Source organism: Parvibaculum sp. (assembly GCF_030651915.1).
Taxonomy (GTDB): Bacteria; Pseudomonadota; Alphaproteobacteria; order Parvibaculales; family Parvibaculaceae; genus Parvibaculum.
On sequence record NZ_JAUSBV010000005.1, the window covers coordinates 1,018,119 to 1,189,882 of the forward strand.

160 protein-coding genes, 3 tRNA genes, 1 other RNA gene and 1 pseudogene (1 of these 165 only partly in view) are annotated in these 171,764 nt (G+C 63.6%); 73 read left to right on the forward strand and 92 right to left on the reverse strand.

Annotation, left to right across the window (positions count from 1 at the left end):
* From Q7V31_RS09250 to ileS, 5 genes are all read right to left on the reverse strand, one after another.
* Window positions 1-359, reverse strand: partial view of a pitrilysin family protein gene (locus tag Q7V31_RS09250; RefSeq protein ID WP_304733780.1) — the start only. The gene continues 1,018 nt to the left of window position 1, outside the view; the window shows 359 of its 1,377 coding nt (coding positions 1-359); its start codon is at window positions 357-359; the stop codon falls past the left edge of the window.
* Complete coding sequence (locus Q7V31_RS09255) at window positions 356-1,738, reverse strand: pitrilysin family protein (protein WP_304733781.1); 1,383 nt, start codon at window positions 1,736-1,738, stop codon at window positions 356-358. The genes Q7V31_RS09250 and Q7V31_RS09255 overlap by 4 nt, the downstream gene beginning before the upstream one ends.
* A 65-nt stretch (window positions 1,739-1,803) precedes the next feature.
* A complete protein-coding gene (locus Q7V31_RS09260) occupies window positions 1,804-2,382 on the reverse strand; it encodes a DUF3035 domain-containing protein (RefSeq protein WP_304733782.1) in 579 nt (192 codons plus the stop codon).
* Between the two features lie 31 nt (window positions 2,383-2,413).
* Window positions 2,414-2,956 carry a signal peptidase II gene (lspA, locus tag Q7V31_RS09265; protein WP_304733783.1) on the reverse strand — a complete coding sequence of 181 codons (543 nt, stop codon included), beginning with the start codon at window positions 2,954-2,956 and terminating at the stop codon, window positions 2,414-2,416.
* Between the two features lie 4 nt (window positions 2,957-2,960).
* Window positions 2,961-5,831, reverse strand: a complete 2,871-nt coding sequence (ileS, locus tag Q7V31_RS09270) for an isoleucine--tRNA ligase (protein WP_304733784.1) — start codon at window positions 5,829-5,831, stop codon at window positions 2,961-2,963.
* 238 nt (window positions 5,832-6,069) lie between these two features.
* Between ileS and Q7V31_RS09275 the strand changes: the two genes are divergently transcribed.
* Window positions 6,070-6,864, forward strand: coding sequence for a transporter substrate-binding domain-containing protein (locus Q7V31_RS09275; protein ID WP_304733785.1), 795 nt, complete (start codon window positions 6,070-6,072; stop codon window positions 6,862-6,864).
* On the opposite strand, the gene Q7V31_RS09280 is transcribed toward Q7V31_RS09275, so the two are convergent.
* From Q7V31_RS09280 to Q7V31_RS09290, 3 genes are read right to left on the reverse strand one after another with little or no spacing between them, the layout of a single operon-like run.
* On the reverse strand, window positions 6,851-7,279 hold the full coding sequence (locus Q7V31_RS09280; RefSeq protein WP_304733786.1) for a PaaI family thioesterase: 429 nt from the start codon (window positions 7,277-7,279) through the stop codon (window positions 6,851-6,853). The genes Q7V31_RS09275 and Q7V31_RS09280 overlap by 14 nt on opposite strands.
* A complete protein-coding gene (locus Q7V31_RS09285; RefSeq protein WP_304733787.1) occupies window positions 7,279-8,157 on the reverse strand; it encodes an oxaloacetate decarboxylase in 879 nt (292 codons plus the stop codon). Before Q7V31_RS09285 ends, Q7V31_RS09280 begins: the two co-directional genes overlap by 1 nt.
* 7 nt (window positions 8,158-8,164) lie before the next feature.
* Entirely contained in the window at window positions 8,165-8,779 is a 615-nt protein-coding gene (locus tag Q7V31_RS09290) for a cupin domain-containing protein (protein WP_304733788.1), read from the reverse strand.
* A 130-nt stretch (window positions 8,780-8,909) separates the two neighbouring features.
* On the opposite strand from Q7V31_RS09290, the gene Q7V31_RS09295 reads away from it, so the two are divergent.
* Window positions 8,910-10,232, forward strand: a complete 1,323-nt coding sequence (locus Q7V31_RS09295) for an aspartate aminotransferase family protein (RefSeq protein WP_304733789.1) — start codon at window positions 8,910-8,912, stop codon at window positions 10,230-10,232.
* Between the two features lie 262 nt (window positions 10,233-10,494).
* Here Q7V31_RS09295 and Q7V31_RS09300 read toward each other — a convergent pair whose 3' ends face one another.
* From Q7V31_RS09300 to Q7V31_RS09315, 4 genes are all read right to left on the reverse strand, one after another.
* Entirely contained in the window at window positions 10,495-11,811 is a 1,317-nt protein-coding gene (locus Q7V31_RS09300) for an alkyl sulfatase dimerization domain-containing protein (RefSeq protein WP_304733790.1), read from the reverse strand.
* A gap of 245 nt (window positions 11,812-12,056) precedes the next feature.
* The gene (locus Q7V31_RS09305; protein ID WP_304733791.1) at window positions 12,057-12,908 is read right to left on the reverse strand and encodes an SDR family oxidoreductase; all 852 of its coding nucleotides are present in this window, start codon (window positions 12,906-12,908) and stop codon (window positions 12,057-12,059) included.
* A 262-nt stretch (window positions 12,909-13,170) separates the two neighbouring features.
* Window positions 13,171-13,629, reverse strand: a complete 459-nt coding sequence (locus Q7V31_RS09310) for a GNAT family N-acetyltransferase (RefSeq protein ID WP_304733792.1) — start codon at window positions 13,627-13,629, stop codon at window positions 13,171-13,173.
* On the reverse strand, window positions 13,626-14,390 hold the full coding sequence (locus Q7V31_RS09315; protein WP_304733793.1) for an SDR family oxidoreductase: 765 nt from the start codon (window positions 14,388-14,390) through the stop codon (window positions 13,626-13,628). The genes Q7V31_RS09310 and Q7V31_RS09315 overlap by 4 nt, the downstream gene beginning before the upstream one ends.
* Window positions 14,391-14,664: 274 nt before the next feature.
* Here Q7V31_RS09315 and Q7V31_RS09320 point away from each other — a divergent pair, with 274 nt between their 5' ends.
* Window positions 14,665-15,336, forward strand: coding sequence for an OmpA family protein (locus Q7V31_RS09320; RefSeq protein ID WP_304733973.1), 672 nt, complete (start codon window positions 14,665-14,667; stop codon window positions 15,334-15,336).
* Between the two features lie 254 nt (window positions 15,337-15,590).
* Here Q7V31_RS09320 and Q7V31_RS09325 read toward each other — a convergent pair whose 3' ends face one another.
* Both Q7V31_RS09325 and Q7V31_RS09330 read right to left on the reverse strand, forming a co-directional pair.
* Complete coding sequence (locus Q7V31_RS09325) at window positions 15,591-16,094, reverse strand: DinB family protein (RefSeq protein ID WP_304733794.1); 504 nt, start codon at window positions 16,092-16,094, stop codon at window positions 15,591-15,593.
* A complete protein-coding gene (locus Q7V31_RS09330) occupies window positions 16,091-16,567 on the reverse strand; it encodes a glutathione peroxidase (protein WP_304733795.1) in 477 nt (158 codons plus the stop codon). The genes Q7V31_RS09325 and Q7V31_RS09330 overlap by 4 nt, the downstream gene beginning before the upstream one ends.
* Before the next feature lie 82 nt (window positions 16,568-16,649).
* Here Q7V31_RS09330 and Q7V31_RS09335 point away from each other — a divergent pair, with 82 nt between their 5' ends.
* The 6 genes from Q7V31_RS09335 to murI all read left to right on the forward strand — a co-directional run bounded on the left by Q7V31_RS09335 (window position 16,650) and on the right by murI (window position 23,289).
* A complete protein-coding gene (locus Q7V31_RS09335; RefSeq protein ID WP_304733796.1) occupies window positions 16,650-18,014 on the forward strand; it encodes a hypothetical protein in 1,365 nt (454 codons plus the stop codon).
* A 352-nt stretch (window positions 18,015-18,366) separates the two neighbouring features.
* Window positions 18,367-19,653 (forward strand): EAL domain-containing protein, encoded by a 1,287-nt coding sequence (locus Q7V31_RS09340; protein ID WP_304733797.1) that lies wholly within the window; start codon window positions 18,367-18,369, stop codon window positions 19,651-19,653.
* Window positions 19,654-19,737: 84 nt separating this feature from the next.
* Window positions 19,738-20,583: a 2,3,4,5-tetrahydropyridine-2,6-dicarboxylate N-succinyltransferase gene (gene dapD, locus Q7V31_RS09345; RefSeq protein WP_304733798.1), complete on the forward strand. Its 846-nt coding sequence runs from the start codon at window positions 19,738-19,740 to the stop codon at window positions 20,581-20,583.
* A 104-nt stretch (window positions 20,584-20,687) separates the two neighbouring features.
* Window positions 20,688-21,866 (forward strand): succinyl-diaminopimelate desuccinylase, encoded by a 1,179-nt coding sequence (gene dapE / locus Q7V31_RS09350; RefSeq protein WP_304733799.1) that lies wholly within the window; start codon window positions 20,688-20,690, stop codon window positions 21,864-21,866.
* Window positions 21,863-22,468, forward strand: coding sequence for a hypothetical protein (locus tag Q7V31_RS09355; RefSeq protein WP_304733800.1), 606 nt, complete (start codon window positions 21,863-21,865; stop codon window positions 22,466-22,468). Before dapE ends, Q7V31_RS09355 begins: the two co-directional genes overlap by 4 nt.
* Before the next feature lie 14 nt (window positions 22,469-22,482).
* Complete coding sequence (gene murI, locus Q7V31_RS09360) at window positions 22,483-23,289, forward strand: glutamate racemase (RefSeq protein WP_304733974.1); 807 nt, start codon at window positions 22,483-22,485, stop codon at window positions 23,287-23,289.
* 40 nt (window positions 23,290-23,329) lie between these two features.
* Here murI and truA read toward each other — a convergent pair whose 3' ends face one another.
* From truA to def, 3 genes are read right to left on the reverse strand one after another with little or no spacing between them, the layout of a single operon-like run.
* Window positions 23,330-24,070 carry a tRNA pseudouridine(38-40) synthase TruA gene (gene truA, locus Q7V31_RS09365; RefSeq protein ID WP_304733801.1) on the reverse strand — a complete coding sequence of 247 codons (741 nt, stop codon included), beginning with the start codon at window positions 24,068-24,070 and terminating at the stop codon, window positions 23,330-23,332.
* The gene (gene fmt, locus Q7V31_RS09370) at window positions 24,070-25,002 is read right to left on the reverse strand and encodes a methionyl-tRNA formyltransferase (RefSeq protein WP_304733975.1); all 933 of its coding nucleotides are present in this window, start codon (window positions 25,000-25,002) and stop codon (window positions 24,070-24,072) included. Before fmt ends, truA begins: the two co-directional genes overlap by 1 nt.
* Window positions 25,003-25,059: 57 nt before the next feature.
* Entirely contained in the window at window positions 25,060-25,584 is a 525-nt protein-coding gene (gene def / locus Q7V31_RS09375) for a peptide deformylase (protein WP_304733802.1), read from the reverse strand.
* A 149-nt stretch (window positions 25,585-25,733) separates the two neighbouring features.
* Between def and Q7V31_RS09380 the strand changes: the two genes are divergently transcribed.
* Together Q7V31_RS09380 and Q7V31_RS09385 are read left to right on the forward strand one after the other, a co-directional pair.
* Window positions 25,734-26,828 carry a DNA recombination protein RmuC gene (locus Q7V31_RS09380; RefSeq protein ID WP_304733803.1) on the forward strand — a complete coding sequence of 365 codons (1,095 nt, stop codon included), beginning with the start codon at window positions 25,734-25,736 and terminating at the stop codon, window positions 26,826-26,828.
* A gap of 126 nt (window positions 26,829-26,954) precedes the next feature.
* Window positions 26,955-28,301 carry a sodium:alanine symporter family protein gene (locus tag Q7V31_RS09385; protein ID WP_304733804.1) on the forward strand — a complete coding sequence of 449 codons (1,347 nt, stop codon included), beginning with the start codon at window positions 26,955-26,957 and terminating at the stop codon, window positions 28,299-28,301.
* Between the two features lie 9 nt (window positions 28,302-28,310).
* Here Q7V31_RS09385 and recR read toward each other — a convergent pair whose 3' ends face one another.
* From recR to ffs, 4 genes are all read right to left on the reverse strand, one after another.
* Entirely contained in the window at window positions 28,311-28,910 is a 600-nt protein-coding gene (gene recR, locus Q7V31_RS09390) for a recombination mediator RecR (protein WP_304733805.1), read from the reverse strand.
* 5 nt (window positions 28,911-28,915) lie between these two features.
* Window positions 28,916-29,212, reverse strand: coding sequence for a YbaB/EbfC family nucleoid-associated protein (locus tag Q7V31_RS09395; RefSeq protein WP_370690648.1), 297 nt, complete (start codon window positions 29,210-29,212; stop codon window positions 28,916-28,918).
* A gap of 17 nt (window positions 29,213-29,229) precedes the next feature.
* Window positions 29,230-31,086 (reverse strand): DNA polymerase III subunit gamma/tau, encoded by a 1,857-nt coding sequence (locus Q7V31_RS09400; RefSeq protein ID WP_304733807.1) that lies wholly within the window; start codon window positions 31,084-31,086, stop codon window positions 29,230-29,232.
* A 43-nt stretch (window positions 31,087-31,129) separates the two neighbouring features.
* An RNA gene (ffs, locus tag Q7V31_RS09405) (signal recognition particle sRNA small type) lies at window positions 31,130-31,226 on the reverse strand.
* A gap of 130 nt (window positions 31,227-31,356) precedes the next feature.
* On the opposite strand from ffs, the gene nudC reads away from it, so the two are divergent.
* Complete coding sequence (gene nudC, locus Q7V31_RS09410) at window positions 31,357-32,304, forward strand: NAD(+) diphosphatase (RefSeq protein ID WP_304733808.1); 948 nt, start codon at window positions 31,357-31,359, stop codon at window positions 32,302-32,304.
* Here nudC and Q7V31_RS09415 read toward each other — a convergent pair.
* Both Q7V31_RS09415 and Q7V31_RS09420 read right to left on the reverse strand, forming a co-directional pair.
* Window positions 32,301-33,170 carry a prephenate dehydratase gene (locus tag Q7V31_RS09415; protein WP_304733809.1) on the reverse strand — a complete coding sequence of 290 codons (870 nt, stop codon included), beginning with the start codon at window positions 33,168-33,170 and terminating at the stop codon, window positions 32,301-32,303. The genes nudC and Q7V31_RS09415 overlap by 4 nt on opposite strands.
* On the reverse strand, window positions 33,167-33,937 hold the full coding sequence (locus Q7V31_RS09420; protein WP_304733810.1) for a 3-deoxy-manno-octulosonate cytidylyltransferase: 771 nt from the start codon (window positions 33,935-33,937) through the stop codon (window positions 33,167-33,169). Before Q7V31_RS09420 ends, Q7V31_RS09415 begins: the two co-directional genes overlap by 4 nt.
* Window positions 33,938-34,250: 313 nt before the next feature.
* On the opposite strand from Q7V31_RS09420, the gene Q7V31_RS09425 reads away from it, so the two are divergent.
* The 6 genes from Q7V31_RS09425 to Q7V31_RS09450 all read left to right on the forward strand — a co-directional run bounded on the left by Q7V31_RS09425 (window position 34,251) and on the right by Q7V31_RS09450 (window position 42,601).
* Complete coding sequence (locus tag Q7V31_RS09425) at window positions 34,251-34,838, forward strand: cytochrome c family protein (RefSeq protein ID WP_304733811.1); 588 nt, start codon at window positions 34,251-34,253, stop codon at window positions 34,836-34,838.
* Window positions 34,839-35,015: 177 nt separating this feature from the next.
* Window positions 35,016-36,956 (forward strand): extracellular solute-binding protein, encoded by a 1,941-nt coding sequence (locus Q7V31_RS09430; RefSeq protein WP_304733812.1) that lies wholly within the window; start codon window positions 35,016-35,018, stop codon window positions 36,954-36,956.
* Window positions 36,953-38,800 carry an extracellular solute-binding protein gene (locus Q7V31_RS09435; protein ID WP_304733813.1) on the forward strand — a complete coding sequence of 616 codons (1,848 nt, stop codon included), beginning with the start codon at window positions 36,953-36,955 and terminating at the stop codon, window positions 38,798-38,800. The genes Q7V31_RS09430 and Q7V31_RS09435 overlap by 4 nt, the downstream gene beginning before the upstream one ends.
* A gap of 10 nt (window positions 38,801-38,810) precedes the next feature.
* Window positions 38,811-39,920 carry a microcin C ABC transporter permease YejB gene (locus Q7V31_RS09440; protein WP_304733814.1) on the forward strand — a complete coding sequence of 370 codons (1,110 nt, stop codon included), beginning with the start codon at window positions 38,811-38,813 and terminating at the stop codon, window positions 39,918-39,920.
* 3 nt (window positions 39,921-39,923) lie between these two features.
* Window positions 39,924-40,976 carry an ABC transporter permease gene (locus tag Q7V31_RS09445; protein WP_304733815.1) on the forward strand — a complete coding sequence of 351 codons (1,053 nt, stop codon included), beginning with the start codon at window positions 39,924-39,926 and terminating at the stop codon, window positions 40,974-40,976.
* Complete coding sequence (locus Q7V31_RS09450; RefSeq protein WP_304733816.1) at window positions 40,973-42,601, forward strand: ABC transporter ATP-binding protein; 1,629 nt, start codon at window positions 40,973-40,975, stop codon at window positions 42,599-42,601. Before Q7V31_RS09445 ends, Q7V31_RS09450 begins: the two co-directional genes overlap by 4 nt.
* A 4-nt stretch (window positions 42,602-42,605) precedes the next feature.
* Here the strand turns inward: Q7V31_RS09450 and Q7V31_RS09455 are convergent, their stop codons facing one another.
* The 3 genes from Q7V31_RS09455 to Q7V31_RS09465 all read right to left on the reverse strand — a co-directional run bounded on the left by Q7V31_RS09455 (window position 42,606) and on the right by Q7V31_RS09465 (window position 45,324).
* Entirely contained in the window at window positions 42,606-43,475 is an 870-nt protein-coding gene (locus Q7V31_RS09455) for a C40 family peptidase (RefSeq protein ID WP_304733817.1), read from the reverse strand.
* Entirely contained in the window at window positions 43,472-43,843 is a 372-nt protein-coding gene (locus Q7V31_RS09460; protein ID WP_304733818.1) for a MarR family winged helix-turn-helix transcriptional regulator, read from the reverse strand. The genes Q7V31_RS09455 and Q7V31_RS09460 overlap by 4 nt, the downstream gene beginning before the upstream one ends.
* A gap of 104 nt (window positions 43,844-43,947) precedes the next feature.
* The gene (locus tag Q7V31_RS09465; RefSeq protein WP_304733819.1) at window positions 43,948-45,324 is read right to left on the reverse strand and encodes a M17 family metallopeptidase; all 1,377 of its coding nucleotides are present in this window, start codon (window positions 45,322-45,324) and stop codon (window positions 43,948-43,950) included.
* A 121-nt stretch (window positions 45,325-45,445) separates the two neighbouring features.
* Between Q7V31_RS09465 and Q7V31_RS09470 the strand changes: the two genes are divergently transcribed.
* Window positions 45,446-46,120 (forward strand): glutathione S-transferase family protein, encoded by a 675-nt coding sequence (locus tag Q7V31_RS09470; protein ID WP_304733820.1) that lies wholly within the window; start codon window positions 45,446-45,448, stop codon window positions 46,118-46,120.
* Here the strand turns inward: Q7V31_RS09470 and Q7V31_RS09475 are convergent.
* Window positions 46,117-47,262: a TAXI family TRAP transporter solute-binding subunit gene (locus Q7V31_RS09475; RefSeq protein ID WP_304733821.1), complete on the reverse strand. Its 1,146-nt coding sequence runs from the start codon at window positions 47,260-47,262 to the stop codon at window positions 46,117-46,119. The two genes, Q7V31_RS09470 and Q7V31_RS09475, sit on opposite strands and share 4 nt — an antisense overlap.
* A 160-nt stretch (window positions 47,263-47,422) precedes the next feature.
* Here Q7V31_RS09475 and Q7V31_RS09480 point away from each other — a divergent pair, with 160 nt between their 5' ends.
* Window positions 47,423-48,367, forward strand: coding sequence for a tetratricopeptide repeat protein (locus Q7V31_RS09480; protein WP_304733822.1), 945 nt, complete (start codon window positions 47,423-47,425; stop codon window positions 48,365-48,367).
* Window positions 48,368-48,460: 93 nt separating this feature from the next.
* Here Q7V31_RS09480 and Q7V31_RS09485 read toward each other — a convergent pair whose 3' ends face one another.
* The 10 genes from Q7V31_RS09485 to Q7V31_RS09530 all read right to left on the reverse strand — a co-directional run bounded on the left by Q7V31_RS09485 (window position 48,461) and on the right by Q7V31_RS09530 (window position 58,489).
* Window positions 48,461-49,435: a type II secretion system F family protein gene (locus Q7V31_RS09485; protein ID WP_304733823.1), complete on the reverse strand. Its 975-nt coding sequence runs from the start codon at window positions 49,433-49,435 to the stop codon at window positions 48,461-48,463.
* 8 nt (window positions 49,436-49,443) lie between these two features.
* Complete coding sequence (locus Q7V31_RS09490) at window positions 49,444-50,430, reverse strand: type II secretion system F family protein (RefSeq protein ID WP_304733824.1); 987 nt, start codon at window positions 50,428-50,430, stop codon at window positions 49,444-49,446.
* A 16-nt stretch (window positions 50,431-50,446) separates the two neighbouring features.
* Entirely contained in the window at window positions 50,447-51,892 is a 1,446-nt protein-coding gene (locus Q7V31_RS09495) for a CpaF family protein (protein ID WP_304733825.1), read from the reverse strand.
* 17 nt (window positions 51,893-51,909) lie between these two features.
* Complete coding sequence (locus Q7V31_RS09500; protein ID WP_304733826.1) at window positions 51,910-53,235, reverse strand: CtpF protein; 1,326 nt, start codon at window positions 53,233-53,235, stop codon at window positions 51,910-51,912.
* Window positions 53,232-53,918 (reverse strand): CpaD family pilus assembly protein, encoded by a 687-nt coding sequence (locus tag Q7V31_RS09505; protein ID WP_304733827.1) that lies wholly within the window; start codon window positions 53,916-53,918, stop codon window positions 53,232-53,234. The genes Q7V31_RS09500 and Q7V31_RS09505 overlap by 4 nt, the downstream gene beginning before the upstream one ends.
* Window positions 53,919-53,950: 32 nt before the next feature.
* Window positions 53,951-55,393, reverse strand: coding sequence for a type II and III secretion system protein family protein (locus Q7V31_RS09510; RefSeq protein WP_304733828.1), 1,443 nt, complete (start codon window positions 55,391-55,393; stop codon window positions 53,951-53,953).
* Between the two features lie 16 nt (window positions 55,394-55,409).
* Window positions 55,410-56,165 (reverse strand): Flp pilus assembly protein CpaB, encoded by a 756-nt coding sequence (gene cpaB, locus Q7V31_RS09515; RefSeq protein WP_304733829.1) that lies wholly within the window; start codon window positions 56,163-56,165, stop codon window positions 55,410-55,412.
* Between the two features lie 45 nt (window positions 56,166-56,210).
* A complete protein-coding gene (locus Q7V31_RS09520) occupies window positions 56,211-56,720 on the reverse strand; it encodes a prepilin peptidase (RefSeq protein WP_304733830.1) in 510 nt (169 codons plus the stop codon).
* Between the two features lie 281 nt (window positions 56,721-57,001).
* Window positions 57,002-57,172 (reverse strand): Flp family type IVb pilin, encoded by a 171-nt coding sequence (locus Q7V31_RS09525; RefSeq protein ID WP_304733831.1) that lies wholly within the window; start codon window positions 57,170-57,172, stop codon window positions 57,002-57,004.
* Between the two features lie 531 nt (window positions 57,173-57,703).
* Window positions 57,704-58,489: a Crp/Fnr family transcriptional regulator gene (locus tag Q7V31_RS09530; protein WP_304733832.1), complete on the reverse strand. Its 786-nt coding sequence runs from the start codon at window positions 58,487-58,489 to the stop codon at window positions 57,704-57,706.
* A gap of 183 nt (window positions 58,490-58,672) precedes the next feature.
* Here Q7V31_RS09530 and Q7V31_RS09535 point away from each other — a divergent pair, with 183 nt between their 5' ends.
* On the forward strand, window positions 58,673-59,185 hold the full coding sequence (locus tag Q7V31_RS09535; protein ID WP_304733833.1) for a pilus assembly protein N-terminal domain-containing protein: 513 nt from the start codon (window positions 58,673-58,675) through the stop codon (window positions 59,183-59,185).
* Window positions 59,186-59,291: 106 nt separating this feature from the next.
* Here Q7V31_RS09535 and Q7V31_RS09540 read toward each other — a convergent pair whose 3' ends face one another.
* Window positions 59,292-60,536 (reverse strand): VWA domain-containing protein, encoded by a 1,245-nt coding sequence (locus tag Q7V31_RS09540; protein WP_304733834.1) that lies wholly within the window; start codon window positions 60,534-60,536, stop codon window positions 59,292-59,294.
* 293 nt (window positions 60,537-60,829) lie between these two features.
* Between Q7V31_RS09540 and Q7V31_RS09545 the strand changes: the two genes are divergently transcribed.
* Together Q7V31_RS09545 and Q7V31_RS09550 are read left to right on the forward strand one after the other, a co-directional pair.
* Window positions 60,830-61,387, forward strand: a complete 558-nt coding sequence (locus tag Q7V31_RS09545) for a TadE/TadG family type IV pilus assembly protein (RefSeq protein WP_304733835.1) — start codon at window positions 60,830-60,832, stop codon at window positions 61,385-61,387.
* Between the two features lie 32 nt (window positions 61,388-61,419).
* Window positions 61,420-61,980, forward strand: a complete 561-nt coding sequence (locus Q7V31_RS09550) for a TadE/TadG family type IV pilus assembly protein (protein WP_304733836.1) — start codon at window positions 61,420-61,422, stop codon at window positions 61,978-61,980.
* 200 nt (window positions 61,981-62,180) lie between these two features.
* Here Q7V31_RS09550 and Q7V31_RS09555 read toward each other — a convergent pair.
* Window positions 62,181-62,270: transfer RNA gene (locus tag Q7V31_RS09555), tRNA-Ser, on the reverse strand.
* 193 nt (window positions 62,271-62,463) lie between these two features.
* Here Q7V31_RS09555 and Q7V31_RS09560 point away from each other — a divergent pair.
* On the forward strand, window positions 62,464-62,760 hold the full coding sequence (locus Q7V31_RS09560; RefSeq protein WP_304733837.1) for a hypothetical protein: 297 nt from the start codon (window positions 62,464-62,466) through the stop codon (window positions 62,758-62,760).
* 103 nt (window positions 62,761-62,863) lie between these two features.
* Here Q7V31_RS09560 and lepA read toward each other — a convergent pair whose 3' ends face one another.
* The 7 genes from lepA to rpmI form a co-directional block, all read right to left on the reverse strand.
* A complete protein-coding gene (gene lepA / locus Q7V31_RS09565; RefSeq protein WP_304733838.1) occupies window positions 62,864-64,666 on the reverse strand; it encodes a translation elongation factor 4 in 1,803 nt (600 codons plus the stop codon).
* A gap of 75 nt (window positions 64,667-64,741) precedes the next feature.
* Window positions 64,742-65,569 (reverse strand): FkbM family methyltransferase, encoded by an 828-nt coding sequence (locus Q7V31_RS09570; protein ID WP_304733839.1) that lies wholly within the window; start codon window positions 65,567-65,569, stop codon window positions 64,742-64,744.
* A 65-nt stretch (window positions 65,570-65,634) separates the two neighbouring features.
* A complete protein-coding gene (locus Q7V31_RS09575) occupies window positions 65,635-66,459 on the reverse strand; it encodes an enoyl-CoA hydratase-related protein (protein WP_304733840.1) in 825 nt (274 codons plus the stop codon).
* Between the two features lie 29 nt (window positions 66,460-66,488).
* Window positions 66,489-68,924, reverse strand: a complete 2,436-nt coding sequence (gene pheT, locus Q7V31_RS09580) for a phenylalanine--tRNA ligase subunit beta (RefSeq protein WP_304733841.1) — start codon at window positions 68,922-68,924, stop codon at window positions 66,489-66,491.
* The gene (pheS, locus tag Q7V31_RS09585; protein WP_304733842.1) at window positions 68,921-70,012 is read right to left on the reverse strand and encodes a phenylalanine--tRNA ligase subunit alpha; all 1,092 of its coding nucleotides are present in this window, start codon (window positions 70,010-70,012) and stop codon (window positions 68,921-68,923) included. Before pheS ends, pheT begins: the two co-directional genes overlap by 4 nt.
* 198 nt (window positions 70,013-70,210) lie before the next feature.
* Window positions 70,211-70,567 carry a 50S ribosomal protein L20 gene (gene rplT / locus Q7V31_RS09590; RefSeq protein ID WP_304733843.1) on the reverse strand — a complete coding sequence of 119 codons (357 nt, stop codon included), beginning with the start codon at window positions 70,565-70,567 and terminating at the stop codon, window positions 70,211-70,213.
* Window positions 70,568-70,600: 33 nt separating this feature from the next.
* Entirely contained in the window at window positions 70,601-70,801 is a 201-nt protein-coding gene (gene rpmI / locus Q7V31_RS09595; RefSeq protein ID WP_011995132.1) for a 50S ribosomal protein L35, read from the reverse strand.
* Window positions 70,802-71,019: 218 nt separating this feature from the next.
* Between rpmI and Q7V31_RS09600 the strand changes: the two genes are divergently transcribed.
* Window positions 71,020-71,547, forward strand: coding sequence for a VOC family protein (locus tag Q7V31_RS09600; RefSeq protein WP_304733844.1), 528 nt, complete (start codon window positions 71,020-71,022; stop codon window positions 71,545-71,547).
* 4 nt (window positions 71,548-71,551) lie between these two features.
* Here the strand turns inward: Q7V31_RS09600 and Q7V31_RS09605 are convergent, their stop codons facing one another.
* The 3 genes from Q7V31_RS09605 to Q7V31_RS09615 all read right to left on the reverse strand — a co-directional run bounded on the left by Q7V31_RS09605 (window position 71,552) and on the right by Q7V31_RS09615 (window position 73,551).
* The gene (locus tag Q7V31_RS09605; protein ID WP_304733845.1) at window positions 71,552-71,935 is read right to left on the reverse strand and encodes an I78 family peptidase inhibitor; all 384 of its coding nucleotides are present in this window, start codon (window positions 71,933-71,935) and stop codon (window positions 71,552-71,554) included.
* A gap of 24 nt (window positions 71,936-71,959) precedes the next feature.
* Complete coding sequence (locus tag Q7V31_RS09610) at window positions 71,960-73,207, reverse strand: LLM class flavin-dependent oxidoreductase (protein ID WP_304733846.1); 1,248 nt, start codon at window positions 73,205-73,207, stop codon at window positions 71,960-71,962.
* A 95-nt stretch (window positions 73,208-73,302) separates the two neighbouring features.
* Window positions 73,303-73,551, reverse strand: coding sequence for a hypothetical protein (locus tag Q7V31_RS09615; protein ID WP_304733847.1), 249 nt, complete (start codon window positions 73,549-73,551; stop codon window positions 73,303-73,305).
* Between the two features lie 303 nt (window positions 73,552-73,854).
* On the opposite strand from Q7V31_RS09615, the gene Q7V31_RS09620 reads away from it, so the two are divergent.
* Window positions 73,855-74,811, forward strand: a complete 957-nt coding sequence (locus Q7V31_RS09620) for a glycerophosphodiester phosphodiesterase family protein (protein ID WP_304733848.1) — start codon at window positions 73,855-73,857, stop codon at window positions 74,809-74,811.
* Window positions 74,812-74,866: 55 nt separating this feature from the next.
* On the opposite strand, the gene infC is transcribed toward Q7V31_RS09620, so the two are convergent.
* From infC to Q7V31_RS09635, 3 genes are all read right to left on the reverse strand, one after another.
* Window positions 74,867-75,388, reverse strand: a complete 522-nt coding sequence (gene infC, locus Q7V31_RS09625; protein WP_304733849.1) for a translation initiation factor IF-3 — start codon at window positions 75,386-75,388, stop codon at window positions 74,867-74,869.
* 185 nt (window positions 75,389-75,573) lie between these two features.
* Window positions 75,574-75,936 carry a hypothetical protein gene (locus Q7V31_RS09630; RefSeq protein ID WP_304733850.1) on the reverse strand — a complete coding sequence of 121 codons (363 nt, stop codon included), beginning with the start codon at window positions 75,934-75,936 and terminating at the stop codon, window positions 75,574-75,576.
* Window positions 75,914-77,089 (reverse strand): glycosyltransferase family 4 protein, encoded by a 1,176-nt coding sequence (locus Q7V31_RS09635; RefSeq protein ID WP_304733851.1) that lies wholly within the window; start codon window positions 77,087-77,089, stop codon window positions 75,914-75,916. Before Q7V31_RS09635 ends, Q7V31_RS09630 begins: the two co-directional genes overlap by 23 nt.
* 59 nt (window positions 77,090-77,148) lie before the next feature.
* Here Q7V31_RS09635 and Q7V31_RS09640 point away from each other — a divergent pair, with 59 nt between their 5' ends.
* Window positions 77,149-77,943 (forward strand): carboxylesterase, encoded by a 795-nt coding sequence (locus tag Q7V31_RS09640; protein WP_304733852.1) that lies wholly within the window; start codon window positions 77,149-77,151, stop codon window positions 77,941-77,943.
* Here Q7V31_RS09640 and Q7V31_RS09645 read toward each other — a convergent pair.
* Complete coding sequence (locus Q7V31_RS09645; RefSeq protein WP_304733853.1) at window positions 77,940-78,338, reverse strand: translational machinery protein; 399 nt, start codon at window positions 78,336-78,338, stop codon at window positions 77,940-77,942. The two genes, Q7V31_RS09640 and Q7V31_RS09645, sit on opposite strands and share 4 nt — an antisense overlap.
* A gap of 69 nt (window positions 78,339-78,407) precedes the next feature.
* On the reverse strand, window positions 78,408-79,283 hold the full coding sequence (locus tag Q7V31_RS09650) for an SDR family oxidoreductase (RefSeq protein ID WP_304733854.1): 876 nt from the start codon (window positions 79,281-79,283) through the stop codon (window positions 78,408-78,410).
* Window positions 79,284-79,342: 59 nt separating this feature from the next.
* Here Q7V31_RS09650 and Q7V31_RS09655 point away from each other — a divergent pair, with 59 nt between their 5' ends.
* Window positions 79,343-80,086: a hypothetical protein gene (locus Q7V31_RS09655; RefSeq protein WP_304733855.1), complete on the forward strand. Its 744-nt coding sequence runs from the start codon at window positions 79,343-79,345 to the stop codon at window positions 80,084-80,086.
* Here the strand turns inward: Q7V31_RS09655 and queG are convergent.
* Genes queG through Q7V31_RS09670 form a run of 3 tightly spaced genes read right to left on the reverse strand, consistent with a single transcriptional unit; the run spans window position 80,076 to window position 82,910 of the window.
* Window positions 80,076-81,227 carry a tRNA epoxyqueuosine(34) reductase QueG gene (queG, locus tag Q7V31_RS09660; RefSeq protein WP_304733856.1) on the reverse strand — a complete coding sequence of 384 codons (1,152 nt, stop codon included), beginning with the start codon at window positions 81,225-81,227 and terminating at the stop codon, window positions 80,076-80,078. The genes Q7V31_RS09655 and queG overlap by 11 nt on opposite strands.
* Complete coding sequence (locus Q7V31_RS09665) at window positions 81,208-81,888, reverse strand: glutathione S-transferase family protein (RefSeq protein ID WP_304733857.1); 681 nt, start codon at window positions 81,886-81,888, stop codon at window positions 81,208-81,210. The genes queG and Q7V31_RS09665 overlap by 20 nt, the downstream gene beginning before the upstream one ends.
* A 17-nt stretch (window positions 81,889-81,905) precedes the next feature.
* Window positions 81,906-82,910: a complex I NDUFA9 subunit family protein gene (locus Q7V31_RS09670; RefSeq protein ID WP_304733858.1), complete on the reverse strand. Its 1,005-nt coding sequence runs from the start codon at window positions 82,908-82,910 to the stop codon at window positions 81,906-81,908.
* Window positions 82,911-83,115: 205 nt separating this feature from the next.
* On the opposite strand from Q7V31_RS09670, the gene Q7V31_RS09675 reads away from it, so the two are divergent.
* The 8 genes from Q7V31_RS09675 (at window position 83,116) to ptsN (ending at window position 89,163) form a co-directional block, all read left to right on the forward strand.
* A tRNA-Leu gene (locus Q7V31_RS09675) sits at window positions 83,116-83,202 on the forward strand.
* 79 nt (window positions 83,203-83,281) lie between these two features.
* Window positions 83,282-83,893 (forward strand): ribonuclease D, encoded by a 612-nt coding sequence (locus Q7V31_RS09680; protein ID WP_304733859.1) that lies wholly within the window; start codon window positions 83,282-83,284, stop codon window positions 83,891-83,893.
* 112 nt (window positions 83,894-84,005) lie between these two features.
* Window positions 84,006-84,716, forward strand: a complete 711-nt coding sequence (lptC, locus tag Q7V31_RS09685; RefSeq protein WP_304733860.1) for an LPS export ABC transporter periplasmic protein LptC — start codon at window positions 84,006-84,008, stop codon at window positions 84,714-84,716.
* A gap of 22 nt (window positions 84,717-84,738) precedes the next feature.
* Window positions 84,739-85,293 carry a lipopolysaccharide transport periplasmic protein LptA gene (lptA, locus tag Q7V31_RS09690; protein WP_304733861.1) on the forward strand — a complete coding sequence of 185 codons (555 nt, stop codon included), beginning with the start codon at window positions 84,739-84,741 and terminating at the stop codon, window positions 85,291-85,293.
* A 94-nt stretch (window positions 85,294-85,387) separates the two neighbouring features.
* The gene (gene lptB / locus Q7V31_RS09695; protein WP_304733862.1) at window positions 85,388-86,179 is read left to right on the forward strand and encodes an LPS export ABC transporter ATP-binding protein; all 792 of its coding nucleotides are present in this window, start codon (window positions 85,388-85,390) and stop codon (window positions 86,177-86,179) included.
* A gap of 23 nt (window positions 86,180-86,202) precedes the next feature.
* Complete coding sequence (rpoN, locus tag Q7V31_RS09700; protein ID WP_304733863.1) at window positions 86,203-87,744, forward strand: RNA polymerase factor sigma-54; 1,542 nt, start codon at window positions 86,203-86,205, stop codon at window positions 87,742-87,744.
* A 254-nt stretch (window positions 87,745-87,998) separates the two neighbouring features.
* On the forward strand, window positions 87,999-88,580 hold the full coding sequence (gene hpf / locus Q7V31_RS09705; protein WP_304733864.1) for a ribosome hibernation-promoting factor, HPF/YfiA family: 582 nt from the start codon (window positions 87,999-88,001) through the stop codon (window positions 88,578-88,580).
* Between the two features lie 118 nt (window positions 88,581-88,698).
* Window positions 88,699-89,163 carry a PTS IIA-like nitrogen regulatory protein PtsN gene (gene ptsN / locus Q7V31_RS09710; RefSeq protein WP_304733865.1) on the forward strand — a complete coding sequence of 155 codons (465 nt, stop codon included), beginning with the start codon at window positions 88,699-88,701 and terminating at the stop codon, window positions 89,161-89,163.
* Between the two features lie 76 nt (window positions 89,164-89,239).
* Here ptsN and Q7V31_RS09715 read toward each other — a convergent pair whose 3' ends face one another.
* Both Q7V31_RS09715 and Q7V31_RS09720 read right to left on the reverse strand, forming a co-directional pair.
* Window positions 89,240-89,548, reverse strand: coding sequence for a DUF1150 domain-containing protein (locus Q7V31_RS09715; RefSeq protein WP_304733866.1), 309 nt, complete (start codon window positions 89,546-89,548; stop codon window positions 89,240-89,242).
* Window positions 89,549-89,595: 47 nt separating this feature from the next.
* Entirely contained in the window at window positions 89,596-90,066 is a 471-nt protein-coding gene (locus Q7V31_RS09720) for an Hsp20 family protein (RefSeq protein ID WP_304733976.1), read from the reverse strand.
* Window positions 90,067-90,284: 218 nt separating this feature from the next.
* Between Q7V31_RS09720 and Q7V31_RS09725 the strand changes: the two genes are divergently transcribed.
* Together Q7V31_RS09725 and Q7V31_RS09730 are read left to right on the forward strand one after the other, a co-directional pair.
* Complete coding sequence (locus Q7V31_RS09725) at window positions 90,285-90,908, forward strand: superoxide dismutase (protein ID WP_304733867.1); 624 nt, start codon at window positions 90,285-90,287, stop codon at window positions 90,906-90,908.
* An 85-nt stretch (window positions 90,909-90,993) separates the two neighbouring features.
* Window positions 90,994-92,454, forward strand: a complete 1,461-nt coding sequence (locus tag Q7V31_RS09730) for a DASS family sodium-coupled anion symporter (protein WP_304733868.1) — start codon at window positions 90,994-90,996, stop codon at window positions 92,452-92,454.
* A 3-nt stretch (window positions 92,455-92,457) separates the two neighbouring features.
* Here Q7V31_RS09730 and Q7V31_RS09735 read toward each other — a convergent pair whose 3' ends face one another.
* Both Q7V31_RS09735 and Q7V31_RS09740 read right to left on the reverse strand, forming a co-directional pair.
* Window positions 92,458-93,507 (reverse strand): Fe(3+) ABC transporter substrate-binding protein, encoded by a 1,050-nt coding sequence (locus Q7V31_RS09735; RefSeq protein WP_304733869.1) that lies wholly within the window; start codon window positions 93,505-93,507, stop codon window positions 92,458-92,460.
* 122 nt (window positions 93,508-93,629) lie between these two features.
* Window positions 93,630-94,676 carry an ABC transporter ATP-binding protein gene (locus tag Q7V31_RS09740; RefSeq protein WP_304733870.1) on the reverse strand — a complete coding sequence of 349 codons (1,047 nt, stop codon included), beginning with the start codon at window positions 94,674-94,676 and terminating at the stop codon, window positions 93,630-93,632.
* Window positions 94,677-94,769: 93 nt separating this feature from the next.
* Between Q7V31_RS09740 and Q7V31_RS09745 the strand changes: the two genes are divergently transcribed.
* From Q7V31_RS09745 to Q7V31_RS09780, 8 genes are all read left to right on the forward strand, one after another.
* The gene (locus Q7V31_RS09745; RefSeq protein ID WP_304733871.1) at window positions 94,770-96,488 is read left to right on the forward strand and encodes an iron ABC transporter permease; all 1,719 of its coding nucleotides are present in this window, start codon (window positions 94,770-94,772) and stop codon (window positions 96,486-96,488) included.
* Between the two features lie 137 nt (window positions 96,489-96,625).
* Window positions 96,626-97,699 (forward strand): efflux RND transporter periplasmic adaptor subunit, encoded by a 1,074-nt coding sequence (locus Q7V31_RS09750; RefSeq protein ID WP_304733872.1) that lies wholly within the window; start codon window positions 96,626-96,628, stop codon window positions 97,697-97,699.
* Between the two features lie 16 nt (window positions 97,700-97,715).
* The gene (locus tag Q7V31_RS09755; RefSeq protein WP_304733873.1) at window positions 97,716-100,856 is read left to right on the forward strand and encodes an efflux RND transporter permease subunit; all 3,141 of its coding nucleotides are present in this window, start codon (window positions 97,716-97,718) and stop codon (window positions 100,854-100,856) included.
* 6 nt (window positions 100,857-100,862) lie between these two features.
* On the forward strand, window positions 100,863-102,698 hold the full coding sequence (locus Q7V31_RS09760; protein ID WP_304733874.1) for an acetyl-CoA hydrolase/transferase C-terminal domain-containing protein: 1,836 nt from the start codon (window positions 100,863-100,865) through the stop codon (window positions 102,696-102,698).
* A 33-nt stretch (window positions 102,699-102,731) separates the two neighbouring features.
* Complete coding sequence (locus Q7V31_RS09765) at window positions 102,732-103,457, forward strand: glutathione S-transferase N-terminal domain-containing protein (protein WP_304733875.1); 726 nt, start codon at window positions 102,732-102,734, stop codon at window positions 103,455-103,457.
* 175 nt (window positions 103,458-103,632) lie between these two features.
* The gene (locus Q7V31_RS09770; RefSeq protein WP_304733876.1) at window positions 103,633-104,193 is read left to right on the forward strand and encodes a PadR family transcriptional regulator; all 561 of its coding nucleotides are present in this window, start codon (window positions 103,633-103,635) and stop codon (window positions 104,191-104,193) included.
* Window positions 104,186-105,319, forward strand: a complete 1,134-nt coding sequence (locus Q7V31_RS09775; RefSeq protein ID WP_304733877.1) for an efflux RND transporter periplasmic adaptor subunit — start codon at window positions 104,186-104,188, stop codon at window positions 105,317-105,319. Before Q7V31_RS09770 ends, Q7V31_RS09775 begins: the two co-directional genes overlap by 8 nt.
* A complete protein-coding gene (locus tag Q7V31_RS09780) occupies window positions 105,316-108,498 on the forward strand; it encodes an efflux RND transporter permease subunit (RefSeq protein ID WP_304733878.1) in 3,183 nt (1,060 codons plus the stop codon). The genes Q7V31_RS09775 and Q7V31_RS09780 overlap by 4 nt, the downstream gene beginning before the upstream one ends.
* A 6-nt stretch (window positions 108,499-108,504) precedes the next feature.
* Here the strand turns inward: Q7V31_RS09780 and Q7V31_RS09785 are convergent, their stop codons facing one another.
* The gene (locus Q7V31_RS09785) at window positions 108,505-109,341 is read right to left on the reverse strand and encodes a fumarylacetoacetate hydrolase family protein (RefSeq protein ID WP_304733879.1); all 837 of its coding nucleotides are present in this window, start codon (window positions 109,339-109,341) and stop codon (window positions 108,505-108,507) included.
* Window positions 109,342-109,476: 135 nt separating this feature from the next.
* Between Q7V31_RS09785 and recQ the strand changes: the two genes are divergently transcribed.
* Together recQ and Q7V31_RS09795 are read left to right on the forward strand one after the other, a co-directional pair.
* The gene (recQ, locus tag Q7V31_RS09790; protein ID WP_304733880.1) at window positions 109,477-111,306 is read left to right on the forward strand and encodes a DNA helicase RecQ; all 1,830 of its coding nucleotides are present in this window, start codon (window positions 109,477-109,479) and stop codon (window positions 111,304-111,306) included.
* Window positions 111,307-111,363: 57 nt separating this feature from the next.
* Window positions 111,364-112,266 (forward strand): DUF3108 domain-containing protein, encoded by a 903-nt coding sequence (locus Q7V31_RS09795; protein ID WP_304733881.1) that lies wholly within the window; start codon window positions 111,364-111,366, stop codon window positions 112,264-112,266.
* 14 nt (window positions 112,267-112,280) lie between these two features.
* Here Q7V31_RS09795 and Q7V31_RS09800 read toward each other — a convergent pair whose 3' ends face one another.
* The 6 genes from Q7V31_RS09800 to Q7V31_RS09825 are packed head-to-tail and all read right to left on the reverse strand — an operon-like array spanning window position 112,281 to window position 119,135.
* Complete coding sequence (locus Q7V31_RS09800; protein WP_304733882.1) at window positions 112,281-113,477, reverse strand: ABC transporter substrate-binding protein; 1,197 nt, start codon at window positions 113,475-113,477, stop codon at window positions 112,281-112,283.
* Window positions 113,474-115,315 (reverse strand): long-chain fatty acid--CoA ligase, encoded by a 1,842-nt coding sequence (locus tag Q7V31_RS09805; protein WP_304733883.1) that lies wholly within the window; start codon window positions 115,313-115,315, stop codon window positions 113,474-113,476. The genes Q7V31_RS09800 and Q7V31_RS09805 overlap by 4 nt, the downstream gene beginning before the upstream one ends.
* Window positions 115,316-115,329: 14 nt before the next feature.
* Complete coding sequence (locus Q7V31_RS09810; RefSeq protein ID WP_304733884.1) at window positions 115,330-116,115, reverse strand: ABC transporter ATP-binding protein; 786 nt, start codon at window positions 116,113-116,115, stop codon at window positions 115,330-115,332.
* Window positions 116,112-116,894, reverse strand: coding sequence for an ABC transporter ATP-binding protein (locus tag Q7V31_RS09815; RefSeq protein WP_304733885.1), 783 nt, complete (start codon window positions 116,892-116,894; stop codon window positions 116,112-116,114). Before Q7V31_RS09815 ends, Q7V31_RS09810 begins: the two co-directional genes overlap by 4 nt.
* Window positions 116,891-118,138, reverse strand: a complete 1,248-nt coding sequence (locus Q7V31_RS09820; protein WP_304733886.1) for a branched-chain amino acid ABC transporter permease — start codon at window positions 118,136-118,138, stop codon at window positions 116,891-116,893. Before Q7V31_RS09820 ends, Q7V31_RS09815 begins: the two co-directional genes overlap by 4 nt.
* Before the next feature lie 7 nt (window positions 118,139-118,145).
* Window positions 118,146-119,135 (reverse strand): branched-chain amino acid ABC transporter permease, encoded by a 990-nt coding sequence (locus Q7V31_RS09825; RefSeq protein ID WP_304733887.1) that lies wholly within the window; start codon window positions 119,133-119,135, stop codon window positions 118,146-118,148.
* Between the two features lie 311 nt (window positions 119,136-119,446).
* On the opposite strand from Q7V31_RS09825, the gene Q7V31_RS09830 reads away from it, so the two are divergent.
* The 3 genes from Q7V31_RS09830 to Q7V31_RS09840 are packed head-to-tail and all read left to right on the forward strand — an operon-like array spanning window position 119,447 to window position 121,507.
* A complete protein-coding gene (locus Q7V31_RS09830; protein WP_304733888.1) occupies window positions 119,447-120,259 on the forward strand; it encodes a crotonase/enoyl-CoA hydratase family protein in 813 nt (270 codons plus the stop codon).
* A gap of 14 nt (window positions 120,260-120,273) precedes the next feature.
* On the forward strand, window positions 120,274-121,284 hold the full coding sequence (locus Q7V31_RS09835; protein WP_304733977.1) for a nitronate monooxygenase family protein: 1,011 nt from the start codon (window positions 120,274-120,276) through the stop codon (window positions 121,282-121,284).
* 10 nt (window positions 121,285-121,294) lie between these two features.
* Entirely contained in the window at window positions 121,295-121,507 is a 213-nt protein-coding gene (locus Q7V31_RS09840; protein ID WP_304733889.1) for a hypothetical protein, read from the forward strand.
* Window positions 121,508-121,511: 4 nt separating this feature from the next.
* On the opposite strand, the gene Q7V31_RS09845 is transcribed toward Q7V31_RS09840, so the two are convergent.
* The 10 genes from Q7V31_RS09845 to Q7V31_RS09890 all read right to left on the reverse strand — a co-directional run bounded on the left by Q7V31_RS09845 (window position 121,512) and on the right by Q7V31_RS09890 (window position 135,479).
* On the reverse strand, window positions 121,512-122,966 hold the full coding sequence (locus Q7V31_RS09845) for an NAD(P)/FAD-dependent oxidoreductase (RefSeq protein ID WP_304733890.1): 1,455 nt from the start codon (window positions 122,964-122,966) through the stop codon (window positions 121,512-121,514).
* Window positions 122,967-123,167: 201 nt separating this feature from the next.
* A complete protein-coding gene (locus Q7V31_RS09850) occupies window positions 123,168-124,802 on the reverse strand; it encodes an NAD(P)/FAD-dependent oxidoreductase (RefSeq protein WP_304733891.1) in 1,635 nt (544 codons plus the stop codon).
* 99 nt (window positions 124,803-124,901) lie between these two features.
* Window positions 124,902-125,720: a protein-glutamate O-methyltransferase CheR gene (locus tag Q7V31_RS09855; protein WP_304733892.1), complete on the reverse strand. Its 819-nt coding sequence runs from the start codon at window positions 125,718-125,720 to the stop codon at window positions 124,902-124,904.
* Entirely contained in the window at window positions 125,717-126,844 is a 1,128-nt protein-coding gene (locus tag Q7V31_RS09860; RefSeq protein WP_304733893.1) for a chemotaxis response regulator protein-glutamate methylesterase, read from the reverse strand. The genes Q7V31_RS09855 and Q7V31_RS09860 overlap by 4 nt, the downstream gene beginning before the upstream one ends.
* A 33-nt stretch (window positions 126,845-126,877) precedes the next feature.
* Entirely contained in the window at window positions 126,878-127,390 is a 513-nt protein-coding gene (locus Q7V31_RS09865) for a protein phosphatase CheZ (RefSeq protein ID WP_304733894.1), read from the reverse strand.
* Window positions 127,390-127,776: a response regulator gene (locus Q7V31_RS09870; RefSeq protein ID WP_304733895.1), complete on the reverse strand. Its 387-nt coding sequence runs from the start codon at window positions 127,774-127,776 to the stop codon at window positions 127,390-127,392. The genes Q7V31_RS09865 and Q7V31_RS09870 overlap by 1 nt, the downstream gene beginning before the upstream one ends.
* A gap of 37 nt (window positions 127,777-127,813) precedes the next feature.
* Window positions 127,814-128,308 carry a chemotaxis protein CheW gene (locus Q7V31_RS09875; RefSeq protein WP_304733896.1) on the reverse strand — a complete coding sequence of 165 codons (495 nt, stop codon included), beginning with the start codon at window positions 128,306-128,308 and terminating at the stop codon, window positions 127,814-127,816.
* Window positions 128,305-131,232: a chemotaxis protein CheW gene (locus tag Q7V31_RS09880; protein WP_304733897.1), complete on the reverse strand. Its 2,928-nt coding sequence runs from the start codon at window positions 131,230-131,232 to the stop codon at window positions 128,305-128,307. Before Q7V31_RS09880 ends, Q7V31_RS09875 begins: the two co-directional genes overlap by 4 nt.
* A 164-nt stretch (window positions 131,233-131,396) precedes the next feature.
* Window positions 131,397-134,120: a PAS domain S-box protein gene (locus Q7V31_RS09885; RefSeq protein WP_304733898.1), complete on the reverse strand. Its 2,724-nt coding sequence runs from the start codon at window positions 134,118-134,120 to the stop codon at window positions 131,397-131,399.
* A 27-nt stretch (window positions 134,121-134,147) separates the two neighbouring features.
* The gene (locus Q7V31_RS09890; protein ID WP_304733899.1) at window positions 134,148-135,479 is read right to left on the reverse strand and encodes a globin-coupled sensor protein; all 1,332 of its coding nucleotides are present in this window, start codon (window positions 135,477-135,479) and stop codon (window positions 134,148-134,150) included.
* Between the two features lie 434 nt (window positions 135,480-135,913).
* Between Q7V31_RS09890 and Q7V31_RS09895 the strand changes: the two genes are divergently transcribed.
* Entirely contained in the window at window positions 135,914-136,546 is a 633-nt protein-coding gene (locus Q7V31_RS09895) for a Crp/Fnr family transcriptional regulator (RefSeq protein WP_304733900.1), read from the forward strand.
* A 61-nt stretch (window positions 136,547-136,607) separates the two neighbouring features.
* Here the strand turns inward: Q7V31_RS09895 and Q7V31_RS09900 are convergent.
* Both Q7V31_RS09900 and Q7V31_RS09905 read right to left on the reverse strand, forming a co-directional pair.
* Window positions 136,608-136,683 (reverse strand) — tRNA-Ala (locus tag Q7V31_RS09900).
* Between the two features lie 129 nt (window positions 136,684-136,812).
* Window positions 136,813-137,193, reverse strand: a complete 381-nt coding sequence (locus Q7V31_RS09905) for a TIGR02300 family protein (protein ID WP_304733901.1) — start codon at window positions 137,191-137,193, stop codon at window positions 136,813-136,815.
* Between the two features lie 206 nt (window positions 137,194-137,399).
* Here Q7V31_RS09905 and aroA point away from each other — a divergent pair, with 206 nt between their 5' ends.
* From aroA to Q7V31_RS09965, 12 genes are all read left to right on the forward strand, one after another.
* Window positions 137,400-138,746 carry a 3-phosphoshikimate 1-carboxyvinyltransferase gene (gene aroA, locus Q7V31_RS09910; RefSeq protein WP_304733902.1) on the forward strand — a complete coding sequence of 449 codons (1,347 nt, stop codon included), beginning with the start codon at window positions 137,400-137,402 and terminating at the stop codon, window positions 138,744-138,746.
* Window positions 138,743-139,366 carry a (d)CMP kinase gene (gene cmk, locus Q7V31_RS09915; RefSeq protein WP_304733903.1) on the forward strand — a complete coding sequence of 208 codons (624 nt, stop codon included), beginning with the start codon at window positions 138,743-138,745 and terminating at the stop codon, window positions 139,364-139,366. The genes aroA and cmk overlap by 4 nt, the downstream gene beginning before the upstream one ends.
* A gap of 195 nt (window positions 139,367-139,561) precedes the next feature.
* Window positions 139,562-141,271: a 30S ribosomal protein S1 gene (rpsA, locus tag Q7V31_RS09920; protein WP_304733904.1), complete on the forward strand. Its 1,710-nt coding sequence runs from the start codon at window positions 139,562-139,564 to the stop codon at window positions 141,269-141,271.
* 82 nt (window positions 141,272-141,353) lie between these two features.
* Window positions 141,354-142,298, forward strand: a complete 945-nt coding sequence (gene sppA / locus Q7V31_RS09925; protein WP_304733905.1) for a signal peptide peptidase SppA — start codon at window positions 141,354-141,356, stop codon at window positions 142,296-142,298.
* Window positions 142,299-142,367: 69 nt separating this feature from the next.
* Window positions 142,368-142,697 carry an integration host factor subunit beta gene (locus tag Q7V31_RS09930; RefSeq protein WP_304733906.1) on the forward strand — a complete coding sequence of 110 codons (330 nt, stop codon included), beginning with the start codon at window positions 142,368-142,370 and terminating at the stop codon, window positions 142,695-142,697.
* Between the two features lie 49 nt (window positions 142,698-142,746).
* Window positions 142,747-143,034 carry a DUF1049 domain-containing protein gene (locus Q7V31_RS09935; protein ID WP_304733907.1) on the forward strand — a complete coding sequence of 96 codons (288 nt, stop codon included), beginning with the start codon at window positions 142,747-142,749 and terminating at the stop codon, window positions 143,032-143,034.
* Window positions 143,035-143,096: 62 nt separating this feature from the next.
* A complete protein-coding gene (pyrF, locus tag Q7V31_RS09940; RefSeq protein ID WP_304733908.1) occupies window positions 143,097-143,798 on the forward strand; it encodes an orotidine-5'-phosphate decarboxylase in 702 nt (233 codons plus the stop codon).
* Between the two features lie 7 nt (window positions 143,799-143,805).
* Window positions 143,806-144,453: a phosphoribosylanthranilate isomerase gene (locus tag Q7V31_RS09945; RefSeq protein ID WP_304733909.1), complete on the forward strand. Its 648-nt coding sequence runs from the start codon at window positions 143,806-143,808 to the stop codon at window positions 144,451-144,453.
* Window positions 144,454-144,489: 36 nt separating this feature from the next.
* Window positions 144,490-145,707 (forward strand): tryptophan synthase subunit beta, encoded by a 1,218-nt coding sequence (trpB, locus tag Q7V31_RS09950; RefSeq protein ID WP_304733910.1) that lies wholly within the window; start codon window positions 144,490-144,492, stop codon window positions 145,705-145,707.
* Complete coding sequence (gene trpA, locus Q7V31_RS09955) at window positions 145,704-146,543, forward strand: tryptophan synthase subunit alpha (RefSeq protein ID WP_304733911.1); 840 nt, start codon at window positions 145,704-145,706, stop codon at window positions 146,541-146,543. Before trpB ends, trpA begins: the two co-directional genes overlap by 4 nt.
* 13 nt (window positions 146,544-146,556) lie before the next feature.
* A complete protein-coding gene (accD, locus tag Q7V31_RS09960; protein ID WP_304733912.1) occupies window positions 146,557-147,468 on the forward strand; it encodes an acetyl-CoA carboxylase, carboxyltransferase subunit beta in 912 nt (303 codons plus the stop codon).
* Window positions 147,465-148,787 (forward strand): folylpolyglutamate synthase/dihydrofolate synthase family protein, encoded by a 1,323-nt coding sequence (locus tag Q7V31_RS09965; protein WP_304733913.1) that lies wholly within the window; start codon window positions 147,465-147,467, stop codon window positions 148,785-148,787. The genes accD and Q7V31_RS09965 overlap by 4 nt, the downstream gene beginning before the upstream one ends.
* 51 nt (window positions 148,788-148,838) lie before the next feature.
* On the opposite strand, the gene trxA is transcribed toward Q7V31_RS09965, so the two are convergent.
* The 6 genes from trxA to tsaE all read right to left on the reverse strand — a co-directional run bounded on the left by trxA (window position 148,839) and on the right by tsaE (window position 158,078).
* On the reverse strand, window positions 148,839-149,159 hold the full coding sequence (trxA, locus tag Q7V31_RS09970; protein WP_304733914.1) for a thioredoxin TrxA: 321 nt from the start codon (window positions 149,157-149,159) through the stop codon (window positions 148,839-148,841).
* 119 nt (window positions 149,160-149,278) lie between these two features.
* A complete protein-coding gene (addA, locus tag Q7V31_RS09975) occupies window positions 149,279-152,743 on the reverse strand; it encodes a double-strand break repair helicase AddA (RefSeq protein ID WP_304733915.1) in 3,465 nt (1,154 codons plus the stop codon).
* The gene (addB, locus tag Q7V31_RS09980; RefSeq protein WP_304733916.1) at window positions 152,740-155,772 is read right to left on the reverse strand and encodes a double-strand break repair protein AddB; all 3,033 of its coding nucleotides are present in this window, start codon (window positions 155,770-155,772) and stop codon (window positions 152,740-152,742) included. The genes addA and addB overlap by 4 nt, the downstream gene beginning before the upstream one ends.
* Window positions 155,773-155,797: 25 nt before the next feature.
* Entirely contained in the window at window positions 155,798-156,508 is a 711-nt protein-coding gene (locus tag Q7V31_RS09985) for a nucleotidyltransferase family protein (protein WP_304733917.1), read from the reverse strand.
* A complete protein-coding gene (locus Q7V31_RS09990; RefSeq protein WP_304733918.1) occupies window positions 156,505-157,593 on the reverse strand; it encodes an aminoglycoside phosphotransferase family protein in 1,089 nt (362 codons plus the stop codon). Before Q7V31_RS09990 ends, Q7V31_RS09985 begins: the two co-directional genes overlap by 4 nt.
* The gene (gene tsaE / locus Q7V31_RS09995; RefSeq protein WP_304733919.1) at window positions 157,590-158,078 is read right to left on the reverse strand and encodes a tRNA (adenosine(37)-N6)-threonylcarbamoyltransferase complex ATPase subunit type 1 TsaE; all 489 of its coding nucleotides are present in this window, start codon (window positions 158,076-158,078) and stop codon (window positions 157,590-157,592) included. Before tsaE ends, Q7V31_RS09990 begins: the two co-directional genes overlap by 4 nt.
* A gap of 111 nt (window positions 158,079-158,189) precedes the next feature.
* On the opposite strand from tsaE, the gene Q7V31_RS10000 reads away from it, so the two are divergent.
* Window positions 158,190-158,708, forward strand: a complete 519-nt coding sequence (locus Q7V31_RS10000) for a PAS domain-containing protein (RefSeq protein WP_304733920.1) — start codon at window positions 158,190-158,192, stop codon at window positions 158,706-158,708.
* A gap of 190 nt (window positions 158,709-158,898) precedes the next feature.
* On the opposite strand, the gene Q7V31_RS10005 is transcribed toward Q7V31_RS10000, so the two are convergent.
* Window positions 158,899-159,531, reverse strand: a complete 633-nt coding sequence (locus tag Q7V31_RS10005; RefSeq protein ID WP_304733921.1) for a TetR/AcrR family transcriptional regulator — start codon at window positions 159,529-159,531, stop codon at window positions 158,899-158,901.
* 91 nt (window positions 159,532-159,622) lie between these two features.
* On the opposite strand from Q7V31_RS10005, the gene Q7V31_RS10010 reads away from it, so the two are divergent.
* From Q7V31_RS10010 to Q7V31_RS10025, 4 genes are read left to right on the forward strand one after another with little or no spacing between them, the layout of a single operon-like run.
* Window positions 159,623-161,287, forward strand: a complete 1,665-nt coding sequence (locus Q7V31_RS10010) for an FAD-dependent monooxygenase (protein WP_304733923.1) — start codon at window positions 159,623-159,625, stop codon at window positions 161,285-161,287.
* A gap of 12 nt (window positions 161,288-161,299) precedes the next feature.
* On the forward strand, window positions 161,300-162,079 hold the full coding sequence (locus tag Q7V31_RS10015; protein ID WP_304733924.1) for an SDR family oxidoreductase: 780 nt from the start codon (window positions 161,300-161,302) through the stop codon (window positions 162,077-162,079).
* An 11-nt stretch (window positions 162,080-162,090) separates the two neighbouring features.
* Complete coding sequence (locus Q7V31_RS10020; protein ID WP_304733925.1) at window positions 162,091-162,540, forward strand: DUF6640 family protein; 450 nt, start codon at window positions 162,091-162,093, stop codon at window positions 162,538-162,540.
* 10 nt (window positions 162,541-162,550) lie between these two features.
* Window positions 162,551-163,663, forward strand: a complete 1,113-nt coding sequence (locus tag Q7V31_RS10025) for a fumarylacetoacetate hydrolase family protein (protein ID WP_304733926.1) — start codon at window positions 162,551-162,553, stop codon at window positions 163,661-163,663.
* Between the two features lie 165 nt (window positions 163,664-163,828).
* Here the strand turns inward: Q7V31_RS10025 and Q7V31_RS10030 are convergent, their stop codons facing one another.
* Window positions 163,829-164,623 carry a DUF3800 domain-containing protein gene (locus Q7V31_RS10030; protein ID WP_304733927.1) on the reverse strand — a complete coding sequence of 265 codons (795 nt, stop codon included), beginning with the start codon at window positions 164,621-164,623 and terminating at the stop codon, window positions 163,829-163,831.
* Window positions 164,624-165,061: 438 nt separating this feature from the next.
* Here Q7V31_RS10030 and Q7V31_RS10035 point away from each other — a divergent pair, with 438 nt between their 5' ends.
* Together Q7V31_RS10035 and Q7V31_RS10040 are read left to right on the forward strand one after the other, a co-directional pair.
* Window positions 165,062-166,282 carry an NAD(P)/FAD-dependent oxidoreductase gene (locus Q7V31_RS10035; RefSeq protein WP_304733928.1) on the forward strand — a complete coding sequence of 407 codons (1,221 nt, stop codon included), beginning with the start codon at window positions 165,062-165,064 and terminating at the stop codon, window positions 166,280-166,282.
* 43 nt (window positions 166,283-166,325) lie between these two features.
* The gene (locus tag Q7V31_RS10040) at window positions 166,326-166,646 is read left to right on the forward strand and encodes a 2Fe-2S iron-sulfur cluster-binding protein (protein WP_304733929.1); all 321 of its coding nucleotides are present in this window, start codon (window positions 166,326-166,328) and stop codon (window positions 166,644-166,646) included.
* 215 nt (window positions 166,647-166,861) lie between these two features.
* Here the strand turns inward: Q7V31_RS10040 and Q7V31_RS10045 are convergent, their stop codons facing one another.
* Together Q7V31_RS10045 and Q7V31_RS10050 are read right to left on the reverse strand one after the other, a co-directional pair.
* Window positions 166,862-167,299 (reverse strand): YqaA family protein, encoded by a 438-nt coding sequence (locus tag Q7V31_RS10045; RefSeq protein ID WP_304733931.1) that lies wholly within the window; start codon window positions 167,297-167,299, stop codon window positions 166,862-166,864.
* On the reverse strand, window positions 167,300-167,953 hold the full coding sequence (locus Q7V31_RS10050) for an NADPH-dependent FMN reductase (RefSeq protein WP_304733933.1): 654 nt from the start codon (window positions 167,951-167,953) through the stop codon (window positions 167,300-167,302).
* Between the two features lie 218 nt (window positions 167,954-168,171).
* Here Q7V31_RS10050 and Q7V31_RS10055 point away from each other — a divergent pair, with 218 nt between their 5' ends.
* The gene (locus tag Q7V31_RS10055; protein ID WP_304733934.1) at window positions 168,172-169,716 is read left to right on the forward strand and encodes an FAD-dependent oxidoreductase; all 1,545 of its coding nucleotides are present in this window, start codon (window positions 168,172-168,174) and stop codon (window positions 169,714-169,716) included.
* The gene (locus tag Q7V31_RS10060) at window positions 169,713-170,429 is read left to right on the forward strand and encodes a hypothetical protein (RefSeq protein WP_304733935.1); all 717 of its coding nucleotides are present in this window, start codon (window positions 169,713-169,715) and stop codon (window positions 170,427-170,429) included. The genes Q7V31_RS10055 and Q7V31_RS10060 overlap by 4 nt, the downstream gene beginning before the upstream one ends.
* Before the next feature lie 13 nt (window positions 170,430-170,442).
* Here the strand turns inward: Q7V31_RS10060 and Q7V31_RS10065 are convergent, their stop codons facing one another.
* Both Q7V31_RS10065 and Q7V31_RS10070 read right to left on the reverse strand, forming a co-directional pair.
* Window positions 170,443-171,462 carry an aldehyde reductase gene (locus Q7V31_RS10065; protein WP_304733936.1) on the reverse strand — a complete coding sequence of 340 codons (1,020 nt, stop codon included), beginning with the start codon at window positions 171,460-171,462 and terminating at the stop codon, window positions 170,443-170,445.
* A gap of 164 nt (window positions 171,463-171,626) precedes the next feature.
* Window positions 171,627-171,764 (reverse strand): annotated as a pseudogene (locus Q7V31_RS10070) (IS5/IS1182 family transposase); the annotation flags it as partial.

A 171,764-nucleotide genomic window follows, 5' to 3' on the forward strand; every position in this document is an offset into this window, starting at 1 on the left:
TCGCGCGCTTCGACCAGCGTTTTCAGCGAAGCGTTGAAATAGTCATTGTCGACCGAGAATGACATCTGTGCCGCGATATCGTCGAGACGCGCCTGGAAAGCTTGCGACGGCAGGTCGCCCGCACCTTCGCCCAGAAGCGAAGCCGCCATATTGGCCGTACCGGCCTTTTCGGCGGTGTCGGTCACGGTGCCGCCTTCCCACGCCGCCTCCATCACGATGACGGGAACTGTGCGTTCCTCGACAAGCCAGGCTTCGATACCGCCGGGGCTGACCACACGTTCGATTTCAAACGCAGAGAGCGGTGTCGCCAGAAAGAGAATTGCAGCCAGAAGAATGCCGAATAAAGCGCGGGCGGTCATGCGCCACCTCCCGGCAACAATTCTCCGGTCACGGCGGCGCGACCGGTGAGCACACTGCGTGCCGCGCCGAGCACATCACTGGCCGTGACGGCACGAATGCGGTCCGGCCACTCGTGAATGTCGGTCACCGACATGCCCGTCATCAGACCCTCGCCATAGGCATAGGCCATGGCGCGCTGGCTATCGCGTGCGTAGACGGCACCTGCGGCGATGACCGTTTTCGCGCGATCCAACTCTTCGGCAGTCACGCCTTCCGCAAGCAGTAGCGCGATCTCGGCGTCAATCGCCTTTTCGAGATCTTCAAGTGCGCCACCAACGCGCGGCAGCGCATAAAGGCCAAACTTGCCGGCGTCGAGCCGACTGCCTTCGTACCAGGACCCGATGCTGGCGGCGATGCCTTGCGTAATCACCAGATTGCGATAGAGGCGGCTTGTCTGACCGCCACCCAAAATTTCCGCCAGCACATCGAAGGCAGCGCCTTCGCGTGCGCCGGCATTGCTGTAGTCCGGCGCCGGATAGAACCGCAGCCATGTCGGTTCATGCACGCGCTCATCGCGGCGAACGACGCGACGGTCTTCTTCCGGCCATGCGATCTGCGCGCGTTCTCGCTCGAATGTCGGTGCGCGTTGCGCGATGGACCCGTAATATTTTTCTGCCAGCGGCCTCAACTCGTCGAGCGAAATGTCGCCGGCGACGACCAGCGTCGCATTGTTGGGCGTATAAAAACGGTTGTAGAAATCGAGCGCGTCCTCGGTCGTGAGCGTTTCAATCTCTTCCTTGTGACCGATAATGTCCCGGCCGTAGGGATGATCGCCATAAAGCGCCGCGTTCATTTCAGCCTGCAGCAGCGACATCGGATTGTTCTCGACCCGAGTGCGCTGTTCCTCCATCACGACATCGCGCTCCGGCAGCACCTCGGCATCCGTGAGTTCAAGACCGGTCATTCGGTCCGCCTCCATCTCCATGACGAGCGGCAGGCGGTCCTTGGCAATGACCTGGAAATAGGCGGTAAAATCATAATGCGTGAAGGCGTTGTCCTGACCGCCATTGCGCGCGACGATGCGCGAGAACTGGCCCGGCGCGATGTCTGCTGTGCCCTTGAACATCAAGTGTTCGAGGAAATGGGCAAGGCCGGTTTTGCCGGGCGTTTCGTCGGCCGCGCCGACACGATACCAGACCATATGGGTAACGACCGGCGCGCGGCGGTCGGGGATTGCCAGCACTTCCATGCCGTTGGCAAGTCGGAAACTCAGAGGTGCGCCTGAAGCGGTTTCGTCGCCGCCGCGCCAGAGCAAGATCGTCGCGCCGAGTACCGCAATCAGAATGACGGCGACAGCGGGACCAAGAACACGCGGCGCGAGAAATCGGAAACGGGGCAATACTTCACTCCAAAAGGCCGGGCGTCAGGGCACCGGCCCCCAAAGCGGCGCGGACCGCCACTCGCTCAGAAAATGCCGGAGAACCAGCCTTTTTTCTTGGGCTTCACGGTCGGCGTTTCGCCTTCCGTCACATTCTTGCCCTCGGCTTCGTTCTGCTGGATGCGCTGGGCCTCCGCGCGGGGATCGACCAGGCGCTCATCCGGCGACGTGCCCGGCTTGCGCCAGAAGATCACGTCGTCGACGAATGTCTTGTCCTGCTCGATCAGCGAGCGCGTTTCGGTGTTGACGACCTGACGAATGCGCGGATCGGCGGCGTCTGCGCCTGTGCTTGCCAAAAGCCCCCGCTCACCCGCGGTGACATCCTGAGCCGCGGGATCGCCCACTTCGGCGTTGCCAATCAAAGCGCGCTGCGCGCCGGCGGAGGGCAGCACCTCCTGCGGGCGGGGCGCACCGGGCTGCGGCGGACGCAGTGAAAAATCCGGTGGCATGACCAGCGGCGCCTTGGTGACGATCGTGAACTCGTCCGGCGCGGATTTGCCATAACCCAGCGTGTCGCTGAGGCTGCCGCCCCCGCAAGCCGTCAGCGAGAGGGCGATCGCGGCCACAAGGCCGGCGTGGCGAAGGTTCTTCGGTTCGGTGATCACGTCGCTTAACTCCCTCGCGATGGCGCGCCGCTCAGGCGGGTTTGCCGTCCGCTTTTCCGTCATTTTTGCCCGGACCAAAGGCCCCCGGCCAGACCGAATCCAGAAGGATCAGCATCACGCCCAGAACGATCCAGATGTCGGCAACATTGAAGATATACCAGTAAAATCCGAAGGCGTGAAAACTAAAAAAGTCCGCCACGGCGCCATAGACAAGACGGTCGACGACATTGCCGACCGCGCCGCCGATAATCAGACCAATGGCCAGCGCGATCGCCCGGTGCTCGGCCCGCGCCAGCCACAGGCCGAGGCCAAAAGTCACCGCCAATGCGAAGGAAACGAGGATCAGAACGCCGAGCGTGGTTTCGGCCTGAAAGAGGCCGTAACTGACGCCCTTGTTCCAGGCCATGACCAGATCGAAAAACGGCGTCACCTCGACGCGGCCACGCAGGCCGATCTCGTAGATGTCGAGCATCCACCATTTGTGCAGACGGTCGATCGCGAAGCCGGCGATGGCAACCGCGAAGCCGAGCAGCGACAAGGGGCCCCAGAACGTTTTTCGCGAGAGATCCTTCATGGCATCAAGCCTCCCGACGTAGCGATTGCGCGTCATATTCCCGGACCGCCGCTGCATCGCGCAAGCTGAGATCCGGGAATTCGGGATCGCCGCCAACCTCGGGCAGGATGCGCCATGAGCGCGCGCATTTGCGGCCTTCGGCGCGCTTCGGCACCACAGCGACACCGTGCACATCGTCGATTCTGAATGCATCGGCGGGGCCCTCGCCCTCGATCAGCGTCGCCTGGCTGACGATCGTCAGCTCGGCGAGATCGACACCTTTCATCGCCGCCAGCAGATCGGCGTCCGAGACATAGACTTCGGGCGCGGCCTCGAGGCTTGCCCCGATGCGCTTTTCGCGGCGCTCGACTTCCAGCGCGCCGGTGACGACGCGGCGCAGCTCGCGGACCTCGCGCCATTTCTCGGCCAGCGCTTCATTGCGCCAGTCGGCCGGGACGGTCGGGAAGATGCGCAGATGCACGGAAGCGTCATCGGCCGGAAACCGCGACAGCCAGACTTCCTCGGCCGTGAAGCAGAGGACCGGGGCCAGCCAGGCGGTGAGGCAGGAGAAAAGTTCGTCCAGCACCGTGCGGCAGGCGCGGCGGCGAAGGCTCGACGGCGCATCGCAATAGAGCGCGTCCTTGCGGATGTCGAAATAGAAGGCCGAGAGATCGACATTCATGAAGTTCGACAAAGTGTGCGTCACGCGCTTGAAGTCGTAATCGAGATAGGACCGGCGCACGATCTCGTCGAGTTCGCTCAGGCGATGCAGGATCGACCGTTCGAGCTCCGGCATGTCGGCCACCGCGACACGCTCATCATCCGAAAAGCCGTCGAGGTTGCCGAGTAGATAGCGGAAGGTGTTGCGCAGCTTGCGATAGGCCTCGACATTCGACTTGACGATTTCGTTGCCGATGCTGTGGTCTTCCCAGTAATCGGTCGAGGCGACCCAGAGGCGCAGAATGTCGGCACCGTTCTGCTTGACGATGGCCTCGGGCTCGATCGCATTGCCGAGCGATTTCGACATCTTGAGGCCCTTGTCGGTCAGCGTCATGCCATGCGTCAGGACCTGCTTGTAGGGCGCGCGACCGCGCGTGGCGCAGCTTTCGAGCAGCGACGACTGGAACCAACCGCGATGCTGGTCGGAGCCTTCGAGATAAAGATCGGCCGGCGACGGCATGCCGCGCGCTTCGAGCACGAAGGCGTGGGTCGAGCCTGAATCGAACCAGACGTCGAGAATGTCGGTGACGCGCTCGTAGTCGTCGGCGCTGTATTCGCCACCGAGAAAGTCACTAGCCGGATGCTCGAACCACGCATCGGCGCCCTCTTTTGCCACCGCCTCAACGATGCGCGCATTGACCTTTTCGTCGCGCAACAGAGAACCGTCGGACTTCTTGACGAAGAGCGTCAGCGGCACGCCCCAGGCGCGCTGGCGCGACAGCACCCAGTCGGGCCGCCCTTCCACCATCGCGTAAATCCGGTTGCGGTTGCGCGCGGGCACCCAGCGTACCTTCTCGATTTCCTCCAGCGCCACCTGGCGGAAGGGCTTGCCGCCCGCCGCCTCGATCGGCGCATCCATCGCCACGAACCATTGCGGCGTGTTGCGGAAGATCAGCGGTGCCTTGGAGCGCCATGAATGCGGATAGGAATGCGTGACCTTGCCCTTCGCGAGCAGCGCGCCGGCCTTTTCGAGTTCCTCGATCACGGCGGCATTGGCGTTGCCTTCCTTGCCCTGCCGCGTCAGGACGAACTTGCCGGCGAAAAGCGGGACATGATCGTAATAAGCGCCCTCTTCGTTGACCGTTTCGGGAATGTCTTTCGAGCCAAAATTCTCGACCCAGATCATGTAGTCATCCTGACCATGACCGGGCGCGGTGTGTACGAAGCCGGTGCCGGCTTCTTCCGTGACGTGATCGCCGGCGAGCAGCGGCACGTCGAAGTCGTAGCCTTGTCCGTTGAACGGATGTGCGCAGACGATGCCCTGAAGGTCGTTCGCCGTCACGTCACGCAGACGCGTCCATTCCTCAATCTTCGCATCTTTCTTCACCTGTTCGGCCAGCGCATCGGCAAGCACCAGCCTTTCGCCGGTCGCCTTCACTTCATAAAGGCCGTAGGCGATCTTCGGCGACCAGGAGATTGCGCGGTTGGCGGGGATCGTCCAGGGCGTCGTCGTCCAGATGACGATCGACGCGCCGGCAAGTGCGCTACCCTTTACCACCGGAAACTTCACCCAGATCGTGTGGCTGGTGTGGTCGTGATATTCGACTTCGGCTTCGGCGAGCGCGGTTTTTTCGACCACCGACCACATGACGGGTTTCGAACCGCGATAGAGCGAGCCGTTCATCAGGAATTTCTGGAACTCCTCGACGATCCTGGCTTCCGCGTCGAAGGACATGGTGAGGTAGGGATTGTCCCACTCGCCGGAAACGCCGAGGCGCTTGAATTCTTCACGCTGCACATCGACCCAGTGTTGCGCGAATTCGCGGCATTCGCGGCGGAACTCGAGCGGCGGCACCTCGTCCTTGTTCTTGCCTTGCTTGCGATATTTCTCCTCGATCTTCCATTCGATCGGCAGGCCGTGGCAATCCCAGCCCGGAACGTAAGCCGCGTCCTTGCCCATCATCTGCTGCGAGCGTACGACGACGTCCTTCAGGATCTTGTTCAGCGCATGGCCGATATGAATGTTGCCGTTTGCATAGGGCGGGCCGTCGTGAAGCACGAAGGTTTCGCGGCCCTTCGCTTCTTCGCGCAGACGCTTGTAAAGGCCGAGCTTCTCCCAGCGCGCCAGCCATTCGGGCTCGCGGACGGGAAGGCCCGCCTTCATCGGAAAATCGGTCGTGGGCAGAAACAATGTGTCGCGGTAGTCGCGGCCGGTCGGGTTTTCGTCGGTGGACATGGAAGGTCCCAGCTATTCGGGGTTGCGCGATTGGAGAACAAGTTCACCCGGCTCGTGCCGCGCGGGACCGGGCGGTCCCTCAGCGGCAGGCCGGGCCTGTAATTCGCGCGCATATGGCGGGACGGGTCCCGTGAAGGCCGATGATTTTCATGGCCCGAGTTTCTAGCAGCCGATCCGTTAACAGTCCAGCAAAGGCAGGGGCTTTCCGGCCCGGGCGCCGCGCGCCTATAGTTCAGCCATGCGTTATTTCCGCCACCTCCCCATCCTGCTTCTCCTGCTGCTTCTGCTGCCCGGCTCCGCGGCGGCGCGCTGGGAGGGAAGCCCGACCCTCGCGCGCATCGCCGAAGCGGGCGAGCTTCGCGTCGGCCTCAGCGGCGACTACAAGCCTTTTTCCTGGGAAGAACCGGAAGGCCATTTCGAAGGGCTCGATGTCGACCTGGCCGAGGCGCTGGCGGCCGATCTCGACGCACGGCTCGTCATCGTCCGGACGAGCTGGCCGACGCTGATGGACGACCTCGCGAGCGGCAAGTTCGACATTGCGATGGGCGGCATTTCGATCACCGAGGCGCGGGCGGCGACGGCGTTCTTCACCGATCCGCTGCTGAGCGACGGCAAGGCGCCGATTGCCCGCTGCGAAGATGCAAAGCGTTTCCAGACGCTGGACGAGATCGACCGCGAAGGCGTGACCGTGATCGTCAATCCGGGCGGGACCAATGAACAATTCGCCCGCGCCAGTATTTCCCGCGCGACGCTGATCCTGCACACCGACAATGCAACGATCTTCGAGGAAATTGTCGAGGGCCGCGCCGATGTGATGATCACCGATGCCATCGAAACGCGGATCATGGCGCGCGAGCATCCCGAACTCTGCGCGGTCAATCCCGACAAGCCCTTCACGCGGGCCGAGAAAGCCTATCTGCTGCCGCAAGACGAAGTGTTCAAGATGCGGGTCGACGACTGGCTCGGCCGCCTCGAAGCCATCGGCGCGTTGCAGCAGATCATCCGGAAGTGGACCGGTATCAAGCCGGAATGATCCGTTCCACCGCCCGCGCCTTCAGCGCCAGCTTGCCATCGCCATTCGTGAACGTCGCTTCGACATAGGCTTGCGTCTTCGAGACATTCAGCACATGCCCCTCGCATGACAGAATACCTTCCGTCACCGGACGGAAGAAATGCATCTGCAGATCGGATGTGGTGAAATTCTGGTCGTCCTTCAGCAGGGTCATCAGCGCGAAGGAGCAGGTCTGATCGGCCAGCGTCGCCAGATAGCCGCCGAAGACGGCGACGGGATTGAGAAAGGACGGATCGACCGGCCAGTCGTAGCGGATGCGGCCCGGCTCGATGATTGTCAGCTTCCCCGCATAGAGCTTCAGCGCCGCGACATGCGGCGGCGCCTTCTCCATCTCGCCCGCCGCGATGCGTTTCAGAATGTTCGACCAGCTCGGCATCAGGTCTCCGTCTTCTTCGTTATGGCCGCTGCATCCGCCAGCATCTCGGGCAGTCCGATCAGTTCATTGTAGCGCTGGAAGGTGACGCGCGCCTCGCCGGCGGGCAAGCCCTCGCCTTTCAGCAGAACCTCATAGACAGCCTGCAACCGCGCTGTCACAGCGAGCAGGGCCGACACCGGAAAGAGCGCGATCTTGAAGCCGAGAGCTTCCAGCGCCTTCGCGCCGAGATAAGGTGTCTTGCCGTCCTCGACCATGTTGGCGACCAGGGCCGTACCCTTGAATGTCTCGGCGACTTTTCGCAATTCCTTTTCGTCGCGCGGCGCCTCGATGAAGAGAATGTCGGCGCCGGCTTTCAGAAAAGCCTCGCCGCGCCGCAGCGCCTCGTCGAGGTCATGCGTCGCGCGCGCATCGGTCCGCGCCATGATCTTGAATGCCTTGCTCGCGCGTGCTTCTGCCGCCGCGCGGATTTTCGCCGCTGCCTCTGCGACTGGCACGACTTCCTTGCCTTCCATATGGCCGCAGCGTTTCGGGAAGACCTGATCCTCGATCTGGATGCATTGCGCGCCCGCCGCTTCATAGGCGCGCGCCAGACGCGCCGCGTTCAAAGGCCCGCCATGCCCATTGTCGCCATCGGCGATCAGCGGCACCGGCGCTGCGGCGGCTGCGATCGCGCGCACGCGCTCGCTCATTTCGGCGGCGCTGACAAGGCCGATGTCGGGCACGCCAAAACTCGCGCCGGCGACGCCGAAGCCGGTCATGTAAACAACTTGCGCGCCGGCCTTCGCCGCCAGTTTCGCCGACAGCGCGTCATAGGCGCCGGGCGCGACGATGATGCCGGGGCGGGCGAGAAGCGTTTCGAGACTGGCGGTTGCGGACATGGGAAACTCAGAAACTCGGCGGCGTGCAGGCCGAGACGACCACGCAGTCGACGGTGCCGGGATTGCGGAAACGATGCGGCAGGCGCGAGTCGAAATAATAGGCATCGCCCGTCACCATGCGCCGGACCTCGCCGCCCACCGTCAGCTCCAGCACGCCGGCCACAACGATGCCGCATTCCTCGCCGGTGTGCGAGAGCATCTCGTCGCCGGTATCGGCGCCCGGCGCGTAGCGCTCATGCATCATCTGGATGGCGCGGCCGCGCGTGTCGCGGCCGACCAGACGGAAACTGACGGCGCCGCTGGCGATCTCGCGCAGCTCCTTGGCCTGATAGAAGACTTTCTTGCGCGGCTTCAGTTCCAGCGTCAGGAAATCGGCGATCGAGATCGGGAAACCGTCCAGCACCTTTTTCAGCGAGCCGACCGAGGGGCTGATGCTGTTCTTCTCGATCAGCGAGATGGTGCCGTTGGTGACGCCGGCGCGCTTGGCCAGTTCGCGCTGCGACAGCCCGTGCATCTTGCGCAGCTCGCGCAGGCGCGTGCCGACATCCGGCCCTTTCTGTTCCCCTTCAATCGGCTCCGCGGGCGGGGCGGAGCTGTGGGCGCGTCGGAAGTCCCCCGTCATTTGTTTAGGATACTCAACAGCTTTAAAAGAGTCACGCAAAGCCCGCTTGCTTTCGAGAAGCCGTGGACTTTCAATTGTCGATTATCGCAATCGCGCCGGCGATGATGCCGCGCGCCCGGAGTGCCTACGCATGACCACGCTGACGCCGAACGATCTCGAAGCCTTCTGGCTGCCGTTTACGCCGAACCGGCAGTTCAAAAAAGAGCCGCGGCTGATCGCGCGGGCCAAGGACATGCATTATTACAAGCCGGACGGGACGGCGGTGCTGGACGCGACGGCGGGGCTGTGGTGTTCCAATGCCGGGCATTGCCGGGCGCCGATCGTCAAGGCGATCCAGGAGCAGGCCGGCGAGCTCGACTTCGCGCCGTCGTTCCAGTTTGCGCATCCCAAGGTCTTCGAACTGGCGAGCCGGATCGCGGCGCTGACGCCCAAGGATCTCGATCATGTGTTCTTCTGCAATTCGGGATCGGAAGCGGCCGACACGGCGCTGAAAATCGCCATCGCCTATCACCGCGCCAATGGCGAGGGCACGCGCACGCGCCTAATCGGCCGCGAGCGCGGCTATCACGGCGTCGGCTTCGGCGGCATATCGGTCGGTGGCATGGTCGCCAACCGCAAGTTCTACGGACCGCTGCTGGCCGGCGTCGATCATCTTCCGCATACCTATAATCGCGCCGAGCAGGCCTTCACCATCGGCGAACCCGAATGGGGCGCGCATCTCGCCGACGAGTTGCAGCGGCTGGTCGAGCTGCATGACGCCTCGACCATCGCGGCGGTCATCGTCGAGCCGATGGCGGGCTCGACCGGCGTGCTGCCGCCGCCGAAGGGCTATCTGAAGCGGCTGCGCGAAATATGCGATAAACACGGCATTCTTTTGATTTTCGACGAGGTGATCACCGGCTTCGGACGGCTCGGCCATGCGACGGCGGCGGAGCGTTTCGGCGTCGCGCCCGACATCATGACGTTTGCCAAAGGCATCACTTCGGGCACGGTGCCGATGGGCGGCGCGGTGGTGCACAACCGCATCTATGAAGCGTTCCAGACCGGACCCGACCACGCGATCGATCTCTTTCACGGCTATACTTACTCAGGTCACCCACTCGCCGCCGCCGCGGCGCTGGCGACGCTCGATCTCTATCGCGACGAAGGATTGTTCGAGCGGGCGAAGAAACTCGAACCGCATATCGCTGAAGCGTCGATGACGTTGAAGGGCCATCCGCTGGTGCTCGATGTGCGCACGATCGGACTTGTCGCTGCCGTCGATCTCGCGCCCGTCGACGGACTGCCGGGCAAGCGCGGCTTCGATGCGATGCGCGCGGCCTTCCACGAGGAGAACATGATGGTGCGGGTGTCGGGCGACTCGATTGCCTTCTCGCCGCCGCTGATCGTTTCGGCGGACGAGATCGACGATATTTTCGCGCGCTTCAAGCGGGTGCTCGACAAGGTCGGTTGAGGGTCTGAACGGGCATTTGTGACAGCGATTTTGACAGCGAAAAGGACAGCGGACCCCCCCTCTGTCACAAAACTGTCATAAAACTGTCACAAACGCACTTATCCCCGTGGGGATAACTGCCCTTATCCCCGGCGGACAGGTTTTTTCAGAAAACTTATCCCCGGGGTTGGCGTGAATCGGGCAGTGACCGCGAGGCAGCACCCCCTCACCCTTCCGCGGCCTGACGGCCGCTCCCTCCCTCTCCCCGATGGGGAGAGGGAAATCAGGCGTCGTTCTTCCCCGCCTTCTTTGCCGACTCGCGCTCGGCCCAGCCGAAGATGCCTTTCGACATCAGCGAGAGTTCGGCCTTGCGGCGGGCGCCATAGACGGCGGCGCGGGCCATGTGGGCGTCGCGGTTTTCGGGTTCGGCCAGCGTGGCGGCCTCGACCAGGTGACAGGCGAGGCGCATCTCGGCTTCGGTGCCGGCGGCGGCCAGTTCCTCCGCCCGCTGAACAAGTCTGCCGACGCCGCCGGCGAGTGCCGCCAGTTCGCGCGCCAGCGCCGCGTCGGGCGCGGGCTTGAGGTTTGCCGGGTTGCCGTCATACCAGCCGCCATAGAGGCGCCAGATATTGTGCAGGATGAATTCCGGCTCGTCATAGACCGGTTTCAGGTAGGGCTTGTCCATGTAATGCGCCGGCAGCTTGACGCCATGGACGATGTCGTCGAGGCGGGCGCCTTCATTCATCATGTCGAGGGCACGAGCGACCAGAAATTCGAGCGCCGAGGCAATCGTGTCGAGGACGCCGGCGATGCGGGCGCGGCCGGCGATGGGGAGGCCATGGGCGGGCAGCAGCAGCTCCGGCTCGCGGGCGGCCATTTCGCGCAAGGCCTTTGCCCATTCGAGCGGATAGCGCTGCACTTTCTGGGGGTTGCCGGCATTGGGAAAAACCCAGGTGACGAAATCGCCCGAGCAGATCGCCTTGTGCTCCGGTATCCAGGCCCAGAGATGATCGTCGGTCTCGCCGATCGCATGATAAAGCTCGAAGCGGGTGTCGCCCGAGCGGAATTCCATCCGTTCACGGAAGGTGGTGTCGGGCTCGACCCAGGGATCGGGGCCGAAGCGACGCGGGCCGGGCGTCCCCTGCCCGCCCATGCGCAGCTCGGTCGCTGGCGCGAATTGGCGCGCGTTGATGGTGAAGTTGTAGCCATTGGTCATTTCGTAGCGGCGGAAGCGCGGGCTGACATTTTCATGCGCCAGGATTTGCGGGCGGCGCGCGCCCGCCTCGCAGGCCTCGCAGAGAAAAGCGCCGGTGCCGCCGACATGATCGGCATGGCCATGGGTGTAGCAGATGTGGGAGACGGGCTCCTTCGTCCAGCCGCGCAGCGATTTCAGCACGCCCTGCCCGAAGGCTTCGAGGCTGGTGTCGAAGAGCACCAGCCCGTCGCCGGTGCGGAAGGCGACGACATGGGAGAAGGCCTCGATCAGCGCGATGCCCGGCGCGATTTCCGAAAGCTCGGTGGTCGGCCGGTTGACGAGGCCGGCGCCTTCGTAAATGTCGTTGTCGATGTAGCGCGCGGATGTCGCCAGAAGATCGGCCATGGGGTGCTCCCTCGGGTTTTGCGGCAGCGTCGGACAGGATGGCCGGTTTGTCGACAGGTTTGAGGGCGGATTCCGTGTGGCGGAAAGGAAGGAAGAAGGAAGGGACTCACGCGGAGGCGCGGAGCCGCGGAGGGGGGAGGAAAAGGAACTGCTCGCGAAGACGCGAAGGCGCGAAGAAGGAAGGAACTGGCGCTTCCGCCTTCGCTCGCAAAGATGAAGATAGAAAGGGCGGTGTGCGCCCTGCCCTATTTCGGCTTCAGGCCCAGCATCTTGCCGATGACCTTGTCGAGGGTGCGTTTGGAGGCGACGGCCATCAGGATTTTTTCGGCGAGGCGGCCCTTGACGGCGGAATAGCGGACGCGCGGCTTCGGTGTCGTCAGGGCCTTGTGGATCAGCTGGCCGAGTTTTTCGGCCGGCAGGCCGTTGCGGCCCTGGTCGATGAAGACCTTCTGGAATTTCTCGAGGATCGGCAGGTAGGGCGAGTTGCCGTAGCGGGCGATGTCGATCTCCTCGGCCTTGTCCCAGATCGCGGTCTTGACCGGGCCGGGGCCGATGACGATGACGTCGATGCCGAACAGCATCAGCTCGCGGCGCAGGGCTTCCGAAAAACCTTCGAGCGCGAATTTCGAGGCCGCATAGGGGCCGATGAAGGGCATGGCGCGGATGCCGCCGACCGAGGAGATGTTGACGATGCGGCCGGGCGCGCCCTTCAGCGATTTGTCGGCGCCCAAGAGCGGCGCGAAAGCCTGGGTCACCAGAAAGGGGCCGGTGAGGTTGACTTCCATCTGTGTACGGAAGTCGGCCGGGTCGACCTCGAGCAGCGGGCCCGAAACGGCGATGCCGGCATTGTTGACAAGGCCGGCCAGCGTCTCGCCTTTCAGCGCGGTGCGGACTTGCGCGGCGGCGGCGCGGATCGCCGCTTCATCGGTGACGTCGAAAACGAGGGGCGTGAAGTTCGCGCCAAATTCCTTTTTCAGCCTGTCGGCGTCGGCCTGTTTGCGGACCGAGCCGAAGACATGGAAGCCCTTCTGTAGAAGGGTTTGCGTGGCGGCGTGGCCGATGCCGGTCGAGACGCCCGTGACGACGATGGATTTCATTCCGTTCCAGCCCTTCAGTTTGTCCCACCCTCCCCTTGGGGAGGGTCGAAATTTGCGGCGCGTCAGCGGAGCAAATTTCGGGGCGGGGGTAAAGCGGCAAGGTGTAGCCCTTCGCTTCGCTCCGGGCGTTCGGTGTTCAAAAAGGTCCACTGGACCTTTTTTGTTTGCGTTCCGCAAACCACCCCTCACCCCCCGCCCCGAAAAATTCTTCGAATTTTTCGACCCGCCCCCCAGGGGCGGGTGGAAGGAAGGAGCCTGCACCTCACAGGTCCAGATCGTATCTGACCCAGTTCTTCGCCTCGCCGAGCTTGTCGTAGAGGGCGCGGGCGGTTGTGTTGGCGGCATCCGTCTGCCAGTAGAGGCGCAGCCAGCCTTCGGCGCGGCCGCGATCGGCGAGCGCCTCGATCAAAGCGCGGCCGGCGCCGCGGCCCCTTGCGGCCTCGTTCACATAAAGGTCTTCGAGATAGCAGACGGGCTTCGGGTTCCAGGTGCCGGCGTGAAGCAGCGCATGGGCAAAGCCGAGGACCTCGCCCGCACTTTCGGCGATCAGGCCGATATGGTTCGGTGCGGGGCCGAGAAAGCGCGCCCAGGTGTCTTCGCTCGTTTCGGGCGGCAGCGATGTTTCGTAGAAAGCGAGATAGGCCACCCACATGACGTCCCATGCCGCGCGGTCGGCGGCGACGAAAGGACGTGTACGGATCGATGCCGCGGTCGCGCTCACGACGCGGTGGCGCCGCCGTCGATGACCATGGTCTGGCCGGTCATGAAGGCGCCGGCGGGGCTGGCGAGAAAGACCGCGGCGCCGGCGATTTCGTCGGGCATGCCGATGCGCTTCAGCGGCGCGCCGGCCGTCGAGCGTTCGAGGATTTCGGGATTGTCCCAAAGGGCTTTCGCGAAATAGGTCTTGATCAGGCCGGGCGCGATGCAGTTGACGCGAATATTCTGCGGCCCGTATTCGACCGCGAGGTTGCGCGCGAGCTGCATGTCGGCGGCCTTCGAAACGCAATAGGCGCCGAGGATCGGCGAGCCGCGCAAGCCGCCGATCGAGGAGATGATGGTGATCGAGCCCTCTTTCCGCTCGACCATTTGCGGCAGCACCATGTGGGCCAGCCAGTGGTTCGACTTGATGTTGGCGCCCATGATCTTGTCGAAGGCGTCGTCGGGCAGGTCCCTGGAGGGGCCGAAATAGGGATTGACCGCCGCGTTGCAGACCAGGCTGTCGACGCGGCCCCATTTTTTCATGGTGGTGTCGACCAGGCGCTGCAGGTCCGATTTTTCGGAAATGTTGCAGGGGACGGCGATGGCGCGGTCCGCATATTTCGCGTTGATCTCGCCGGCGACCTTGTCGCAGGCATCGCCCTTGCGGCTGGAAACGACGACTTTCGCGCCATGCTCGGCCATGCGGTGGACGATGGCCTCGCCGATGCCCTTGGTGGAGCCGGTGACGATGGCGACCTTGCCGGTGAGATCGAAGAGCGACATGGATGTTTCCTTTCCGGTCCGAAGCCGCGGCCGTTTGGGGCGCGGATTCGCGGTTTTTCCGTGTTTATACCTAGTCGAAGGCCGTTCCCGCCGGACGCGCGATTTGCTAGGATTACGGCGACCAACGGGGTACGGGGTCGTTTTACACCATCGCCCCCGAAATCCATATGGCCGCGCTCTCGACGCCGGCCGCAGGGACCAGGGGCCGCCTTCAACCGGACCGGGCCGCCGCCTCGCGGTAAATGCCTCATCCTCAGATCGGAGTTCCACCATGCTGCTCAAGAAGTTTGCCATTGTCGCCGTCATCGCGACATTCGGCCTTGCCGCCTGCACGACGCAGGACCCCTATACCGGCGAACAGAAAACCAGCAAGACGACCTATGGCGCGCTGGGCGGCGCCGTTGTCGGCGCGCTGGCCGGCGGATTGATCGGCGGCGGCGATTCCACCGACCGGCGGCAGCGGGCCATGATCGGCGCCGGCATCGGCGCGCTCGCCGGCGGCGGCATCGGCTATTACATGGACCAGCAGGAAAAGGAGCTGACGCAGCGCTTGCGTGCCTCCGGCGTCAGCGTGACGCGCGTCGGCAACGACATCATCCTCAACATGCCGGGCAATGTCACCTTCGCCACCAATTCGTCGGACATCAATGCGCGCTTCTTCGAAGTGCTCAATTCGGTCGCGGTGGTGCTGAAGGAATATGAGAAGACGCTGGTCGACGTGACCGGCCATACCGACTCGACCGGTTCGGACCAGTACAATCTCGAACTGTCGCAGCGCCGGGCGCAGAGCGTCGGCAGCTATCTGATCGGCCAGGGCGTCGACTCGCGGCGCTTCTACATTGTCGGCGCCGGCGAGAGCCAGCCGATTGCCGACAACAACACGGCGGCCGGACGCGAGCAGAACCGCCGCGTCGAAATCCGCCTGTCGCCGCTGACGACCAGCTGATTTCGTTTTCGTCCGTACAAGGAAGGCCCGGCGGAGACGCCGGGCCTTTTTTGTTTTGCCGGCCCTTCGCTTGCGCTTCGGGCGTTCGAGGCTCGAAAAGGTCCACAGGACCTTTTCGTTCGCTGACGCGAACCGCCTCTCACCCCCCTCACCCTTCCGCGGGCTGACGCCCGCTCCCTCCCTCTCCCCGCTGGGGAGAGGGAAGGGGCCCGCCGGCGCGGCGCAAGCCGCGTCGGTGGGAAGGGTGAGGGGCCTTACGGTGCCGGGAACTGGGTCAGGGGGTTGTAGGGCATGTCGGTGCTGCCATAGTCGAGGCCCATATGGGTCAGCTCCGACGTCACCTGGGAGCGGTGATGGGTGGCGTGGTTGAAGAGCTGCGCCCACCAGAAACTGCGCGGCAGCGCGCGGCCGGACGGCATGACGATGACCTCGTCGAACCATTGCGGTTCGGCCTCCTCGCATTTCATGCGCAGGCGGGCATCCATGCCGATGCGGGCGGCGCGGAGATTTTCGAATTCGGTTTCGATGCGGCGGTCGGGATCGAAGGATGCCGGCAGCGTGCCGGCGTCGATATAGGCCAGGAGATGCGTTTCGACCATCAGCATGTGATCGAGGGTGGCCAGAATGTCGCCGAAGAACATGCCGCGATTACGCGCGATCTCATCCGGCGCGAGGCCGGCCACCAGCGCGTAAAGCTTTTCGTTCTGCCATTGATTGTAGCGCGCCAGCTCGACGGCGATGGGGCCGTAGCCGCTCACGGCAAGAGCTTTTCGATTTCGGCGACGAGGCCGGCGTCGAGCGGACCGACCTTGCTCGGATAGATCTCGACCAGCTCGCCCGAAGGCCCGAGCAGATATTTGTGGAAGTTCCAGCGCGGGCGCGCATCCTCGCCGGCGGTCTCGGCGATCCAGAGATAGAAGGGATGGGCTTGCGTGCCGACGACCTGCTGCTTGGCGGTCAGCGGGAAGGTGACCGCATAATTGACCTCGCAAAATTCGACGATCTCTTCCTCGGTGCCGGGCTCCTGGGCGCCGAAATCGTTGGACGGTACGCCGATGACGGTGAGGCCGCGGGCGCGGTAGCGCTCCCACAGGCCCTGAAGATCGCGATATTGCGGGGTGAAGCCGCAGCGGCTCGCCGTGTTGACGATCAGGACGGGCTTGCCGGCGAAACGCGACAAAGGCAGCGCCTCGCCGGTGACGGTCAGGAATTCGAAATCATGAGCGGACATGGCTGCTCTCCTCGCCTTTTCACCGGCGGACATTATAGCATGGGCGCGCTTTATGTCGTCGGGGCCGAGGGAGACGGAATTCATGTGCGATACGCTGGTGGCGCGACCGGGGGCGACGGCGACGGGCGCGCTCTTGTTTGCCAAGAATTCCGACCGCGAGGCCAATGAGGCGCAATATCCGCTGCTGGTGCCGGCGGCAACGCATCAGCCGGGGGCGATGCTCGCCTGCACTTACATTTCGATCCCGCAGGTGCGCCGCACGCATGGCGTGTTGCTGTCGCGGCCGTTCTGGATGTGGGGCGCGGAAATGGGCGCCAACGAGCATGGCGTCGTGATCGGCAATGAGGCGGTGCATGCCAAGATCGCGCCGGGCTCGACGCCGGCGCTGATCGGCATGGATTTGTTGCGGCTCGGGCTTGAGCGCGGTGCGAGCGCGGAAGAAGCGGTCGATGTCATCACGCGGCTGCTTGGCGAATTCGGCCAGGGCGGCAATTGCGCCCATAAGGGCCGCTTCGAATATCACAACTCGTTCATCATCGCCGATGCGGGCGGCGAGGCCTTCGTGCTCGAAACGGTGGGGCGCGACTGGGCGGTGGAGCGGGTTGCGGCCAAACGCAGCATTTCCAACAGCTACACGATCGGGAGCGATTTCGAACGGTTGAGCGACGGCGCGGAACGGCTGGCGCAGGCGCATGGGCTTTCGCCCGAAGGTCAGGTGTTCGACTTCGCCGAGGTCTTCGCCAATCGCAAGCGCTCGGCACTGGCCAGCGGGCATCAGCGCTGGTGCCGGACCAGCGCGTTGCTGGGCGCGAAGACGGGCGGCATCCAGGCCACCGAGATGATGGGCTTTCTGCGCGATCACGGGGCGCAGGCGGCGCGGCGGTCCGACTGGCGGCCGGACGGGATTCTCGGCGGCGCGGTGTCGGCGCATGCGACTTACGGGCCGGTCCGGCGTTTCGGGCAGACGACGGCGTCATGGGTGGCCGAACTCGGGAATGGAAGATCCGTTCACTGGCTGACGGCGACCGCGGCGCCCGATACCGGGATTTTCAAGCCGGTGTTTTTCGGCCCCGGTTTCGAGGGCGCGGGGCTGCCCGATTTCGGCCCGGCGCCGGGCGATGTGTTCGATGCGCGGACGCGCTGGTGGCGCCACGAGCGCCTGCACCGGGCGGTGCTCAGGAATTATCCCGAAAGGCTGGCGGCTTTCGCGGGCGAGCGCGACCGGCTGGAGGCCTCGTTCGTGGCGCGGGTCGAGGCGCTGCTCGAGCGGGGCGGCAGCGCGGCGGAGGCCGGGGCGCTTTCAGCGGCGATCTGGCGCGAGGCCGACGCCGCCGAGGCGCGCTGGCTCGAAAAAGTGCTGCGCGTGCCCGAAAACCCGGCCTTCCGGCCCTCGGCGCCGATGGCGGCGCATTGGGGGAGTTTGGCAAGGCAGGCAAGGATGCGGTGAGGGCGATTGGCGGCGCCGAGTGCGCCGCAAGACCCCCTCACCCTTCCGCGGGCTTGCGCCCGCGTTCGAGGACGAAAAGGTCCACTGGACCTTTTCTTGTGTCCTCTCACCCCTCTCCCCGCTGGGGAGAGGGAGGGGGCCCGCCGATGCGGCGAAGCCGTGTCGGTGGGAAGGGTGAGGGGCCTTGGCCCTCCGCTTGCGCTCCGGGCGTTCGGGCCTCGAAAAGGTCCACCTGACCTTTTCGTTTGCTGACGCAAAACGACCCGAACTAGTTAACCGTTTCTCAAGGGCTCGGGCATAGGGTGAAGATCGAGTGAATCTTCGGGTTTTCCGGGGGAACGGGGGACTTCCCATGCCGCTGTCGATCAAACATTCCGCCGCCACGCTGCTTTATGTGCTGCCGTCGATCGGGCTTGCTTTCGCGGCGATCGAGATTTTCGGTTTCGATCCGAAGCTGGCCGCCCTTGGCGGGCTCATCGCCTGCCTGCTGGGCGCCGAAGCGCATGCCGCAATCTCGCGTTCGATCGAGCGCAAGCAGGTGCGGCGCGAATTGCAGGAACTGACCAGCCTTGCCGCCGGATTGTCGCGCGATCTCGACGATGCGGCCGACAAGATCGTCGAAATGGAAGAACGCTTCGAGCGCGAGACGGCCGAGCGGATGGAACGCATCTTCTCGGAAATCCGCGTCATCGAAAGCCTGGTCAAGCGGCTGGCCGAAACGCGCGCCGCCAGCGCCGTTGCCGCCGCCACAGAAGCACCCGCCATCGAAGCATCGGCGCCCGCCGAAGCCGCGTATGCGACACCCGAAAGCGACGTGCCGCCGCCGGCACCGGTGCGCGGCGTCGAGCAGATGGACGATGCCGAACTTCTGGACGCGATCCGCCGCTCGCTCGAAACCAACCGCGTCGATCTCTACCTGCAGCCGGTGGTCAGCCTGCCGCAGCGCAAGGTGCTTTATTACGAAGGTCTGTCGCGGCTCAGGACCGATCGCGGCGAACTGATCATGCCGCGCGACTATATGCGCGTCGCCGAGCCTGCCGGCATGATGCCGGCGGTCGACAATATTCTGCTCTTCCGCTGCATCCAGGTGGTGCGCAAGCTGGCGCAACGCAACAGCAAGACCGGCGTCTTCTGCAACATCTCGGCCTTCTCGCTGCTCGATTCGGATTTCTTTCCGCAGTTCATCGAATATATGCAGCACAACAAGGATCTGGCGCAGCAGCTGATTTTCGAATTCAGCCAGATGACGGTCAACGGCGCGGGGCCGGTGGAACAGGCGAGCTTCGAGGCGCTGGCCGCGCTCGGCTTCCGCTTCTCGATGGACCAGGTGACCAGCCTCAAGCTCAACCCGAAGATGCTGCATGACCGCAATTTCCGCTTCATCAAGGTGTCGGCCGAGACGCTGCTCGACGGGCGCCAGATGGCGTCCGGCGATATCGATGCCGGCGATTTGAAGGAACTGCTGCGCCGCAACGGCATTCAGCTGATCGTCGACAAGGTGGAGGCGGAGCGCGAGGTCGTCGACATTCTCGATCTCAATGTCGAACTCGGCCAGGGCTATCTCTTTGGCGAACCCCGGCCGGTGCGCGAAAGCGCGCTGCGCGAGGACGCACCGGCGCTGCCGATCGCGGCGGATTGAGACCCATTTTCCCATCCCGGTTGACAGGGTGAGGGCCGGGGCTATCTTGCCCCGGCCCTGCCTTGCCATGCCGAGAGGAACCCCATGAGCCTTGCCGATCTGAAGCCCGTCATCGAGGCCGCTTTCGACAATCGCGACGCCGTCAATTTCCAGACCAAGGGCGAGGTGCGCGAGGCCGTGGAGGAAGCGCTCAACGCGCTGGACAGCGGCAAGGCGCGGGTGGCCGAGAAGTTCAAGGATGAGTGGGTGGTGCATCAATGGCTCAAGAAAGCCGTGCTGCTCTCCTTCCGCCTCAACGACATGGCGCTGATTGCCGGCGGACCGGGCGACAACACCAGCTGGTGGGACAAGGTGCCGTCGAAATTCGCCGGCTGGGGCGAGGCCGAATTCCGCAAGGCGGGGTTCCGCGCCGTGCCCGGCGCCGTGGTGCGCCGTTCGGCCTATATCGCGCCCGGCGTGGTGGTGATGCCGTCCTTCGTCAATCTCGGGGCCTATGTCGACGAGGGGACGATGGTCGATACCTGGGTGACCGTCGGTTCCTGCGCGCAGATCGGCAAGAATTGTCACCTGTCGGGCGGTGTCGGCATTGGCGGCGTGCTGGAGCCGTTGCAGGCCAACCCGGTCATCATCGAGGATAATTGCTTCATCGGCGCGCGCTCGGAAGTGGTCGAAGGCGTGATTGTCGGCGAGGGGGCGGTGCTCTCGATGGGCGTCTTTATTTCGGCCTCGACCAAGATCATCGACCGGGCGACCGGCGAGGTGCATATCGGCAAGGTGCCACCCTATTCGGTGGTGGTGCCGGGTTCGCTGCCGGGCAAGGCCAATCCCGACGGGTCGCCGGCGCCGTCGCTTTATTGCTGCGTCATCGTCAAGACGGTGGATGCGCAGACGCGGGCCAAGACCGCCATCAACGAGCTGTTGAGGGATTAGATTTTCGTTCGGTCGCATTTTCGACGGCGAACCGGCGTCCACTTCGCCGGAAAATGCTCCGGGTCCATTTGACGGCGCGGCGGGCGGCGGGCTACCAAAGGGGCATGACCGCACCCGCCACACCCTACAAGCCGCTCGACATTGCGATCGAGCTGATCCGCTGCCCGAGCGTGACGCCGGAAGATGCCGGCGCGCTCGCCGTGCTGGAGCGCTATCTGGCGCCTCTGGGCTTTGCTTGCGAGCGGATGCGGTTTTCGGCCGAGGGCACGCCCGATATCGACAATCTCTATGCGCGGATCGGCAGCGGGCATCCCCATTTCTGCTTTGCCGGTCATACGGATGTCGTGCCGGTGGGCGAGGCTTCGGCGTGGAGCGCCGATCCGTTCGCGGCGGCGACCAGGGACGGGCGGCTTTACGGGCGCGGCGCGGTGGACATGAAGGGCTCGATCGCCAGTTTCGTCGCGGCAGCGCAGCGGGTCGTGGCCGAGGGCTTTCAGGGCTCGATCAGCCTGCTGATTACCGGCGACGAGGAAGGCCCGAGCATCAACGGCACGAAAAAGATGCTGGAGCGGCTGGCCGCGCGGGGCGAGACGATCGATCATTGCATCGTCGGCGAACCGAGCTGCGCCGAGCGGCTCGGCGACACGATCAAGGTCGGGCGGCGCGGCAGCATCAATGGCTGGCTGACGGTGGAAGGCACACAAGGCCATGTCGCCTATCCGCAGCTGGCCGACAATCCGGTGCCGAAGCTGCTTGAAATGCTGAGACGGCTCGACGCTCATGTGCTGGACGAGGGGACGGACCATTTCCAGCCGTCCAATCTCGAAATCACCTCGGTCGATGTCGGCAATCCGACGACCAATCTCATTCCCGGAAGCGCGCGGGCGATGCTCAATATCCGCTTCAACGACCGGCATACCGGCGCTTCGCTGGAAGCCTGGATGCGCAGCGTCTTCGACGCGGTCGCCGCCGAGACCGGCGCGCGCTACCGTTTCAAGGCGGTGACCTCGGGCGAGGCGTTCGTCACCGCGCCCGGACCTTTTTCGGCACTGGTCGCCGAGGCCGCCCGGAAAGTGACCGGGGTGACGCCAGAACTTTCGACCACTGGCGGCACGTCCGATGCGCGCTTCATCCGCGCCTATGCGCCGGTCGTCGAGTTCGGGCTGCTCAACCAGACCATGCACAAGGCCGACGAAAATGCCGGCATCGACGATATTGCGCGGCTTGCCGATATTTACGAAACGGTGCTGCGCGGCTATTTCGCCGGGCGGGCGGGCGCATGACCAGCGTCAATGAAGTCACCAGCGGATTGACCGGCGCCTGGCGGATCGTCAAGCGCGAGGAGAGCGCGCGCGAATGTTTCGACCTGTCGGCCGACGGCGCGTTGCGTTCGTTTACGGGCCTGGTGCTTTCGGTTCCGATCCTCTTCCTCACCGCCGCCGCCTTGTGGCAGATCGCGCAGGAAGAACTCGACATCACCTTCGAGATTTCCTTCGGTGCCTTCCTTGCCGTCGAAGTCGCGAGCACGCTGATCTACTGGGCGTTGTTTCTGCTTGCGATGCTGCGGATTGCGCGGGTGCTCGGCCTCGGCGCCAACTACACCGCCTATCTGATCACCTATAACTGGGGCATGCTGCTGACCTCGGCCGCTTTCGCGCTGCCGCTGATCCCCTATTCGCTGGGCCTGTTGCCGGCCGGCGGGGCGATGCTGCTGTCGCTGCCGGCGCTGGGGCTGCTTGGCTGGTATCGCTGGCAGATCGCGCGCACCGTGCTTGGCGTCGAAGCGGGGCCGGCGGCGGCGATCCTGATTTTCGATCTCCTGCTGAGCTTCAGCATCGACCAGTTGCTGGCAACGCTGTTTCTGACCGGCGGAGGCCTATCCTGAGCGACAATCGTCCGATCGGGGTTTTCGACAGCGGCATTGGCGGCATCACGGTGCTGAAGGCGCTGCGGGCGCGGCTGCCGCATGAAGACCTCGTCTATCTCGGCGATACGGCGCGGCTGCCCTATGGCACCAAGAGCGCCGAGACGGTGACGGCTTATGCGACGCAGGCGACGCGCTATCTGATGCGGCACGATATCAAGATGGCCGTGATCGCCTGCAACACGGCGGCGTCGGTTGCGCTCGAACCGCTGGCCGCGGCGCTGGCGCCGCTGCCGGTCGTGGGCGTGGTGGGACCGGGCGCGGAGGCCGGCGTCAAGGCGTCGAAAAGCGGCCGCATCGGCGTGCTGGCGACCGAAGCAACGGTGCGCGGCGGCGCCTATGTGCGCGCCATTCATGCGCTCGACCCGGCGGCGGTGGTGACGCAAGCCCCGTGCGGACTGTTCGTGACGCTGGCCGAAGAAGGCTGGGTAAAGGGCGATGTCGCCGAAGCGGCGGCGCGGCGCTATCTGGCGCCGCTGTTCAAGGGACGCAACGCGCCCGACACGCTGGTGCTGGGCTGCACGCATTTTCCGGTGCTGGCGCGCGTCATCGGCAAGGTGGCGGGAAAGAACGTCAAACTGGTCGACAGCGCCGCGACGACGGCCCGCTTCGTCGAGCGGGAACTTGCCGCGAAGGGCATGGCCGCCAAACGGCGCGGCAAGGGCAAGACGCGCTTCATGGCAACCGACAGCCCGGAACGCTTTGCGCGGGTCGGCGGGATTTTCTTCGGCGAGGAAATTCGCGCGAAAGATGTCGAGCTGGTGGATATAAGGCCGGACTGAGAAGACCCCTCACCCAACCCTCTCCCCGGAGGGGAGAGGGCTAGTTGTAATCGACCTGCAGCAGATAGAGCCCGTCGGGCGGGGCGACCGGCCCGCAGGCGGCGCGGTCCTTCGCGGCCAGCGCCCTGGCGACGTCGCGCGCTGTCCATTTTCCCTCGCCGACCATTTTCAGCGTGCCGACAAAGGAGCGCACCTGATTGTGCAGGAAGGAACGGGCGCGGCAGACAATCTCGATTTCCTCGGCGTAGCGCGACACCGAAATCTCGTCGACGGTTTTCACCGGCGACTTCGCCTGGCATTGCACCGAACGGAAGGTGGTGAAGTCGTGATGGCCGACCAGGGCTTGCGCCGCTGCATGCATCGCTTCGGCGTCGAGCGGCTTGTGCACCAGCCAGGCCTGACCGCGATCGAGCGTCAAGGGCGCGCGGCGATTGACGATGCGGTACATGTAATGGCGCTTCACGGCCGAGAACCGCGCCTCGAAACTATCCGGCACCGGCACGGCTTCGACGATCGCCACCGGATGCGGGCGCATATGGGCGTTGACGGCGTCGCGCAGCGTGTCGGGCGCGACGGGCGTTTCAAGATCGACATGCGCGACCTGACCCAGCGCATGGACGCCGGCATCGGTGCGGCCGGCGCCATGGACCTTCACATCGGCGCCGCAAAAACCCTTGATGCCCGCTTCCAGCACATGCTGGACCGACAGACCGTTGGTCTGCGCCTGCCAGCCGACGAAGGGCGAACCGTCATATTCGATGGTGAGTTTGTAGCGGGGCATCAGGCGAGGCTCTCGCCGGCGCTCAGTGGAAAGCCGCGCAGGAATTCGCGGGCGCCGACAGGCGACTTGCCGGCGCGCTGCAGTTCCGAGATTTCGAGCGCCCCTTCCCCGCAAGCCACGACGATCGTGTCGGCGGCGGCGAGAACCTCGCCGGGTTTGCCCGAATTGTCGAGCGGACGGGCGCGGCGAATTTTCACACGAACGGTCTCATTGCCGCGGGCGATTTCGAAGAATGCGCCGGGTGCCGGCGTCAATCCGCGGATATGGGCGTCGAGGTCGCCCGCGGGACGCGACCAGTCGATGCGGGCTTCGGCCTTGCCGATCTTCGCCGCATAGGTGACTCCGGTTTCGGGCTGCGGCGCCGCTTCGAGCGCGCCGCGCGACAGCGCCGCCAGCGCCCGCAGCATCAGCGATGCGCCGATATGGGAGAGCCTGTCATGCAGGCTGCCCGAGGTGTCGTCGGCGGCGATCGCCACGCGTTCGGCCAGCAGCACGGGGCCGGTGTCGAGACCCTGTTCCATCTGCATGATCATGACGCCGGTTTCGGTATCGCCGGCCATGATGGCGCGCTGAATGGGTGCGGCGCCGCGCCAGCGCGGCAAGAGCGAGGCATGGAGATTGAGACAGCCCATGCGCGGTGCATCGAGCACCGGTTTGGGCAGGATCAGGCCATAGGCGACGACCACCGCGACGTCGAGATCGAGCGCGGCAAAGGCCTGTTGCTCGGCTTCGCCTTTCAGCGAGGCAGGGGTGAAAACGGGAAGGCTGTGTTCTGCGGCGAAGCGGTGCACCGGCGACAATTGTTCGGCCAGCCCACGGCCGGCCTTGCGCGGCGGCTGCGAATAAACGGCAACGACTTCATGACCGGCACCGAGAATTTCGGCCAGGACCGGCACCGAGAATTCGGGCGTGCCCATGAAAGCAAGGCGCAATCTATCCATTGCCTGCCTCCGGCGGGCGGGGCGTTCTCCGCCTCCGGCGGGCGGGGCTCAAGCCGGTTCCTTTTCCTGAAGCTTCTTCTGCTTGATCAGCTTCTTCAGCATCATCGAGCGCTTGACGCGCGAGAGGTGGTCGATGAAGAGGACGCCCTTCAGATGATCCATCTCGTGCTGAAGGCAGGTGGCGAGAAGATCGTCGCAGTCCTCCTCGCGGATTTCGCCCTGATAGTCGAGATAGCGCACGCGGCAACGCGCGGGGCGCTCGACCTCTTCGTACATGTCGGGAACCGAGAGACAACCCTCCTCGTAGATGGCGGTGTCGTCCGACGCCCAGCGGATCTCCGGATTGACGAAATAGCGCGGCGCGGGCGGCTCGCCGTCACGCGCCAGATCGATGACGATCACCTGTTTCGGGACGCCGACCTGAACGGCGGCCAGACCGATGCCCGGCGCGGCATACATCGTCTCCAGCATGTCGTCCATCAGCGCGCGCAAGCCGTCGTCGACCCTGTCGACGGGCTTGGAGATCTCTTTCAGACGCGGATCGGGCGCGGTGATGATTTCGCGTATCGCCATGGGCCCTGAGATAAGCCCCCGGCGCATTTCGGTCAAGGCAGATGGGCCGAGCGAGACGGACGGAACCCCCAAATTCCGGCGCTTTCCGGCCGTTCTCCAACCGCGCGAAGGAACGGGAATCGGCTATAGTCCGGCGTTGGAGGCGGTACATGGATCAAATGATTGTCATACTGGCGGTTGCCGCGGCGGCGCTGGCCGTGGGCGCCGTGCTGGCGCTGATGCTGCGCGGGCGCGGTGGCGGGAACGAGGCGGTGGCGGCGCTTGCCCGGCAGCAGGCGGAGCTTGTGGGGCGGCTTTCGGCCATGGCCGAAACGCAGGCGCAGACGCGAACCGAACTGACGGCGACGATCAACGAACGGCTCGACATGGTGAGCCAGCGCATGGGGCAGAGCCTGGAGGCAACGGCGCAGAAGACCGCCGAGACGCTCGGTACGCTGACAACGCGGCTTTCGGTGATCGACGAAGCGCAGAAAAACATCACCGAGCTTTCGAGCCAGGTGGTGGGACTGCAGGACATTCTGGCCAACCGGCAGGCGCGCGGCGCCTTCGGCGAGGTGCAGCTCAACGACATCGTCAGCAATGCGCTGCCGCCGTCGGCCTACAGTTTCCAGACGACACTTGGCAACGGGACGCGGGCCGACTGCCTGATCATCCTGCCCAACCCGCCGGGGCCTATCGCCATCGATGCGAAATTTCCCCTCGATGCCTACCACCTGCTTCGAAATGCCAAGGACGAGGCGGAGCGCGTCATTGCCGTGCGGCAATTTCGCGGCGACCTCAATCGCCATGTAGCGGCGATCGCCGAAAAATATATCGTGCCCGGCGAGACGGCCGAATCGGCCTTGATGTTTTTGCCGTCAGAAGCGGTTTATGCCGAACTCCATGCCAACTTCCCGGATGTGCTGACCAAGAGCTATCAGGCGCGGGTGTGGATCGTTTCGCCGACGACGCTGATGGCGACGCTCAATACGGTGCGCGCCGTGCTGAAAGACGTCGAAATGCGCAAGCAGGCCGGCGTCATCCAGAAATATGTGGCGCTGCTGCTGGGCGATGTCGGCCGGCTCGGCGACCGGGTCGGCAATCTTGAGCGGCATTTTCAGCAAGCGGAGAAAGATATCGGCGAGATTCGCAAATCGGCCGATGCCATTACCAGCCGCGGCGAGAAGATCGAGGCGGTGGAAATGGGCGAGGAAGATGCCGCGGACGCCCTGCCCGTCGCCTCGCGCGATCTGCTCGAAGGCTGAGCAAAGCCGCTCCGGTTCCGTTCAATCGAGCCTGTTTTTTGCAGCGACAGCCTGAATTTCTTTGCTAGGCTCGCAGCGGACAGGGACGCCCTTGGGGGGCGCCAATCGGGGCAAGGGGAACGGGCGATGCTGGCCGTCAACGATTTCGTCAACGAGCTGAACAACATTCTCTGGGGCTGGCCGATGCTGGTCGCGCTGGCGGCGACGGGCGTGTTTCTGACCATCGGCTTGCGCTTCATGCCGTGGCGGAAGCTGCCCGAAGGACTGAAACTCTCGGTGCAACCCTCGAAAGGCGCCGGCGACATCTCGCCCTTCCAGGCCTTGATGACGGCACTGGCAGCCACCGTCGGTACCGGCAACATCGCCGGCGTTGCAACGGCGATCTATTTCGGCGGACCGGGCGCGTTGTTCTACATGTGGGTGATCGCGCTGGTCGGCATGGCGACCAAATATACCGAGGCGGTGCTGGCGGTCGCTTATCGCGAAGTCGACGAGCTCGGCAATCATGTCGGCGGGCCGATGTATTACATCAAGAACGGCGTCGGCGCGAAGTTCCCGACCCTGGCGCTGGTGCTGGCGCCGGCCTTTGCGGTCTTCACGGCGCTTGCCGGCTTCGGTATCGGCAACGGGGTGCAGGCTCATTCGGTGGCCAGCGCGCTGCAATCGAATTTCGGCGTGCCTGAAATCGTTTCGGGTCTCGTGATGATGGTGGCGGTGGGGCTGGTGCTGATCGGCGGTATCCGCCGGATCGGCGAAGTGGCGAGCGCGCTGGTGCCGACAATGATCGTCGTCTATATCGGCGGCGCCGTCATTGTGCTCGCGATCAACTATGAAGCCATTCCGGCAGCACTCGGCCTCGTCTTCTATCACGCCTTCACACCGACGGCGGCCGAAGGCGGGTTTATCGGTGCGACCGTGATGCTCGCCATTCGCTGGGGTTTTGCGCGCGGCATCTTCTCCAACGAAGCGGGCCTCGGCAGCGCGGCGATCGCGCATGCGGCGGCCAAGACCGACGATCCGATCCAGCAAGGGTTGGTCGGTATGGTTGGCGTCTTCATCGATACGTTGATCGTCTGCACCCTGACGGGCCTCGTCATCATCACCTCGGGGCTCTGGACCAGCGGCGTCAACGGCGCGGCGCTGACCAGCGCTGCCTTCGGCGCGTCCTTGCCCTGGGGCGGCGCGCTGGTTGCCATATCGCTGGCGCTCTTTGCCTTCACGACGCTGCTCGGCTGGAGCTATTACGGCGAACGGGCCGTCGAGTTCCTGTTCGGTGTCAAGGCGATCTGGCCCTATCGCATCGTCTGGGTGCTGGCGATCCCGGTCGGTGCGATGACCAGCCTCGATCTCGTCTGGAACATGGCCGATGCGCTGAACGCGATGATGGCGCTGCCGAACCTGATCGCGCTGTTCATCCTGGCGCCCGCCGTCTTCACGATGACGCGCAACTACTGGGCGAAGGACAAGAGCTAGCGCCCGTTCTCAGAACGGCCGGCGCGATTTCATGGCGGCGGCCAGCGTGCCGTCGTCGAGATAATCGAGTTCGCCGCCAACCGGCACGCCATGTGCAAGGCGGGTGACCGAAATGCCGAGGCCCGAAACGCGGTCGGTGATGTAATGCGCCGTTGTCTGGCCGTCGACGGTGGCGTTCATGGCGAGGATCACTTCGTTGATCTCGCCGTCACCCAGTCGCTCGACCAGTTTGCCGATGTTGAGATCGTCGGGGCCGACGCCGTCGAGGGCCGAGAGGACACCGCCCAGCACATGGTAGCGGCCCTTGTGGGCGCCGGCGCGCTCCAGTGCCCAGAGATCGCCGACCTCTTCGACCACGCAGAGCCCATGCGGATCGCGTGTGGCGTCGGTGCAGATGGCGCAGGGGTCTTGCGTGTCGACATTGCCGCAGGCCGAGCAGATGCGTGCCTTCGCCGCCGCATCGGCCATGGCGTCGGCGAGCGGCGAGAGGAGCGTCTCCTTTTTCTTGATGAGTTGCAGCACCGCGCGCCGCGCCGAGCGCGGGCCGAGACCCGGCAGCTTCGACATCAATGCAATCAGCCGTTCGATCTCGGGGCCGGTGACCGCCATCGCGTTCAGAGCCCGAAGCCGGGCGGGATCGGCAATCCGCCAGCGACCGATTTCATTTTCTCGGCGGCCAGCGCCTCGGCCTTGTGCCGGGCGTCGGCCGCGGCGGCAACGAGGAGATCTTCCAGGATTTCGCGTTCATCCGCCTTCATCAGGGCCGGATCGATCGAAACTCTCTTTACCGCGCCCTTGCCCGACATGACGATGGCGACCAGACCGCCGCCGGCACGGCCTTCGACCTCAGCGGCTTCAAGTTCGGTCTGCATCGATTCCATGCGGCCCTGAAGCTGCTGGGCCTGTTTCATGATGTCGGCGAGGTTTTTCACTCTTCGGTCTCCATATCGTCCGGCATGTCTTCCGGGGGCATTTCGGGCGGCAGCACGTCGCCGGCGGCGAGAAGGCCGGGCTCGCGCACCTCGACAATTTCAGCACCGGGGAAGACGGCCAGCGCCGCCTTGACCAGTGCATCGCCGCGGGCCCGGTCTTTCAACATTTCCTCATGCGTCTGCGCCTGCTCGCGCAAGGTCGGCGCGGCATCGGATGCATTGCGGGCCAGCGACACCAGCCAGCGCGCGCCGGTGGCGCGGGAAAGCTTTTCCGACAATTCGGTCAGGATCGTGTTGGGCGTGCCTTCGAGAAGGCCGAGTTCGATGCGGCCGGTTTCGAAATGCACAAGACGCACACCGGCTTCGAGCGCATGCTTCAGGCGGATGTCGCGGTCGGCACTGACCAGCGCCACCACATCCTGAAAGGTGCGGATGTCGGCGGCCGGCGCGGATGCCGCAACGGCCGCGGCCGGTTCCTGCATTTCGGGACGCGTGGCGGCGACCGAGCGCAGTTGCGCCCGCGAACCGCCGCCGTCGCCCGCGGGCGCGGCGCGCGCCGGCGCTTTCGCCGATACACCACCCGACTTCAATTGTTCGACAAGTTCCTCCGGGCCCGGCCCCTCGGCAACATAGGCAAGGCGCACCAGAACCATTTCGGCCGCCGCGATCGGCCGCGCCGCGCCCTGCACCTCGGCAAGGCCCTTCAGCAACATCTGCCAGACGCGCGACAAGACGCGGATCGGCAAACGGCCCGCCATGTCGCGGCCGCGGGCGCGCTCGGTTTCTGACATCGCCACATCGTCGCCGGCACCTTCGACCAATTTCAGGCGCGTCAGCCAATGGGTCAGCTCGGCGAGATCGGAAAGGACGACCGCCGGGTCGGCGCCGACATCGTATTGCGCGCGCAACTCGTTCAGCGCGCCGCCGATATCGCCCTTCATCACCAGGTCGAAGAGATCGAAAACCCGGGCGCGATCGGCCAGGCCCAGCATGTCGCGCACATCGGCTTCGCGCACATGGCCCTCGCCATGCGCGATGGCGCGATCCAGAAGCGAAAGCGCATCGCGGGCCGAGCCATCGGCGGCGCGGGCGACAAGCTTCAATGCCGCCGCCTCGGCGGCGACATCTTCCTTTTGCGCAACGCCCGAGAGAAGGCCGGTCAGTTCGGCCACCGACAGGCGGCGCAGGTCGAAGCGCTGGCAGCGCGACAGCACGGTCACCGGTACCTTGCGGATTTCGGTGGTGGCGAAGATGAACTTTACATGTGCCGGCGGCTCTTCAAGCGTTTTCAGCAGGCCGTTGAAAGCCTGACGCGACAGCATGTGCACTTCGTCGATGATGTAGACCTTGTAGCGCGCCGAAACCGGCAGGTAGCGCACGCTGTCGATGATCTCGCGAATGTCGTCGATGCCGGTGCGCGAGGCCGCGTCCATTTCCATCACATCGACATGGCGCGATTCCATGATCGCGTCGCAATGAATGCCGGGACCGTCCATGTGAATGGTCGGCGCCTCGATACCCGGTTTCTCGTAGTTCAAGGCACGGGCGAGGATGCGGGCAGTCGTCGTCTTGCCGACGCCGCGCACGCCGGTCAGCATGAAGGCATGGGCAATGCGGCCGGCATCGAAGGCGTTGGAGAGCGTGCGGACCATCGCCTCCTGGCCGACCAGATCTTCGAAGACACCCGGGCGGTATTTGCGGGCCAGCACCTGATAGCCGGAGGGGCGCGCCCGTGGCGCGGCGGCGACCGACGCCTCGCCCAGGTCGAAGCCCGGTTCCGTCGCCGGGTCCGGACGGTGCGTCTCGTCCGCATTGTCGGCAGCAGCGGCGAGATTTTCCACGTCGTCATTCATGGAATCCGCGCGCCCCCATCGAAGGTCTTGAGGTGAAAAACGGGTGGGAGGCTGGACAAGCGACCCGAGCGAAACTCGTTACGGCTGCTTCCTTCCGGATCTGACCGGGTTGGCGAGGGACCCGTCCGCCGCCAACCTCCCGAGGGGACTATATCAGGGTAAGGGGCGGCGGATGCAAGGCTTGGCGTCCAAATCGCGCGATTGAGCACGTCTGCGCCATGTGCCAGTCTGCGCCACCCGAATTTCAACGACATCAAGCCGGAAACGCCAATGGTCCTGCAAGAGAACCCCAATATCTTTGCCAATAATCCGCTCGACCGCGCCAGCTATCGCCGGACCGACAATGCCTGGATCGAAGAACAGCTTGCCGCACCGACAAGCCTCTTCGTGCCGCTATGGCGCCTGCAGCCATTTGTGCTGCCGGAGGCGAGCCCCGGCGCGGGCAAGGATATCGGCTGGATGCGCACGGCGCTGCTGAAGGAACTGGGGGGCGATGGCACGATCGTTTTCCTCGGCATCAACAAGCGCGGCAAGGCGCTTTTCGCCGCCGATGTCAGCGGCCTTGAGAATCCGGACAATCACCCGGCACTGAAAGGCCTCGGCGCGTTCGAGGATCTGCGGGCGCTGGCCATGGCCGGCGAGATCACGCCGACGGAGCTTGCGATCATGGCGCAGGCGAAATCGATGATCGACTGGCACAACCGGCATGGCTTCTGTTCGGTCTGCGGCTCCAAAAGCGCCATGTCGGAAGCCGGCTACAAGCGCGTCTGCCTGTCCTGCAAGGCCGAACATTTCCCGCGCACCGACCCGGTCGTCATCATGCTCGCTGTGCATGACGGCAAGTGCTTTCTCGGACGGCAGAAAATCTGGCCGAAGGGCATGCATTCGGCGCTGGCGGGCTTTGTCGAGCCCGGCGAATCGATCGAAGAGGCGGTGGCGCGCGAGCTCGAGGAGGAAGCCGGCCTGCAAATCGCGTCGGCGACCTATCATTCGACGCAGCCCTGGCCCTATCCCTCCTCGCTGATGATCGGCTGCCATGCGGTGGCCGAAAGCGAGGACTTCACGATCGACGGGATCGAGCTTTCCGAAGGGCGCTGGTTCACACGCGAGGAAGCGCAGGCCGTGCTCGCGGGCAAGGGCGACGGGACGGTGTGGTTTCCGCCGCCCTTCGCCATCGCGCACCAGCTGATCAAGGCCTTCGCCGAAGGCAAGGCCTAGTCGCCGGCAACAACCGTCGCGCGATAGGGGTGGGCCTTGTAGACGCCGAGGATGCGCAGCTCGCTGGTGAAAAATTCCAGCTCCTCCAGCGCCAGGCGGACATGACGCGAGGCCGGGTGGCCCTCGATGTCGGCATAGAACTGGCTGGCGTTGAAGGTGCCTTCGAGCTGATAGCTTTCGAGCTTGGTCATGTTGACGCCGTTGGTGGCGAAGCCGCCCAGCGCCTTGTATAGCGCCGCCGGCACATTGCGTACGCGGAAGATGAAGCTCGTCACGACAGGCTCGTCTTCCGGCTCGGCGTCGTTCGGCTCCTTCGCCATGATCAGGAAGCGCGTGGTGTTGTGCTCGGCATCCTCGACATTGGCCCGAAGAATTTCGAGACCATAGATTTCGGCCGCAAGGCCCGTCGCAATGGCGGCGCGCGCCGGATCGCCGGCTTCCGCAATCTGGCGCGCGGCGCCCGCCGTGTCGGCGGCGACGACGGCTTTCAGCCCCAGTTCACGGATCACGCGGCGGCACTGGCCGAGCGCATGGACATGGCTGTGGGCCGATTTCAGATTCTCGATCCGCGCGCCCTTGAGGCCGAGAAGCTGGTGGCGCACGGGCAGGAAATGCTCGCCGACAATATAGAGGCCGGCGCCGGGGATCAGGTGATGCACGTCGGCGACACGGCCCGCGAGCGAGTTCTCGATCGCGATCATGCCGAACCGCGCGCGGCCTTCATTCACGGCGGCGAACACGTCCTCGAAGGTGTCGCAAGGCAGGTCCACCATATCGGGGAAGGCCTCGCGGCAGGCGATATGCGAATTGGCACCCGGCTCACCTTGAAAGGCGATGGTCTTTTCCGGCGTTGCACCGTCCGTCATCGCATCGGTCTCCGGGAAAGCGCCGCACGGGCTTTTTCAAGGTCGGCGGGAGTATCGACACCGAGCGGAACGGTGTCAACGAGCGCCACTTCTATCGACATGCCGGCCTCAAGCGCCCGCAATTGCTCAAGCTTTTCACGCTTCTCGAGCGGTGACGGCGACAGGCGAACGAACCGCGCCAGTGCCTCGCGGCGGTAGCCGTAGAGTCCGATGTGGTGATAGAGCGGGCCCTCGCCCCAAGGCGCTGTGGCGCGGGTGAAATAGAGCGCGCGCGCCATGTTTCCGCCGTCGAAATCGACAACCGCTTTCACGACATTGGGGTTGGTGCGCTCATCTTCGAGGACGATCTCGGCCGCCAATGTCGAGATGTCGGCGCCGGGCCTGACCAACGCCTCGTAAGCGGTGCGGATCAGCGCCGGATCGAGCGTCGGCAGATCGCCCTGCACATTGAGAACGATGCCGTGGCGGCCTTCCGGATCGACGTCGCAGACCGCCTGCCAGACGCGGTCGGAACCCGACGGGAGATCGGGATCGGTCAGGACCGCCTCGCCGCCAGCTGCACGGACCGCCGCCGCGATTTCGGCCTCGGCGGCGGCCACGACCACCCGGCCGATCGACGCTTCCATCGCGCGACGCCAGACATGGACAATCATCGGGACACCGCCAATGTCGGCGAGCGGCTTGCCCGGAAGGCGGGTCGATGCCATGCGGGCGGGAATCACGATGAGCGGATGCCCTGCCCGGTCGCCCGCTCCATTTGTCGCCATTGCCGCCACCGTTCCTCCGCTGTCCGTTTCGGGCCCAGGCGCTGCGGTGCGGCGGATCGCCGCAACCGCACCCTAGCCCTGCCCGCGCCCGTGCCAGAATGCGCGTGGCGCATGGTTTCGTCCGCCCTGCGCATTTTCGACCACCGCCGCAACCAATGCGGAGCGCAAAGGGCCGATTTGGCGCACTTATACGGCTTGCGGCGCGGCGGCGGAAGCGGCTAATCTCCGCGCCAATTCAGGGGGGCCGGTCAGGGCGTTGCGCCATGCCGGGCGGTCCCAGACCACGAAACCGACCCGGGCGGAGCAGGAGCCGATGGACTCATTCGAATTCAACAAGATTGCAGGCGCCGTGCTCGCCTCCGTCCTCGTCATTCTGGGCGTGGCCAACCTCACCGACTGGCTCTACACCCCGGAAGAAGCCAATCCGCAGGCCTATGCGGTTGCCGCGCTTGAGGAAGGCGCGACAGGCGCCGGACCGGCGGCGGTTGTCGAAGAGGTACCGCTTGCGGTGCTGCTGGCATCCGCCGATGTCGGCCGCGGCGAGCGCCTGGCGCGCCAATGCGCGGCCTGCCACACCTTCGACGAAGGCGGCCGTGCGGGCATCGGACCCAACCTCTACAAGGTTGTCGGCGGTCCGCATGCGCATGATCCGAATTTCAACTATTCGACGGCCATGAAGAGCACGGGCGGCAACTGGGGCTTCGAGGCGCTCGATGTCTTCATCACCAATCCGCGTGCGGCCGTGCCCGGCACGATCATGAGCTTCGCGGGCTTGCGCAATCCGCAGCAGCGCGCCGATCTGATCGTCTACCTGAACACATTGGGTTCCAATGTGGCGCTGCCGGAAGCGCCGGCGCAGACGGCGGAAGAACCCGCCGCCGAAGCCGCACCCGCCGAATAAAGCGACACCACAAGCCAGATCGAAGACGCGCCCGGCGGATTGCCGGGCGCGTTTTTGTTTGGCACGCCGTTTCCGACGTCCATGACTTTGTTTTAACAGGCATTTCCGGCTAAAAACGGTCACTATGAGCGCACCGACGGGGATCGGGGCGAGAGGGAGGACGTTTTGCAGCGTTTCATGACCAAACCGGTCCTGACCGGCCTGGCCATCGCCGTGGCGGCGGCACTCGCCCTATTTGTTTTCTGGCCGGCGCAGGACACGGCGCAACAGAGTGCCGAGACCTCGCCCCTACCAGCCGCAGAGCTTCCGACCGAAATCGTCACGCCGGTTGCCGGCTTCACCGATTTCCAGCCCGACGTACCGCGGCACGGCTCGTCGCTCTTCGGCGAACTCAAATATGCGCCGGACTTCACGCATTTCGACTATGTCAATCCGACGGCGCCGAAGGGCGGGCTGTTGCGCTATGCGGTGTTCGGCAGTTTCGACAGTCTCAACAATTTTGTCGTCCGCTCGGAAGCGGTGGCGGGGATCGGCTTCATCTACGACACGCTGATGACGCAAAGCTTCGACGAAGCGGCCTCTGAATATGGGCTGCTGGCAGAAAGTGTCCGGCATCCGGCCGATTATTCCTCCGCGACCTATGTGCTTCGCCAGGATGCGCGCTGGCACGATGGCGAGCCTGTGACGCCTGCCGACGTCATCTGGACGATCGAGACGTTGAAAGCCCAACATCCATTTTATACCGCCTATTACGCCAATGTGATCGCAGCGGAACAGACAGGCCCGCGTGAGGTGACATTCCGCTTCAATCAGACAGGCAACCGCGAATTGCCGCAGATCGTCGGACAGTTTCCGGTGCTGCCGAAGCACTACTGGACCGGCACCGATGCCAAGGGCCGCCCACGCGACATTTCATTGACGACGCTTGAGCCGCCGCTCGGCAGCGGCCCTTACCGGGTCGGCACCGTCGCGCCCGGCCAACACATCACTTACGAGCGCGTCGAAGATTACTGGGGCCGCGACCTGCCGGTGAATGTCGGTGCCAATAATTTCGACCGTATTCGTTTCACCTATTTCCGGGATACGACCGTTGCCTTCGAAGCCTTCAAGGGCGGACAAATCGACCTCAGGATCGAAAACAGCGCGCGCAACTGGGCAACCGAATACGACATCCCGGCCGTGCGACGTGGCGACATCAAGCGCGACAGCCTTCCTTCGCTCAACCCCCAAGGCATGCAGAGCTTCGCGTTCAACCTTCGGCGCGACAAGTTCAAGGACATCCGTGTACGGCGTGCCTTCAACTATGCCTTCGACTATGAGTGGGTGAACAAGACGCTGTTCCACGGGCAGTACACGCGATCCGGAAGCTATTTCGCCAATTCGGAAATGGCAGCGACGGGGGTACCCGACGGCCGCGAGCTCGAAATTCTCGAAACGGTGCGTGCGCTCGTGCCGCCGGAAGTCTTCACCGAAACATATGCGAACCCCGCAACCGACGGCAGCGGCAACAATCGCGCCAATCTGCGCCGCGCGACCGAGCTTTTCGCGGAAGCCGGGTGGGTCGTCAAAGACGGAAAACTGATACACACGGCAAGCGGCGAGCAGATGAGCGTCGAATTCCTGATCGACGATCCAACATTCGAGCGCGTTGTTGCCCCTTACCGGCAATCGCTGGAACGGCTTGGCATGGTGGTGCGGATTCGCCCGGTCGACTCGGCGCAGTATCAGCGGCGCACCGACGAGCGCAATTTCGATATCATCGTCCGCAGCTTTGGGCAGTCCATCTCGCCCGGCAACGAGCAACGCGAATACTGGGGTTGCGCGGCGGCCGAACAGGAAGGCAGCCGCAATGTCATCGGCATTTGCGATCCGGCCATCGAAAAGCTGGTCGACCGGGTGATTTTCGCCGAAAACCGCACCGAGCTCGTGGCTGCCGTCAAGGCGCTCGACCGCGTGCTGCTGCACGGGCATTACGTGGTCCCGCAATGGTATCTCGCGACGACGCGCGTTGCCTACTGGTCGCGGCTGCGCCATCCCGAGCGGATGCCGCCCTATTCGATCGGTTTCCCGGCGATCTGGTGGCATGAGGGTGCCGAAGCGGCGGACGAGACGCCATGAAGGGGCCGACGCTATTTTCGCGGCGCCAGACATTGTCGCTTGCCGGCGCCGCATTGGCCCTACCCCTGCTGCCGCAGGCGCTGCGCGCCGGTGACCAGCGGCATGGCATGTCGTTCTTCGGTGACCTGAAATATCCGGCTGGATTTCCTCACTTCAACTACGTCGAGCCCGGCGCGCCCAAGGGCGGCACGTTCTCCTATATCGGCGAAAGCTCCGTTCTCACCTTCGACTCTCTCAATGCCTATATCCTCAAGGGCAATCCAGCGCAGGGCCTGAACCTGATTTTCGACACACTGATGACGCGGGCACTCGACGAACCCGACGCGCTTTACGGCCTGCTAGCCGAGAGCGTGGAGAGCGACGGCAACCGTCTGACCTTCCATCTGCGCGACGGTGCATATTTCCACGACGGATCGGCGCTGACAGCCGAGGATGCCGCGTTTTCCCTGATGCTGTTGAAGGAAAAAGGCCATCCGCTGATCTCCCAGAATCTCCGTGAAATGTCCGAGGCGCGGGCGCGCGACACGCGGACCCTCGAAATTTCCTTCACGGGCGAGCAGACGCGCGATCTGCCGCTTTTCATCGCTGGCGGGTTGCCGGTCTTTTCCAAGACCTGGTACAGCGAACATGACTTCGCCGAGTCGTCGCTGACACCGCCGCTTGGCAGCGGTCCTTACAAAATCGGCCCGCTTCGCGCCGGACGCAGCATCACCTATGAGCGCGTCGCGGATTACTGGGCGCGCGATCTCAACGTCAATGCAGGACACTGGAATTTCGATCGCATTCGCTATGAATATTTCCGCGATCGCACGGCACAGTTCGAGGCTTTTGCGGCCGGCGCCTATCATTTTCGAGAGGAATTCACGTCGCGCACCTGGGCGACGCAATATGACTTCCCGGCGGTCAAGGACGGGCGCGTGCAACTACTGACACTGCCCGACAACCGGCCGTCGGGGGCGCAGGGCTGGTTCCTCAACACGCGGCGCGACAAGTTCAAGGATGTGCGGGTCCGCGAGGCGTTGGGGCTTGCGTTCGATTTCGAGTGGACCAATCGCAATCTCTTCTACGATCTTTACAAACGCACCGCGAGCTACTTCGAAAATTCTCCGATGAAGGCCGAGGGCGAGCCGACGGCGGCAGAACTGGCACTCCTCGCGCCGTTCCGCGACGCACTGCCTGACGCCGTGTTTGGTCCTGTCGCGACACCGCCGGTCAGCGACGGTTCGGGCCAGGACCGCGCCCTGCTCCGACGCGCTGGCGAACTTCTCGATCAGGCCGGGTGGCGGATCGAACGCGGCCAGCGCCGCAACGCGCAAGGCGAGGCGTTGACCGTCGAGTTTCTCGACGATGAACCGACTTTCGAGCGGATCGTCGCACCCTATGTCAAGAACCTGAAGCTTCTCGGTATCGAGGCGCGCATTCGGCAGATCGATTCGGCGCAATTTCAGGAGCGAATGAAGAGCTACGATTTCGATGCGTCGGTCCGCCGCTTTTCGCTCAGCCTGACGCCGGGCATCGAAATGCGCGCCTATTGGTCGTCGGAATTCGCCGACGTCTCTGGCGGCAACAATCTGTCGGGCATCGCCGACCCGGCGGTCGATGCGCTGATCGAGAAGGCGATCGCCGCAGCGACGCGCGAGGAACAGGTGGTGGCCGCCCGCGCGCTCGATCGGGTGTTGCGCGCCGGGTACTATTGGATACCTCAATGGTACAAGGCCTCGCATCACATGGCCTTCTGGGACATATTCGGATGGCCCGAATCACAGCCGACCTACGATCGCGGCGCACCGGCGACATGGTGGTTCGATCGGGAGAAGGCCGACAAGCTCGGCATCAAGGACTGACGCGCAATCCATGGCCGCCTATATTGTCCGACGCCTGCTGCTGATGATCCCGACCATCTTCGGGATATTGTTGATCAGCTTCGCCGTGATCCAGTTCGCACCCGGGGGGCCGATCGAGCGCATCATCGCGCAGCTCCAGGGCACCGAAGTCTCCGCCACGGCGCGAATCGGCGGCACGGGCGGCGGCGATTTCGCGCAACAGAACATGATGGGTGGCGCCGATGGCGCGCTCAACAGCAAGTATCGCGGCGCGCAAGGACTCGATCCGGCGTTCCTTCGCTCCCTCGAGGTGCAGTTCGGCTTCGACAAGCCGGCGCATGAGCGCTTCTTCCTGATGGTCTGGAACTATGTGCGCTTCGACTTCGGATCGAGCTATTTCCGCGACACCAGCGTGTTATCGCTGATTGCCGAGAAACTGCCCGTGTCGATTTCGCTCGGGCTTTGGACAACCCTGATCACCTACCTCATCTCGATCCCGCTCGGCATCCGGAAGGCGATCCGCGACGGCAGCCGCTTCGATACATGGACGAGCGGCGTCATCATCGTCGGTTATGCCGTGCCGGGCTTTCTGTTCGCCGTGTTCCTGATCGTTCTTTTCGCTGGCGGGTCCTATTTCTCGATCTTTCCCCTGCGCGGCCTCACCTCCGATAATTGGGAAAGCCTCAGCCTCGCCGGCAAGGTGCTCGACTACCTCTGGCATATCGTGCTGCCGGTCACCGCCATGACCATCGGCGCCTTCGCGACAACAACGCTGTTGACCAAGAATTCCTTCCTCGACGAAATCCGCAAACAATACGTGATGACAGCGCGCGCCAAGGGACTGTCCGAGCGGCAAGTGCTCTATGGGCATGTCTTCCGCAATGCCATGCTGATCGTGGTCGCAGGGTTCCCGGGTGCTTTTGTCGGCGCCTTCTTTGCCGGATCTCTGCTGATCGAGACGATTTTTTCGCTCGACGGGTTGGGGCTCCTCTCCTACGAGTCGATCATCAACCGCGACTACCCGGTCGTCTTCGCAACGCTTTATGTTTTCGGCCTGGTCGGGCTCATCGTCTCGCTGATCAGCGATCTGACCTATACATGGATCGACCCGCGCATCGATTTCGAGACACGGGAGGTCTGACGGATGACGCTTCCGGCGCTGCCCCGCATCCGCATCAGCCCGATCAACCAGCGGCGCTGGCGCAACTTCAAGGCCAACAGGCGCGGATACTGGAGCCTGTGGGTCTTCTGCGCGCTGTTTTTCCTCTCGCTGTTCGCGGAGTTCATCGCCAACGACCGGCCTTTCCTGGTGATTTACAAGGGCGGGTTCTACACACCAATTTTCGCTGACTATCCGGAAACGACATTTGAGGGTGAGTTCGAAACAGCGACCGACTACCGTGATCCCTATGTCCGGGCGCTGATTGCCGATGCGGGCGGGCAGATGTTCTGGCCACCGATCCGGTACTCCTACCGCACAATCAATCTCAATCTGCCGGTGCCGGCACCCGCACCGCCGTCGGGCGAGAACTGGCTTGGTACCGACGACCAGGGCCGCGATGTCATGGCGCGATTGATCTACGGGTTTCGCATTTCGGTCCTGTTCGGCCTTACACTCACCATTCTGTCGTCAGTCATCGGTGTCGCGGCGGGCGCCGTGCAGGGCTATTTCGGCGGCTGGACGGACCTGCTGTTCCAGCGCTTCATCGAGATCTGGACCAGCATTCCCACGCTCTATCTCCTCATCATCATCGCTGCGATCATCGAACCGAATTTCTGGATATTGCTCGGCATATTGCTGCTCTTTTCCTGGGTGGCGCTGGTCGGCGTCGTCCGTGCCGAATTTTTGCGCGCGCGCAACTTCGAATATGTCAATGCGGCCCGCGCGCTCGGTCTGGGCAGCGGCAAGATCATGTTCCGACATCTCCTGCCCAACGCCATGGTCGCCACACTCACCTTCATGCCCTTTATTCTCAATTCGTCGATCACCACGCTGACGGCGCTGGATTTTCTAGGCTTCGGCCTGCCGCCCGGCTCGCCGTCACTCGGCGAGCTTCTCGCGCAGGGCAAGGCCAACCTGCAAGCGCCGTGGCTCGGCCTGACCGGCTTCTTCGCCATTGCAACAATGCTGAGCCTGCTGATCTTTATCGGCGAGGCGGTGCGCGATGCCTTCGATCCGCGCAAGGTGCTGCGATGAGCGGTGCGCTGGTCGAGGTGAGAGACCTTTCGGTCGGCTTCCGCACGGACGGCCAGGAAACGATCGCGGTCGACCGAATTTCCTTCGATATCAAGCCCGGCGAGACAGTCGCGCTGGTCGGCGAATCGGGATCGGGAAAGTCGGTTTCGGCGCTCTCGATCATGCAACTTCTCAACTATCCGCAGGCTTTCCATCCTTCGGGAGAGATTCTCTTCGATGGCACCAACCTCATCGGTGCGGACGAGAGAACCATGCGCCGTATTCGCGGCAACAAGATCACGATGATCTTCCAGGAACCCATGACGTCGCTCAATCCGCTGCATACGATCGAGCGGCAGGTCGGCGAGGTGCTGGTCGAGCACAAAGGTTTGCGGGGCGACGCTGTCAAGGCACGCGTTCTCGACCTTCTGAGGAAGGTTGGTATTCCCAATGCCGAGCAACGGCTTGATGCCTATCCGCATCAGTTGTCGGGCGGGCAACGGCAGCGCGTCATCATCGCCATGGCGCTTGCCAACGAGCCCGACCTTCTGATCGCCGACGAACCGACAACGGCGCTCGATGTGACGGTGCAAGCACAGATTCTTGAATTGCTGAAGGATCTCAAGCGCGAAATGGGAATGGCGCTCTTGCTGATCACGCACGACCTCGGCATCGTCCGGAAGATGGCTGATCGGGTCAATGTGATGACCAAAGGTCAGATTGTCGAAAGTGGACCTACCGAACGCGTGTTCACGGCCCCGCAGCACGCCTATACGCAGCATCTTCTTGCATCCGAACCCAAGGGCCGGGCGCTTGGCGCACCGAAGGACGGACCGGCGGTGATGGAGGTGAAGGACCTGCGCGTCTGGTTCCCGATCAAGCGCGGATTGCTGCGTCATACGGTCGATCATGTGAAAGCGGTCGACGATGTGTCGTTGACACTGCGCGAGGGCCGGACGCTCGGCGTTGTCGGCGAATCGGGATCGGGCAAGACGACGCTCGGGCTCGCGATGATGCGCCTGATTTCAAGCGAGGGCGGAATCAGCTTTCGCGGCCAGAACATTCAAGGCCTCAAGATCAAGGAAATGCGGCCCTTGCGCCGCCACATGCAGATCGTCTTCCAGGACCCTTACGGGTCGCTCAGCCCGCGCATGTCAGTGGGACAGATCGTCGAGGAAGGCCTGGTCATTCAGAAGCTCGGGCTGACTGCGGATGCACGACGGCAACGCGTGTCGGAGGCACTTGGCGAGGTCGGCCTCGACCCGGCCATGCAGGATCGCTATCCACATGAATTCTCGGGTGGGCAACGTCAGCGCATATCCATCGCACGTGCCATGGCACTGAAGCCGCGTTTCGTGATGCTGGACGAACCGACCAGCGCGCTGGACATGTCGGTGCAGGCGCAGATCGTCGAGCTTCTGCGCGAACTGCAATGCCGGAACAATCTTGCCTATCTTTTCATCAGCCACGACCTGAAGGTCGTGCGGGCGCTGGCCGACGACATTATCGTGATGCGGAACGGCAAGGTGGTCGAGGCTGGCAGCGCCGACGAGGTCTTCGACGCGCCGAAGACCGACTACACCAAAGCGCTGATGGCCGCGGCCTTCGAGCTCGCGGCGGCGCCGAAGGGCGTGGTTTCGGAATAGATTTTCAGCGGTTCGGGAAGCGCTTGATGCTGGTGACGTGACCGGCGTCCGAGCGGGCAATACGCGACATCGCGACGTCGAGCCGTTCAATGGCAACCATCATGTGAAACGCATTGGCGTGAATCATACGCTCGGCGTCGATCATGATCGCCACGTGGCCCTTCCAGAAAACAAGATCGCCGCGCTTCAGCTTGGTGAAATCGATCGGTTCCGGCAGCGCTTCGCCCAATGTCGCTTCCTGCATATCGGTGTCGCGCAGGGACGAGATGCCGGCACGTTCGAGCGCGGCCTGCACAAGGCCCGAGCAGTCGAGGCCGGCGCTGTCGCGACCGCCCCAAAGATAGGGCACACCCAGGAACTCCTCCGCGACGGCGACATAATCCCGCACATGAGCGCCGATCGCGGCGAGATGTGCCGTGAATATCCATCCCCCCCGATCGACCTCGCTGAAATTGCCGCGTGCGCCTGTGAGGCGCAGTTTGGCATTCATCGGCAATGGCATGGCGGGCCGTGTCTTGAGATCGGGCTTTGGGTAAACGAAAGTTCTCAGCGCCACCACCATGTGCGTTGGTGTCGAGGGGCGGGCTGCGAGATCCTTCGTCTCAACATATCCGACATAGTCGTCGAGCGCAGCTTGCCCCCAGGCCCAGCCATTCTTTTCCTCGTAAACGCGGAAGACTTCGCCAAACAGAAGTTGTGTGTCCATCGGCGCGTTCACCTCGGGGCGGCGCAGCAGTGGCAGCGAGGGCACAACGACCTGACGATCCGTGCCCTCAGCGAAATGCGTCGCGCTGACTTCTGCGCGCAGATGCGCCGCCGCCAGATCGTCGCGATAGGGGTTGAGCCGGCGGTCGGGCCCACGAGCGCGGCTCATGCCTCGACACCGCGCGACGAGGCCACAATGAGGTTGGCAAAATCGTGCATGAAAGCGAAGCCCTTGACCGTGCGTTGAACCAGCACATTGCGCCGGTCGGCATCGTCGCGGGTTCGCTTCAGCAAGTCGAGGCCGCCGAGCGTATCGAGGGCGCGGGTGATCGCCGGCTTCGAGACACCCAGCGCCGCGGCAAGACCGCGAACGGTATGTGGCGGCGGATCGAGATAGACCGTGAACATGATCGCAAGCTGCCTCGATGAAAGATCGGGCCCGGCTCGACGCACGGACTGAAGCACGACGTCGTGCCAGAGCGACAGGGCCTCTCCCGGCTTCAATGCGCCGTTGTCGTCAAAAGATAGCTCCGGCATCGTCTCCCCCCGCGCCGTCTCCCCCGTTCCGAAACCGACGCCAGAGAGGCATTTCCGTTCCGGAACCGGATCAGTCTAGCGCGGCTTTGGGCGCGGGCAAGCGGTCAGGCGCCGTAGCGGCGCTTCAGGAGGTCATAAAGCGCGTGGACGCCCTGTGCCTCACCACCAACGGGGCGGCCGGGCTTCGCCTTCGGGGTCCACCCATAGATGTCGAAATGAACGTGGGCGGCGGCACGCTCGACGAAGCGGCGCAGGAAGAGAGCGGCCGTGACGGATCCCGCGAAGGGCCCATCCGAAACATGGTTCACATCGGCGATCTTGCTGTCGAGCCAGCTGTCATAGGGCCGCCAGAGCGGCATGCGCCACAAGGGGTCAGACATCGCCACCGCCGAAGTCTCGACCTCCGCCGCAAGCCCTTCATCGTCGGTATAAAAAGGCGGCAGGTCCGGTCCGAGCGCGGTTCGCGCCGCACCGGTCAGCGTTGCCATGTCGATGATGAGGTCGGGTGCCTCGCTGTCGGCTTCGGCCAGCGCGTCGGCCAGCACCAAGCGCCCCTCGGCGTCGGTATTGCCGATCTCGACAGTCATGCCCTTGCGGCTTTGCAGGACGTCGCCCGGCCGAAATGCGTTGCCGGAAACACTGTTCTCGACGGCCGGTATGAGGATGCGGAGCCTGACGTCAAGGCCCGCTTCCATGACGAGTTGCGCCAGCGCCAGAACGCAAGCGGCGCCACCCATGTCCTTCTTCATCAGCAGCATGCCGCTTGAGGGCTTGAGGTCGAGACCGCCTGTGTCAAAGCAGACACCCTTGCCGACCAGCGTCACTCTCGGTGCGTCCGCCCTTCCCCAGCGCATATCGATCAGCCGCGGCGCTACGGCGGCGGCACGACCCACCGCGTGGATCATCGGATAGTTCGCATCGAGCAACGCATCGCCAAGAACGACATCGAATGTCGCGCCATGAAGGCGAGCGATGCCTTCGGCCGCTGCGGCGAGCTCGTCCGGGCCCATATCGGCGGCCGGGGTGTTGATCAAATCGCGCGCCAGGAAGGTCGCGGCTGCAAGGCGACTCACCTCTTCGCCGTCGACACCGTCGGGCAGCACAAGGCGCGGCCAGTCGCGCTTGCCACCGCTGTAGCGCGTGAAGCGATACGTCCCGAGGGCAAATCCGAGTGCCGCCTTGGCGGTCGATCCGTGCAGGACGCCCGCCAGCCTGTAGTCGCCCTGGGGCACCGCCGCCGGCAGCGCGCCGACGAGAAACGGGTCGGAGCCGTCGCCAAGGCCGAGCAAGACACCGGCCAAGCCGCCTGAACCGTCCGGCAGCAGCAACACCTTCCCGGCCTCGCCCTTGAAGCCTGACGTCCCGACCCATGCCGCACCGGGGCCGGCATGACTGGCGCACCAGCTCTCCAATTCGCCGGCACGAATCTGCCAGACCGGCGTCGCCGCCCTGTCCTTGTCGGAGATGAATATGTCGAGCACTGGCGGCCTGTTTACGTCGGTGGCGGGAAGGGCGTGATTTCGTGTCGCCAAAACCTTATAGAGAGGCTGGACCGGCTGCAACGGCGAGGTCCCCTGGGAGCCTGGGCATTGGGAGAGGGACATGGCCGCGCCTGAATTCACACTCGTCATCGGCGACAAGAACTGGTCGAGCTGGAGCTTGCGGCCGTGGCTTCTGATGCGGCAAGCCGGCGTGCCGTTCGATGAAGTTCATGTCCGGCTTCGCCAACCGGATACCAAGGCCAACATCCTTGCCGTGTCGCCGACCGGGCTCGTACCGGCACTCAAATGGCGCGGCGAGACGATCGGCGACTCGCTTGCCATATGCGAAACCATTGCCGACCTTTTTCCGGAGCGTAAACTCTGGCCGCGCGACGCTCTGGTCCGTTCCGTGGCGCGCGCCGCTGCAGCGGAAATGCATGCCGGTTTCGGCGCGCTTCGCCGCGACATGCCGATGGCAGTCATCGAACGTCATCCGGGAGATGGGCATACCGGCGAGGCGCTTGCCGATGCGCGGCGGATTGTTCACCTGTGGCGTGACCTGCGCGCACGCTTCGGACGGCAGATGTCAGGCGATCAGGGGTTTCTCTTCGGACATTTCACCGTTGCGGATGCCATGTATGCACCGGTGGTGACGCGACTGCGCACCTATGGCGTCGATCTCGTGGCGCTTGGCGATGACGGGCCGGCAAGCGCCTACATGGACGCCGTCATGACACTGCCAGCCATGCGCGACTGGATTTCCGGCGCGGAAACCGAAGAAAAGGCCAAAGCCTAGCCTGCGGGCTCTTTTTCGATATCGCCGTCGACAAGTCCCTGCTCGCGATAGTAGCGCGCGGCGCCATCGTGAAGCGGAACCGGCAGCGACATAATGGCCTGCGCGGCCTGCGCGCCCGGGTCGCCAGGCAAAAGGCCCGGCATGCCTGTACTGGAGAGAAATATTCTGTTGTTTTCGTGGAAAAGCGCGCCGGTGATGTCATGAACGAGGTCGGCATCGGCATTCTCATTGACCACCCAGATCATCGAAATACCCAACGTTTCTATCTCAGGGACAAAACGATAAAGGCCTTCCGGTATCGCAAGCGGCTGAAAATTGGCATTGGGGCCGGTCATCTTTGCGGCGCTCTCACCGTCGATTGGCACAATGTCGATCGCGCCGCGATCGGCGAGACTGCGAATAACCGGCGAAGGCAATGCATCAACCACAAAAAATGCATCGAGTTGACCCCGCAACATCAGATCGATCGCCGTTGCCGTATCGTGTTCCCAGATATTGACTGTTCGGCGCCCGAGATCATGCGCCGCCAAAATCTGCAGCGCCGCCTCGTGCGTGCCGGAGCCTGGCAGACCGACAGAGACGCGCATCTCCCGCAGATCGGCCACACTGCCAATGTTGGCGCCACGGCTCGCCGCCAGATAGACCGCTTCCCGGTAGACACCGGCGATCGCCCGCAGATTACGAAAAGGCTTTTCGCCGCGGAATGGCGCCTCCGCGCGGGTGGCAAGGCCCAGAACCGGCGCAGCAACAATGGCTGAATCAAAATGTCCGGCACTGACTGCCCGCACATTGGCGACAGGGCCGGCCGATGACTTCACCACAGCCACAAGACCCGCAACACCGCAGGGAAGGCCGCGCTCGCAGCGCAGACTTCCCGGCGGGCGGCTGATCGCCGCGGCCAATCGCTCCCCAACCGCGAAATATTCTCCGCCGACGGCGCCGGTGCCGATCTGGAAAAAAGTGACCATATCCGGCTCATCATCGAGGCTAACAGGCGGGTTCCAGTAAAGGACCGTGGCAAAGGTTGCGACCAGCGAGAAGGCCAGCGCCAGCAAAAGCGGACGGGCGGGCACCCGCGCCATCACGCCCGCCAAGGCGATGGCATTCTCGCGCATTTTCTCAATCGATTTCCGGATGTCCATGGTTCATCCCGGCGCCGTTCAAGAGGCGCCAAATCCGCCAAATCGCTCGATTCTTATAATTAATCTTTTCTTGAGGGGTCTGTCTCAAGATCAAGGTTGAGCATGACCTGCCGCGTGCCGGTCCGCCACTTCATCCTGACCGAACCGGGACCCGAATACGATGAAAAGCCTGGTCGATACCCCCCTTTCGCCCTGTCGCCGCCAGCACTGGCTGGCCGCCGCGACGCTCTGCTCAGCCATTGCGCTGACCGGATGTGCCAATACCGGCGTCAACGCCGACGGCGCGTCCCCGATGGCGCAGGCACAAAACCGGATCGACGAGCCCGCACTTCGTAATGCCGCCGTTGAATCCACCAAGACGCAAGATTATGTGGCCGCCGCCGCCTATTGGGGCACGCTTTACGAGCGCGACCCGGACCAAGCCAACGCGGCCGTCAACTATTCGCGGGCGTTGCGGCAAATCGGTTCGGTGGCGCAAGCCACCAGTGTGATGCAGCGAACGCATCTCAGCAACAGCGAGGACCCCGAAGTGCTTGCCGAATTCGGCAAAGCGCTGGCGGCCGGCGGCAGAGCCGACCAGGCAGCAGCCATGCTGAGCGAGGCCGCGCGCCTCTCCCCGAAAGACTGGTCTGTTCATTCGGCGCTCGGCGTCGCCCATGACCAGATGGGCCTCTATGAGAAAGCCCGGCAGCACTACAGCGACGCTCTGGCAATTTCGCCTGACAATCCTTCGGTGCTGACAAATCTGGGGCTTTCCTATGCGCTGAGCGGCAATCTCGATCAGGCCGAACAGACGCTGCGCCGGGCTGTCGCCGATTCGCGCGCCGATGCCCATGCGCGCCAGAACCTCGCTATCGTTGTCGGTCTGAAGGGCAATTTCGACGAAGCGGCGCGGCTCGCGCGTGCCGACCTTCCTGCCAATGTCGCCGACGGCAACATCGCCTATCTGCGCGACATGCTTTCACAGCCCGCTCTCTGGCAGCAGATGAAGGAAATCGATGCGCCCGCCGGCGCCGCGTCGTCGCAAGAGCGGTCATCACGGGACGTGGCAGCGCCGGATCTCGTGTCGTCGATGCCGCCGGAGACGGGCACGTCGCTTCGCTGACGACCACCCCTCAGCCAGCCAGCACAAAGGCGCTCGCTCCGATCGGGGCCAGCGCCTTTTTCTTTGTCGCGCGACGACCGGCATCGCCCGGCGTCATCCGCTTGTTGCCTTGATGATAGCGGGGCCCAAGATGACCCCGAACAAGACAGGCAGAAAGAAGACGATCATCGGCACGGTGAGTTTGGGCGGCAGGCCCGCCGCCTTCTTCTCCGCTTCCGACATGCGCATGTCACGGTTTTCCTGCGCCATCACGCGCAGCGACTGCCCAAGCGGCGTGCCATAGCGTTCCGCCTGGATGAGACTCGTCGTCACCGCCTTGACGCCCGGAAGACCGGTGCGGGAGGCCAGGTTTTCATATGCCTGGCGCCGCTCCTGCAAATAGGAGAGTTCAGCCGTCGTGAGGCCCAGTTCTTCGGCAAGCTCCACCGATTGATCGCCGATCTCCGCCGCAACCTTCTGGAAGGCGGCTTCGATCGACATGCCCGACTCCACGCAAATCAACAACAGATCGAGCGCGTCGGGAAACGCCTTGCGAATGGAATCCTGCCGGCGCGCGATGATGTTCTCGACGAAGAGGCTTGGCAAATAGAACCCGACCAAGGCGGCGCCGCAGGCACCGGCGAACCGCGCCATCGGCGGCAAGCCAAAATCATTCACGAAAGCCAGATAGAGCAATGTCAGCACGAACAGGACCGGCGGCATGACGAAGCGAAAGAAGACGAAGGTGTACATCGGCCCCGGTCCACGAAAGCCCGCCTGCCGAAGCTTTTCCTTTATCGCTGTGTTCTCCAGCACATTGCCGCGCGCGAACCGCTCAACGACCTCCTTGATGAATCCTTTGGACGTTTGTCGCAGGCGGGTCTTTTCCTGGGCAAGATTCTCGCGTGCCTTGGCGCGCATGGCCTCGCGCTCGGTCGAGACATACTTCATACGTGTGCCCAGCCGGTCTCCGGCGAGCATCGGCGCCGTCAATGTCAGAATTGTCGCGAATGCCGCCACCGCGGTGAGAAGCATCACGATGTTCTCGACATTGAACATCTCCTGCACGGCATGAAAAACAGACAGCATTTCGCGTCCTAAAACTTGAAGTCGATCATTTTCCTCATCACGAGGATTCCGGTTCCCATCCACATAAGCCCACCGACGATAATCATATTGCCGGCTGTCGTGGAGAAAAGAACACTCATGTAGTCAGGCGTCGTAATATAGATCAGCGCCATCACGCCGGGCGGCAGTGAGCCGATAATGCCGGCGGATGCCTTGGCCTCCTGCGACATAGCCTGAATTTTTCCACGCATCTTCTTGCGTTCACGCAACACCTTGGAGAGATTTCCCAATGCTTCAGAAAGATTGCCGCCCGTCTTCTGCTGGATCGAAAGAACAATCTGGAAAAAGTTGACTTCAGCAAGCGGCATCCGCTCGTAAATGCGAGCGAGACTCTGTTCCAGCGTCACGCCTACCTTCTGCCCTTCGACGATACCCTGAAATTCGGTTTTCACAGGCTCAGCCGCTTCCGTCGCAATCAATCGCAGGCAATCGTTGACGGGCAGCCCGGACTTGACACCGCGTACAATCACGTCGATCGCGTTGGCAAATTCCTCGATAAAGGCGTTCTGGCGACGTTTGACGAGATAGGAAAGCGTCCAGCGCGGCAGTCCAAAAGCGGCGGCGAACCCACCGAGCGCAGCAATGGGAAGCGACAGCCCGGAGAACGTCATCAGTCCCATTACAACAAGTCCGGCAACGACGCTGGAAATAAAAAATGTCCGCAAGGTGATATCGAGACCAGCGCGTTCGATCCGGGTCGTCAGGGGCACCCTCTTCTTCTGCTCTTTTTGCTTTTCCTCAAGACCCTTCAAGGTCTCCTGCATCTGTTTGCGACGCTTTTCGCTGTTGTCGACGTCACCCTCGATGGCCTGCAGGCGTGCGCCTGTGCCGCGCGCGACACGCGCCACGCGCTTCTGAGACTCGGACTTTCCGCCGATCAAAAGAAAGCCAACCGCTGCAATGCAGAGTGCTGCGAGCAGTGCGATGCCGAGGATCATCAGCGTCGTCCGGTCCATGGCGGCCCGCCTCGCGCTAGCCCTGGGCGCGGTCGAGTGCCGCCGCCAGAGCGTGATGCTGGTTGTAGTATCGCGCGCGGTCCCAGAAAGAGGGCCGAGCGATGCCCGTCGACTTGTGCTTGCCGATAATGCGACCGGCTTCGTCTTCTCCCTCGATCTCGTAAACGAAGAGGTCCTGCGTAATAATGACGTCGCCTTCGGTGCCAAGCACTTCGGTGATATGCGTGATGCGGCGCGAGCCATCGCGGAGGCGGGCTGCCTGGATCACCACATCGATCGAGCCACAGATCATTTCGCGGATCGTCTTGGAAGGCAGCGCATAGCCGCCCATTGTGATCATGCTTTCAAGGCGCGACAGGGCCTCGCGCGGGCTATTGGCATGGAGCGTCCCCATTGAGCCGTCGTGACCGGTGTTCATCGCCTGCAGCAAATCGAAGGCTTCCGGTCCGCGAACCTCGCCCACGATGATACGTTCGGGACGCATACGCAGACAGTTGCGCACCAGCTCCGTCATCGTCACCTGGCCCTGGCCTTCAAGATTGGGGGGGCGGGTTTCGAGGCGAACGACATGGGGTTGCTGGAGCTGAAGTTCGGCGGCGTCTTCGCAGGTGATAACGCGTTCGTCGGTGTCGATAAAGCCGGTGAGACAGTTCAGGAGCGTCGTCTTGCCCGAGCCCGTACCGCCGGATATCAAGACGTTGCAACGGATCTTTCCGATGATACCAAGGACCTCGGCACCCTCCTGCGAGATCGAACTGTACTGAACGAGATCGCTCATCATCAGCTTTTCGCGACGGAATTTGCGGATCGTCAAAGCCGGTCCGTCAATCGCCAGCGGCGGCACGATGACATTGACGCGACTACCGTCGGGTAGGCGTGCATCGCAGATCGGGCTCGATTCGTCGACCCGTCGCCCGACCTGGCTGACGATGCGTTGGCAGATGTTCATCAACTGACTGTTGTCGCGGAAGCGAACATTGGTCAGTTCGACCTTGCCATTCACTTCGATGAAGGTGCGCTCGCAGCCATTCACCATGATGTCGGCGATATCGTCGCGCGCCAGCAATGGTTCCAGTGGACCGTAACCGAGCACATCGTTGCAGATGTCCTGCAGGAGAGCTTCCTGCTCGGAGATCGACATAACGACATTCTTGATCGACAGGATTTCGTTGACGATGTCGCGAATTTCCTCACGCGCGCTCTCGGCGTCGAGCTGCGCGAGCTGCGTCAGGTCGATTGTATCGATCAGTGCGTTGAAGATCGTCGTCTTGATCTGGTAGTAGTTTTCGGAGCGATGATCCGATGCGCGCGCAGTCGGCTTCGTCGCCGGCTTGGCGGCTGGCTTCGGAGCAGGCGCCGGTCCGGCAGCGGGCGCTGCGGATGCCTCGACCCTCGACGCAGCCGGCGGCGCCGCCACAGGACTGCGCGGTACCGTTTGACCTTCGTTCCGCCTTCCAAACACGACCGACTACCTCCGCCTCATCCCTTGCGGGACAGAAAACTGAAAATCGAAGACGACTTGGCGGCCTTCAGAGCCCGGGCGTCGCGCCCACAAAGCTGCCGCGCGAGGAAGCGAAGACCGTCGGCCGTCTTTCCTTTCGCATCGAGCTCCTCGATCATCTGGCCATTGTTGGCTGCGGTTCCGAAGAGACCCGGATTGAAGGGCAGAACCAGCGTCGGCTCAGCGCCCACCGCTTCGGCGAAGTCCTTTACCGGGATCTCCGGACGCTTGGGCATGCCCACCTGGTTGAGAACGATATGGGCTGAATTGTCATTGGGGCGCGCGTGGCGGATCAGATCGAGCATGCTCTTTGCGTTGCGCAGGCTGGCGAGGTCCGGCGTTGCGGTGATGACAATTTCGTCAGCCGACAAGAGTACCTTCTTCGTCCAAGGTGCCCACACATGCGGCAGGTCGACGATGACGCAGGGCACGCCCTCGCGGACGATATCGAGAACGCTCTCACACGAGTCTCCGTCCATCTCGAAATCGCGATCGAGAACGGCCGGCGCCGTAAAGAGGCTCAAGCGGTCGGTGCATTTGACGAGCAGACGATCGAGCAAGACGTCGTCCAGGCGTTCCGGGGCGGTGAGCGCATCGGCAATCCCTTGAGCAGGGTCCTGGTTGAAGTCGAGACCGGCCGTACCGAACGGGAGATCGAAGTCGGCAATGACCACGTCCTCATCCATGCCGCTCGATATGCACCAGCCGATATTGTGCGCGATGGTGCTGGAACCGGTGCCGCCCTTGGCACCGAGAAAGACAATCGTGCGACCAATCGGCGGCGCGTCGGGGTCGATATAGAGACGCGAGACCGCCTCGATGACACCCATCGGATGCAGCGGCGCGACGAGGTATTCATTGACACCCTGACGGATCATTTCGCGGTAAAGCGAAACGTCGTTCGTGTGACCGATCACAACAACCTTGGTTCCGGCGTCGCATACTTCCGCCAGTTCGCCGAGCTGAGCGAACAATTCGGGGCCAGCCGCACGTGCCTCGACCATGATGAGGTTAGGTGTCGGCGACTGACGGTACTGCTCCACAGCGGCGGGAATGCCGCCCATATGAACCGTCAGATGCGCCTTGGCAAGCCGGCGATCCTCACCGGCGCGCTGGATTGCGCTGCCCGACGACGGCTGCTCACAGAAGGCGTGGATGGTGATGCGGGGCACCGGCTTCATCACCTGCGACCCGTCGGCGTCGCCGGAGATCTGTGCGATTGAAGGCTGCGGAACATGCCGCGCCGGCGCGTCGGCCATCGGCGGCGCTTCGTCCATGTTTTCCTTTTGCGCGGCGTTTTTCATTGGTCCACCTTGCTCACAGCGCCCGAGTCCTGGTCGGAGCGGGCGGTCGCCGTCGGTTCACCCTGCCGGTACTTGTCGAGCACTGTATTGCGACGATCCGCATCTGCCGACGTCATGGTCCGGGGCTTCAGAAGATCGGCCGGATCGGCGACCATCGCCGCCAGGTTGTTTTGCGTGGCGCAGCCGAAGTTCGGCGGCGGAATATTTTTGTATTCAGCGGTCAGACTTTTCGACCAGTCTCCGCAGCTACTTGCCTTTGCCACGTAACGCTTGAACGAGAGGATCAGCGGCGCCGAACGATCGGCCGCCGAAGCGCTATAGGGTGTGTAAGCGAGCATGGCGCCCGATACACCGCGCTCGGCCAGCGTGTCGCGGACTTCGGTCAGGACAGCCGTGGCCGCGCCGGCATTCGGCGAGCCGGACGGCGTCGAGACGGTGAGCGGTCCGTGACCGCGCGCGCGGTAGCTTGCGGCGAAGTCGGCAATGGCGATTCGATCCGCAGCCGTGAGGCCAGGTTGGCCCGGGGGAACATCGATGTTGAGCGTCGCGACGTCCGGCTGCACCGAGATCGGATGGGTACGGCTGGCGTCATACTGTGCCTGGTCGACGCCGCTGAAGCCGCCACAGCCGGCAAGCCCCAGAACGAGGGCGACGAGAAGGCCTTTTACAAGGGGCTGGTTCATGTTCATTGCCATTTTCCTCTTCAGTCCCCTCATCATTCCACGACAAACCCGACCGGACCCTGAAGCGCCCTGTCCGACGGCGCCGCGCCGCTCGCGCCGTAGGTTGCGTTGAGGCGTCCCATCAGGATCGTGTCGAGGTCGCTCGCCGGTGCAAAACCGTCGGTCGGTAACACCAGGTTGTTGCGGGATGTCGGGTCGACCAGATACGGCGTCACGATGACGACCAGTTCGGTCTCATTCTTCTGATAATCGCGACTGCGGAAGAGCTGGCCAAGCACCGGCACATCCATGGCACCCGGTACGCCGTCGATGTTCTGCCGCGTCGAGTCGGAGAGGAGGCCCGCCATCACGATCGAACCGCCGCTCGGTAGTTCGAGTGTCGTTTCGGCGCGGCGTACTTTCAGCGCCGGAACGGTGACACCATCGCTGTTGGTGCCCTGAAGCAGGAAGGCGCCTTCCGACGACAGTTCGCTGACTTCGGTCGAAATCCGCAAGCTGATGCGACCCTCGCTCAGCACGACCGGCGTGAAACTGAGGCCGACACCGAAGGGCTTGAATTCGAGCTGGATATTGCCGTTCTGATCGCGCGAGGTCGGGACCGGGAATTCGCCGCCGGCAAGAAACTTGGCGGATTCGCCGGAGATCGCCGTCAGATTGGGCTCGGCCAGTGTGCGCAGCACGCCTGTCCGTTCGAGCGCGCGGATCGCCGATCCGATCGAACCGTCGCTGCCGCTGACCTCGGTCCCCACCGTCGAAAGACCACCCAGCGATTGACCCTGAAGACTGAAGGCATTGGACGTCGCCAAGCGGAGCGCGAAATCGCCAAAATTGGCAGCAGTCGACAAGTCGACGCCGAGCTGCTTGATGACGGTGCGTTGCATCTCGGCAACCGTCACCTTCAGCATCACCTGCTCTTTGCCCTCGATCCCGAGCATGTTGAGCACCTGCTCCTTTTCGCCGCCGATATAGCGGGCGGCCATGTCGTGGGCCTTGCTCGCTTCGGAGGCGTTTGCGACCACGCCGGAGAGAACAACATGATCGTTCATCGCTTGGACGTCGATGCGGGCCTTGGGAAAATACTGGCGCAAGGTTTCGCGCAGGCCGGTCAGATCGCGCGCGACCTGGATTTCAAGATTGAGAATCTGCTGGCCAGCTTCGTTGAAGAAGAAGGCATTGGTTTGACCGACAGCCATGCCGATCAGATAGGTGCGACGATTGGTACGGACGACCGCATCGACGATGGCGGGATTCGATACCAGGACATCGCGCGCCGCGACCGGCAGCTCGACGATGGCAGCCTTGTTCAAGCCGAGAACGATGCTGCGGGAGCCCTTGCCCAATCCACCCTGGTCGATCTTGACCAGCCGGGCATCGTTGGCCGTGGCAGTATCCGTCGGACCCGAGATCAAGGCAAGCGCACAAAGTGCAGCCCAGAGCGGGCGCTTCAGACGCTGAAACTCGATGAGCTTTTTCATACGTGTCATCATCGCCCTACCTCACCCGGACCGTCTGCGCCGTTCCGTAGCGCACAACTTTCACAACCGAACCGTTGCCGGCTGCCTTCAATTCTTCGTCCGTCAGGTCTTCTTCGCCCATGCTGCGCAACGAAAGGGCCAGATGGCCTTCCGATTCAGCGACCGCAACCAGTTCGACCTGCGTCGGGGTCAGTTCGAGCGTCGCGGTCTTGCCGACGGCCACCTGCTCACCGGCTTTCTCATTGAAACGCTGATCGATCGCCAGGACACGCACATTGCGCAGAATTGTCTCGCCGCGCTGAATGTCGACGATGTCGACACGGTCGTTCGGCAGGATGAACCCGCCAGCACTTGTTTCCGGCGTTATGCGAACGGCCGTGGCGCGCATGCCGGGCGTGATCAAGGCCGACATGAAGCCGGCGCCTGTCAGACTGACAAGCTTGTCTTCGGTGACCGGTTCGCCGCTCAGAATCGCCGAGCGCGCGACGGCTCCGTCATATTCCTCGATGGCCGTCGGCTTCTGGGCCTTTGTGATGTAGGCGCCGTTGAGCGAGGCATCCGGCCAGCGCTGCCAGCGCAGATCCGACCGGCCGACGCGCTGCCCGATCTGAAGGTTTTGAACGGACACCAGTACATCGGTGGTCGCTTCCTCGACGACCTGCGTTTCGACCGGCGTGTCATTGCCCGACGACACGAGCCCGCGCGCGAGAAGCGCCGCAAGGCCCGCAGCGACGAGCGCCAGAACCAAAACTCCAATACGTGCGGCGTTCACTTGTCCGTTCCTTTCATAGTGCGGGTGCACGCACCCGCCTTATCCTCAGGCGGTCGCGGCCGCCAGCTTGACCCAGACGGTGTCCGGAAAGACGATGAGCCCGGCCACAGCGAGCGCAACGCCATAGGGAACCCCACTACTCTTGTCGTGCAGGCGCGCAATCCAGGCGCGTCGGCACAGAACGGCCGGCAGCGGAAGACCGCGAAGCGAGAGCAACAGCAATGTCAATGCGCCGCCTGCAAGCGATGCGATCAGGAGATAGGCCAGAAGATCGTGCCATCCGATCCAGAGCGCAACGGCCGCTACGAACTTCGCATCGCCGCCACCGATCCAACCCAGACTGAAAAGCACCATGCCGACGACGAGCATTGCCAGGCCGGCCGCCGCATGCAGACCGATCTGCTGCAGCGACAGACCTGCGACCGGCGCCAGCAGCACGAAGGCAACAACAAGCACGATCGTCAGGCGGTTCGGTATGGTCATCGTTGTCAAATCCCACAGCGCACCGAAGATCACGGCGATGGGAAAGACAGCGAGCGGAAGTGTGTTCAACACGGAATTGGCCCGTTTCCCCAAAAAGTCTTGCGGTCCGTATGGACCTACGCGGGCGAGACATATTCCCGGCCGCACCTTTGGATAGTGGTCGGCGGACCGTAAATTTGAGGTAAACGCCAGCTCACAATGAGCCGCAGAACAATGATTTATAAAAGAAATACCGGGGTTGGCGGCCGGTCGAAGGCCGGCACAAGAAAGCCGCCAGACCCTGCGAGGAATCTGGCGGCTCACTTCAGATTTGCTGCCGAGTGCAAGACCTCTCGGCAGACGGTCAGCGAGTATCAGCTGCCAGCAATCGCGGTAGCAATCGCATTGAACTGCGCGGTCAGATTCGTGCCCACGAGCTGAACCGCAGTGATGATAACGACGGCGATACCAGCGGCGATCAGACCGTATTCGATCGCGGTCGCGCCGGACTCATCTTTCACGAAAGACTTCAAAAACTGGCTCATAACAAGCCTCCTTGTACAATTTGACTGTCGACAGCACCAACCCATTGTCGCCGATGACCGGCGACCGGGCGCCCTTTCGGACTGAAGGCCAGCTTAAGGGGGCAATCTTACCTAAACACTAATGACTACAGTCTATTTTACATAACTTGTCGAATAACTCTATATTTATGAAGTCTAGAATCCGTTTTTACTTCTTTTCTCAAATAAAAATACGGAGAACCTGCTTGCTCCCGCCTCCGAACCAGTTACGGCAATTGGGAGTATCGTTACTCATCGGTTAACCGAACGGTTTGTCGACCCGGCACGACGAACTCGGGTTGTATCGCCGCTGACAAAAGCGAGGCCGCTGGTACCGGGACTGGATTGGATCATAAATCGCCGCGCGCCGGGCGGAGCGGAACCGCCCGAACATGTGTCACATCCGAGGGCATGTTCGGCTGCGTTCAGTGCCCCGCGCGTCCTTCTTTTTGAAGGTTCCGCGAGTTCGCATGCCGACACCTCGAAAGCCGGGCCTTGTGGAGCTTTCGGTGCTCAAATATGTCCTTGTACGTCGTCGTCCGGCTCCTGGCGTGCGCCGGCGAGGTTACGGAGCGCCGCTTCGTCCTTGATAACCAGGCCGGGATAGTCGCGCGCGGCAACACCGCTACGCACCAGTTCGGCAATGGCGCGCGCGACCGCCTCTTCCGTTGTCGAAATCCGGTCTGCGAGAACGCGATGTCGAGGAAGTCGCGCAATCAGCAATGCGTCAGTGCCATCTTTGCCTGAATGCGGTTCGGCCAGCGCGAGGAGTTCGGTGTAGAGGCGCTGGGCGCTTGTGCCGTCCGTTGCCGCATCACTGCCGGAAACCGGCGACGGATTCATTGCCTCCTGTCCACGCAGCAGGCGCGCATAATGGCAGAGCAGCGCACGAGATACCGATTCCTCCCGGGCCAGCAGCTCGGCAAACCGCTTTTCATCGAGTATGGCAACAAGACCGTCTTCGCGCGCGATCACGGTCAGATCGGCTTCGGTGATACCAAGAACCGACATTTCGCCAAACTGGCCGCCGGCGCCCACATCCTTGTAGGCGATGCGTCCGACCGGACCGGCGGTACGCGCCATGCGTACCGCGCCGCTGACCACGAACACCACCCCACCGGGATCGGCGCCCTGAGCGGTATTGACCACGATCTCGTCCCTCGCGACGGTCCGCCAGTCGCATTCGGCGGCCAGAAGCGCAAGCTCTCGCGGGGCGAGCCCCGCGAAAATGCGGATTCCCGACAACGAATGTACCGCGCCGGCCGATACGCCCTTATCGCTTCGCGCCGCACCTGCCATCCAGGTCTCCTCTGGCTTACTTTCCTGCCGTCCCGGCGCAAGCCTAGAGAGCCCCCTTTAATCGGCCGTTAAAGGAGAGATCACCATGCGACTACGGTCAATAGATCGTTCATTCCTTGCCGGTAGTGTTTCAGCAAGGACGACCGAAGCGGTCGCCTCACCTTCGAGCAGATGGGCCAGGACATGGTTACAAAGTATCAATTCAAACGGGGCGTTCGCGCGGCGACGCTCGGTGTGGGACTGGCGGCAATGATCGCCGGCGGTGCACAGGCCGCCGATTTCCTCGTCGAGATGAACAAGTCGAAAGCGCTGCATCTGCCCAAGCCCGTCGCAACGGTGATGGTCGGCAATCCCGCCGTCGCCGATATAACGATCGAGAGCGCCAATCTCGTCTATGTGATGGGCAAGAGCTATGGCCGCACCAATCTCGTCGCGCTCGACGCAGAGGGCAAGCCGATACTCGACCTCGACATCAGCGTTGTCTCGCAAAGCACATCGGCGGTGACGCTGACGCGCGGCTCCGGTCAAATTTCCTATAATTGTACGCCGCGTTGCGAGCGCGTCGCGAATATTGGCGACAATCCCGACAGCTTCGACACGCTTGTTCAGCAAACGAACGATGCGGCGTCTGCGAGTGCCGGTGCCGGGGCTGCCGGAGCGGCGGGTTCGGCAAGCGCAACCGGCGCACTGCGCTAGGCCACCGCTCGCGACCGCCAGAAGGACAGTCAAACAACAGAAAGGCCGCCCGAAAACCGGGCGGTCTTTTTTGTTGCCGTGTTCAAGGACGATCGCGCCGCTAGCGCTACTTGCTCAGGCGAAGGTTCGACAGTGCCTGAGCGATCGACTTGAAGACGTCGGTCAGCTCGCTTGCCGTATCGACGCTGTAATACATGCTCGGATGTGACGCACAGTCGCGCAGAAGCGCCGCGTTGCCGTTGATCAGGCGTACCGTATAGACGATGATTCCGGTTTGCTTGATGGCGTCGCAAACCATCGCCGTCCGAGTGTCGACGCCCGGACAATGCGCGCTGCCGTTGCAGGAACCGATCCCCTGCCGGTAATAGGTGTTCTCGCCGTCGGTCATGTAGACCATCACCTTGTCGAGTTCATTCGTGCTCGGGGCAGCGGCATTCGACAGCAAGGCACCGTTCGTCAGCAACTGCCAGCCCCAGACGAATCCGATCGTCGTGTTGGTCGCACCACCGGCGGTCATCGCATCAATTTCGCTACGCAGCATGTTCCAGTCGGTGGAAAGCGGTACCACCGGGCGCAGACTACATTGCGCGTTATAGATATTCTCGTTATTGGCCGGAAACTTGGTTGCATCGTTCGTCGTTGGCGTCGAAATCGAAACGTCATAGTTCTGGTCGCGGTCGACAACACATCCTTTCCAGCCGCTCTTCGAGACGGTGCGGGTGTTAACGCAAGTTGTCGTCTTGTTTTTCCCGGATCCGGTGGTCGTACAGACATCGGGATGGGTCCATGTCCATTTGAGCCACGATTCGTTGACACTCGACGGGCCAACATTGATATCCGTCGTGAAGGGCACGATGCCGATGCGAACGTCGCCCGGCGACGTGGCTACCTCCGACACTGTGGTGATCAGGTCCTTGGCGGCGACCTTCAACACCGTCATACGACCGCCGGAGTTCATTGAACCGGTATTGTCGAGGACCAGCATCACTTCGAGCTTCTTGCCGTGACGCATGACCTGGGACGTTGCCCCGATTTTCAGACTGTTGATGCCGACCACGCCCATAAGCGTCGTCGGCAGGTCTGCCGTCACCGAAATGTCGACAGTGGTCTGGCTGTCGACGACCGTGATCGTTCCCGGCACGCCAAGCTTGCCGGCGGGATAGTTTGCATCGAAATAGGCTTGGGCAATCGCCTGAACCTCTTGCGACGACATTCCGCTGGCGGTGCCGACGGCCAATGCCGCGGCGTCGAGTGCCGCCGAAAGCCGGGTTTCAACGATATAGGCGCGCGATATGTCGATCGCAGCGCCGGCCGCCGCCGCAACCGGGATTAGCGTGATCGCAAAGATCATGGCGAAGTTGCCGCGCCGGTCTGTTGCCCATTTCCCAATGAAACGTCGCAGACGCCCGCCCGTTTCCGGGATGGCCTCATCACGATGCGTGGCATTGTCCATTTAATCCACCTGAACGACATGTTCGAAAGGCGCACAGAAGCCGTTGCTCGCACGCCCGATCATTTTTAAGCGTCACGCCGTTAAGGAGGCATGAAGCAACATGGTTAACGCGATGCTGCTTACGATTTGGTAACGACGGCCGACTATCAAGGATAGTTGGCTCGACAGATTTGTCGGCGTGAGGACTTCGTATGGATCGAGAAATCAAACTGAAACCCGGTGGGTGGCGCCGATTGCGCCGGGATCAGCGCGGCAGTGTCGCCGTCGAGTTCAGCCTGCTCGCGATCCCGTTCTTCGCGCTTCTGTTCGCAATGATCGAGACCTGTATCGTCTATTTTGCAACCTCGAATCTCGACAGCGTGGTTGCCAATGCCGGGCGCATGGTCCGCACCGGCCAAGTGCAGGCAGCCGGACTTTCCGCTGGCGATTTTAAAGCCATGATTTGCGGCCAGGTTACGCTGGTCAGCGATTGCGAGGGCGGGCTCTTCATTGACGTGCGGAACTTCAGTTCCTTCGGCGGCGTCAGCTTTCTTCCTCTGATCGACGAGAACGGCAACCCGTCCGAGGACACTCAGTTCCAGCCGGGCGGGTCAGGCGATATTGTGGTGGTGCGGGTCTACTATTCATGGGGCGTGTTGAGTCCGGGCAGCATCGGGCTGTCGAACCTTGAAGGCGGCGGGCGCCTGATCGCGGCGAGTGTTGCGTTCCGCAACGAGCCCTTCGGCGACATGCTGCCGTCGGGCAGTTGAGTTTGGTGGACGCAATGCCTGAAAAATCCGGAATGCAAACGAACGAGATGAAGATGCGCGGTCTGATTTCGCCGCTGCATCGCTTCATCCATGACTACAAGGGACTTGCCGCGGTCGAATTCGCGCTGATCCTGCCGCTGATGATCGCGTTTTATTTCGGTGGCGTCGAGATGACCAACATGCTGGTCGCCAACCGCCGCGTTACGGCGGTTGCCTACACGGCCGCCGACCTGACGGCGCAGTCCGCCGCCCTCAACAATTCCGATATCGCCGATATATTCGCCGCCAGCGCCACCATCCTGCAGCCTTTCAGCACGGCGCCCTTGAAGGTGCGCATCAGCAACATCGTGGCCGACGCCCAGAATGTGGCCAAGGTCGCATGGAGCGACGGCTTCCAGATTTCGCCGCGCGCCGTCGGTTCAACCGTCACGCTTCCCGCGGGATTGACGACGCCCGGATCGAGCGTGGTTTTTGTCGAAACGACTTATGGGTATACCTCACCAGTCGGCGAGATGGTGGCCGGGACGGTCAACTTCTCCGAGACCGCCTATTTGAAGCCGCGCCGCGCCGTCCAGATCAGCCGAACCAACTGATTGCACGCCGAAGAACCTTGGTTAACCATGTTTCAAGCCGGGCTGTAGCAAATCTGCCGCAATTGCGACCGACCGTCGTTGCAGGGTCAAGACGACGCCCGCCATCGAGCGGCATTCCTGCAGCATGCGCCCGCCCAAGCCGCCCGACGGCGCCCGCGGGGCGAAAATTCTAAACTATTGATTTTATATAATAATCCGGCTGGCGGAGGGAGAGGGATTCGAACCCTCGATACGGTTTCCCGCATACACGCTTTCCAAGCGTGCGCCTTCAGCCACTCGGCCACCCCTCCTGCATCACCCGGAAATCCGGCGGCAGCGGGCGGCACTATACGCAACAAAGGGCCTTAATCAACAAGCATGCGCCTATCAGGACCTTGATACAGCAAAGGACTTTTCATCACTGTGCTTGTTTGGCACACTCGATCCGGTTAGCGTTCCCGACGCTTATTTTAACCGCCGCGATTGGGCTGGGGGGCTCGTGCCATGGTTGTGTTTCGACTGATTGGACTTCTTTTCATCATCACTGCCTTGATGGCGTTGGGATCGGACGCCTTGCTGTCGCTCGAAGAAGGCGCAGTCAAGATGCGCTCGTTCAGCGAATTGTGGGTCCTGCTGAACCAGGGAAGCCATGACTGGTTTGCGGGATGGGTCGATTCCGGCGCCCCAGAGGGCCTTGTCGAGCCGATCAAAACGGCGATGAGCTATCCGTCCTGGGCGGTGCTCGGTGTTATCGGCATCGTGCTTGCGGGCCTGCTGGCGCTGCTGCGCCGCGCGGACTGACCCCGCATCGATGCGTTCAGTGGAAATAGCCGTCCGTACATCGTTTTGTCCGGGCGGCTTTTCGTTGTGCTCCGGCTTTTTCTGCCGTCGCTGATTGGTTGCGTCAGTTGGCGTCCATCTTCAGCGCCGAAATGAAAGCGTCCTGAGGGATTTCGACGCGGCCGAACTGGCGCATCTTCTTCTTGCCCTCTTTCTGCTTGTCGAGAAGCTTGCGCTTGCGGCTGATGTCGCCGCCATAGCACTTCGCTGTCACATCCTTGCGCATGGCCGCGATGGTTTCGCGCGCGATGATACGGCCGCCGATCGCGGCCTGGATCGGGATCTTGAAGAGATGCTTGGGGATCAGTTCCTTCAGCTTCTCGCACATCACACGACCGCGCTGCTCGGCGCGCGAACGGTGCACGATCGTCGCCAGGGCGTCCACGGGCTCGTCGTTGACGAGGATCGACATCTTGACGAGCTCGCCGGGTTCGTAGCCTTCAATCTGATAGTCGAAGCTCGCATAGCCGCGGGTCACAGATTTCAGGCGATCGTAGAAATCAAGCACAACCTCGTTGAGCGGCAGACGGTAGACCAGCATCGCACGCGAACCAGCATAGGTGAGGTCAACCTGCGTGCCACGCCGGTCCTCGCATAGCTTCAGCACTGCGCCCAGATATTCGTCGGGCACCAGGATCGTCGCGCGAATCCACGGCTCCTCGATATGGTCGATCTTCATGACATCCGGCATATCGGCAGGATTGTGCATTTCGACGATCGTTCCGTCGGTCATGTGCAGCTGATAGATGACCGAGGGCGCGGTGGTGATGAGATCGATATTGAATTCGCGCTCCAGCCGTTCGCGAATGATTTCGAGGTGAAGCAGGCCCAGAAATCCGCAGCGAAAGCCGAAGCCCAGCGCGGCCGATGTCTCCATCTCGAATTCAAAGCTTGCATCGTTGAGGCGAAGCCTGCCCATGGCTTCGCGCAAATCCTCGAACTCAGCCGCATCGACCGGGAAGAGACCGCAGAAAACCACCGGCTGCGCAGGCTTGAATCCCGCCAACGCCTTGGCGCAAGGCCGCTTCTCGTCCGTCACCGTGTCTCCAACGCGCGTGTCGGCGACCTCTTTGATCGATGCCGTGAAGAAGCCGATTTCGCCCGGTGTCAGGCGCGCGACGGTCTCCTTCTTCGGGCGGAAGATACCGACACTGTCGATCGTGTAAGCACCACCGGTGCCCATCATCTTGATGCGCTGGGCCTTCTTCATCTCGCCGTCGATAATGCGCACCAGCACAACAACGCCGAGATAGGCGTCGTACCAGCTATCGACCAGCAGGGCCTTCAAGGGCGCATTGGCGTCGCCCCTGGGCGGCGGCAGGCGATGTACAATCGCCTCAAGCACTTCCGGGATGCCGATGCCGCTCTTGGCCGAAATCTCGACCGCGCCCGACGCATCGAGGCCGATCACATCCTCGATCTGCTGGCGTGTCTTTTCGGCATCGGCTGCCGGCAGGTCGATCTTGTTGAGGACCGGCACGATCTCATGATTCACGTCGAGCGCGTGATAGACGTTCGCCAGCGTCTGCGCTTCGACGCCCTGGCTTGCATCGACGACCAGCAACGAGCCCTCGCAAGCCGCCAGGGAGCGGTTGACCTCATAGGCGAAATCCACATGGCCGGGCGTGTCGATGAGATTGAGCTCATACATCTCGCCGTTTTCGGCCTTGTAGTCGAGGCGCACCGTCTGGGCTTTGATCGTGATGCCGCGCTCGCGCTCGATATCCATCGAATCGAGCACCTGCTCCTTCATCTCGCGTGCTTCCAGCCCGCCGCAGAGCTGAATCAACCGGTCGGCAAGGGTCGACTTGCCGTGATCGATATGAGCGATGATCGAGAAATTGCGGATGTGAGAGAGGTCGGTCATGGCGCTTTCTGTGCTATGGCGCGCCCATATAGCACTGGCGCGGGCCCAAGCCAATGTCGGGCGTCGGCGTCCATCTCAGCGTTTTTCGAGAATCTCGTTCATCCGGGTCTTGGCAACGCGGACATAGCCCGCATCCGTGCAGGCCTGCCGGGTCTTGTCCCATCCGTCCTTGCCGAATTCGACAATGATATAGCGCGGGTGGAACGTTTGGGGGGCCGCGAAAAGATCGGCGAAAACCTCACCTTCGGCGCCCTCCACATCGATCTTCATCAGCTTGACCGGCGAGAGGCCGCCGGTTTCGAGGTAGCGGGAAAGGCGAACGACCTTGACCGTCACGGTTCCGGGTCCTTCGTTCCCCAGCTTCGTCTCGCCGAAATTTCCGGAGCCTTCGACCAGCGCCATCTCGCCTTCCTGCGAGTAGACGGCGCAATTCTCCGGCACGATGCAGGAGATGTCCGGGTTGAGGGCGATGTTGGTCTTGAGCCTGGCGAACATCAGGGGATGGGGTTCGAAGGCAATGACCTTGCCCTGCGGACCGACGCGGGAGGCAAAAAACAGGCTGTAGAAACCGACATTCGCACCGACATCGAGGCAAATGTCGCCGGGCGCAAGTACCTCACCGGCGAAGGCAAACTCCTCGGCGTCGAACTCTGCCGGACTTAGAAGGGCGCGTTTCTCGCAGACATTGCCAATCGGGTGAAAGCGCGCCCGCAGGCCGCGGAAGCTGTCGTCCACCGGACGGGCCCCAAGCCGATTTATCGTCATGTGGCGGATCAGACGTCCGAGCGGCCGCAGTGCGTTGCCCCTGTTCATGGCGCGGGAGAGCCCGATCATTCGGGTCATACCCGCGGAGGGCGCGTAGCGGCCGAAAGGTGCGGCCGCCTCGTCGTCAGTTTCCGCCATGTCGTCGTTCCGCTTGTCGCTCCCTGCCCGGCCGCGGCACCTATAGCATGGCCTCCCGAAGCGACCTAGCCCTGCCACTCCGCTTTGCGCTTCTCCATCCAGGCCTTCACCCCTTCCTTGTAGTCAGGGTGCTTTACCATCTCGTTCAACAGGTGCTCGGCAGCCTCCACGGCGCCGGCGGCGTTGCGGTGCAGGTCCATGTAAATCTGCCGCTTCGTCTCGCGCAGCGAGCCGGGTGAGACGCCGTCAGCCATGGCGCGGGCATAGGCCGTCACATGCGGCATCAGCTCGGCGGACGGCACCAGCTTGTTGAGGAATCCCATTTCCATCGCCTCTTCCGAGGTGAAGACGCGGCTTGAGAGCAGGATGTCGTTGGCATGGGTCACGCCAACGAGCCGCGGCAGCATCCAAGAGAGGCCGAACTCGGCCGGGAAATTGAAGCGGCCATGGGCGGCGGTGAATTTCGCACTGGGCACACAAAAGCGCAGATCGGCAAAGGCTGCCAATACCAGGCCGACGCCCGCCGCCGCACCGTTGATGGCCGCGATAACAGGCTTTTTCAGGCCGAAATGATAAGCAAAGGTCGCGTCGAATTCGGGACGGACGCCATAGCCCGGCATCGCAATGTCATCGGAAATGCCCGCATCATAGCGGCCCTTCTCGGAATGGCCCTCAAGGGCGCCGAGGTCGGCACCGGCGCAGAAGGCCTGCCCCTCCGGGTCGCCGGTGACGATGATGACGCGCACCGCCTTGTCCTTGTCGGCCTCCGCCAGCACCCAGCGATATTCCGTGTGCATGCGGCCCGTCCAGGCGTTGCGACGCTTCGGGCGCGACAGCGTGATGGTCGCGATGCCGTCCGAAATCTCGTAGCGGATCGTCTTCAGTTCCATGCGCTTCCTTTCCGGTACGCTGGACCGCTCTAGCTCCTCAGCGTCCCGCCCGTCGCCTTTTCGACCGCCGCCACGATGCGCTTCGACACCGCCTCGATGTCCTCGTCCGTCAGCGTCTTCTCGACCGGCTGAAGCGTGACCTCGATGGCGAGCGACTTCTTGCCTTCGCCCAGCGCGCCACCTTCGAAAACATCGAACAGCGACACATCGACGATCAGCTTCTTGTCGACGCCGCGCGCGGCGCGGATCAGCTGCTCGGCCGCGACGATTTCATCGACCACGAAAGCGAAGTCGCGGCGGAGCGGCTGCAAGTCAGGAAGTTCGAGCGGGGGCTTGGCGCGCGTGGCCTTGCGCTTCGGCTCGGGAATCGCGTCGGGGAAAACCTCAAACGCAACGACCGGGCCTGCGACATCCATCGCATCGAGAATGCGCGGATGCAGCTCGCCGAAATAGCCAAGCACATTTTTCGGCCCGAGCCGGAAGACACCGGAGCGGCCGGGGTGATACCAGCCGGGTGCGTCGGCGCTCACCTGCAGGTTCGCAACCGGTGCGCCGAGCAGCAACAGCAACGCCGCCGCGTCGGCCTTGGCGTCCATCGCCTCGACTGAACCGCTTTTGCCCTGCCAGTGCCTGCCGCTTCCGAGCGGCCGCGCCGTGCCGCGGCGCAAGCCCGTCGCCGCCAGAACCTGCGCCTCGGGCGCGTCGCCTTCGAACTGCTGCCCCACTTCGAACAGGGCGACGTCAGCGAAGCCGCGCGCCATGTTGCGGCCCGCGGCAGCAATCAATCCGGCAAGCAGGCTTGGCCGCATATGGCTCATGTCGGCGGACATCGGATTGGCGAGCTTCAGGCCCGGCGTTGCATTGCCGCCGCCAAAGAGTTCGGCATGGCGTTCGGGAACGAAGGACCAGGTGACGGCCTCGACAAGGCCCCGCGCCGCGAGCGCCCGGCGCGCCATGCGCTCACGGCGCTGGCGGATGGAGAGCACCGGCTTTGCGACCGCATGGAGACGCGGCAGCGCGACGGACTTCACATTGTCGAGGCCATGCACGCGGACGACTTCTTCGACGAGATCGGCTTCGCCGTCGATGTCGGGACGCCAGGAGGGTACGGAAACCGCGAGCTTTCCTGCTTCGTCCTTCACCCCGAAGCCGAGCGCCGTGAGGATGCGCGTCGCTTCCGTGACGGGCAGCGAGAGCCCGGTCAGCTTTTCGATGCGGGCCGGATTGAAGGAAATCAATTTCGACGTATCGGGTACCTTGCCGGCGACGACGAGATTCGATGGCTCGCCGCCGCAGATTTCGAGGATCATTTTTGTCGCGAGTTCAAGACCGGGCAGCACGAAAGCCGGGTCGACGCCGCGCTCGAAGCGGTAACGTGCGTCGGACACGATGCCGGTGTCGCGACCTGTGCGGGCCGTCCGATAGGGATCAAAATACGCGCTTTCGACGAAGACGTCGCTCGTCTGCACCGTCGAACCGCTCTCCTCGCCGCCCATCACGCCGCCGAAGCCGAGCACATTTTCATCGTCGGCGATGACGCACATGTCGGGGCCGACATTGTATTCCTTGCCATCGAGCGCCAGAAGCTTCTCGCCCTTGTGACCGAGACGGGCGCGAATGTCGCCCTTCAGCTTCGCCGCGTCATAGACATGCAGCGGGCGGCCGCGATCAAGCGAGATGAAATTGGTGATGTCGACCAGCGCGTTGATGGGGCGCAGGCCCACCGCCTTCAGCCAGTTCTGCAACCAGTCGGGCGAGGGGCCGTTTTTGACACCTCGGATCAGCCGTCCGGCGAAAACGGGACAGGCGTTTTCAGCGCCTGCTGGAAATTCGAGACGAATGCCGACCGGGCTTTCGAAGGTTCCCGCGACCGGTGGGAAACTTCCTTCCCGCAAGCGGCCGAGACCGGCCGCCGCAAGATCGCGCGCGACGCCGTAAACGCCGAGGCAGTCAGGCCGGTTCGGCGTGATGGCGATTTCGATGACGGGATCGTTGCAGCCAAGCACTTCGGCCGCCGACGTTCCGACTTTCCAGTGGCCTTCGAGATCGATGATGCCGACATGATCGTCGGAAAGTTCGAGTTCGCGCTCCGAACACATCATGCCGTTCGATTCGACGCCGCGGATTTTCGTCGGCTTCAGCACCATGCCGCTTGCCGGGATCGTCGCGCCGGGCGGCGCGAAGACGCCGGTGAGGCCAGCGCGTGCGTTCGGCGCGCCACAGACGACCTGCAGCTGCTTCATCTCGCCGTCGACGAGCGCCTCGACCTTCAGGACCTGCAACTTGTCTGCGTCGGGATGCGGCTTTGCCTCCAGCACCTTCGCCACCGAGAAGACGGCGAGCTTCTTCGCCGGGTCTTCGACGCTCTCGACCTCGAGGCCGAGCATGGTCAGGCGCTCGACGATCTCGTCGAGCGTTGCATCCGTTTCGAGTGGCTGCTTCAACCAGGAGAGGGTGAACTTCACGACGAGAGCCCTCCGGCGAGGGTCGGCACGTCGAGCGCGGCAAACCCATAGTGACGCAGCCAGCGCAGATCGGCCTCGAAGAAGGCCCGCAGATCCGGGATGCCGTATTTCAGCATGGCGATGCGGTCGAGACCCATGCCGAAGGCAAAGCCCTGATATTTGTCGGGATCGATGCCCGACGCCCTCAGCACGTTCGGATGGACCATGCCGCAGCCGAGAATTTCGAGCCAGTCATCGCCCTCGCCGATGCGGATTTCATTGCCGAGGCGCGCGCAGCGCACATCGACTTCCATCGACGGTTCGGTGAAGGGGAAGAAAGAGGGGCGCATGCGCAGTTCCACACCCTCCACTTCAAAGAAGGCGCGGAGAAACTCTTCCAGCGTCCATTTGAGGTGTCCCATATGGGTCGTTTCGTCGATGACCACGCCCTCGATCTGGTGGAATTGCGGCGTGTGCGTCTGGTCGCTGTCGCAGCGATAGGTGCGCCCGGGGCAGATGAAACGGAAAGGTGGCTTCCCCGCCTCCATGGTGCGCACCTGCACCGGGCTCGTATGCGTGCGCAACAGCTTGCGTGCGCCCGAGGCATCGGGCTCGAAATAGAACGTGTCGTGCATTTCGCGCGCGGGATGGCCTTCCGGGAAGTTCAGCGCGCTGAAATTGTAGTGATCGGTCTCGATGTCGGGGCCTTGCTCGACGGCAAAGCCCATATCGGCGAAAATCGCGACGACTTCATCCCAGACCTGCGAGAGCGGATGAATGCGGCCTGTCTCGAGCGGGCTTTCACGGACGGGAAGCGTCACGTCGATGCGCTCGTTCGAAAGGCGCGCCTCAAGCCCGGCCTGGTGCAGCGCCTGCTTGCGGAGGCTGAGCGCATCGGTCAGCCGGTCCTTGAGGCCATTCAGCGCCGGCCCTGCTTCCTTGCGTTCCTCCGGCGACATCGCGCCGAGGCCCTTCATCAGCTCGGAGACACGGCCTTTCTTGCCGAGCGCGGCCACGCGCACGGCCTCCAGCGTCTCGACATCTACCGCGTCGGCGATGGCGGTCGTGAATTCCGCTTCGAGCTTTTCAAGATCGGCTTTGTCGGTCATGGCTTCATCCGCTCACATCATATCGCTCAATCGTCCCGGCGCCGCTTTATCTTGCGGTGGCTCCGGGCGATTGAGGGAAACGGCGTGCGAGCGAAAGATCGACCGGCGGTCCGCCTCACCCCCCGGACAGCGGCATGCACACAAGGCACAAGCCCCGGACGGGTGACCGGCTCTTGTCTCAGGCGTCGTCCGGGCTCGTCAGTTGAGCGCGGCCTGGGCCTGGGTGACCAGAGCCTTGAAGGCCTCGGGCTCATGGATGGCAAGATCGGAGAGAACCTTGCGGTCCACCTCGATGCCAGCCTTGGCGAGGCCGTCGATAAATCGCGAATAGGTCAGGCCGTGCTCGCGGACGCCGGCGTTGATGCGCTGGATCCAGAGGGCGCGGAAGTTGCGCTTCCTGGTGCGACGGTCGCGATAGGCATATTGGCCAGCCTTCTCGACCGCCTGATTGGCGGTGCGGAAGGTGTTCTTGCGACGGCCATAATAGCCCTTCGCCTTCTTGATGATCTTGCGGTGGCGGGCGTGTGCGGTAACGCCCCGTTTGACGCGTGACATGTGCTCAGCTCCTTTTCAGGGACAATTCCGGGTTCACGCGTAAGGCATGAAGTTCTTGATCACGCGGGCGGCATCGGCATCAGCCATGATGGTCGTCCCGCGCTTGTTCCGGATCTGCTTGTTGGTCCGCTTGATCATTCCGTGGCGTTTGCCGGTCTGACCGCGCTTGACCTTGCCTGAAGCGGTGAGCTTGAAGCGCTTCTTGGTCCCGCTTTTGGTCTTCAGTTTGGGCATTTCGCTCTCCGTATCGTCAAAGGAACCCGCGCTTGAAGACCTTGAATTCATTGAAGAATTCTAGTTTTTTGCGGGTTCGGGTCATGGCATTTCGGACGGCCACGGCATGCCCTACAGGCCGGACCGCCCCGAAGGCGCGGATTTATAAGGGAAAAAGGCGGCAGGTCAAGCGCAGGCGATCGGGCTATAAGACCGCCTGAAGACAGGAAGGAACCCCAATGAGCCGCTTTTTCGGAAAGGTCTGCCAGAACGGCTATGTGGTGCGCGACATTGAGGCCGCGCTGAAACACTGGACCGAAGTTCTCGGTGTCGGACCCTTTTTCTATATCGACCGCGTGCAGTGCGACTGGTTCACCTATCGCGGTGCGCCTTCGCCGGTCGAGATGAGCATTGCGCTGGCAAATACCGGCGATCTGCAGATCGAACTGATCCAGCAGCGCAACGATGCGCCCTCGATGTATCTCGATTTTCTGAATGCGGGTCGCGAGGGCCTGCAGCACATGTCCTACTGGACGACCGACTATCAGGCCGATTACGACCGCGCGCTGGCCGCGGGCTACAGGATCGGCCATGAGGGACAGATCGGCGGCGACCAGGGTCGCTTCGTCTATTTCGACACTGAGAGCCATCCCGGTACGGTGATCGAGATGTCGGACATCAGCGGCGCGAAGGGAAAATTCTTCGCGCATATCCGCCGGGCCGCCGAGAACTGGGACGGGACGGACCCGGTCCGCCCCATCAAATGACGTCTCAGCCGCAATAGACGCGCGACACGATGTCGTTTTCGTCGAGCTCCACATTGAGGCGGTCGGTGCGGTAGTCCATCGTCACATTGTCGCCCGGGCGGATGACGCGGATCGTCGCGATGGCGCCGCGGGTCAATGTGTCCTCGGCCTCGATCCAGGGGCGCGCGGTCCAGATCGCCAGCGCATCGGCCACGGCGCGGCAGCCCGCTTCGGACCTCTCGAATTCAGCCTGTATCTCATCGGCGTCCAAGTCTGCAGACGTTTCATCAGCGACGGATTCGCTGACGACCGTTTCGTCGGCGGCGGCCTTCTCTTCCTTCTGGTCGCAGGCCGCAACCAGCAAAAGGCCCGCAAACGCAAATGCGCCAAACAGATATTTCTTCGTCATTTTAGTCTCCTTCGGTTCAGCGTCCTACTCCACCGCGCTCGTCTGGTTGACCTGTGCCTTCTTGACGGAGGCTTGCACCACAGGAATCTCGTGATCGGCGAGCGGCTTCATCCAGCTCTTGCGCGCCAGCGCCGCCTTGATGAAGGGCGTCAGCTCCTTCTGCTTCTTCGCTTCGCGTTCGGCGAGCTCGGCCTTGAACTCCGGCATCACCTCGGCCGCGAAAAGCTCCAGCGACTCGCAAATATGCGCGTGCTTGTTGCGGCCCGCCTGCTGCATGAAAATCACCTGGTCGACACCCGCTGCCTGAAAAGCGCGGAGATGCGCGCGCATGTCGTCAGGGGTGCCGATGCCGGTGGCAATGGCGTCGGCGCGCTTGCCGGCGTCGATGATTTCCTGCGTGCGGTTGCCGCGCGCCTTGATGTAGTCGCCCCACATGTCGGTGCGGCCGGGCACGGTGTCGTGCGCGACCAGCGCGTTCAGCGCATAGCCGAAAAACTCGAAGCCTTCGTGGCCGCGGCGGATCGCTTCGGCGCGGTCCTTGTGCAGCGAGAAATTCGAGACCATTGCGATGTTCGCGTTCACTGTATGGCCGATGGGCTTGCATTCATCCGATTTGATGATGCCATAGTAGATTTCCGACCAGTGATGCGCTTCTTCCGGATCGAGAAACGAGAAGGCCAGTGCACCGACGCCAAGCGATGCCGCCACCCGGATCGTGTCACGGTTGGTACAGGCCATCCACATCGGCGGGTGCGGTTTCTGCACCGGCTTCGGCAGTACGTTGCGGCATGGCATCGAGAAATACTTGCCCTCGAAACCCGGATAGGGATCGAGCACCATCATATTGGCGATTTGCTCGCCGGCTTCGATCGCCATGGCGCGTTTTTCCCGAGCCGGAATGTTGAAGCCACCAAGCTCCAGCCGCGTCGCGCCCTCGCCAATGCCGAATTCGACGCGGCCATGCGACATGATGTCGAGCGTGGCAAGACCTTCGGCGGTGCGGGCGGGGTGGTTGTAATTGGGGATCACCTGCCGGATGCCGTGACCGAGACGGATGTTCTGCGTCAGCGAGGCGGCGGCGGCGAGAAAGACTTCCGGCGCCGAGGAATGGGAATATTCGTCGAGGAAGTGATGCTCGACTTCCCAGGCGTGGTCGAAGCCCAGCCTGTCGGCCAGGACGATCTGCTCCAGCGCCTCATGAAAAAGACGCGCCTCATCGCCTTCGTTCCACGGCTTCGGCAACTGCAATTCGTAGAAAACGCCGAACTTCATGATTTCTCTCCCCGCATTTCCGGTTTCTTGTTGGGGAGAGTATCGGCGATCAGGCAGGAGCAATGCAAAGGGGTCGATACGCCGCGGGGACGGCTTCAGCCTCGCCCTGCCGCAGGGGAACGGCCGGGCGCCTCGCGCCCGGCCCGCTCGCGCTCGATAAGCCGGCGGCGCGCGGTGTCGGTTTCGGCGGCAAGGCGCTGGCGCAACCGCTCGTCATCGAGCGCGCGCAACTCTTCCTCCAGCGCCGCCATCTCGACCGCGCGGCGCATCACATCCTGCGTCTCGTAATAGGAATACCTGATGCCCTTCCGCCTGAAGCGGCGCCATATCGAAGCGATCGGCATGTCATCACCTGTGTTGCCCGTAGCCCGCGCGCAGACGCCTCATGGCGCTCGCGTCGCGACATTTGATCCGCCGTACGGTGGCCGCCAAAGGTCCGACCCCGCGCGATCGCTCTTCTTGGTGATACGCCCGGCAGTATAATCACACATTGGGGCGGCGTCAGCGTCTAACGTACTTCCATGACACCTTTGCAACGCTGTTTCGTTTTGACGCGGGCGGCCGGAACGGGTCACATGACGGCCACGATTTTTGGGGGCCTGCCGGGCGGTTTCCGGCGGCGCATTATGGCGGGGGGGGGGACGGGCATGCCGAAGCCGTTACAGATCGCGCATCGCGGCGGCGCGGGGCTCTGGCCCGAAAACACGATGGAAGCCTTCGAGCGCGCCATCGCCATGGGGGCGGACGGAATCGAGCTCGATGTTCACCTCAGCCGGGACGGCCAGCTGGTTGTCCATCACGACGAGAGCCTGAAACCGGCGCTGGCGCGCGGACCGGGCGGGCAATGGCTCAAACGTCCGACACCGCTGATCAAGGACCTGACAGCCGATGAACTTCGCGTCTACGACATCGGGCGGCTGCGGCCCGGTGCCGGTTATGCGGCGCGCTATCCCGAACAGACGCCCTTCGACGGCGCACATATTCCGCTGCTGACCGATGTCTATGCGCTGGTGAAGCGCGCGGCAAAGCCCGGTTTCCGCCTTTATGTCGAACTCAAGACGGCGCTGCTCGATCTTTCGCAATCGGCCGATCCGGTCGCACTTGCCGATGCGGCGGTGGCGCTCACGCGCGCAGAGGGGCTTGCGGAAACCGTCACCTTCGTTTCCTTCGACTGGCGGGCACTCAAACGGGCAAAGGAGACCGCGCCCGATATCCTCAATGCCTTCACCACACTCCCGTTCTTCCAGATCGACCCGGCCGACGCGTCTGCCACGCGTGACAAGCCCGGATCGGAAGATGAGGCGATCCGGCGTGCATCGGCTGCGGGTGCCCCATGGGCGGCCGGCTTCGACTGGCGGACACAGAAGGGGGCAAGCTTTGCAGAGCGCATGCTGCGCGGTATTGCATCGGGGCCTGCCGACGGCTGGTTCTCGTGGCATGGCGACGTGACGGCAGAGACCGCGGCGATGGCTCGCGAGCATGGTCTTGCCGTTTCCTGCTGGACGGTCGACGAAGAAACGGAAATGAAGCGTCTCGCGGCACTCGGCGTCGAGGCGATCCTGACCGACCGGCCGGACCGTTTGAAAAAACTCATGGGAAGCTGAATGAAAGAGGCCCGGCGATGCTCGCCGGGCCTTCCTGTCTTCGCGTCGGCTGCCGTTATTTCGGCGCCAGCACCATGATCATCTGACGGCCTTCGAGGCGGGGCCATGTTTCGACCTTGGCGATCGCGTCGAGCTCTTCCTTGACCTTGTTCAGAAGCTGCATGCCGAGCTCCTGATGCGCCATTTCGCGGCCGCGGAAGCGCAAGGTCACTTTCACCTTGTCGCCCTCTTCGAAGAAGCGGTGGATCGCACGCATCTTCACGTCATAGTCATGCGTGTCGATGTTCGGGCGCATCTTGATTTCCTTGACCTCGACGGTCTTCTGCTTCTTGCGCGCCTCATTGGCCTTTTTCTGGGCCTGATATTTGAACTTGCCGTAATCGAGAAGCTTGCACACGGGAGGCTTCGCGTTGGGCGACACCTCAACCAGATCCAGTCCAGCCTCTTCGGCCATCCTGATCGCTTCGTCGGTGGGAATGACGCCGCGCTTTTCGCCCTCGGCGTCGATCAGCAACACGGTCGGCTCATCGATCATGTCGTTTATGCGCGGGCCCTCTCGCGTGGGCGGCGCCTGCATCGGTCTGCGAGCTATGAACTCTTCTCCTTCAATCTGGCCCGGCCGCCGGACATGGCATTTCGAGCGGTGGCCGGTGCCGGCACAATGCGCAGGCTTGCGGCAACCGCCCGACGGAACCCGGCTTCGGGCTCCCTGACGGGCATTCCAAGGTGACAGCTATAGATTTGAAGGCCGCCGCCCGCAAGTCAAGAAAGAGGCGGGATTTGCTGCCCGGGCACGACAAGGCGCCATTGTGGCCTCGGCCACACACAAAAGCGCAGAAAGCGCGTCGCCGGGCTGTCCTCCAGATCGCAGACAAAGGCCGGGCTGGCCCATGAAAGACGGCGCGCGCGCGCCAGAAATGCCGCCGCGCCCCGCGCCGCGCCATCGGCCCAGACCTCGTCGGCAAGCCCCTCCACTTGCCGCGCGGCCTCGGGTGTCGTCAGCAGGATCAGCCGCGAACCGGCGTGACGCATGCGCAACGCACCGAGCATGGCAGTTGCATATTCCGGCCCTCCGGCGCCGAGCCAGATGGCAATGACAGGTTCAGCGGGCCAGGAGGCGGTCATAAATACCGAGCGTCGCATCGCACATGGCCGTGACCGAATAATGGGCCGCTGCATGGATGCGGCCGCGCGCGCCCATCGCCGCGCGCGCATCGGGGCCAATCGTCATCAGCCGCGCCATGGCATCGGCCAACGCGGCCGCATCGCCCGGCGACACGCAAAGACCTGTTGCCACCCCATCCGCCGTCAGTACGGTTTCGCGCTGACCGCCCGCGTCGCTGACGATGACCGGACGCGCCGCCGCCTGCGCCTCGACGGCCGTGCGGCCGAACGGTTCGGCCTCGATCGAGGGCGAGAGCACCGCATCTGACAGCGCATAGGCCGCCCCCATATCGTCGCAATGGCCCACGAGACGCACATGGCTTTCGAGACCGCCCTGCGCGATCGCCTGCTGCAACTCGGCCACATAGTTGTCGCGGCCCTGTGCATCGCCGGCCAGAAGCAGCATGAATCCGTCGATGCCGCGGGCGCGCAACAACCGCGCCGCCTCGACAGAAACCGCCTGGCCCTTCCAACGCGTCAGGCGCGCCGGGTGAACGAAGATGACACCGGATGAACCGTCGAGTCCCCAGCGGCTGCACAAAGATTCGATGCGTCCGGGCGTGATGGCGGCAGGCGCCAACCCTTCAATGTCGATGCCGCGTGGCACTGTGAAAATCCGGGCCTCGTCCGGCGCATGCACCGCGCGAATGCGAGCGGCTGTGTATTCCGAATTGGCAATCACAGCATCGCCGCGCGTCATCACCGAATTGTAGAAGACCTTGAGGCGCGGCTTTTCGTGAACGCGCGAATGATAGGTTGTGACGAAAGGAAGTCCGGCGCGGTGCGCAGCGGCAAGTGCGCTCCAGGCCGGCGCGCGGCTGCGTGCATGAACGAGACCGATTTTCTCGCGCGCAATCAACCGCGTCAGCCGCTCGACATTGAGCGCCATCACGACCGGATTCTTCGAGTGGGCCGCCAATTCAACATGCCTTGCGCCGGTGGCTTCAAGCTCGGCCACCATCCGCCCGCCACGGCTCGCGACGATGGCGCGACCGCCGGCAGCGACAATGGCGCGGGCGACATCGACAGTCGTGCGTTCGGCGCCGCCGGTTTCGAGTGCCGGCACGATCTGCAGGATCGTGGCATTTCGAATATGTTCGAACGATTTGGACACGCGGATATCTCTGTGGGATGTATGATTTTGCTGAAGAATGACGAGCGACAAGTGAGACAATGACCGAGGCTTCAATTTCCCGCAAGCTCGACCGGCCTGGCCATGACGGCAGTGCCGGCGAACATCTTGCCTGCCTGATCGACGCGCCTGAAAGCCCGGCTGGTCCGGCCGGCCTCACCTGGCTTGGCGGCTTCAAGTCCGACATGACCGGCACCAAAGCGACGGCGCTCAGCAACTGGGCGCGTGGCGCAAGGCGGCATCTGCTGCGCTTCGACTATTATGCGCATGGCGCGTCGTCAGGCGACTTCCGCAAGGCAACCGTCGGTCGATGGCTCGAAGATGCGCTCGCTGCCATCGACACGCTTGCCGCAGGTCCGCAAATTCTCGTCGGCTCCAGCATGGGCGGCTGGGTCGCACTGCTCGCCGCGCTGGCACGACCCGAGCGTGTCAGGGGTCTGGTGCTGATCGCACCGGCGCCCGATTTCACGCAGGAGCTGATGTGGACCGGATTCTCGGACGAGATAAAGGCCACGCTCATGCGCGAGGGCGTTCACCGCGCCCCGTCCGATTACGACGAAGCGCCCTACGAGATCACGATGCGGCTGATCGAGGAGGGGCGAAACCACCTGTTGCTCGACAAGCCCATTGCGTTCGACAAGCCCGTGCGCATCCTGCAAGGCATGAGGGATCCCGATGTGCCGTGGCAACATGCGATGCGGATGGTCGAAGCGCTGACAAGCACCGATGTGACGATCCAGTTGAGCAAGGAAGGTGATCACCGTCTGTCGGGGGTGGCCGACATCGCGCGACTGACGCAGACGATCGAGACGTTACTCGCAGAGATAGAAAGCTAATCGATCTGCGGCAACATGCGGTCGGCTTTCTCGAAATAGGCGCGCGCATATTTCAGCAATTCACCGCCCGTCGGATGATCGACCGTCTCGACACCGACGACCCTGCCGGCCAGCGCCGCGTGTTTCGTCTGCAAGCGCTTCAGAAAGCCGAGCTTCGCATTGGCCGGTCCGACGATCAGAATTTCGCCGATGCCATCGAGATTCGCTGCCACCTCGTCGAAATAATCTGTGTCTTCGGACTCGCGCCAGCTTGCGCGACCACCGAGCTTGCTGTGGCCGCGGCTCGCCGCATGTTTCAACTGAACGGCCGTCGTATGGGCGTCGTCGGCATTGAAATCGAGAATGCGTGCCTCGTGATGGTCGATCCAGACGACGGCGTGGAAATGATGCGGCATGAAACCTCCAGAGTTGGGTTTCATTATAGCAATACCAACCGAATCCGCCCTGCGGCACAATGGCTCTGCTCAGGGATGGTCCAGCAGCGCCTTCAGTCCTTCGCGATAAGTTGGATATTGCAGCGTCACGCACAATTCCTCGCGGACCAGACGGTTCGAAACGCGTTTCGAGTCGGCATAAAAGCTCCGCGCCATCGGCGTCAATTCCGCCTTGTCGAAGGGGATTTCCGGCGGCGGCTCGCAGCCGAGAAGCTTGGCTGCATAGGCCACCACCTCCTGTGGCGGGGCGGGTGCGTCGTCGCAGACATTGTAGGCCGCGCCCGGCCGGGGCTTTGCGATTGAGGCTTCGAGTATGGCGGCAATGTCTTCGACATGGACGCGCGAAAATATCTGGCCCGGCTTGACGATGCGCCGTGCCGTGCCTTCGCGCAGGCTGCGCAGCTGGTTGCGGCCCGGCCCGTAGATCCCCGCAAGACGGAAAATGTGGAGCGGCGCCGCGGTACGCGCGGCAAAGGCGCGCCATGCTTCCTCCGCTTCGAGACGGCGCCGGCCGCGCGCGGTGCCGGGGGCGAGTGGAGTTCTCTCATCGACCCAGCCGCCGCTCCGGTCGCCATAGACGCCGGTGGTCGAGAGATAGCCCATCCATTCGAGCTGCGGCGCGATGCGGGCGATGTCGGGCTCATGCGCGGCGAGCACCGGATCGCCGGCCTCGCCCGGCGGCACCGAGAGCAGCAAGTGCGTCGTGCCGGCCAACGCCGCCGCCGGATCGGCAAGCGGCGTCTCGCCGAAGATGAAAGCGTCGATGCCTTCGGCGCGCAGGACTGCTGCTTTTTCTTCGCTCCGGCAGGTACCCGCGACCGCAAAGCCGCGCGCGGCCAGGCGGCGGCCGAGCGCCGCCGCGCTGAAGCCATAGCCGAAGCAGAAAAGACGCGGGTGCAAATTCATCGGCATCCTGTCCATGGTTTCACTTGCCAGATTGTACAGCCTGAACGAGGCTGGCGCGCATGAAAGCCATCCCGATCCCTATCTTCCTTTTGGCGCTTGCCGTCGCCGCTCCGGCGGCCTGGGCCGAGCCGAGCTATGAGGCCTGCGCCGATCTTGCCGAAACCGACTCCGAGGCGGCGCTGAATATGGCGCAAACCCTGAAGCTTCGGCGCGGCGAGGCGGAGGCCGGGGGCATGCATTGCGAGGCCCTGGCGCTGACAGCGCAAGGCCGGCCGGCTGATGCCGCAGCGGTCTTCTACCAGCTGGCCGAGCGCATGCTTCAGGCCGACGACGAATTGCGGGCACCGATCTATGCGCAGGCGGGCGATGCCTGGGCGCTGGCCGGCAATGTGGCACAGGCGCGGCGGGCCTATGATCAGGCCATAGCGCGGATGCCCGACGAACCCGACTACCGGCTCGGACGGGCGCGGATGCAGGCGCTGGGCGAAAACTGGGAGGGGGCGCGCGACGACGCGGCCGAGGCGCTGGCCCTCGATCCCTGGCTCATCGAGGCGCTGCTGCTGCGGGCGGCGGCCAATCGCACGCTCGGATTTTCACGGGCTGCCCTTGTCGACGCCAACAAGGCGATCGAACTCAGGCCGCATAATCTCGAAGCGCTGGTCGAGCGGGGACGCGTGCATATGGCATTGGGCGACCGCAAATCGGCATGGGCCGACTGGCAAAGCGTCCTCGACTATGCGGCCGCGACCGGGCGCGCCGACGATCCCGCAGCGGCGGCCGCGCGGCAATATCTCAGCCGCTGACGCGCCGCCATTCGGCGCGCACATCTTCATCCATTTCCGCGCCGAGTGCTGCCGTGGCGCGCTGGCGCAATTCGTCCCCCTGTCCGAGTTCGGCGAGCGCCCAGACCGCCATGGCGCGCACCAGCGCCGAAGCGTCACCGAGCAGGGGGCGCACGGTGTCGGCAAGGCCGGGCATCCCCGTATTGCCGATCGCGATCAGCACATTGCGAATGAAGCGGTCGCGCCCGATGCGCTTGACCGGCGAGCCTGAAAAGCGCGCGCGAAAGCCCGCATCGTCGAGGGTCGCCAGTTCGGCCAGCAGCGGCGCCCGCAGATCGTCGCGCGCCACAAAGGCCGCCTCGCGCGCGGCCTGGGCGAATTTGTTCCACGGGCAGACGGCCAGACAATCGTCGCAGCCGTAAATGCGATTGCCCATCGGCTGGCGAAATTCGAGGGCAATATGCCCCTTGTGTTCGATGGTCAGATAGGAAATGCAGCGCCGCGCATCGAGTTCGTAGGGGGCGGGGAAAGCCGATGTCGGACAGATGTCGAGGCAGCGCCGGCAGTCGCCGCAGCGATCGTCATGGCGCGCATCGGGCGTCAAATCGAGCGTGGTGAAAATCGACCCGAGAAAGAACCACGATCCCAGTCGGCGCGAGACCAGATTGGTGTGCTTGCCCTGCCAGCCGAGACCGGCGGCCTCCGCCAGCGGCTTTTCCATCACCGGCGCCGTATCGACAAAGACCTTCACCTCCGCCCCGCTTGTCTCTGCCAGCCAGCGCGCCACCTGCTTCAGGCGTTTCTTGACCAGATCGTGATAGTCGCGGTTGCGCGCATAGACCGAAATCGCCGCGCGATCGCGATGTGCCAGAATATCGAGCGGGTTGTCGTCGGGTCCGTAACTCATCGCCAGCATCACGATGCTGCGCGCTTCGGGCCAGAGCGTTGCCGGCGATGCGCGGCGCATCGCCGTCTCTTCCATCCAGCCCATATCGCCGTGGCGGCCTTCGCCCAGCCACGCCTCGAGGCGGGCAGGCAGGTCGGTCCGCGCATCGGCCCGCGCGATCCCCGCATCGTCGAAACCCGCCTCTCTTGCGCGCCGCAGAAGTTCGGCGCGCAATTTGTCGAGATCCGTCGCTGCGTCAGAAGTCGAGATTGGCATAGAGTTTCGGTGGCGGCATGCCGGGAATGTGGTCGGCGAGGATCTGCCGGAAGCCGGGCCGCGACTTGATGCGGACATACCAGTCCTTGGCCGCCTGATACTGGCCCCAGGGGACATCGCCGACATAGTCGAGACAGGAAAGATGCGCGGCCGCGGTGAGGTCGGCCAGCGTCATATCCTCACCCGCGAGCCAACTGCGCGTTTCCATCAGGTAGCAAATGTAATCGAGGTGGTAGCGCAGATTGTGGAGGGCAGCCCGGACCACCGGCATTTCCGGCGCGCCGCCGCCCTCGGCCACACTCAGAAAACGGCGTGTCACTTTCTCGAAGATCAGGCCATCGCTCACCTCGGTGGCGAATTTTCGGTCGAACCAGTCGACAAGGCGGCGTATCTCGGCGCGCGCGCTCGGATTGCCCGGCATCAGCGGTACGTCGGGCGCGGTCTCTTCGAGAAATTCGGCGATCGCCGTCGCGCCGCAAATCGGCGCGCCCTCCGCCTCGATCAGCACCGGCACCTCGCCGGCGGGGTTGAGCGCCAGAAATTCGTGACGGCGCTCCCAGTCGCGTTCCTCGACCAGTTCGAAGGGCAATCCCTTTTCGGCCAGCACAAGACGCACCTTGCGGCAGGCCGGCGAAATCGGAAGATGGTAAAGCTGGCGCATCGGCTCTTTTTCTTGCGTCAGTCGGCGCTGGCGCGTTCGAACTGCCCGGTGCGGCGGAAACGGTAAAGATAAGTCGGCAGCACCGACGCAAGCGCGCTTGGCGCGATGCCGAGGCCTTCGAGCGTGCGGCGTTCGGCCTGCGCGGCGTCGCTCACCACATTGTCGACAGCAAGCAGACGTACCTGGTCGACGGTCAGCAACGGGCGCGGCAGCAATTGCAGGAAGGCCGCATTCAGGCGGGCCAGCGCGAAGGGCACCGGCAGCAACAGACGGTTGCGCCCGATCTCATCGAGAAGGCGTTCCATCAGTTCACGGAAGGTCAGCACTTCGGGTCCGCCGAGTTCGTAGGTGCGGCCGGATGCGTCGGCGCGGGCCAGCACCGCCACGATCGCCGCGGCAACGTCTTTCACATAGACCGGCTGAAAACGCGTATCGCCGCCGCCGATCAGCGGCAGCACCGGCGACAGGCGGGCAATGGCGGCGAAGCGATTGAAAAAATCATCCTCCGGTCCGAAGATGATTGAGGGGCGCAGGACAACGGCACCCGGCAGGACGGCGCGTACGCTCGTCTCGGCCTCTGCCTTGGAGCGGGCATAGGCCGACGGGCTTTCGGGATCGGCGCCGATCGCCGAAACCTGAACGAAAGTGGAAATACCGGCAGCCGCCGCGGCGCCGGCGACACGCGCGGCGCCGTCTGCCTGCACGGCGGCAAATTTCTGTTTTCCGCTTTCGTAAAGAATGCCGACCAGATTGATCACGGCATCGGCGCCGGCGATCGCGGCGGCCACCGAGGCGTCATCGCGGATATTGGCCTGCACCGGCTCGACCTGACCGACCGCGCCCATCGGGCGCAGAAACTGTGCTTGGTTCGGGCGGCGCACCGCCACGCGCACGCGGTAGCCTTGTCGCGCCAGGGCCTGCACTGTGTGACGGCCGACAAAGCCCGAACCGCCAAAGACCGTGATGGTGGCACCCGAACGCAGCATCGCCCCGCTATTCGTGCCCGCGTCGTCTAAGCTCATTTTGCCTCTCATTTCATCTGCCGGTCGTCCGGTGGCCTTTCCGTGAGCCGTATTGCCGAAAACCTGCCCGCCAAGCGCTCCCTAGATAACCCATCGGCGGCGCGCGGCAAAGGGCTGGACGGGCGCCAGGAGGGTGGACGGCCCGCCGGGCGCCACGCCTCCTCCATTGACATTGTCAGAGCCCCTATTTAAGCAACGCACAAGTGCCCAGGTGGCGGAATTGGTAGACGCACCAGCTTCAGGTGCTGGCGCTCGCAAGGGCGTGGAAGTTCGAGTCTTCTCCTGGGCACCATTCCTTTCTGGTGGCGGCAACCGAAATCCCTGACGGGAAGGCCCGCCACCCGCCCTTCGGGGCCAAGCGGAGCCAGCATATGGCGGTCACGCTGCACAAGGGCGATCTGCCGGACGGGCTTTCCTTCGGCGCCAGCGTCGCCGTCGACACCGAAACGATGGGCCTGAACCCTGACCGCGACTCGCTTTGCCTGGTGCAGCTTTCAGCCGGCGACGGCAATGCCCATATCGTCCAGCTCGACCGGGCGACCTACCGCGCGCCCAATCTGCGCGCACTGATGGACGATCAGTCGGTCTTGAAGATTTTCCATTTTGCGCGTTTCGACATTGCGACGATCCAGCGCCATCTCGGCGTCGTTACCGCACCCGTCTATTGCACCAAAGTCGCCTCGAAGCTGGTGCGCACCTATACCGACCGCCACGGGCTGAAGGATCTGGCGCGCGAGCTGGTCAATATCGACATGTCGAAGCAGCAGCAGAGCTCCGACTGGGGCGCCGGGAAGCTCAGCGAGGCGCAGCTTGCCTATGCCGCCTCCGATGTCCTCCACCTGCACCAGATCAAGTCGATCCTCGACGGGATGCTGGCCCGCGAAGGACGGACCGAGCTTGCCAAGGCCTGTTTCGCCTTCCTGCCGGTGCGCGCCGCGCTCGATCTGGCTGGCTGGCCCGAGGAAGACATATTCGCGCATTGACGACGTTCGCGGCACGAGCCGGGATGCCCCGCTTCGTTGACGCTGTGCAAGGCATGCGCGCATACTCGCCGCCGGCAGGGCTTCGGGCTCGGGCGATGTGGAGCGGATTTGAATGAGCCAGGGGTCCGGCGAGGCCGGGGAACGGCGGGAACGCGGACGGCCGGCACGTCCGGTCACGGCACATGCGGCGCCCCCCGCCAGGCGCGCAGCGCAGGGCCGCTACAGCTATTTCGTGTTGCTGATGAAGGTCGTGCTGCCGCTCGGTGCTGCGGCGCTTCTGGCGGTCGTCATTTACTATTCCGGTGTCTTTGACGGCGGCGACCGGCTGGATGTGACCTTCCGTGAAATCGAGACACGGCCCGACGACTTGCGGATGGTCAGCCCCCGCATCGCCGGCGTGACGGGCGACGGAAGACCCTATGTCGTCAGCGCCGACAATGCGACGCAGGATGTCAACCGGCCGAACTTCGTGGTGCTGGAGAACATCAATGCCGAGATGAAGCTCGACGAGCAGCCGGGCGCGGACGCCGAGTGGATTACGCTGACGGCGGCAGGCGGGCTTCTCGATTCCGAAAGCCAGACGCTTGAGCTGACACAGACAATCGACATCGCCACAGCGCAGGGCTACGCCTTCAGGGGGACCCATGCCGTGGTCGATTTCGCGGCCGGCACGATAACCAGCGACAGCGAAGTGTCGGGCGAAGGGCCGCTTGGTACCTTGCGTGCCGACCGCATGACAGCCGATCATACGGGGCGGGTCATGCGCTTCGAGGGCCAGGTGAAATTGCTGATCCATCCCGATCGGCCGAGCGAGGGGGACTGACATGATGGCGAGGACTGGGGGGATGACGGGCGCCTGGCGCCGGCGGGCAGGGCTGGCCGGACTTGTGCTCCTTCTCGGCGTCGGGCTTGGCGGCGGCAGCGCAGCGGCCCAATCGGGCATCGTCGGCGGCGGCTTTTCCAACGATCCGAAACAGCCGATCGCGGTCGAGGCCGATGCGCTGGAAATCGAGGATGCCAAGCAAAGCGCCACCTTCACCGGCAATGTGCTGGTGACGCAGGGCGCGGTGCGGATGCGTGCCGACCGGCTGACCGTTTTCTATACATCGCGGCAGGGCGGCGACAGTTCCGGCATCGACCGGATCAGGGCAACCGGCAATGTCCATCTCGCGGCGCCGGACGACCAGTCGGCCAGCGGCGATTGGGCCGACTACAAGGTCGAAGGCCGGCAGATCGAGATGGGCGACAGCGTCGTTCTGCGCCAGGGCGAAAACGTCATCCGGGGATCGAAGCTACAGGTTGACCTTAACAGCGGACGGGCGCGGGTGGTCGGCGGCGCGCCGGCCGAAGGTGGCGGAACAGGCCGGGTTCGCGGCCTTTTTCACCCCGAAGGAAACTGATTCCGGTCCGAAAAGGCTTGGTTAATCGCTTCACTTCATACAATTTTAATGCCAAGTACCGTTTGATGGCATGGATTGATGAAGTGGGGACCCTATGACGGGCGATGCGGGGCTGGACAATGAAGCGGGAGGTGCGGAAGCGCGCCCGCATCTGGTTGCCGACAATCCGGGGCTTTCGGTCGAGAAAATCGGCAAGAGCTTCAAGGGCCGGCCCGTCGTGCGCAGCGTCAGCTTCCACGTCCAGCGCGGCGAGGCGGTCGGCCTTCTGGGCCCCAACGGCGCCGGCAAGACCACCGTTTTCTACATGATTACCGGGCTCATTCAGCCGGATTACGGCACCATCCTGCTCGACGGGCAGGATGTGACGAGCCTGCCAATGTATCGCCGCGCCCGCCGCGGCATCGGCTACCTGCCGCAGGAAGCCTCGATTTTTCGCGGCATGACGGTCGAACAGAATATCCGCGCCGTGCTCGAAGTGGTCGAGCATGACCGCGACCGGCGCGAGGCCGAGCTTGACGATCTGCTCGCCGAATTCTCGATCACCCATCTCCGGCGCACGCCGGCCATCGCGCTTTCGGGCGGCGAGCGGCGGCGCGTCGAGATTGCGCGCGCGCTGGCCACGCAACCCTCATTCATGCTGCTCGACGAGCCCTTTGCCGGCATCGACCCGATTGCCATCGGCGACATCCGCGATCTGGTCGCGCATCTGAAGGATCGCGGCATCGGCGTATTGATCACCGACCACAATGTTCGCGAGACGCTGGAACTCATCGACCATGCCGTCATCATTCATGACGGTGCCGTGCTCATGGAGGGCGAACCTTCCGCCATCGTGGGCAACGAGGATGTGCGCCGGCTCTATCTCGGCGAGCGGTTCAGTCTGTAGGCGGCGGGGAGGCGGCATAAATCATGGCGCTTGCACCGCGACTCGAGATGCGCCAGGGACAGTCCCTGGTGATGACGCCGCAGCTCCAGCAGGCCATCAAGCTGCTGCAGCTTTCCAATCTCGAACTCGCCGAATATGTCGACCAGGAACTCGAGCGCAATCCGTTGCTCGAAAACGGCGTCGCCAATCCCGAGCGCGCATCCGACGAGCGCGAGGCGCCGGCTGAAACACACGACCAGGTGACGACGTCCGAGACCGCGCTGACGCTCAATGAGGACGGGCCGCCGCCCGGCCGCGACGGCGATCTCGATACCGATTACGAGAATGTCTATGCCGACGAGGCGCGCGCCGATACGCAGAACAACGAGGCCGCGGGCGAGACGCCGGGGCCAACCGGCTCGGACTGGCAAAGCATGCGGACGAGCGGTGGCGGCGGAAGCGGCGATGGCGACTATGATTTCGCCGCGACGCTGACACGCGAGGCGACGCTTGCCGAACATCTGACCGATCAGATGAACATGGCGCTGAAGATGCCGGGTGACCGCATGATCGCGGCCTTCCTGATCGACCAGGTCAACGAGGCGGGTTACATGACCGCCGACCTCGCCGAAGCGGCCGAACGACTCGGCGTCGACGTCGAAGATGTCGAGGCCGTGCTCGGTGTGTTGCAGACCTTCGAGCCGACCGGCATCTGCGCGCGCAACCTGAAGGAGTGCCTCACGCTGCAGCTTGCCGAGCAGGACCGGCTCGACCCGGCGATGCGGGCCTTTCTCGACAATCTCGAACTTTTCGCGCGGCGCGATTTCGACACGCTGATGAAGTTGACCGGCGCCGACCGCGACGACATCGCCTCGATGATCGACGACATTCGCGGCTGCAATCCGAAACCCGGTCTGGCCTTTGGCGGCGAGCCCGTGGTGCCGGTCATTCCCGATGTCTTCGTGCGCGCGCGTTCCGATGGCGGCTGGGCGATCGAGCTCAACACCGAAACGCTGCCGCGTGTGCTGATCAATCAGCAATATTATGCCGAGGTCAGCAAGTTCTCGAACGACCCCAAGGCCAAGGCCTATCTCTCCGAATGCCTCAACAACGCCAATTGGCTGGTCAAGAGCCTCGACCAGCGGGCGCGCACGATTTTGAAAGTCGCGTCCGAAATCGTGCGCCAGCAGGACGGATTTCTGGTTCACGGCGTGCAGCATCTGAAGCCGCTCAATCTGAAGACCATCGCCGAGGCGATCTCGATGCATGAATCGACGGTCAGCCGGGTTACGGCGAACAAATACATCGCCACGCCGCGCGGCATTTTCGAGATGAAGTATTTCTTCACCTCCTCGATCGCCTCGTCGGAAGGCGGTGCCGCGCATTCGGCCGAGGCTGTGCGCCACCGCATCAAGGACCTGATCGACCGCGAATTGTCGGATGCGGTGCTTTCCGACGACAATATCGTCGACATCCTGAAGGGTCAGGGCGTCGACATTGCGCGGCGCACGGTCGCCAAGTACCGGGAAGCGCTCAACATTCCCTCCTCGGTGCAGCGCCGGCGCGAAAAAAAGGCCTATGCATGAGTCGTGGCGCGGCCCTTCAAAGGCCGTGCAAATGCCCTATATATATTTGAAAGATAAGGGGTTTCCGCCCTTCTCCGGCATCCGGTTGACACCCATGAAGCGGCCCACTAGTTTCCCCCTCGCTCAAAAGACCCCCGGTTGTTTTCCGGGGCGCGGCGGCGGACACGGAGCAAACGGATTCCGGAACACGCCGGATCCGGGCGACCTCGTCAGGCAGTCACTATTTGTAGCGTAGCGACCCGGAAAGGTCTTTCATGCAGGTTCAGGTCAGCGGTCATCATCTCGACGTCGGAGATGCGCTCCGCACCCATGCGACCGAACGCCTTCAGGCGGCGGTGACAAAATATTTCGACCGGCCGGTGGACGGCCAGGTCACGTTCAGCAAACAGGGCCATGAGTTTCGCGCCGATGCTTCGGCGCATCTCAGCTCCGGCATGCGCGTCAACGCGCAGGGCGCGGCCAACGAGGTCTATGCCTCGTTCGAGGCCGCGCTGGAGCGCCTCGAAAAGCGCCTGCGCCGCTACAAGCGGCGGCTGAAGAACCATAACCACGCCAACAAGGTGGAACTGCCGGCCGAGAGCTTTCCCTCTTTCATCATCGAAGCGGGGGACGAGCACGAGGAAGTGCCGGAAGATGCGCAACCCATTATCATCGCCGAAGGAACGACGGCCGTGCCGGTTTTCTCCGTCGGCGACGCGGTGATGCAAATGGATCTGAGCGACGTGCCGGTTGTCGTTTTCCGCAACCGTGCCGGCGGCGGTCTCAACCTTGTCTATCGCCGCACCGATGGAAATATCGGCTGGATCGACACAGGTCGCGACATTGCAAAGGCTTGACGAACTGAAAGCGAACCCGACCATAGCCGGGGCTTCCCGGACGACGACCGCGCCTCATGCACGCCGCATGACGCCGCGTCCCGTCCAGACAACCGCCCCGCAAAGCAGGACCCGGACCATGGAGCTTGAAGATCTGGTGCAGCCGGAGGGGGTCATCGCTCACCTCAAGGTCACCAGCAAAAAGCAGGCGCTGCAGGAACTCGCCGAACGTGCGGCGAAGCTGACAGGCCTTTCGGAGCGCGCCATTTTCGAAACGCTGCTGGAGCGCGAGCGTCTCGGCTCGACCGGCGTCGGACAGGGCATCGCCATTCCGCACGGCAAGCTCGGCGAGCTCGACCGCTTGCACGGGCTTTTCGCGCGGCTCGACACGCCGATCGATTTCGAATCCGTCGACGACCAGCCGGTCGATCTGATGTTCCTGCTGCTGGCGCCGGAATCGGCGGGCGCCGACCATCTGAAGGCGCTGGCGCGCATCTCGCGCCTGTTGCGCAATCCGGCCGTGGTCGAGAAGCTGCGCGCCTCCGAAGACGCGTCGGCGCTCTTTTCCATTCTCACCGAACCGGCGGCAACCAGCGCGGCTTGAGCGTTTATCCCTTCATCGACAAAAAGCCCCGTTCTCGCGAACGGGGCTTTTTTCGTGCGCGCCGGAACAATGTCCCTTAATGGACGCTGACCGGCTCCAGGTCGTATTGCCGGGCGCCGGCAAAAGCCGCGTCGCGGCTGTCGAGCACGGCCATGCGAATACCGTTGGCCGCATGCACCGCATAGAGGCGCGTATCGGCGGGCAGGTTCAGTTCGTCGCCGGCTTCGCCCTCGATCTCGCTCGCGCGCACTTCGCGCACATAGACGATGTTGGGCACGCCGACATTGGCGAACATTTCGGGCGTCAGGGCGCGGAAATCCTCCGTGCCCCAGCCGCTGACCGGTTCAATGTTCTCGGCCGCGTCGTTGTCCGTTTCGTTACGCATGGTACTCACTCCTTGTCCACCCTTCCTTCTTTAACGAAGCAAAGGGATTACTCCGTCGCGCCGGCGCGGCGCGTGTCCGGCACCGGACGCCCACCGGCCGCCGGCATCTCATCGACAATCTCGATCGTCTGAACGGTCTTTTCCGGCGCCGGCCGTTCAAGATCGATTTTCAGCAGGCCATTTTCGAGCCGCGCGGTCCGCACCTTCATGCCGTCGGCCAGCACGAAGGCGCGCTGGAACTGGCGTGCGGCGATGCCGCGATGGAGATAGGTGCGGTCGTCCTCATCGCGCTGCCGCCCGCGAATGACGAGCTCGCTGTTCTCGACCGTGACCGACAATTCGTCGCGCGAAAATCCGGCGACCGCCAGCGTGATCCGGAGTGCCGCGCCGGCCTCGGCCGCCAGTTGCTCGACATTGTAGGGCGGATAGCCGTCGGAGGCCTTGGCGGCCCGTTCGAGCAATCGTTCCATCTGCTCGAAGCCCAGCAGGAAGGGGCTGTTGAACTGGATCATGCGCATCGTCTCCAAAGCCCTGTTTGGCAAGCGACTTTGTTTCCGGCCCTTGTTCGGCACCGTTGCTTACTATGTGGGGATTCGCGTTTTGCGTTGCAAGAAGAGGGCTTGCCCTCGGGGCTGGCGGCCGTTGCGGCGGGGTTTTGTCCGGTTCTGCCTTGAAATCGCCCCATCGGCGGGTCATCGTCGCATTTACGGGCGGGGCAACGGCCGGAGGACAATCGATGTTCAAACTCGCCCCCCTTCCCTTTGCGAAAGACGCGCTTGAGCCGCATGTCTCGGTCGAGACGCTCGCCTGTCATTACGGCAAACACCACAAGGCCTATGTCGACAAGGTCAACGAACTGACAAAGGGCACCGACCTCGCCGATCTCGATCTCGTCGCGCTTATTCGCAAGGCGGCACGCGATACGACCCAAAAGACCCTCTTCAACAATGCGGCGCAGGTCTGGAACCACGATTTCTACTGGCAGTCGCTGGCGCCCGATGGCGGCGGCGAGCCCGGCGGGGCCCTGGCCGAGCGGATCGAGCGCGACTTCGGCGGCTATGACAATTTCAGGAAAACATTCAGCGAGACGGCGGTCGGCCAGTTCGGTTCAGGCTATTGCTGGCTCGTCTGCGGCGCCGACGGCAAGCTGAAAATCCAGGCGACCGCCAACGCCGAAACGCCGATCGCCGATGGCAAGGACGTCCCGCTGCTGACAACGGATGTCTGGGAACACGCCTATTATCTCGACTACCAGAACAGGCGCGCCGACTATCTCGACACCTTCCTCGATCATCTCGTCAACTGGGCGTTCGCCGAGGCAAACCTCGCCGCCGTCACCCGGCGCCAGGCGGCCGCGTAGGCGCGCCAAATCGGCGCTTGGTCGCCGCGCCCGCTTTTGACAGACTGTGCGCCGGTTGAACGCGGCAAAACAGGGGGCACGGGGCGTGGAGACGGAGACGATCGAGGCCGAGCGCGTCTCCTACAATCCGAAGGCCATTGTCGCGGGGCTTGCCGTATTCGCGCTGATGCTGGCCTTGCCGGCGCCCGAAGGCCTCTCGCCCGAAGGCTGGCGGCTGGCGGCGCTGGTCGCGCTGATGGCGATCTGGTGGGTCACCGAAGCGATCCCGGTCTACGCGACCGGCCTCCTCCCGCTGGTCGGCTTTCCGCTCCTCGGAATCGCCAGTATCGGCACGGCGGCGGCGCCTTACGCCAACCCGATCATCTTTCTCTTTCTCGGCGGCTTTCTGATTGCCGCCGCCATGCAGGCGACCGGCCTGCATCAGCGCATTGCGCTGCATGTACTCGCCCGCACCGGCACCGGCTCGCGTCAGCTTGTCGGCGGTTTCATGCTGACCGCCGCATTTCTCTCGATGTGGGTCTCGAACACGGCAACCGCCGTGATGATGGTGCCGATTGCGATGTCGGTCATTGCCATCACGGTTGCCGATGACGGCGTTCATGCGCCGCGCGGCGGTCTCGATGTGGCGCTGCTGCTGGCGGTTGCCTATGGCGCCAGCATCGGCGGCATCGCCACCCTTATCGGCACGCCGCCCAACGCCTTTCTGGCCGGCTACATGGCGCAGGAATACGGCCTCGAAATCGGCTTTGCGCAATGGATGCTCTTCGCGCTGCCGCTGTCGCTGGTGATGCTCGCCTGCTGCTGGCTGGTGCTGACGCGGCTTGCCTTTCGTCTCGACGGGCGGCCGATCGCAGGCGTCGCGGCGACGCTCGGCCGGGCGCTTGACGGTCTCGGGCCGATCCGGCGACCGGAAAAGACCGTTGCCGCCGTCTTCTTCTGCGCCGCCGCCGCCTGGATCGCTCAACCGCTGATCGCCACCGTCATTCCCGATCTCTCCGACACCGTGATCGCGATGCTGGCGGCGCTGGCGCTTTTCGTCATCCCGGCGGGCGGCGGCAAGCCGGCGCTCAACTGGGAGCATGCGAGCCGTGTGCCTTACGGCTTGCTGCTGCTGTTCGGCGGCGGCTTGAGCCTTGCCGCCGCTTTCGGCTCGACGGGGCTGGCGCTCTGGCTCGCCGGCGGTCTGGGCGCGGCGGCGGGTCTGCCGGCGATCCTCGTCATCCTGCTGATCGTCGCCACCATCGTCTTCCTGACCGAACTCACCAGCAACATCGCGACGACGGCGGCGATGGTGCCGCTGCTTGCCGGCGTCGCCGTCGGCGCCGGCATCCATCCGCTTCTTCTCACCGCGCCGGCGGCGCTGGCCGCCAGCTGCGCCTTCATGCTGCCGGTCGCCACCCCGCCCAACGCCGTCATCTTCGGCGCCGGCCATGTCACGATCCCGCAAATGGCCAAAGCCGGCATCTGGCTCAACATGTTCGCCATTATCGTCGTGACGCTGATGGCCTATGCGCTGCTGGGTCTCGCGTTTCCGCTGGTGGGGTGAGGCCTACTTCCACCCGGCGCGGTCGAAGATGCGCACCGCTTCGGGCTGGTTGCGGCCAAGCGCGCTGGCGTTCAGCGCGTCTTCCCTGAAATCGCCGAAACCGGTGACCGGACTGTCGATGACGACGCCGGGTACGGCCGCATATTCATGGTTCTGTTCGCTGAAGGCGCGCTGCGCCCAGTCGTCGGTCAGGAATTCGATGAAGCGGACCGCGTTGGCGCGGTTGGGCGCATGTTTCAGCACGCCGGCGCCACTGATATTGACATGCGTGCCATTGCCCTGCTGATCGGGGAATACAAGACCGACCGCTTCAGCAACCGCGCGGTCCTCAGCTTTGTCCGATCCCATCAGGCGGCCGACATAATAGGTGTTGACCAGCGAGATGCGGCATTCGCCGGCGGCAACCGCCTGGATATTGCCCGTGTCGTTGCCCTGCGGCTGCCGTGCGAAATTGGCGACCACGCCGCGGGTCCAGTTTTCGGCTTCTTCCGTTCCCTGATGTTCGATGATCGCGGCCAGCAGCGACAGGTTGTAGATATTCGACGAGGAGCGCATGCAGATCTCGCCCTTGTGCGACGGGTCGGCGAGATCGGCATAGGTTTCAAGCTTTTCGGGGCGACCCTTCGCCTTGTTGTAGATGACGATGCGGGCGCGCTTCGACAGGCCGAACCACAACTCATCCGGATGACGCAGATGTTCGGGAATGCGCGTCTGCAGAATTTCGGATGCCACCGGTTGAAAGAGCCCCTTCTCCTCGGCGCGCCACAGCCGCCCGGCATCGACGGTGATCAGCAGGTCGGCGGGGCTCTGCGTACCTTCGCGTTCGATGCGCGCGATCAGCTCGTCGCTGTCGCCTTCGATCAGGTTGATCGCAATGCCCGTCTCTTCGGTGAACTTGTCGTAGAGCGCCAGGTCGGTGTCGTAGTGGCGTGCCGAATAGATATTCAGCGTTGCGCTGGCCGATACCGCGTTTCGGTCGGTGCCCATTTGCGTGCCAACGATGAGCGCGATGGCGAGACCGAGGATAAGTATGCCGGCATAGAGACGTGACATGGATGTTCCCGGGTTCGAGGAGGAGGATTCGGCGTCTGGATTAACTTGATAACGACTATCATTCGCGCCGCCACCTCGTCATGTGACAGATTTATGACAGTTTTGTGACAGAGGGGGTGTTTTCAGGTTTTGGCAGCGAAGATGAAGCTGCCTTGCGGCTCGAAGTGAACGGCCGCCGAGGCGCCGATTTTCAACCCGCCGAGGTCGGGCACACGGGCGCGCAACGGTTCGGTGGCGGGCGCGCCGGTGGCCGAGAGCAGCACCAGCCAGTCCCGCCCGAGAAACCGCAAGTCACTGATTGTGAACGTGTTTTCGTCGCCGTTTGCCGGTGCGAGGCGGACCGCTTCGGGGCGCATGATCACCTCCACGGCGGCGCCGTCGCGGTAGTCCGGCGCCGGCAGCGGCCCATAGGCGGTCACCGCATGGCCGCCCGACACGGTCGCCGGAAAGCGCTGCGCCTCGCCGAAAAGCGAGGCCACGAGGGCACTTGCGGGATGTGCATAGAGTTCGGCGGGCGTCGCGCATTGGGCAATGCGGCCGGCCTCCATCACCGCGATCCGGTCGGCGATTTCCATCGCTTCCATGGGGTCGTGCGTGACGACAAGCGTAATAACGCCAGCGCTTTTCAGCGCCCGGCGTGCGTCCTCGCGCAGAGCGCGGCGGCGCGTCACGTCGACGCTCGCAAAGGGTTCGTCGAGCAGCATCGCCGCCGGTTCCGGCGCCAGCGCGCGGGCCAGCGCCACGCGTTGCTGCTGGCCGCCCGACAGGGTGTGCGGGTAGCGCGGCTCGAAGCCCGAAAGTCCAACAGCGGCAAGCCTTTGGGCGATGATGCGGGCCTGCTCGTCCTTCGGGCGACGGTTGATGCCGAAGGCGATATTCTCGGCCACGGTCAGATGCGGAAAGAGCGCGTTGTCCTGAAAAACCATGCCAAACGGCCGTTTTTCAGGCGGCAGCGCGCGGCCCGGCATTGCCAGCATGGCGCCGTCGAGATCGATCGATCCCTCCTGCAGCACCTCCAGTCCGGCCGCCAGTCGCAACAGCGTCGTCTTGCCGCTGCCCGACGGTCCCAACAGGCAAAGAATCTCGCCCGCCCGCGCCTCCAGCGAGACGCCGGACAGCACCTGAAGGTCGCCATATCTGTGTCCGACATTGCGGAACGCCAGCGTCATCCTTGCCTCATCCGGCCTTTTCCCTCGGAAACTCTTGCAAATGCGTAGCAAAATTACTTTGCCGCAGAGAGCGGTATTTGTCACAAAGGCGGCATGTCAGTCACGGAAAAATTTCGGATTCCCGGTGGGACAGGAAGCCGCGCCGCCTCGGGCTGGACGCTGGCGGCGCTCGCCGTCGCGCTGGTGCTGCTGGCGCCGTCGCTGACAGTGCTGGCGAGCCTGGCGCTGCCAGCCAGCGAGAACTGGGCACATTTACGCGCAACCGTGCTGCCGGGCTATGTGGCGAATACGCTCTGGCTGATGGCGCTGGTCGCACTGATGGCCGGAACAATCGGCGTCGGCACCGCATGGCTCGTCGTCTCGACGCGCTTTCCGGGTCAACGCCTGTTCAATTGGGCGCTGGTGCTGCCGCTGGCGGCGCCCGCCTACATCGTCGCCTATGTCTATACCGATCTACTGGCCTTTGCCGGACCGGTGCAGACGGCCTTGCGGGCGCTGACCGGCTGGAGCGGCGGCGAATACAGCTTTCCCAACATTCGTTCGCTGCCGGGCGCAGCGATCGTGCTGAGTCTCGTGCTCTATCCTTATGTCTATTTGCTGGCGCGAACGGCTTTTCAGCGGCAATCGGCGGCACTTTTCGAAGCGGCACGCATGCTCGGCGCGCGGCCGTGGCGCGCCTTCATCCGCGTCGCGCTGCCTTGCGCGCGTCCGGCGATCGCGGGCGGCCTCGCGCTTGCGCTGATGGAAACAATTTCCGATTTCGGCGTCGTCGATTATTTCGCCGTGCCGACGCTGACGACCGGCATTTTCCGTACCTGGTTCAGCCTTGGCGATGCGCTGGCTGCGGCACAAATCGCCGCCTGGCTGTTTCTTTTCGCACTGGCGCTGGTGACGATCGAAATGATCAGCCGTCGCGGCCGTGTCGCCAATCCGCTGTCGCGCGACATGGCGGCGCGGCCGGTGACGCTGAAGGGGGGGCGGGCGCTTGTCGCCATGCTGGCCTGCGCGCTGCCGGTGCTGCTCGGCTTCGTCGTTCCCGCCATTGTGCTTCTGCGCTATGCGCTGATCGAAGGCGATCCGCTGGTGGGGCGGAATTTTCTCGACTTCGCCTCGAATAGTCTTTTTGTCGCCGGCATCGCCGCAGCACTTGCGACCGGGCTGGCGCTGTTGCTCGCCTATGGCGAGCGCCTTCATCCGACGCCCTTCAATCGTATTTCGATCCGTCTCGCGACGCTCGGCTATGCGCTTCCAGGTGCGATGATCGCCATCGGCATCCTGACGCTGACGACCGATATCGACCGCGCACTGGCCGGCTTTGCCGAGACGCATCTCGGCTTTTCGCCGGGCCTGCTGATCACCGGCTCGGTGGCGGGCCTTGTCTTTGCCTATGTCGCGCGCTTTCTGACCGCCGCTTTCAATGCCTGTCACAGCGGCCTTGAAAAGATCCATCCCTCGCTCGACGCCGCCGGGCGCAGCCTCGGCGCCTCGCCCAGTCGCGTTCTTGGCGCCATCCACATTCCGCTGTTACGCGGTGCGCTGGCAAGTGCCGCCTTGCTTGTCTTCATCGACGTGATGAAGGAACTGCCGGCGACGCTGCTGCTGCGTCCCTTCAACTTCGAAACGCTCGCCACGCGTACCTACCGGCTTGCGTCCGACGAGCGCCTCGCCGAGGCCTCGACAGCGGCGCTGACCATCGTCGCACTCGGCCTCATTCCGACGATCCTGCTCAGCCTGTCGATCGCGCGATCCGGCATCCGGCCGCCCGCGCCGCCGGCAATGACCGAGTCCGCACACGCAAATGTGACGCCTTGAGCCGTCCACGCGGCGCACAAAAGGCCGGTGCTGCTTGAAATCGCCTCCCCATCGGCCAAACTCGAACTCCGTGTCATAATTTGGCCGGATGATTGCACCATCATCCGAGTCTTTGCTTGTCCCGAGTTGGAGCCTGCATGCGCCTGTCGACGCCACACGCCACGATTCTCGCTCTTCTGTTGCTGCCCGCGAGCCTTTCGGTCGTCCATGCGCAGGAGCGGGCGCAGAACGTGATCGTCGCACCGGCTGTCATCGACCGATTTGTCGATCAGGTCGAGGCGCTCGGCACCACCTTTGCCAATGAAAGCGTCACGATCACTGCCAATGTATCGGACAGGGTGGTGGAGATTCTTTTCGAAGATGGGCAACAGGTCGAGCAGGACCAGATTCTGGTGCTGCTCCGGCGCGACGAACAGCGCGCGGAGCTGGAAGCGGCGGAAGCGGTTCTCGCCGAGCGGCGGACTGCCTATAACCGCGCCAGCGAACTCGAGCGGCGGCAATATACGGCGACAGCCCAGCTTGAGGAACGGCGGGCGGCGCTGCGCCAGGCAGAGGCCAATCGCGACGGTGCAAAGGCACGTCTCGATGACCGCGAGATCCGCGCGCCTTTCGAGGGCGTGGTGGGCTTGCGCAACATCAGCCCCGGCACACTCGTGACGCCCGGTAGCGTCATCACGTCGCTCGACGATCTCGATCCGATCAAGCTCGATTTCACGGTGCCCGCCGCCTATCTCGCCAATATCCAGCCCGGACTGGCGATTGTCGCGACGACGACGGCACTGCCGGGAAAGGAATTTCGTGGCACCGTTCGCAGCGTCGCCACCCAGGTCGATCGTGTCACACGTTCGATCACGGCACGTGCCCTCATCGCCAATGAGGACCACGCGCTGAAGCCAGGCCTGCTGATGACGGTGCGGCTTCTTAAAAATCCGCGCGACGCGATCGTGATCCCGGAAGAAGCGCTGGTGCCGTCGGGCACACAGAACTTCGTCTTCGTCATTGACCGCGCCAGCAACAAGGCCGAGCGGCGCGAAATCGAAACCGGCGGGCGGCGGCCCGGCGCCGTTGAAGTGGCGAGCGGTCTCAAGCGTGGCGAGCTCGTTGTCACGCATGGCACGATGCAGGTGCGCGACGGGATGACCGTCAACATCGTCAATGAGGAAACGCCGGAACAGACGCTCGGGCGCCTCGGCGCGACGGTCGTTCAGTAGGACGCGAGGGGGAGCCATGAAACTTTCCGACGTCTCGGTCACCCGGCCCGTCTTCGCCGCCGTCATCAGCATGCTGCTGGTCGCTTTCGGCCTTGTCGCCTTCGACCGGTTGCCCTTGCGCGAATATCCGGACATCGATCCGCCGATCGTCTCGATCACCACCGACTATCGCGGCGCGGCCGCGGCTGTTGTCGAAACGCGCATCACCGAGGTCATCGAGGAGCGCATTGCCGGCATCGAGGGCATTTCCTTCGTGCAATCCTCAAGCGAGGATGGACGCTCGCGCATCACCATCGAATTCAACCCGGAACGCGACATTGACGCGGCCGCCAATGATATTCGCGACCGTGTCTCAGGCATTCTCGGCAATCTGCCGGTCGAGGCCGACCCGCCGGACATCCAGAAAGCCGATTCCAGCGACGACGTCATCATGTGGCTCAACGTCGTCAGCGACCGGTTGTCGATGCTGGAGTTGACCGACTATGTGGAGCGCCATCTTGTCGACCGGTTTTCGACGCAGGACGGCGTGGCACGGGTCAGGCTCAGCGGCGCGCGCAGCTATTCGATGCGCATCTGGCTCGACCGCACCGCGCTTGCAGCCCGCGCGCTGACGGTGGGCGATGTCGAGGCGGCGCTGATCGCCGAGAATGTCGAGCTGCCGGCCGGCAGCATCGAATCCGTGCAGCGGCAATTCACCGCCCGCGTCGAGCGCGGCTTTCGCAGCGAAGAGGATTTCCGTCAGCTTGTGCTCGGCCAGGGCAGCGACGGCTATCTGGTACGACTCGGCGATGTCGCGCGCGTCGAGCGCGCGGCGGCCGAAGAGCGGACGTTCTTTCGCGGTAATCGCGTGCCGATGGTCGGTATCGGCATCATCAAGCAGTCGCAGGCCAACACGCTCACCGTGGCGCGTGCAGCGAAGGCCGAGGCCGAACGTCTTGCGCCCGGGCTGCCCGAGGGCATGGATATTCGCCGCAGCTACGACACCAGCGTCTTCATCGAGGGCGCGGTCAACGAGGTCTACAAGACACTGTTCATTGCCATCGGTCTCGTCATCCTGACGATTTTCGTCTTTCTCGGCAGTGCGCGGGCGACGCTGGTGCCGGCCGTCACCGTCCCCGTGTCGCTGATTGCGCCCTTTCTGGTGCTCTTCGCGCTCGGCTTTTCGGTCAACCTGCTGACATTGCTGGCGCTGGTGCTCGCCATCGGGCTCGTGGTCGACGACACGATCGTGGTACTCGAGAACATTTACCGGCGCATGGAGGAAGGCGAGACGCCGCTTGTCGCCGCCTATCGCGGGGCGCGACAGGTCGGCTTCGCCGTCATCGCCACCACCGTGGTTCTGATTGCAGTCTTTGTGCCCCTCGCCTTTGTCGAGGGTGCCATCGGTCGCCTGTTTTCGGAGTTCGCGATCACGATGGCCGCGGCGGTCGCCTTTTCGAGCCTCGTCGCCCTCAGCCTGTCGCCGATGTTGTCGTCGAAGATACTCCGGCCGACATCCAATCACACCCGTTTCAATATCGCCGTCGATGCGGCGTTCGACAAGCTCAAGACGCGCTACCGCGAAGCGCTGGGCCGCGCGCTCGACAGGCCGTCGATCACGATGGCGACATTCGGCGGACTTGTGATCGCGGCACTGGGCCTCTTCATCGTCATCCCGTCCGAATATGCGCCACGCGAGGATCGCGGTATTTTCTTCGTGATGGTCAACGGACCGGAAGGGGCCTCGTTCAATTATATCAACGACTACATGACCGAGATCGAGGACCGATTGATGCCGCTGGTCGAGAGTGGCGAGATCAACCGGCTGCTGGTGCGCGCGCCGCGTTCGTTCGGAAATCTGTCAAGCTTCAACACCGGCGTCGCCGTCGTCGTTCTGGTCGACTGGAGCGAGCGGCGTTCGGCCTGGGAGATCATGGCCGATGTGCGCGCCCGCGTTGCCGACCTGCCGGGCGTCACCGCCTCACCGATGATGCGGCAGGGCTTCGGCCGCGGCGCCGCCAAGCCGGTGCAGTTCGTCATTGGCGGCGGCTCCTACGAGGAGCTCCGGGAATGGCGCGACATCCTGATCGCGGCGGTTGAGGTGGACAATCCCGGCCTCGTCAATATCGACCACGACTTCAAGGAAACAAAACCGCAGCTTCGCGTCGAGATCGACCGCAACAATGCCGGCGATCTCGGCGTGACGGTCGGCAATATCGGGCGCACGCTGGAGACGGTGTTCGGGTCGCGGCGGGTGACGACCTTCACGTCCGGCGGCGAGGAATACGATGTCATTCTGGAAGGCGAGCGCTCAGCGCAACGAACGCCCAGCGACATGAGCAATGTTTTCGTGCGGTCGGAGCGGACCGGCGAACTGATTCCACTGGCCAACCTTGTCACGGTGACCGAGGCCGCCGGGCCGGCAAGCCTCAATCGCTACAACCGGATGCGCGCCATCACCATCGATGCCAACCTGGCCGATGGCTATACGCTTGGCGCAGCGCTGGAACACATGCGCGATCTCGCCCGCCAGCATCTGCCCCCGAATGTCGCCATCGACTATCGCGGTCAATCGCTCGACTTCATGCGGGCGGGCGGCGCGCTCGGCTTCATCTTCGTGCTGGGGCTGATCGTTGTCTTCCTGGTTCTGGCCGCACAATTCGAGAGTTTCGTTCATCCGGTCGTCATCATCCTGACGGTGCCGCTGGCGATCACCGGCGGGCTCTTCGGGATATGGATCAGCGGCGGCACGATCAATCTCTACACGCAGATCGGCCTGATCATGCTTGTGGGGCTCGCGGCCAAGAACGGCATTCTGATCGTCGAATTCGCCAACCAGTTGCGCGACGAGGGGCGGGAGTTCAGCGAAGCGCTGGTCGAGGCTTCAGTGATCCGCCTGCGCCCGATCCTGATGACGGCGATCACCACCATCGCCGGTTCGGTGGCGCTGATCCTGTCCTTCGGCGCCGGCGCAGAGACGCGCACGGCCATTGGCGTCGTTATCTTCTCGGGCGTCATCGCCACTACTATTTTTACGCTCTTCGTGGTGCCGGTGGCCTATCAGGCGCTGGCGCGCCGGACCGGGTCGCCGGGCGACACGCAGCGCCGGCTCGAAGAGGAGATTGAGCTGGTCGGGGGCGCCGTGCGCCGGCCGCGACCGATGGAAGGGGCGGAATAGGATCCGATGCAACGACAACCCGAACGCTTTGACAATGCCGAGCGACTGGCCGACGCGATCATCGCGCGGGTCGGCCGTGACATCGTGCTGGCGCTGCCGCTCGGCCTCGGCAAACCCAATCACATCGCCAATGCACTGACCGAACGGGCGATCGCCGATCCAACGATTTCGCTGCATATCCTGACCGCCCTGACGCTTGAGCGGCCGCGCGCATCTGGCGATCTCGAGCGCCGCTTTCTCGATCCCGTCAGCAAGCGCCTCTTCGCGGGCTATCCCGACCTTCTTTATGCGACGGCGCTGCGGCAGGGAACGCTGCCCCCCAACATCGAGGTTCATGAATTCTTCCTGATGGCCGGGCGCTGGCTCGGGTCGCCGCGTCAGCAGCAGAATTACATCTCGGCCAACTACACGCATGTCGGGCGCTACATTCTCGACCGCGGGGTCAATGTGCTGGCGCAGCTTGTCGCGCCGCCGGCGCACACAGGCGGCGGTTACAGCCTGAGCTGCAACCCCGACGTCACGCCGGATTTCCTCGCCGCGCGCCGCGCGGGGCAGGCGAATTTCGTCTTCGCCGGGCAGGTCAACGAGGCACTTCCCTTCATGGACGGACGGGCCGAGGTTCCTGCTGACGATTTCGACTTCATACTTGAAGGCGACGCGTTCCGCTTCCCGCTTTTCGCACCGCCGCGCGAGCCGGTGACGGCGACCGATTATGCGATTGGTCTCAACGTGGCCGGACTCGTACCCGACGGCGGTACGCTGCAGATCGGCATCGGTTCGATCGGCGATGCCGTCGGTCAGGGCCTTGTCCTCAGGCACCGGCGCAATGCGGACTGGCGGGCGATGCTTGACCGGCTCGGCGGCGTGCCGCGCGAGACGGCACATTTCGAGGAGGGGCTCTATGGCGCCAGCGAAATGCTGGTCGAATGCTTTCTCGATCTGATGGAGGCCGGTATCGTCAAGCGCGAGGTCGACGGCGCGGCGATCCATGCGGGCTTCTTTCTCGGTTCGCGAAGCCTTTATGCACGTCTGAAGGACATGACGCCCGCGGCGCGACGCCGTATCGCGATGGTGCCGGTTTCCTTCGTCAACGAACTCTATGGCGACGAGGCGAATAAGCGCTCGGCGCGCAAGGGCGCGCGCTTCATCAATACCACGATGATGGCAACGCTTTTCGGCGCTGTTGTTTCCGATGGTCTGGAAGACGGGCGCGTCGTCAGCGGCGTCGGCGGGCAATACAATTTCGTTTCGCAGGCCTTTGCGCTTCCCGATGCGCGCTCGGTGATCGCGCTGCGCGCCACGCGCGAGAAGGACGGCGAGACGCTTTCGAATATCGTCTTTTCCTATGGCCACCAGACGATCCCGCGCCATCTGCGCGATTTGGTTGTGACCGAATACGGCATCGCCGATCTGCGCGGCAAGACCGACGCCGAAGTTATCGCCGCCATGCTCGGCGTGACGGACTCGCGTTTCCAGGCGGCGCTGCTCGCCCGCGCAAAGAAAGCCGGCAAGATCGCCGCCGACTATGAAATTCCCGCTGACCGACGCGACAACCGTCCCGAGCGCGTTGCCGTCGCGCTCGCGGAAGCGAAGGCGCAGGGTCTGCTGCCGCTCTTCCCCTTCGGCAGCGATTTCAGCGAGGTCGAGCAAGCGCTGATGCCGGCGCTTGGGCGGCTGTCACGCGCCTCGAAGCGGGAGCTCGCGCGCCTCGCGCTGAAGGGCGGCCCCTCAAACGCGGCGGCCGATGCCTGTCTTGAACGAATGGGGCTCGCAAAGCCGTCATCTTTCAGCGAAAGGCTTTATCGCCGCCTCTTGCTGGCGGCGCTTGCCGCCCCTACCTAGAAATTTGCTGCTACGCGCTGGGAGGGCACCCGCATGATCGATCTCTATTACTGGCCGACACCCAACGGCAAGAAAGTGACGATCCTGCTCGAGGAGTGCGGCCTCGATTACAAGCTGATCCCGCTGCATATCGGCCGCGGCGACCAGTTCAGCCCCGAATTCCTGAAGCTCAATCCCAATCACCGGATGCCGGCCATGATCGACCATGCGCCAATGGGCGGCGGCGCGCCGATCGGCATTTTCGAGTCCGGCGCGATGATGATGTATATCGCCGAAAAAGCCGGGAAGTTCTTTCCGCAGGACCCCCACGGCAAGTACGAAGTGATCCAGTGGGTGATGTGGCAGATGGCCAATCAGGGCCCGAAGCTCGGCGAGTGCGGCCATTTCCGCCGGCTGGGCGACCGCGAGGGCGACCAGTCCTACGCCGTGCGCCGCTTCACCGACGAGGCCAACCGGCTCTATGGCGTCATGAACAACCGTCTCTACGACCGGCGCTACTTGGCCGGCGACGAATACACGATCGCCGACATGATCTGCTACCCATGGGCCGTCAACTGGAAGGCGCAGGGGCAGGAGATCGCGGAGTTCAAGCATTTCAGGCGCTGGCTCGAGGAGATCGGCGAGCGGCCGGCGGTCCAGCGCGGCATGGCGGCAGGCGGCGACCTTTCGATGGACCTGTCCAAAATGACGCCCGAGGAGCAGGAGAAGGTCCGCAAGATGCTCTACAACCAGCGCGCGCGACCGGCGCCGGATGCCTGAGACACAGCCACATTTCGTCGCGTCGCGCTGGTGTTGCGTGTTTGCCGCAGTGCAAAAAAATACAGAAAAGAGCGCGAAAAGCGCGCATCAGGCTCTTGGAATTTAATATATCGGTCCTATATAGGTTCGATATATCGGTCCGTCATATGGGACCGCGACATGGACACCCCCCGCGATGCAAGTCACGACGCTCTGTCTCGGCGCGTTGGTTTTTGGCGAAGCCACAGGCTACGAAATCAACAAGATGTTCGAGGATGGCCCTTTCAGCCACTTTCTCGACGCCAGCTATGGCTCGATCTATCCGGCGCTGACGCGGCTGACGGATGAAGGGCTTGTCACCTGCAAGGAAGAGCAGCAGGAGCGGCGCCCCGACAAGAAAATCTATGCGCTGACCGAAAGAGGCCGGCAGAGCCTGCGCGATGCGCTGCATATGCCGCTGGCCGCCGACAAGTTTCGTTCGGAATTCCTGTTCGCCGTCCTTTTCGCCCATTTGCTGCCGCGCTCGCGCGTCGCCGAACTGGTCGATCAGCGTCTGGCCGAAATGAAAGCCAAGACCGAAGAACTCGCGACACGCGATCCGGGCGACACGCCGGGGACGGATTTCGCGCGCCTCTACGGTCACGCCGTCTATTCGGCATCCGTCTCCTTTCTCGAGAACAACCGGCACCTGATCGAAGACATAGCGGCGGACGACAAGCCGCAGGACAACCCCAAAGCAGTACATACTCATGTTTGAGCGTCAGCGGAAAATCATCGAACAGACCGGAAGCAAACTCCACCGCTCGCATCTGATCGCGATCGGCATCGGGGTGGCGATCGGCCTCTGGTTCATCAGTGGCCTTTTCGGCGGCTCGAACGGCGATATCAACGAAATGACCGCGGCCGAGCGCGATGCCGCCAACGCAATCGTTCCCCAGGTGCGCGTTGTCACATCGACTGCGACCGCCCGGCAGGGAACGGTGGCAATCCGCGGACGCACGGCGGCGAAGCGTGCCGTCGAAGTGCGCGCCGAGACGCAGGGTACCGTGTCGGAGCTGCCCGTCGAAAAAGGTGCGCGGGTCAAGGCCGGCGAGGTGCTGTGCGGCATCAATCTCGATGCCCGCGACGCACAGCTTGCCGAGGCCAAGGCGATGGCACGGCAGCGTCAACTTGAATATGACGCCTCGCGCCAGCTGGCCGAAAAAGGCTACCGCGCACCGACCGCGGCGGCGGCTTCGAGAGCGGCGCATGACGCCGCCCAGGCGCGTCTGAAGCAAATGGAGATCGCGGTTGCCCAGACAAGGCTCGTCGCGCCCTTCGACGGCATATTCGACGACCGCCGTGTCGAGGTTGGCGACTATCTGCGTGTCGGCGATGTTTGCGGCCTCGTCGTGGAGCTCGATCCGCTGCTGGTCATCGGTCAGGTTTCCGAAGACCGGGTCAGCGCGCTGCGGATCGGCCTGCCGGGCCGGGCCCGGCTGATCACGGGTGAAACCGCAGAGGGCACCGTCAGCTTTGTCGCCAAGACGGCCGACCCGGCGACACGCACATTCCGCGTCGAGCTTGAAGTTGCCAATCCGGATTTCGGGATGCGCGCCGGCATCACGGCGGAAATCATCGTGCCCGGCGACGAAGTTCAGGCTCATCGCATTCCCAGTTCCGTGATCGCGCTCGACGACAAGGGCGTGATCGGCGTCCGCACGGTGGATAAAGACAGCCGCGTCAAGTTCAACGCGATCCAGCTGGTCGACGATACGCCCGACGGTCTCTGGGTTTCCGGTCTTCCGCATACGGTGACACTCATCACCGTCGGCCAGGATTACGTGATCGAAGGCCAGAAGGTCGAGGCAATGCCCACCGCCCAGCTGGGAGCCGGCCTGTGAACGGTTTTATCGACGCAATTCAGGGACGCACCCGGACCGTCATGACGACCATGGTCTTGATGGTCATTGCCGGTCTCATTTCCTATGTGACGATTCCGAAGGAAGCTGACCCCGACATCCCGATTCCGATTTTCTACGTTTCGATCACACATCAGGGCATCTCGCCGGAAGATGCCGAACGGCTGCTGATCCGTCCGATGGAGACGGAGCTGCGCTCGCTCGAAGGGCTTGAAGATATCACGGCCACAGCCTCGCAGGGCCATGCCGGTATCGTGTTGCGTTTCGATGTCAGCTTCGACAAGGACAAGGCGCTGCTGGATGTACGCGAGAAAGTCGATCTCGCCCGCGCCAAGCTCCCGGCCGATACCGACGAGCCGACGGTGCGCGAATTCAACGCCGCACTCTTTCCCGTTCTGATCGTGACGCTTTCGGGCGAAGTGCCGGAGCGGACGCTCTACGAGGCGGCGCGGCGGCTGAAGGACGAGATCGAAGCGGTTCCAACCGTATTGCAGGCCGAGCTTGTCGGCCACCGCGAGGAGTTGCTCGAAGTTGCGATCGATCCGGCCAAGCTCGAATCCTATGGCATCGCCCAGGCCGAACTCATCAACATCGTGACGATGAACAACCGGCTGGTCGCGGCGGGCAGCATCGATACCGGCCAGGGCCGCTTTTCGGTCAAGGTACCCGGACTGTTCGAATCGCGTGAAGACGTCCTGACCTTGCCGGTCAAGGTTTCCGGCGACGGGATCGTGACACTTTCGGACGTCGCCGAGATTCGCCGGACCTTCAAGGATCCGGACGGCTATGCGCGCTTCAACGGCCATCCGGCCATCGCCATCGAAATCACCAAGCGGATCGGCACCAACATCGTCGACAACAACACGCATGTGCGCGCCGTCGTCGACGAATTCACGACCGACTGGCCGGAGGCGATCCATGTCGATTTCACACTGGATGCCTCAAGCTGGATCCATCGTTCACTTGGTTCGCTCCAGTCCTCGATCACGACGGCCATCGTGCTGGTGATGATCGTCGTCGTGGCCGCGCTTGGCCTGCGTTCGGCGCTGCTCGTCGGCATCGCCATTCCCACCTCCTTCATGATCGGCTTCCTGTTCCTTTCGGTGACGGGCTACACCGTCAACATGATGGTCATGTTCGGCATGCTGCTGTCCGTCGGCATGCTGGTCGACGGCGCCATTGTGCTGGTCGAATATGCCGACCGCAAAATGTCGGAAGGACTCGACCGGCGGGGGGCCTACGGACTTGCGGCCAAGCGCATGTTCTGGCCGATCGCCGCTTCCACGGCGACGACGCTCGCCGCCTTCCTGCCGATGCTGCTGTGGCCCGGCGTCAGCGGCAAGTTCATGAGCTATCTGCCGATCACGCTGATCGTCGTGCTTTCGGCCTCATTCCTCACCGCCCTTGTCTTCCTGCCCGTGCTCGGCTCGCTGGTCGGCAAGGCCGAAAGCGCCGGCAGCGATGTTTTGAAACTTCTCGCCGGCGCGGAGACGGGCGACATCCGCTCGCTTCCCGGCTTCACCGGCGCCTATGTCCGGCTGCTCGCCCGGCTGATCTACTATCCGGGACGGATTCTCGCCGGAACCGCCGTCATTCTCGTCGTCACGATCGCGCTCTTCTCCAACTTCAACAATGGCGTCGAATTCTTCGTCGACACCGAGCCGGAACAGGCGATCGTTCTGGTGAGCGCGCGCGGCAATCTGTCGGCTCAGGATACGCTGACGCTGGCGCGCGACGTCGAAGATATCGTGCTTTCGACCGATGGCGTCAGGACCGTTTTCACGCGCACCGGACCTGGCCTCGGCTCGGGGCCCGTCGGCCGCGGCGACGTGCCGAAGGATCTCATCGCGCAGCTGATGATCGAGTTGAAGCCCTATGAGGAACGGGCCAAGGGCGCCGTCGTTCTCGATGAAATCCGCCAGAGGACCGACAAGATCCCCGGTATCAAGGTTGAACTGCGCAAGGTCGAGGACGGCCCGCCGACCGGCAAGGACATCCAGATCGAGCTGACATCCAACGATTATGGCCGGCTGCTGCAGGCCGCCGCCACCGTTCGCGATCATCTCGACCGGAATGTTGACGGGCTGATCGACGTCGAGGACGGACGGCCGCTGCCCGGGATCGAATGGGTGATGACGGTCGACCGCGAACTGGCCGGCCGTTTCGGCGCCGATGTGACCTCGGTCGGCGCGACGATCCAGCTCGTCACCAACGGCATCCTGATCGGCAAGTACCGGCCCGACGATGCACAGGACGAGGTCGATATCCGGGCGCGTTTCCCCGGCGACTATCGCGTGCTCGACCAGCTCGACCAGTTGCGCGTTCAGACTCCGCATGGCCTCGTGCCGATTTCGAATTTCGTCACACGGACGGCGCAGCCGCAGGTCGGCACGATCGAGCGTATCGACGGCTTTCGCCGGATCATGGTCAAGGCCAACACCGCCTTCGACCGCGAGACGCAGACCAAGATCAATATTGACGAGAAGACGCGCGAGATACAGGAATGGATCGAGACACAGGATTTCGGCGCCGGCGTTCGCGTGAAGTTCCGTGGTGCCAATGAGGAGCAGAAAAAGGCATCGAACTTCCTCGGCGGGGCGCTTGTCGGCGCCATGTTTTTGATGTTCGTGATCCTGCTGACGCAATTCAACAGTTTCTACCATTCGGTGCTGACGCTCTCGACGGTTGTGCTCTCGACCGTCGGCGTGCTGATCGGGATGATGGTCACCGGCCAGCCCTTCTCCGTCATCATGACGGGCACGGGCATTGTCGCGTTGGCCGGTATCGTGGTGAACAATTCGATCGTGCTGATCGATACCTATCAGCGCCTGCTCGGCGAAGGCATGGAGGTCGTCGAGGCGGTGTTGCGCACGGCGGGGCAGCGTCTCAGGCCGATCATGTTGACCACGATCACCACCATGTTCGGTCTCTTGCCGATGGCGCTGCAGATCAATTTCGATTTCGCCGCGCGCGAAATCATTCTCGGCGGCCCGGTCGCGGCCTGGTGGGTGCAGTTGTCGACCGCGATCATTTTCGGTCTCGGCTTCTCGACGCTTCTGACGCTGGTGCTGGTGCCGGTGCTGCTGGCCGCGCCGTCGACCTTCAGGGAGCGGCGCAGGGGTTCGGCGCGGTTCGGCGCGATACCACACGCGGCCGAATAGGCACGCCTATTCGGCGACAACGGGGTTGGCCAGCAGGCCGACCCCCTCGATCTCGATTTCGATCCGGTCGCCCGGCTTCATCCAGACGGGTGGCGTGCGCGCGAAGCCGACGCCGGCCGGCGTGCCCATCACCAGAACGTCGCCGGCCTCCAGCGTCAGGCAGTCGCTCAGAAGCGCGATCGTCTCGTCGACCGGGAAAATCATGTCGCGCGTATTGGCGCTTTGCATCGTCGCGCCGTTGAGGCGCGAGGCGATGTTGAGGCCCGTCGCGCCCGGCGGCAATTCATCCGCCGTCACGAAGACGGGGCCGAAAGGGCCGGTGGTGTCGAAATTTTTGCCGATGGTCCATTGCGGCGTGCGGCGCTGATAATCGCGCACCGAGACATCGTTGAAGCAGCTGTAGCCGGCCACATAATCGAGCGCTTCGGCGCGGGCGACGTGGCGCGGCACGGTGCGGCCGATGACGGCCGCCAGCTCGGCCTCGAAATCGAGCTGTTCGGAAACGCGGGGCCGCACCACCGGGCGGCCGTGGCCGACCAGCGAGGTCGCACCGCGCATGAAGAAATTCGGATAGTCGGGCTTTTCGCGCCCGCCTTCGGCGGCATGTTCGGCATAGTTGAGGCCGAGACAGATGATCTTGCCGGGCCGCGGGATGACCGGCAGCAGCGTCAGCCCGTCAAGCGGCAGGCGCGGGCCCGTTGCCGCCTTTGCCGCTTGCGCGAGACCCGTCGCGCCGGCGCGGAGCGCGTCGATCAGCGCGACGGTGCCCAGATCGGCGACCTCGCTGCCCTCGACCAGTCCAAGCCGCGCCGCGCCCGCCGTTTCGAATGTCACAAACCGCATCGATTCATCCTCCGCCGCTGCCGCTTCCTTATCCCATGCGGCGCGGCCGCGCGCCAGATCGCAACTTTCCCCGAGGCGCTCCCCATGCGACGGTAAGGTCCCGATTCGCCTCTCCTTCCCGGATAGTGTCCCCCGATGAATGCCCCCGCCGCCGCGCACGCTCCCGAGCGGCAAATCCTGAAAGACGTTTTCGGCTTCGACAGCTTCCGCCCCGGCCAGGAAGCGGCGATGCAGACGCTGCTGGCGGGCCGCCATCTCCTCACCGTGATGCCGACGGGCTCGGGCAAATCGCTCTGCTTCCAGGTGCCGGCACTGGTCAAGGGCGGGCTGACCATCGTCGTCTCGCCGCTGGTGGCGCTGATGCAGGATCAGGTCGCCGCCCTCCGTCTGGCCGGTGTCGCCGCCGACAGCATCAATTCGGCGCAATCGCGCGACGACAATGTCGCCGCCTGGCGGCGCGCGGCGGCCGGCGAAACGCGGCTTCTCTATCTGGCGCCCGAACGGCTGATGACCGCGCGCATGCTGGAAGCGCTGCAGCGGCTCGATGTGCGGCTGATCGCCGTCGACGAGGCGCATTGCATTTCGCAATGGGGGCCGGCCTTCCGGCCCGAATATGAGGATCTGGCCCGCCTGCGCGACCTCTTTCCCGGCGTGCCGATCGCGGCGCTGACGGCGACCGCCGACGAAGCGACGCGGGCCGACATTGCCGAGCGCCTGTTCGGCGGCCGCGTCGACATGCTGGTGCTCGGTTTCGACCGGCCGAATATCCGTCTCACCGTTTCGCCGAAAGCCGACTGGAAACGGCAGCTCGTCGACACGGTCGGCCGTCACGCCGGCGCCAGCGGCATCGTCTATTGCCTGTCGCGCCGCAAGACCGAGGAGACGGCCGTGTTCCTGACCGGCGAAGGGGTCAAGGCACTCCCCTATCACGCCGGCATGAGCAAGGAAGCGCGCGAGGCCAACCAGAACCGCTTCATGACCGAGCGCGGCATCGTCATGGTCGCCACCATCGCCTTCGGCATGGGCATCGACAAGTCGGATGTGCGCTATGTCGTGCATGCCGATCTGCCGGGCAGTCTCGAAGCCTATTACCAGGAGATCGGACGCGCCGGGCGCGACGGCCAGGCGGCCGAAGCGCATATGCTGTTCGGGCTTGGCGACATCCGCATGCGCCGTTCCTTCATCGAGGCGGAGGAAGCCGGCGAAGAGCGGCGGCGGCGCGAGCATCGCCGTCTCGACGCGCTGCTGGCCTTCTGCGAGGCGCCCGGCTGCCGGCGGCAGTTGCTGCTGTCCTATTTCGGCGAAGCGTCGGAACCTTGCGGCAATTGCGACACCTGTCTCGATCCAGCCGAACTCACCGACGGCACGGCGGAAGCGAAGCTGGTGCTGGCCGCCATCCGCCAGAGCGGCGCGCGCTATGGCGCGGCCCATGTGATCGACATTCTGCGCGGCAGCGAAACCGAAAAGGTGCTGGCGAACGGCCACAATGATCTTGCCGTCTTCGGCGCCGGCGCGGCGCGGCGCAAGCCCGAATGGCAGGCGCTGATCCGGCAAATGACGGGATCGGGTTTTCTCGCCGTCGATATGGCCGGCTATGGCGGCTTGACGATCGCCGACAAGGGCGCGGCGCTCGACCGGGGCGAGGGCGTCTTTCTCTACCGGGCCGAACATGTCAAGCGGCGGCGCGAGGCGCGCAAGGGCGAGGCCGCGGCGGCGATGAGCGACGAGGCCTCGGCGCTGCTGGCCGCCCTCAAGGAGTTGCGTCTCCGGCTTGCCCGCGAGCGTCAGGTCCCGGCCTATGTGATCTTTTCCGACCGGACGCTGGCCGACATGGCCGAAAGGCAGCCGCGCAGCGAGGCGGAGTTTGCCGTCGTCAACGGCGTCGGCGCGGCCAAACTCCGGGATTTCGCCGATATTTTCCTGACCACGATCCGCGCCCATGAGAGCGGCCCTCCGGCCGCTTGAACCGCGCCGCCCTTGCGCTACCTTTCTGTCCGGGCCAGGACCGGAGCGGAAAAGGCAATGAGAGATATCGAAAGATCATGCCGGCGACACATCGCGCCGCTCGTCCTTGCGGCGCTGTTCGTTCTGGCAGCGCCGCCGCGCGCCTCGGCCAGCGGCGAGATCGCCGTGCCGGGCGGCACCGAGGTCGACCTCACCTATCATGTCTATGGCGGCGGCCTGCTGGTCCTCTCGCTCGACACCAGGGCCGCCTTCGGCACCGGCCAGTATGCGATCGCCTCCGACATTGCGACCGAAGGTCTTGTCGACCGGCTTTTCCACGGCCGCATGTCGAGCCGCGCGCATGGGCTGCTGACCGATGCCGGGCCGCAAATGCAGCATTATGCGCAGGCCTATAAGGGCCGCTTCGGCGCGCGTTCGGTCGACATGCGGCGCGCCGCGGATGGCGGCTACGACGTCGAGGCCGAACCCGACGCCGGATATATGGAGCATGGCCCGCTCGATCCGAAAAAGATCGTCGGCACCGTCGACCCCCTGACCGCCTCGATCTATGCCGCGCTGACCGGCGCCGCCAGGCCGTGCACGTCCAGCGTCCCGGTCTTCGACGGCCGGCGCGTCTACGATCTCGATTTCTCGATGCTGCAAACCGATCGGCTGGAACCGCGCATCGCCGGCGAATATGCGGGCGAGGCGTGGCGCTGCAAGGTCGTCTACAAACCGGTCTCGGGTTTCAGCCGCGAATGGCATATCCGCCGGATCAAGGATCCGCTGCAGCCGGCCACCGTCTGGATGGCCCGTTTCGACGGCGGCGAAAACGGCGATGGCGAGGCGCAGAGCTTCCTGATACCGGTGCGGCTGCAGATCGAATCGAACTGGTTCAACGCCGTCGCCCATCTGACGCGGGCCAGCATCGACGGGCGCGAACTCATCGCCGGTGCCGCCGCCGACGCCGCGGGCGACTGAGCGCCCGCATTCGATCAGCTATCGCCGTCGACCGACATCGGCTCGGTCAGCGTCACCCAGCGGCCATCCTTGATCTGCGCCAGGAAACCCGCCTTGCTGCCCAGGTGATCGCCTTCATGGAAGTCGACCGGCACACCGCCGAGATCGGGATCGACCCAGGGCTCCATATCGACCAGCGCCTGGGCCAGATTTTCCGGCGTCGGCTCCGGTCCGGCGCGCTCCAGCGCCTCGGCGAAAAGTCGCGCCAGCGTATAGGCGCCGACCGCCTGCACATTGGCGACCAGGTTGAAGCGCTCCTGATAGGCGGCCGTCCATTCGCGCAGTTTCGGATTGGGATCGTCGGGATAGGGGATCGGCGTCTGGGCAACCGCATAAACGCCGTTGACCGTGTCGCCGCCGAGATCGTGCACCTCGGGCGTGTAGCAGGCCTGCGAGCAGAGGAAGATCGGATCCCAGCCGAGCGAACGGGCCGATTGCATCGCGCCGATCGTCTCGCGCACCACCGTGCCCAGCACGACAAGCTCGACATCGGCGGCGCGCAGCCGCGCGATCTGGCTCGAAAAATCGGTCGCGCCGCGCTTGTAGGTGGTGCTTTCGACAATCTCGAATCCATGCGCGATGGCTTCCTGCTCGGCGCCGCGCTTGACGTTGAGGCCGAATTCATCGTCCTGATAAAGCAGACCGATCCTGGTCACGCCGGCGGTCTCGATGAAATGCCGCGTGCCGATGCGCATCGCATGCACGTAAGGAATGTTCGAGGCGAATTTCAGCGGATGATAGGGGTCGTAGGTCTGGTCGGCGGCGGTGAAGGGAAAGAGCACCGGCACGCCGCGCCTGAGCGCCAGCGGCATCGAGGCGATGACGGTCGGCGAACCGAGCGCGGCGATGATCGCAAACACCTTGTCGCGGTTGATCAGCTTCTGCGTCGCCAGCACCGCCCGGCGCGGATCGTAACCGGTATCCTCGACCACAAGACGGATCTGGCGGCCATTGACGCCGCCGGCCGCATTGATTTCGTCGAAGGCCATGATCAGCCCGTTGCGCACCGGCACGCCCCAGGAGGTCAACGGACCGGAAAGGTCCTGATGCGTGCCGAGAACGATTTCGGTCGGGCTGACGCCCTGCGCATCGGCAAAGGCCGGCGTGGCGGCAGGCGCGGCGGCGAGGAGAAGGCCCGCGGCCAGCGCCATCCCGGTGTTCCTGATTGTCATGCGGCTTCTCCCTTGTACATACCCTCGATCAGCGTCGCATATTTCTCGTTGACCAGCGACCGTTTCAGCTTGCCGGTCGCGGTGATCTCGTCGTCCTCGGCCTGAATCTGGTGTTCGATAACGCGGAACTTCTTGATCGTTTCGACGCGGGCGAATTTCTTGTTGGCGCGGTCGATCTCGGCCTGCAGCAGCTCCTGCACTTCCGCCGCGCGGCAGAGGCTGCGGAAATCGGAAAAGGGCACATTGGCGTCCTGCGCGAATTTCTCGACATTGTCGCGGTCGATCATGATCAGCGCCGACAGGAACTTGCGCCGGTCGCCGATCACCACCGCGTCCTGAATATAGGGCGAGAATTTCAACTCGTTCTCGATTTCCGACGGCGTGATGTTCTTGCCGCCTGCGGTGATGATGATGTCCTTCTTGCGGTCGGTGATGCGCACCCAGCCTTCATTGTCGATGGTGCCGATATCGCCGGTATGCAGCCAGCCGTCGATAACCGTTTCGGCGGTCTTGTCGGGCTTGTTCCAGTAACCGAGAAAGACATGCGGCCCGCGCATCAGGATCTCGCCGTCCTCGGCGAGCCGGAGCTCGGTGTTCGGCACCGGCTTGCCGACAAGACCGAACTTGTAGGTGCCGAAGGGCTGCGGGATCGTCGCGATGCCGGCATTCTCGGTCTGGCCATAGCCTTCGGCCATATAGAGACCCAGCGCGAAGTACCAGCGGATCAGTTCGGGTGAAATCGGCGCCGCGCCGGAGAGAATATAGCGGCATGAATCGATACCGATCATCTTGCGGATGTTTTTCAGCACCAGCAGATCGGCAAGCTTGAAATACCAGTTGAGCGCCGCCGGCACCGGCTCGCCAGCGATCCGCCGGTCGGCCACTTTCTCGCCGACGCCGATGGCCCAGCGATAGGCCAGCCGTTCGGCCAGCGTCGCATCCTTCAGCGCGATCGAAACGGTCGAATAGAATTTCTCCCAGATGCGCGGCACGGCGAAGAAGGCGGTCGGCTGCACCTCGCGCAAATTCTCCGGCACGGTTTCGAGGTTCTCGGCGAAGTTGACCGTCTGCCCGGTCATCAACTGGTTGAAGGTCGTGAAGGTGCGCTCGGCGATATGGCAGAGCGGCAGGAAGGCCAGCGAGCGGTCCTCCGGCGTATGCGGCAGCAGGTTCTGGTTGTTTTCGATCTGGAACATGATGTTGGCATGGCTGATCATCGCCCCCTTAGGCGGACCGGTCGTGCCGCTGGTATAGACCAGGATCGCGGTGTCGCCGGGCGCGGTCTTGCCGACCGCCTCGTCGAAGCGCTTCGGCGCATCGCGCGCTTCCTTGCGGCCGAGATCGATGAAGGCGTCGAAACCCATCACCATCGGATCGTGGAAGTCGTGCAGGCCCTCCATGTCGAAAACGACGATACGTTTCAGCGAGGGAATGCGGTCGCGTACTTCGAGAATCTTGTCGAGCTGCTCTTCATTCTCGGCGAAATAGAACTCGGCGGCACAGTCGTTCATGATGTACTCGACCTGCGGCGCCGTGTCGGTCGAATAAATCCCCATCGAGACGCCGCCGACGCCCATGCAGCCGAGATCGACGAAAAGCCATTCGGGGCAGACTTCCGAGACGATGGCGATGCGGCCGCCATCCGACAGGCCGAGCGCCTTCAGCGCCAGCCCCGAGGCGCGCGCCTTTTCATAATAATCGTTCCAGCTGATCGGCTCCCACAGCCCGAACTTCTTGTCGCGCATGGCGACGCGGGCCCCAAGCTCCTTCGCCCGCTTGACGAAGAGCTTCGGCACGGTGTCGCAATCGGGAGCGATGACGAGCGGCGCGAGCTTCATTTGGGTCTCTTTCCCTATCGCCAGACTTTTCGTTTCTTCCAGCGCCGCTTGCCGCGGGCGCCCTGTTCCTTCATTCCCAGATAGAATTCCCGGATATCCTCGTTCTCCAGCAGCCTTGTGCTGTCGCCTTCCATGACGATGCGGCCGACTTCGAGAACATAGCCGTAATCCGAAAGCTGCAGCGCCATGTTGGCGTTCTGCTCGACCAGCAGGATCGTCACCCCGCGCTCCTCGTTGATGCGGCGGATAATGGCGAAGATTTCCTTCACCAGCCGCGGCGAGAGGCCGAGCGACGGTTCGTCGAGCAGCAGCACGCGCGGCCGCGCCATCAGCGCGCGCGAAATCGCCAGCATCTGCTGTTCGCCGCCCGACAACTGCCCGGCCTGCTGATGCATGCGCGTCTTCAGCACCGGGAAGTAGGTGTAGACTAGCTCCAGATCCTCGGCGACGCCCTTGCGATCGTTGCGCAGATAGGCGCCCATCCTCAGATTGTCGCCGACCGACAATGTCGGGAAGACCTCGCGGCCTTCCGGCACATGGCTGACGCCGAGCCGCACGATCTTCGCCGGGTCGAGCCCGTCGATGCGTTTGTCGCGATAGGCGATCGTGCCCTTTTGCGGGTCCATGATGCCCGATACCGTTTTCAGGATCGTCGTCTTGCCGGCGCCGTTGGCGCCCAGCACGGTAACGATCTGGCCCTCGCGCACATCGAGCGAGACGCCGCGGATCGCCATGATCGGCCCGTAAAAGGTCTCGACATTGCGCAGCGAGAGAATGACGGGTGCGTCGGGCCTGTTCATGCGGCCTCCGTCTCGGTGTCGTCGCCGCCGAGATAGGCGCGGATCACTTCCGGATGCGCCTGCACCTCGGCCGGCGTGCCGGTGGCAATGACGCGGCCGTAATTCAGCGCCAGCACGCGGTCGGAGACCTCGTTGACGAGGTTCATGTCGTGCTCGACCATGATCACGGTGATGCCGAGAATGTTCTTGATGTCGGAAATCCAGAACGACATGTCCTCGGTCTCCTCGACATTGAGACCGGAGGAAGGTTCGTCGAGCAGCAGGATTTTCGGTTCGGTGCAGAGCGCGCGGCCAAGCTCGACCACCTTGCGCACGCCGTAAGGCAGATTGGCGATCATCTGGTCGCGGTAATGCTGCAGGTCGAGAAAATCGATCACCTCCTCGATCTTGCGCCGATGCGCCAGTTCCTCGGCGCGCGTGGCCGGTCCGAAAAAGAGATGCGCGAAAGGCCCGGTGCGGCGATGCGCATGACGGCCCAGCATCATGTTGTCGAGCACGGTTGCCATGTCGAACAGCTCGATGTTCTGGAAGGTGCGCGCAATGCCGAGACCGGCGATGCGATGCGCCGGCAGGCCGGTAATGTCCTTGCCCTCGAAGCGGATGCGCCCGGATGTCGGTTGATAGATGCGGCTCACCAGATTGAAGATCGTCGACTTGCCGGCGCCGTTCGGGCCGATGATGGTGAAGATCTCGCCCTTGTCGACGCCGAAGCTGACGCCGTCGACCGCCTTGATGCCGCCGAAATGAACCGCCAGATTTTCAACCTCGAGCAATGTCATCGGTTCTTCTCGCTGACCATGTAGCTCTTCTGGCGCCGGAAGGTGCCGCGTTTATAGAGCGGGAAAAGCTGGAAATAGGTTTTGATCTTCATCCAGCGGCCGTGCAGGCCCATCGGTTCGAGGATCACGAAGAGAATGATCACCAGACCGAAAATGCCGGATTCAAGGCCGGGCAACTGGCCGACAACGGGCGGCAGGCTGTCTTTCGTCAACGAGATCAGCTGCGGCAGCACGACGATGAAGGCGGCGCCGAAAATCGCGCCATGCATCGAGGCCAGCCCGCCGATCACCGCCAGCACCAGCAGGTTGATCGACAGCAAGATCGTGAAGCCTTCGGGGCTGATGAAGAACAGCAGATGCGCATAGACGGCGCCGGCCAGTCCCGCCATGCCGGCCGAGATCGCGAAGGCAGTCGTCTTGTAGACGGCCAGATTGACGCCCATCGCTTCGGCCGCCGTTTCGGAATCGCGAATGGCCATGAAGGCGCGGCCCGTCGAGGAGCGGCGGATGTTGAGCCCGGCCAGCAGCGTCAGCGCGAACAACACCATGGCCAGGTAATACATCTTCTGTTCGCTGTCGAAGGTATAGCCGAGGATCGAGGGATCGGAGAGCACGAAACCCATATTGCCGCCGGTCAGCCCGTCCCAGCGCGCCAGCACTTCCTCGACGATGAAGGCGAAGGCATAAGTCGCGAAAGCGAGATAGATGCCGGTCATGCGCAGCGCCGGCAGGCCGATCACGACGCCGAGCAGCGCCGACAGCAGGATCGCGGCCGGCAGCGTCACCAGCAGGTCGAAGCCCTGCGCCTGCAGCAGCGCGGCCGTGTAGGCGCCGCAGGCCATGAAGGCCGCATGGCCGAGCGAAATCTGGCCGCACATGCCCAAGAGCAGGATCAACCCGACACCGGCAATCGCATAGACATAGACGAAGGTGATCTGGCTCAGGAAATAGAGATCGAGCACGAAGGGCGCCGACAGCGCCGCAACGCCCAGCAGCCCGTACCAGAAGGCCGCATGGCCGCCCTCGCCATCGGCATTCTGGCGCAAGAGCACGGCGCCGAAGGCGACCGCATAGACGATCGCCAGCCCCAGCCAATGCGTCGAGGTCAGCGCGACCGGCGCGTAATGGGCCAGCGCGGCAAGGATCGCCGCATAAAGCGCGAGCCCGGACCAGAAGCGTTTGGTGCCGCCAAAGGGAAAGAGCCGGGTGTCCTGGGCATAGTCGGTCTTGAACAGGAAGCGCATGTCGCTCTTACACCTTCTTGACGACGACGCGGCCGAAAATGCCCTCGGGCTTCAGCAGCAAGACGATCAGCAGCACCACATAGGCCGCCACATCCTTGAACCCTTCGGGCAGGTAGAAACCGGCCAGCGCCTCGACGATGCCGATGATCAGCCCGCCGACAATGGCGCCGGGGATCGAACCGAAGCCGCCCAGGATCGCGGCCGGAAAGGCCTTGAAAATGACGCCGAAGCCCATCTGGGTATGGATGAAGGTGATCGGCGCCAGCAGGAGACCGGCAAAGGCCGCGACACCGGCCGACAGGCCCCAGATCAGCGTGTAGACGCGCTTGACGGGGATGCCCATGTAATAGGCCGCGAGCTGGTTTTCCGACGAGGCTTCCATGGCGACGCCGAGCCGCGTGTAGCGGAAGAAGAGAAAGAGAAAACCGCAAAGCACGACGGTGCTGGCGATGATCGCCGCGTAATCCTGACTGACCACCAGCGCGCCGAGGCGCAGATCGGCGCCCGAAAAGGGCGTCGCCAGCGCATAGGTGTCGGTGCCCCAGCCGGGCACCATGCTGACAACGGCGCGCACGACGAAACCGAAGCCCAGCGTCACCATGACGATGGCGAAAACCGGCTGGCCGACCACGGGGCGGATGATGGCGCGGTCGGTCGCCATGCCGAACAGCACGCCGCCCGCCACCGCCAACGCCGCGCCGAGCCAGAAATTGAGGCCGTACATGGTGATGAAGGTGAAGGCGAGGAAGGCGCCGACCATCATCAGCTCGCCTTGCGCGAAATTGATCGTTTCGGTGGCCTTGTAGATCAGCACGATGCCGAGCGCGACCAGCGCATAGACGCAGCCATTGGCCGTGCCGCTGACGACCTGCTGCAGATATTGCGTCAGCTGCGCGCCGTCCATGACGCCGAAAAGCCAGAGAACCGGCGGCGAAAAGAACGCAATGACGGCGCTGGCCGAAAGCAGCCACCATATCCGCCCAAGAACTCTGTCCATTCCCCTCCGCCCGCATCCCTTCCGTCGCGCCGCCGGCCGCCGCCTGCGGCCTCCCCCTCCCAAGGGACGGCAAGCTTAGATAAACATGGGCGTGCCGATCAATTTTAATCGGTCGGTTACAGCAAAAAAGAACCGCGTCTTACCTGACTGAATGTCAGCCCTGTTCCTCTATCGGGTCGTGTCGCCGCGTCAGTCGGGCCCGGTTCATTTCTGCAGAGCCGGCCGACATCCCCGCGGTCTTGTATTCAGCCGCCGGGCCGCTATGACTCATGCAACCGAAACAGGCAGAGAACAACCGGGAGGCTTCGCTCATGGAAGAGCGCATCAAGACGACAATCGTGGACGGGGTCGCCGATGTGCGCCTCAGCCGCGCCGACAAGATGAACGCGCTCGACGATGCGATGTTCATGGCCCTGCTCGAGACCGGCGAAAAACTGAAAGCCGACAAGTTGGTCCGTGCCGTCGTCATCTCGGGCGAGGGCCGCGCCTTTTGCGCCGGGCTCGACATGGGCAATTTCGGCCGCATGGCCAGCGGCGAGCGCGACGCGAACAAATCGGAGGTCACCGGCCGCCTCGCGCAGCGCACCCACGGCATCGCCAACCGCGCGCAATATGCGGCCCTTGTCTGGCGCGACATTCCGGTGCCGGTGATCGCGGCGGTCCATGGCGTCGCCTTTGGCGGCGGCTTCCAGGTGGCGCTCGGCGCCGATATGCGCTTCGTGGCGCCCGGCACGCGCTTTTCGGTCATGGAAATCAAATGGGGCCTCGTGCCCGACATGGCCGGCATGTATCTGATGCGCGGGCTGGCGCGCGAGGACGTTATTCGCGACCTCACCTATACCGGCCGCATCTTCGAGACCGACGAGGCGCTGGCCTTCGGTTTCGCCACCCGCGTCTGCAACGACCCTTACGCCGAGGCGCTGACGGTGGCGCGCGAGATCGCCGACAAGAGCCCGTCGGCCATCCGCGCCGCCAAGCGCATTCTCAACGACGCGCCGGATGCTGACGCCGGTGCGATCCTGCTCGCCGAATCCGTCGAGCAGGACAAGCTCATCGGCGGCGCGCATCAGAAAGAAGCCATCATGGCCAATCTCGAAAAGCGCCGCCCGAATTTCGCCGGCTGATCCGGCATTCCCGTATTCCACTCCATCGAAAACCGAAGGCAACACACATGAAGACGCGCATTACCGAACTTTTCGGCATAAAGCACCCGATCATCCAGGGCGGCATGCATTTCGTCGGCCTCGCCGAAATGGCGGCGGCCGTTTCGAATGCCGGCGGGCTCGGCATCATCACGGCGCTGACGCAGCCGACGCCGAAGGATCTCGCCAACGAGATCGCCAAATGCAGGAAGATGACCGACAAGCCGATCGGCGTGAACCTGACCTTCCTGCCGGGCTTCGCCAATCCGCCCTACCCCGAATACATCAAGGCGATCATCGATGGCGGTGTACGCATCGTCGAGACGGCCGGCCGCAGCCCGGAGGCTTACATGCCGGCGATGAAGGACGCGGGCATCAAGGTCATTCACAAATGCACCTCGGTCCGCCATTCGCTGAAAGCCGAGCGCATCGGCTGCGACGCGGTCAGCGTCGACGGATTCGAATGCGGCGGCCATCCGGGCGAGGACGACATTCCGAACATGATCCTGCTGCCGCGCGCGGCCGAAGAATTGAAAATCCCCTTCGTCGCCTCGGGCGGCATGGGCACGGCCTCGCAGCTCGTCGCCTCGCTGGCGCTCGGCGCCGACGGCATCAACATGGGCACGCGCTTCATCGCCACCAAGGAAGCGCCGGTGCATGAGAACGTCAAGCAGGCGCTGATTGCCGCCAGCGAACTCGACACGCGCCTGATCATGCGCCCCTTGCGCAACACCGAGCGCGTGCTGGCGAATGCCGCGGTCGAAAAGATCGTCGAGATCGAGCGTGAAAAAGGCGCCAGCCTCGGCATCGAGGACATTCGCGAACTGGTCGGCGGCGTCTATCCGCGCGTCATGCAGGGCGGCGAGATGGATGCGGGCGCCTGGAGCTGCGGCATGGTCGCCGGCCTCATCCACGACATCCCGACCTGCAAGGAACTGATCGACCGCATCATGTCGGAAGCCGAGCAGATCATCCGCAAGCGGCTCGAAGGCCTGCTCGCGGCTTGAGGGCCACCTGATGGCCTGGCGCGTCACCCATGGCCGCATCGCCGCGCATGTCGTTTCGTGCGCGGCGGGCGCTGCCGTCGTCGTCGGCGCCGAAGCGCTGCTGCGACTTGTGGGCGTGCCGCTGCCCTTCGATCCCGAATGGGCCTGGATCGACTTTCTCGGCATCGCGCTTGTCATCGGCGTGGTGACGGCGTCGTTCTTCTACAAGGATGTCGAGGAGTGAGCCGTCAGGCGACCTCGAAATCCTCCCAGACCGGCTCGCGCATATCGGCCTCGAACTTCTCATAGGTCCATGGCCATGAGGCGATGTTGCCATGCGGGTCGATGTACCAGCTCTGGCAGCCGGTCGCCCAGACCGTGTCGGGGAGCTTGGCGCGCACCGCTTCGTTGAAGGCCTGCGCGGCTTCGCGTTTCGGCGCGATCTCCGACACGTTCCCGTCCCGGAGCTTCAGAATCAGCTTGAGCGCGAAGTTGAACTGGTTTTCGGCCGTCAGCAGCCAGGAGAAATTTCCGATCGGGCTGTTCGGTCCGCCGATCATGAACCAGTTGGGAAAATCGGGCACGGTGACGGCCTTGTAGCCTTCGTTGCCCTTGGCCCAGGCGGCGTCCATCGTCTTGCCGCCGCGCCCCGTCACTTCCATCGGCCGGAACAGCTGATGCGTGTTGAAGCCGGTCGCCAGCACGATCACGTCGAGCGGATGAAGCCGGCCGTCTTTGGTGCGGATGCCGTCGCGCTCGAAGCGTTCGATCCCTTCTGTCACCAGCTCGGCATTGGGCCGCTGCAGCGCCTCGTAGAAATTGTCCGACAGGATCATGCGCTTGCAGCCGACCGCATAGCTCGGTGTCAGCTTGGCGCGCAGCACGGGGTCGGCGACGCGGGCGAGATTTTCCTCACAGGCCGTCACCATCGCCCGATAGGCGCCCGGATTGGCGCCGACGATCGCGGCGGCGAATTTCGAATTGTTCTCGAAGGAGATGCGCTGATATTCCTGTTCGAGCAGCGCCGGATCGGCGCGGTAGAGCGCCTTCTGTTCCTCGGGGATCGGTGCCTGCGGCAGCGGCAGAATCCATTGCGCCGTACGCTGAAAAAGCGACAGATGCGCCACCTCGCCGACCACCGCGCCGACAATCTGCGTCGCCGTCGAGCCGGTGCCGATCACGCCGACGCGTTTGCCCGCGAGCGAGACCTCGTCCTTCCAGCGCGCGGTGTGAAACGCCTCGCCGTCGAAATCGTCGAGACCCGGAATATCGGGCATGACCGGGTGATGCAGAATGCCGGTCGCGGTGATCACCGCATCGAAAGCGCCCTGATCGCCCTTCGATGTTTCGAGATGCCAGTGGCGGTCGCGCCAGTCGGCGCGCGTGACCTCGTGCCCGTAGCGGATCGAGGCCTCGACATTATGCTTGCGCGCCACATCCTTCAGGTAATCGAGAATTTCCGTCCCCGGCGCGCAGACGCGGCTCCATTCGGCATTGGGTTCGAAGGAATAACGATAGCCGTGCGAGGGCACGTCGCAGGTGACGCCCGGATAGCGATTGTCGCGCCAGGTGCCGCCCAGCGTGTCGGCCTTCTCGTAGATCGTCACATCCTCGATGCCGGCCTCGCGCAATTTGATCAGCGCCATGATGCCGGAGGCGCCGGCGCCGATGATCGCGATACGGAGTTTTCTGGCGCGCGTCATGCTGTCTGTCCTTGTGTTCGGGTCGCGGCGACCGGCCGGTCCGGCGGCGGGGCTCCGAAAGCGGGGATAAGTTCCGGTTATCCCCGCCTTTGAGAGGCCTCAAAAGCGGGGACAAGTTTTTTTCGACGCCCCGCCACGGTCATTTATGACAGTTTTATGACAGTTTCGTGACAGAGGGGGGTCTGCAGCGGTTTTTTGCTGTCACGCGCCGAGTTCGAAGCCCTCATAATCGGCCGCCGCGACCTCGGCCAGCTTCTCGCCATAGACGCCGACACCGCCCGCATAAGGCATGAAGATGCGCGGCTTGCCGGGAATGTTGGCGCCCATGTACCAGGAGTTCGCCTGCGGGTAGAGCGTTCCGGCCGCCAGTTCGTTGACGTGTTCGACCCATACGTCTTCGGCATCTTTCTTCGGTTCGATCGAACGAATATTGCCTTCCGTCAAACGGCCGATGCAATCGGCGATCCATTCGACATGCTGTTCGATCGAAACGATCATGTTCGAGAGCACCGACGGGCTGCCGGGTCCGGTGATGAAAAACAGATTGGGAAAGCCGGCCGAGCCCAATCCCAGATAGGTGCGCGGGCCCGCCGCCCATTTGTCGCTGAGCTTCACACCATTGCGGCCGGCGATGTCGATGCTGGTCAGCGCGCCCGTCATCGCGTCGAAACCCGTCGCGAAAACAATGCAGTCGGCTTCGTATTCCTTGCCGCCGCTCACGACACCCGTCTTCGTGATCTTCTCGATCGGCGCCTTGCGGACATCGACCAGTTCGACATGCGGCTGATTGAAAGTCTCGAGATAATGCGTGTCGAGACAGAGCCGCTTGACGCCGACCGGATGATCGTTGGGCAGCAACAGATCGACGATGGCGGGATCCTTGATGACCTCGCGCATTCTGGCGCGGGCGTATTCGGCCGCATGGTGATTGGCTTCATGCGTCGCCATCAGATCGGCAAAAGCACCGAGAAAAGCAAAGCCACCCATGTTCCAGCGGCTTTCGAGCTCGCGCTGCCGCTCTTCCGGCGTCATCTCGGCTGCCGGCGTTTCACTGTATTCAAAACAGATGATGCCGCCCGCCGTTGTCCGCGCATGCTGACGGTCCTGCAGCAGTGTCTTCTTCGATCTTTCGATTTCGTCCTTCGGCAGCGGCCGATTGCCGGCCGGCAGCGTGAAGTTCGCCGTGCGCTGAAAGACGGTGAGATGCGCGGCCTGCTCGGCGATCAGCGGAATGCTCTGCACGCCCGACGAGCCGGTGCCGATGACGATGACGCGCTTGCCGGTGAAGTCGACGCCTTCTTTCGGCCAGTCGCCGGTGTGATACCAGGCACCCTCGAATTCGTTCAGCCCGTCGAAGTCTGGGACGCGCGCGGCCGACAGACAACCCGTCGCCATGATGCAGAATTTCGCCTGCACGCGATCGCCGCGGTCGGTCTCGACGGTCCAGAGGCCCGCGCGTTCGTCATAGGCGGCCGCGGTCACACGCGTTGAAAACTGCATGTCGCGGCGCAGATCGAGCTTGTCGGCGACATAATTCTGATAGCGGAGGATTTCCGGCTGCGCCGCATAGCGTTCGGTCCAGGTCCAGTCGCGCTGGATTTCGTCGGAAAAGCCATATTGATATTCGAGGCTTTCAACGTCGCAGCGCGCGCCCGGATAGCGGTTCCAGTACCAGGTGCCGCCGACGCCGTCGCCGGCCTCAAAGACGCGGGCCGTGAGGCCAAGGCCGCGCAGGCGATGCAGCATGTACATGCCGGCAAAGCCGGCGCCGACGATGACGGCATCGAATTCCGTCGCGTCCGCCTGCCTTGATGCCGCTTTTGACTCCTGAGCCACGATTTCCTCCCGTTTTTATTGTTGCCCGATTGTAGCCCGCGGGAGGGCGGGCACAAGGGAGGAAGCGATCCGGAGGATCGGCGGTGGCGCGGTTGCCGCTCAACTTTTCAGGCCGAAGAGCCCTCGTTCGCCGGTCAATACCTGAAACGCATCGGATATTCCGACAACGGTTTCCGCGCCGCCGAGGCACAGGTAGCCCCAGGGCCGCATGACTTTCGCAAGACCGGAAAAGACCCTGCGCCGCGTCGTCTCATCGAAATAGATCAGAACATTGCGGCAAAATATAATATCAAAGGGCCCCAGACCATTGGCGGCAGGGTCATCGAGAAGATTGTAGCGCCGAAAGCTGATCATGCTGCGCAGACTATCTTTGGCGCGCCATCCATCCTTCTCCGGCTCAAAATATTTTTGCAGCAGCGGCTCGGACAGCCCCCGGGATACTTCGAAGACCGAATAGCGTCCGGTCTGCGCGCGGGCCAGCATCTCATCGGAAATATCGGTCGCAACAATCTCGACCTGCCATCCCGCGAGCGCCGAGCCCAGCTCAGCCATGATCATGGCGAGAGAATAGGGCTCCTGTCCACTCGAACAGGCCGCGCTCCAGATACGGATTCGCCGCGACGCTTTCGTCTTCTCCATAATTTCCGGCAGAAGGTTTGACCGAAGCCGCTCGAAGGGCCAGCCGTCCCGGAAAAACAAAGTCTCGTTCGTCGTCATCGCGTCAACGATCTGCGCTAGCGCTGTTTCGTCGCGCGTTCGACGAATTTCCTCGATAAGCCGGCCGACGTTCTCTATTCCGCGGTGCCGTGCAATTGGCATGAGACGGCTCTCGATGAGATAGCCCTTCTCCGGCGTGACAACCAGACCGGAGCGCTCGTAGAGCATGGTCTTCAGATAATCGAACTCGGCGGTATTCATTTTCCGTTTTCTCCCGCGATGCGCACGATGGCAGGCCCGATTTTTGTCAGGGGAAGAATTTCACTGCAGAGTCCGGCCTGCGCGACCGCGCCAGGCATCCCCCAAACAACACTGGTTTCCTGATCCTGTGCGAGCACACTTCCTCCTTCAGCGATAACCTCCTCGCAACCCTTGAGGCCGTCACACCCCATTCCGGTCAGGATCACGGCAAGAAGCCGGTCCTTGAATATCCGGGCAAGGCTGCGGAGCATTGGATCGACAGCGGGCTTGCATGAGTTTTCCGGCGGCCCATCATCGAGACGAATCATGATGCCACCCGCCGCCCGCGGCTCGACGACAAGATGCTGACCTCCGGGTGCAATGTAGATGTGGCCCGGCTCCGGAACTTGCCCGTCGCGCGCTTCGCTGGCCGGCCGGCCCGAATAACGCGCCATATGCTCGGCGAGCAATGCTGTGAAACTCGCCGGCATATGCTGCGTAACGAGAATGGGCTGGCGCACGGAGGGGGCGAGGTTCCTGAGAACTTCCGCCAGCGCCTGCGGACCGCCGGTCGACGACCCGATCGCAATAATGTCGGGGCGCTCCATTTTCTTGCGCCCGGCACTGCGGGTCTGCACTGTGGGCACAACTTTCGCAGGCATTGAGGGAAGCAACGCTTTCCTCTTTGCGCCGACGTTGCCCGATCCCCTGCACGCGGCGTGGTGCTTCACTTTTGCGATGAGCTCGCGCCTGAAGTTTTCGGCGCCGCCGAGGCCCGCACTCGGCTTCTGAACAAAGTCGACGGCCCCAATCGCCATTGCCCGCATGGCTATATCGGCGTCCCGGTGGCTGGCGGCCGACGCCATGATAATCTTCAGGTCCGGGTCGACGGCCAACAGGCGGGGAAGCGCTGCCATGCCATCAAGCTCGGGCATCTCGATATCGAGTACGACTACATCTATTTCATGCGTCAGCATTGCCTTTAGCGCCAATACGCCGTTCGGCGCCGAGGCCACAACCTTAATTCCCTGCTCCTGCTCCAACGAGCGCGTTACGATGCCGCGCGCGACAGCGGAATCGTCCACGACCATCACCCGGCAAGGTACCTTTTCTGCCTCGGCGTTCGTCCGCAGTTCGATGGCCATATACCCCCCAACCCGATTTGATTTTGATTATGATTATGGTTTTTTGCCGGCCGCCAGCAGTGCATCCACCGAATCCTGGCCGAGGCCGTTGCCGGGCAAGGCCGGACCGTTCAGCAACGACTCGTCCGACAATTCATTCGGCGTCTCGTCGGCGCTTGCGCAATCGCCGTCCAGCGCATCGAGGCTTTTATCGACGATACGGAGCGTCTCGATTGTTTGCGAAAGGCGTTGGCCGGTGATGTCCTGAAAGCTGCAGGCTTCCATGATCTCGCCGCAGCAGTCCGACATTTCCGTTGCTGCCGCTTCCGGATTGGAAAAATCGATCGTCATCATGCGTTCAGCGGCGCCCAGAATCCGGTCGACGGCGACTTCCATCTCGCCCCTGGCCGTGCGCTGTTCTTCGATGGCACGCTTCAGCTCTCCGGTGCGAAACGATGGATCCAGAAGAGGCTTCAAATGCTGGCGCCGGTGAAAAACGATCTTGTACAAATCGATGCATTCATCGGTCAAGCGCTCGACAAGACCGTGGTCTCTCAAGTTCTTCATCAGAAATCTCCGAGAACGGTCTTCAGTTTTGCCTTGAGAACCTCGGCGCTGAATGGCTTGATGATGTAGTTGTTTACACCAGCCTGGCGCGCCGCAATGACGTTCTCGGCCTTCGACTCTGCCGTCACCATGACGAAAGGCAATGACGACAATCCTGCATCTCCGCGAACTTCTTTCAGAAGTTCGAATCCAGTCATGGGTTGCATGTTCCAGTCGGAAATCACGAGTCCATAGGTCCGTTTTCGCAGTTTTTCCAGCGCTTCCTTGCCATCGGTCGCTTCGTCGATGTCGGTGAAGCCGATCTTGTTGAGCAGATTGCGTACGATACGCAACATGGTTCGGTAGTCGTCCACAATCAGGACGGGCATTCTAAGGTCGACCGCCATTTTGAATTCTCCCTTGGGCGATTTTCGGTCTCTTCGATCAGGCATCCGCGCGGATGGCGCCAAGGACATCGGCAACACTGAGCACGATAAGAAGCCGGTCATCCAGGCGATAAATGCCTTGCGCGACCTCGCGCCAGCGCGCATCGAGTGTCGCAGGCACCGACTCACGTCGCGTGGCCGGAAGGCTCAAGACTTCACCCACTTCATCAACCAGCAGACTGAAGGGCTCATCGTCATGTTCGACGACCACCGCCATCGCACTTGCGACAAAATCGTCCGCCGGCAGGCCGAGACGCTTCCTCATATTGATTGCGGTTACGATTCGTCCGCGCAGGTTGAGCGAGCCGGCAACCTCGTCGGGCGCGAGCGGTACGCGAGTAATGTTCTGTGGTCCCAGTACGTCGCGAACGCTGAGTACCGGGATTCCAAAGGCCTGACCTCCCACACTCATGGTCACATAATCGTCCGCAAGACCAGATGCGGCGGCCTCGAACGAACCGCTGGCGGTCCGACTGTCGACGTTGTTCCTCATGCTGCTATATCCTTCCCGGACTCATCAGATGAAAGCACGCGAGACAAAGCGCCGAGCAACGCTTTGGGGTCGAGTTTCGTCACATATTCCGTAAACCCCGCACTCATTCCCCGCTCGATATCCTTCGGGTTGGCGTGAGAGGAAAGCGCAATGATCGGCACCCCTTTCATATGCCCGTCGCTCTTCAGCAAGCGAGCGAGATCGAAGCCCGACAGGCCCGGCATTTCGATGTCCGACACGACAATGTCGAAGCGACCGCTGCCCTTGCATATCTCGAGCGCGGCCTCACCGTGCTCCGCCACGGTCACGTGGTAACCTGCCAGCGTAAGCATCGGCATCAGCAAATTGCGGAAGAACGCGCTGTCCTCGACGAGCAGAACATTTCGGCTATCATCCTCGCCGAAAGCCTTTTCCGTCTCGACGCTGAACCAGTCGGCATCGCTCTGGCGAAGATAGTGAACTGTGTCGATAACGTCTGTCGTCGTACTTGCGATGACGGCGCTGCCGAGGATACCTGCACGACTTCCGCCGGTGAGCTGAAGGTCGAGCGGCGCCTCTATGATATCGATCACGCGATCCACGACGAGACCAAGCATGCGCGAGCCATCGACGAAAACCAGGATCGGATGCTTTCCCGTCCGCACGGCAGGCTCGCCATCGAGCCCGATCAGCGGCATCAGGCCGCCACGATACTGAAGGACGGTGCGTGCACCGGCCTGCTCGGCGGTCGAGAGATCTGCCTCTTCGAGGCGGGCAACGAGCGACAAGGGAACTGCCTTGGGTCCACCGTCGCCAGCCTCGAATACGAGCATCGAAACGGCATCGCGATCGTGGGTCAGGTTGTCGCCCGTCGTCGTCTGCGCGGACTCGATATGGGGCACGGCTGAAACGGCTGAGGCGAGACCGTTTGGATCGAGGATCATGATGACCTGGCCGTCGCCGAGAATTGTGGTGCCTGAAAAGCACGAGATGTGGCGGATCGTGCGCGACACCGGCTTGACGACGATCTCTTCGGTATCGAAGACCTTGTCGACGATAATTCCGAAAACGAAGGCGCCAACCTGCGAGACGACGACATACGTGCTTTCTGTTCCACTATCGTCATCCGCGGCACGATCCGGACGCGGCAGGTCGAGTATCTCCGCAAGGGATACGAGCGGCAGGAGTCTGTCGCGCAACCGATAGACCGGCCGGCCATTGATTTCTTCAAGACCTTTCGCTGAAGTGTGGCTGATGCGCACGAGCTCAACGACGCTGTTTTGCGGCATGGCGAAGCGTTCGCCCGCACATTCCACAATGATCGCGGAGACAATCGCCAGCGTTAGCGGAATCTTGATGACGAAGCGCGAACCGACACCCTCCGTCGACTGAAATTCGATGATGCCGCCGATCTTTTCGATGTTGCTTCGCACCACGTCCATGCCGACGCCACGCCCGGAAACACTCGTAACCGATGCAGCGGTTGAGAAGCCCGGGCGGAAGATGAATTGCTGAATCTGCTGCTCGGTCATGGTCTCGAGTTGCGCTTCGGTTGCCAGACCGTTCGCCACGACCTTTTCGCGTATGCGCGCCGTCGGCAGACCTCGTCCGTTGTCCGACACCTGAACGATAATATGGCCACCTTCGTGACGCGCCGAGAGCTCGACCGTTCCATGTTCGGGCTTGCCGGCGGCAAGGCGCTCGCCGACTGTCTCGATGCCATGATCGGCCGAGTTCCGCACCATATGGGTCAGCGGATCGCGAATCGATTCAAGTATCTGGCGATCGAGTTCGGTGTCAGCGCCGGTCATCACCAGTTCAATTTTCTTGTCGAGCTCCTGTGTCAGGTCGCGCACGAGCCGCGGGAGCTTTCCCCAGGCATTCCCGATCGGCTGCATACGCGTCATCATGACGTTTTCCTGCAGTTCCGTCGTGATCTGGTTGAGCCGTTGCAGCGGCGCACCGAAGGGGCTTTCATTATAACCGCGCAGAATCTGTAGAAGCTGGTTTCGCGTCAGCACCAGCTCGCTCACCATGGTCATCAGGTCTTCGAGCACATTGATGTTGACCCGCAACGTCTCGGATGGGGCGTTCGCCGCTACGTCGCGACGTTCGGTCGCCGCTGGCATGGTTTCGGCTCCCTTTTTCGGTTTGGCTTCTTCCACTGCGGGCAGCGCGATAGCCTCTTCAGGCGCCTCACGCGTCAAATGGCGAAGCAGGGCCGCAACGTCGTCGGCGTCGACGCCGAGAGAGGCAAATGCCTTTCCGATTTCGGTGCGCAACGTGGCAAGATCGGCCTCCGTCCAGCCATTGTCCGCAAGGCAGGTCAGAACATCGACGATGTCGATTCCGGGCGTCTTCTGCAGGGCGGCCGTCAGGCCGCCGGCGAGCGCGAACTGCAGCTTCAGCATGTCGGGCTCAAGTGCCTCGCGTTGCGCGGATTGCTCGAGAAATGCCATGCAGGCCAACTCGCAGGCGGTATCGATACCCGAGGCGCCGCCGGCGCGATCATAGAGCTTTCCCGCTTTCGCAGACGGGGCAATGTCGGCCGGCCTGGACGCTTCGACCTCGCCTGAGGCGAGGCGGCGCAGCGCACCGATCAGCTCTTCGTCACTGCCGGCCGGTTCGCTGCCTGTTGCGCCAAGCGCCGCCACAAGTTCCTTGATGCGGTCGAGCGCTGATAGCACCAGAGAAACAACTTCGGGCGATACCAGGAGGCCACCGTCGCGGACGCGGCCGAGAACATCCTCAGCGGCATGGGCGACCGTTTCGAGCCTCGGCAAGCCAAGGAAGCCGCATGTTCCCTTGATGGTGTGCATGATCCGGAAGATGCTGCCGAGAAGCGCCGGATCTTCCGGCCGTTGTTCCAGCTCGACCAATTCGCTGTCCAGTACGTCCAGCGACTCGCGGGCCTCGGCGAGAAACTCATTGAGGAGATCGTCCATGTCGGAATGCCCCGTTTCCTGTCCCATCGCGGCGATGGTAAATAGGGGCACTTAACAGGTAATAAAACTTGTGAATATTGTAGTTAGTTGTTTTTATACAAGTAATAATAGAACGTAAGAGATATGGTATCGGCGTGTATGCGATTTATTAACATGATCGACGGCTAGCTGCCGGATACATGGCGGCGCGGCGCAACATCGGGGATCGCCCTTGTACGCCATGACGGGAAATGAACCGCAACACGCGTGCCTTTATCGAGTTCACTGTCGATGGTGATCGTCGCATCGTGAAGAAGCGCAAATTGTTTGACGAGCGCGAGGCCGAGGCCGACCCCGTCGAAACGCCGCGAGAGGCTGCCTTCCACCTGCACGAACGGCTCCATCACGCGCTCGATATCCGCCGGGGCGATGCCGATGCCGCTATCCGACACCTGGAGGACAATGCCGCCATCCGTATCGCGTCTGGCGGCAAAACTGACCGTGCCGCCCGCCGGCGTAAACTTGATCGCATTGGAGAGGAGATTGAGGATGATCTGCTTCAGCAACCGTTCGTCCGCATAGAGCGCCGGGAACGCCACAGGTATCTCACGGGCGAGCGTTAAACCCGCCAACGCGGCACGACCGTCCACGATGCGCATGCAGGCACAGGCCAGATCATCGACGACAAGCGGAGACTCGTCCATGTCCGTTGCGCCGACTTCGATGCGGCTGAGGTCCAGGATATCGTTGACGACGGCGAGAAGGTGATGGCCGCTGTCATTGATATCCTTGGCATAGGAACGATATTGCGGCACCTCCATCGGACCCAGAACGTCGCTGGCCATCAACTCGGAGAAACCGATGATAGCGTTCAGCGGCGTCCTGAGTTCATGGCTCATATTGGCCAGAAACTGCGACTTCGCCTCATTGGCAAATTCTGCGCGCTTGAGCGCTTCCCGCAAACTGTCGGTCACATGATTAATGACCGTTGTATCCAGAACGGTTCCGCGCATGCGCACCGCCCTGCCCGTTGCATCGCGCTCAATTTCCGCGTGTTCACGAACAACCCGGATCGAACCATCAGGCAGCACGATGCGATGTTCGATCTTGTAAGGCTCTTTGCTCTCAAGCGCCTGTGCGATGGCCTGCTCGACGGTATCGCGATCTTCCGGATGTACATATGCAAGAAAGACGGGATAGGTCATTTCCACGCGGTGCGGTTCCAGACCAAATATCCGATAGGCTTCGTCTGACCAGCGAAGCGTGTTGGGCGCAATATCCCAAAGCCAGTTACCCAGATGGGCAATTCGTTCGGCTTCGGCAAGGTTGTAGGCGCTTTCACGCAGCGCACTGACTGCACGGTGCCGGTCGGTCACATCGTAGCAACCGATCAATGTTACGTCATCGCCCGCCATACTCATCGCGACAGCCGAAAAAGCGCACCAAACGACACGGCCGTTATCGGTTCTTATGCGCGCTTCAATTCCGGCAACCTTTCCATCGGCACTGGATCCCCCCGACAGGTCCGCAACAAGCTTGTCGTCGAGGAATTCGGCAATGTTCCTGCCTGCCACCTCCGAATGCGTTGCCTCGACAAGCGTGGAGAAGGCGCCGTTGGAAAATAGAACCCCGCCGTCGGCCCGGCGCACGATCACGAGTCCGAACGGCATTGCCTCGACGATCATCCGCAATTGGCGCTCTCGCGCATGCAGCGCCTCCTCGGTCTGCCGCAAGGCCGTCAGGTCACGCACGACGGCGGTATAGACCATCTCATTGTCGATCACCACGCGGGAGACCGACGCCTCTGCCGGAAATTCGGTACCATCTTTACGGCGCCCTCTTACCTCCGGCCGTGCCGCCATATGCTTCGTCGAGGCCTCGTCCTTGGCGAAGCGGGCCACGTGCGCCTTGTGGCGTGTCCGGGCGCTGGGCGGCAGCAGGACATCGAGAGACTGCCCGATGATGTCTTCAGCGGCATATCCAAAGATGCGCTCGGCCTGCTTGTTGAAGATCCGGATTTTGTGTTTGCTGTCGGTCGCCACAATGGCATCGCCTGCCGTCGCCAACAGTTCGTCGAGTTGACGGCGGGCGTCGCCGGCTTCTTCTGCCTTGAGACGGGATTGCAGTGCCATGCCAAGGCGGTCGGATACCCCTTCCAGAACATCAAGGGTCAGCCGGTCACGCGGATGCGCGTGGCTGAAGCCGAACGTCAGCACGGCGACAGTCTCGTCATTTGCCCGAAGCGGCACCGCAACGCATCCGCCGGTATCGACCATGCCGCCGTCATGGTCACGATAGACAATCTCCCCTGATTGCCATGCCTCTTCGGCTATCCCGCGACCGCTCGACAGCGATCGCTCCGGCGTCTCGTGGTCCACAGGACGGTTGCTCGGCAAGATACGTGTCGCCTTCCGCGTCAGGCGCCCTTCGCGCTGCAACCACGCCTCCGCATAAGGCCAACCGGCATAGAGCGAGATCATATGCAGGAGGGTATCGAGCGCACCCCCGAGCGTCGTCGACTTCATCAAGCGGTCGATAACCGTCTGGGAAAAACGAAGCCGACGGTCCTCACGCACGGATTCGGAGATGTCCGCCACGATAAGAATCGTGTTCGATCCGGGTCCCCACACACGCGTCAGGGCAAGTTCGCTTCCGTCCGGACGACGGCAACGGCGACGGAGTTCGTGGTTCACCTCATCGCCGGAGCCGGGCGTACTCGGCAATGCGACGGTTTTACCTCCGGCGGCGAGCAGCCGTTCGACCATGGAGAGCGTCGGGCGCTCTCCGCCCATATTCCCGACATTTTCCAGCAGCACAACGGAAGCGGCATTCTGCGAGACGAGTTGCCCCGTGGCTGGATCGAAAACGAATACCGCGGGCGAGTGCGGCTGGACAAGCGCACGATTCATTATACTGAGCTTTCGCGGAACGCGTCCTCAGGCCGCTCGCGCCCGCGTGAGGAACTTGTCAACCTGTTCACGAAGCGTCTCGGCCTGGCGGGCGAGAATGTCCGACGAACCGGAGATCTGCGCGGCCGCCGAACCCGTTTCGGCTGCAGCTTCGGCGACAGCGACAATGTTGGACGAAACGTCCTGGGTGCCACGTGCGGCCTCCTGGACGTTGCGCGCGATTTCGTTCGTCGCCGCGTCCTGCTCGTCGACCGCCGCGGCGATCGAGGTGGCAATCTGGTTCATTTCCGTGATCGTCTTTTCGATCGACTTGATCGCATCGACCGATTCCTGGGTCGCGCCCTGCATAGCCTTGATCTGCTCGGCAATCTCTTCGGTCGCCTTCGCCGTCTGATTGGCGAGACTCTTGACTTCGGAGGCAACGACCGCAAATCCCTTGCCCGCTTCGCCCGCGCGTGCGGCCTCGATTGTGGCGTTCAATGCAAGGAGGTTCGTCTGCGCCGCAATATCGTTGATGAGCGTCACGACATCGCCGATCTTCTGTGCCGCATCGGCCAGACCCTGGACCTTGCCGTCTGTGCGATGCGCTTCCTGAACAGCCTGTCCGGCGATCTTGGTGGACATCGACGCCTGACGACCAATTTCGGCGATCGAACTGGAGAGTTGCTCGCTTGCTGAAGCGACCGTCTGAACGTTTGTGGATGCTTCCTCGGAAGCCGCCGCGACGGTTGTGGTCTTGGCGCTCGTCTGTTCAGCCGTCACGCTCATCGCCTGAGCCGATGCTTGCAGTTCCGTGGAGGCCGATGCGACGGATTTGATGATCTCATTGACCGCCACATCGAAGTCGGCGATGGCCGTCTCAAGCGTCCTCTGGCGTCCTGCGCGTTCTTCCACCATGGCATCCTGATAGGCCGAGATGGCGAGATCCATATCCAGCAGAACGGCTGTGTTCAGTGCGCCGATGACTTCGGCAAGACGCTTGGGCGTCCAGCGATATTTCTGGACGGCGACGTCGACCAGCCGGTTCATCACGAACTTGTAACCACCGATGTACCAGCGCGGCTCCAGGCCGATGCGGTTGTGTGTGAGGCCGATCGTATGCACGCTTTGCATATAGGCGTCGTCGAAACGACCGGAGAAAAGGCGGCCCCAATGCGTGCCCTGCGCCTGCTTGAGGCGCGGCGTCTGTGTGCCGACAAGTTTGGCGAGTTCGGGAACGGCACCAAGATGAGCGTAGAAAGCATCGAGAACGTCCGGCAGATGCGGCTCGATCACCTTCCAGAAATCACGCAGCGCTTCCCCGGTTGCTTCCGAGACCTCCATGAAACGCATGCGCCCGTCGCGATCGACCCTCGACATCTGGTTTTCCGTCATAATTCCCCCCACCGAAAACGGGCCAGCTGCGCCGGCCTCAAGCCCAATCCTGCGCCGATCCGGACTCCTCAAGCAGCAGGTTCTGCGACTTTTTGTCCATCGAATCAGTGCGATTGAAGTTGATTCTAGAATTCAATTTGAAATAAATAGTTAATGGTAAAGTATTGATGATTATATATATTATAGCATTACGATATATACTGTATTTATATACTATGTTGAAAAATATATATTTTACCCTGTCCCCTCTAGGAAAAGTATTTTGGGCGCGATAACTGTTTCACTCTTGGGTATAAAAACCGTGGTGAACCCTGCCCACACGGGGCGGTGCCAGGCGGGAAGTATAGTTTGTGAGCAACGGTTCATCCGACGACTGCGATGATTGCGCATTCCGGCATATGCCGTTTTGCGGCGCCGTCTTGGGTCCCAATCGGGATACCGCGCACCGCGGCCGAAAGACAGATGGTACGGTCCGGGCACGCCAGAATCTCTACAAGCAGGGCGAAGCACGCGGCCGTGTCATGGTGTTGCGCGACGGATGGGCAATCAGGTTTGCGCTCACGCCCGACGGACGGCGTCAGATTCTGTCGATCCTGCTTCCCGGCGATATCGCCGGCGGCGAATTCCTCATGCGCGGCGAGGTGCGAATCCCGGCCCAAGCCATTACGCCGGTTCGCTATTGCGCGTTCGAGGCCGGTGACCTGAGGGAAGTCGCAAAAGACGATCCCGACCTCGTCTGGACCTTTGCCGACATTTGCTTTTCCGGGCATGAAGCGGTCGAAGCGCGCCTCGTCGATCTCGGCCGGCGCAATGCCGAGCAGCGCATCGCGCGGCTCCTTATTGAAATACACGGGCGGCTGGCAAAGCGCGGGCTGGCCAATGGAAATACGATTCCGTTTCCGTTGCGCCAACAAATTATCGCCGACGCATTCGGACTTACCCAGGTTCATGTCAGCCGCGTCATGACCTCGATGCGCGACCGCGACATCATTCGGCTATCGGCTGGTTTCCTGACCATACTTGACATGGATTTGCTGAACGAGATCGCATAGACGATACCGCCCGCGGTATGCGGGAACATTCGTCTACCGATAATCGTGACCGGGGATGAATTGGTGGAGCCAGACGGAATCGAACCGACGACCTCTTGCATGCCATGCAAGCGCTCTCCCAACTGAGCTATGGCCCCGCCTTGTATCCGGCGCGGGATGGGCCCCGCACCGACGGTGGCGGAACTTAGGGCCGCGCCCCCCGGCGATCAAGAGAAACTTGATGCCGGAGAGATCGCGCAACCGCGGCGTCCCGCCTTGCCGTTATTTCAGTCGTCGTCGCCCTTGCCGCCGCGAACGATGCCGGTGACATCGTCATCCTCGTCTTCGTCGTCGGGCAGGAAGGCGTCGTCGGCGTCGTCATCCTCGACCTCGACGTCCACATCGACATCGATATCGTCGTCGTCGACCGCCAGCTCCTCGTCGCGCATCGCATCGAGCGAGACGGTGTCCCCGTCATCGACCACGACGCGCTTCAGCGGCTTCTCCTTCGGCTTTTCAACCGGCTTGGCACGCTTCGCCTTGGTGCCTGTGTCGGGCACATATTCGTGCTTGCACTTGGGGCACACGACCGGGTTCTTGTTCAGGTCGTAAAACTTCGCGCCGCAACTCGGGCAATCGCGTTTGGTTCCCAACTCGGGTTTCGACAAGCTAGCACTCCCCCGCGTCTATCCGCGTCTTGCGCGCCCTCGGTCAACCCGGCGCGCGGCATATGGCCTTGAAGGATTTTCCCATTGCCACGTTAAGTTGCTCCTGTCAAAACCTATTCGCGCCGTTCCCGCCCGCGGCCGCTCCGCCGGGAGCGGGCCGGGACGCCCCGCCGGCGCTTCCCGGCAACCCCAGCAGCGAAAGCGCCTTGGCCCATTTCCCCGCGACGCCCCTCACCGCCGAACCTTCGGACCGCCTGTCGGGCACCGTCAGGGTGCCGGGCGACAAGTCGATTTCGCACCGGGCGCTGATCTTCGGCGCGCTGGCGGTCGGCGAGACGCGCATTATGGGGCTTCTGGAGGGCGCCGACGTGCTGGCGACCGCCGAGGCCATGCGCCGCCTCGGCGCCGATGTGCAGCGCCATGCCGACGGCTCATGGTCCGTGCACGGGGTCGGGGTCGGCGGGCTGCGGGAACCGGACCAGCCTCTCGATTTCGGCAATTCGGGAACCGGGGCGCGGCTTGTCATGGGCCTCGTCGCCGGCCACCCGATTACGGCGACCTTTATCGGCGATGCGTCGCTGTCGCGCCGCCCGATGGGCCGCGTGATCGCGCCGCTCACCGATATGGGGGCGACTTTTCATGCCCGTGCCGGCGGCCGCCTGCCGCTGACGCTGATCGGGGCGCGGCGGACCATGCCCATTGCCTATCCGCTGCCGGTCGCCTCGGCGCAGGTCAAATCGGCCGTGCTGCTGGCCGGCCTCAACGCACCCGGCCAAACCACGGTCATTGAGGCAACGCCGACCCGCGACCATACCGAACGGATGCTCAAGGCCTTCGGCGCCGAGGTCCAGATCGAAACCGGGCCGCGCGGCCTTTTGGCCATCCGCCTCACCGGCGAGCCCGAACTCCGGCCCTGCCCCATCGCGGTGCCGGGCGACCCCTCATCGGCGGCCTTTCCGGTCGTCGCGGCGCTGTTGACGCCGGGCTCGGAGATCATCGTCCAGGGGATCACGCTCAATCCGCATCGAGCCGGCCTCTATACGACGCTGATGGAAATGGGTGGTGACATCGAGGTGATGAACCAGCGCGAGGAGGGCGGTGAGCCGGTCGCCGATCTTCGCGTCCGGTCGAGCCGCTTGCGCGGGATTGACGTGCCGCCGGAGCGCGCCGCTTCGATGATTGACGAGTATCCCGTGCTGGCGGTCGCTGCGGCCTTCGCCGAGGGCGAGACCAAAATGCTCGGCATTCACGAACTCCGCGTCAAGGAAAGCGACCGGATCGCGGCCACCGCCTCCGGCTTGCGCGCCAACGGCGTCAAGGTCCGCGAGAGCGAGGATGGGATGATCGTCGAAGGCCGCGGCGGCGCGGTCGCAGGCGCGGGTCATGTCGCGACCCATATGGATCACCGTATCGCCATGTCCTTCCTCGTCATGGGTCTTGCGGCACAAAAGCCGGTGACCGTCGACGATGCCTCAATGATCGCGACCAGTTTCCCCGATTTCGTGCCCCTCATGCGCGGGCTCGGGGCGAGCTTCAGCGGCGCAGGCCAATGATCGTCGCCGTCGACGGCCCCGCCGCCTCCGGCAAGGGCACACTGGCGCGGGCGCTTGCCCGCCATTACCGCCTCGCCTATCTCGACACCGGCTCCCTCTACCGCGCGGTCGGTCAAGCGGTGCTGGCCTCAGGGGGGGATCCGGCCGACGAAAAAGCCGCCCTTGCGGCCGCCGAGGCGCTCGATGCCGCCAAAATCGACGAAAAGGCGATCCGCACCGCCGAGGCCGGTCATGCGGCCTCCGTGGTCGCCGCCATGCCGGCTGTCAGGACCGCCATTTTGGGGCTGCAGCGGCGCTTTGCCGCCCAAAAGCCGGGCGCCGTGCTCGACGGACGGGATGTCGGCACGGTCGTTTGCCCGGACGCCAATGTGAAGCTCTTTGTCTTCGCCAGCCCCGAAATCCGGGCCCATCGGCGCTGGCTCGAACTCAACAGTTCGGGGTCCGCCCTCTCCGAGGCACAAGTCCTTGAGGATGTGAAGGAAAGAGACCGGCGGGACGCCGAGCGGGCCATCAGTCCCATGAAGCCGTCGCCCGACGCACACTTGCTCGATACCTCCGATTTGAGTATAGAAGCGGCGTTCGACGCAGCCGTCGCGATCATCGACAAAGCAATGGGTTAAGTGCGTTTTCGCCGTTCGGGCGGCGCGCCTTTTTCGCATTGCTCTGACGCAGGATTCCGCCGGTCGGGTCGTTTTTTGCAACCTCTAACCGACACCGCCCAAATCCACATGCTCCCGGACGTTCTATGATTTCGGGGGAAGACCCGCGGACCCAACCGCCGGCCGGAATAAAAGCATCGTCAGGAGACTTTTACATTGGCTAACACCGCAAGCGCGCTCAATCCGAGCCGCGAAGATTTTGCCGCCCTGCTGGAGCAGTCCTTTTCCGAAGGCAGCATGCAGGAAGGCTCCGTCATCAAGGGGACGGTCGTCGCCATCGAAAACGACCTCGCTATCATCGATGTCGGCCTCAAGACGGAAGGTCGCGTCGCCCTCAAGGAATTTGCGACACCCGGCAAGCCCGCCAACCTCAATGTCGGCGATATTGTCGAGGTTTATCTCGAGCGCATCGAGAACGCGATGGGCGAAGCGGTGCTCAGCCGCGAAAAAGCCAAGCGTGAGGAAAGCTGGATCCGCCTCGAGGAAGCCTTCGAGAAACAGGATCGCGTCGACGGTCAGATTTTCGGCCGCGTCAAAGGCGGCTTCACGGTCGATCTCGACGGCGCTGTGGCCTTCCTGCCCGGCAGCCAGGTCGATATTCGTCCCGTGCGCGACGTGACGCCGCTGATGAATATTCCGCAGCCCTTCCAGATTCTGAAAATGGACAAGCGGCGCGGCAATATCGTCGTCTCGCGCCGTGCGGTGCTCGAGGAAACGCGCGCCGAACAGCGGCAGGAGCTGGTCGAGAACCTGAAAGAAGGCCAGGTGCTTGAAGGCGTCGTCAAGAACATCACCGATTACGGCGCCTTCGTCGATCTCGGCGGCGTCGACGGCCTCCTCCATGTCACCGACATCGCCTGGCGCCGCGTCAATCATCCGACCGAAGTGCTCTCGATCGGCCAGACGCTGAAGGTTCAGGTCATCAAGGTCAATCATGACACGCAGCGCATTTCGCTGGGCATGAAGCAGCTCGAAGCCGATCCCTGGGAAGGCGTCGAGGCAAAATATCCGCTCGAGGCACGCTTCAAGGGCCGCGTCACCAACATCACCGACTACGGTGCGTTCGTGGAGCTCGAGCCCGGCGTGGAAGGCCTCGTCCATGTCTCCGAGATGAGCTGGACCAAGAAGAACGTGCATCCGGGCAAGATCGTTTCCACCTCGCAGGAAGTGGAAGTGATGGTGCTCGAAGTCGATCCGGTGAAGCGCCGCATCTCGCTTGGCCTCAAGCACTGCATGGACAATCCCTGGACGACCTTCGCCGAGAAATATCCCTCGGGCACGATGGTCGAGGGCGAGATCAAGAACATCACCGAGTTCGGGCTCTTTATCGGTCTCGACGCCGATGTGGACGGCATGGTGCACATGTCCGATCTCGACTGGAACCGCCCGGGCGAAGAGGCGATGACCGATTACCAGAAGGGCCAGATCGTGAAAGCGGTCGTGCTCGATGTCGACACCGAGAAGGAACGCATCTCGCTGGGCATCAAGCAGCTCTCCGGCGATCCGATGGAATCGCTGGGCGATATCCGCAAGGGTGCCGTCGTGACCTGCACGGTTACCGCCGTCACCGAAAACGGCCTCGAGGTCACGGTGGGTGCGGACGACATGTCGGCCTTCATCCGTCGCGCCGAACTGGCGCGCGACCGTGGCGATCAGCGACCGGAACGTTTCTCGGTCGGTGACAAGATCGATGCCCGCGTGACGCAGTTCGACCGCGCGGCTCGCAAGATCCAGCTTTCGATCAAGGCGCTCGAAATCGCCGAAGAGAAAGAAGCCGTGGCGCAGTACGGCTCGTCGGATTCGGGCGCGTCGCTGGGCGACATTCTGGGTGCGGCCCTCAACAAGGCCAGCACGGACGATAAATAAGGGCGCAACGGGTGGGGCGACAAGCCCCGCCCGTCGCGTTAAGCTCCGGCTCCACTTTCGTCCTGTCCGGAGGGTAAGACACGTGTCGCTCGATGCAGATACATTGACAGACAGGCGGCGTTTGAAGCGCCGCCTGTTTTTTTGGCGCGCCGGCGCCGTCCTCGCGCTGGCCGTGGCATTGATTGCATTGATGTCCGAGCGCGGCTGGCCCGGCCGTTCGCATATTGCCCGTGTCGAGATCGGCGGCATTGTCGTCGACGATCGCTTGCGGCACGAAATGCTGGACAAGATTGCCAAGGACCCGAGCGTCAAGGCGGTGATCCTCGCCATCGACAGCCCCGGCGGCACGACGACGGGCGCCGAGGCACTCTACGAATCCATCCGCCATGTCGCGGCCGAGAAGCCGGTCGTCGCCGTGCTGGGGACGGTTGCCGCGTCGGGCGGCTATATCGTCGCCATGTCGGCCGACCGCATCGTCGCCCGCGGCAACACCATCACCGGCTCCATCGGCGTCATCTTCCAATGGGCGCAGCTTGAGGAACTTCTGAAGCATATCGGTGTCGAGATGCGCGAGGTCAAATCGGCGCCGCTGAAGGCCGAGCCGAACCCCTTCCACCGGCCGAGCCCGGAGGCGCTGCAGGTGACAAAGGATCTCGTCGACAGCTCCTATGACTGGTTCCTGCATCTCGTTATGGAACGGCGCGGCATGGACGAGGCAATGGCGCGACGCCTCGGCGACGGACGCGTCTTCACCGGCTGGCAGGCGGTGGAAAACGGGCTCGTCGACGAGATCGGCAGCGAAGAGCAGGCGATCGCCTGGCTTGCCGAGGAATACGAGCTCGATGCCCGCCTCCCGGTCCAGACATGGGAACCGGCCTATCCCGGTCTCGGCTTTGTGGGCTTCGCCGGCCGGATGCTGGGCGAGACGATCATTGTCGCCGGTGAGGTCGTGGCCGGAAAAACACTGCAAACAAAAAGACTTACACTTGACGGTCTGACAAGCGTTTGGCAACCTGACCGCCAATAAGGGGAGAGTCAGGACCGCTTCCGGTGACGGTCAAGGACAATGCGAGGCACGGCCGGGGGACGCAAGCATATGATAAAATCGGAACTCGTCGCGCGTCTGGCTCAGGCCAATCCGCATCTCTACCAGCGCGACGTCGAACGCATCGTCGGGACGATTTTCGACGAGATCAGCGCCGCGCTGGCGCGGGGCGACCGGGTTGAGTTGCGCGGCTTCGGGGCCTTTTCGGTCAAGAGCCGGCCGGCGCGCACCGGCCGCAATCCGCGCACCGGCGAACCTGTTCACGTCGAGGAAAAATCGGTGCCCTTCTTCAAGACGGGCAAGGAATTGCGCGAGCGCCTTAACAATGCCGATATTTCCGACGACAAGCTGATGGCGGCCGACGACGGCGACGACGATTGATCCCGGCGCCGGCGGCTCTTGTTGACGCCCTGATTTCGGGACAGAACGCGTGAAACTCCTGCGCTGGATATTGCTGCCGCCCATCGTTCTCCTTGCGATGGCACTGGCGGTCGCCAACCGGTCGAGCGTGACCTTCAGCCTCGATCCCTTCAACCCGGAGAGCCCGGCGCTCGGCGTCGATATCCCGCTTTTCCTGATCGTGCTGGTTTCGGTGCTTGTCGGTATTCTGGCCGGCGGCTTCGGCGCCTGGGCGCAGGCCCGGCGAAAAGCGGCGCGGAGCAAGGGCGCGGCCCCGGTGGGCGGTTTGCCGGCGCTTCGAGCCGCCGAAAACGACTAAATCCGGTCCCCTTGCGGCGCCGATCTGCTATAAGGCGGCCCAAGGACATGAGCAGGCCCGCGATGACACTTGGCAACCCGATTTTCTGCGCACTGGACACCACCGATGTCGATCGGGCGGTGATGCTTGCGCGCGGCCTCAAGGGCAGCGTCGGCGGTGCCAAGATCGGCATGGAATTCTTCAACGCCCATGGGCCGGCCGGCTACCGGGCGGTGGCTGAAACGGGACTGCCGATCTTTCTCGACCTGAAGCTTCACGACATTCCGAACACGGTCGCCGGTGGCATTCGCGCGGTACTGCCGCTCGCGCCCGCCATCGTCAACGTCCATGCGGCCGGCGGCAGCGCCATGATGCGCGCGGCCGCCGAGGCGGCGCGCGAGGCGGGCGAGCGCCGTCCGCTGATCATCGGCGTCACGCTGCTGACGAGCCTTGATGAAACCGATCTGGCGGCAACCGGCGTCGGCGGCACGACATCCGATCAGGTGCGCCGGCTTGCAGGCCTTGCGGCCGCTGCCGGTCTCGACGGCGTCGTCTGCTCGGGCCATGAGATCGAAACCCTGCGCCGCGATCTCGGGTCTGACTTCAAACTGATCGTGCCGGGTATCCGTCCGGCCGGAAGCGCCATCGGCGACCAGAAGCGGGTGATGACGCCGACCGAAGCCCTGGCGCTCGGCGCCGATGTGCTCGTTATCGGCCGACCCATTACCGGCGCGGGCGATCCGCGGGCCGCGGCCGAAGAGATCGTCCGCTCGCTTGCGGCATGATCCCGTCATGACGGTCCGTGTCAAAATCTGCGGCTTGTCGACACCGGAAACGATCGAGGCATCGGTCGCCGCCGGTGCCGACTATCTCGGTTTTATCTTCTATCCGAAAAGCCCCCGAAACATCTCGCTCGCACAGGCCCGCGCGCTGGCGGCCGGCGTTCCTTCCTCCGTGCTCAAGGTCTCACTCACCGTCGATGCCGACGACCGGACGCTTGACGGGGTGGTCGAGGCACTCCAGCCCGACATCCTGCAGCTTCATGGCGCGGAAACGCCGGACCGCCTTGTCGAACTCAAATCACGCTATGGCATCACGCTGATGAAGGTCATTGGCGTCGCCGAGCCGGGCGATCCGGAACTTTGCGAAATTTACCGAGATTCCGCCGATTTGTTGCTGTTCGATGCCAAACCGCCTAAATCTATGGCGGGTGCGCTGCCGGGCGGAAACGGCTTGGTTTTCGACTGGTCGCTGATCGCCGGCCATCGGCCGGACATGCCCTGGATGCTTTCAGGCGGCCTCACCGCCGAAAATGTCGCCGAGGCGATCCGCATTACCGGCGCCGAAGCGGTCGACGTTTCATCCGGTGTCGAAAGCGCGCCGGGCAAGAAGGATCCGGCCGCGATCGCAGCCTTTATTCGTGCGGCCAAGGGCGCCTGACGGCAGCCTGAATTTGGTGGAAGAGAAAGTTCGAGCGTGAGCACTTCGCAAGCCAACTCACTACGCAACGGACCCGACGAGCGGGGTCGCTTCGGCATTTTCGGCGGCCGCTTCGTCGCCGAAACGCTGATGCCGCTGGTGCTCGATCTCGACAAGGCCTACACCGCCGCGAAGAACGACCCAGCCTTCCAGGCGCAGATCGATTTCATGCAGCGCGATTATGTGGGCCGGCCAAGCCCGCTTTATCTCGCCGAACGTCTGACCGAGAAATTCGGCGGCGCCAAAATCTACATGAAGCGCGACGAGCTCAACCATACCGGCAGCCACAAGATCAACAATTGCCTCGGACAGATTCTGCTGGCGATGCGCATGGGCAAGACGCGCATCATCGCCGAAACCGGTGCCGGCCAGCACGGCGTCGCGACCGCCACCGTCTGCGCGCGTTTTGGTCTGCCCTGCGTCGTCTATATGGGCACCACCGACATCGAGCGGCAGAAGCCCAATGTCTTCCGCATGAAGCTTCTCGGCGCCGAGGTTGTGCCGGTCACGTCTGGAACCGGCACGCTGAAGGATGCGATGAACGAGGCCTTGCGCGACTGGGTGACCAATGTCGACAACACCTATTATCTCATCGGCACGGTCGCAGGCCCCCATCCCTATCCGGCGATGGTGCGCGACTTTCAGTCGGTGATCGGCAACGAAACGAAAGCGCAGATGCAGGAGCGCGAAGGGCGGTTGCCGGATTCGCTGGTCGCCTGTATCGGCGGCGGCTCCAATGCGATGGGATTGTTCCATCCCTTCCTCGACGATCGGTCGGTGAAAATCTACGGCGTCGAGGCGGCCGGCAAGGGCCTTGAAACCGGCGAGCATTGCGCCTCGCTGAAAGGCGGCTCGGCCGGCGTGCTGCATGGCAACCGGACCTATCTGCTGCAGGACGAAGACGGGCAGATCAAGGACGGTCATTCGATTTCGGCCGGCCTCGACTATCCGGGTATCGGGCCCGAGCATGCATGGCTGCACGAAACGGGCCGTGCCGAATATGTGTCGGCGACCGACAAGGAAGCGCTTGAGGCGTTCCAGCTCTGCTCGCGGCTCGAAGGCATCATTCCGGCGCTTGAACCGGCGCATGCGCTGGCTTTCGTCTCGAAACTCGCACCGACGCTGCCGAAAGACCACCTGATGGTGATGAATATGTGCGGGCGTGGCGACAAGGACGTGTTCGCGGTTGCCGACCATCTGGGGGTGACGCTGTGACGACGCGGCTCGACAAACGCTTTGCGCGTCTGAAGACGGAAGCCCGCGCGGCCTTCGTCACCTTCATCACCGCCGGCGATCCCGATTTCGACACGACGCTGGCCATCCTGAAAGGCCTGCCGGCTGCCGGCGCCGACGTCATCGAACTCGGCATGCCGTTCACCGATCCAATGGCCGATGGGCCGGCGATCCAGGCATCGACGCAGCGGGCGCTGAAAGCGGGCGCCAGCATGATGAAGACGCTTGATCTCGTGCGCCGGTTCCGCGCCAGCGACAGCGATACGCCGATCGTGCTGATGGGCTATTACAATCCGATCTATCACATGGGCGTCGAACTGTTCCTTTCCCGCGCGACCGAAGCGGGCGTCGACGGATTGATCGTGGTCGATCTGCCGCCTGAGGAAGATGACGAGCTCTGCGAACCCGCCATGCGCGCCGGTCTCAATTTCATTCGTCTCGCGACGCCGACGACCGACGACCGGCGCCTGCCGGCCGTTCTCGCCAACACGTCGGGCTTCGTCTACTACGTCTCGATCAACGGCATCACCGGCTCGGCAAGCCCCGAGACGCGCAATGTCGCGGCGGCGGTCGCCCGCATCAAACGTCACACTTCTTTGCCGGTCGCTGTCGGCTTCGGCATCCGCACGCCGGAACAGGCAGCCGAGATCGCACGCAACGCCGATGGCGCTGTGGTCGGCTCGGCGATCGTCGATGCCATTGCCGCCGAAATCGATCCGCAAGGCCGGGTGAAACCGGGCGCCGCCGAGCGCGTTCTTGCATTCGTGCGTAAGCTTGCCGATGGCGTTCACGGCGCGCGCGCCACCGCAGCGGAATAGAAGGAAGGACCCGATGAACTGGATCAACAATGTCGTCCGGCCGAAAATTCAGCGGGTTTTCAAGAAGCGCGAACAGGCGCCCGACAATCTCTGGCACAAATGCGGAAATTGCGGCGAGATGATCTTCCACCGCGATCTCGATGCGGCGATGCGCGTCTGCCCGGCCTGCGATCATCATTTGCGGTTCGGCACGAAGGAGCGCCTCGCGTCGATTTTCGACAATGCCGACTACCAGCTCGTGCCTGTCGACGGTGTCCCGCTCGATCCGCTGAAGTTTCGCGACCAGAAAAAATATCCCGACCGCCTCAAGGAAGCGCGCAGCAAGACCGGCCGGGACGACGCCGTGACCGTCGCGCACGGACCGCTCGACGGTGTCGAGGCTGTGGTCGCGGTTGAAGACTTTTCTTTCATGGGCGGTTCGCTCGGCATGGCAGCCGGCGAGGCGATCATTCGCGGCGCCGAGGTGGCGCGCGAGATGAAGGCACCCTACATCCTCTTCACCGCCGCCGGTGGCGCGCGCATGCAGGAGGGCATCCTTTCGCTGATGCAGATGCCCCGCACCACGGTGGCCATCCAGCTGCTGCGCGAAGCGGGCCTTCCCTTCATTGTCGTGCTGACCGATCCGACGACCGGCGGCGTTCTCGCCTCCTATGCCATGCTGGGCGATATTCAGATCGCCGAGCCGAAGGCGTTGATCGGCTTTTCGGGCCGTCGCGTCATCGAGCAGACGATCCGCGAAAAATTGCCGGACGATTTCCAGCGGGCAGAGTTCCAGATGGAACATGGCATGGTCGACATGATCGTGCATCGTCACAAGATGAAGGAAACGCTGGCGCGTATTGTTCGGCTGATGACGCACCGCCCGCGCAGCGCAAAGCAGCAAAGCGCCAATGTCCCGGCGACGGTTGCCGCGCCGGCGCCGTGAGCGAACAGGAACGCTTAACCAGCGACGTCATCCTCGACCGCTTGACCGGGCTTCATCCGAAGCTGATCGACCTTTCGCTCGATCGCACATGGCGATTGCTTGCCGCACTCGGTCATCCGGAACGCGCCTTGCCGCCGGTTTTCCACGTTGCCGGAACCAACGGCAAGGGATCGGTTGCCGCTTACTTGCGGGCCTGCCTCGAAGCGGGCGGCTATGCCGTTCACAGCTATACCTCGCCGCATCTCGTGCGCTTTCACGAACGCATCCGCCTCGCCGGACATCCACACAGTTCCTTCATCGCGGAACCGGCGCTGGCGGCGCTGCTCGACGAATGCGAGCGCGCCAACGGCGGTCAGCCGATCACTTTTTTTGAAATCACCACCTGTGCCGCGCTGCTCGCCTTTTCACGCGCACCGGCAGACGCCCTGATCCTCGAAGTCGGCATGGGCGGACGGCTCGACACGACCAATGTCGTTGCAAGGCCCGCCGTCTCCGTCGTCACGCCGGTCGATCTCGACCATCAGGCCTTTCTCGGCGACACGATTGCGCTGATCGCGGCCGAGAAAGCCGGCATTCTGAAGCGCGGCGTTCCCGCCGTCATCGGCCCGCAACCTGACGAGGCGCGTGTTGCCATTGAAATGGCGGCCGAAAAAACCGGTACGCCGCTCTTCATGCACGGACAGGAATTCACCGCACATGAGGAGGCGGGATCGCTTGTCTATCAGGACGAGGCCGGCCTTCTTGACCTTCCCTTGCCGCGGCTTGCCGGCCGGCATCAGATCGACAATGCCGGCATCGCCATTTGCGCGCTGCGCCGCGCGGAGATTTTCCCGCTCGATCGGACAGCGATCGCCGAGGGACTGACCCATGTCGAATGGCCGGCACGGATGCAGCGCCTGACGCGCGGACCGCTGTTCGATTTGTTGCCGAAGGAGAGCGATCTCTGGCTCGATGGCGGCCACAATCCCGCGGCCGGACGCGCCATCGCCGAGACCATGGCCGATCTCGCCGCGCGGGATCCAAAGCCGCTCGTGCTCATCTGCGGCATGCTCGACACCAAAGACGCCACCGGCTTCTTCGCGCCGTTCGCCGGGCTCGCCGCGCATGTCGAGACGGTCACCATTCCGGACGCGCCAGCATCGCTGCCGGCCGAAAAGCTCGCCGAGGCCGCACATGCCGCCGGGCTCGACGCGACGCCGGCCGCATCGCTCGAGCAGGCGCTTTCCCGCGCCAATGTCGATGCCGGCCGTGCCAGCCCGCGCGTCCTTATTTGCGGCTCGCTCTATCTTGCCGGTCACGTGCTGCGCGACCACGCATGAAAAAGGCCGGTTCGTGAGAACCGGCCTTCTTTAAATCTCCCGCAACGGCAATCAGATCGCGCCGTCGATCCATTCGACGATCTTGCCTTTCGGCAGAGCGCCGACTTTTGTCGCAGCCACCTGACCGTCCTTGAAGATCATCAATGTCGGGATACCGCGCACGCCGTACTTGGTCGGCACATTCGGGTTCTCGTCGATATTGATCTTCGCGACGGTCAGCTTGCCGCCGTAATCCTTGGCGATCTCTTCCAGCGCCGGGCCGATCTGCTTGCAGGGGCCGCACCACTCCGCCCAGAAATCGACCAGAACGGGGCCGGAAGCATCCAGCACATCGCTCTCGAAGGATTGATCGGTCACTTTGTTGGTCGCCATCTTCTTCCTTTCCTGGCCCAGGTTCCTGTTTCACCAGGCGGGCCTGCGCGCCAAAAGGGCGCGAATACGAGGGTACAAATTCAACCTGACATCAAATCTAGGAACGCGCCACCCCAAGGTCAAGGCGCGCTCTTTGTCGCGGATTTGGCTGATTCCAGAACATTTTCCAGCATCCGGGCGGGCAATTCCATCAGTGCCGGGCCCTCGGTCCACAAAAGTGCGCAGCGCACCTTGCGGTCAGGGAAAATGCGCGCCAATACGGCGCGATAGGCGGCCATCTGCGCCACATAGGCCGGCGCGACATCCGCCGGTGTCGCGGGCGGCGGGCGATTCGTCTTGTAGTCAATGATCATCACCGCGTCGCTTGTGACACAGAGGCGATCGATCTGGCCGGTCACCGGAAAGGGCGTACCGCCGAAATCGATCATGCCGGCAATCGGCGCTTCGGCGCGGCTGCCGGGCGCGAAGACGCGCGAAAATTTCTCATCGTTCAGCACACGGAAGACGGCATCCTCAATCTCGGCCCGCGCATCCGCGTCGAGCCCATGCGCGGGCAGGGCCAGATAACGTTTGGCCGCGCCGGCGCGGGCGTCGGGCGGCATGTCCGGCAATGTTTCGAGCAGGCGGTGAATGAGACTGCCGCGCTGAAATCGGCGCGTTGCATCGCCGGCGCGCGGCGATACCGGCACGGGCTCCGCCATGCCCTCGGGCGGCAGGCGCGACGGCGCCAGCGGGCGCGAGGGTCGCGGCTCGGCACCGGCGTCGCGCCGCGTCCAGTCCGGACGTTCCGGCAGCGGAGAGGGAGTAGCGGCCTTTTCCGGCTCGGGTTTGCGCTTCTGTTTGCCTTCGATACGCCAGACGGGTCCGCCATCGGCATGCGCCGCTGCCTTCGCCTCCGGCAGCAACGCCTCGCAGGCAAGTTCGTACCAGCATTCGGGCGGCGGCGGATTGACGCCACGATAGCCCGCCACATAGAGCCGGTCGCGGGCGCGCGTCATCGCCACATAGAGAAGCCGCCGGTATTCCTCGGCTTGCACGCGGCGATGCCCCTCGCGTGCGATGGCACTGACCTCGTCCTCGTCCTTCTTGCGCACCGGCCACAGCAGCAGTTTCGGTCCGTCATTCGGCAGCGGCAATTCGAGCAGCGCCGGATCGTGACTGCCGCCCGGCACGGCGCAGGTGTCGGGCATGAAGACGATTTCGGCCTCGAGACCTTTCGCACCATGCACGGTCATCACGCGCACCTCGTCGCGGCCCTGATCCATGTCGCGCTTGATTTCGGCGGCGCCGCGCTCGACCCAATGCACAAAGGCTTCAAGCGAGGGCGCGTGACGGCGTTCGAATTCGAGCGCCAGCGACAAAAGTTCGTCGATCGGATCGGCCGCGTCCGGCCCGAGCCGCGCCAGCAACCGCTCGCGGCCCTTCTCGGCCACCACATGCGCGAAGAATTCATAAGGTGGTTCGAAATCGGCGCGGGCGAGCAGGCCCGTCAACAGCGCCTCGGCCTCGGCGAAGCGGGCATTGCCGCCCGCCTTTTCCTGCAGTGCCTTCCAGAGCGACCCCTTGCGATCGATCGCCAGATCGAAAAGCTCGTCTTCGGCGAGGCCGACCAACGGACTTTTCAGGACCGTCGCCAGCGTCAGATCGTCGTCCGGCAGCAGCGCGAAATGCGCCAGCGCCAGCAGATCCATCACCGCAAGCTGTTCGGTCAGTACCATGCGGTCGGCGCCGGCGACCGCGATCCCTTGCTCCTTCAGATTTCGTACCATTTCGCCGACAAAGGCGTTTCGGCGGCGCACCAGAATCAGAATGTCGCCGGGCCGAATCGGACGGCCGCGCCCGGCGAGTATTTCCTTGTTGTCGAGCCAGCCCTTGATGGTCAGCGCGATGCGCGCGGCCAGCTTCGCCATCGGCGCCGTCTCGGTCATGTAGTCGAGCGGCGCGTCCCAGACGACCGCCTCCTCGCCCTCCTCCGGTTCCTCCAGCGGCCAGATCTCGACGAGACCCGCATCACTGGCGCGGAAGGCGATGTGATCGTCGAATTCGCCGGACGCCGTCAGCCCGTCGCGAGCATGCGCCAGCGCAAAAACCCTGTCGACCGCCGCGAGCACTTCGGGCACCGAGCGGAAGGAGCGCGTCAGGGGCACATAGTCCCATTTGCGCTCGGCCGCCTTCACGCGCTTTTCGAAATAGCGTTTCATCGTATCGAAGCGGGCCGGATCGGCGCCCTGAAATGAAAAGATCGACTGTTTTTCGTCGCCGACCGCGAAGACGGTGCGCACCCGCTCGCGCGCGCCATGGCCCACCAGGAACTCTTCGGCCAGCGCCGCAATCACATCCCATTGGTCGGGACTGGTGTCCTGTGCCTCGTCGACCAGAATGTGATCGATACCGCCGTCGAGCTTGTAGAGAACCCAGGCGGCCATGCGGCTGCGTGTCAGCAGTTCGCGCGTCGCCGAAATCAGATCGTCGTAATCGAGCAAGGCGCGGGCGCGTTTGGCGTCGCGGAAGGCATCGAGAATGGCGACCGCCAGCGTCAGGATCGCCTCGGTCGCCTCGACAACGGCGACCGCGCGTATCCGCCCGTAAAGCCCCAGTATTCTCTGCTGCTCGGTATAAAGCGCGTCGGCGGCTTGCGGATTGTCGGCCGCAAGCTTCGCTGTCATCAGGGTTTTGCGGGGCTCGTTTTTCTGCGTCAGGAAAATGGAAAGATAGTCTTCCAGATTGTCGGTCCGGCTGTCGGGCGTTTCGAGAAAACCGGCAAGCGCCGCGCCACGCTCGATATCCGTTTTAGTGCCGCCCGCCAGTACGGCCGCCGCCACCCGCATTCCGGCTTCGGGCAGGCGCGCGATCGCCGCGCGCAGTCCCTCGACCGTTTCATCCGCGTCGACCGAGAGCGCCAGGCGCAACGCGGCGCGGATGCCGTCGAGCCCGCCAAGCCCTTCCATCAGTTCGGCGAAATTTTCGCGTTGCGTGGTGATTTCCTTCAGCAGATTTCCGAAGGCAAGTTCGTCGACGCGCGCCACCACATGCGCCAGCGCCGCCGACAGAGCCGTGTCCCGTTCCGCACCGGCGCGGCGCAAAACAGCGTCGCGTACCTCCGCCATCAATTCATCGGCGCTGCGTTCGTCGAGAATATCGAAATGCGGCGGCACGCCGGCCTCGAGCGGAAAGCGGCCGAGCAGGCGTTCGCAGAAAGCATGGATGGTCTGGATTTTCAGGCCGCCCGGCGTTTCGATCGCACGGGCGAAAAGCTTGCGCGCCTCCTTGAGCATCGCCGCATCGGGCGCGACACCTTCGAGCCCCTGAATTTCAGCGGCGAGCGCCTTGTCGGTCATCATCGCCCAGTCGCCGAGACGCTTGTAGAGACGCGACGACATTTCGGCCGCCGCCGCCTTGGTGAAAGTCAGACAGAGAATGCGTTCAGGCGCATTGCCGGCCAGCAACAGCCGCGCCACACGCGTCGTCAGCGCGTGGGTCTTTCCGGAGCCTGCATTGGCCGACACCCAGACCGAGGCTTCGGGATCGGAAGCGCGGCGCTGCGCGTTGTCGGCGCCGTGACTTTTCTCCGATGCCGCCGTCATTCGCCCTCGCCTCCCGAAGCCGACCATTCCTTGACGCGCGCCAGATGGTCGTAATCGCCGAAGCGGCTTGTGAACATCGGCCGCGGCCGCGAGAGATAGGGTGTCACCTCGTCCTCATACTGCTTCAGCAGATCGACGAGTCGCGCGTAGATGTCCTCGGCGAGATCGCCGCCGGGATCGGGAATGACGCGTTCCTCGCCGGCCGTTTCGCCGCCGGTCAGGCGCAGATAGACAAGCCGCGAAGCGCGCGCCTCGGGCAATCCCGCCTTTTCCTGAAAGCCACCCCGCGCCGCCATCGCCGCTTCGAGCGGCAGTTGCGGCGCCAGACCGGACTCGACCTGCTTCTTGCTCGGCACGCTGCCGGTCTTGTAGTCGGCGATGCTCAGCGTGCCGTCCTTCATCCGATCGATGCGGTCGGCCTTGCCGGTCAGCCGGACCGGACGCGCCAGCCCCTTGATTTCGATCTCGCCTGCGGCCTCGGGATAGGAGCGGGCGATCTCGCCACGATGCTCGCGCTCATATTCGACCATCCAGCGGGCGATGCGCTGGAAGCGCGGCCACCAGAAAGCGGCGACGCCCGGCCGCTCCATCGCACTTTGGAAAACCTCTTCGCCAATCTCGATCAGCTTCGCGCGCGCATGGTCGGGCAGGGCTTCGGGAAAGGCGGAGACGAATTTCTCGAGCGCCTTGTGAACAATGGTGCCGCGTTCAGCCGCGGCAATATCGGCGTCGAGCGGGTCGAGCACGCGCAACTTCAATATCTTCTTCGCATAGATCGCATAAGGGTCGCGGATCAGCGTTTCGATTTCGGTGACCGAGAATTGCGTCGGACGCGCCGCGAGCGGCGGCCTCGGGCGCGGCCGGACGGGATCGATTTTCGCAGCCGGCCGGTCGAGGTCGTGCGCCCAGTGCGCCCAATGCGGCGCCAGCGGCGCCTTTTCCTCTCCGAGACCGGTCAGCACGCTTGCCAGCCTGAGCCACCAGCGCGAGGCGACCGTCGGCGCGCCCTCGACCTTGGCCGCCCGCGTCAGCACGGCTTCCGCCGCGCTCGCGCCTTCGACGAAATCATGCGCGGCAAGACCGATCCGGCGTTCCGGCGGATCGATGCCGAGGGCGGCGCGCATCGGACGATTGAGCCAGGGATCGATGCCGGCCTCGGCCGGCCAGGTGCCTTCATTGAGGCCGCCCAGAATAATCCGGTCGGCATGCTGCAGCCGCGCTTCGAGCGGTCCCCAGATGAAGAGCCTGGGGTGGCGGCCCCAGCGCGGGCGCAGCACGCGGCCTTCCGCCAGTTGATCGAAAAAGCGGGGATAAGATTTGGCGTCGAGCGTTCCGAAAGCGGGCGCCGCATCGATCAGTTCACGGATGAAGGTGGCCGCCGCCTCGCCCTCCTCGCGCGCCCAGAGGCGGTCGGCGCCGGCTTCCGTGGCGGTCGCTGCGAGGCGCTCGGCGGTCTCGATATGGGCCCCGACAAGCGCCTCGAGCGGGGCGTCCGCGCGCCAGGCCTCGAGCATCGGCAAAGCATCATGCTCAACCCTGTCGAGCATGTTGATGGTTTCGGCGAGATCGCGGTCAAAAGCGGCGGAAATCCGCCCGCTTTCTTCGCGGGCCTGCCTTTCGGCCATGCATGCCATGCGCATGCCTTCGATGCCCGGCGCGGGGCGCGGTCCGCGCAGGATCAGGCGCTCCATGGCGCGCACGCGGGCGCGGAAACGCGCCGATTCTTCGCCGGCCGATGCCAGCGGATGCTTCAGACAGGCCAGCAACGCCACCGGCGCGAAGTCCTCGGCGATCATGGTCATGACGAGGCGCAAGAAGGCCATGGGCGGCGTTCTGGCCAGCGGCTCGCCGCCTGAGTCGTCGACCTCGATCTTCCAGCGCCGCAATTCCATCGCGACGCGCCGCGCCAGCTTTCGGTCGGGCGTCACCAGCGCCGCCGTTTTCGCTGGCGTTTCAAGCACTTCGCGCATCAGCAGCGCGATCGCGCCGGCTTCGTCGCGCTCGCTCGCCGCCTCAATCAGCGTCAGCCCGTCCAGCGCTTCGCGCGCCTGTTTTTTCATCCCGGCCAGACGCGCGCGCCAGCGTTCCGTCGTCTCGGCCGGCCGCATCGCTTCCGACAAAATTCGGCCGCGCGCCGCCGTTTTCTGTGCCGTTTCCGCGCCCGGCCAGAAGGCGACATCGGCGCGTGTCGCCTCCAAATGGCGCAGCAGTTTCGACATGCCGTATTGCGGATGCGACGCCGTTCCCGGTTCGCCGATAACGGCCCAGCTTTCCTCGTCGAGATCGAGATCGAGGCCCGGCAGCACGACCGCACCTGACGGCAGAGACGCCACAACCTTCAGCAAATCGGCGGTGGCGGGGATCGAACCGGTCGATCCGGCGGCGATGACAGGTGCTTGGGGCGGATGCGCGCGCCAGAGATCGGCTTGCGCGCGGATCAGGCGATTGCGGCGCTCGGCCTGCTCCATGAAACCGAGGCGTTCCATTTCATCCGGCCATGCAGCGGTCAGCAGTTTCAGGAATTCAAGCGTCACCTGCCAGTGATCGGCAAATTCGTCGGGCACCAGATTGGCGAGCGCGCCGAGATCGACGCCCTCGGTCAGGCCCATGTCGAGGAAGCGGCCGAGATCGGCGGCCAGCGCCAGCGCGCGCGCCTCGTCTTCGCCACGGCCTTCGACAATCATCCGTGCCAGGCGCAATTGTCGTTCGAGCGCCGGCATGGCGGGCGGCAGACCGAGTGCATCGGCACCCATGCCTTTCGGATCGAGGATCAGATCGTCCTCATCGACATCGCCAAGCGTGCGGATCGTCGGCAGGATCAACGCCGCGCCGCCGCTGGCGCGCAGAAAGGCTTCGCCGAGCGCCCGCACCGCGCGGCGCGTCGGCAGCAGGATCGTGATGTCGGCTAGTTCGGGCGCACCGGCGAAACGACCGCCCAGCGCCGGATCGGCCAGCAAGGCGGCCGCCAGCCGCTCCAGAAAGGGCGAACCGGGCGGCATGGTGAAAAGGGCGCGGGAATCGGCGGACATGGCCGCCATCGTAGCCGTTCGGGCGTCACAAATCCCGCAGGAAGGCCTCGGCCTCGGCGAGATCGTCCGGCGCGCCGACATGCATCCAGGTGCCACCCATGCGCTGGCCGTAGAGCCGGCCCTGCTCGATCAGGCGGTCCCAGATCAGATTGGTCGAAAAAGCGCCATCCGGCCCGTCGGCGAAGAGCGCCGGCTTGACGATCTGGACACCGGCAAACATGAAGGGCGCCGTGGTGCTTTCGCCGCGCCGCGCCAGCAGGCCCGTCGGGTCCATCGTGAAATCGCCGCGGCCGACATAACCGATGGTGCGGGCGGCATCGGCGATCATCAGCAGCGCATCCATGCGTTCGGCATCGAAAGCGGCGATCAGCGCCTTGAGGTTCGAGCCCAGTCCCTCGACCCAGACGGAATCGGAATTGAAGGTCAGGACCGGCTCGTCGCCGAGCAGCGGCAGCGCCTTTTTTGTGCCGCCGCCGGTGTCGAGCAGGCCCGCGCGTTCGTCGGAGATGACGATGCGCGGGTGCCGGCGTGTCGCCAGATGCGCTTCGAGCAGATCGGCGAAATGGTAGACGTTGACCACCGCCTCTTCGATGCCGGCTTCGGCCAGACGATCGAGCACGTGATCGATCAGCGGCTTGCCGGCGAGGCGCACCAGCGGCTTCGGTATCGTTTCGGTCAGCGGGCGCATGCGTGTGCCCCTGCCCGCCGCCATCACCATTGCCTTGCGTATTTTCATGGAAGTGCACCCAGCACATGCGCGTCGAGCCAGACTTTCAACGCGGCGAGCGCGGGATGAGCGAGATTGCGGCGCAGATAGTCGACGGTGCGCGGCATATGCGCCATGTAATGCGGCTTGCCGTCGCGTTTCAGCAGGCGCGGCCAGAGACCCATCAGGCGCAACGCGCGTTCGGCGCCGAGCGCGGCATAGGCGGCCAGGAATTCCTCTTCGTCGAAACCCGGCAACTCGCTCCTGGCGCGCTCGACATAAAGGGCGCGCATGGCCTGTTCGCGCGACGGCGGCACGTCGCGGCGGGCATCCTGCAGGAAGGAAACGAGGTCATAGGCACGCGAGCCGATCAGCGCGTCCTGAAAGTCGATCACGCCGACGCGGGCCGCGCCTTGCCGCGCGCCGAGCCAGAGCATGTTGGGCGAGTGAAAGTCGCGCAGGAAAAGCGTTTGCGGACCGGCATCGATCAGCGGCCGCAGATCGCTCCAGAGGGCATGAAATTCGGCCCTTTGCCGCGCGGTTGCCTCGCCGCCCAGCACGACCGGGAAATGCCAGTCGAGAAGGACGTCGAGTTCGGCGCGGAAGACACCATCGTCGAAATGCGGCACGACATGCGTCTCGCCATTGCCGACCGGAAGCATGGCCGGCGCCGGCGCCGATTGCAGGCGCAGCAGGGTTTCGATGGCGGCGCGGTAGAGCTCGTCGAGCGGCTCGCCGGCGGGACCGGCGCCCTTCTCGATCAATGTTCCGTAGACGTCATCGCCGAGATCTTCGAGCAGCAGCAAGCCTTGCGCGATGTCGGCGGCGTAGATTTCCGGTGCTGAAAGGCCGAGACCGCGCAGATGTTCGCCGACGGCGACGAAAGCGCGGACGTCTTCGGCCAGATGGGCGACGCGGCTATAGGCGGCGCGGCCGGCGGCGGCCGGCGCGTCGGGGCCAGAAGGCCAGTCCATCAACAGAGCGGGACGGCCGTTCAACGAAAGGCGTTCGTAGCGGCGCGTCGAGGCGTCGCCGGCCAGCGCCTGGCGCGTTGCCTCGCTCCAGCCGGCGCCCGTCAGAAAGGCGCGGATCGTTTCCTCGCGCGTGGTCGTCAAATCGTCAGCCCCTCGAGCCGCGCGGCCCAGCTTCCCGATCCGGTCAGGCGGGCGCGGCGCCCGCCTTCTGGCACGAGAGTGAGGTCGATGTCGAGACGGGCCGCCGCGAGGCGGAGCAGATCGGGCCCGCCGCGCTCCGGCCATTCGACGATCGCAACGCCTTCGTCGAGCAATTCGGCAAGGCCGAGCTCGCGCAAATCGCCCGTGTTTTCAAGGCGGTAGAGATCGACATGGGCGATCAGAAGGGCCGGGCTTTCATAGCTCTGGACCAATGTGAAGGTCGGCGAAGGGACGTCTTCGGCGAGACCGTGGGCGGCCAGATGGGCGCCGATCAGGGCGCGGGCCAGCGCCGTTTTGCCGGCGCCGAGATCGCCCCGGAGCAGGATCAGATCGCCGATCGCCAGCCGCGGCGCCAGGGCCGCGCCGAGGCGGTCGGTGGCGGCGGCGTCGGGCAGGTCGAGATCGAGGGAACGGGTGGCGCTCATGGCTGCTTTTCTAGCGCGGCTTTGCCGGACGGAATAGTAAATTGACGTGACTTTAGGCGCTTCTTAACGCGGAGCGCCCAGACTCCCGCCCGGATCAGGGGGGGCGGACACATGACCGGAAAGTTGCAGGGAACGACGGTCGAGATTTCGCCGACCGATATCGAGCATGCAACGCTCGCCGCGATTTATTCCTACTGGGACAAAAAACGCGGTACACGGACAATGCCGGCACGCGCCGACATCAACCCGCCCGACCTTCGCGAACATCTCGGCTGGATCATCCTGCTCGACGTGCTGCCTGATCTCTCCGATTTCCGCTACCGGCTGATCGGCACCAAGGTGGCGCGCTATTTTCGCGCCGAGGCGACCGGCCTCACCGTCAGCGAAGCTTTCCGGCCCTATGGCGCCGGCGCGGTGAAGGGCATTCTTGCCATACATCGGAAAACCGCGCGCGACCGCGTGCCGGTGATGGCGCTTGGCGAATCCGCCTGGCTCGCGGAAGGCTACGACAATTTCGCAACGATCTACCTGCCGCTCTCGGATGACGGAGAGGTGTGCAACATGATCCTGTCGGCCTTCGTTTTCGACTATTCGGCGGTCCGGGCCGCGAGCGAATCGATGCTGCCCTGAGCCCGCCGCGGGGCGGTTTGTGACAGCGAAAAAGGCTCAAATACCCCCCTCTGTCACAAAACTGTCATAAAACTGTCACAAACGAGGATAAGTTTGTTCCGTGTACGGAGCGATCGACAATTTATCCCCGCCTGAAAATAAACTTATCCCCGGTTTCGGGATATTTTTTCCCGTAATAAATTATCCGCCGTCATGACGGGACCCGCATGCCGCTCTCGATCGCCTTGCGGGCCTTTGCCGGTGGCATGCCGAGGAGGCGGAGGATGCTTTCGCAGACCTGCTGCGTGACCGCGGGGTCGGCCCCCGCCTGGAGCTGGACGCGGATCGCGACGGCGATCAGGGACGCCACCTGGTCGAGCAGGAAGGACGTGACCTCGACATTGAAGCGCCCCTGCGCGACACCCCGTTCGAGATCGCCGCGCAGATAGCGGAACATCTCTTCGCGCATGCCGGGCAGATGGTCGGCGCTGCCGAGAAGCACGGCCGCCCAATCGGGTTCGATCATCAATATGGCGATGAAACGCGAGGTGGCGGTGACGACGCGCCTGGCGGCGTCCTCGATGCCGGCCATCTCGGCGTCGAGCTGGCGGGCGACCTCGAGGCCGAGGCCATAGGCGGCCTCGCGCAGGATTTGGTCCTTGTCGGTGAAGTGATTGTAGAAGGTGCCGTTGGCGAGACCGGCGGCGGTGGTGATGTCGCTGATTTTGGCGGCTTCCAGCCCTTTTTCGGCCACCACATGGACGGCGGCATCGAGCAGCGCGGCGCGGGTGCGCTCGCGTTTGCCCTGGCCTGCCGCGTGATCCTGGAAATGTCCGTGCCGCATGGGGGAGAGGATACATCGGCTTGCGGGTTGACAAAAGTCATTTATGAGGTGTATCTCAAATATGAGACTACTCTCATTTATGAGGCCCCGCATGTCCCGCATTCCCGTCCTGATCGCCGGCGCCGGCCCGGTGGGCCAGATCGCGGCGCTGCTGCTGGCGCGGGCCGGGATCGCCTCGCGGCTGATCGACCGGCGGCTCGAACCGCTGCTGGCGCCGAAGGCCCATGCGGTCAATCCCAGGACGCTCGAAATCTGCGAGAGCGTGGGCGTTGCGGCCGAGGCGCTGCGCGCGGCGGGCGCCAGCGCCAATGATGGCGGCCATGTGCGTTTCGTCGGCACATTGACCGGCCCTGAATTCGGCAGCCTGCCCTATGAGCGGCAGGACGACGCGGCGCTTGCCGACACGCCCTTTCCGCTGACCAATATTCCGCAGCCGAAATTCGAGGCGGCGCTGACACGGGCGATTGCCGCCGAGCCGCTGATCGCCTTCACGCGCGGCGTCGCCTGCAGCGGGTTTGCCGAGACGGCCGGCGGCGTGACCGCCACGCTCGAAAGCGCCGACGGCACGCGCTCGACGCTCGATTGCGCCTATGTCATCGCCGCCGACGGCGCCGGTTCGCCGCTGCGCGCCATGCTCGGGATCGAGATGGAAGGCCCGGAAGCGCTGCAGCACTACATCATGATCCATTTCGAGGCCGATTTGCGCGCGCTGACCGATGCGCGGCCGGGCGTGCTCTATTTCCTGTTCGACCCGGCGACCAGCGGCGTGCTGATCGCCTATGACCGCGGTTCGACCTGGGTGCTGATGCATCCCTACAATCCCGAGCGCGAAACGCGCGACGATTTCGACGATGCACGCTGTCGCAAGCTGATCGCGGCAGCGATCGGCACGGCACCGCCCGCGCTCGAGATACGCCATGTCAGCCCGTGGGCGATGTCGGCGCAGGTCGCCGCGCGCTATCGCAAGGGGCGGGTGTTCCTTGCCGGCGACGCGGCACACCGCTTTCCGCCGACCGGCGGGCTGGGGCTCAATACCGGCGTGGTCGACGCGCAGAACCTTGCCTGGAAACTCGCCGCCGTGCTGAAGGGCGAAGCGGGCGCAGCACTGCTCGACAGCTACGAGGTCGAGCGCCGGCCGGTGGCGCAGGTCAATTGCGAACAGAGCCTTGCCAATTCGGCCAAGCTTTTCGACTTGCTGTTCGCGCTGCATGGCGTCGAAGCCGACAAGACGGCGGCGCATTATGCGGCGGTCGCGGCCGATCCCGAGGCGGCGGCGCTCGCGCCCGTCATCGAGGCGCAGCGGCCGCATTTCGACAGTTTCAATCTGCAGCTCGGCTATCGCTATGCGTCGGCCGCGACCATCGGCGCGCCGGCGCTGACGGCGGCACAGGATGTCGATATCAGCAATTACGAAGCTTCGTGGATGCCGGGCGCGCATCTGCCGCATCGCTGGGTGATCCATCAAAGCGACCGCGTCTCGCTGCTGCGGCTGATCGACCCGACCCGCTTCACGCTGATCGCCGGCCCGGCCGGTACGGGCTGGCGCGATGCCGGCGCCACGGCCGGCATTGCGGTGCATCTGGCCGAACAGGATTTCAGCGACACCGACGCCGACTGGGGCGCGTTGACCGGCCTGCCCGCCGACGGCGCGCTGCTGGTGCGGCCGGACGGACATATCGGCTGCCGCTTCGAAACGGCGGCGAACGCGACGGGGCAACTCGACCGGCATATGGCGCAACTGCTTTCGCGCCCCTGACAGGAGACGCCGATGGATCTCGGATTGAGCGGACGCAAGGCGATTGTCTGCGCTTCGTCGCGCGGGCTCGGCAAGGCCTGCGCGCTGGCGCTGGCGCGCGAGGGCGCCGATGTGACCATCAACGGGCGCAACGAAGAGACGCTGGCCCAGGCAGCGGCCGAAATTTCGCGCGTGGCGACGGGCCGAGTGGCGGCGGTCGCCGCCGACATCAACACGGGCGAAGGCCGCGCCGCGCTTGTCGCCGCCTGTCCCGATGCCGACATCCTGGTCAACAATAATGACGGACCGCCGCCCGGCGCCTTTCAGCAATGGGAGGAAAGCCACTGGCATGCCGCGCTCGAGGCCAATCTGCTGGCGCCGGTCTTCATGATCAAGGCGCTGATCGAGGGCATGAAGGAACGCCGCTTCGGCCGCATCGTCAACATCACCTCGGCGATGGTGAAAGCGCCGCGCAGCGCGATGGGGCTTTCGACGACGGCGCGTTCGGGCCTGACCGCGATCTCGAAGGCGCTGTCGGTCGATGTGGCGCCCTTCAACGTCACCATCAACAACATGCTGCCCGAACGCTTCGACACCGACCGGCAACAGCAGATGGCGAAGCTGCTGATGCAGTTCAAGAAGATCACCCATGAAGAAGCGCGCGCCGAAATCGTCGCGTCGATTGCCGCCAAGCGCATGGGGCTTCCATCCGAATTCGGCGATGCCTGCGCCTTTCTGTGCAGCGCGCAGGCCGGCTTCATTTCCGGCCAAAACCTGCAACTGGACGGGGGCTCCTACCCCGGCCTCATCTGAGGAGAGATGCGATGGAGACCGTGTTCGATCAAACCCTGGCGTCGCGGCTGCTGTTCACGCTGGTTGCGGTGACGATCAGCGTCGGGCCGATGTTCGCCGATTTCAACAAGACGCATGCGACCAACCCGTTGTGGACGCCGCATGCGCGCTTTCATGTGGTGTGGCAGGTGTTGAGCCAGGCCGGCATTTCGCTGGTCATTCTCTATCTGTTGTGGAACGACGCCGCCGACTACGTGGTTCATATCTGGGTGGCGGCCACGCTCAACTATGTCTGGGGCGCCAGCTTCTATGCGACACTCGCCACGATGCCGATCTATGGCGGGGCGCTGAAGGACGTCAACGGGATCAAGCCGTTCCGCTTCAACATCTTCGGGACGATCTATCTGGTCGACACCAATCTCTTCGGCGGCACCATTCTGATGATCGTCAATACGGTCGGCGTGGTGCTGCTGATCCAATGAGGAACGAAACATGCGGATTGCACGATTTGCCGGGGTTCTGCTGATGGCGCTGGCGGCGGGGACGGCGGCGCGCGCCGATTTCGGCACGGTCGAGATCGCGCCTTCTTCCGAGGCGCTCACCTTCGCGCGGGCGGGCGACGGCGCGCAGGCGCGGCTGATCCGCGTGTCGGCTTATGCGGACGGGAAAGTCAGCGGCATCGATGTGACGGCGGCGGCCGGCAGCGACGATCCGATCGCGGCCTATCGCGCCCATGGCTATGACGGTCTGGCGGCGTTGACCGGCGCGCGCGTCGAGGTGGCGCTCACCGCACTCACCCTGCCCGCGCGGCTCGGCGCCTCGCATGTGGCGGCCGGGACCAATTTTCCCGAGCATGGCAAGGAAGCAACCGTGACCGACGGGCCTTTCCTTTTCCCCAAGGAAGTGGTGCCGACCGCGTTCAACGCGCCGGTGCCGGCGGGCGAGGCGCTGCTCGATTACGAGGTCGAGCTCTGTTTCGTGGCGCTCGAAACATTCGCCCTTAATGCGGCGCCCGAACATATGGGGCTGGTACTCTGCAACGATGTGACCGACCGGGCGGCGCTGATGCGCCATATCGATCCGGACGATGTGACCTCGGGCAAGGGCTTCACCACCGGCAAGAGCGCGCCGGGCTTTTTGCCGGTCGGCAATCTCTTCGTCATTCCGCGCGACTTGCGCGGCTTTGCCGACGCCGTCGAATTGCGGCTGTGGCGCAATGGCGAATTGAAACAATCGGCGACGCAGTCGGAAGCGATCTGGGATTTCGACGAGCTGCTGCGCCAGACCAAGGCCCGCGAAGCGACGCAATGGGCATATGACGGGCGGATGGTCGGGCTGCCGGTGGCCGACGGCGCGCTGCCCGAACGCGCCATGATCCTGGCCGGGACGCCGGACGGGACGGTGTTCAAGGGCGTCAACAAATCGGCGATGGCGCTGGGCGCCTGGGACTTCATCGCCGGCGGCTGGGACCGGCCGGTCACGCATTGGGTGGTCGAGCGGCATATCGCGCAGGAACGGGCGGCGGGCAACTATCTGCAGCCCGGCGAGCGGGTGCAGATTTCGGTGCGGTTTCTCGGCGAGATCGACAGCCAGGTCGCCGAATAGGGAAAGAAGGGCAAAGAGTCCTGATATCAAGGACTTATCTAACCCCTTGATTTAAATGAAGTAATTTATTATCCTTGCAAAGGCAGGCATGCGCCGGAATAACCCAGAGCACTCGAGAGATTGCAGGCGATCAAATCGCAATCATGGGCCGGGGGCCTGCCGCTTTTATCTGAACATGTCGATGCAGCGCCGTTGATCGTTGGTCAGTTGCATATCCTCGATGCGCGGCACGAGCTTAAGGCCGTAGCTGAGGTAGTTCCCGTGACGCTCGTAGACAATGCGCTTGAGTGCTTCAGCATATCTGGGTTCGCAGTTTCCGTAAGTGTCGGGTTCGAATGCCGAGGCAAATGACGAGGCAATCGTATCGGCGAGTTGAAGGCTGGCACTTGTGGAATGATCTTTTGCATCGATCGCGTCGATATCAATTACCGGCCAATGAATCTTGATCTCCTCATCCGCCGACCTCTTCAGTCGCAGCAAATATTCGCGAAAGTCCGGGTACGACATTCCACCGCGTCGTGAAAAGACAATCTTCACGCGACCGTCGCCTTCCGGAACATGCGGCCGCATGTCCCGGCACAGCCAGGAAATGCGTTCGATCAGATACCGCGTCATGTAAAAGTAGAACTGGTTCTTTTCGTTATATATTCCAGGCAGAACAACCTGCTTGTTCGCGACAATGCTGACAGCACGGATCGGCTTCGTGGCCAGCCTTTGCGCCGCCATCAACTTTTGCCCATGATTGAGCCGCGCAAAATGAATGCTTCGTCGGGATTTACGCGGCATCAAATTCAATATCTCATCGCGCCACGCAACCATCTCGAACTCGCGTGACTGCCTGACAACACATGCGGATATCGTGAGCCAGTTCGACGAACCGCCCTGCTGACCGGGCACCCGGAATCGCCCGAGGCCGTCGTCGCCCGATTCATCAATGAGCGCCACAAAGCTGTGAGCCATTGTTCACCCGCCGCGCGTAATTCGACGTGCCACTCTGAAAGACCAAGAAACAAAATCGCTCCGCCATTAGATCTGCTCGACAGCTACCCCACAATGTTCTTGTTTTGTCTCACTCCCGGACCGGCAATTGTCCTTGAAAAAAGTTGACGCAGGCGTCATTTTTTGGCGTGGTTGGGGCGCGGCGACGGGTCGCGCCGGCCGGCCGGTTTTGCCTTATAAAGAGCGGGACAGGCGGGTGTTTGCGTAGTAAAAGTCCGTAAAATTTAGTGGCCGGATCGATTTCGATGGGCCGCGCCCCCGCCCCAAACGGGCTCCGCCCGTTTGACCCTCCCAAGATCCTTGGTGGCTTGTCCGCCAAGGCGGACAAGTGGGGAGGGTGGGACGGAAGAGCGGCAGTAATCGCGGAACAAGGTCCGTGGGCGGAGGGATGGGAGGCCGATGTCGGACGAGATCATCATTATCGGGGCGGGACAGGCCGCCGCGCAGGCGGTGCAGAGTTTGCGCGCCGAAGGTTTCGAGGGCCCGATCCGGCTTTTCGGCGACGAGGCTTATGCGCCCTATCAGCGGCCGCCGCTCAGCAAGAAATTCCTCGCCGGCGAGATCGGCTATGACCGGGTCGAGCTGAAGGCCGAGGATTTTTATGCCTCGTCGGGTGTCGCCACGCATTGGTCGACGCGGGTGACCGAGATCGACCGGCGGCAAAAGCACATCCTGACCGGCGACGGCCAGGCATTTCCTTACGGCAAGCTGCTGCTGGCGACCGGCAGCCGGGTGCGCGAGATCAATGTGCCGGGCTTCGACCTCGAAGGCGTGCATTATTTGCGCAATATCGACGACGTCACATCGATCCAGGCGCATTTCAAGCCCGGCGCCAAAATGGTGGTGGTCGGCGGCGGCTATATCGGCCTTGAAGTGGCGGCCGTCGCGGTCAAGCGCGGCATCGATGTCACCGTGCTCGAAACCGCCGACCGCGTGATGGCGCGCGTCGTCGATCCGATCGTCTCGCATTTCTACGAGCGCGTGCATGCCGAAGAAGGCGTCAAGATCGAGACCGGCGTGACGGTTGCGGGCTTCGAGGGCAAGGACAAGGTCGAGGCGGTGGTGTCGGGCGAAGGCGGGCGCTACGCTTGCGACGTCGTGGTGGTCGGGATCGGCATTCTTCCGAACACAGAGCTTGCGGCCGAAGCCGGGCTTCATGTCGAGAACGGCATTGCGGTCGATGAATTCTGCCGGACGTCGGACCCCGATATCTGCGCCGCCGGCGACTGCACCAGCCATCCGAACGGGATTTATGGCCACAAGCTCAGGCTCGAAAGCGTGCACAACGCGATCGAACAGGGAAAGACCGCGGCGGCAACGCTGGCGGGCCACGAAAAGCCCTACAACCAGGTGCCGTGGTTCTGGTCGGACCAGTACGACCTCAAGCTGCAGATCGCCGGGCTTTCCACCGGCTATACGCAGGCCGTGGTGCGCGGCGACCCGACGACGGGGCGCAGCTTCGCGGTGTTCTATCTGAAAGACGGCGTGCTGATCGCGGTCGATGCGATCAACCGGGCGCCTGAATTCATGATGGCGAAAATGCTGACGGCGAAAAAGGCAGTGCTCGACCCGGCGCGGATCGCCGATGAGAGCATCGGCGTCAAGGAACTGGCCGGCTGACGGCCCAACAAAAAACAAGTCAAACGGGGAGGCGCGCGGCGCAATGGCGAAGATCACCTATATCGAACATGACGGCAAGGAACACACACTCGACGTCGCCGACGGCATGACGCTGATGGAAGCGGCGGTGAAGGCCAGCGTGCCCGGCATCGACGGCGATTGCGGCGGCGCCTGCGCCTGCGCCACCTGCATGGTGTTCGTGCCCGAAGAATGGTGGGACAAGATTCCGGCCAAGGAAGACATGGAAGAGACGATGCTCGAATTCGCCGAGAACGCCGAGGCGAATTCGCGGCTGTCGTGCCAGATCAAGGCGGCGCCGGCGATCGACGGGATGCGGGTGTCGATGCCGAAGAGCCAGCATTAGGCTTTACACGCCTTCAGTATCGTTCGTCATTGCGAGGCCGAAGGCCGAAGCAATCCAGAAGCGGCAAGCCCTGTGCTTGCCGCTTTTTTTGCACGCGGAGGCGCGGAGGCGCGGAGAAGAGAAGGTTGTCACGCGAAGACGCGAAGGCGCGAAGATGCAAAGCATGAACGGCGCCCTGAGAGGCGCCGTTTCCGGTTTCAATCATCAGCGCGTCCCTAAATCATCTGCAACGTGACGGCCGCGAGGATCGCGTAGCGGCCGAACTTGGCCAGCGCGACGAGGAGGAGGAAACTCCAGAGCGGTTCGCGCAGCAGGCCGGCGGCCACCGTCAACGGGTCGCCGATGACAGGGGCCCAGCTCATCAGCAGCGACCAGCGGCCGTAACGCGCATACCAGGCGCTGGCGCGCGCCAGCGCGGCGGGGCTGGCCGGGAACCAGCGCCGGTTCTGGAACTGCAGCGCCATGCGGCCGAGCACATAGTTGACCGTCGCGCCCAGCACATTACCGACACCCGCCACGAGGATCAGCGCGAGGACCGGGTGATCGCCCGCGACCAGCAGGCCGACCAGCACGGCTTCCGACTGCGCGGGGAGAAGCGTCGCGGCGATGAAGGCGGCTGCGAACAAGGCGGCATAGGCCGACAGTCCGGTCATTCAGGGGGCGTTGCGCTGCGAGGGGTCGCGGGCGAAGGGGGGCGGGAAATCTTCGCCGTGCTCGTCGCGCTGGCGGCGGGCGGCTTCGGCCCACCAGCGGAGCTGCGCGAGGCTGCGCTCGAAATAGCCGGTCCAGCGGTCGGCATCGACGCTGGCCAGAAATTCGCCGTCGTCGCCGAGCACCTCCTGCGCCTTCGGCACATGGATCATGGCGGAAACGGGCAGGCAGCCCATCTCGGAGAGGAAGGCGCGCATGGCGACGGCGGCGCGCACGCCACCCCATTGCCCGGCCGAATAGGTGACGATGGCGCTCGGCTTGCCGGCGAAGAGCGAGGCGCCGAAATGATTGAGCAGATGGGCGAGCGCCGGGCTCAGCGAATGATTGTATTCCGGGCTCACCATCACATAGCCGTCGGCGGCGGCGATCTCCCTGGCGAGATCGTCGAGCGCGCGCGGCGCGGCGCCCCTGGCATAGGCGAAATGCGGCTTGAAAACACCGGCGAGATCGTAATCCAGCGGATCGACGAGGCGGACATCCGCCTTTTCGCCGAGCAACGCCTCGACGCGGCGCGCGACGCGCAGGCCGAGACGGGCCGGACGCGGCGGCGTGCTGTCGCGGGCGCTGCCGAGAAAGACAAGATAGTCGAGTTTCATGGCCGGGCTCCCTGCCGCGAACGATCGGGCCAGACTAGCATGGCGGGGCGGCGCTTGCGGACGGTGCGCGCCATCTTGCCACGGTCAGGATTTTGCCCGAACCTCGGCTCCGGCCGGCGCGACCGCGCGGCGGGGCCGATCGACAACAGGACATTTCGCGTGGTGCGACGAGGCCGCCCCCTTCCGAGACCGGCCGCGGCGCTGCGGGGCCGCCGCCCATGCTGATCGACGCCCATCAGCTCGATGCCAGCAGCGAGCTTGCGGCCGATATCTGCATCATCGGCGCCGGCGCCGCCGGGCTGATCCTCGCGCATGAACTGGCGCGGGCCGGGCGCGACATTCTGGTGCTCGAATCGGGCGGGCCGGAGAGCACGGCGCAGACCGCCGCATTGATGACCGGGCGGGCGGTGACGCGGCCGCCCTTCCAGCTTGCCGGCGCGCGGCGCCAGCTTGGCGGTTCGTTCCGGGACTGGGGCGCCAATTGTTCGCTGATCGATCCGGCGGATCTCGCCGCGCCGGCAGAAGCCGGCGGGCCGTGCTGGCCCGACGCGCTGGCGCAACTCAACGGGCTTGCGGCGCGGGCGGCCGACTATCTTTGCGGCTTCGGGCGCTTCAGCGATTTCAGCCTTGCGGACACCGCCGGATTGCGGCCGGCGCCCCCGGCCGGCGCCGGCGGCGGCACGGGGCTTTGCGAAAAGCTCTATCTGCGCGGCGCGGCGCAAGCGGCCGCGCAACTGGCCGCCGGGCTGGCGCGCGCGGACAGTCCGGTGCGTCTCGTGCTGCATGCGACCGTGCTCGAGCTTGCGATCGCCGACGGCATGGCGACCAGCCTGCATTTTGCCAGTCTCGCCGGCGCACGCTTCACCGTCCGTGCACGGACCTTTGTGGTCGCCGCCGGAACCGAGAACGCGCCGTTGCTGCTGCGCTCCTTCGGGCCCGACAGCGCGGCGGCGCGGCGGCGGCTGCCGGCGCTGGGACGCTTCCTGCATACGCATCTGCTGTCGCTGCACGGGTTCCTGCTGCCCGGCGCGCAACGCAAGCTGTTGCATCGCTATCTGCTGCCGGTGACGCGGGACGGTATCGGCGAAAGTCCGCGCAGCCATTTCTTCGGCCTGACGCTGCCGGCGGCCGGCGACGCGCCGGCGGGCGGGCCCGGCAGCTGCCTGTTCCTCGACCCGGTGATCCATGACGCGCCGCTGCTTGCGCCTGCCACGATTGCGCGGGCCGGGCGGTGGCGGCGCATTCCGCGCCATCACAACCGCCGCTTCCTGGCCGCCGCCAGCCGCGTCGGCTGGTCCTGTTCGCCGGTCATCTACGGGCTGCGCCATTTCATGGAACAGCCGCCGCGCTGGGAGGCGGAAGTGTCGCTCGGCGCGGCGGCCGGCCCGCTCGGCCTGCCGGCGGCGCAATTCAGCTGGCAGATCGGCGAGGCCGAGAAGACGGCCATGATCCGGAGCTGCGAAAGACTGGCCGCGCAGCTGCCGGAAAGCGGGCTCGGCCGCATCGTCGATCACGAAACGATCGCCGATCCGGCGTCGGTGGATTTCGGACGCAACGCACATCCGATGGGCGGGACCGTGATCGGCACGGAGCCCAAGCGCAGCGTCGTCGACGAAAATCTGCGCGTGCATGGCATCGGCAATCTCCATGTCTGCGGCGGCTCGGCGATCCCGCGCAGCGGCACGGCGATGACGACCAGCCTGATCGCGCAACTGGCGCTGCATCTGGCCGATAATCTCAAGACGCGGGAGACGCCGCGATGAACCCGCAAGCGGCAGCGCGACAGGCGATCCTGGTGCTCGGCATTGCGCGTTCGGGCACTTCGGCGCTGAGCGGCGCGCTGGCGGCGATGGGGGTTGCGTTCGGGTCCGGGCTGAAGCCGCCCGACCGGCAGAACCCCAAAGGCAATTTCGAGCATTTCGAATTGTCGCGTCTCAACCAGCAGGCGCTGGCGCTGTTCGGCCTCGACTGGTCGTCGGCCGCGCCGCTGCCCGGCGCCTGGCTCGCGCGCGCCGCGGTGCGCCCGATCCGGGACAAGGTCGCCGAGATCCTGCAGCGCGATTTCGGCGCGGCAGCGCTGTTCGGCATCAAGGATCCGCGGCTGGTGGCGCTGTGGCCGCTCTATCGCGAAGCACTGGCGGCGCGTGGCTGCGAGGTGACGTTTGTCACGATCGAACGGGCGGCGGACGAAGTGGCGCGCTCGATCCGGGCGTCGGGCTATCTGCACGGACCGGACGCGCCGGGGCGGCTTGCGGCGCTCCACCGCTTCTACATGGACGAACTCGACCGGCTGGTTGCCTGCCATGGCGCGCTGCGCGTCCGCCATGACGCATTGATGCGCGACCCGGCCGGCACGCTGCGGGACCTGGCTGGCCGGTTGCCGTTCGGCAAGGCCGGCGTCGCGGCGGATGTCGCCGCCGGCGCCGCCACGATCGACCGCCAGCTCTATCGCCAGCGCCAGACGCGCGGCGAATAATCCAGATCGCGGATCAGGCCTCCAGCGCGATCAGGCTTTCGGCGGTGTCGACGGCGGATTGTTCCCAGGGCCGGGGTTTCCAGCCGAGGAGGCGCATCGCCTTTTCGCCGGTGGCGTGTTTTTCCTTGCCGAGTTCGGGCAGCAGCACCTTTACTTCCGGCATGCGCAGCGCGGCGATGAAGACCAGCCAATTGGGCAATTGGCGCGTCGGCACTTTCGCCGCCGCCTTGCCCATGCGCGCCTTCAGCAGCAGCGCCACGTCGCGCATCCAGACGACATCGCCCGAGATCGCCAGGAAGCGTTCGCCCTTTGCCGCCGGGTCTGTCATCGCGCGCAGATGCAGGTCGGCGACGTCGCGCACATCGACAAGGCCGAAGCCGAGCTTCGGGCAGCCGGGCATGGCGCCGTCCATCAGGCCCTTCACGATCATGATCGAGGCCGAGTAGTCGGGCCCGAGCACGGGGCCCAGCACGCCGACCGGATTGACCGTCGCGAGCTCAAGGGCGCCGCCTTCGCGGGCGATGAAATCCCAGGCGGCGCGTTCGGCGATCGCCTTCGATTTGGTGTAGGGCGAGAGATCGTCGCCGTCGAGCCTGGTCCAGTCGGTTTCGTCGAAGGGCTTCTGGCGGACCTTGTGGCCATAGCCGATGGCGGCGAAGGAGGAGGTCAGCACGACGCGCTTGACGCCGGCATCGCGGGCGGCACGGAGCAGGCGCAGCGCGCCGTCGCGGGCGGGCACGATCAATTCGTTTTCGTCTTTCGGCACGCCGGGCGGGATGGGCGAGGCGACATGGAGCGCATAGTCGCAGCCGCGCGCGGCCTCGGCCCAGCCGTCATCGGCCATCAGGTCGGCGGCGACGAAGGAGAGGCGCGGGCCGGGCTCGGCACCGCCCGCTTTCAGCATGGCGCGGACATCCGCCTCGCGGGCTAGATTGCGGACCGTGGTGCGGACCTCGTGGCCGGCGGCCAGCAGTTGCAGGATGCAATGGGCGGCGATGAAGCCCGAGCCGCCGGTGACGAGGACTAAGGACATGGGGGGTTCCTCCGTTGGCGGATTGTTTTGTGTCGAGGCCGAAGCCCCCTCACCCTTCCCGCCTTCGGCGGGCGTTCGAGGCTGGAAAAGGTCCACTGGACCTTTTCCAAGACGCCTCTTACCCCTCTCCCCGAGGGGAGAGGGAGAAGAGTGTTGCGTACCGACTAGGTAGTGGACTCATAAGCACGGGCCCATATCCGGATTGAAGCGATGGCGACCGCAGCGAGGAAGTTGCGTGCGAGCTTGTCGAAGCGCGTGGCGACGCGCCTGAAGTGCTTGAGCTTGTTGAAGAAGCGCTCGAC

Bases quoted from the DNA above. Each gene is read 5' to 3' on its own strand.
- Q7V31_RS09430 (WP_304733812.1), top strand. From the start codon at position 35,016: ATGACCAAACCGGTCCTGACCGGCCTGGCCATCGCCGTGGCGGCGGCA.
- Q7V31_RS09275 (WP_304733785.1), top strand. From the start codon at position 6,070: ATGCGTTATTTCCGCCACCTCCCCATCCTGCTTCTCCTGCTGCTTCTG.
- recR (WP_304733805.1), bottom strand. From the start codon at position 28,910: ATGGCGGTCACCGGCCCCGAGATCGAACGGCTGATTGCATTGATGTCG.
- Q7V31_RS09385 (WP_304733804.1), top strand. From the start codon at position 26,955: ATGCTGGCCGTCAACGATTTCGTCAACGAGCTGAACAACATTCTCTGG.
- Q7V31_RS09290 (WP_304733788.1), bottom strand. From the start codon at position 8,779: ATGACGGGGGACTTCCGACGCGCCCACAGCTCCGCCCCGCCCGCGGAG.
- Q7V31_RS09945 (WP_304733909.1), top strand. From the start codon at position 143,806: ATGACGGTCCGTGTCAAAATCTGCGGCTTGTCGACACCGGAAACGATC.
- dapD (WP_304733798.1), top strand. From the start codon at position 19,738: ATGAGCCTTGCCGATCTGAAGCCCGTCATCGAGGCCGCTTTCGACAAT.
- Q7V31_RS09820 (WP_304733886.1), bottom strand. From the start codon at position 118,138: ATGCGCTTCCTGTTCAAGACCGACTATGCCCAGGACACCCGGCTCTTT.
- Q7V31_RS09300 (WP_304733790.1), bottom strand. From the start codon at position 11,811: ATGGCCGATCTTCTGGCGACATCCGCGCGCTACATCGACAACGACATT.
- pyrF (WP_304733908.1), top strand. From the start codon at position 143,097: ATGACACTTGGCAACCCGATTTTCTGCGCACTGGACACCACCGATGTC.
- Q7V31_RS09620 (WP_304733848.1), top strand. From the start codon at position 73,855: ATGCCGAAGCCGTTACAGATCGCGCATCGCGGCGGCGCGGGGCTCTGG.
- Q7V31_RS09500 (WP_304733826.1), bottom strand. From the start codon at position 53,235: ATGAAAAACGCCGCGCAAAAGGAAAACATGGACGAAGCGCCGCCGATG.
- Q7V31_RS09755 (WP_304733873.1), top strand. From the start codon at position 97,716: ATGAAACTTTCCGACGTCTCGGTCACCCGGCCCGTCTTCGCCGCCGTC.
- Q7V31_RS09335 (WP_304733796.1), top strand. From the start codon at position 16,650: ATGTGCGATACGCTGGTGGCGCGACCGGGGGCGACGGCGACGGGCGCG.
- Q7V31_RS09400 (WP_304733807.1), bottom strand. From the start codon at position 31,086: ATGAATGACGACGTGGAAAATCTCGCCGCTGCTGCCGACAATGCGGAC.
- Q7V31_RS09725 (WP_304733867.1), top strand. From the start codon at position 90,285: ATGTTCAAACTCGCCCCCCTTCCCTTTGCGAAAGACGCGCTTGAGCCG.
- truA (WP_304733801.1), bottom strand. From the start codon at position 24,070: ATGCCCCGCTACAAACTCACCATCGAATATGACGGTTCGCCCTTCGTC.
- Q7V31_RS09655 (WP_304733855.1), top strand. From the start codon at position 79,343: ATGAAAGCCATCCCGATCCCTATCTTCCTTTTGGCGCTTGCCGTCGCC.
- Q7V31_RS09930 (WP_304733906.1), top strand. From the start codon at position 142,368: ATGATAAAATCGGAACTCGTCGCGCGTCTGGCTCAGGCCAATCCGCAT.
- Q7V31_RS09445 (WP_304733815.1), top strand. From the start codon at position 39,924: ATGACGCTTCCGGCGCTGCCCCGCATCCGCATCAGCCCGATCAACCAG.
- queG (WP_304733856.1), bottom strand. From the start codon at position 81,227: ATGCCAATCTCGACTTCTGACGCAGCGACGGATCTCGACAAATTGCGC.
- Q7V31_RS10030 (WP_304733927.1), bottom strand. From the start codon at position 164,623: ATGGCTCACAGCTTTGTGGCGCTCATTGATGAATCGGGCGACGACGGC.
- Q7V31_RS09490 (WP_304733824.1), bottom strand. From the start codon at position 50,430: ATGGACCGGACGACGCTGATGATCCTCGGCATCGCACTGCTCGCAGCA.
- Q7V31_RS09890 (WP_304733899.1), bottom strand. From the start codon at position 135,479: ATGTCGAGGGTCGATCGCGACGGGCGCATGCGTTTCATGGAGGTCTCG.
- lptB (WP_304733862.1), top strand. From the start codon at position 85,388: ATGACGGGCGATGCGGGGCTGGACAATGAAGCGGGAGGTGCGGAAGCG.
- Q7V31_RS09985 (WP_304733917.1), bottom strand. From the start codon at position 156,508: ATGAAAATACGCAAGGCAATGGTGATGGCGGCGGGCAGGGGCACACGC.
- Q7V31_RS09740 (WP_304733870.1), bottom strand. From the start codon at position 94,676: ATGACGCTGGCGTTCCGCAATGTCGGACACAGATATGGCGACCTTCAG.
- Q7V31_RS09870 (WP_304733895.1), bottom strand. From the start codon at position 127,776: ATGGCGGTCGACCTTAGAATGCCCGTCCTGATTGTGGACGACTACCGA.
- Q7V31_RS09640 (WP_304733852.1), top strand. From the start codon at position 77,149: ATGACCGAGGCTTCAATTTCCCGCAAGCTCGACCGGCCTGGCCATGAC.
- cmk (WP_304733903.1), top strand. From the start codon at position 138,743: ATGATCGTCGCCGTCGACGGCCCCGCCGCCTCCGGCAAGGGCACACTG.
- Q7V31_RS10025 (WP_304733926.1), top strand. From the start codon at position 162,551: ATGCGGATTGCACGATTTGCCGGGGTTCTGCTGATGGCGCTGGCGGCG.
- Q7V31_RS10060 (WP_304733935.1), top strand. From the start codon at position 169,713: ATGAACCCGCAAGCGGCAGCGCGACAGGCGATCCTGGTGCTCGGCATT.
- Q7V31_RS10035 (WP_304733928.1), top strand. From the start codon at position 165,062: ATGTCGGACGAGATCATCATTATCGGGGCGGGACAGGCCGCCGCGCAG.
- Q7V31_RS09650 (WP_304733854.1), bottom strand. From the start codon at position 79,283: ATGAATTTGCACCCGCGTCTTTTCTGCTTCGGCTATGGCTTCAGCGCG.
- Q7V31_RS09475 (WP_304733821.1), bottom strand. From the start codon at position 47,262: ATGGACATCCGGAAATCGATTGAGAAAATGCGCGAGAATGCCATCGCC.
- addB (WP_304733916.1), bottom strand. From the start codon at position 155,772: ATGTCCGCCGATTCCCGCGCCCTTTTCACCATGCCGCCCGGTTCGCCC.
- nudC (WP_304733808.1), top strand. From the start codon at position 31,357: ATGGTCCTGCAAGAGAACCCCAATATCTTTGCCAATAATCCGCTCGAC.
- Q7V31_RS09855 (WP_304733892.1), bottom strand. From the start codon at position 125,720: ATGAATACCGCCGAGTTCGATTATCTGAAGACCATGCTCTACGAGCGC.
- addA (WP_304733915.1), bottom strand. From the start codon at position 152,743: ATGACGGCGGCATCGGAGAAAAGTCACGGCGCCGACAACGCGCAGCGC.
- Q7V31_RS09615 (WP_304733847.1), bottom strand. From the start codon at position 73,551: ATGCCGATCGCTTCGATATGGCGCCGCTTCAGGCGGAAGGGCATCAGG.
- Q7V31_RS10020 (WP_304733925.1), top strand. From the start codon at position 162,091: ATGGAGACCGTGTTCGATCAAACCCTGGCGTCGCGGCTGCTGTTCACG.
- Q7V31_RS09530 (WP_304733832.1), bottom strand. From the start codon at position 58,489: ATGGCAGGTGCGGCGCGAAGCGATAAGGGCGTATCGGCCGGCGCGGTA.
- Q7V31_RS09800 (WP_304733882.1), bottom strand. From the start codon at position 113,477: ATGACAATCAGGAACACCGGGATGGCGCTGGCCGCGGGCCTTCTCCTC.
- rpoN (WP_304733863.1), top strand. From the start codon at position 86,203: ATGGCGCTTGCACCGCGACTCGAGATGCGCCAGGGACAGTCCCTGGTG.
- Q7V31_RS09295 (WP_304733789.1), top strand. From the start codon at position 8,910: ATGACCACGCTGACGCCGAACGATCTCGAAGCCTTCTGGCTGCCGTTT.
- Q7V31_RS09575 (WP_304733840.1), bottom strand. From the start codon at position 66,459: ATGGAACTGAAGACGATCCGCTACGAGATTTCGGACGGCATCGCGACC.
- Q7V31_RS09545 (WP_304733835.1), top strand. From the start codon at position 60,830: ATGGATCGAGAAATCAAACTGAAACCCGGTGGGTGGCGCCGATTGCGC.
- rplT (WP_304733843.1), bottom strand. From the start codon at position 70,567: ATGTCACGCGTCAAACGGGGCGTTACCGCACACGCCCGCCACCGCAAG.
- rpmI (WP_011995132.1), bottom strand. From the start codon at position 70,801: ATGCCCAAACTGAAGACCAAAAGCGGGACCAAGAAGCGCTTCAAGCTC.
- lptC (WP_304733860.1), top strand. From the start codon at position 84,006: ATGAGCCAGGGGTCCGGCGAGGCCGGGGAACGGCGGGAACGCGGACGG.
- Q7V31_RS10005 (WP_304733921.1), bottom strand. From the start codon at position 159,531: ATGCGGCACGGACATTTCCAGGATCACGCGGCAGGCCAGGGCAAACGC.
- Q7V31_RS09460 (WP_304733818.1), bottom strand. From the start codon at position 43,843: ATGCCGGAGCTATCTTTTGACGACAACGGCGCATTGAAGCCGGGAGAG.
- recQ (WP_304733880.1), top strand. From the start codon at position 109,477: ATGAATGCCCCCGCCGCCGCGCACGCTCCCGAGCGGCAAATCCTGAAA.
- Q7V31_RS09280 (WP_304733786.1), bottom strand. From the start codon at position 7,279: ATGCCGAGCTGGTCGAACATTCTGAAACGCATCGCGGCGGGCGAGATG.
- Q7V31_RS09715 (WP_304733866.1), bottom strand. From the start codon at position 89,548: ATGCGTAACGAAACGGACAACGACGCGGCCGAGAACATTGAACCGGTC.
- Q7V31_RS09770 (WP_304733876.1), top strand. From the start codon at position 103,633: ATGCAAGTCACGACGCTCTGTCTCGGCGCGTTGGTTTTTGGCGAAGCC.
- ptsN (WP_304733865.1), top strand. From the start codon at position 88,699: ATGGAGCTTGAAGATCTGGTGCAGCCGGAGGGGGTCATCGCTCACCTC.
- Q7V31_RS09600 (WP_304733844.1), top strand. From the start codon at position 71,020: ATGAGCCGCTTTTTCGGAAAGGTCTGCCAGAACGGCTATGTGGTGCGC.
- Q7V31_RS09825 (WP_304733887.1), bottom strand. From the start codon at position 119,135: ATGGACAGAGTTCTTGGGCGGATATGGTGGCTGCTTTCGGCCAGCGCC.
- Q7V31_RS09815 (WP_304733885.1), bottom strand. From the start codon at position 116,894: ATGACATTGCTCGAGGTTGAAAATCTGGCGGTTCATTTCGGCGGCATC.
- Q7V31_RS09560 (WP_304733837.1), top strand. From the start codon at position 62,464: ATGGTTGTGTTTCGACTGATTGGACTTCTTTTCATCATCACTGCCTTG.
- Q7V31_RS09425 (WP_304733811.1), top strand. From the start codon at position 34,251: ATGGACTCATTCGAATTCAACAAGATTGCAGGCGCCGTGCTCGCCTCC.
- accD (WP_304733912.1), top strand. From the start codon at position 146,557: ATGAACTGGATCAACAATGTCGTCCGGCCGAAAATTCAGCGGGTTTTC.
- Q7V31_RS10040 (WP_304733929.1), top strand. From the start codon at position 166,326: ATGGCGAAGATCACCTATATCGAACATGACGGCAAGGAACACACACTC.
- Q7V31_RS09750 (WP_304733872.1), top strand. From the start codon at position 96,626: ATGCGCCTGTCGACGCCACACGCCACGATTCTCGCTCTTCTGTTGCTG.
- ileS (WP_304733784.1), bottom strand. From the start codon at position 5,831: ATGTCCACCGACGAAAACCCGACCGGCCGCGACTACCGCGACACATTG.
- Q7V31_RS09605 (WP_304733845.1), bottom strand. From the start codon at position 71,935: ATGACGAAGAAATATCTGTTTGGCGCATTTGCGTTTGCGGGCCTTTTG.
- Q7V31_RS09315 (WP_304733793.1), bottom strand. From the start codon at position 14,390: ATGTCGCTCTTCGATCTCACCGGCAAGGTCGCCATCGTCACCGGCTCC.
- Q7V31_RS09540 (WP_304733834.1), bottom strand. From the start codon at position 60,536: ATGATCTTTGCGATCACGCTAATCCCGGTTGCGGCGGCGGCCGGCGCT.
- Q7V31_RS09470 (WP_304733820.1), top strand. From the start codon at position 45,446: ATGGCCGCGCCTGAATTCACACTCGTCATCGGCGACAAGAACTGGTCG.
- Q7V31_RS09735 (WP_304733869.1), bottom strand. From the start codon at position 93,507: ATGTCACGTCTCTATGCCGGCATACTTATCCTCGGTCTCGCCATCGCG.
- Q7V31_RS10055 (WP_304733934.1), top strand. From the start codon at position 168,172: ATGCTGATCGACGCCCATCAGCTCGATGCCAGCAGCGAGCTTGCGGCC.
- Q7V31_RS09415 (WP_304733809.1), bottom strand. From the start codon at position 33,170: ATGACGGACGGTGCAACGCCGGAAAAGACCATCGCCTTTCAAGGTGAG.
- Q7V31_RS09680 (WP_304733859.1), top strand. From the start codon at position 83,282: ATGGCGGTCACGCTGCACAAGGGCGATCTGCCGGACGGGCTTTCCTTC.
- Q7V31_RS09845 (WP_304733890.1), bottom strand. From the start codon at position 122,966: ATGACGCGCGCCAGAAAACTCCGTATCGCGATCATCGGCGCCGGCGCC.
- infC (WP_304733849.1), bottom strand. From the start codon at position 75,388: ATGCAGGCGCCGCCCACGCGAGAGGGCCCGCGCATAAACGACATGATC.
- dapE (WP_304733799.1), top strand. From the start codon at position 20,688: ATGACCGCACCCGCCACACCCTACAAGCCGCTCGACATTGCGATCGAG.
- Q7V31_RS09860 (WP_304733893.1), bottom strand. From the start codon at position 126,844: ATGGCCATCGAACTGCGGACGAACGCCGAGGCAGAAAAGGTACCTTGC.
- Q7V31_RS09440 (WP_304733814.1), top strand. From the start codon at position 38,811: ATGGCCGCCTATATTGTCCGACGCCTGCTGCTGATGATCCCGACCATC.
- Q7V31_RS10065 (WP_304733936.1), bottom strand. From the start codon at position 171,462: ATGTCCTTAGTCCTCGTCACCGGCGGCTCGGGCTTCATCGCCGCCCAT.
- Q7V31_RS09550 (WP_304733836.1), top strand. From the start codon at position 61,420: ATGCAAACGAACGAGATGAAGATGCGCGGTCTGATTTCGCCGCTGCAT.
- Q7V31_RS09610 (WP_304733846.1), bottom strand. From the start codon at position 73,207: ATGAAGTTCGGCGTTTTCTACGAATTGCAGTTGCCGAAGCCGTGGAAC.
- Q7V31_RS09330 (WP_304733795.1), bottom strand. From the start codon at position 16,567: ATGTCCGCTCATGATTTCGAATTCCTGACCGTCACCGGCGAGGCGCTG.
- Q7V31_RS09395 (WP_370690648.1), bottom strand. From the start codon at position 29,212: ATGAAACAGGCCCAGCAGCTTCAGGGCCGCATGGAATCGATGCAGACC.
- lepA (WP_304733838.1), bottom strand. From the start codon at position 64,666: ATGACCGACCTCTCTCACATCCGCAATTTCTCGATCATCGCTCATATC.
- Q7V31_RS09880 (WP_304733897.1), bottom strand. From the start codon at position 131,232: ATGGACGATCTCCTCAATGAGTTTCTCGCCGAGGCCCGCGAGTCGCTG.
- Q7V31_RS09840 (WP_304733889.1), top strand. From the start codon at position 121,295: ATGGCCTGGCGCGTCACCCATGGCCGCATCGCCGCGCATGTCGTTTCG.
- Q7V31_RS09340 (WP_304733797.1), top strand. From the start codon at position 18,367: ATGCCGCTGTCGATCAAACATTCCGCCGCCACGCTGCTTTATGTGCTG.
- Q7V31_RS09810 (WP_304733884.1), bottom strand. From the start codon at position 116,115: ATGAACAGGCCCGACGCACCCGTCATTCTCTCGCTGCGCAATGTCGAG.
- Q7V31_RS09795 (WP_304733881.1), top strand. From the start codon at position 111,364: ATGAGAGATATCGAAAGATCATGCCGGCGACACATCGCGCCGCTCGTC.
- Q7V31_RS09830 (WP_304733888.1), top strand. From the start codon at position 119,447: ATGGAAGAGCGCATCAAGACGACAATCGTGGACGGGGTCGCCGATGTG.
- Q7V31_RS09645 (WP_304733853.1), bottom strand. From the start codon at position 78,338: ATGCCGCATCATTTCCACGCCGTCGTCTGGATCGACCATCACGAGGCA.
- Q7V31_RS10045 (WP_304733931.1), bottom strand. From the start codon at position 167,299: ATGACCGGACTGTCGGCCTATGCCGCCTTGTTCGCAGCCGCCTTCATC.
- Q7V31_RS09670 (WP_304733858.1), bottom strand. From the start codon at position 82,910: ATGAGCTTAGACGACGCGGGCACGAATAGCGGGGCGATGCTGCGTTCG.
- Q7V31_RS09745 (WP_304733871.1), top strand. From the start codon at position 94,770: ATGTCAGTCACGGAAAAATTTCGGATTCCCGGTGGGACAGGAAGCCGC.
- Q7V31_RS09865 (WP_304733894.1), bottom strand. From the start codon at position 127,390: ATGAAGAACTTGAGAGACCACGGTCTTGTCGAGCGCTTGACCGATGAA.
- Q7V31_RS09355 (WP_304733800.1), top strand. From the start codon at position 21,863: ATGACCAGCGTCAATGAAGTCACCAGCGGATTGACCGGCGCCTGGCGG.
- Q7V31_RS09775 (WP_304733877.1), top strand. From the start codon at position 104,186: ATGTTTGAGCGTCAGCGGAAAATCATCGAACAGACCGGAAGCAAACTC.
- def (WP_304733802.1), bottom strand. From the start codon at position 25,584: ATGGCGATACGCGAAATCATCACCGCGCCCGATCCGCGTCTGAAAGAG.
- Q7V31_RS09455 (WP_304733817.1), bottom strand. From the start codon at position 43,475: ATGAGCCGCGCTCGTGGGCCCGACCGCCGGCTCAACCCCTATCGCGAC.
- lptA (WP_304733861.1), top strand. From the start codon at position 84,739: ATGACGGGCGCCTGGCGCCGGCGGGCAGGGCTGGCCGGACTTGTGCTC.
- Q7V31_RS09535 (WP_304733833.1), top strand. From the start codon at position 58,673: ATGGTTACAAAGTATCAATTCAAACGGGGCGTTCGCGCGGCGACGCTC.
- Q7V31_RS09510 (WP_304733828.1), bottom strand. From the start codon at position 55,393: ATGAAAAAGCTCATCGAGTTTCAGCGTCTGAAGCGCCCGCTCTGGGCT.
- Q7V31_RS09570 (WP_304733839.1), bottom strand. From the start codon at position 65,569: ATGGCGGAAACTGACGACGAGGCGGCCGCACCTTTCGGCCGCTACGCG.
- Q7V31_RS10000 (WP_304733920.1), top strand. From the start codon at position 158,190: ATGACCGGAAAGTTGCAGGGAACGACGGTCGAGATTTCGCCGACCGAT.
- Q7V31_RS09420 (WP_304733810.1), bottom strand. From the start codon at position 33,937: ATGGCGACAAATGGAGCGGGCGACCGGGCAGGGCATCCGCTCATCGTG.
- Q7V31_RS09380 (WP_304733803.1), top strand. From the start codon at position 25,734: ATGGATCAAATGATTGTCATACTGGCGGTTGCCGCGGCGGCGCTGGCC.
- Q7V31_RS09485 (WP_304733823.1), bottom strand. From the start codon at position 49,435: ATGCTGTCTGTTTTTCATGCCGTGCAGGAGATGTTCAATGTCGAGAAC.
- Q7V31_RS09435 (WP_304733813.1), top strand. From the start codon at position 36,953: ATGAAGGGGCCGACGCTATTTTCGCGGCGCCAGACATTGTCGCTTGCC.
- hpf (WP_304733864.1), top strand. From the start codon at position 87,999: ATGCAGGTTCAGGTCAGCGGTCATCATCTCGACGTCGGAGATGCGCTC.
- Q7V31_RS09885 (WP_304733898.1), bottom strand. From the start codon at position 134,120: ATGAATCGTGCGCTTGTCCAGCCGCACTCGCCCGCGGTATTCGTTTTC.
- Q7V31_RS09480 (WP_304733822.1), top strand. From the start codon at position 47,423: ATGAAAAGCCTGGTCGATACCCCCCTTTCGCCCTGTCGCCGCCAGCAC.
- Q7V31_RS09875 (WP_304733896.1), bottom strand. From the start codon at position 128,308: ATGAGGAACAACGTCGACAGTCGGACCGCCAGCGGTTCGTTCGAGGCC.
- Q7V31_RS09765 (WP_304733875.1), top strand. From the start codon at position 102,732: ATGATCGATCTCTATTACTGGCCGACACCCAACGGCAAGAAAGTGACG.
- Q7V31_RS09720 (WP_304733976.1), bottom strand. From the start codon at position 90,066: ATGCGCATGATCCAGTTCAACAGCCCCTTCCTGCTGGGCTTCGAGCAG.
- Q7V31_RS09450 (WP_304733816.1), top strand. From the start codon at position 40,973: ATGAGCGGTGCGCTGGTCGAGGTGAGAGACCTTTCGGTCGGCTTCCGC.
- lspA (WP_304733783.1), bottom strand. From the start codon at position 2,956: ATGAAGGATCTCTCGCGAAAAACGTTCTGGGGCCCCTTGTCGCTGCTC.
- Q7V31_RS09525 (WP_304733831.1), bottom strand. From the start codon at position 57,172: ATGAGCCAGTTTTTGAAGTCTTTCGTGAAAGATGAGTCCGGCGCGACC.
- Q7V31_RS09505 (WP_304733827.1), bottom strand. From the start codon at position 53,918: ATGAACCAGCCCCTTGTAAAAGGCCTTCTCGTCGCCCTCGTTCTGGGG.
- Q7V31_RS09760 (WP_304733874.1), top strand. From the start codon at position 100,863: ATGCAACGACAACCCGAACGCTTTGACAATGCCGAGCGACTGGCCGAC.
- pheS (WP_304733842.1), bottom strand. From the start codon at position 70,012: ATGACCGACAAAGCCGATCTTGAAAAGCTCGAAGCGGAATTCACGACC.
- Q7V31_RS09630 (WP_304733850.1), bottom strand. From the start codon at position 75,936: ATGACCGCCTCCTGGCCCGCTGAACCTGTCATTGCCATCTGGCTCGGC.
- Q7V31_RS09305 (WP_304733791.1), bottom strand. From the start codon at position 12,908: ATGAAATCCATCGTCGTCACGGGCGTCTCGACCGGCATCGGCCACGCC.
- Q7V31_RS10050 (WP_304733933.1), bottom strand. From the start codon at position 167,953: ATGAAACTCGACTATCTTGTCTTTCTCGGCAGCGCCCGCGACAGCACG.
- Q7V31_RS09805 (WP_304733883.1), bottom strand. From the start codon at position 115,315: ATGAAGCTCGCGCCGCTCGTCATCGCTCCCGATTGCGACACCGTGCCG.
- Q7V31_RS10015 (WP_304733924.1), top strand. From the start codon at position 161,300: ATGGATCTCGGATTGAGCGGACGCAAGGCGATTGTCTGCGCTTCGTCG.
- Q7V31_RS09785 (WP_304733879.1), bottom strand. From the start codon at position 109,341: ATGCGGTTTGTGACATTCGAAACGGCGGGCGCGGCGCGGCTTGGACTG.
- Q7V31_RS09665 (WP_304733857.1), bottom strand. From the start codon at position 81,888: ATGCGCCAGCTTTACCATCTTCCGATTTCGCCGGCCTGCCGCAAGGTG.
- Q7V31_RS09285 (WP_304733787.1), bottom strand. From the start codon at position 8,157: ATGTCCGCAACCGCCAGTCTCGAAACGCTTCTCGCCCGCCCCGGCATC.
- tsaE (WP_304733919.1), bottom strand. From the start codon at position 158,078: ATGAGCGCCACCCGTTCCCTCGATCTCGACCTGCCCGACGCCGCCGCC.
- trxA (WP_304733914.1), bottom strand. From the start codon at position 149,159: ATGGCGACCAACAAAGTGACCGATCAATCCTTCGAGAGCGATGTGCTG.
- Q7V31_RS10010 (WP_304733923.1), top strand. From the start codon at position 159,623: ATGTCCCGCATTCCCGTCCTGATCGCCGGCGCCGGCCCGGTGGGCCAG.